We start from the raw sequence: 229,738 nt of genomic DNA, 5'->3' as shown, positions 1-229,738 counted from the left end.
TCACCGAGCATACAGTTCCGTGGCCCGCGCGCTCGGCGACCGGCCACGCGCGGCGCGAACCTTGTCAGAACGCCGGATCCGCGGCATAATCGCCGGTGACGGTTCACGTCCACAATCGAATATCCAGCCATCCGTGGCTCCCGAGGTCGTAGGGGAAGACGCACCTCGAGAACGGAGACGGAGATGGCAGAGACGATGTCGCGGGTCGTGCGCCCCGCGCAGGGAGTGCTGTTCGTGCACTCCGCACCGCGCGCGCTGTGCCCGCATGTCGAGTGGGCCGCCGGTCGCGCCCTCGGCACCGCCGTGAACTTCGACTGGAGCGATCAGCCCGTCTATCGCGGACTGATGCGCGCCGAGTTCCACTGGGAGGGCGACGCCGGCTCGGGAGCGAGGATCGCCTCGGCGCTGCGCGGCTGGGAGCAGCTGCGGTACGAGGTGAGTGAAGACCCCACGCCGGGCTCCGACGGCGCCCGCTGGATGCACACGCCCGAGCTCGGCGTGTACTTCGCGCAGACCGACATCGCCGGCAACACCGTCATCGGCGAGGACCGCATCCGCTACGCGATGGAGATCGCCGGGTCCGACCCGGTCGAGCTGCATCGCGAACTGCGACTCGCCCTCGGCCAGGCATGGGACGACGAGCTCGAACCCTTCCGCCACGCGAGCGACTTCGCCCCGGTCGTCTGGTTGCACCAGGTGGGGTGAGCAGAGCCTCGGCCCGCGTGCTGGCGTCCCGCGATCGTCGGAGAGTCGCTCCCGGTGAACGCACGGACGAAACCCGCCGGCCGTCGACGAGAAGGCCCCCGGTGTCGCACTGACACCGGGGGCCTTCTCACGAGCGGATGCCGCGGCATCCGTCGCCGACTACACCGAACGGAAGACCGCGACCGCGTTGTGGCCGCCGAACCCGAACGAGTTCGAGATCGCGACCTGCGGGCCGTCGCCGAGCGGCTGCGGCTCACCCGAGACGAGCAGCGGGATCGCCGGGTCCTGCGTGGTGAGGTTGATCGTCGGGGGAGCGAGGCGGCTCTCGAGCGCGAGCACCGTGAAGACGGCCTCGAGCGCGCCCGTTCCGCCGAGCAGGTGCCCGGTGGAGGCCTTGGTCGCCGAGACGGGGATCTCGTGCACGCGGTCGCCGAACACGCTGCGGAGCGCCGTGTACTCGGCGATGTCGCCGACGGGCGTGCTCGTGGCGTGCGCGTTGATGTGCGTGACCTCGTCGGGCGTGGCGCCGGCCTGCGCGAGCGCGTCGAGCACGGCACGGCTGGCGCCGCGGCCCTCAGGGTCGTTGGCGGTGATGTGGTACGAGTCGGCGCTCACCGCGCCGCCTGCGAGCTCGGCGTAGATGCGGGCGCCGCGCGCGAGCGCGTGCTCCTCGGTCTCGATGACGAGGCTCGCCGCGCCTTCGCCCATGACGAAGCCGTCACGGTCGACGCTGTACGGCCGCGACGCGTGCGCCGGGTCGTCATTGCGCTTGGAGAGCGCCTGCATCGACGAGAAGGACGCGAGGGTGATCGGGTGGATCGCCGACTCGGAACCTCCCGCGATGACGACGTCGGCGAGGCCGAGCTGCAGGTGCTCGTAGGCGTTCGCGAGCGACTCGGTGCTCGACGCGCACGCCGAGGCGACGGTGCGCGCGAACGCACGGGCCTCGAAGTGCATCGAGATCGCCGCGGACGCCGCGTTCGGCATCAGCATCGGCACGGTCATGGGCAGCACGCGGCGGGGGCCGCGCTCGCGCAGGGTGTCCCACGCGTCGAGCAGGGTCCAGATGCCGCCGATGCCGGTCGCGTAGTCGACGCCGAGGCGTTCGGGGGCGACGTCGGGAGCACCCGCGTCGGCCCAGGCCTCCATCGCCGAGATCAGCGCGAACTGGCTCGACGGGTCGAGGCGCTTGGCGACGGGGCGCTCGAGCACCTCCTCGGGGCGGACCTTCGCCGGTGCCGCGAAGTGCACGGGCAGGTCGTATTCGGCGACCCAGTCGTGCTCGAGCGTGCGAGCACCGGATTCGCCGGCGAGCAGGGCATTCCAGCTGTCGCGTGCGGTGCCGCCGAGGGGCGAGCTCGCACCGATGCCGGTGATCACGATCTTCTTGGTCATACGAGAAACACTCCGATGGAGGAAACGGTCAGGCTGAGCGAGCGGGCCGGGCGCGATGCGCCGGCCCGCTCCGGGCAGCGACTAGGCCGAGGCCTTGACGATGAAGTCGACGGCGTCGCCGACGGTCTTGAGGTTCTTGACCTCTTCGTCGGGGATCTTGACGTCGAACTTCTCTTCTGCGTTGACGACGATGGTCATCATCGAGATCGAGTCGATGTCGAGGTCGTCGGTGAACGACTTGTCCAGCTCAACCGTGTCGGTTGCGATGCCGGTCTCGTCGTTGATGAGCTCGGCCAGGCCGGCAAGCACTTCTTCGGTGGACAATGCCATGGTTCTTCTCCTTGAGGGTGTCTCGTTTGACCGAGAGTCAGTCTAGATGGACAGAGGTCGGCGGTTCACGGCAGAACCACCACTTGGGCGCCGAACACGAGGCCGGCGCCGAAGCCGATCTGGAGGGCGAGACCTCCGGAAAGTTCAGGGTGCTCCTCGAGCAGACGGTGGGTCGCGAGGGGGATGGACGCCGCGGAGGTGTTGCCCGTCGTCGCGATGTCGCGGGCGATCGCGACCGTCTCGGGCAGCTTCAGCTGCTTGGCGAACTCGTCGATGATGCGCATGTTCGCCTGGTGGGGGATGAACGCGGCCAGGTCGGCGGCGGTGACGCCTGCGGCGTCGAGCGCCTGCTTCGCGACCTTCGCCATGTCCCAGACCGCCCAGCGGAAGACGGTCTGCCCCTCCTGGCGGAGGGTCGGCCACTCGGCGGCGCCGTCGCGGAAGTCGACGAGCGTGCCGTTCATGCCGACTGCGCCGGCCTTCGATCCGTCGGAGCCCCACACGGTGCGCGCGATGCCCGGGAAGTCGCTCGGGCCGATCACGACAGCGCCCGCACCGTCGCCGAGCAGGAACGAGATCGTGCGGTCGGTCGGGTCGACGACGTCGGAGAGCTTCTCGGCGCCGATGACGAGCGCGTAGTGCGCGACGCCCGTGCGGATGAGCGCGTCGGCCTGGGCCACCGCGTAGGCGTAGCCCGCGCAGGCCGCGTTCGCGTCGTAGGCCGCAGCGGGGTTCGCGCCGACGCGGTCGGCGACGACGGCGGCCATCGACGGCGTCTGCTGCACGTTCGAGATCGTCGCGACGATGACGAGGTCGATGAGCTCGGGTGCGACGCCCGACTTCTCGATCGCCTCGCGTGCCGCATCGGTCGCCAGGTCGAGCGCCGAGACGTCGGCACCGGCGCGCGTGCGCGTGATGATGCCGGTGCGCTGCTGGATCCACTCGTCGGAGGAGTCGATGGGGCCGATGAGGTCGTCGTTCGGCACGGCGTTCTCGCCGCGCGCGGCGCCGACGGCGTAGATGCGCGTGTAGGCGGGGCCGTGCGACTGCTGCAGGGTGGGCTTGGTCATGTTCGACATTCTCTCGGTGCGTTCGGCCGTGCGGCGAATCAGGCGGCCTGTTCGATGAGTTCGATCGCCGCGGGCAGGTCGTCGGGGGTCTTCACGGCGACGGTCGGCACGCCCTTGAGCGCACGCTTGGCGAGCCCCACGAGGGCGCCTGCCGGGGCGACCTCGATGATGCCGGTGACGCCCGCATCGGCGAACGACGCCATGCAGAGGTCCCAGCGCACGGGCGACGAGACCTGGCCGACCAGCAGGTCGACGAACTCGGTTCCGGATGTCACGACCCGGCCGTCGTTGTTCGTCCAGAGCGTCTGCGCGGGGTCGGCGGGGCTCAGCGTGGCGGCGACGTCGGTGAGGTGCGCGACGGCGGGAGCCATGTAGCGCGTGTGGAACGCGCCGGCGACCTGGAGCGGGATCACGCGGGAGCCGGCGGGCGGCTCGGCCTTCAGCGTCTCGAGGGCGTCGAGGGCTCCGGCGACGACGATCTGGCCGCCGCCGTTGAAGTTCGCGGGCTCGAGGCCGAGCTCGGCGAGTCGCGCGAGCAGCGCGGACTCGTCGCCGCCGAGGACGGCGCTCATGCCGGTCGGCGTCTGCGCCGCGGCATCCGACATCGCGCGACCGCGCTCGCCCACGAAGCGCAGCGCGTCGGCGGAGGACAGCACGCCCGCGCCGGCCGCGGCCGTGATCTCGCCGACCGAGTGCCCGGCGATGCCGCCGATCTTCTCGCCGCGGCCGTCGGCCAGCAGGGCGTCGAGCGTGAGCAGTCCGGCCGCGACGATGAGCGGCTGCGCGATCGCGGTGTCGCGGATCGTGTCCGCGTCGCTCTCGGTGCCGTGCAGCGCGAGATCGACGCCCGCGGCCTGCGAGTAGGCGTCGAGCTGCTCGGCACGGGCGGAGTCCGCGAGCCAAGGAGCGAGGAATCCGGGGGTCTGGGAGCCCTGACCAGGGCAGACGACGACGATCACGTCCCTAGTCTGTCAATGACGCCGGTCTCCCGTGTGTGCCGATACGACAAGCTCTCGCGGAAAGGCTTGTGCGCGTCCCACAGTCGATGTCCCGGTCGGGCATCGCTGCACAGCCCAGCGGAGGCCGCGGGCAGCGGTTGCTCAGGACGGTCGTCGCCTCGTGGGGTGCTCGTGGTCGCTCATCGACCCGATGATGAGCGCGGACTGCAGGATGAGCGCCTCGCGGGCGCCCGTGGCGTCCCACCCGATCACGTCGGAGACGCGCTTGAGGCGGTAGCGCACGGTGTTCGGGTGCACGAAGAGCTCGCGCGCGGTCGCCTCGAGCGACCGGCCGTTGTCGAGGTAGCTCCAGAGCGTCGTCAGCAGCTCGGTCGAGTGCGCCTGCAGCGGACGGTAGATGCGGTGCACGAGCGTCGCGCGTGCGAGCGGGTCGCCCGCGAGCGCGCGCTCGGGCAGCAGGTCGTCGGCGTGCACCGGCCGCGGCGCGTGCCGCCACGACCGAGCGACGGCGAACCCGGCGAGGGCGGCCTTCGCGCTCTTCGACGCGTCGACGAGGTTCGGCACCTCGTGGCCGAGCACGAGGTGCCCCGGCCCGAAGTGGCTCTCGAGCTGCGTCGCGAACTCCATGAACGTCATGGCGGGCGAGGTGCCGACCTCGTCGGGCTGTCGCCCGAGCTGCTCGGACCGGCCGATCACGAGCACGAGACGGTTGCCCTGCACGCCGATGAGCACGTCGGCCTGCATGTGCCGGGCGACCCGGCGCACGTGGTCGACGTCGAGCTGCTTGGGTGCGGTGCCCACGAGCACCGCGACCTCGCCGTGACCGTGCCAGCCGAGGGCCGCGATGCGGCTCGGCAGTTCGTCGTCGTACTCGCCCGAGAGGATCGAGTCGACGACGAGGGCCTCGAGGCGGGCGTCCCACAGACCGCGGGCCTCTGCGGCGCGGGCGTAGACGTCGGCCGCGGCGAACGCGATCTCGCGCGAGTAGAGCAGGATCGCCTCGCGGAGCGGCTCGCCTCCGTCTTTCACACGGTCCTCGACGACCTCGACCGTGACGCGGATGAGCTGGAGCGTCTGCTGCAGGCTCACCGAGCGCAGCAGCTCGCGCGGTGCCGCACCGAACACGTCGGCCGCGATCCACGGTGTGGAACGGGGGTCCTCGAACCAGGCGATGAACGACGAGATGCCGGCCTGGGCGACGAGCCCGACGGCCGAGCGCCGGCTCGGGGGCATGTCCCCGTACCAGGACAGCGTGTCTTCCAGGCGCTTCAGCGTCTGGGTCGACAACTCACCCGCGATGGTTCGCAACCATGCGAGGGTCTCTGCCTTGGTACGGGGTTTCGCCACCTCGGGTTAGCTCTCGCCGCCGGCGGAACCGGTGGTTCCGGCGTTGACGTCGTGCAGGCGGTACTTCGCGATGGCCTGAGCCGGCACCGAGCGGTCGATCTCGCCGCGGGCGACGAGCTGCTCGAGCGCACGCACCACGAGCGACGGACCGTCGATCTTGAAGTAGCGGCGAGCGGCGGCACGCGTGTCGGAGAAGCCGAAGTCGTCGGCGCCGAGCGTCGCGAAGTCGCCGGGCACGAAGGCGCGGATCTGGTCGGGCACGGCGTGCATGTAGTCGGACACCGCGACGAACGGGCCGTTCGCGCCCGAGAGCTTGCTCGTGAGGTACGGCACGCGCGGCTCGTCGTCGGGGTTGAGGAAGTTGTGCTCCTGCGCGGCGAGTCCGTCGCGGCGGAGCTCGGCCCAGCTCGTGACCGACCAGACGTCGGCGGAGACGCCCCAGTCCTCGGCCAGCAGCTGCTGGGCTTCGAGGGCCCACGGCACCGCGACGCCCGAGGCGAGCAGCTGCGCCGACGGGCCGTTGCCGTTGCCGTTCGAGATCTTGTGGATGCCCCGCAGGATGCCGTCGACGTCGGTGCCCTCTGGCTCGGCCGGCTGCACGATCGGCTCGTTGTACACCGTGAGGTAGTACATGACGTTCGGGTCGGCGTGGGTGCCGCCGTACATGCGCTCGAGGCCGGCGCGCATGATGTGCCCGATCTCGTAGCCGTACGCGGGGTCGTAGCTGACCACGGCCGGGTTGGTCGACGCGAGCAGCGGCGAGTGGCCGTCGGCGTGCTGGAGGCCCTCACCCGTGAGGGTGGTGCGGCCCGCGGTCGCGCCGATGATGAAGCCGCGCGCCATCTGGTCGCCGGCGGCCCACATCGCGTCGCCCGTGCGCTGGAAGCCGAACATCGAGTAGAAGACGTACACGGGGATCAGGGGCTCGCCCTGCGTGGCGTACGACGTGCCGATGTTCGTGAAGGCCGCGAACGCGCCGGCCTCGTTGATGCCGACGTGCACGATCTGGCCCTGCGGGCTCTCCTTGTAGGCGAGCAGCAGTTCGCGGTCGACCGACGTGTAGTGCTGGCCGTTCGGGTTGTAGATCTTCGCGGTCGGGAAGAACGCGTCGATGCCGAAGGTGCGCGCCTCGTCGGGGATGATCGGCACGATGCGGTGGCCGAAGTCCTTCGAGCGGATGAGGTCCTTCAGCAGTCGCACGAACGCCATGGTCGTGGCGATCTCCTGCGTGCCGGAGCCCTTCTTCGAGATCGCGTACGCCGAGTCGTCGGGCAGCGAGATCTCGACGTGCTTCGAGCGGCGCTCGGGCACGTAGCCGCCGAGCGCGCGACGGCGCTCCTGCAGGTACTGGATCGCCTCGTCGCCCTGACCGGGGTGGTAGTACGGCGGAAGGTACGGGTTCTCCTCGAGCTGCGCGTCGGAGATCGGGATGCGCATCTCGTCGCGGAACGTCTTGAGGTTGTCGAGGGTCATCTTCTTCATCTGGTGCGTCGCGTTGCGCCCCTCGAAGGACTTGCCCAGGCCGTAGCCCTTGATGGTCTTCGCGAGGATGACCGTCGGCTGACCCTTGTGCTCGGTGGCGGCCTTGAACGCCGCGTAGATCTTGCGGTAGTCGTGACCGCCGCGCTTGAGGCCCCAGACCTCGTCGTCGCTGAGGTGCGACACGAGCTCGAGGGCGCGCGGGTCGCGGCCGAAGAAGTTCTCGCGCACGTAGGCGCCCGACTCCGTCTTGTACGTCTGGTAGTCGCCGTCGGGCGTGACGTTCATGAGGTTGCGGAGCGCGCCGTCGTGGTCGGCGGCCAGCAGCGAGTCCCACTCGCGACCCCACACGACCTTGATGACGTTCCAGCCGGCGCCGCGGAAGAAGCTCTCGAGCTCCTGGATGATCTTGCCGTTGCCGCGCACGGGGCCGTCGAGACGCTGCAGGTTGCAGTTGATCACGAAGTTGAGGTTGTCGAGGCCCTCGTTGGCGGCGACCTGCAGCTGGCCGCGGCTCTCGACCTCGTCCATCTCGCCGTCGCCGAGGAACGCCCAGACCTGCTGGTCGGAGGCGTCCTTGATGCCGCGGTTGGTGAGGTAGCGGTTGAGCTGGGCCTGGTAGATCGCGTTGATCGGGCCGAGGCCCATCGACACGGTCGGGAACTGCCAGAACTCCGGCATGAGGCGCGGGTGCGGGTACGACGACAGGCCGTGCGGCGCACGCGACTTCTCCTGGCGGAAGCCGTCGAGGTCGGCGTCGCTCAGACGCCCCTCGAGGAAGGCGCGGGCGTACATGCCGGGGGAGGCGTGGCCCTGGAAGAAGACCTGGTCTCCGCCGCCGGGGTGGTCCTGGCCGCGGAAGAAGTGGTTGAGGCCGACCTCGTAGAGCGAGGCGGCGCCTGCATAGGTGGAGATGTGTCCGCCGACGCCGATCTCGGGGCGCTGCGAGCGGTGCACGAGGATCGCGGCGTTCCAGCGGAGCCAGGCGCGGTAGCGGCGCTCGATCTCCTCGTCGCCCGGGAACTCGGGCTCGTTCTCGGGGGCGATCGTGTTCAGGTAGTCCGTGGTCGGAACCATCGGCACTCCGAGGTGGAGCTCCTTCGAACGCTTGAGCAGGCTCAGCATGATCTCGCGACCGCGCTGATGTCCCTTCGCCGTCACGAGGGCGTCGAGGGATTCGGCCCATTCGGATGTCTCATCCGGGTCGGAATCCAGCGCCTCGACGGAGTACGGGTCCTGGTCGTTGACAGTCACACTCGACCTTTCTCTACGGCAGATCATGCCGGGCGCGGCGTTCCGCGCGCACGACGAACGGCCGGGTTTCGACCGATCACACTTGGCCATACTAGTGACATTCGCACAACGTTTCGGCTCGGTATGCTGTGCCTTCGCTCAGCGTTCGACAAAGCAGAGGAGTGAACGGATGCCGCTTCCCGCCGGTGCTCCCGCCCCCGACTTCGAACTTGCCGACCACCTCGGCCGGGCGGTGCGGCTGTCCGAGCTGAGGCGGGCCTCGCCCGTGGTGCTCGTGTTCTTCCCGCTCGCGTTCTCGCGCACGTGCGAGGGGGAGTTGTGCGCGCTGCGCGACGACCTCGAGGTGTTCGCCGAGGCCGGCGTGCAGCTGGTCGGCGTCTCGGTCGACTCGAAGTTCGCGCTCCGGGCGTGGGCCGAGGAGCAGGGCTACACGTTCCCGCTCCTCTCCGACTTCTGGCCGCACGGCGAGGTCGCGCGTGCGTACGACGCGTTCCTCGATGAGCGCGGGTACGCGGCTCGGGCCACCTTCGTGATCGACGTCGACGGGGTGATCCGCGGGAGCTTCGCGACGCCCCCCGGCGAGCCCCGGAGCCTCGACCAGTACCGCGAGGCGCTCGCGACCCTCGCCTCGCGCTGAGGCGGCGGCGCGCGGCATCCGTCTCGTCCGCCCTCGATCGGGCGATAGCATTGCGGATGCGTCGCTCACGCGGCGGGCCTTTAGCTCAGTTGGTAGAGCGCCACGTTTACACCGTGGATGTCGTCGGTTCGAGCCCGGCAGGGCCCACTCCAGAACTCGACGGCACCTTCGCGCAGCCGAGACTCCGCGCAGGCTGCGACGGTAGGCTGGGCGGGTGCCAGCAGACCTCGCCGACGTCCTCTCCACGATCGAACGGCTCTGGCCCGTCTCGGGTGCAGAGGGCTGGGACTCGGTCGGACTCGTCACGGGCGATCCCGCCGCGACGGTTCGGCGCGTGCTGCTCACGGTCGACGCGGTCGGCGAGACCGTCGACGAGGCGCTCGAATGGGGCGCCGACCTCGTGATCGCGCACCATCCGCTGCTGCTCCGCGGCGTCACGACGGTCGCCGAAGACCGGTACAAGGGCGCGATCCTCGCGCGACTCATCCGCGGCGGCTGCGCGCTCGTCGCGGCGCACACGAACGCCGACGTCGTCGAGCGGGGCACGTCCGCGGTGCTCGCCGAGCGCCTCGGACTGGTCGACGGCCGCCCGATCGTGCCGAGCGCGGGCCCGGGCGGCGAAGCCGGCCACGGCCTCGGCCGCGTCGGCCGACTCGCGCAACCCACCACGGTCGGCCGGCTCGCGCGGCAGCTCGCCGAGATCCTGCCGCCGACGGCGACGGGCGTGCGCGTCGCGGGCGGCTTCGACGACCCCGTCGAGACCGTCGCGCTCTGCGGAGGCGCGGGCGACTCGCTGATCGGCGACCCCGCGGTGCGGGCCGCCGACGCCTACATCACGGCCGATCTCCGGCACCACCCGGCCTCCGAATCCCGCGAGCAGTCCAAGCTCACCGGCGGCCCCGCGCTCATCGACGTGTCGCACTGGGCCAGCGAATGGCTCTGGCTGGATGCCGCGGCCGAACAACTGCGCGAGGCCCACCCCGAACTCGAGCTCCGCGTCAGCGAGCTCCGCACCGACCCCTGGGACTTCCAGGTCGTGCAATGATGACCATTCCCACCGCGAATCCCACAAGGAGCACCACGTGAAGGCAAGCCCCGCCGACCAGCAGCAACTTCTGCGCCTCCAGGCCGTCGACACCCGACTTCAGCAGATCGCGCACCGGCTCGGAAGCCTGCCCCAGTCGGGCCCCATCGCCGAGCTCGCGGCCCGAGACGCGGCCGTGCGTTCGCGTCGCGCCGAGGCGCAGGGCACGCTCGAAGACGCCCGTGCCGAGCTGAAGCGCATCGAGTCCGACGTCGCGGTCGTCGAGGCTCGCATCGCGCGCGACGGCGACCGCCTGCAGCACACGTCGTCGACCAAGGACGTCGCCGCGCTCGAGTCCGAGCTCGCCTCGCTGGCCAAGCGCCTGAGCGACCTCGAAGACCAGGAGCTCATCGTCATGGAGCGTGTCGAGGCCGCCGAGGGCGTCGTCGCCGGCATCGACACCGAACGAGCCGAGATCGCCGCCCAGACGGCCGTGCTCGAGGCCGAGCGCAACGAGGCGTCCGAAGGCCTCGTGGTCGAGCGCGACGGCGCCGAGCGCGACCGCGGCGTCGTCGCCTCCGAGGTTCCCGCCGAGCTGCTCGCGTACTTCGAGCAGCGGCGCGCGCGCGGTGCCGGCATCGGTGCGGCGCTCCTGCGCCAGCGCACGTGCGGCGGCTGCACCATGACGCTCACGGGCTCCGACCTCGACGTCGTGCGCCGCGCGGCCCCCGACGAGGTGCTGCTCTGCCCCGAGTGCGACCGCATCCTCGTGCGCACCGACGAGTCGGGCATCTGACCGGCCCCTGACGCATCCCGCCGCGTGCGCACCGGTCTCCCGGAGCGCACGCGGCGTTCCCGTCCAGCCGCGGCCTGTACGCTTGGCGTGTGAGCGGGTCGGCAAGACGACCGCGTCATCCGAGCGATCGGATGCCGAGGAACGTCCGGGCTCCGCAGGGCAGGACGGTGGGTAACGCCCACCCGGGGCAACCCGCGAGACAGTGCCACAGAAAGCAGACCGCCCGGTGCGCAAGCGCCGGGTAAGGGTGAAACGGTGGGGTAAGAGCCCACCAGCGGCCGCGGTGACGCGGTCGGCTCGGTAAACCTCGTCCGGAGCAAGGTCAGACAGGGAACGATGGGGCTGCCCGTCCCGTTCCCGGGTAGGCCGCTGGAGGGGCACGGCAACGTGTCTCCGAGAGAGATGGTCGTCCAGCCGGTGTCGCGCAAGCGCCCGGTGAACAGAACCCGGCGTATCAGCCGGCCCGCTCACACCTCGATCGTCGGGATCCGACGGTCAGCGATCCTCGTCGTCGAGGCGCGACTCCTCTTGGCGCTCCTCGCGTTCGCGCTGCTGCTCGCGCCGCTCGCGCTCCTCGCGGATCTTCTCCTCTTCGGGCGTCTTGTTGCTCATGTCGTTCCACCTCCGCCACGGCGCGACCATCGCGGCCGTCCGGCCACCGTACCGCGATCGGGTCGACGCGTGTCGGGGCGATTCAGCCGAGCGCGAGTGCCGCCGCGCCGATGATGCCCGCGTTGTTGCGGTGCACGGCCGGCACGATCGGGGTCTTCAGGTCGAGCAGGGGAAGGAACTGCTCCTGGTGCTTCGACACGCCGCCGCCGACCACGAACAGGTCGGGCGAGAAGATGAACTCGACGTGCGAGTAGTAGCGCTGCAGGCGCTTCGCCCAGTGCTTCCAGTCGAGGTCCTCGCGCTCCATCGCCGAGTAGGCGGCGCGGTGCTCGGCGTCGTCGTCGTCGATCTCGAGGTGGCCGAGCTCGGAGTTCGGAATGAGCACGCCGTCGTAGATCAGCGCCGAGCCGATGCCCGTGCCGAGCGTCGTCAGGATGACGAGCCCGTCGACGTCCTTCGCCGCGCCGTACCGCAGTTCGGCGACGCCGGCGGCATCCGCATCGTTGATGAAGTGGATGTCGCGGCCGAGCGCCTTCTCGAAGAGCTCCTCGGCGGGCAGCCCGATCCACTTCTTCGACACGTTCGCGGCCGAGAGGGTGTGCCCGCGCTTCACGATCGCGGGGAAGCACACGCCGAGGGGCAGGCCCTCGATGTCGAACTCGTCGCCGATCTGCTCGAGCAGCTCGGTCGACGAGGCGATGATCGCGTCGGGTTCACCGCCGTCCGGCGTGAGCACCTTGCGTCGTTCGGTGACGAGTGCACCGGTGGACAGGTCGACGACCGCCCCCTTGATGCCCGTTCCGCCGATGTCGATCCCGATCGCGTGCTGAGTCGCCATGCGGCCACACTATCGCGGCTTTCCTGCGAGGAGGCGTCACGGCGAGTCGCCGCGGGTCACGGCAGCGTGAGCACCTCGGCGCCGCGTTCGGTCACGACGAGCGTGTGCTCGAACTGGGCGGTGAGCGAACGGTCGCTCGTCACGACGGTCCAGTCGTCGGCCCAGACGTCCCACTCGATCGAACCGAGCGTGAGCATGGGCTCGATGGTGAACACCATGCCCGGTTCGATCACGGTGTCGTACTGGGGCGCGTCGTAGTGCGGGATGATGAGCCCCGTGTGGAACGCCCGGCCGACGCCGTGGCCGGTGTAGTCGCGCACGACGCCGTAGCCGAACCGCTTCGCGTACGCCTCGATGGCTCGGCCGATCACGTTCACCTGCCGACCGGGGGCGACGGCGCGGATGCCGCGGGCGAGCGCCTCGCGCGTGCGCTCGACGAGCTGCGTCGCCTCGTCGCTCGCCTCGCCCACCAGGAAGGTGTGGTTGAGGTCGCCGTGGTACCCGTCGAGGTACGCCGTGACGTCGATGTTCACGAGATCGCCGTCGGCGAGCACGGTGTCGTCGGGGATGCCGTGGCAGATGACCTCGTTGACCGAGGTGCACGAGGACTTCGGGTAGCCCCGGTAGCCGAGGGTCGACGGATACGCGCCGTGGCCGACCACGAACTCGTGCGCGATGCGGTCGAGCTCGTCGGTCGTGACACCCGGCCGGATCGCGGCCGCCGCAGCCTCGATGGCGCGGGCCGCGATGCGCCCCGCGGCGCGGATCTTCTCGACCTCCTCGGGGGAGTACCGGTCGCCGCCGGTGTTCTGCGCGGGCGCCGCGCGCCCGACGTACTCGGGGCGCGCGATCGACGACGGAACCTGGCGCAGGGGCGAGAGTCGTCCGGGAATCAGGTGGCCAGCGGCATCCTTCGGCATAGGATCAGCCTATGGCCGAGGACATCGAACACCGCTTCTGGTACAACCTCAAGACGGGCGCCGTCGAGCAGGGCTTCGTCTCGCAGTCGGTCGATCGGGCTGGCCCCTTCGACACGCGCGAAGAGGCCGAGCACGCGCTCGAGAAGCTCCGCGCGAACAGCGCGAAGTGGGCCGAAGAAGACGCCGCCGACGACTGAGCTGCGACGCCGGGGGGCCGGCGGGGCCGTTCAGACGGCGCCGCTCACTCGTAGCTGTGCTCGGCGCTGGGGTACTCGCCGCTCGCGACGTCGGTGCGCCATTCGACGGCCGCCTTGCCGAGGATGCCCGCGAGGTCGGCGTACTGCCGCACGAACTTCGGCACGCGGCCGACCGTGAGGCCCGCCCAGTCGGTCCAGACGAGCAGCTGCCCGTCGGTGTGCGGGCCGGCGCCGACGCTGATGGTCGGGATGTCGAGTCGCTCGGTCACCTGGCGCGCCGCATCGGAGGGCACCATCTCGAGCACGACGGCGAACGCACCGGCATCCTGAACCGCCTCGGCGTCGGCGAGCAACTGCTGCACGCCCTCGCCGCGGCCCTGGATGATGTGCCCGCCGAGCCCGTGCTCGCTCTGCGGCGTGTAGCCGATGTGCGCCATGACCGGGATTCCGGCCTGCACGACGCGACGGATCTGCTCGGCGCTGCGCACGCCGCCCTCGAGCTTGACCGCGTGCGCGCCCGTCTCCTTCATGAAGCGGATCGCGGTGTGCAGCGCCTCTTCGGCGCCGACCTCGTAGGAACCGAACGGCATGTCGGCGATGACGAAGGCGCGCTTCACCGCGCCTGCGACCGCGCGGGTCAGCGGGATGAGCTCGTCGACCGTGACCGGGAGTGTCGTCTCGTAGCCGAAGACGTTGTTGCCCGACGAGTCGCCGACGAGCAGGAAGTCGATGCCGGCCTCGTCGAAGATGCGCGCCGTGAGCTGGTCGTAGCTCGTGAGGCCCGTGATCTTGATGCCGTCGCGCTTGGCGTTCTGGAAGTGCCGGGTGCGCACGCGCTTCGGGCCGCCGGGCGCCGCGCCGCCGCCGTAGGGCGTGGTCTCGGTCACCGGCTCTGCCTGCCCGGCGTTCGCCGGGGCGGGGCTCGGTGCGCCGGTGTTCTGCGCGTCAGCGGATGCGGGGGAGGCGGGCTGCTCGGACATGATGGCAGTCTCGCACACGCGCCAGCGGCGAAGGCCCCGCCGAGCGCCCGCTTACCGCTACCCTGAGAGGAGCGAGAGAGGGTGTGGATGGACAAGCAGCGTGACTTCGTTCTTCGGACGATCGAAGAGCGGGGGGTCAAGTTCGTCAGGCTCTGGTTCACCGACGTCGTCGGCACCCTCAAGTCGGTGGCCATCGCCCCGGCCGAGGTCGAGGGCGCGTTCACCGAGGGCATCGGCTTCGACGGCTCGGCCATCGAGGGGCTCAGCCGCACGTACGAGTCCGACCTGCTGGCGTACCCCGATCCCACGACGTTCCAGACGCTCCCGTGGCGGGGCGACATCGATCCGACGGCGCGCATGTTCTGCGACATCACGACGCCCGACGGCGAGCCGGCGGTCTCCGACCCGCGCAACGTGCTCAAGCGCACGCTCGCGCGCGCCGCCGATCGCGGCTTCACGTTCTACACGCACCCCGAGATCGAGTTCTACCTGCTGAAGTCGTCGAAGTTCGGCGAGGCAGGCCCCGAGCCGGTCGACTCCGCCGGGTACTTCGACAACGTGCCGGGCGGCACCGCGCACGACTTCCGCCGCCGTTCGGTCCGCATGCTCGAAGACCTCGGCATCTCGGTCGAGTTCAGCCACCACGAGGCGGGCCCCGGCCAGAACGAGATCGACCTCCGCTACGCCGATGCGCTCACCACGGCGGACAACATCATGACCTTCCGCACGGTCATCAAGGAGGTCGCGATCGAGCAGGGCGTCTACGCGACGTTCATGCCGAAGCCGTTCTCGCAGTTCCCGGGCAGCGGCATGCACACGCACCTCTCGCTGTTCGAGGGCGATGCGAACGCCTTCTACGAGGCGGGCTCGCAGTACCAGCTCTCGAAGATCGGCCGACACTTCATCGCGGGCCTCCTGCGCCACGCGAACGAGATCTCGGCCGTCACGAACCAGTTCGTGAACTCGTACAAGCGCCTCTGGGGCGGCGACGAGGCCCCCAGCTTCATCTGCTGGGGCCACAACAACCGCTCGGCACTCGTGCGCGTGCCGCTCTACAAGCCCAACAAGGGCCAGAGCGCGCGGGTCGAGTACCGTGCCATCGACTCTGCGGCGAACCCGTACCTCGCCTTCTCGCTGCTGCTCGCAGCCGGCATGAAGGGCATCGAAGAGGGCTACGAGCTGCCGGCCGAGGCCGAAGACGACGTCTGGGCGCTCACCGACAGCGAGCGCCGCGCGCTCGGCTACAACCCGCTGCCCGCGAGCCTCGACCACGCGATCGAGTACATGGAGGAGTCCGAGCTCGTCGCCGAGACGCTGGGCGAGCAGGTCTTCAACTACGTGCTCGCGAACAAGCGCTCCGAGTGGCGCGACTACCGTTCGCAGGTCACGCCGTTCGAGCTGCGCCGCAACCTCGAGATCCTCTGACGCGCTCCGGATGTCACGCCAAGCACCAACCCTCGGTCGTCTTGCGCGTGCCGGTTTCGACGACCTCTCCGCGGCCGCGGCACGGCTCGAGTCGCTCGCGACGCTGACCGGACTCGACGAGGAGCACCTGCTCGTCGCGTTCGCGAACGCCGCCGACCCCGACGAGGCCCTGGTCGCCGCCGAGCGGCTGCATGCGCGCGCGCCCGACGAGATCGCGGCCGTGCTCGCGCCGGCGGCATCGGCCGAGCGGTTCGCGCGGCTGGTCGGGGCGTCGCGCGGGTTCGCCGACTTCCTGCTGCGGCATCCGTCGGAGCTGGCGCTGCTGCAGGAGGTGCCCGGGCCGCCGTTCTCGACCGACGAGGCCCGCGCACTGCTGCTCGCGGCGGTCGAGGGAGCCTCGGCGCACCCGTCGGTCTCGTTCGAGCGCGTCGCCTCGGCGCTGCGCGTGCGCTACCGCAGCCTGCTCGCGCGCGTCGCGGTCTTCGACCTCACCCGGGTCGACGCCGTCGAAGCCGTCGAGACGGTCGCGGCCGGCCTCGCCGACCTCGCGGGCGCCACGCTCGACGGCGCGCTCGAGATCGCCCGCAGGTTCAGCTCGCGCGCCGAAGGCGCCCCCGCCGCACCCGGGCTGTACCCCGAGGCCGAGGTCGCGGCATCCCGACTCGCCATCATCGGCATGGGCAAGGCGGGCGCCCGCGAGCTCAACTACGTCAGCGACGTCGACGTGATCTTCGTGGGCGAGTCCGCCGACGAGGAGGTCGTCTCCACCGCGCGCGCCCTCGACATCACGACCCGGCTGGCGATGCTCACCATGCGCGCCATCGCCGAGCCCGGCGTCGAGCCGCCCCTGTGGGAGGTCGACCCGAACCTGCGCCCCGAAGGAAAAGACGGCGCACTCGTGCGCACCCTCGACTCCCACCTGCAGTACTACGACCGGTGGGCCAAGAGCTGGGAGTTCCAGGCGCTCCTGAAGGCGCGGCCCCTCGCCGGCGACGCCGAGCTCGGCGCGCGATACGCGGCCGGCGTCGCGCCCAAGGTCTGGACGAGCTCCAGTCGCGAGGGCTTCGTCGAGTCCGTGCAGCGCATGCGCGAGCGCGTCACCGAGCACATCCCCGCCGACGAGGTCGGCGTGCAGTTGAAGCTCGGCCCGGGCGGCCTCCGCGACATCGAGTTCACCGTGCAGCTCCTGCAGCTCGTGCACGGCGCATCGGATGCGGCGATCCACCAGGGCGGCACGCTGCCCGCCCTCGAGGCCCTCGCCGACAACGGCTACGTGGGGCGAGAGGAGGCCGCGGAGTTCTCGCGCGACTACCGCCTGCTCCGCGTGCTCGAGCACCGCCTGCAGCTCGAACGGCTGCGCCGCACGCACCTCATGCCGCGCGACGACGCCGGTCTCCGCCGACTCGCGCGCGCCTCCGGCCTCGCGCCCGACGCCGCCCGTCTCGGCGAGGTGTGGCAGGCGACCCGGCAGCGGGTGCGCGGACTGCACGAGCGGCTCTTCTACCGTCCCCTGCTGTCGGCCGTCGCGGCGCTACCGGCATCCGGGCTCGAGCTCACGAGCGAACGCGCCGAGGCGCGGCTCGCGGCGATCGGGTTCCGCGATCCCCGCGGAGCGCTCGCGCACATCGGCGCCCTCACCTCGGGCGTCTCGCGGCGCGCGCAGATCCAGCGCAACCTCATGCCGGTGCTCATCTCGTGGTTCGCCGACGGCGCAGACCCCGACTTCGGGCTGCTCTCGTTCCGGCGCCTCAGCGACACGCTCGGCACCACGCACTGGTATCTCGGCCTGCTCCGCGACTCCTCCGACGCCGCGCTCAACCTCACGAGGGTGCTCTCGGGCTCGCGCTACGCGGCGAAGATGCTCGAACGCAGCCCCGAGGCCGTGGCGTGGCTCGAAGACCTCGACGAGCTCCGGCCGCGCTCGCTCGAGGCGCTCCGCGAGGAGTCGGGTGCAGTCCTGCAACGTCACGCCGATCCGGCGGTCGCGGCGAAGATCCTCCGGGCCATCCGCCGACGCGAGGTGCTGCGGCTCGCGCTGGCGGCGATCCTCGACGTCTGCACGGTCCAGGAGCTCGGCTGGGCGTTGAGCGACGTCACCGAGAACCACATCGCGGCGCTCGTCGGCACGATCCGCGGCGCGAACCCCGACGGCATCGAGTTCGCCGTGATCGCCATGGGCCGGTTCGGCGGTCGCGAGCTTGGCATCAGCAGCGACGCCGACATCATCTACGTCTATCGGGCGACGGATGCCGAACCCGACGCCGCGCATTCGCAGGCACTCCGCATCGTCGCCGAACTCGTGCGGCTCAGCGAAGACGCCCGACTGCCGTTCGAGCTCGACGCCGACTTGCGCCCCGAGGGTCGCAACGGCGTCGTGGCCCGGTCGCTCGATGCGTATCGCGCCTACTACGCGCGCTGGTCGCTCACCTGGGAGGCGCAGGCGCTGCTCCGCGCGCGCGGCATCACGGGCGACACGGCGCTGCTCGAGGACTTCACGGAACTCGCCGACACCGTCCGCTACCCCGAGCAGATCTCCGAACGCGACATCCGCGAGGTCAAGCGCATCAAGGCGCGCGTCGAGAACGAACGGTTGCCGCAGGGCGCAGACCCCACCCGGCACCTGAAGCTCGGCCGAGGCTCGCTCAGCGACGTCGAATGGTTCGTCCAGCTCGTCCAGCTCGAGCATGCGGCGGCCGTGCCGGCCCTGCGCACCACGTCGACGCTCGACGCGCTCGACGCGGCGGTCGAGCACGACCTCGTCACCGCATCCGATGCCGAGACGCTCCGGAGCGCATGGGTCTTCGCCTCCCGCGCCCGTTCGGCGCTCACCCTGTGGCTCGAACGCACGAGCGACGTGCTGCCCGTCGAGCGGTCGCAGCTCGAGGGCGTCTCGCGCATCATGGGCTACCCGCCCGGATCGGCCTCGCAGCTCGAGAGCGACTACCTCGCGGTCACGCGCCGGGCGCGCGCGGTCTTCGAGCGCGGCTTCTACGGCCTCGAGCCGCGCCGCGAGCCGACGACCGGCTGAGGTCGCGGCCGCTTCCGCGTCGGCGATGCGTCGCACGCGACCCGTTCGAAGAGTCTCGCCCTCGGGATGGGTCGCGGACGACGGCCTCGGCGACACGACGACGGCCTCGGCGACACGACGACGGCCTGGAGACACAGAGAACCCCCGCCGGGCGACCTGGCGGGGGTTCTCTGCGTCGACTCCTACGGACTATCTGCGGACCAGGGGGAGGGGGGTTCGCAGAAACTTCCGGTCAGAGTGCGTTCTTCACTAGACGCCGTAGTAGAGCTCGAACTCGAACGGGTGCGGGCGCTGAGCCAGGGGCTTCAGCTCCTTCTCGCGCTTGTAGTCGATCCAGGTCTCGATGAGCTCCTTGGTGAACACGCCGCCCTCGAGGAGGAAGTCGTGGTCGGCCTCGAGCGCGTCGAGCACGGCGTCGAGCGAACCCGGAACCTGCGGGATCGTCTTGGCCTCCTCGGGCGGGAGCTCGTAGAGGTCCTTGTCGACCGGCTCGTGCGGCTCGATGCGGTTCTTGATGCCGTCGAGGCCGGCCATGAGCTGCGCGGCGAACGCGAGGTACGGGTTGCCCGAGGCATCCGGAGCGCGGAACTCGATGCGCTTGGCCTTGGGGTTCGTGCCCGTGATCGGGATGCGGATGGCCGCCGAGCGGTTGCCCGCCGAGTAGACCAGGTTGACGGGAGCCTCGAAGCCCGGAACCAGGCGGTGGTACGAGTTCACCGTCGGGTTCGTGAAGGCGAGCACGGCCGGAGCGTGCTTGAGGAGGCCGCCGATGTACCAGCGCGCCAGGTCGGAGAGGCCGCCGTAGCCGGCCTCGTCGTAGAACAGGGGCTTGCCCTCGCTCCACAGCGACTGGTGCGTGTGCATGCCCGAACCGTTGTCGCCGAAGAGCGGCTTCGGCATGAACGTGGCGGACTTGCCCCACTGCTCGGACGTGTTCTTGACGATGTACTTGAACTTCAGGATGTCGTCGGCCGCGTGCACCATGGTGTCGAAGCGGTAGTTGATCTCCTGCTGGCCGCCCGTGCCCACCTCGTGGTGCGAGCGCTCGAGGATGAAACCGGCCTCGATGAGGTTCAGGGTGATGTCGTCGCGCAGGTCGGCCGTCTTGTCGACCGGGCTGACCGGGAAGTAGCCGCCCTTGTACGGGGTCTTGTTGGCGAGGTTGCCGCCCTCTTCGGTGCGACCGGAGTTCCAGGCGCCCTCGTCGGAGTCGACCGAGTAGAAGCTCGAGTGCTGGTTGACCTCGTAGCGCACGTCGTCGAAGATGTAGAACTCGGCCTCGGGGGCGAAGAACGCGGTGTCGGCGATGCCGGTCGACGCGAGGTACTTCTCGGCCTTCTTGGCGACCTGACGCGGGTCCTTCGAGTAGATCTCGCCGTTGCGCGGGTTGTAGATGTCGAAGATCATCACCAGGGTGCGCGCGGTGCGGAACTGGTCGACGTACGCGGTGGTCACATCGGGGATGAGCTGCATGTCGGACTCGTGGATGTTCGCGAAGCCGCGAATCGAGGAGCCGTCGAAGAGCTGGCCGACCGTGAAGAACTCCTCGTCGACAGTCGACGCCGGGATGTTGAAGTGCTGCTGCACACCCGGGAGGTCGGTGAAGCGGATGTCGAGGAACTTGACATCCGTCTCCTTGATGAACTTGAGCACTTCAGAGGAATCACTGAACATGGGGTGGAATCTCCAAGGGGGCGAGTTGAACCGGCGAGGCCGGACGGACGTGCACAGCCGTAGTCGACCGTACCGAGCGGTGGTTACCCGGCCATGACGCCATTGTTTCAGACGTGTTACGCCGCGGTCGATCGGTAGAATCGAGGGATGCCTGATGCGACGCCCACCACCTTCGGCCAGCTCGAACCGAGTCGATGGCCCGGTGAGCGGCTCGGGCTTCCCGACGAGGGCCCGAACTCGGTCGCCCGCGTCGGGCGCCGCATCGCGGCGATCATGATCGACTGGGGCGCCGCGATCCTCATCGCGCTCCTGTTCGCGGAGTACAGCTCGCTGCTGCACTCCTGGCTCACCCTCGGCATCTTCGCGCTCATGCAGATCGTGTTCATCCCGACCATCGGCGGCAGCGTCGGACACCGGCTCATGGGCCTGCGCATCCTCCCGGTCGCCGGCGGATGGGTCGGGCTCTGGCGCCCGGTCGTGCGCACCGCGCTGCTCGCGATCGTCGTGCCCGCGCTCGTGTGGGACTCCGACCAGCGCGGGTTCCACGACAAGGTCGCCGGCACGGTGCTCGTCCGCGCCTGACGCGTCGCGGCCGGCCGGCCGCCGCCGCAACCGACGGTCGAGGCGGCACGAGGGTCGACCCACGGCATCCGGAAGCCGACGCGATGAACGACGAAAGCGGCACCCGACCGAGTCGGATGCCGCTTTCTGGCGTATGTGGGAGATCAGCGCATCTTGCCGCGCTGCGGCCGCGCCTTCATGGGGTCGATGCCCTTGGGGATCGGCAGCGACGACTGCAGCGAGTTCAGGCGGTTCGACACCGCGAGCACCTCGGGCTTCGTCAGCGAGCGCTTGATCTTCCGCAGGGCGGCTGGGAGCTTGTGCAGCTCGATGGCGCCCTCGTCGTGACCCACCGCGATGAGCGTGATCGGCACGTTGGGCAGCACCCGGGCGACCTTGCGCTTCTCATCGTCGAGCATGCGCTTGGTTCGCGTCTGCGGGCCCTCGCTGATGAGCGCGATGCCGCCGCGCCCGACGGAGCGGTACACGGCGTCTTGGGTCTTGCCGTTGACAGCGACCGGCATCTCGTTGCCGATCCAGCCGCCGCGGAGGCCGCTGCGCAGCACCGCGCCGACCGCACCGGGCTGGCCGTCGATCTGCGCGTAGGCCGCACGCTCGGCCCGGCGGCCGAGGACGATGAGGGCGAGCAGCAGGCCCGCGAGCACGCCGGCGACGATCCACAGCGCGATCGTGAAGCCGTTGCCCTCGCTGAGCCACAGTGCGAGTCCGAGCCCGACGATGACGGGGGCGAGGAACACGAGCAGCATGAGCCACTGCGCGCTCGAGTCGTAGCGGCGGGTCATCTGGAAGACCTGCCACATCTGCTTCAGACGCCCTGGCTCCTTCGGAGCGGACGAATCCTTGGTGCGTGCCATGTGCACAAGGATACCGGCGCGAGGAGCCGCCTCCGACCGCGTTCACCGAGGGCGGAGACGGCTTCCGGATGTCTCAGCCGACCGCCTGCGCGAAGCCCAGCGAGGGGTCGGCCAGATGCGCCAGTTCGGCGGGCATCGGGCGGCCCTTCGCGTGCATCGACTGGGCCCAGAGGCGGCCCGCGCGATACGAGGAGCGCACGAGCGGCCCTGCGAGCACGCCGAGGAAGCCGATCTGCTCGGCCTCGGCCTTGAGCTCGACGAACTCCTCGGGCCGCACCCACCTGGCGACCGGCAGATGTCGCGAGCTCGGGCGCAGGTACTGGGTGATCGTGATGATGTCGGTGCCCGCGTCGTGCAGGTCGTGGAGCGCCTGCGACACTTCGGCGCGTTCTTCGCCCATGCCGAGGATGAGGTTCGATTTGGTGATGAGCCCGGCATCCCGACCCTGGGTGATGACGTCGAGCGAGCGCTCGTAGCGGAACGCCGGCCGGATGCGCTTGAAGATGCGCGGTACGGTCTCGACGTTGTGGGCGAAGACCTCTGGGCGGGCGTCGAACACCTGGCGGAGCAGGTCGGGCTCGCCGTTGAAGTCGGGCACGAGGATCTCGACCCCGGTACCGGGGGACTGGCGGTGGATCTCGCGGATCGTCTCCGCGTAGAGCCAGGCCCCCCCGTCGGGCAGGTCGTCGCGAGCCACCCCGGTGACGGTCGAGTAGCGCAGCTGCATGCGCTCGACCGACTCGGCGACGCGTCGCGGTTCGTCGACGTCGTAGCCGGCGGGCTTGCCCGTGTCGATCTGGCAGAAGTCGCACCGGCGCGTGCACTGCGACCCGCCGATGAGGAAGGTCGCCTCGCGGTCCTCCCAGCACTCGTAGATGTTCGGGCACCCGGCCTCCTGGCAGACCGTGTGGAGCTCCTCGCTCTTCACGAGGCTCTGCAGCTGGCGGTATTCGGGCCCCATCTTCGCCCGGGTCTTGATCCACTCGGGCTTGCGCTCGATGGGCGTCTCGGCGTTGCGGACCTCGAGGCGCAGCATCCGGCGCCCCTCGGGAACGGCGCTCATGCGGCGATCGCCGCCTCGAACTCGGTGCGGAACGCCGCGGTCACGGCATCGACGAGGTCCGTCGGAGCGACGTCGCGACCGAGCTCGCGCGAGACGGTCGTCACGCCGGCGTCGCGGATGCCGCACGCCACGATCTTCGTGTACGGCTCGAGCGAGTTCGAGCAGTTGAGCGCGAACCCGTGCGAGGTCACGCCCTCGGCGACGCGGATGCCGATCGCCGCGATCTTGTTCTCGAGGCCGGGCGAGCCGACCCACACGCCGGAACGACCGTCGACGCGACGACCATCGATGCCGAGACCGGCGAGCACGGTGATGAGCACGTGCTCGAGTCGTCGCACGTAGTCGACGACGTCGACGGGTTCGGCGAGGTGCAGGATCGGGTAGCCGACGAGCTGACCCGGGCCGTGCCACGTGATCTTGCCGCCGCGATCGACGTCGATGACCGGGGTTCCGTCGGTCGGCCGCTCGTCGGGCGCTGTGCGCTTGCCGGCGGTGTAGACGGAGGGGTGCTCCAGGAGGAGGACGGTGTCGGGGCGTGAGCCCCCGACGACCGCGCGATGGACGGCGCGCTGAAGGTCGAGACCCTCGATGTACGGCACGGAGTTGGCGCTTAGCCCCGCGACGACGAAGTCGAGCATGCACCGAGTCTAGACACGGATGCCGGGCTCCGAGGCCCGCTCGCGGCGGCCCGCGTGCCGGCGACCCGTCCTCCCCAGCCGCGCCGGGCCTCGAGTCCGGTCGGGCCTCGCCGATCGCCGACGCGGTGGAACCGGGCGCCGGGCACGGTTGACGGATGAACGGTGGGTGGAAGCGCGGCGGCCGGCAGCGACGGGGCACGGCTCGGGCGGATGCCGCGGCATCCGTCGGCGGTGACGGCGAGTCGCTCGCGACGACCGGGTCTGGCGTCGCCGGGTACCGGATCCTGCGTCGCATCGGCTCCGGGCGACGGGCCGAGGTGTTCCTCGCAGTCGCCGAGGGACGGCAGACCAACCTCGATCCGGGCGCCGGTGGCACGTCGGTCGAGAGCGTTGCGACGGCCGCCGGGGCGGTCGAGGCGGCGCCGCTCGTCGTCGTGCGCATCTATCGCGACGAGGTCGACGATCGATCGGTCGCGTGCGAGATCGAGGCCATGCACGCGGCGCCCGAGGTCGGCATGCCCGCCCTGCTGGATGTCTCGGTCGGCGAGGACGGTGCACGGGTCGCGGTCGTCGAGCGCATCGGCGGCGCGACCGTCGCGCAGTTGGTCCACGAGCGGAGCCTCGAACCCGGCGAGGCCGTGACGCTGATCGCACCGATCGTGAGCGGGCTCGCCAGGCTCGCGGGCGCGGGTTACGTGCATACCCGGCCGATGACGACCGACGTCCAGCTCGATGCGAGCGGCCGACCGCGACTGCTCGGCCTGGGAGCGCTCGAGCGCATTCCCGCCGACGCGGCCGACGCCACGGCGCTCCGTCGCGACGGGCTCGCAGCGCTCACCGAGTACGTCGAGCAGGTCGCAGCGGCCGTCCGCCCGGCCGGGGTGTTCGACGGGCCGATCGGCCTCGCGAAGGCCGGGCTCGACGCCCGACCGTTCCGACCGTTCGAGGCCGACCTCGAGCGCGCGCTGTTCGCTGCGGCCTCGCCGGCGCCCGTCGCCGGGCTTCCGCCGGTGCGGGAGCTCCGCATCCCGACGCGTGCACTCGCCCCCCAAACCGGCTGGGCGCCGACCCAAGCGGAGGTGCCGCCGGCACGGAGCCGGTGGTCGGGTTCGCACGAGAGCCTCGCCGCCGGCCTGCTCGAGCTCGCAGAACTCCCGCCGCCGATGCTCGAGAAGCTGGCGGCGGAAGCCGACACCGATCGGCTGGCTTCGATTCGGCACCGATTCGCCGGCTGGTTCGCGAGTCGCCGCAGGCCCGTCGTGGTTGGCGTGCTCCTCGGTGCAGCAGCACTCGTGCTGCTGTTGACCGCCGTTCCCTCGGCGGGTGCGGGCGAACGCGCAGGGTCCGACCGTCCGGAGGTCACGTCGACCGCGGTTGCGGATGCCGGAGCAGGTTCCGATTCCGGCGGCGATGCGGCTGGTGACGGCGAGCGTGACGAGAAGACCGGCACGAATGCCGCTGCCGCTCCCGCAGGGGCAGCGGGCGGAGGCGAGCTCGCAGCGGAGGATCCGCGGTCGGCCGCGACCGCATTGCTGGGCGTGCGCGCGTCGTGCTTCGACGAGCTGGACCCCGCCTGCCTGGCGTCCTATGCGCAGGCCGGTTCGCCGATCGAGGACGCCGACTGGACCCGCATGCTCGCTGCGCGCGACGGCGGTCCGGGTGTTCGAGCACTCGACACGACGCACGTGGAGGTCGTGACCGAGATGGGGGCGGCCGTGCTGGTGCGCGTCGCCGGAGTCGACGACGAAGAACCGGCCTCGCTCCTCATGGTGAGGAACGAGGCCGGTTGGCGTCTTCGTGAGATCTTCGACTAGATGCCGAGGTCGGCCTCGAAGTCGCCCGACTCGAGACGGTCCTTGACGGCCGTCAGGAAGCGCGCGGCGTCGGCGCCGTCGATGATTCGGTGGTCGTACGACAGGGCGAGGTAGACCATCGAGCGGATCGCGATCGCCTCGGAGCCGTCGGTGGTCACGACCACCGGCCGCTTCACGACGATGCCCGTGCCGAGGATCGCCGACTGCGGAAGGAACACCACGGGGGTGTCGAACAGCGCGCCGCGCGAACCGGTGTTGGTCAGCGTGAACGTGCCGCCCGAGAGCTCGTCGGGCTTCAGCTGGTTGTTGCGGGTGCGGTCGGCGAGATCGGCGATCTGGGCTGCGAGGCCTGCGATGTCGAGGTCGCCGGCGTTGCGGATGACCGGCGTGAGCAGGCCGCGCTCGGTGTCGACCGCGATGCTCAGGTTCTCCTGCGCCGGGTAGACGATGGCGTCGCCGTCGACCGTCGAGTTGATGATCGGGAACGCCTGGAGCGCCTCGGCGGTGGCGAGCGCGAAGAAGGGCAGGAAGCTGAGCTTGTTGCCGGTCTTGGCGAGGAAGTCGCCCTTGACCTTGTCGCGCAGGCGCGCGACCTTCGTCACGTCGACCTCGACGACCGAGGTGAGCTGGGCGGTCGACGTCATCGACACGACCGCGCGCTCCGCGACGACCTTGCGGAGGCGGGTCATCGGAACCGTGGTGCCGCGCAGCGGCGACGGCTCGAGCGGGGTGCGCGCCGGAGCGGCCTCGGCAGCGGGTGCGGACTGCGCCGAGATGACGTCCTGCTTGCGGATGCGGCCGCCGACACCGGTACCGGTGACGCTGGCCAGGTCGACGCCCTGCTCGTTCGCGAGCTTGCGCACGATCGGCGTGACGTATCCGGGGGCGCCGGCGTGCGAGCCGGTCGCCGCAGGGGCGGTCGGCGCTGCGGGCGCTGCCGGTGCTGCGGGCGCTGCCGCAGGAGCAGCAGGTGCTGCAGGAGCGGCGGCGGGAGCCTCGACCGGTGCCGGGGCGGCGGGTGCCACCGGGGCGGCCGCGGGGGCCTCGACCGGAGCGGGAGCCGGAGCTGCCGGGGCCGGGGCGGCCGCGGGGGCTTCGACCGGAGCAGGCGCAGCCGGTGCCGGGGCAGCAGGCGCCTCGACGGGCGCCGGCGCAGCGGGTGCGGCCGGTGCCTCGGCGACCGGAGCCGCGACGGGCTCGGGAGCTGCCTCGGCGGGTGCTGCCTCTGCGGGTGCCGCAGCGGCGCTGCCGTCGCCGATCGTCACGAGCGCGGTGCCGACCTCGACGGTCTCGTCCTCCTGGACGAGGATCGCCTCGATGACACCCGCGACGGGCGACGGGATCTCGGTGTCGACCTTGTCGGTCGAGACCTCGAGCAGCGGCTCGTCGACCTCGACACGGTCGCCGACGTTCTTCAGCCAGCGGGTGACCGTGCCCTCTGTGACACTCTCACCGAGTGCCGGGAGGCTGACGGATTCGCTCATGCGCTTGTCTCCTTCACAGCGTTGGGACGCTTGTAGCTTATTGCAGTCGTAGTGGGTGATGCAGGGTCAGAGCGCGTGCAGCGGCTTGCCCGCGAGCTTGAGGAACGCCTCGCCGAGCGCCTCGTTCTGCGTGGGGTGCGCGTGGATGAACGGGGCGATGTCCTCGGGGTAGGCCTCCCAGTTCACCGCGAGCTGGGCCTCGCCGATGAGCTCGCCGACGCGGCCGCCGATCATGTGCACGCCGACGATGGGGCCGTCGTTCACGCGGACGACCTTGATCGAACCGCTCGTCTCGAGGATGTGGCTCTTGCCGTTGCCGGCGAGGTTGTACTCGTAGGAGGAGACCTGGTCTGCGCCGAACTTCTCGCCGGCCTTCGCCTCGGTGTAGCCGATGGAGGCGATCTCGGGCTCGCAGTACGTGACCTTGGGGATGTTGACGTCTTCGATGATGATCGGGTTCAGGCCCGCGATCTCCTCGGCGACGAAGATGCCCTGCTGGAAGCCGCGGTGCGCGAGCTGCAGGCCGGGGACGATGTCGCCGACGGCGTAGACGCCGGGCACGTTGGTCGCGAGGCGCTCGTCGGTGAGCACGAAGCCGCGATCCATGGCGACGCCGACCTCCTCGTAGCCGAGCCCGGCGGTGACCGGGCCGCGGCCGACGGCGACGAGCAGCAGCTCGGCCTCGACGGTCTCGCCGTTCTCGAGGGTCACGACGACGCCGTTCTCGTGCTGCGCGACCGACTGGAAGCGGACGCCGATCTTGTAGTCGATGCCGCGCTTGCGGAACGCCCGCTCGAGCTGCTTGGAGATCGACTCCTCCTCGTTGGGAACGAGGTGGGGGAGGGCTTCGATGATCGTTACCTCGGCGCCGAACGACTTCCAGACGCTGGCGAACTCGACGCCGATGACGCCGCCGCCGAGGATCGCGACCTTGCCGGGCACGAAGTCGAGCTCGAGCGCCTGCTCGCTCGTGATCACACGGCCGCCGATCTCGAGGCCGGGAAGCGAGCGCGAGTAGGAGCCGGTCGCGAGGATCACGTTCTTGCCGACGATGCGCTGGTCGCCGACCTGCACCGCGTTCGGCGCGACCAGACGGCCCTCGCCCTCGATGACGGTGATGCCGCGAGCCTTGACGAGGCCCTGCAGGCCCTTGAACTTGCTGGAGACGATGCCCTCGCGGTACGCGGTGACCCCGGCGACGTCGATGCCGTCGAACGTCGCGCGCACGCCGAACTTCGCGGACTCGCGAGCGTGCTCGGCGATCTCGGCGGCGTGCAGCAGCGCCTTGGTGGGGATGCAGCCGCGGTGGAGACACGTGCCGCCGAGCTTGTCCTTCTCGATGAGGCCGACGGTGAAGCCGAGCTGGACGGCCCGCAGCGCTGCTGCGTACCCTCCGCTGCCGCCACCGAGGATGACAATGTCAAAGTTCTGCTCGGACAACCGGAATCTCCCTTGCGCACCTGTACTGCGACACGGACTGCCCCGGATGCGTGACCGGCGGCAGAGTGAAGGGCGAAGATCTCGCCCATACGACCTTACTACTCGGCGGAGAGCTCCTCGCCCAGGGCCACGAGCGTGCGGACGCCGATCGCGGTGCCGCCCGCTCCGGTGTGTCCCCAGCCGCCGGACTGGTTGAACGAGGGGCCCGCGATGTCCAGGTGCGCCCACGGGATGCGCTCCTCCGAGCCCTCCCTGCGGCCCACGAACTCGCGGAGGAAGACGCCGGCGACGAGCATGCCGGGGATCGTGGTTCCGAGGCGCGTGTTGGCGAGGTCGGCGACATCCGACTTCAGGTTCGCCTTCAGGTAGCCGGGCAGCGGCATCGGCCAGAACGACTCGTCGACGGAGCCGGCCGCGTCGCGGACGCGACCCACGAGCGCGTCCTCGCCCATGAGGCCGCTCATGCGGTGGCCGAGCGCGACGACCTGGGCGCCGGTGAGGGTCGCGACGTCGACGATGGCATCGGGCTGCTCCTCGCTCGCGGCGACGAGTCCGTCGGCGAGCACGAGGCGGCCCTCGGCATCCGTGTTCAGCACCTCGACGGTCTTGCCGCCGCGGATGCGGAGCACGTCGTTGGGCCGGATCGCGGTGCCCGACGGCATGTTCTCGGCGAGGCAGAGCCAGGCCGTCACGCGGATCGGCACGTCGAGCGCGGCGAGCGCGAGGATCGCCGACAGCACCGTCGCGGCGCCGGCCATGTCGGACTTCATGCCGACCATCGAGTTGCCGGGCTTCAGCGAGAGGCCGCCCGAGTCGAACGTGATGCCCTTGCCGACGAGAGCGAGGTGACGGGCGGCGGCGGTGGGCGCGTACTCGAGCCGAACGAGGCGCGGCCCGCGGGACGAACCCTGTCCGACGCCGAGGATGCCGCCGAACCCGTCGGCCTCGAGGGCCTCCTCGTCCCAGACGGTCGAGGTCACGCCGACCGAATCTGCGGTGTTCACGGCGATCTCGGCGAGACGTGCGGGGGAGAGGTCGGCCGGCGCGGTGTTCACGAGATCCTTCGTGCGGTGCACGGCGTCGGCGATCACGCGGACGCGATCGAGGCGCACCCGAGCGGCGGAGGCCGGTGCGTGCAGGGTGACGACCGCGACCGGCGCCTTGGGCTCCGAACGATAGGTCGTGAAGGCGTAGGCGCCGAGCGCCGCGCCCTCGAGCAGCGCCTCGGCGACGTCGAGGTCCTCGGCGAACTCCGCGGGGACGGCGACCGCGACGTGCTCGACCCCGGTGAGCTGGCGCAGCGCGCTGCCCGCGGCGAGACGCAGCGACGCGGCATCCGCCCGATCGCCCGCTCCGGCGACCGCGACGACGGCGGGGCCGTCGCCCGACGACGGGAGGCGCACGAGTTCGTCGCTGCCGCCGGTCGCGCCGAGACCCGCGAGGAGCGGGGCGACCCAGGCGTAGCCCTCGACCTCGAGGAGCCGCGGGCCGTCGGAGGAGCTCACGGCCGTGAGGAGCACGACGTCGGCGTCGGAGGCTGCGGGCGGGAGGTCGGACGTGCGGAGTTCTGGGACGCTCATGCTGCGAATCGTACGTGTTCGCTCTGAGCATGGCGTGGGATGACCGTTCCGGGCGGGCCGTCGGAGCGCGCCGGTAGGCTTGAGGCATGCGCGATCCACGTTCCCTCTACGAGCTGAGTCCCGGCGTCGAAGTGCCGGCGGGCCTCCCGCTCGTGGCCGGGCTCACGGGCTTCGCCGATGCCGGTGCGGCCGTCGCGCAGACGATGGAGTTCCTGCTCGCGACGCTCGACAACGTCGAGGTCGCGCAGTTCGACGCCGACGAGTTGCTCGACTACCGGGCGAGGCGGCCGATCATCCTCTTCGAAGAGGACCACATCACCGAGTACCGTCCGCCGCGCCTGCTGCTCTCGCTGGCGCGCGACGAGATCGGGCAGCAATTCCTGCTGCTCACGGGGTACGAGCCCGACTTCCAATGGGAGCGCTTCGGCGCCGCGGTGCTGGAGCTCATCGACCGCTTCCAGGTCTCGTCGACGACGTGGATCAACGCGATCCCCATGCCCGTGCCGCACACGCGCCCGATCAGCATGACGGTCAGCGGCAACCGACCCGAGTTCGTCGAGTCCATGTCGGTCTGGCGGCCGACGACCGAGGCGCCCGCGAACGCGCTGCACCTCGTCGAGTACCGGCTGCAGGAGCTCGGGCACCCGGTGACCGCGTTCGTCCTGCTCATCCCGCACTACCTGGGCGACACCGAGTACCCGGCCGCCGCCGTCGCGGCGATCGAGGCGGTCTCGAAGGCGACGGGCCGCATCCTGCCGACCGACAGCCTGCGCGAGGCGAACCGCGACTTCGTCGCCCGCATCGACGAGCAGGTCGCCGGCAACGGCGAGCTCGGCAAGCTCGTCGGCACGCTCGAGGAGCGCCACGACACCTACATGCAGGAGACCTCGTTCCGCTCGCCGCTCACCGACGAGGAGGGCGGACTTCCCTCCGCCGACGAGATCGCGGCCGAGCTCGAGAAGTTCCTCGCGGTGCGCCGCCGCCACGACGACGAGTCTCCGCTCGGGGGCTGAACCGACATCCGATCAGCGGCACCGGATTCCGGCCCGCCGGGGCCCGGTCGCGAGCGATCCTCGGGAATGCGGATGTCGCGGCCGACGTTGTGTTGAGAGAACAGGCGTACGCCCGGTACCGCATGCAGACGACGCGCGGCCTCCGTGGACGTGAGGCGGACTCGACGGCTGTATAATGGTGGAAGGACCCGTTCTGGTCCGCGGGCACGATCGCGTGCCGACGACGCGGACTTGACATGGGTCCTCATAGTGTCCGAAAACGATCGGACCCACCACGACCCGCGACCCTCACTGGGCATGCGCCGTGCGATGTAGGAGAGGTTCAACCAATGGCAACGACGAAGGCTGCGACGTCGGCGAAGGACGAGGCCGAGAAGCCCGCCGCTCGCGCGACGGCTGCGAAGTCGACCACGGCGAAGGCCGGCGCGAAGACCGCGACCGCGAGCAAGACGCCGCGAAAGACCACCGCGAAGGCGGGAACGAAGCCGCGCGGCGCCGCGAAGGCCGGCGACGACGAAGACGGCGAGGAGACCGAAGAGGTCGAGATCGACGTCGAGGTCGTCGAGGGTGCCGAGGGCACCGACGCCGCGGCATCCGACGACGAGGAAGACGAGAAGCCCGTCGCCGTCGAGCCGCACCCGACCGGTGCGCTCGTGCTCCGCGCCGTCGACGACGAAGACGAAGTGCCGGTCTACTCGAGCGCCATCACCGGCGCGACGGCCGACCCCGTCAAGGACTACCTGAAGCAGATCGGCAAGGTCGCCCTGCTGAACGCGGCCGAAGAGGTCGAGCTCGCCATGCGCATCGAGGCCGGACTCTTCGCCGAAGAGAAGCTCTCGCACATGACCGACGCCGAGAAGCGCTCGCAGCTCGGTCGCGAGCTGCAGTGGGTCGCGAAAGACGGCCAGCGCGCCAAGAGCCACCTGCTCGGCGCGAACCTGCGTCTCGTGGTCTCGCTCGCCAAGCGCTACACCGGTCGCGGGATGCAGTTCCTCGACCTCATCCAGGAGGGCAACCTCGGCCTCATCCGTGCGGTCGAGAAGTTCGACTACACCAAGGGCTTCAAGTTCTCCACGTACGCCACGTGGTGGATCCGCCAGGCGATCACGCGCGCCATGGCCGACCAGGCCCGCACGATCCGCATCCCCGTGCACATGGTCGAGGTCATCAACAAGCTCGCCCGCGTGCAGCGCCAGATGCTCCAGGACCTCGGCCGCGAGCCCACGCCCGAAGAGCTGAGCCGCGAACTCGACATGACCCCCGAGAAGGTCATCGAGGTGCAGAAGTACGGCCGCGAGCCCATCTCCCTGCACACGCCTCTCGGTGAAGACGGCGACAGCGAGTTCGGCGACCTCATCGAAGACACCGAGGCCGTCGTGCCGGCCGATGCCGTGGGCTTCACGATGCTGCAGAAGCAGCTCGAGTCGCTCCTCGACTCGCTGTCCGAGCGCGAGGCGGGCGTGATCCGCATGCGCTTCGGCCTCGGCGACGGCATGCCGAAGACCCTCGACCAGATCGGCGACACGTTCGGCGTCACGCGCGAACGCATCCGCCAGATCGAGTCGAAGACGATGGCGAAGCTCCGCCACCCGTCGCGGTCGCAGTCGCTTCGCGACTACCTCGAGTAGGCCGACGGTGCGCTACGCGCCGGCGATCCTCGCCGGCAGGCTCACCCGATTCGCCGCCCGGCTGCGCAAGCCCGGCGGCGGATCGGCTGTTCCGGGCCTGGTCGTCAACCGCATCGCGCCCGGGTACCTGAAGCGGACCCTCTCCGGGTTCCCGCAGGGCCTCGTCGTCGTGACCGGTTCCAGCGGCAAGTCCACGACGACGAAGATGCTCGTCGCGGTCCTGCGCGCCCACGGCATCGACGTGTTCACGAACCCGTCGACCGCCAACATCAGCCAAGGACTCACGTCCGCGCTGCTCGAACGCGCCGACTGGCAGGGCCGCGTGCCCGGCGAGATGGCCGTGCTCGAGATGGACGAAGGCCACGGCGCGCTCGTCATGCAGGGCGTCGACGCCCGCACGGTCACGCTCATGAACGTCATGGTCGACCAGGTCGACCGGTTCCACGACTCCGAGATGGTGGCGGGCATGCTCGCCCGCATCGCGGCGCGTGCACGGGAGTCGGTCATCGTGAACGCCGACGACGCCTACCTCGAGCAGATCGCGACCCGGGTCGGGGCGGATGTCTCGGTGCGGCGCTTCGGCGTCTCCGAGACGGTCGTCGCGGCATCCCCGCGCGGTCTCGGCTACGCGAAGACCGTCGAGACCCGTCTCGCCGCCGGAGACGGCGTGCGACTCGAGTCCGTCGACGGCCGCAACGCGGTGATCGACGACCACGGTTCGGCCGTCGCCATCACGTTGCCGGCGCGCGGCACCCACTACGGGGTCGACGCGACCGCGGCCTACGCGACCGCGCAGGCGGTGCTCGGCGGTCGGTTCGACTCAGCCGTCACCGCCGCCGCGCTGAGCGCGATCCCGGCGGTCTTCGGACGCGGCGAGCGCGTGAACGTGCGCGGTCAGGAGGTCGACTTCGTGCTCGTGCAGAACACCGCGAGCTACCAGCTCAACGTCGACAGCATCGAGCCGGGCACGAGCGACATCCTCTTCGCCATCGGTTCCGACGTGCGCGACCCCTCGTACTTCTGGCCTGCCGACGCCTCGTCCCTCGGCCGCGTCTCGATCGTGAGCGGCTCGAAGTCCGCCGAGGCGGCACTCATGCTCTCGTACGACGGCGTCGCCATCGACCGGGTCGAGCCCGACCTGGCCACGGCGGTCGACGACTTCCTCGCGGCGCCCCCGCCGGCATTCGGCACGAAGACGATCGTCTTCTCGGCCGACTCGATGCGGCGCACGCGCGCCCACCTCGGACTCACTGGAGCGGAATGACCCTCACGATCATCACGCTGCTGCCGTCGCTGCAGAACACCAACGGCGATGCCGAGAACGCGGCCGTGCTGGCGAAGCGGGCCGGTTGGGCCGGTCTCGACGCGCGCGTGGTCGCCGTCGAGTCCCGCGACGACCTGCCCGAGCGCGTCGACGCGATCGTGATCGGCTCCGGCACGGATGCCGCACTCGACGTCGCACGCACGCGCCTGCTCGACCTGCACGACGACCTGCGCCGGTGGGGCACCGAGGGCGTGCCCATCCTCGCCGTCGGCACCGGATGGGAGCTGCTCTCATGGGGCATCGAACTGCCCGACGGCAGCGGCGTCGAGGGCCTCGGCATTCTGCCCGGTCGCGCCGTGCCGCACCCCGCGGGGCGCATCACCGGCGACCTCGTCGTCTCCGAGCGCGGCACGAAGCAGCTGCTCGTCGGGTTCGAGAACCACGCCCGCGCCTACGTCGGCGCCGAGGGCTCGCCGCTCGGGCGGGTCCGCGCCGGCGAGGGCAACGCCCTCGGCTCGGGGCAGGAGGGCGTCGTCATGGGCGCGGTCATCGGCACGCACCTGCACGGTCCCGTGCTCGCGAAGAACCCCCACCTCGCCGACCGACTCCTGAGGACCATGGCGGAGCGCGCCGGGCTGTCCTACGAGCGGGGGGAGCAGACGCGCGTCGTCGACGCCTATGCGGAGTCCGCGCGCATCGCCCACCTGGCCGCGGCCGGCGTCGACCTGGAGTCCGCGACGGCGACGTCGCCCGACGTCTGACCTCGCACCGCGTACGAACGAAGGAACGCCCCGGGATGACTCCCGGGGCGTTCTTCATCTGCTCGTCTGCTGTGCGACGGCCGCGTGCTACGGGCGGTCGTTGAGGCGCGACGACTCGTCGTGCCAGCTGTGCGCGATCTGCGAGAGCTTCTCCTGGTGCTTGCGCCCGTGGTGAGCGCAGAACAACAGCTCGCCGGTGCCCACGACCACGCGGATGTAGGCCTGCGCTCCACAGGCGTCGCAGCGGTCGAGAGCGGTGAGCTCGTACGGGGTCTCGAGTTCATCGACCGCACCGTTGGTTTCGGTGTACTGCGTCATGGCTCCTCCTCCTGGCTCACTGCGCGAAATCCGTTCATCAATGTAAACACGTAATGGGCGGGCTTCCTTCCGTTCCGCCGGGCATTTCGCTCACCGCGTAGCGTCTGCACGTGAAGGTCGGTCGTGCTCAGTAGGCTTGTGCGACGTGAGCTCCGACTATTCCGCCCGCCATCTCTCCGTGCTCGAAGGCCTCGAGGCCGTTCGCAAGCGCCCCGGCATGTACATCGGCTCGACCGATTCCCGCGGCCTCATGCACTGCCTCTGGGAGATCATCGACAACTCGGTCGACGAGGCGCTCGCAGGTCACGGCAACGAGATCGGCGTTCGGCTGCACCCCGACGGCAGTGTCGAGGTGCGCGACCGGGCCCGCGGCATCCCCGTCGACATCGAGCCGAAGACGGGGCTCTCGGGTGTCGAGGTCGTCTTCACCAAGCTGCACGCCGGCGGCAAGTTCGGATCCGGCTCCTACGCGGCATCCGGTGGGCTGCACGGTGTCGGCGCCTCGGTCGTGAACGCGCTGTCGGAGCGCCTCGACGTCGAGGTCGATCGCGACGGCAAGACCTGGGCGATGTCGTTCCACCGCGGCGAGCCCGGCATCTTCGCAGATAAAGGCGAGCCCTCGCCCGATGCGCCGTTCACCCCGTTCGAGGACCGGAGCGAACTGCGTGTGGTCGGCAAGGTCGCCAAGGGCGTCACCGGCACCCGCATCCGCTACTGGGCCGACCGCCAGATCTTCACCAAGGGCGCCGAGTTCCAGTCCGAAGACCTGCTCGCGCGCGCGCGGCAGACGGCGTTCCTCGTTCCTGGCCTCGCGCTCGACGTGACCGACGAGCGCGGTGAGGCCCCGCACACGATGTCCTTCCAGTTCGAGGGCGGCATCTCGGAGTTCGTCGAGCACCTCGCCGTCGACTCGGCGCTGACCGACGTCTGGCGTCTCACGGGCGTCGGAACCTTCACCGAGACCGTGCCGGTGCTCACCGAGGGCGGCGCCATGGTGCCGACCGAGCTCAAGCGCGAGTGCGCGGTCGACATCGCTCTGCGCTGGGGTACCGGCTACGACACGGTCGTCAAGTCGTTCGTGAACATCATCGCCACGCCCAAGGGCGGCACGCATCAGAACGGGTTCGATCAGGGACTGCTCAAGTTCCTGCGCCAGCAGGTCGAGCTGAACGCTCGTCGCCTGAAGGCCGGCAACGACAAGCTCGAGAAGGACGACGTGCTCGCGGGCCTCACGGCGGTCATCACCGTGCGCCTGCCCGAGCCGCAGTTCGAGGGCCAGACCAAAGAGGTGCTCGGCACCCCGGCCGTGCGCGCGATCGTCTCGAACGTGCTCACGAAGGAGCTTGGCCTCCGCTTCTCGTCCACCAAGCGCGACGACAAGGCGCAGTCCTCGCTGCTGCTCGACAAGGTCGTCGCCGAGATGAAGTCCCGCATCTCCGCGCGCACCCACAAAGAGACGCAGCGACGCAAGAACGCGCTCGAGTCCTCGTCGCTTCCGGCGAAGCTCGTCGACTGCCGATCGACGGATGTCGCGCACAGCGAGCTGTTCATCGTCGAGGGCGATTCGGCGCTCGGCACGGCCAAGCTCGCGCGCGACAGCGAGCACCAGGCGCTCCTGCCCATTCGCGGCAAGATCCTCAACGTGCAGAAGGCGAGCGTGTCCGACATGCTCGGCAACGCCGAGTGCGCCTCGATCATCCAGGTCATCGGCGCCGGCTCGGGTCGCAGCTTCGACATCTCGACGGCGCGCTACGGCAAGGTGATCATCATGAGCGACGCCGACGTCGACGGCGCGCACATCCGCACCCTGCTGCTGACGCTCTTCTTCCGCTACATGCGTCCGATGATCGAAGAGGGCCGGGTGTTCGCGGCCGTGCCGCCGCTGCACCGCGTCGTCGTGATGAACCCCGGGTCCAAGCCCAACGAGACCATCTACACCTACTCCGAGGCCGAGCTGACCGGTGTGCTCGCCGCGCTGAAGAAGCAGGGCAAGCGCTACCAGGACCCGATCCAGCGGTACAAGGGCCTGGGCGAGATGGACGCCGATCAGCTCGCGACCACGACCATGGACCGCCGCCAGCGCACCCTGCGCCGGGTCGGCCTGGGCGACGCCGAGGCCGCCGGCCGGGTCTTCGAGCTGCTCATGGGCAACGAGGTCGCGCCCCGCAAGGAGTTCATCGTCGAGAGCGCCGACGCCATGGAGCGCGATCGCATCGACGCCTGACGGAGGTCTCGACCGGCCTGCTCCGCCCGGGAGGCTCGGCGGTCGGCTCCGGGCGTCGAAGTGGGTCCAGGGCGCCGGCCGGTGCGTCAGGCATTTCATGCACCCGCAGGTGCCGGTGGAGCGCGAATCGCAGCATGACGAACGCGGCGACCCGGATGGGTCGCCGCGTTCGTCGTTCCGGAACGGTGCTGCTACTCGATGCGGGTGCCGATCGCGGCCACGTGGGCCTCGAGCGGCTGACCCGATGCGTCGCGCTTGGCACCAGGATCGGGCAGCTGGCGCGCCGTGCCGTCGGCACCGACCGCGAGCGCGGGGGACGGCCCGACCCACGCCAGGTGCAGGGCGTCCTCGCCCTTGAGGAACCGCTGCGCACGCACGCCGCCGGTGGCACGACCCTTGCCGGGGAACTCAGAGAACTCGCTCACCTTGGCGCTGCCGGTGTCGACGCCGAGCAACGTCTCGTTGCTCGCGGCGATCGTGACGACGACCGTCTGCTCGAGGCGGTCGGAGGGGAGGCTCGTGAAGTGGATCGCATGCGCGCCCGTGCTGAGCTTCATACCCGCCATGCCGCCGGCCGGGCACCCCTGTGGTCGCACGTTCGCCGCAGGGAAGTGCAGCAGCTGGGCGTCGGAGGCCACGAAGACGAGTTCGTCGCCCTCGGAGCCCTGCACGGCACCGACGACCTCGTCGCCGACCTTGAGCCCGATGACCTCGAACTCGGGCTTGTTCGGGTAGGCGCCCGTCGCGACGCGCTTGACGACGCCCTGCTTGGTGCCGAGCGCGATCGAGCGGTCGGAGGTCAGCGAGACGAGCGCGAGCACCCGCTCGTCGCGGTTCGGCAGCGAGAGGTAGTCGCCGATCTTCACCCCGGCGCCCAGCTGCACCGAGGTCGGCGGCAGCATCGGCACGTCGACCGGCGTGAACCGGATGAGCCGGCCGAGGTTCGTGACCGCACCGATCTCCGAGCGGGTCGAGGTCTCGAGCGTCGAGAGGATCGCATCGTGCTTGCTGCGTCGGGCGGGCACGGTGATCGTCGGCACGCCGTTCTCGGTCGCCGCGAGGTCGACCCGTGCGATGCGACCCGTGACCGAGAGGAAGACCCGGCACGGCACGTCGGCGAGCTCGAGGATCGCCGCGGCGCGCTTCGCCGCGGCGCCGGTCGCGACCGGGCGTGCGTCGGTGAGAAGGGTGCGGCGCGGGGTGCCGTACTTCTCGGCGATCTCGGCGAGCTCGTCGGACACGAGCGCCTCGATGCGGTGGCGGCTGGCCAGCAGCGTCTCGAGCTCGTGGATCTCGGCGCGCAGTTTGTCGCGCTCGGCCTCGAGCTCGATGCGCGAGAACTTCGTGAGGCGACGCAGCTGCAGTTCGAGGATGTAGTCGGTCTGCACCAGGCTGAGGTCGAAGACCTCCATGAGTCGCGTGCGCGCCGCGGCCGTGTCGTCGCTCGACCGGATGACCTGGATGACCTCGTCGATGTCGAGGATCGCGATGAGGAGGCCGTCGACGAGGTGCAGGCGCTCCTGGCGGCGTGCCAGACGGTACTGCGAACGGCGGGTGACGACCGAGGTGCGGTGGTCGACGTAGACCTGCAGCAGCTCGCGCAGGCCGAGGGTCTGCGGCCCGCCGTTGACGAGGGCGACGTTGTTGATGTTGAAGGAGTCCTCGAGCGGGGTGAGCCGGTAGAGCTGCTCGAGCACCGCATCGGGGCTGAACCCGGTCTTGATGCCGATGACGAGCCGCAGCCCGTTCGTACGGTCGGTCAGGTCTGTGACATCCGAGATGCCGCTGATCTTCTTGGCGTTGACGCCGTCCTTGATCTTCTCGATGACCTTCTCGGGGCCGACGAGGTAGGGCAGCTCGGTGACGACGAGGCCGGTCTTGCGGGCGGTGATCGACTCGATGCTGACCTTCGCGCGCGTCTTGAAGCTGCCGCGCCCGGTCGCGTACGCGTCGCGGATGCCGGCGAGGCCCACGATCGTGCCGCCCGAGGGCAGGTCGGGCGCGGGAACGAACTCCATGAGGTCGTCGAGCGTCGCGTCGGGGTGCGCGATCAGGTGGCGGGACGCCGCCACGACCTCGATCAGGTTGTGCGGGGCCATGTTCGTCGCCATGCCGACCGCGATGCCGCTCGCGCCGTTGACGAGCAGGTTCGGGTAGGCGGCCGGCAGCACGGCGGGCTGCATGAACTGGTTGTCGTAGTTCGGGACGAAGTCGACGACGTCCTCGTCGAGGCCGTCGTTCATCGCGATCGCGGCCGCGGTCAGGCGCGCCTCGGTGTACCGGGATGCCGCGGGGCCGTCGTCGAGCGAGCCGAAGTTGCCGTGTCCGTCGACGAGGGGGACGCGCAGGGTGAACGCCTGCGCCATGCGCACGAGGGTGTCGTAGATCGCGGTGTCGCCGTGCGGGTGGTACTTGCCCATGACCTCGCCGACGACGCGCGAGGACTTGACGTGGCCGCGCTCGGGGCGCAGGCCCATCTCGTTCATGCCGAACAGGATGCGCCGCTGCACGGGCTTCAATCCGTCGCGCGCATCGGGGAGGGCGCGCGAGTAGATCACCGAGTAGGCGTATTCGAGGAACGAGCCCTGCATCTCGGTGGCGACGTCGACGTCTTCGATGCGTTCGACGATCGGTTCTTCAGCGGGCGGGTTCTTGGCTCGGGTCATCCGTGTTCTCTGCTGCTGGCGACGTGGGGTGCACGACGGGAACGAAGGGCGCGCCCTGCCTATGCGAGACTGGGCGCGATGCCTGCCATGCTACCGGTGCCCACCGACGCCGCTCCGCGCCTCACCGGCGTGATGGATGCTTCGCTCGCCAGTCTCGAGGGTTCCGAGAACGCATTCGGGCTGCCCGCGGCATCCGGTGTCGTCGTCGTGCTGGTCGACGGACTCGGCGCCTCGAACCTGCAGGCGCGCGCAGGACACGCCCGGTTCCTCTCCTCGCGCATGGCCAAGCGCGACGTTATCCGCACGGTGCTGCCCTCGACGACCGCGGCCGCACTCGCGAGCCTGACCACGGGCGCACTGCCCGGCGAGCACGGACTGGTCGGCTACCGGGCGCTCGACGCCGCGAACGACCGGCTCGTCAACCAGCTGAGCGGGTGGGACGCCGCGATGGTGCCCGAGACCTGGCAGCGCTGCGAGACCGTCTTCGAACATGCGTCAGACCGCGGCATCCAGACCTTCGCGATCGGTGCGGCTCGATATGCCGACTCGGGATTCACGCGCGCCGTGCTGCGCGGAGCCGAGTATCGCGCCTCGGCGACCCTCACCGAGCGATTCGACGAGGCGCTCGCCCTGCTGCAGGGCGGCGGCGAGCGGCTCGTCTACCTGTACGTGCCCGAACTCGACCAGGCCGCGCATGCGCACGGTTGGGAGTCCGATCGCTGGTTGGGCCTGCTCGAGCAGCTCGACGGCGAGATCGCGAGCTTCGAGCAGCGGATGCCGCGCACGGCCGGTCTGCTCGTCACCGCCGACCACGGCGTGGTCGACGTGCCGTCGCACCGCCACGTGCTCGTCGACGCGAAACCCGAGCTCGTCGACGGCGTCCGCCACATCGGCGGGGAGCCGAGGTTCCTCTCCCTCTACCTCGACCCGGGGCTCGACGATGGGGAGCGCGCCGCCCTGCTGGAACGCTGGCGCGAGTCCGAGGGGCACCGTGCGTGGGTGCTCTCGCGCGACGAGGCGATCGACGCCGGCCTCTACGGCTCCGTCGCCGACGAGGTGCGCCCCCGCATCGGCGACATCCTCGTGGCTGCACGGGCCGGCATCGCGTACTACGACTCCCGCGAGTCGAACCGCCAGGCCGAGGCCATGATCGGGCAGCACGGGTCGCTCAGCGACGAGGAGACGCGGGTGCCGCTGATCCGGGGCGGCGTGTTCCGCCGGTGACACGACGACGGCCGGGGGCATCCGCCACCGGCCGTCGTCGTCGTGCTCGTCGTGTGTCAGCTCGGGTACTGCCCGCGCTTGACCTGCGGCTTCGGCAGGCGGAGCATGCGCAGCTGCAGGGCGCGCATCGCGGCGTACCAGCGCACGCGCTCGACCTTGTCGCCGTAGCGCTGGCGGAGCTTGCGCGTGAGCACCGCGCCCAGGATGATCACGTCGATCACCGAGACGAGGAAGAACGACCACAGGGCGATGATGCCGATGGCCTGCACCTGCGCGCTCGGGATGAAGGTCAGGATGATGACCGCGAACATCACCGGGATCAGGATCTCGCCGATGCTGAATCGCGCGTCGACGTAGTCGCGCACGAACTTCTTCTGCGGACCGCGGTCGCGGAGGGGCAGGTAGCGCTCGTCGCCGGCGGCCATGCCGACGCGGGCGCGGTCGCGCGCCTCGGCCTCCTTCGCGCGTGCCGCCTTCTTCGCTTCCTTGCGGTCGTCGGGCACGAGCGGTCGCTTGCGGGCGGCCTCCTGCTGGGCGCGGGTGGGCGTGGGTGCGCCCTTGCCGCCGGACTTGAGGCGCGCCTGCGTCTCTTCGAGCGTCTCGGCGCTCGGTTGTTCGCTGTTGGTGGGGTTGTTTGCCACGGGGATCCCTCGAATCGGTTCCCCTTAAGATTACCGGCATGACCGAGCACCAGCCCACCGATCACGAATCCATCGGCGCACCCGACCTCACGGCCGCGATCCGCGACGCCGTCGACGTCGGATTCCCCTCGACCGTCGCGGATCTCGCGAACCTCGTCCGCATCCCGTCCGTCTCGTGGCCCGCGTTCGACGCGGCGCACGTCGCTCAGAGCGCCGAGGCCGTCGCCGAACTCCTCCGGGGCACGGGGGTCTTCGACCTCGTCGACATCCGCCGCTCCGCCGTCGAAGACGGCTCCGAGCTCGGCCAGCCGGCCGTGGTCGCCAGCCGTCCGGCCCGCAACGGGCGCCCGACCGTGCTCCTGTACGCCCACCACGACGTGCAGCCCCCCGGCAAGGAGGAGGACTGGGAGACCTCGCCGTTCGAGCCCACGCAGCGCGGCGATCGCCTCTACGGCCGTGGCGCGGCCGACGACAAGGCGGGCGTGATGGCGCACGTCGGCGCCATCCGCGCGTTCGCCGAGGCCGCCGGCGACTTCGACCTCGGCATCGCCGTGTTCATCGAGGGCGAGGAGGAGTGGGCTTCGCGGTCGTTCGCGAACTTCCTCCGCGACAACCGCGAGCTGCTCGCCGCCGACGCGATCGTCGTCGCCGACTCGGGCAACTGGGACCTCGAGACCCCGGCGATCACGGTCGCGCTCCGTGGCGCCGTCGCCTTCAACGTGCGCATCCGCACGCTCGCCCACGCGTCGCACTCCGGCATGTACGGGGGAGCGGTTCCCGACGCCATGCTCGCCGCGATCCGACTGCTCGACACGCTCTGGACCGCCGACGGCTCGGTGGCCGTCGACGGGCTCACGAGCGCCGACCTCGAGCCGCCCGCCTACGACGAGGCGCAGCTCCGCGCCGAGACCGGCCTGCTCGACGGCGTCGCGCCCATCGGCGACGGCCCGATCCTGTCGCGCATCTGGGCGAAGCCGTCCGTCACGATCACGGGCATCGACGCACCGGATGTCGCGAACGCCTCGAACACGCTCGTGCCGGAGGTGCTGGTGCGGGTGAGCGCCCGCATCGCGCCCGGGCAGGACGCCTCGGCGGCCTACGACGCGATCCGCGCCCATCTCGAGGCGAACGCGCCGTTCGGCGTGCAGCTCGGCTTCGAGGGCGTCGACCTCGGACAGGCGTTCCTCGTCGACACCTCCGGTTGGGCCGTGGAGGACACGCGTGCCGCGATGGCGGAGGCCTGGGGCCGGCCCCCGGTCGACATCGGCGTCGGCGGCTCGATCCCGTTCATCGCCGAGCTCGTCGAGGAGTTCCCCGGCGCGCAGATCCTCGTCACGGGCGTCGAGGACCCCGACTCGCGGGCGCACAGCCCCAACGAGTCGCTGCACCTCGGCGTCTTCAAGCGTGCGCTCCTCAGCGAGGCGCTGCTGCTCGCGAGTCTCGACGCGCGGGGGAGCGAGGCATCCTGATTCCGGGCCATCTCGCAGCCCGCCGGGTTAGACTTCCAGTGAACATGAGGCGTTCTTCGACGCACCGAGGAGAGACATGAGCGACACGATCACCGAAACGACGCATGGCGTGAAGCTGAGCGATCCCGCAGCCGACAAGGTGCGGAGCCTCCTCACCCAAGAGGGTCGCGACGACCTGCGACTCCGCGTCGCGGTGCAGCCCGGCGGCTGCTCGGGCCTCATCTACCAACTGTACTTCGACGAGCGTCTGCTCGACGGCGACGCGGTCGTCGACTTCGACGGCGTCGAGGTCATCGTCGACAAGATGAGCGTGCCGTACCTCGACGGCGCCTCGATCGACTTCGAGGACACGATCCAGAAGCAGGGCTTCACGATCGACAACCCGAACGCCCAGGGCAGCTGCGCCTGTGGAGACTCGTTCCACTGAGGATCATTCAGGACCAAGCAAAGGGAGGCTGCCGCTGGCAGCCTCCCTTTCTTTCTTTGCGCCGATGATGGCGGAATTCCGCGCCGAAACGGGCCTGGGATGCACACTGGCGGGGCTGAGTCGGAGTAGGCTGTTCAACGATCATGCGCTTCGCTGTGAAGCGCCTTCGAGTCTCCCGAAAGGTCACCGGTGCGCCACAATCGCCGTCTCCGATGGGCTGCCATCCCGATCGCAGCGTCACTCAGCCTCGTTCTCGCGGGGTGCACGCAGGCACAGCTCAACGGGTTCCTGCCGGGCTTCGAGGAGGGGCAGCCTCCCGTCACGAACCACACCGAGCGCGTCTCGGGCCTGTGGGTCACGTCGTGGATCGTGCTGCTCGTCGTCGGCGTCATCACGTGGGGCCTCACCATCTGGGCTGTCATCGCATACCGCCGCCGCAAGGGCCAGACCGGCCTTCCGGTGCAGCTGCGCTACAACATGCCGATCGAGGTCTTCTACACGATCGTCCCCCTGATCCTCGTGCTGGGCTTCTTCGCCTTCACCGCACGCGACCAGGAGGCCATCGAGCAGCGCTTCGCGGCTGACGACATCGACGTCCAGGTCGAGGTCATCGCCAAGCAGTGGGCGTGGGACTTCAACTACGTGAACGAAGACGTCTACTCGCCCGGCATCCAGGGCCAGCTCGACGACGAGGGCCCCGAGGGTTCGCTGGTCGAGTCCGAGATCCCCACGCTCTACCTGCCCGTCGGCAAGAACGTCGAGATCGAGCTCGAGTCGCGCGACGTCATCCACTCGTTCTGGGTCGTGGACTTCCTCTACAAGAAGGACATGTTCCCCGGCAAGACGAACTACATGTCGTTCATCCCCGAACGTGAGGGCACCTACGAGGGCAAGTGCGCCGAGCTCTGCGGCGAGTACCACTCGCTCATGCTCTTCAACGTCAAGGTCGTCTCCGAAGCGGAGTACGAGGACTACATCCAGTCGTTGCGCGATCTCGGCCAGGAGGGTCAGCTCTCCAACGAGTACGACCGCAACCAGAACCTGCCCGGAACGGGCGCGCCCGAATTGAAAGAGGAGCACGAAGGCGAATGAGCACCACGACCGCACCGGCTCGGCCGCAGTCGAGCAGCCTTCCCTTCGGGGCCTCCAAGGTCGAGCGCAAGGGCAACGTCCTCGTCAAGTGGATCACCTCGACCGACCACAAGGTCATCGGGTACATGTACCTGATCACCTCGTTCGTCTTCTTCTGCATCGGCGGCGTGATGGCGCTGATCATCCGCGCCCAGCTCTTCGAGCCCGGCCTCGAGATCGTGCAGACGCGTGAGCAGTACAACCAGCTCTTCACGATGCACGGCACGATCATGCTGCTCATGTTCGCGACGCCGCTCTTCGCCGGCTTCGCCAACGTGCTCATGCCGCTGCAGATCGGTGCTCCCGACGTCGCGTTCCCGCGACTGAACGCGTTCGCCTTCTGGATGTTCGCCTTCGGCTCGCTCATGGCGGTCGCCGGCTTCTTCACCCCGCAGGGCGCGGCCTCGTTCGGCTGGTTCGCGTATCAGCCACTGGCCTCCACGACGTTCTCACCAGGCGTCGGCGGAAACCTCTGGATGCTCGGCCTCGGCCTCTCCGGCTTCGGCACCATCCTCGGTGCGGTGAACTTCATCACCACGATCATCACGATGCGCGCCCCCGGCATGACCATGTTCCGCATGCCGATCTTCACGTGGAACACGCTCGTGACGTCGATCCTGGTGCTGATGGCGTTCCCCGTGCTCGCCGCCGCCATGCTCGCCGCCGCTGCCGACCGCGTGTTCGACGCGCACATCTACGATCCCGCCAACGGCGGCGTCATCCTCTGGCAGCACCTCTTCTGGTTCTTCGGCCACCCCGAGGTCTACATCATCGCGCTGCCGTTCTTCGGCATCGTCTCCGAGATCTTCCCGGTGTTCAGCCGCAAGCCGATCTTCGGGTACACGACCCTCGTCTACGCGACGATCGCGATCGCCGCGCTGTCCGTGACGGTCTGGGCGCACCACATGTACGTCACCGGGTCGGTGCTCCTGCCGTTCTTCTCGTTGATGACCATGCTGATCGCGGTTCCAACGGGTGTGAAGATCTTCAACTGGATCGGCACGATGTGGCGAGGGTCGATCACGTTCGAGACGCCGCTCGTCTGGTCGGTCGGCTTCCTCATCACCTTCGTGTTCGGTGGCCTCACCGGCGTCATCCTCGCGTCGCCGCCGCTCGACTTCGCCGTGTCCGACACGTACTTCGTCGTCGCGCACTTCCACTACGTCGTCTTCGGCACCGTCGTGTTCGCCATGTTCGCGGGCTTCTACTTCTGGTGGCCCAAGTGGACCGGCAAGATGCTCAACGAGTCGTTGGGCAAGTGGCACTTCTGGCTGCTCTTCATCGGCTTCCACACGACCTTCCTGATCCAGCACTGGCTCGGAGTCGTGGCGATGCCCCGCCGGTACTACTCGTACCTGCCCGAAGACAACATCACCTGGATGAACCAGCTCTCGACGATCGGTTCCGCGATCCTCGCGATCTCGCTGATCCCGTTCTTCCTGAACGTCTACATCACGGCTCGTCGTGCACCCAAGGTCACGGTGAACGACCCGTGGGGCTACGGCCGCTCGCTCGAGTGGGCGACCAGCTGCCCGCCGCCGCGCCACAACTTCACCTCGATCCCGCGCATTCGCTCGGAGTCGCCCGCATTCGACCTCAACCACCCCGAGGCCGGCATCCCCGTCGGAATCGGAGCAGGCAAGGACGCGCCCGACGCGCCCGTGTTCGACGTCGAGACGAAGGAAGTCAAGTAGATGCGCGCGAACGTCGTTCTCTTCTGGATCCTCGCCGGATTCTTCGCGGTCGCTGCTGCGATCTACATCGTCTGGACGACCCTCAGCGGCATCGAGGCGAACGGCGGCCCCGAGTGGGTCGGCCTCGTCGCGATCTCGCTGAGTGCGGTCCTGGCCGCGTTCATCGCGTTCTACCTCGGACGGGTGCACAAGGCGCAGGGTGCAGAACTCCCCGAAGACCGGCTCGATGCGAACATCGACGACGGCGACCCCGAGCTCGGCTTCTTCAGCCCCTGGAGCTGGTGGCCGATCATGCTCGCCGGTTCTGCGGCGCTGCTGTTCCTCGGACTCGCCGTCGGCTTCTGGATCTCGTTCATCGCCGTCGGCGTGGGCGTCATCAGCCTCGTCGGCTGGGTCTACGAGTACTACCGCGGCAACTTCGCCCGCTGACCTGCAACACCTGAAAGCGGCCCCGACACGATGTGTCGGGGCCGCTTCGTGCTTCTCCGAACGCTTCCTCCGAGCGGACAGCCCTCATGGGTGGGAGTACTGCCAGGTGCGACGTCAGAGGGGGAGTGGCTGGGCCAGTCCGCGCCCGCCATCTATGGGGCTGGTCGCCTTCATCGGCGTCGCGTCGCGTACTCGCGAACACCCGCTCGAGAACTACCGGCGGAATGCCAGGACGTCGACCGAGACCGTGACCTGCTGTTCGGTCTCGTGGGTGGCCGCTTCGCCGGCCGGGCCGGCGTCGTTCGCGGCCGCCTCGGCCACGTGGTGGGCGGATGGCCCCATGGCGACGAGATGCGCGCGCTGATCGTCGCTGATCGACGCCGAGTACTCGACGTGCGCCGTTTCGGCGAGGTCGAAGCCGGCCGCCCCGAGGGACTCGGTGACGAGGCGTTCCTTGTCGGCCGGCACCGTCAGGACGGATCCGTCGCGTCGGAGCTCGGCGAGGTGGTTCTCACGAGGGACCACCACCACGAGCGTGCCCCCCGGACGGACGACTCGTGCGTACTCTTCGGGATTGCGTGGGGCGAAGACGTTGAGGGCGAGATCTGCCGAGTCATCCCGCAGGGGGAGTGGGCGCCAGATGTCGAGCACGACCCCGGTCGCGCCGGGGACCGCGCGCACGGCGACGCGCACGGCGACGGGAGAGCGATCGGCGACCAGGACCGCAGCCGCTGAGACGCGCTCAGCGACACGTGAGGCGTAGTAGCCGGTGCCGCAGCCGAAGTCGACGAGGCGAGGCCCGAGCGGGCCGCCAGCGGGCAGCGAGGCGAGGTTCCGCTGTGCGAGGTCGGCGATCGCGTCGGCGATCGGCACGTAGAGGGCCGAGTCGAGCAGCGCTGCTCGAGCGGTCAGCATCTTGTGATCGTCACCCACGGTGCGCGGAGCGCGCGGAGGAAGAAGTGTCACGGTGCCCTGACGGGCCACGTCGAAACGGTGGCCGTTCTCGCATCCGATGACGAGGTCGGCGGTCGCCGACAGCGGGGAGAAGCAGTTCGGGCACCGGAACCACGTCGTGTCGAACGACATGGTCACGGTGCCCGAAGTGTCGGATCGGTCGATCAGTGGTGACCGCCGTGGCCGGACTCGATCTCGCCCTTGGTGACGGGGGCGATGCGGTCCTCGAAGAACCAGCGCGAGAGCGAGGCACGGAAGCGCTGACCCACCGTGATCTTGCCGCGAGCGTTCGGGCGGATCATGAGCGGCTCGTAGGTCTCGAAGCTCACCAGACGCCAGCGGTCGTACTCGTCGAGCTGCTCGTGCACCTCGATGAACTCGCCACCGGGCAGGCGCACGATGCGGCCGGACTCGAAACCGTGCAGCACGATCTCGCGGTCCTTCTTCTGCAGTGCGATGCAGACGCGCTTCGCGATGAAGAAAGCGACGAACGGTCCGAGGATCACGACCGCCTGGAGCGCGTGGATCACGCCCTCCATGGTCAGCGAGAAGTGCGTCGCGAGGATGTCCGAGCTCGCAGCGGCCCAGAGGCCCGCGTAGAACGTGACACCGGCGGCGCCGATCGCCGTGCGGGTCGGAGCGTTGCGGGGACGGTCCGCGATGTGGTGCTCGCGCTTGTCGCCCGTGATCCACGCCTCGATGAAGGGGTAGAGGAGCACCAGGACGATGAAGATGCCGATGGCGATGAGCGGCACGAGGATGTTGAACGACCACGTGCGGTCGAGCCAGACGAACTCCCATCCCGGCGGGATGAGGCGGAGCGCACCGTCGGCGAAGCCGATGTACCAGTCGGGCTGCGTACCTGCCGACACCGGGGAGGGGTCGTAGGGGCCGTAGTTCCAGATCGGGTTGATCGTGAACAGCGAGGCGATGAGCGCGATGACACCGAAGATGATGAAGAAGAATCCACCGGCCTTCGCGGCGTACACCGGGAGCACGGGCGGGCCGACGGCGTTCTGCTGGGTCTTGCCAGGGCCGGCGTACTGCGTGTGTTTGTGCACGACGACGAACACGAGGTGCAGCGCGATGAACGCGATGACCAGGGCCGGCAGCAGCATGATGTGCAGCGAGTACAGGCGGCCCACGATCTGCGTGCCCGGGAACTCGCCGCCGAAGAGGAGGAACGAGATCCAGGTGCCGACCAGCGGGATGCCCTTGATCAGGCCGTCGATGATGCGGAGGCCGTTGCCCGAGAGCAGGTCGTCGGGGAGCGAGTATCCCGTGAAGCCCTCTGCCATCGCGAGGATGAACAGCGTGAAGCCGATCACCCAGTTGAACTCGCGCGGCTTGCGGAACGCACCCGTGAAGTAGATGCGCAGCATGTGCAGGCCGATCGCAGCCACGAAGAGCAGTGCAGCCCAGTGGTGCATCTGGCGCACGAAGAGGCCGCCGCGGATGTCGAACGAGATGTCGAGGGTCGACGCCATGGCGACCGACATCTCGACGCCCTTGAGCGGCACGTACGAGCCGTCGTAGTGGACCTCGGCCATCGACGCCTGGAAGAAGAACGTCAGGAACGTGCCCGAGATCAGGATGACGACGAACGAGAAGAGTGCGACCTCACCGAGGAGGAACGACCAGTGGTCGGGGAAGGCCTTGCGACCGAGCTCCTTGATGAAGCCGGCGACGCTCGTGCGTTCGTTCACATAGACCGCGGCAGCGGTCGTGAACGATCGCTTCTGCGTGCCGGTGGTGGGCGATGCGGTGCTCAATGACGCTCCCAGAAGCTCGGGCCGACGGGTTCGGTGAAGTCACTCTGCGCGATGAGGTAGCCCTCGTCGTCGATGGCGATCGGCAGCTGCGGCAGCGGCCGCTTGGCCGGTCCGAAGATGACCTCGCAGTGGTTCGCGACGTCGAACTGGGACTGGTGGCACGGGCAGAGCAGGTGGTGCGTGTGCTGCTCGTAGAGCGCCACGGGGCATCCGACGTGCGTGCAGATCTTGGAGTAGGCCACGATGCCGTCGTAGGACCAGCTCTCGCGCTCGGGAAGCTGGTTCAGCTCGCTCGGGTCGAGGCGCATGAGGAGGACGGCCGCCTTGGCCTTCTCCTCGAGCTTGCCGTGCTCGAGCTCCGCGAGCCCTTCGGGGATCACGTGGAAGGCGCTGCCGATCGTGACGTCGGACGCCTTGATCGCCACGCCGCTGGGGTCGAGCGCGAGTCGCGTGCCCTTGCGCCACATGGTGTGGCTGAGGAGGGGCACGGGGAGTTCGTCCTGCGGCGCGAAGCCACGGAAGAGCACGACGGCCGGGAGCGGGAAGACGACGAGCGCTCCGATGAGGCTGTTGCGGATGACCGCACGACGCGTGAAGCCCGACTCGCGGTCGGCGTCGGCGAAGACCTTCGCTGCAGCCGCCTGCGTCTCGGGGGAGCCGCCGACCTCGTGACGCTCGTCGACGAGCTCGACATCGACCATGACGGCCTTGCCCCAGTGCACGATGCCGATGCCCAGTGCGAGGAGCGCGAGCGTCGCGCCGAGTCCGATGAAGAGGTTGTTCAGGCGGACGTCGCCGACGTTGTTCGACTCCATCGGGAAGAGCATGTAGGCGGCGACCGCCCAGAGGCTGCCGAGGGCCGACAGGTAGAACAGCGTGTAGACGGTGCGCTGCGCGCGCTTCTCGCGCTTGGGGTCCTCGTCGGTGACGCGAGGGCGATGCGGCGGGAATCCGGGGTTCGCGAATGCGTCCTGAACGATCAGCGCGGTGCCGGGCGAGGCATCGGATTCGTGCGCGGCATGCGACGAGTCGGCAGCGGTGAGCTCAGCTCCGCTGTGGTCGTCCTGGGCCATGGTTCTCCTTCTTCAGGTACTTCGGTACCGACGTGCGCTTAGTTGGACTTCGCCGTGATCCACACGGTGATCGCGACGATCGCGCCGAGACCGAAGATCCAGATGAACAGACCCTCGGCAACGGGGCCGAGCGAGCCGAGCTCGAATCCGCCGGGAGACCGGTTGTCCTGGACGTACTTGAGGTACGTGATGATGTCGCGCTTGTCTTCGGGCGAGATGTTCATGTCGCTGAAGACCGGCATGTTCTGCGGTCCGGTGACCATCGCCTCGTAGATGTGCACGCCGCTGGTCTCGGTGAGGGCGGGTGCGAACTTGCCCTCGGTGAGCGCGCCGCCGGCGCCCGCGACGTTGTGGCACATCGCGCAGTTGATGCGGAAGAGCTCGGCGCCGTTCGCGGCGTCGCCGCCGCCGTCGACGAGGTGTGCGGGCGGGATCGACGGGCCGGGGCCCAGCGAGGCGACGAATGCGGCCAGCTGGAGGATCTGCTCGTCGGTGAACTGAACCGGCTTGACCTGCGCCTGCGGGCCCTGCATCTGCATGGGCATGCGGCCGGTGCCGACCTGGAAGTCGACCGACGCTGCGCCGACGCCGACGAGGCTCGGGCCCGTGCCGGTGCCTTCGCCCGAGAGTCCGTGGCAGGTCGCGCAGTTCGCCTGGAAGAGCTTCTTGCCCTCGTCGATCGTCTGCTGCGAGGTCAGGTCGGTCTCGGCCTGCGCGGTGGTGCCCGCGCTCAGGGCGGCGTACGCGCCGCCCGTGAAGATGAGTCCGATCGCGAGCAATGCGACCGTGGCGAGCGGGTGCCTGCGGCCGGTACGTCGCTTCTGGCGGTTCATGGGGTTCTTCCTGTTCGCGTGCATGCTGGGTGGGCGCTCCTGCTTGCGATTATTTGAGGACGTAGATGACCAGGAACAGGCCGATCCAGACGACGTCGACGAAGTGCCAGTAGTAGGACACGACGATCGCGCTCGTGGCCTCCTTGTGGCCGAAGTTCTTCACGGCGAAGACGCGGCCGATGACGAGGAGGAACGCGATGAGACCGCCGGTCACGTGCAGGCCGTGGAAGCCGGTGGTGAGGTAGAAGGCCGACCCGTAGGAATCGGAGGAGAGGGAGATGCCCTCGGAGACGAGCGTCGCGTACTCCCAGACCTGGCCGGAGACGAAGATCGCGCCCATGGCGAAGGTGAGGAAGAACCACTCGACCATGCCCCACTGGGTCGGCTTCCAGCCGGTGGCGTAGGGCTGCATCTTCTCGGCAGCGAACACGCCGAACTGGCACGTCACCGAGGAGAGCACGAGGATGATCGTGTTCGTCAGGGAGAACGGGAAGTTCAGCACGTCGGCCTGCGCCGCCCACAGCTCGGGCGACATCGACCGGAGCGTGAAGTAGATCGCGAAGAGGCCTGCGAAGAACATGACCTCGCTGCCGAGCCAGACGATCGTGCCCACCGCTACGGTGTTCGGTCGTTTGATCACCGGCGCGCTCGCCTGGAAAGTCAATGAAGTGCTCGTCACGAAGACCATTATGGCTGAAATCAGCACTGAGTTTTCGTCATCCTCGGCAGACGTGTCGCCTGCATCGCGGTAAGGCAACCCTAACTCGGGGTGGGAGCGACCCGTGAATCGGCCCTGAATCCCGTGGCTAGGATCGAGGACATGTCCGCCGAACAGACCTGGCCCGCGATCCTGACCGCCCTCCTCGCAGGAGAGGACCTCAGCGTGTCGGATGCCGCGTGGTGCATGGAGCAGGTCATGACGGGTGCGGCCACCGAGGCGCAGCTCGCGGCGTTCCTCGTCGCGCTCCGCGCTAAGGGCGAGACGGTCGACGAGGTCGTCGGCTTCCGCGACGCCGTGCTCGAGCACGCCGTGCCGCTCGAGGTGGATCCGATGGCGCTGGACATCGTCGGCACCGGCGGAGACCGGTTCGGCACCGTCAACGTGTCGACCATGGCCTCCGTGGTGGCTGCGGCATCCGGAGTCCCGGTGATCAAGCACGGCAATCGCGCGGCCAGCTCGGCCTCGGGCTCGTCCGACGTGCTCGCCGCGCTCGGCATCGATCTCGCGCTTCCGGCGGATCGGGTCGGCGAGGTGCTCGACGAGGCGGGCATCACGTTCGCGTTCGCCTCGGCGTTCCACCCCGGATTCCGCCACGCGGGCGCCGTGCGCGCCCAGCTCGGCGTGCCGACCGTCTTCAACTTCCTCGGCCCCCTCTGCAATCCGGCCCGGCCCGAGGCATCCGCCGTCGGCGTCGCCCACCTCGACCGCGTTCCCCTGATCGTCGGCGTCTTCCAGACCCGTGGCGCGACGGCGCTCGTGTTCCGCGGCGACGACGGCCTCGACGAGCTCACGACGACCGGCCACAGCCACGTCTGGGAGGTGTCGCGCGGCACCGTCAAGGAGCACGACCTCGATCCGCGCGACCTCGGCATCGCCCGCGCGAAGATCGACCAGCTCAAGGGCGGCGACGCGGCGTTCAACGCGGAGGTCGTGCACCGGGTGTTCGCCGGGGAGCAGGGCCCGATCCGGGACATCGTCGTGCTGAACGCCGCCGCGGGACTCGTGTCGTACGCCCTCGCACAGGACCCCTCGCAGGTGCAGCGCTCGATCCTCGACCGGTTCGCCGAGCAGATGGTCATCGCCGCCGAGACGATCGACAGCGGCGCGGCGGCACGCAAGCTCGAGCAGTGGGTGGCCGCGACCAAGCGGTGAGCCGCTGATCCGCGGCGCGCGACGAGTGCCGTCGGCACGCCCGCACCCGAGAGACCCGCACCGACGACGAGCACGGGCCCCGCGACATCCGCGGGGCCCGTGCTCTCGTTCATCGGACGAGCGTCACGTGACGTCGTCGTCGACCCAGTCGAACGTCTTCGTGACGGCCTTCTTCCAGAGACGGATCTGGCGGTCGCGCTCGTCGGCGTCCATCTTCGGCTCCCACCGCGAGTCCTCCTGCCAGTTGGCGCGGAGCTCGTCGAGGTCGGACCAGAAGCCGACGGCGAGGCCGGCGGCGTACGCCGCGCCGAGCGCCGTGGTCTCGGCGACCACGGGGCGCACCACCGGCACGCCCAGGATGTCGGCCTGGAACTGCATGAGCGTGTTGTTCGCGATCATGCCGCCGTCGACCTTCAACTCGGTCAGGTCGACGCCGGAGTCGGCGTTGACCGCGTCGAGCACCTCGCGGGTCTGGAACGCCGTCGCCTCGAGCGCAGCCCGCGCGATGTGCCCCTTGTTCACGTAGCGCGTGAGGCCCACGAGCGCACCGCGCGCGTCGGACCGCCAGTACGGTGCGAACAGGCCGGAGAACGCCGGCACGAAGTACGCGCCGCCGTTGTCGTCGACCGTCTTCGCGAGCTCCTCGACCTCGGGTGCGCTCGAGATGAGCCCCAGGTTGTCGCGGAGCCACTGGATCAACGAACCCGTGACCGCGATCGAACCCTCGAGCGCGTAGTGGGCCGGCTGGTCGCCGAGCTTGTAGCCCAGCGTGGTCAGGAGCCCGTTCTTCGAGTGCACGATCTCGGTGTCGGTGTTGAAGATCAGGAAGTTGCCCGTGCCGTACGTGTTCTTCGACTCGCCGGGGCCGAAGGCCGCCTGACCGAAGGTCGCCGCCTGCTGGTCGCCGAGGATGCCGGCGACGGGAACCTCGCGCAGCAGGCTCGACGGCTCGACCGTGCCGTAGACCTCGGACGAGGATCGGATCTCGGGCAGCATCGACTTCGGAACCCCGAACGCCTCGAGGATGTCGTCGCGCCACGAGAGCGTCTCGAGGTCCATGAAGAGCGTGCGGCTCGCGTTGGTCACGTCGGTCGCGTGCACGCCGCCGTCGACGCCGCCGGTGAGGTTCCAGAGGACCCAGGTGTCGGTCGTGCCGAAGAGCAGGTCGCCCGCCTCGGCCTTCTCGCGCGCGCCGGGCACGTTCTCGAGGATCCACACGATCTTCGTGCCCGAGAAGTACGTCGCGAGCGGCAGCCCGACATCCTGCTTGAACCGCTCGACGCCGCCGTCGGCCGCGAGGCGGTCGACGATCGGCTGCGTGCGCGTGTCCTGCCAGACGATCGCGTTGTACACGGGCTCGCCCGTGTTCTTGTCCCACACCACCGCGGTCTCGCGCTGGTTCGTGATGCCCACGGCCGCGATGTCGTGGCGGGTCAGGTCGGCCTTGCCGAGGGCCTGGCCGATGACCTCGCGGGTGTTCCGCCAGATCTCGGCGGGATCGTGCTCGACCCAGCCCGCCTTCGGGAAGATCTGCTCGTGCTCGAGCTGACCCGTCGCGATGATCGACCCCTTCTTGTCGAAGATGATCGAGCGGGTGCTCGTCGTTCCCTGGTCGATCGCCAGGATGTAGTCGGCCATGACTTCCTCTCTGTCTGCAGCCCCGCAGCGCGAGGCGCGCCAATCATTGATCGCGGGCCCGCGCCGATGCGGCGCGGGCCGGCCGTCGGTGCCCGCTCAGTCGAGTGCGGGCACGTCCGCTCAGCCGAGTACGGGCAGGAGGACGAGCGCGGCCCATCCTGCGAGGAGACCACCGATGACCGGACCGACCACCGGGACCCACGAGTACGACCAGTCGCTGCCGCCCTTGCCCTTGATCGGCAGCAGCGCGTGGGCGATGCGCGGACCGAGGTCGCGCGCAGGGTTGATCGCATAGCCGGTCGGGCCACCGAGGGAGGCGCCGATCGCGATCACGAGGAACGCCACCGGGATCGCACCGAGTTCGGCCGGCGTGCCGCCGTACGAGAACCCGAGGATCACGAAGACGAGGACGAACGTGCCGAAGATCTCGGTCACGAGGTTCCAGCCGTACGAGCGGATCGCCGGGCCGGTCGAGAACACGCCGAGCTTGTTGGCAGGCTCGGGCTCCTCGTCGAAGTGCTGCTTGTAGGCGAGCCAGCAGAAGACGGCGCCGATGAAGGCACCGACGAACTGCGCGCCGATGTAGGTGAAGATCGACGCACCGTCGATCGGGATGCCCGGAACGAACTCGGTCTCGCCCTTGCCGAGGAAGTTCGCCGTGAGGCCGAGCGTCACCGCCGGGTTCAGATGTGCTCCGGACGAGTACGAGACGATGACGCCGGAGAAGACCGCGAGGCCCCAGCCGATGTTCACCATCAGGAACCCGCCGTTGTAGCCCTTGTTCTTCACGAGCGCGACGTTCGCCACGACACCGCAACCGAGCAGGACCAGCATCGCCGTACCAACCATCTCCGAAAGGAAGATGACCCCGAGATTCATTGCTACCCCCTTCGCGTGCGCCGCAACGTTGCGGCCGCATTGTCACCATATCCCCGTGGCCCGTTCGCGGGGAATGCCCGCGCGGGAGTTGGAGATCCCTCTTCCACGCCGGTCGCCTGCTGGCGTAGGTTGGCGACGGGAGTGCTGCGTCGGAGCCGATGCACGGTCGCTCGGCATCCTGCAGCCCGGGGGAAGGATGAGCGTGAAGAAGATCATCAACGACCCGAAGCGAGTGGTCGAGGAATCGGTCGCCGGATTCGGGAGAGCCCATGCGGACCTCGTGCGCGTCGAGCTCGAGCCCGTGCACGTCGTGCGGGCCGATGCGCCGATCGCCGGCAAGGTCGGCCTCGTGAGCGGCGGCGGCAGCGGACACGAGCCGCTGCATGCCGGATACGTCGGCTTCGGCATGCTCGACGCGGCCGTGCCCGGCGCGGTGTTCACCTCGCCGACGCCCGACCCGATCCTCGCGGCGACCAAGGCCGTCGACGGCGGCGCCGGGGTCCTCCACATCGTGAAGAACTACACCGGCGACGTGCTCAACTTCGAGACCGCGGCGGAACTCGCCGCGATGGACGGCATCACCGTGCGCGCGGTCGTCACCGACGACGACGTCGCCGTCAAGGACTCGCTCTACACGGCGGGCCGACGCGGCGTCGCCGGCACCGTGCTCGTCGAGAAGATCGCGGGCGCGGCAGCCGAGCGCGGCGACTCGCTCGACGAGGTCGCCGACATCGCCGAGCGCGTCAACGCGAACGCCCGTTCCATGGGCCTGGCGCTGACGGCCTGCGTCGTGCCGCACGCGGGCGAGCCGAGCTTCGACATCGGCGACGACGAGATCGAGATCGGCATCGGCATCCACGGCGAACCGGGTCGCGAGCGCGTGGGCCTCGAGCCCGCCGACCGCCTCGTCGACCGACTGCTCGAGCCCATCCTGTCCGACCTGCCGTACGGCGAGGGCGACCGCGTGCTGCTCTTCGTCAACGGCATGGGCGGCACGCCGCAGGTCGAGCTGTACCTCGCCTACCGTCGCGCCGACGAGGTGCTCCGCGAGCGGGGCATCACGGTCGAGCGCTCGCTCGTGGGCAACTACATCACCGCGCTCGAGATGCAGGGCATGTCGATCACGCTGTTGAAGCTCGACGACGAGATGATCGAACTCTGGGATGCGCCCGTCCAGACGGCGGCGCTGAGATGGGGGCGATAGGCGCGTGGGACTGGACATCACCTGGGCGGTCGACTGGGTCAGGCGCAGCGCCGACGTCATCGCCGAGCACCGCGTCGAGCTGATCAGGCTCGATCGCGACATCGGCGACGGCGACCACGGCGAGAACCTCGATCGGGGATTCACCGCGGTCGTGCCGAAACTCGACGACCTCGCTGCGGGGTCGACTCCCGGCGACGTGCTCAAGCTCGTGGCGATGACGCTGATCTCGACGGTCGGCGGGGCGGCGGGGCCGCTCTACGGCACGGCGTACCTGAAGGCGGCGGCCGCGGCGGGCTCGGAGTCCTCGCTCGACGGCGAGGCCGTCGCGAGGATCCTCGCCGCCGCACGTGACGGCATCGTGGCGCGGGGCAAGGCCGAATCGGGCGACAAGACCATGATCGACGCCTGGACGCCGGCGGTCGATGCGGCGGCCGCGGCCGCGGCATCCGGTGCCGACGCCACGGCCGTGCTCGCCGCTGCCGCGGATGCGGCCGAGGCCGGTGCGGTCGCGACCGAGCCGCTCGTCGCCCGCAAGGGCCGTGCGAGCTACCTCGGGGAGCGCTCGGTGGGCCATCGCGATCCGGGCGCGCAATCCACGGCGCTGCTGCTGCGTGCGGCCGCCGACGCCGCGTCCGAGTCGACCGGTGCCTGAGGTGGGCGACTCGTCACGCGTCGGGCTCGTGTTCGTCTCGCACTCGTCGAAGATCGCCGAGGGGCTCGTCGACCTCGCGGCCCAGATGGCGCCGACGGTGGCCCTGGTCGCCGCCGGCGGCACCGATGACGGCCGTATCGGCACGAGCTTCGACCGCGTCACGGCGGCCATCGTCGAGGCGGATTCGGGAGCCGGCGCCGTCGTGCTGTGCGATCTGGGCTCGGCGATCCTCACGACCGAGACCGCGCTCGACTTCCTCGACGACGAGCAGCGTGCTCGCGTCGTCATCGCCGACGCTCCGCTCGTCGAGGGCGGCGTGGCCGCGGCGGTCGCCGCCGAGGCCGGCGATGCGCTTGATGCGGTGGTCGCGGCGGCACGTTCGGCGAACGCCACGTCGGGCGACGGCGGTGGGCCGGATGCCGCGGGCGGGCCCGGCGACGCCGGGGCACCGGCATCCGCCGCGCAGCCCGAAGCAGCCGCGACGACCGCCACGACGGGCGGGTACTCGCGACGCGAGACGATCACGAACCACGACGGGTTGCACGCGCGCCCCGCCGCCGAGTTCGTGAAGCTCGCCAGCACGTTCGGGCAGCGGGTGACCGTGAACGGCATCGATGCGAGGAGCCTGCTCGCGATCATGTCGCTCGGGCTCACGAAGGGCGCTTCGGTCGAGATCGCGAGCGAGGATCCCGAGGGCGTCGCCGCCGTGGATGCGCTCGCGGATCTCGTGCAGAGCGGGTTCGGCGAGCACTGAGCGTCCGGCGGGGCGCTGGGTGCGGTGAAGTCGCACCCAGCGAGGGTCGGCGTGAGCCTGCGGACGGCTTCGCGCGGCCCTCGTCCCTCAGTTGCCGCCCGTGATGCGGATGTCGGCGCCGGAGGTGTACGAGGCGTCGTCGGAGAGCAGGTACGCGACCGCGCCGGCGATCTCGTGGACCTCGCCCGGTCGGCGCATCGGGATGCCCGGTGCCCGCTCGTCGGGTGCGTCGGGCCGCCCGGCCGCCGCATGGATCTCGGTGCGGGTGGTGCCGGGCGAGACCGTGTTGACGCGCACGCCGACGGGGCCGAACTCCTTCGCGGCGCCGATGGTGAGCGCGTTCAGGGCCGCCTTGCTCATCGCGTAGGTGACGTAGGTGTTCGGCGACCCGCTCGTCGCGGCGCCCGACGAGATGTTCACGACCGCACCGCCGGAGCCGCCGCGGTCGGTCGCCATGTGCGCGATCGCGGCCTGCGTGAGCAGCGTCGGCGCGAGCACGTTGATGCGGAACACGAGTTCGGTCTCGTCGATCGGGGCGTCGAGGAACGGACCGATGCGGGCCGTGATGCCCGCGTTGTTCACGAGGCCCGTCACGGTGCCGAAGCGGGCGATCGCGTCGGGGACGACGGTGGCCGCGGCATCCAGATCGGCCATGTCGACCTGGAGCAGGAGCACCTGTGCGCCGGCCGTCTCGCAGTCGGAGCGCACCGCCTCGGCGTCGGAGCGGCGTTCGCGGTAGGTGAGGACCAGGTCGTGCCCCTCGGCAGCGAGTCGGACGGCGATCGCTGCGCCGATGCCCCTGCTCCCGCCGGTGATGATCGTGACGGGTCGGTTCGCGGTCTCTCGTGGTGCCATGAGGCCAGCGTAGAACGGATGTCGTCGGGGTGCTGGCGGCGAGGGCCGGGCAGGCGTAGCATCCGCGCATGGTGCGCGAAGTGGCGAGCCCGCCTGAGGGCAAGACCGGAAACTCGTTCTCCCGACTCGTCGATCGGGTCGGCCATTCGATGGCGTCGACCCTGGGCGGCACGCAGGCCGTCGACGAGAATCCCGAAGACCCGCGTCCGCTCGCCGAGCGTCCGTGCCCGCTCTGCGGGCATGCGATGGGCGAGCACACGATCGACCACTCGACGCCGAACTCGATGCTCGAGTGCCCGACGACCGAGCGGCTGCCGGAGCGCGCGATCGACACGCCGTTGAACGAGCTGGGGATGCCCATCGACCGATGACTCGCGTCGCATCGTCGATCGCTCGACGATGCGATGAGCCGCGGCATCCATTCGTTCAACACGTCGATCAGCACGCATCGATGCGACGAGTGCCTTGATCGGCAGGGGTCGTCGCGATCAGAACGGCCAGATCAGCGGCACATAGAGCACCGCGACCGCGAGGAAGAGCAGCAGGAGCGGCAGGCCGAGCTTCCAGTAGTCGCCGAACCGGTAGCCCCCGGGCTCGAGCACCATGGTGTTCACCGGCGTCGCGACCGGCGTGAGGAACGCCGCGGCGCCTGCGACCGCGAGCGCCATCATGAACGGCAGCACCGAGACGCCGAGCTCGCCCGCGATGACGACCGCGATCGGGGCGACGATGAGCACCGTCGCCGTGTTCGAGATCAGCTGGCCGAGCACCATCGTGAGCACGCACACGGCCAGCAGGGCGACGGTCGGCGATGCGTCGCCGACGAGGTCGAGCAGCGTTCGGGCGACGAGGTCGGCCGCTCCGGTCTGCACGAACGCCGTCGAGAGCGGGATCATGCCCGCGACGAGCACGACGGTCGTCCACGAGATGCTCCGGTACGCCCGCGTCGGCGTCACGACCTTGAGGAGCACCAGGGCGGATGCCGCGAGCAGGCCGGCGATCGCGGCGGGCACCAGTCCCGTGGCGAGCAGCGCCACCATCAGGGCGAGGACGACGATCGCGCGCTTCGCGCCGACGCCGAGCGGAACCGCGCGCCGCAGCCCCGACGGCCGGTCGACGACGAGCACGTCGGGGCCCGCAGTGCGCCGCTCGAGATCGTCCCACGCGCCGGACAGCAGGAGCGTGTCGCCCAGCTGGAGCGTCTCGTCGGGGTCGACGAGCTCCTCGCCCGCACGCTGCACCGCGACGACGACGAGGTCGCCGCTCGGGGTGGTCATGCCGGCGAAGAGGCGCAGGCCGATGAGCTTCGACCGCGGAGCCACCACGACCTCCGTGACGCCGTTGCGCACGCCGATGAGCTCGGTGCCGTCGGGGATCGCGTACTGGCGTCGGAGCGTGTCGGAGAGCGCAGCGAGATCCTGGGGGATCGAGGTCGGCGCGCGTGACGGCAGGAGCCATCGGCCGAAGACGGCGATGATCAGCAACGTGCCGACGAGCAGGGGCAGACCGACCAGTCCGAACTCGAAGAAGCCGAACGGGCGAGCACCGGCATCCGCCGCCGTCTCGCTCACGATGATGTTCACGGGCGTGCCCGTGAGTGCGAGCATCGACCCGGCGTGCGCCGAGAAGGCGAGCGGCATGAGCATCTGCGACGGCGGGATGCCGGCGCGGGTCGCGACCACCACGACGACGGGGATGAGTGCCGCGACCGCGCCGTTCACGCTGATCAGCGCCGTGATCACGGCGACGAGCACGCAGACGACGAGGAGCAGCGGCGTCCGTCGGGTTCCGGCCCTGCCGATGACGACCTGACCGGCCCAGGCCGTGACGCCGGTGGAGTCCAACGCCTCGCTCACGACGAACAGGCTCGCGATGAAGACGACGGTCGGATCGCCGAATCCGGCGAGCGCCTGCCCGAGATCGAGCACGCCGGTCGCCCACAGCGCCACCGAGACGCCGATCGCGACGATGCCGAGCGGCACGCGGTTCGAGAGGAACGCGACGATGGCGAGCGCGAGGATGCCCAACGTGAGCGCGATGGGATCCATGCGGCAACCCTAGTGCGGCCCCTTCCATCGATCGAGGAGTCGCATGGTTCCGCTTGCGCGGTCGGGGCGATACTGTCAGCGGTGAGCGCCCGTCCGTTGCACGGCACGGGCCCACACGTTTCGGGGGAGAGGTGCTTGATGGCGTCGAGCGGGCGTTCGGGTGAAGTCGTTGCGGAGGGATCGACGGTGAAGGCGAAGGCCCCGTGGCTGCCGCTCATCGTGGTGGTGCTGACGCAGATCCAGGCGTCGTTCGCGGTCAACGCGCTCACGGTCTCGATGGCGGGCATCACCACCGACCTCGACACCGCGGCATCGTCGGTGGGAACGGCCATCACGGCGGGCACCTTCGCGATGGCGGCGTTCATCCTGCTCGGCGCGAAGATCGGCGCCCGCTTCGGCACCCGTGGCGTGTTCCAGATCGCGGTCGGCGTGCACGCGCTCGCGATGGCCGGGGTCGCGCTGTCGCAGAGCCCCGCGATGCTGTTCATCGCGCAGGCCTCGTCGGGTGCCGTCATCGCGCTCATCGCGCCGGCGCTCACGGTCTTCATCGCCACGAACTACCACGGCGACCAGCAGGCGAAGGCGATCGGGCTGCTCGCAGCCGCGATCCCGGCCGCCGGCGTGCTCGCCCTGCTCATCGCCGGGTCGTTCGCGACGACGATCGGCTGGCGCTGGTCGTTCGCCCTCATGGTCGCCCTCGGCGCCGTGAACCTGCTGCTGAGCTTCGGCCTCAAGAAGGTGCCGAACCAGCCCGGACTCACGATCGACTGGATCGGCGCGGGGCTCGCGGCCGTGGCCATCGTGCTGCTGAGCTTCGGGTTCTCGGGCCTCAACAGCTGGGGCGTGTGGGATGCCACGACGCAGGCGCCGTTCGACATCCTCGGCGTCTCACCGGCGCCCGTGCTCATCGTGTTCGGCATCGTGGTCGGGCAGGTGTTCTTCCTGTGGCTCCGCCGACGGGGTCGGGAGAACCGGCCGAGGATCTTCGACCTGCGCGTGCTCGCCACCGGATCGGAACGTGCGGTCACGGCGTGCATGGCCATCATGCTGTTCGTCGGCACCGCCGCGAACTTCCTGATCCCGCTCTACATGCAGGTCGTGCAGGGCCTCAGCGGCATCGAGACCTCGTTCTCGATCATCCCGTACACGCTCTCGATCTTCCTCGCGTCGACGTTCATCGCGTACCTGTACGGCAAGTTCACGCCGCGCATCCTCGGCGCTGCCGGCTTCGTCGTCGTCGCACTCGCGCTCACCCTGCTGGCGTTCACCGTTCGGGGCGAGTGGGGCCAGGCGTTCGTCGTCATCGGCCTCATCCTGCTGGGTCTCGGACAGGGGTCGATCGTGGCCCTGGTCTTCAACACCCTGCTCTCGTCGGCGCCGAAGCAGCTCGCCGGCGACGTCGGGGCGTGGCGCGGCCTCGTGCACAACCTCTCGGGTTCGGTCGGCATCGCCGTGGCCACCGCGTTCGCGGTCGGCATCCTCTCGTCGACGCTGGCCGTCTCGGCTGCGGACCATCCCGAGATCGGCGACGAACTCATCGCCTCGGTCAACATCAACGAGGCCGACTTCATGACGAACAGCCAGCTCGAGGCCGCCCTGCAGGGGACCGCGGCGAGCGAGGCCGAGATCGCCGCCGCCGTCGAGATCAACGAAGACGCACGACTCCAGTCGCTGAAGATCTCGTTGCTCGGCCTGGCCCTGCTCGCCCTGCTCGCGATCGTCCCGGCCCTCAGGATGCCCGGCGTGCGCAAGGGCGACCTGCCCGAGAAGCTCGAGCCCGACGACGACGACCCGATCGACGAGGTCGAAGACCCCGAAGCAGTGGAGGCGGCACGATGACCAGGAGCCCGAACAAGCTCATCCCGGCCGAGTTCTCGGCGATCCCGTCGCTCGCGGCGTCCGACGCCGTCGGGGTGACCGCCGTCGACGAGCTCGGGGCGGGTGCACTCGAGGCGATCGGCGTGCTCGTGCACTCCGACGGCGACCTTCCCGACGGCGTGCCGCTGGATCGCGCGGCACTCGGGCGGGCCGGTTTCGAGGCGAAGCCCGGCACGACGCTCGTGCTCGCGGGTGCAGAGCCGACGCTGCTCGTCGTCATCGGCGCCGGCGCGGTCGACGACCTCTCCGAGGCCGGGCTGCGCGACGCCGCCGCCGCATTCGTGCGAGCGGTGCCGAAGGCCACGCGCATCGGCCTGCGCGTGACCACGATCGGCACGGTCGACGCGACATCCGCCGCTCGTGCGCTCACCGAGGGCGCCCTGCTCGGCCGCTACCGGTACGACGCGCTCAAGGCCACCGCCCGCGAGCCGAAGCTCGCCACGGTCGAACTGCTCCTCGACGGGGTCGATGCTGCTGCGGCATCCGACGGCATCGCCCAGGGCATCGTGACCGCGCGTGCCACCGCGATCGCCCGCGACCTCGCGAACACGCCGCCGAGCCACCTCACCGCCAGCGATCTCGCGGATGTCGCGACGATCCTCGGCGGTCGGTTCGGGTTCGACGTCGAGGCGTTCGACAAGCAGGAACTCATCGAGATGGGCTGCGGGGGCCTGCTCGGCGTCAACGCCGGCAGCGCCGAGGAACCGCGGCTCGTCGTCCTGCGCTACACGCCGGCGGGCGAGCCGAGCGGGCACCTCGGGCTCGTCGGCAAGGGCATCATGTACGACTCCGGCGGCATCAGCCTGAAGCCGTCCGACCCGATGCACCTGCTCATGAAGATGGACATGGGCGGGGCGGCCTCGGTGCTCGCGGCCTTCACGGCGCTGCGCGACCTCGGGGCGACGGCCGCCGTGTCGGGGTGGCTCCTCTGCACCGACAACATGCCGTCGGGCTCCGCGTACAAGCTCGGCGATGTGCTCACGGCTCGTGGCGGCAAGACCGTCGAGGTCAAGAACACCGACGCCGAGGGCCGCCTCGTGATGATGGACGGACTCGTGCTCGCCACCGAGGCGGGCGTCGACGCCATCATCGACATCGCGACGCTCACGGGCGCGGCGCTCATGGCGCTCGGCCCGTCGACGGCCGCACTGTTCGGCACCAGCCAGCCGCTCGTCGACCGCGTGAAGGCTGCAGCCGACGCGACCGACGAGCCCGCCTGGCAGCTGCCGCTCGAGCGCAAGTACCGAAAGCAGCTCGACTCCGACATCGCCGACATCTCGAACCTCGGCGGGGCCTCCGCCGGTGCGGCGACCGCCGGCCTCTTCCTCTCGGAGTTCGTCGGCGACACGCCGTGGGCCCACCTCGACATCGCTGGAACCATGCAGTCCGACGCCGACGACTCCTGGCGTTCGAAGGGGGCGACGGGCTACGGAACGCGCATTCTGATCGAGGTCGCGCGGGGGTTCACGCCGGTGGCGTGAGCCACCGCGGGCACGACGGCCGCGACAGGCTCGGCGTTATCCGACCCGTCCGCATGGGAGCCCGGCGCGGAGGACGTGCTCGGCTCAGACCGAGCCGAGCACGCGCGCGACGTCGTCGAGCGCCGTGGGAACGAGACGGTAGTACGCCCAGGTGCCGCGCTTCGAACGCGTGAGGAACCCGGCGTCGGTCAGGATCTTGAGGTGGTGGGAGACGGTCGGCTGGCTGAGGCCGACCGGCGCGGTGAGATCGCAGACGCAGGCTTCGCCGCCGTCGGATGCCGCGACGATCGACAGCAGGCGCAGGCGGGTCGGGTCGGCGAGCGCCTTGATGTTGCGGGCCAGCAGTTCGGCCGCCTCGGCATCGAGGGGCTCGCGCACGAGGGGCGCGCAGCAGGCCACGGCGCCTGCGTCGGCGTCGCCGTTCCGGGTGACGCTGACATCCGTGATCTCGAGCATGGTGACCATGCATCGATGGTAGTCGATATTGACAGACTTCGATACATGGGCGAATACTGAGCATCGAAGTTCATCGATATCAAGGAGATTCGCCGTGACCCTGCTCGACCTGACCACCAGGCACGTGACGAACGAGCGCCTCGAGTCGTTGCCGGTCGTCGTCATCGGCGCCGGCCCGATCGGGCTCGCCGCCGCCGCGAACCTGGCCGAGCGCGGCATCGAGTTCGTGGTGCTCGAAGCGGGGGAGCGGGTCGGCGACAGCGTTCGCGACTGGGGGCACACGCGCCTGTTCTCGCCGTGGAGGCACCTCGTCGACCCCGCGTCGCAGCGGCTGCTCGACGCGACCGGATGGGCGCAGCCCGACCCGGCGCGAGCGCCGACGGGGTCGGAACTCGTCGAGGCGTACCTCGTGCCGCTCAGCGAGCTCGACGTCATCGCTCCACGGATCCGCACCGGCGTCGAGGTGCTCGCGGTCAGCCGCGACGGCATGGATCGCACGCGCACGACCAACCGCGCGTCGACGCCGTTCCTCGTGCGGATGAAGACGGCCGACGGGGTCGACGAGATGCACGCGCGTGCCGTGCTCGACGCCTCCGGCACCTACCGCACGCCGAACCCGCTCGGCTCGAACGGCCTCGGACTGCTCGGCCTCGACGAGGTCGCCGAACACCTTCGCGCCGCGCTCCCGGATGTGCTCGGCCGCGACCGGGCGACGTTCGCCGGGCGGCGCACGACGGTCGTCGGCGCGGGGCACTCCGCGGCGAACACCCTCCTGGGCCTGGTGCAGCTCGCCCATGAGACTCCCGGCACGCGGGTCGCCTGGCTGATCCGCAACGCGCAGGCGGCGCGCGTCTCGTCCTCCGACGGGGACGAACTCGCCGACCGGGCGAGGCTCGGCGGTCGCGTCGAAGCGGCCGTTCGCCGCGGCGACATCGAGTTCGTCGACGGCTTCGAGATCCTGCGGGCGCGGCGAGCGGGCGATCACGTCGAGCTCCTCGGCCGGCGCGGGGGAGAAGTCGCGATCCACGCCACCGACTTGGTCGTGAATGCGACGGGGTTCCGGCCGGATCTCTCCCTGCTCCGCGAAGTGCGCCTCGAGCTCGACGACGTCGTCGAGGCGCCGAAACGACTCGCCCCGCTCATCGACCCCAACCTGCACTCGTGCGGCACCGTCGAGCCGCACGGAATCGCCGAGCTGCGGCATCCGGAGCACGGATTCTTCATCGTCGGCATGAAATCGTACGGACGTGCGCCGACGTTCCTGCTCGCGACGGGGTACGAGCAGGTGCGCTCCGTCGTGGCGTGGCTCGCCGGGGATCTCGCCGCGGCGACACGGGTCGAACTCAGGCTGCCGGCCACCGGCGTGTGCTCGACCGACCTCGTCGCCGAGTCGAGCTGCTGCGGCTCCCCGGCATGAGTCTCGGCCCGTCCGGCGAGCGTCGGGCCGTCCTGCAGCAGCGCATCCGATGGATCGTCGGCTTCACGATCGTCTACAACCTGATCGAGGCTGCGGTCGCGATCGCGGCGGGTGCCACCGCCTCGTCGGCTGCACTGTTCGGCTTCGGCCTCGATTCGCTCGTCGAGGTGCTCTCCGCGGCGGCGGTCGCGTGGCAGTTCACGCGCGCCGATCCGGCGCGATACGAGAAGCCGACCCTGCGGGTCATCGCGTTCTCGTTCTTCGCCCTCGCCGCCTACGTGGGCATCACGGCCGTGCTGACGATCGCCGGAGCGCTGCCCGAAGCGGAGCACACCGCGGTCGGGCTCGCGATCACGGCGCTGAGCGTGGTCGTGATGCCCGTCGTGTCGTGGATCGAGCGTCGAACCGGTCGGGAACTCGGATCCGCCACGGCCGTCGCCGATAGCAGGCAGACCCTGATCTGCACCTACCTCTCGGCCGCGGTGCTCATCGGACTCGCGCTGAACTCGCTGCTCGGCTGGGCCTGGGCGGACTCGCTCGCCGCGCTCGTGATCGCCGTGTTCGCCGTGCGGGAGGGGGTCGAAGCCTGGCGCGGCGACACATGTGCGACGCCGATCGGGATGCTCCTCGACGAAGAGAAGGACGACGTCGAGGCATCCCGAGGCGCCGATGGGGGCGGCGCGTCCGCGTGACGAGAGCTGTCAGTCGCGCGGGCGCTGGGGGAGCAGTTCGGCGAGGAGTGACTCGACGCGGGCGCGGATCTCGTCGCGGATCGGACGCACCGCGTCGAGGCCCTGGCCGGCCGGGTCATCGAGCTGCCAGTCCTCGTAGCGCTTGCCCGGGAAGATCGGGCAGGCGTCGCCGCAGCCCATCGTGATCACGACGTCGGAGTCGCGAACCGCCTCGGTGGTGAGGATCTTCGGCGTGTGGTTCGCGATGTCGATGCCCTGCTCGGCCATCGCGGCGACGGCGACCGGGTTGATCTCGTCCTTCGGCTCGGAGCCGGCCGAACGCACCTCGATGCGGTCGCCGCCGAGCGCCCGCAGGTAGCCGGCGGCCATCTGGGACCGGCCGGCGTTGTGCACGCACACGAACAGGACCGTGGGCATCTCGGGCATCTTCGGGCCTTTCGTCGGGGGAGTCCTCGAAGTATAGATCACGATCTATATGAACGGATGCCGCGGAGGTCGCATGCCGACGCTCACCCCGCGCGCGAGACGAGGCTCTCGAGCAGTTCGTGCACGCGGCGATCGATGTCGTCGCGGATCACGCGCACGCGCTCGAGGGGGAGATCCACCGGGTCTGCGAGATCCCAGTCCAGGTAGCGCGTGTCGGCATAGACCGGGCAGGCGTCGCCGCAGCCCATTGTGACGACGACGTCGGCGGCGCGCACGACCTCGTCGGTGAGCGCCTTCGGGAACTCGTCGCCGATCGACGCGCCGAGTTCGTCGAGGGCGTTCGCGATGACGGGGGAGATGCGGTTGGAGGGTGCGGATCCGGCCGAGCGCACGCGCAGCCGATCGCCGGCGAGTCGCCGCAGCAGTGCTGCAGCCATCTGCGACCTTCCGGCGTTGCGCACGCAGACGAAGAGGACCTCTGGCACGCCCGCGGCATCCGATCGCCCTGCCGCGACCGCAGCGAGGCGCTGGGCGGTGAACTCGGCAGTGCGCGACGCCAGGTGCGCCGCCGTGCCCGCGCGCTCGAGCAGTTCGCGACTCTCGGTCAGCGTGCGCTCGATGGTCTCGCGCCCGAACTGCCCGGCGAAGCGCACGGCGAGGTCGTCGGCGATCCGGTCGAACACGGCGTCGCTCGGGGGAGCGGCCGCATCGGTGCCGAGCAGCTCGGCGACGCGATCGCGCTGATCCGACACGATCGAGTACCACGCCTGGCGCCCCTCCGGAAGCCGGGTGAGCACGCCCGCCTCGGTCAGCAGTCTCGCGTGGTGCGTCACCGTCGGCTGGCGCAGGCCGAGTTCACGGGCCAGCACCGTCACCGTCGATCGCCCGTCGGGATTCGTCAGGAGCAAGGTCAGGAGCCGCGCACGCGTGGGGTCGGTGATGAGCGCCGTGGTCGCGGCCATGTCGGCGATGCGCGCTCCCGACTGATTCATAGATCGAAGCCTATGCGGTGATCGAGTGGGTTCGACCGGGTTCGATCGGGTCGAAGGACACTCATGCCGACGGGTCCCAGGCAGCGAGCTCATCGAAGATGCGACGGTCGCCTTCGAACTCGAGCGACTCCAGCGGTATGCGGTCGTAGAAGAACAGCACCAGCTCGCTGGCCGTGCCGCTGGCCGAGGCATCGGTCGCACCGGAGTCCTCGCCGGCAGCGGGCATGAGGTCGGCGACCTGGGCGCCGGCCTCGGACAGCCTGAGGCGCCAGGACCGTCCCTCCGTCGCGTGGTAGTCGACGATGGCGGGGGAGTGCGGCCAGGCGACCGTCGTCGCGCAGAGGGTGACCTGGCAGTCGTCGAAGCCGTCGAGGGCGATCCGCTCCGGGATCGGCTGCGGGGCGCCCCCGGCCAGCTGCACGTCGAAGGTGTGCACCGCGATCTCGTGGAGTTGGCGCCGCGCCCAGGCCCCGGAGGTCTGCGGTGACGGCGAGTCGCCCCACCAGGTCCAGCAGGGGCGATCGGGGCCGGCCGCGCGCAGCACGCTCATCAGATGCTCGACGGACTCGTCCCACCAGGCCAGGAGAGCGTCGCGCTCCCGAGGCGCACTCGTGCCCCCGCCCCACGCGGATTCCTCCGGCGGAGCGACCGCGGGCCCGGCGGCGACGACCGCAGCCGCCTTGCGGCGACCCATGCCCACGTGCTGCACGTGATCGAACAGCGTGCGCTCGGGGTGGGTCGGCATCTGCACGTCGAGGCCGGGTGCGGCGGCGACCGCAGTGCGGAAGGCGGCCGACCGTTCCTCGATCAGCCGCAATTGATCAGTGAACGCGAGATTCCCGCGCATCCCGGCTTCCTCTCACTCTGCTCCGATGACGCGCATCGCCGGCTCCGAATCGGACGAGTCGATCCGGTGGTGAGGCGCGGAGTCGGAGCTCCGGAGCGGGATTCGACTGGCCGCCCAGACCAGGGCGCCTGCGGCGAGTACAGCACAGAGTAGCCCGATGAGGTGCACGGTGAGAGAGGCAGGACCATGTTCGGGGAGGAGGAATCCGTACGGTACCCATCCGTCGGTCGCGCCGCGAACGAGCACGACGCTCACCCACACGAGCGGATAGGCCGCGACGAGCCAGAGCCGTCGCCACGGCAGCGGCGGGCGGTCCGGCACGAGGATCCAGTCCAACGCGACGACGAGGGGCAGCACGACATGGAGTGCGGCGCTCACCCAGGCCGGGGCGGTGCCGGTGCCCGGCACGAGGACGTTGTAGACGACTCCCACCACGATCAGGTACGCGGTCGCCATTCCCCGCAGAAGGGTCAGCCACTCCGGCGCTGCGCGCTGCCGCACCGCGAACACCCCGCTGACGACGAGCACGAGGCAGGTCAGGAGCGTGGTCTGGTTCGTGAAGTAGCCGAAGTAGTCGAACGGATTGCCGTCGCCGACCGCGATGCGGAGCGCGTAGGCGTAGGCGAGCACGGCGATGCCCAGCAGGCCCACACCGATCCGGGCGGGCCCGATCGGAGAGACTGCGCGTGGCGCGAGACGCGAACTCACGCCGTGCCGGTCGCGTTCGGAGACATCATGCAGCGAATCTACTGCCCGACCCGCGCGACCTGCCCGAAACGGGCTCGCACCGATCATGGGACCCCGCATCGTGGGCGTATGCTCGCCAATCCGAGCGCCACTCTCGCGAGGCCGGATTTCGGGTCGCTCGTCGTAGACTTCTCCAACACTCCGTGGATGAATGCCGGCGGTCCATTGCGTTGCCGGTGTCATCACGGATTCGATGGTGATCGACCCTGTACTGGTGGGAGTGGACATGAGCGGCGAGTGGCATCGTAAGCACCTCGGAGACGACGTGCCGGAGCAGGCTCCCGGCGAGGAGACGCTGTTGGGCGCCGCCGGCGACGAGGTTCCACCAGGGGGAGTCGTCGCGGGTTCCTTCAGTCAGGAGTTCCCCGGCGCCGACCCGTATGCGGGCGTCCCGGCCGACCAGGTCGGCCTCCCGCCGCTGAGCGAGGCCGAGCAGGAGGCCATGGAGCGCGAGGCGGACCGGCTCGCAGACGACCCGGACGCGCGCCGCAACCTCTGAGGTGCCGTCCGGACGCTGCCCATCCCGGTGAGGGAGTGGGCGGCGCAGGGGGTTCAGGGCTGGCGCGCGGGCGGCGCTGAGTCCGGCGCCAACTCTCGTTCCGACATAATGTGCATTATCGGCGCAACGGGATAGCGTCGACGAGAGGACATCGGGTGCCGCGACATGCCCGGAATCCTGCGCGGGATCCGCGCACGTCGCGACGACGTCGTCCCACATTCGGATGCGGGATGCGACGTCCCGCACTCGACGCGCACTCGATGTTCGGGTGCCCGCCGCCGCCGGCGCCGTGCCGGGCCCCGAGCGCAACTCGATTCTCGTCCCGTACTCCAATTGCCGTCGTTATGTCGGTTTCGGGCCTGAACATGTGCGCCGTCGCGGACGGCTCGAGGTGATCCACGAGGCCGAGCGGCTCTCCAGGGATCGGATGGGCGGCTACAGGCCATTCTGACAAGACCTCGTTCCGACGCGCTCGCCGCTGGAACGCGCGCTCCGACCGATCTCGAACACGTGTTCAATGACCCTGCACTCCCCCGAGCTGCGTCCGGCCCGGATCGAGTGGTCGCGCACGCGGCATCCGTCGTCCACCTGGTGATCATGACGGATGCCGCATCGCGCCGATTCAGCCGACCGAGCGCGTGATCAGATCGACGATGAGCTTCTCGTCGGCCGGCGTGAGCTTGGTGATCGCGAACGAGGTGGCCCACATGGTGCCCTCGTCGAGGGCCGCGCTGTCGTTGAACCCCAGTGTCGCGTACCGGGCCTTGAACTTGCCGGCGGGCTGGAAGAAGACGACCGCCTTGCCGTCGGCGCCCGCGTAGGCGGGCATGCCGTACCAGGTGCGCGGCTGGAGCGAGGGGGCGTGCTCGAGGACGATCGCGTGGATCGTCTCGGCGGCGGCGCGGTCGTCGCCGTCCATGGCCTCGATGCTCGCGAGGCAGTCGGCCAGCGCCTCGGCGGCCTTCTCCTCGGCCGAGGCCTTGCGAGCGGCCTTCTTGGCCTCGGCGGCGGCGGCCTTCATCGCGGCCCGCTCCTCGGCGCTGAACGCCTGGTGCGACGGTTCGGCCTTCTTCGTGGTCTCGGCCATGGGGTCCTCCTCGGTTCGGTCGCGCCGGTCACGGCGCGGATGCGTGCTGGGTTCTGGTTCGAACGGATGCCGCGGCATCCGTCGGTCACTGCGGCTGCTGGATGCGGATCATGTTGCCTGCGGGATCGCGGAACGCGCAATCGCGCACGCCGTACGGCTGGTCGATCGGCTCCTGGGCGACCTCGGCGCCGCTCGCGGCGACCTGCTCGAATGCGCCGTCGACATCGGTCGTCGAGAGCACGATGCTCGCGTAGGTGCCCTTCGCCATCATCTCGGCGACGACACGGCGTTCGTCGGCGGTCGTGCCGGGGTCGGGGGTCGGAGGCGTCAGCACGATGGACGTCTCGGGCTGGCCGGCCGGTCCGACGGTGATCCACCGCATCTGCTCGTATCCGACGTCCTTGCGCACCTCGAAGCCCAGCGTGTCCCGATAGAAGGCGAGGGACTCCTCGGCGTCGGTGTGCGGGAGGAACGTGTACTGAATCGTGATGTCCATGTCCGCCACGCTACTTGCGGCGCACGGTCGACGCTTCTCGATTCCTGATCGGTCTCGCGGCGCGTTTCGCGAGCACCGAGGGCACGCCCTCGAAGATGCCGTCGGGCTGCTGGCGGTAGATGCTCGGCGGCACGCCGACCAGCTCGGTGAATCGGGTGCTGAACGTGCCGAGCGACGAGCAGCCGACCTCGAAGCACACCTCGGTGACGCTCAGGTCGCCGCGGCGCAGCAGGGCCATCGCGCGCTCGATGCGCCGGGTCATGAGGTAGCTGTAGACGGATTCGCCGTAGGCCGCCTTGAACTGCCGGCTGAAGTGGCCGGCCGACATGTTGATGCCGCGCGCGAGCTCGTCGACGTTCAGCGGCTTCGCGTACTCGCGGTCGATGCGGTCGCGCGCACGTCGCAGCAACGCGAGCTCGCGCAGTCGCTGGTCTCCCCCGGAACCGCTGGTCACGCTTCGATCCTGCCACAGGGGCGCGGATCGGCCGATGGGCGGGGCGGATGTCACGGCGCACGCGTTGCGAACGTCACCGGGCGTCAATCGACGAGACTCGCCGTCACCTCCGCCGCGGTCGGTGCGTCTGGGAATACGCTGAGCGTGCCTCAACTGTCGTCCACGAAAGGACACCCTCATGTCGTCGCCACAGCAGCCCGCGGTCTTCGCGGCCTTCTCCCTCAACTCCGAGAACCTGTCGAAGTCGGCCATCAACACGGTGCGCACGACGCTCGGCATCTCGGGCGCGATCGCCCTGATCATCGGCGTGTTCATCACGTTCTGGCCGAAGGACGCCGCGGGCGTGCTCACGGTGCTGCTGGCGATCTACCTCCTCATCGCCGGCCTCGCCTACGTGGGGCTCGGCATCTTCTCGAAGGGCATCTCGGGCGGTGCGAGAGCGCTCGACATCATCCTCGGCATCGTGTTCATCGTCGGTGCGGTCATCGCGTTCGCGAACATCGCGGCGACGGCCGCCGTGCTCGCCGTGCTCCTGGGCGTCATCGTGGGCGTCGTATGGATCATCGAGGGCATCGTCGCGCTGGTGCAGTCGGGCGATGCCCCGTCGCGGGGCTGGGCGATCTTCTTCGGCATCCTGAGCCTCATCGCGGGCATCGTGTTGCTCTTCTCGCCGATCTGGGGAGCGGTCATCCTCTTCGTGATCACCGGCATCAGCCTGATCATCCTCGGCATCGTGCAGATCGTGCGCGCGTTCACGTTCGGCAAGGGCGCCGCCTGATCCATTCGTGAACGGATGCCGCGGCCGCGCGCATCCGGCGAACGCAACGGCAGAGGCCGGTCGGAGTCTCCGACCGGCCTCTGCCGTTGGTGCGTCTGCTGTCAGCGCGTGCGGAGCCGGGGCCCGCGCAGCGGATCAGTCCTCGGGCGCGAAGCCCGAGGTGTCGCCGACGTAGCGCGTGTTGTCGGCCGGGATCGGGTCGACCGCGGCGGCCGCGACCTCGGCGGCGAACTCGGACACGTTGTAGAGGCGCCCGGCGTCGGACTTTCGGGCTGCGATCGCGCCCGGGTTCGCGCGCTCGAGCAGCGTCGCCGTGATCGTGCCCTCGATCATGTCGCCCGAGACGACGACGAACTCGACGCCGGCAGCCTCGAACTCGGGGAGCTTGGCTCGGAGCGCGTCTTCACCGGCCCGCTTGGACAGTGCGACGGGCACGTACTCGGGCATGGTCGGGGTCGTGCGGATGAAGTGGGCCTGGTGGCTCGTGACGAACACGATGCGCGCGCCCTCGGCGAGGTGCGGCAGGGCGTTGTCGACGACGTTGACCTGCGCGTCGCGGTTCAGCCGCATGGCGTAGTCCTCGCCCATGCCGGTCTCCATGCCGCCCGAGGCATTCAGCACGAGCACGTCGACGGGCCCGAACGCGGCGACGGCCTGCTGGAACATATCGGTGACGGATGCCGCGTCGGTGAGGTCTGCTCCGACGGCGATCGCACGGCCGCCGGCAGCCTCGATCTCGGCCACGACCTTGTCGGCGCGCGGCGCCTTGCTGCGGTAGTTCACCACGACGGCCGCGCCGGCGCCCGCGAGATAGCGGGCCGTGTCGGCGCCGATGCCACGAGAGGAGCCGGTCACGAGGGCGACCTTGCCGGTCAGGGATCCAGGGGCGAGTGGGTTGGTCACGTTCGAGACTCCTCGGGCAGGTCGGATCGGACCGGACGGTCCACGGCGTTGCGCCGCACCGAGGATATCAACTCCCCCGCGGCATCCCTCGCCCTGCTAGTTTCGAAGTGGGGCCCGTGCGAAGGAGAACGAAGTGGATGTGCTCACTCAGTACGCGTGGATCGCCTGGTTGGTGCTCATCCTCGTCTTCGCCACGATCGAGGTGTTCACCCTCGAGATGACCTTCCTGATGCTCGCGCTCGGCAGCGTCGCAGGCCTGCTCTCCGGCCTGTTCGGCATCCCGTGGTGGGCCCAGTTCGTGATCGCCGCGGTCGTCGCCGTCGGACTGATCCTGACCCTGCGGCCATCCCTGCTCCGCGCCCTGCAACGAGGGGCCGACCCGGCACGCAGCAACATCGACGCCCTCATCGGCGTCGACGGCAATGTCGTGCGCACCGTGAGCCCCGCCGGCGGCCAGGTGCGTCTGCAGAACGGCGAGGTGTGGACGGCACGCCTCTCCCCCATCACCGAACAGGCCGATGTCGCGGTCGGCGAGCGTGTGCTCGTCACGGGCATCGACGGTGCGACCGCCGTCGTCGTGCCGCTCGAGAGGAGCACTCCCCAGTGAATGTCGTATCGGTGATCACGACGGTCATCGTCGCCGCGATCGTCATCTTCGTGATCGTCGTCATCGCACGATCGATCCGGATCATCCCGCAGGCGTATGCGGGCGTGGTCGAGCGGCTCGGCCGCTACCACAAGACGCTCACGCCGGGTCTGAACCTCCTCATCCCGTTCATCGACCGGCTGCGGCCGCTCGTCGACATGCGCGAGACCGTGGTGTCCTTCCCTCCGCAGCCGGTGATCACCGAAGACAACCTGGTGGTCTCGATCGACACGGTCGTGTACTTCCAGGTGACCGATGCACGGGCCGCGACCTATGAGATCGCGAACTACCTCGGTGCGGTCGAGCAGCTCACGACCACGACGCTCCGCAACGTCGTCGGCGGGCTGAACCTCGAAGAGGCGCTCACCTCGCGCGACAACATCAACGGCCAGCTCCGAGTCGTCCTCGACGAGGCGACCGGCAAGTGGGGCATCCGCGTCTCCCGAGTCGAGCTGAAGGCGATCGATCCGCCCCTCTCGATCCAGGACTCGATGGAGAAGCAGATGCGCGCCGAGCGCGACCGTCGTGCCCTGATCCTCACGGCCGAGGGCACGAAGCAGTCCGCGATCCTCACGGCGGAGGGCCAGCGCCAGGCCGCCATCCTCCAGGCCGAGGGTGATGCCAAGGCCGCGGTGCTCCGCGCCCAGGGCGAGGCGGAGGCGATCCTCACGGTCTTCGACGCCATCCACAAGGGCGACCCCGACCCCAAGCTGCTCGGCTACCAGTACCTGCAGATGCTGCCGCAGCTCGCCGAGGGCCAGGCGAACAAACTCTGGATCATCCCGAGCGAGCTCACCGAGGCGCTGAAGGGCATCGGCAAGGCGTTCACGCCGCCGAGCGCTCCCGGTGCGGGCGTCGGCACCGAAGGCGGAACGCCGCCGACAGGCCGCGTCTGACGCCGGTGGCCTCGCGCTACCTCGATCCACCACGACCGCGGGTCCTCGCACATCGGGGGCTCGCGGTCGTTGCGCCCGAGAACACGCTGCTCGCCTTCGAGCTCGCGCTCGAGGTCGGCGCCGGATACCTCGAGACCGACGTGCGCCTCACCGCCGACGGCGTCGTGGTCATCGCCCACGACGACACCATCGACCGCGTGGCGGGCACGTCCGCCCTCGTCGCCGAGCTCTCGATCGCCGAACTCGAGCGCATCGAGCTCGGCGCCGGGCAGCGCTTCTGCACGCTCGCCGAGGCGCTCGCGCGGTTTCCCGAGGCGCGGTTCAACATCGACGTGAAGGTCGCCGACGCGGTGCTGCCCGTGGTCGAGGTGATCCGGGCGGCTGCGGCATCCGATCGGGTGCTCCTCACGAGCTTCTCCGACGCTCGACGGCGCCGTCTCGCCGACCTTCTGCCGGGCGTCGCCACTTCGACCGGACAGGCCGGCGTCATCGGCGTGCTCCTTGCGACGTGGCTCGGCTCCCCCCGGCTCGTGCGTCGCGCGCTCCGGGGCGCGGTGGCGTTGCAGGTACCCGAGCGCTTCGGCCCGGTGCGCATCGTCTCGCGTCGATTCGTGCGCGTCGTGCACGCGGCCGGTGCCGAGGTCCACGTCTGGACCGTGAACGATCCGACCGACATGAAACGCCTGCTCAGCAGTGGGATCGACGGCCTGGTGAGCGACCGTGCCGACCTCGCCGTCGCGGTCGTCGCCGAGCGAAACTGAGAATTCCCCGGGATTCACCCAGCCTCCGGAAGGGGAACGCACAGCTTGATCGTTTATACCTATAGACGATCGAGAGGAGTACGCCATGGCGGACCGGAGCCTACGAGGCATGCGCATCGGCGCTCAGAGCTTGCAGACTGAAGACGGCGTGATCTTCGCCGACCGCGCGGAGTACAGGTACCGCTGCGAGGCATGCAACCACGAGACGGTCATGATCTTCTCGACCGAAGCTGAGACCCCCGAGGAGTGGGAGTGCCGCAACTGCGGTGCTTCGGCCGTGCTCCTCGTCGACTCCAAGCCGGTCGAGATCGACCGTTCGGGCGAGAAGGTGGCCCGAACCCACTGGGACATGCTGCTCGAGCGCCGTACGCGCGCCGAGCTCGAAGAGCTGCTCGAGGAGCGCCTCGCGTTCCTGCGCGCACGCCGCGGGCAGAAGCAGAGCGCGTAGCCGCACCGCTTCATCCATCGACGCCGCCTCCGTTCGGAGGCGGCGTTCGTGGTTTCCGGGGGCCTTGTCCGCGAACCTCGGGCTCAGGCCCCGGTGCGTCCGCGATCGCGACGGCGTGCGATCAGGCCCGCGCCGACCAGTCCGAGCGCGGCGCCGCCGACGAGCAGCCACGGCACGGCAGCGCCGAGCACGACCGAGGGAGTGCGTCCGTCGCGGAGCTCGACATCCGTCACCATGGCCCCGGGCTCGTACGCGGGCAGGGAATCGATCGTGCGCCCCGCGGGGTCGATCACCTGGCTCGTGCCGACGGTCGAGATGTTCACGACCGACCGGCCCGTCTCGATCGCGCGCAGGCGGGCGATCGCGAGCTGCTGCTCGTTCTCGTCGGTGCCGCGGAAGTCGGCGTTGTTCGTCTGGAACATGAAGACCTGGGCGCCGTCGTCGATGCCCTCCCAGATGAGATCGTCGTAGATCACGTCGAAGCAGATGGCCAGGCCCGTGATCGCGTCGCCGAGGTCGAAGACGGGCGGATTCGTTCCGGGCGTGTAGCCGCGTTGGACGAGGCCGATGAGGTCGGGCGCGAGCGAGTACCAGAAGTCGCGATCGGGGATGTACTCGCCGAACGGAACCGGGTGCCGCTTGTCGTACGTCGCGACCGCGCCCTCGCCCGCGCGCCAGAGCATCGACGTGTTGAAGTACTTCGCGGTCGCCTCGTCGTCGCCCTCGACCGTGACGGTGTTCAGCAGCACGGGCGCGTCGATCTGCTCGCTCAACCGGTCGAAGATGCCGGCGACGCGATCGGAGCGCAGCGGGTCGAGGTCTGATCCGCCCTCGGGCCAGAGGAGCACGTCGAGGTCGGGTTCGTCGAGCACGGGCTCGGATGCCTCGAGCTGCGAGGCCAGGATGTCGCCCTGGGCGCGCTCGTCGAAGTAGCCGGCCGGACCGTTGCCCTGCACGCTGGCCACGCGGAGCGTGCCGGCATCCGTCGTCTGCCACTGGGGTACGAGCATCGCGATGAGCGCGACGGCGACGACCGGGATCGCCGTGCGGAGGTCGTGCCATGCGCGCAGGCGAACCCACTCGATGATCGCCGCGACGAGGAACACCATGACGAACCCGAGGCCCGTGCTGCCGACCCACGAGACGACGTCGGCGAAGGGGCTCTCGGACTGGCTGAGGGCCGCGCGGCCCCAGGGGAACCCGCCGTACGGGATCGAGCCGGTGGCGGCCTCGCGGAGGCACCAGAGGCCCGCCACGAGCGCAGGCAGCACGACGAGGCGCACCCAGCGGGCATCGCTCGCGCGAGGAACCCAGCGGTAGGCGAGCGTGATGAGCACGGCGCCGCCCGCGACGAACGCGGACTCCAGCACGGAGAGCGCGAGCCACGGGACCGGTCCGAGGTACAGCGCGGTCCAGGAGACCTGCTGCAGGTAGAACGCCATGCCGAAGGCGAAGCCGACGAGCAGGGCCGCCCAGGCCGAACGCCCGATCAGGCTCAGGAGGGCGGACGCGATGCCGACGAATGCGAGCGGCCACCACGAGACGCCCGGGAACCCGAGGTCGTAGATCAGGCCGCCGGCGATCGCGACGAGCAGGGCCGCCCACAGGGGCATCAGCGGTCTCGGGACGGGCACCAGATCAGCCTAGGCGAACGGCAGCGACCGGACCGCCCGTGCCCTGGCACCCGTTGGTCGTCTCAGCTGGCGGACCCGTATGCGACGACGCCGCGGCGCACCGCATCGATCGCGGCGCGGGCCGTGACCCCGAGCTCGGCGTCGGCCACGATCGAGATCTGATCCAGCACGTCGACGACCTGCTTCGCGACGCGCACGAAGTCGCCCGCTGCGAGGTCGGTGTCGGAGAGCACGGCGCCGAGGCTCGCACCGCTCGCCCACGCGTGCATCGCCATCGCCAGCGCCGGCGACGGCACCTCGCTGCCGTCCAGACGATGGTCGCGCTCGAGGTCGTCGAGCTCGCTCCAGATGTCGGTCGTGCGCTCGAAGGCCTCGCGGAACCGCCCGCGCGGCAGTCGGAACTGCTCGCCGTGGTCGTCGCGCCGCGGTTCGTAGACGAGCGAGACCGCCATCGCCGCGACCGACGGTACGTCGAGGCCGTTCCAGAGCCCCTGACGCAGGCACTCGGCCACCAGCAGGTCGCGTTCGCCGTAGATGCGCTTCAGGATGCGGCCGGCGGGCGTCGAGACCATGCCGCCGTCGGCCGTGCGCTCGAGGTAGCCGAGCTGTTCGAGCACGTCGGCGACACGATCGAACCGCTTCGCGATCTGCCCGGTGCGCGTGTGGATCTGGCGCGAGAGCTGCTCGTGGTCGCGGTGCAGACGCCACCACCGCTCCGCCCAACGTGCGTGCTGCTCGCGCTCCGCGCAGCCGTGACACGGGTGCGCGCGCATCTGCTTGCGCGCATCGGCGAGGTCGCGCTGCATGCGCTCGCGCTGGGCGTGCGTCGGATTGCCCTTGGAATTCTGACGCTCGAGGTCGCTGATGCGCCGCCGGATCGCCGAGTACTGGGCGAAGTCGCCGAGATGGCAGGCCATGGCCTGTTCGAAGCCCGCCATCGACTCCTCCTGCTTGCGCAGGGTGCGGGCCAGGTCGACGACCGCGCGGTCGGCCTGGAACTGGGCGAACGAGAGCTCGAGGATCTGCCTGGTGCGCTCGCGTCCGAACTGGTCGACGAGGTTCACGGCCATGTTGTAGGTCGGCTTGAAGCTCGAGTTCATCGGGTAGCTGCGGCGCGACGCGAGCGCGGCGACCGCCTCGGGGTCGAGCCCGTCGACCCACTGGATCACCGAGTGGCCCTCGATGTCGATGCCGCGGCGGCCCGCGCGGCCGGTGAGCTGCGTGTACTCCCCCGGCGTGATCGGCACGCGTGCCTCGCCGTTGAACTTCTCGAGCTTCTCGAGCACGACCGACCTCGCCGGCATGTTCACGCCGAGGGCGAGCGTCTCGGTGGCGAAGACCGCCTTCAGGAGCTTGCGCTGGAAGAGCTCCTCGACGACCTCCTTGAACGCGGGGAGCATGCCGGCGTGGTGGGCTGCGACGCCGCGCTGGAGTCCCTCGAGCCAGTCCCAGTAGCCGAGCACGGCGAGGTCTTCGTCACGCAGCATCTGCACCCGCGACTCGACGATCGATCGGATCTCGTCGCGCTCCGACGACTCGGTCAGGCGGATGCCCGACCGCAGCACCTGGCGGACGGCCTGGTCGCACCCGACGCGCGAGAAGATGAAGAAGATGGCGGGCAGCAGGTGCTTGCCGTGCAGGAGGTCGACGACCTCGGGGCGGTCGATGCGCCCGGTGCCCTGACCGCCGCCGTGGTGGTAGCGGCCGCGATCGCCGCCCCGCCGTCCGCGGGCCGACCGCGACGAGATGGAGCGGCCGCCGGCGCGGGCGAGCTGGAGCAGTTCGGGGTTGACGCGGTTCGTGGCGCCCTTGCCCGACGAGTCGAACAGGTCGACGAGCTTGCCCTTCACGAGCACGTGCTGCTCGAGCGGCACCGGGCGGTCCTCGGAGACGACGACGTCGGTGTCGCCGCGGACCGCCTGAAGCCAGTCGCCGAACTCCTCGGCATTGGAGACCGTGGCGCTCAGGGCGACGAGCCGCACGTCTTCGGGGAGGTGGATGATGACCTCCTCCCACACCGCCCCGCGGAACCGGTCTGCGAGGTAGTGCACCTCGTCCATCACGACGTACGCGAGCCGGTCGAGGGTGGACGAGCCGGCGTAGAGCATGTTGCGGAGCACCTCGGTGGTCATGACCACGATGCGCGCGTTCGAGTTGATGTTCGTGTCGCCGGTGAGCAGGCCGACGTCGTCGGACCCCCATGCCTCGACGAACTCCTGGTACTTCTGGTTCGACAGCGCCTTGATCGGCGTCGTGTAGAACACCTTCGCACCGGTCTGCTGCATCGCGAGGAACAGCGAGAACTCGGCCACCACGGTCTTGCCCGCACCGGTCGGTGCGGCCACGAGCACGCTCCGCCCCTCGTCGAGCGCGCCGCAGGCGGCCCGCTGGAACGGGTCGAGGTCGAAGCGCTGGGAGGCCGCGAAGTCCTGGAGTCTGGGGCGTCGGCGCTGCTCGCGCGACTGGGCGTACCGTTCGGCCGGCGAGAGGCTCATCACCCCTTCAGCCTAGACAGGCTCCGCGAACTCCTCGGCGTTTCGACGCTCGACACGGCGGTCGTGCAGGTGCGCGATGAACCAGGCGAGGAAGTACAGGCCGATCATCGGGATCGCCAGCATGAACATCGAGACGACATCGGCCGACGGCGTGGCGATCGCGGTGAAGAGCACGATCACGAGGATCGCGACGCGCCACGACTTGATGATCGAGGCGGCGCTGATGACCCCGGCGAAGTTCAGGAGCACGATGAACACGGGCAGCACGAACGCGACGCCGATCGCGATCACGAGCTTCTGCACGAAGTCGAGGTACTCCTTGGCCGTGAGGAGGCTCTCGCCGCCCTCTGGCACGAAGCTCGTCATGAGCTTGACGATGTTCGGCAGCACGAACCAGCCGGCTGCGCATCCGGCGAGGAACAGCGGGATCGCCGAGAGGAAGAAGCCGAGCGTGAACTTGCGCTCGCGCGTGTTCAGCCCGGGCACGAGGAACGCGAAGATCTGGTAGAGCCAGACCGGGCTGGAGATGACGAGTCCGATCGTGAACGCCAACTGGAGCCGCAGGTCGAACGCGCTCGAGATCGTCGGGAAGACGATGGTCGCGACCTTGGGCACGTCTTCGCCGGGATGCGCGGCGGCGTACGCCTCGGCCTGCGCCTTGGCGACGTTCACCACGGGCTGCTGGATCGCGTCCCAGACGAAGAGCTCGGTGAGCACCCAGCCCGCGATCGCGCCGACCACGATCGCGATCGCGGCGATGAACAGTCGTTTGCGGAGCTCGATCAGGTGCGCCCCGAGCGACATCCGCCGCTCGCGGTTCTTCTCACCGCGCGCCGTCGTCGCGGTCATGCGTCAGGCGCCCGAGGAGGAATCGGGCTTCTTCGCCGTGCCCTCGGCCGTGTTCGTGCCGGTGCTCGCGGCGTTGTCGCCCGCAGCAGGGGCGTCGCCCGTCGTGTCGGCCTTGCCGTCTGCGTCGGAGTCGCGCACCTCGGACTTGAGGATCTTCATCGACTGCCCGAGGCTCCGCGCGAGCGCCGGAAGCTTGGGCGCGCCGAAGAGCAGCAGGATGATGACCAGGATGATCAGGAAGTGCCATCCGGTGAGGTTTGCGAACATGCGGCGTCCAATTCTGACGGGGATGTGGAGGTCAGTCTAACGGGTCGGGTGCGGAGCGTACGCGCTCAGCGGACGGATGCCTCGTCGTAGCCCTGCAGCCCGGCGGCCGCCCACTCGGCGACGACCTGACGCGCGTCGGCCGGAGCCACGACCGTGACGAGTCCGGGCAGGCCGGAGACGAGTCGCTTGAGTCCGTGCACGTGCGCGAGGCGCAGGGTCACGCGGAGTCGCCCGTCGACCTCCTGGGTCGAGGAGTCGGCCAGGTAGTCGGCGAGGAGCGGCAGCGCCTCGGCCGCCACGTCGACGACCACGTCGAGGTCGGACGATGAGCCCTGGAACAGCGTCTCGGGCACGTCGAGGTCGGCGTGGTCGCCCACCGGGAAGTCGAGGACCTCAAGTTCGCTCATGCGATCGACCCGGAAGTTGCGCACGTCCTCGCGCGTGTGGCAGTACGCCTGCAGGTACCAGTCGGCGTCTTGTGAAAGCATCCGCAGCGGATCGGTGCGTCGCCGCCCGGCCTCGCCCCGCGCGTTGAGGTAGTCGAACTCGAGCTGTCGGCCGCCGGTGATGGCCTCGCGGATGAGCGCGAGCGAGGAATCGGCGACGGGCTCGGCGATCGCGAGGCCCGACGGGGTCGCCGAGGCGCCCGCGCGGAGCTTCGCCGTGAGCGAGGCGAGCGCGCTGCTGTCGGCGTTCTCGGGCAGGGCGGCGAGGTACTGCAGGCCGGCGATGAGCGCCGCCGCCTCGCGGGCGGCGAGCCGGGGCGCCTCGTCGATCGCGACGTGGTGCACGATCACGATCTCGTCGTGCTCCTCGAAGGCGTCCCAGTCGATGTCGAACAGGTCGTTCGACTGGTACGTGCCGGTGTCGCCCGGGAGCCCGGACATCGCGATCAGCCGCACCGCGTCGCGGATCTGCTCGTCGGTGGATCCGAAGTGGGCCGCGGCCTCGGCGACCGTGACGACCTGCTGCTCGATGAGGTACGGAACGAGCGAGAGCAGGAACACGAGCTTGTCGGGTGCGCGCAGTGCTGCGCGTCGCTGGGTCATCGTGCTCCTCGGGGGTCGCGTGCGGCGTGCGTCTCGGCGACGAGCCGGAGACGGTCGCGCACCGCGTCGCGGAGGTCGGGCGGGGTGAGCACCCTGACCTCGGGGCCGTAGGCCGCGAGCTCGTCGGCGAACACCGCGACATCCGTGTAGTGCAGCCGGATCACGCCGGCATCCTCGTCGCCGAGCACCGCGCGCTTGCCGAGACGCACCTCGGCGTCGCTGCCCGCCGTCACGGCGAGGTCGGCGACGTTGCTGAGCCGCAGTTCGTCGAGTTCGGCGAGGATGCGGTCCTGGATGCCCTCGGCGGGCGGCGCGAACGTGGCACCGGGCACGACGTCGACCTTGCCGACGATGCGCGAGAGGAGGAACGTGCGGAGGCCGTCGGCGTCGACGTCGCGGCCGTGCAGGTGCCAGCGGCCCTCGTGCAGCACGACGGCGTAGGGGTCGACGCGGCGCTCGCGCGGGGCCGTCTCGCCGGGCTTGAGGTAGGCGAACCGAACGCGCTGGCGTCGGTCGAGCGCCGTGCGCAGCGGCTCGAAGGCCGCCTCGCGCACCCGGAGCCGCGGTGCGTAGCCGATGACCGGCTCGCGCGGCTCGATGCCGAGCCCACGGATCTTCGTCAGCGCACGGCGCGAGTCTTCGGACAGCGACGCCCCGCGCCAGACCTCGCCCGCGAGGGCGAGCAGCGCGAGCTCGTCTGGCGTGAACCGCACCTCGTCGGGCAGGTCGTACTGGCCCTTGGGGATGCGATAGCGCAGCGCCTGGTTGTCACCGGGGCGATCGGGCGACTCGACGGTCTCGAGCGGGATGCCGAGCTCGCGCACCTCGTCCTTGTCGCGCTCGAACTGCCGCTCCAGATTCGCGTTGGAGCCGTGCGGGTCGTACTTCTCGGCATAGCCGCGCACGGTCGAGAGGATCTCGGCCTTCAGCAGGCCGGTCTCGGTCGCGAGCAGCGCGAGGACGAGGCTGAACAGTCGGTCTTCGACCGGGATCTTCACGTCTCTTCGTTCGGCGCCGGTCACAGGAGCGATCTTACCCACGCCGAAGCGACCGGTCGCCGGAACGAAGGGAGTCGAGACGTCAGATCACGCCCAGGATGTCGATGACGAAGAAGAGGGTCGCATTGGCGGGCACGCCGCCGCTGTTGCCCTGCTCGCCGTAGCCCTCGGACGGCGGGATGATGACGCCGATCTGGGAGCCGACCTTCTGGCCGATGAGCGCCTTCGAGAAGCCGGGGATCACCTGGCCGCCCTCGCCGACCACGAAGGTCGCGGGGGTGCCCTTCTCCCAGCTGGAGTCGAACGCGGTGCCCTCGTCCCACAGCACGCCCGTGTACTGCACGACCACGGTGTCGCCGTCTTCGACGACCTCGCCGGAGCCCTGCAGGAGGGTCTCCTGCTGGAGCGACTTCGGAGGATCGATCTTGGGAACCGTGATGCCGGGGCGGCCGTCGGGTGCGAGCACCACGGCGGGGAACCGGTCGCGGGTCAGCTGCGGCGTGCCGTCGGCGCGCGACGGGAACGCCCGCTGCACGTCGACCACGAACACGATGCTGTCGCCGGGCTCGACGCCGACCGACGGGTTGCCGTTCGGGCCGAAGCCGTCCTTCTCGGGCACGACCACCACGACGCGCGAACCCTCGCGCGCGCAGGTCAGGCCCTTCGCGATGCCGGGCATGGTCGCCGACGCGTTCACGTTCAGGGGCACCGGGTCGGTGTCGCCGAAGCCCGTGACCTGGATCTCGTCGCCGGTCGCGCCGTTGTAGACGCCGAGGCCGACGAGCGCCAGCTGGCCCTCGCTCAGGAGCGGACCGGTGCCCTCGATGATCTCGGTGCACTGGGTCTCTTCGGGGTTGAGCGGCGACGGGAAGGAGACCTTGGGCTCCTCGCCGAACTTGCCGCTCACCTCGACCGCCGCAGACGAGTCTCCGGGGGTCGCCTCGGGGGCGGGCGCCGATGCGGCGCATCCCGTGAGGGCGACGGCGACGAGGCCGACGGTGGCGATGAGCGCGAGTGACGAGCGCACTGATCCTCGATTCTTGGTGGGGTCGCGGTGGGCGGTGAAAGCCTACTCGGCTTCGCCTGAGGGTTCGGGCGCGTCGTCGTCGGGGCCGGCGCCCTCGCGCGAACGCGCGGCCGCGGCATCCGCAGCCCTGACGCGCTTGCGCAGCGCCTTGTCGCTGACGGTGCGCTCGCCGAGCGCGCCGGGGGTCCAGAGCTCGACGTCCTCGTCGCTGAAGTCGGTCTTCGACGGGCGTCGCTTGAGCTCGGGAAGCACGGTGTCGGGCGCGAGGCGGCGGGCCGTGAGCAGGAAGCCCGTGTGGGCGATCATGCGGTGGTCGGGGCGAACGGCGAGGCCCTGCACGTGCCAGCCGCGCACCATCGTCTCGGAGGACTGGGGCTCGGTGTACTCCCCCGTTGCGCGGATCGCCTCGGCGACGCGCGAGAGCTGTGTGACCGTGGCGATGTAGCAGAGCAGCACGCCGCCCGGCTTCAGCGCGGTCGACACGGCGCCGAGGCACTCCCACGGTGCGAGCATGTCGAGCACGACGCGGTCGACGGATGCCTCGGGCGCGACCTCGGGCAGGGCCTCGGCGAGGTCGCCCAGCGTGATGGTCCAGTTCTCGGGGTCGGCGCCGTGGAACGTCGCCACGTTGCCGCGTGCCACGCCCGCGAAGTCCTCGCGGCGCTCGAACGAGTGCAGGCGGCCCTCCGGCCCGATGCCGCGGAGCAGCCACAGCGACAGCGCGCCGGAGCCGACGCCGGCCTCGACGACCGTCGCGCCGGGGAAGATGTCGGCCTGCGCGAGGATCTGCGCGGCGTCCTTCGGGTAGACGATCGCGGCGCCGCGCGGCATCGACATGACGAAGTCGCTGAGCAGGGGCCGCAGCGCGAGGTACTCGATGCCGACCTGGTTCGCGACGACCGAGCCGTCGGGCAGGCCGATGATCTCGTCGTGGGCGATGAGGCCCTTGTGCGAGTGGAACATCTTGCCCGGTTCGAGGGTGATGGTGTGCATGCGGGCCTTGGGGCCCGTGAGCTGCACGCGGTCACCGATCTGGAAGGGGCCGCTGCGTTCGCCGCGGGACGCGCTCATGCGCTCGCCTTTCGTGAATGGGCGAGCGCGGCCACGTCGGCCACCGTCCGCCCGTCGAGGCTCGACCAGAGCACCGTCGCCGGTGTCTCGTCGAGCGAGAGGATGTTGGGCACGCCCACGGTGATGGCGCCCGATGCGGCGGCCGAGGCCACGCCGGTCGGCGAGTCCTCGAAGGCGACGCAGTCGGCGATGTCGACGCCGAGCTCGGCCGCGGCGACGAGGTAGGGCTCGGGGTGCGGCTTGGCGTTCGTCACGGAGTCGCCGGTCACGATCGCGTCGAACGCGTGGAACGGGATCGCCGCGATGACGTCGTCGGCCATGGAACGCACCGACATGGTCACGAGCGCCGTCGGCACGGAGGCCTCGCGCAGCGCCTCGAGCAGTTCGCGGGCGCCCGGTCGCCAGGGCAGGCCGAACTCGTTCAGCTGCTCGCGCACGCGCTCGGTGAGCCACGCCACGATCGCGTCGGCGTCGAGGTCGACCCCGTGCTCCTGGAAGATGCGCGCCGACTCCCAGAGGCCGCTGCCGACGAGCCGCATGGCGTCTTCGTGGGTCCAGGTGCCGCCGAACGAGCCGACCAGTTCTTCTTCGGCCGCCATCCAGTAGGGCTCGGTGTCGACGATCGTGCCGTCCATGTCCCAGAGGACTGCGGCGGGAAGGCGAGTGGTCACAACCGTCAAGTCTACGGGCACGGCCTATTGTGGGAGATGACCCGGGTGATCCGGGTCGGAGAGCGGGGCACCGAGCGTGAATCAGGCGGCCGGATTCGAGGGCGGCAGGCTGCTGGTCGTCGCGTTCGAGGGGTGGAACGACGCAGGCGAGGCCGCGACGGGTGCGGCGAAACTGCTCGCCGAACGCCTGAGCCTCGTCGAGATCGCCGCCGTCGATCCGGAGCTCTACTTCGACTACCAGTTCACCCGGCCGACCATCGTGCAGGGCGACGACGGATCGCGGCGCATCGAGTGGCCGGGCGCCTCGCTGCGCGGGCCCGCGCCGTCGATCGATGCGGATGCCGCGGCATCCGACCAGCCGACCGACGACGACGAGCGGGTCACCGGCCCCGGGGCCGACACCCTGCACGTGCTGCTGGGCGCCGAACCCGCCCGCAGCTGGAAGAGCTTCGCCGCCGAACTCGTCGACCAGGCCCTCGCGGCCGACATCGAGGGCGTCGTGCTGCTCGGCGCGATGCTCGCCGACGCCCCGCACACGCGCCCGCTCTCGGTCTTCGCCTCGAGCGAGAACCGCGAGCTGCGCGACCGCCTCGGCCTCGAACGCTCGACCTACGAGGGCCCCGTCGGCATCCTCAGCGTGCTCGCCGACCAGGCCGAGCGCGCCGGCATCCCCACGATCTCGCTCTGGGCCTCGGTGCCGCACTACGTGCACAACGCCCCCTCCCCCAAGGCCGTGCTCGCGCTCCTCGGCAAGCTCGAGGAGCTCACCGGGCTCAGCATCCCCCGCGGCACCCTCGAGGACGAGGCCAAGACGTGGGAGTCCGGCGTCGACGCGCTCGCCGCCGAAGACGAGGACATGGCCGGCTACATCGAGCAGCTCGAACGCGCGCGCGACGCCGTCGACGCCCCCGAGGCGAGCGGCGAGGCGATCGCGCAGGAGTTCGAGCGCTACCTCCGGCGCCGCGGCGACGGCCCCGACGGGCGCAACGAGCCGCCGCGCGGCGAAGGTCCGCGCGACGAGCCCTGGCGCCCGCGCGACGCCTGAGCGGCACTGCGCGAGCGCGCGCCGGTCGCCGGCGCGCGGCATCCGTCGCCGTGCATCGCGACGGGCGGATGCCTCACGCGGTCGCGTCGACCGGCGATCAGCGCTGCCCGGCGGTCAGCGCTGCCCGGTGGTCAAGGCTGGATGACGCCCATGCCGAGCAGCACGAACAGCGTGCCGCCGAGCAGCACCCGGTAGATCACGAACGGCAGGAAGCTGCGCTTGGAGATGTAGCTCATGAAGAACGCGATCACGGCGAGACCCACGAAGAACGCCACCACGGTGGCCGCGCCCGTCTCGACGAGGTTGTAGACCGAGGGCTCCCCCAGGCTCTTCGCGAGCTGGTAGAGGCCGCTGCCGAAGACGGCGGGGATCGCGAGCAGGAACGCGTATCGCGCGGCGGCCGCACGTTCGTAGCCGAGGAAGAGCCCAGCGGTGATCGTGCCGCCCGAGCGCGAGACGCCCGGGATGAGCGCGAGCGCCTGCGCGAAGCCGAAGACGACGCCGTGGCCGACCGTGAGGTCGTCGAGCTTGCGGCGCTTGGCCCCGGCCCAGTCGGCGAGTCCCAGGATCAGGCCGAAGACCACGAGCATGGTCGCGGTGATCCAGAGCGAGCGGAGCGTGGTCTCGATCGCGTCCTGGAAGAGCAGCCCGAGCACGATGATCGGCAGCGAGCCGATGATGATGAGCCAGCCCATGCGCGCGTCGGGGTCGTTGCGCGGCACGCGGCCCGTGAACGAGCCGAACCAGTGCGAGATGATGCGCACGATGTCGCGCCAGAAGAACACGATGACCGCGGTCTCGGTGCCGAGCTGGGTGATGGCGGTGAACGCGGCTCCGGGGTCTTGGGCTCCGGGCAGGAACTCGCCGAGGATGCGCAGGTGGGCGCTCGAGGAGATGGGGAGGAACTCGGTGAGTCCCTGGACGAATCCGAGGATGAGCGCTTCGATCACGTGGCTGGGCCGCCTTTCCTCTCCGGAGGCCCGGAGCTCGCGTGGACCGTCAGTAGTCGAGGAGGAGGTCGCGCAGGACCTGCCTCCCGAAGAATAGCGCGTCCAGCGGCACCCGCTCGTCGACGCCGTGGAACATCGCCGGGAAGTCGAGACCCTCCGGCAGGCGCAGCGGAGCGAAGCCGTAGCCGGTGATGCCGAGTCGGCTGAGCGACTTGTTGTCGGTGCCGCCCGAGAGCAGGTACGGGAACACGGGCGCGCCGGGGTCGTGCGCGTGGATCGCCGTGTGCACGGCGTCGACGAGGGCGCCCGAGGTGGGCGACTCGAGGCCGACGTCGCGGTGCACGATCTGGATCTCGATGTCGTCGCCCGCGATGCGCGCGATCTCGGCGAGCACCGCGTCCTCCTCGCCGGGCAGCGTGCGGATGTCGATGAGCGCCTCGGCGCGGTCGGGGATCACGTTGTGCTTGTAGCCCGCTTCGAGGCCCGTCGGGTTCGACGTCGTGCGCAGCGTCGCCGTGATGAAGCCCGAAGCCGACCCCGTGGCGAGGGCGAGCTCGTCGGGCGAGACCTGCTGCGGGTCGACGCCGAGCGTGTCGGCGACCCGGTCGAGCAGTTCGCGCGTCGTGCCGGTGAGGCGTACAGGCCACTCGGTCGAGCCGATGCGCGCGATCGCGCCGGCGAGCTTCGTGATCGCGTTGTCGCGGATCAGGCGCGAGCCGTGCGCGGCCGTGCCTCGGGCGACAAGCCGGATCCAGAGCAGCGACTTCTCCCCCGTCTGCAGCAGGTAGGCGCGCGTGCCGCCGACCGTGATCGAGTAGCCGCCGACCTCGCTGATCGCCTCGGTCGCGCCCGCGAAGAGTTCGGGGTGGTCGTCGACGAGCCGGCTCGCGCCCACACCGCCACCGGCCTCCTCGTCGGCGAAGTACGCGACGACGATCTCGCGCTCGGGCAGGCGCCCCGAGCCCAGGATGTCGCCGAGCGCCGTGAGCATCATGGCGTCCATGTCCTTCATGTCGACGGCGCCCCGCCCCCACAGCATGCCGTCGCGGATCTCGCCCGCGAACGGGTCGACGCTCCAGTTGCGCGCATCGGCCGGCACCACGTCGAGGTGGCCGTGGAGCACGAGCGCGGGCTTCTCGGGGTTGCGACCCGGTACGCGGGCCACGACGCTCGTGCGCCGCGGCTCGGGTTCGAACATCTGCGGCGAGAGGCCCAGTGCCGCAAGGCGCGCCTCGACGTACTCGGCGGCCTCGCGCTCGCCCTCCGCCTTGCCCCCGCCGTAGTTCGACGTGTCGAACCTGATCAGGTCGCGCGCGATGAGCGCGGTCTCCTCGAGTTCGGAGGTCTCGTTCTGCTCGTTCTCGAGGCGGGGCTCGGGCAGCGGTGCGGATGTCTCGGCCATGCCCTTCACCGTAGCCGCCGCCGTCGATCGGGGCGACGGCTGTCGCGATGCGGCGACATGCGAAAATCGGAACATGGCCCTGATCGGCGCTTCAGGCTCGGAAAGTCCTGAATCCCGCGGTGCAAACGACCCCCGTGGTCAAAAGCGCGTTCGGAACCGTGCTAATGTTTCATCTCGTTGCCGAGCGAGAAATCGCGAGGCAGACACAAGCGCGGGTGGCGGAAATGGCAGACGCGCTAGCTTGAGGTGCTAGTGCCCTAACGGGCGTGGGGGTTCAAGTCCCCCCTCGCGCACGCTTGTGTCGAGAAGGCCCGGATCGGTTTCGATCCGGGCCTTCTTGCATTTCCGGGGTCGTTTCCCGGCTCGGTTCCTGGGTTCATCCCGTGGGCGCTTCCCCGCTCCCTTCCGCGCTCACTCCCGGCGCACCGCCATGCTCGCCCCGGTTCCACTCCGGATGCGGACGTTCGGTGCATCCGACTTGCCGTGTTCGAACATATGTTCGAAACTGGAGCGGTGACCATGACCGCTCCCCTCCCCGACGCCGCACCGCGTGCACCCCGTGCCGCGCGCGTCGAGGAGCTGCAGGCCCGCATCCGCGGCATGCAGAGCACGCGGCTCGAGACCAAGGCCGTGCCGACGCATCCAGCCTTCGCCGACGTGCTGCCGGGCGGCACGCTCCGCGAGGGCACGATCGTGCAGGTCGAGGGGTCGATGACCCTCCTCATGGCGCTGCTCGCCGGGCCGAGCGCCGACGGGCGCTGGGCGGCCGTCGTCGGCATGCCCGAGTTCGGGGTCGAGGCGGCCGCGCGCTTCGGCATCGCGCTCGAACGCCTCGCGCTCGTCCCAGACCCGGGCGACCAGTGGCTCGCCGTCGCCGCGGCGCTCGCCGATGTGATCCCCGTTGTCGCCGTGCGGCCCGTGGGGCAGGTCTCCCCCGCCGAGGCGAGTCGACTGCAGGCCCGGCTCCGTCAGCGCGGCACCACGCTCCTCGTGGCGGGTGCGTGGCCCGGCAGCGACGCGCGGCTCGGGGTCTCGGCCAGCCAGTGGCACGGCATCGAACGCGGGCACGGGCATCTCGTCGACCGCGAGGCGGTCGTGGAGGTCGCGGGTCGGGGCGAGTTCGTGCGCCGGGCCGGCTCCCGGCTGCGCCTGCCAGGGCGGTCGCTCGAGTTCGCGGCCGTGCCCGTCGAACGCCTGCCCGCAGCTCCCTCGTTCGGCGGGGCGGCGCCTGCGGCCCCGTCTTCGGCCCTCTCGCTCAGGCGACGGGCGAGGGCGAACCCGGCGCTCGGACTCGTCGGCGAAGCACGACGGAGGGCCGGATGAACGTCGAACCCGGCCGCACGATCGTGCTGTGGTGCCCGGACTGGCCGATCCGCGCCGTCTGCCGCGACCTCGGCCTCGACGCAGACACCCCGATCGCGCTCATCGACCACGGGCTCGTGTTCGCCTGCTCGGCCGCCGCTCGCGCGTCCGGGGTCATGCGGGGGCTGAAGCTCCGCGAGGCCCAGCTGCGGTGTCCGGAGCTCGCGGTGCACGAGTACGACGTCGAACTCGACGTGCGCGTGTTCGAACCCGTCGTGCGCCAGGTCGAGCAGACCGTGCCCGGAGTGCAGGTCGTGCGACCCGGCACGCTCGCCATGCGCGCCCGTGGGCCCGCCCGCTACTACGGGAGCGAGTCCGCCGCGGCATCCGCGCTGCTCGCGACCCTCGAGGCCCTCGGCCTCGAGGGCTCCGGGGTCGGCATCGCCGACGGGCCGTTCGCGGCCGAACAGGCGGCCCGTGCGGCCCGTGCAGCCCGGGCCGCGAAGCCGAGCGCAGCCGCGCGCGGGGCCGACGGCGGGGCCGACATGGGCGCCCGGGTCGAGATCGTCGAGCCCGGGGCATCCGCCGCCTTCATCGCCCCGCTGCCCGTGGCGCTCGTGACCGACCAGCGCACGTGCACCCTGCTGAACCGCCTCGGCGTGCGCACCCTGGGCGAGTTCGCCGCACTGCCCGAGGCCGACGTGCGCCGCAGGTTCGGCGCGGCCGGCGCGTTCGCCCACGACCGTGCCGCCGGCCGCGAACAGGCCCGGGTGCTCGCTCGCACTCCCCCGCCCGAGTTCGAGGTCGAGCAGCACTTCGAGCCGCCGCTCGACCGCATCGACCAGCTCGCGTTCGCGTTCCGCGTCGGCGCAGAGGGCTTCATCCAGCGCATGCGCGACGTCCGCCTCGTGTGCACCGGGCTCCGGGTCGAGATCGACGACGAGCGCGGCGGGCGCTCGAGCCGGAGCTGGCTGCACCCGCGGTGGTTCACGCCCGCCGACGTCATCGACCGGGTGCGCTGGCAGCTGCAGGGCGCGGGCATGGCCGATGCGGGCCTGGCCTCGCCGATCGTGCGGCTGCGCGTGATCCCCGAACGCATCGACTCCACGGGCAACCACGAGGAGGGGCTCTGGGGCGGCGGCCCCGACGAACGCGTGCATCACGGGCTCACGCGCGTGCAGAGCATGCTCGGCCACGACGCCGTCGTCACCGCGTCGGTCGGCGGCGGGCGCATGCTCGCCGACCGCCAGGTGCTCGTGCCGTGGGGAGACCGCCCGCCCGAGCGCGGGGCCGGCCGGGAGGGCGACGCGCCGTGGCCCGGCAGCCTGCCGGCGCTCGCCCCTGCGAGCGTGTTCCGCGAACGGCGGCCCGTCGCGCTGCTCGATGCGAGAGGGGCGGATGTCGCGATCGACGCCCGTGGGGTCATCTCGGCGGTGCCCGAGCGGTTCGCCGTGGGCGGTGCGACGAGCGGCGGCCCCGCTCGCCGCACCGACGGGTTCGGAGCACGGCCCGTGCGCGCCTGGGCGGGCCCGTGGCCGGTCGTCGAGCGCTGGTGGGATCCGGCGGCGGCCAAGCGCGTGCACCGCTTCCAGATCGTCGACGACGACGGGTGCGCGTGGCTGCTCGTGCGCGACGGCGACGGCTGGTGGGCCGAGGCGAGGTACGACTGATGCACATGATGACGGGGCGGTGCCGCTGATGGGCTGGAACAATCCGGGCATCCCGTGGTCGGAGCTCGAACGCAAGCTCTCCGATCGGCGGCGACCGGGGGCGCCCGCGCTCATCGCCGACGGCGGCGACGGTCCGGCGTTCAGCCGCAAGCGGCATCCGTACCGCCCTTCCGAGGGCCTCGAGGCGCCGACCGGGCCGGTCGTCCCGTACGCCGAGCTGCACGCGCACTCCACGTACAGCTTCCTCGACGGCGCCTCGGCACCCGAGCAGCTCGTCGAGGAGGCGCACCGACTGGGTCTCACGGGACTCGCGGTCACCGACCACGACGGGTTCTACGGCGTCGTGCGGTTCGCCGAGGCCGCCGAGAGCTTCCCCGAGCTCGAGACCGTCTTCGGCGCCGAGCTCTCGCTCGGCCTCACCGAGCCGCAGATGGGCGCCGCCGACCCCGAGGGCGAGCACCTGCTCGTGCTCGCGAGGCAGCAGGAGGGCTACCACCGTCTCGCGAGCGCGATCACCGAGGGCCAGCTCGCCGGCGGCGAGAAGGGGCGGCCCGTGTACTCGCTCGAGGCGCTCGCCGAGCATTCCGGCGATGAATGGATCATCCCCACCGGATGCCGCAAGGGCATGGTCCGCCGTGCGCTCGCGAGCGTCGGACCCGATGCCGCGTGGCGCGAGCTCGACCGGCTGATCGCCCTCTTCGGGCGCGACCACGTCGTCGTCGAGCTGTTCGACCACGGGCATCCGCTCGACCAGCAGGCCAACGACCAGCTCGCCGCGCTCGCCGAACGCGCGCGCCTGCCGCTGCTCGCGACGAACGCCGTGCACTACGCCACGCCGGGCGAGCACCGGCTCGCGTCGGCGCTCGCCGCGGTGCGCGCCCGGCGCAGCCTCGACGAGCTCGACGGGTGGCTGCCCGCATCCGACGGCCTGCACCTGCGCTCGGGGGCCGAGATGGCCGAGCGGTTCGCCCGCTACCCCGGTGCGGTCGCGCGGTCGGCGACGCTCGCGGCCGAGCTCGGGTTCACGCTGCGCAGCGCCAGGCCGCGGCTGCCGAAGCAGAAGGTCCCAGAGGGGCACACGCCCATGAGCTGGCTGCGCGAGCTCACCTGGCGAGGTGCGGCCGAGCTCTACCCCGGCGTGCCCGAGCACGTGCGCGAACGCCTCGCGCGCGAGCTCGACGTCATCGAGCAGAAGGACTTCCCCGGCTACTTCCTCATCGTGCACGACCTGGTGCACGAGGCCCGGCGGCGGGGCATCCTCTGCCAGGGGCGCGGGTCGGCGGCGAACTCGGCGGTCTGCTACGTGCTGCGCATCACCGCGGTCGACTCGATCTTCTACGACCTGCCGTTCGAGCGGTTCCTCTCGGCGCTCCGCGACGAGGAGCCCGACATCGACGTCGACTTCGACTCCGACCGTCGCGAGGAGATCATCCAGTACGTCTACGAGAAGTACGGGCGCATGAACGCCGCCCAGGTCGCGAACGTCATCAGCTACCGCCCGAAGGCCGCGGTGCGCGACATGGCGAAGGCGCTCGGCTTCTCGACGGGTCAGCAAGACGCCTGGAGCCGGCAGGTCGAGCGCTGGGGCGCGGTCGTGAACACCGATGACCACGACATCCCCGAGCCGGTGGTCGAGCTCGCCTCGCAGCTGCTGAGCTTCCCACGGCACCTCGGCATCCACTCGGGCGGCATGGTGCTCACCGACCGACCGGTCGGCGAGGTGTGCCCCATCGAGCACGCGCGCAAGGAGCGCCGCACGGTGCTCCAATGGGACAAGGACGACTGCGCGTGGATGGGCCTCGTCAAGTTCGACCTGCTGGGCCTCGGCATGCTCGCCGCCCTCCAGTACACGTTCGACCTCGTGCGCGACCACACGGGCGAGACGTGGGAGCTCGCCACCATCCCGAAAGAGGAGGCCGCGGTCTACGACATGCTGTGCCGTGCCGACTCGATCGGCGTGTTCCAGGTCGAGTCCCGCGCGCAGATGGGCACGCTCCCCCGGTTGCAGCCGCGGTGCTTCTACGACCTCGTCGTCGAGATCGCGCTCATCAGGCCCGGCCCGGTGCAGGGCGGTGCCGTGCATCCCTACATCCGCCGTCGAACGGGTGAGGAGAAGATCAGCTACCTGCATCCCAAGCTGGAGCCGGTGCTCGAGCGCACGCTCGGGGTGCCGCTCTTCCAGGAGCAGCTCATGCAGATGGCCGTCGCCGTGGGCAACTGCAGCGCCGCCGATGCCGACCTGCTGCGCCGCGCCATGGGCTCCAAGCGCGGCGTCGAGAAGATCGACCGGCTGCGCGCGAAGCTCTACAAGGGCATGGCCGAGAACGGCATCGAGCCCGAGGTCGCCGACTCCATCTACGCCAAGATCGAGGCGTTCGCGAACTTCGGGTTCGCCGAGAGCCATGCGCTGAGCTTCGGCCTGCTGGTCTACGCGAGCTCGTGGCTGAAGCTGCACCACCCCGCGGCGTTCCTCGCGGCGCTGCTGCGCGCCCAGCCCATGGGCTTCTACTCGCCGCAGACCCTCACGGCCGACGCCCGCCGCCACGGCGTCGAGGTGCGTCGGCCCGACATCCTGCGGTCCGGCGTGCATGCGGGGCTCGAACCGCTCGGTGGCGGTGCTCAGGGCGTGCCGGGCGCATCAGGTGCTGCTGCGGCATCCGGAGCATCGGACGACGGATGCCGCGAGCCGACCGGCATGCCCTCGTGCGCCGACCCCGTGCAGCCGCCCGTCGAGAAGTTCGTGCGCGAGGCACCCGATCGCTCGGCGGAGCACCGGCGCGACGGCGCGTTCGCGGTGCGGCTCGGCCTCGCCGACGTCTCCTCGATCGGCCTCGCCGTGGCCGAGCGCATCGTGGCCGAGCGCGATGCCCGCGGGCCGTACCGCGACATGGCGGATGTCTCCCGCAGGGCAGGTCTCTCGACGGAGCAGCTCGAGGCGCTCGCCGCGGCCGGGGCGTTCGCCGGCTTCCGCCTCGGGCGTCGCCAGGCGCTCTGGCTCGCGGGCGAGGCCGCGCAGGACCGCGAGGAGTTCCTCGAGGGCTCGGTCGTCGTGGTGCAGCCGCCGTTGCTGCCGTTCCTCTCCCCCGCCGAGCAGGTCGTGTACGACCTGTGGGCCACGGGCATCTCGCCCGACGACCACCCGATGCGCCACGTGCGGGAACGCCTCGACGAACGCGGGGTGGTGCGCAGCGACCTGCTGCGCACGACCGAGAACGGCCGGCGCATCGAGATCGCGGGCGTGGTCACGCATCGGCAGCGGCCTGCGACGGCGAGCGGCATCACGTTCATGAACCTCGAAGACGAAGCCGGCACGGTCAACGTGATCGCGAGCGTCGGCGTGTGGCAGCGGTACCGGCGCGTGGCGCGGGAGGCGCCCGCGATGGTCATCCGCGGCATCCTCGAACGCTCCGAGCAAGGGGTCGTGAACCTCGTCGCCGACCGGTTCGAACGGCTCACCGTGTCGGCGCCGCTGCGGTCACGCGACTTCCGTTAGCCTCGTCCGGTGCCGAACCCGACCCACACCTCGAACGGACCCGACCGCTACGGCGACGATGTGCTCGCCGGCGACTGGAAGGCGCGCGGGCGACGCGTGATCCCGACCGTCGAGGCCGAGCGCGATCTCGTCGTCGAGCTCGCGTCCGACGGGTACTGCGGCGCGGTCGTCGCCGTGAACGCGCAGCATGTGACCCTCGAGGACCGCTTCGGCAAGACCCGCATGTTCCCGCTCGGCCACGGGTTCCTCGTCGACGGCGAGGCCGTGCAGCTCGTGCGCCCCAAGCCGAAGGCGCCCGCGGGGCGGCTGCGCACCGCCTCGGGGTCGTTCGCCGTCGACGCGGCGCAGGCGAAGGCGAAGGTCGCGCTGCCGAGCCGCATCTTCGTCGAGGGCCGGCACGACGCCGAGCTCGTCGAGAAGGTGTGGGGTGCCGACCTCCGCGTCGAGGGCGTCGTCGTCGAGTACCTCGAGGGCGTCGACGTGCTCGCCGAGCAACTCGACGACTTCAAGCCCGGCCCCGGGCGTCGCGCCGGGATCCTCGTCGACCACCTCGTGCCCGGCTCGAAGGAGCAGCGCATCGCCGACGCCGTCATGCGCGGGCCGCACCGAGCGAACGTGCTCGTCGTCGGTCACCCGTACATCGACGTCTGGCAGGCCGTGAAGCCTGCGCGCATCGGCCGTGAGGCGTGGCCGGTCATTCCCCGAGGCACCGAGTGGAAGCACGGGGTCTGCGAGGCGTTCGGCTGGCCGCACGCCGAACAGGCCGACATCGCGAGGGCCTGGCAGCGCATCCTGGGCCAGGTGCGCGGGTACGGCGACCTCGAACCCGCGCTGCTGGCGCGCGTCGAGGAGCTCATCGACTTCGTCACGGCGCCGGCCTGAGACATCCGCCGGCCTGAGAGATCCGTCGGCCGACGACATCCGCTCGCCTGCGGCTCCATCTGCCTGCGTTGTTGCATCCGGTCGGCAGGGGCCGCTCAGACCGAGAAGCCCCCGTCGCTCGTGATGAGCTGTCCCGAGATCCATCGGCCATCGTCGGAGAGCAGGAACCGCACGAGCCTCGCCGCGTCCTCCGGCGTGCCGAGGCGCCCGCCCGGCTGATGCGCCGCAAGGGCGGTGCGCGTGGCCTCGTCCATCCACCCGGTGTCGACCGGTCCCGGATTCAGCACGTTCGCCGTGATGCCGAGCGGCGCGAGTTCGCGGGCGGCGGCGATGACGATGCGGTCGAGCGCGCCCTTGCTCGCGCCGTACGGCAGGTTGCCGACGGTGTGATCGCTCGTGAACGCGACGATGCGCCCGCCCGGGCCCGGCGCCTGGCCCGCGAACGCGCGGATCAGCAGCCAGGCGGCGCGCGTGTTGACCGCGAAGTGCCGGTCGAAGCTCTCGACGCTCGTGTCGAGGATGCCGGAGTCCACGCTCTCGGAGTGCGCGAGCACGATCGCGTCGACCGGCCCGAGCCGCTCGTCGATCGACGCGATCAGGCGCTCGGGCGTCTCGGGATCCGCGAGGTCGGCCTCGATTCCGATCGCACGTCGCCCGAGGGCCTCGACCGCCGCCTCCAGCCGCTCGGGGTCGCGCTCGGGGTCCGCGCCGAGCGGGACCCGGCGTTCGTAGGCGCGCCAGAACGTGAATGCGACGTCCCAGCCGTCGCGCGCGAGTGCGAGCACGGTGGCGTGCCCGATGCCGTTCGCACGACCGACACCGGTGACCAGGGCGATGCGAGCACTCATCCGACCATCGTGGCACGTGTCCGCCGGTGTCTCCGCCCTGGACGCGCGCGGCCTGCGCGGCCGGCCGCCGCACCGTTCGGGGATCCGAAATGCTGCCAATCCGGGCGAATCGGCCTCCTGGCCACCCGGCGCGTCGATATCGTGGCAGACGGCCGCACGAGCGGCCACGACGTGATGGAGCGGGGGCGCATCGCGACTCCCGCAGAGGATGCGAACGATGGCCGACTCGAACGAACCCGCCCTGCAGGGCACGCCCGCCGACCGCGCGAAGTGGCGTCGCTACCTCGCCGACGAACGCGCGGAGGCCGCCGTCTACCGCGAGCTCGCGGCGCGCCGCACCGGTGAGGAGCAGCAGATCCTGCTCGCCCTCGCCGCAGCCGAGGGGCGCCACGAGGCGCACTGGCTGGGCCTCCTCGGCGGCGACGAACGAGGCATCCCCCGCGCCGACGTGCGCACGCGGCTGCTCGGCTGGGGTGCGCGCCGGTTCGGCTCGATCTTCGTGCTCGCGCTCGCGCAGCAGGCCGAGGCTCGTTCGCCCTACGCGGCCGACCCGCACGCGACCCCGGCGATGGCCGCCGACGAGCGGATCCACGGCGAGGTGGTGCGCGGCCTCGCGGCGCGCGGGCGCCGCTCGCTCGCAGGGACCTTCCGGGCCGCCGTGTTCGGTGCGAACGACGGCCTCGTCTCGAACCTGGCGCTCGTGCTCGGCATCGGCGCGACGGGGGTCGCGCCGTCGGTCGTGCTCTTCACGGGCGTCGCAGGACTGCTGGCGGGCGCGTTGTCGATGGGAGCGGGCGAGTACGTGTCGGTGCGGTCCCAGCGCGAGCTGCTCGAGGCATCCGCCCCCGACCCGACCACGCGCGAGGCCCTGGTCGACCTCGACGTCAACGCGAACGAGCTCGCCCTCGTCTACCGAGCCCGCGGCATGGACGAGGCAGAGGCGCAGGAGCAGGCCGCGATGCTCGTGGCGCGCGTGCAGGCCGCCGGCGGGGTCACGGCCGGCGCGACCGACGCGCTCGCCGTCGTACCCGACGATGACGAGGCGATCGGCACCGGCCTCTCGGCCGCCGTCTCGAGCTTCCTGTTCTTCGCCTCGGGCGCGCTCATTCCCGTGCTGCCGTGGATCTTCGGCATGAGCGGCGTTGCGGCGACCGTCCTGGCGACCGTGCTCGTGAGCATCGCGCTGCTCGCCACGGGCGCCACCGTCGGCGTGCTCTCGGGAGCGTCGCCGATGAAGCGCGCCCTGCGGCAGCTGGCCATCGGGCTCGGTGCCGCGGCCATCACCTACGCGCTCGGTCTCGCGTTCGGCACCACGATCGGCTGATGCGCGACTCGGCCTCGGCCGGCTCGCCCTGGCTCGACGTCAGCCGACGAGCTTGTTCCAGCCGTCGCCGTCGACGTGCTCGAAGATGAGGTTCGTCTCGGTGTGCGCGACGGCAGGGTGCCCGGTGAGGTGCGCGAGCACGAACTCGCGCAGTTCCTCGGCGTCGCGCGCGGCGACGTGCAGCAGGTAGTCCTCGGCGCCGGCCATGTGGTACACCGACAGCACGCCCGGCAGGTGCGGCACCTGCTGCCGGAACGCGTCGATCTCGGCGCGGTCGTGCTTGACGAGCCGGATCGCGATGAGCGCCTGCAGCGAGACGCCGAGCGAGGCGAGGTCGACCTCGACGCGATAGCCGCGCACGGTGCCGAGGCTCTGCAACCGGCGCAGGCGCAGCGACACGGTCGACTCGGCCACGCCCACCTCGGCGGCGAGGGCCGCGCCCGAGGCGCGGGCGTTCGTGGAGAGCGCCTGGAGCAGCGCGCGGTCGACGCGGTCGAGTTCGGGCTTCTCGGCCATGGGTGGTGCCTCCGTCGGGTCGGGTTGCCGGACCCTTCGCGTGCGGCCCATCCCCGAATCATACGAGGCGCCGCACATCGGCCCGGCCAGATGACGGCCGGACGGCAGGCCGGCCGTTACGACGCGGGCGACGGTGCGGCGTCGCCGATGGGCTCCACCTTCGGGTTCCGGATGCCGAACCACGACACGAGCCCGCCGACCACGAGCATGACGGCGACCGCGAGTGCGGTACGCCGGTACCCCGCCACATCCAGTTGGGATCCGGCGATGACGCTGATGCTCGCGATCGCGACGAGCCCGGCGATGCGCGCGACCGCGTTGTTCACGGCCGAGCCGATCCCGGCGTGCACGGGGTCGACCGCGCCGAGGATCGCCGAGGTCAGCGGCGCGACGGTCATCGCCATGCCCAGGCCGATCACGAGGATGCCGGGAAGGAACTGCCACCAGTAGACGAACGCGTCCTGCACCGCGAGGGTGAGCAGGTACCCGCCGCCCACGATGATCGGGCCGGCCGTCATGAACAGGCGCGGGCCGAGCCGCCCGGCGAGCGCGCCGAAGCGCGAGCCGAGGAGCACGATCATGATCGTCGGCGGCAGGGTCGCGATGCCGGCCATCGTGGCGCTGAACCCGCCGAACTCCTGCAGGAAGATGGTCATCGCGAACGGTCCGAGCGAGAACGACGCGTAGATGAACACGGTGGCGAGGTTGCCGGCCGCGAAGTTGCGTCGGGCGAAGAGGCCCAACGGGAGCATCGGATGCCGCGAGCGCCGCTCCTGCAGCACGAACAGCACGAGCGCGACGAGTCCGACGACGAGGGGCACGGCCACGACGGGCGAGGTCCAGCCGAACCGGCCCTGCTCGATGAGCGCGAACACCGTGCCGGCGAGCCCCACGACGCCGAGGGCGGCCCCGAGCCAGTCGATGCGGGCCGGTTCGGTGCGCGGCTCGTCGCGGCCGAGGGGACGCATCATCACGAGCGCGACGGCGATCGGCAGCACGTTGATCCAGAAGACGAGGCGCCACGTCGCGAGGTCGACGAGGATGCCGCCGAGCAGCGGCCCCACGAAGAACGCCGAGGTCGTCCACGCGGTCCAGCGCCCGATCGCGCGACCCTGATCGGCCGGGGAGAACGTGGCGATGATGAGCGCGAGCGAGCTCGGCACGAGCAGTGCGCCGGCGGCCCCCTGGAGCGCGCGCGAGACGACGAGGAACTCCCCCGTCGGGGCGATCGCGCAGAGCACCGAGGTCGCGGCGAAGCCCCAGAGCCCGATGCGGATGATCCGCAGGCGCCCGAACGAATCGGAGAGCGAACCCGCGAGCAGGATCAGCGACCCCAGCGTCAGCAGGTAGGCGTCGACCGCCCACTGCTGCAGTGCGAGGCCGCCGCCCAGCTCTTCCTCGATCGACGGGAGTGCGACGTTGATGACGGCGCCGTCGAGGAACGCGATGAACGAGACGATGATCGCGACGGTGAGCACGCGCGTGGTGCGGTCCATGTGGGCCATGCTGGCAGACCGCGGGTCGCCCGCGCCTCCCCCGCGCGGGCGCCGCTCAGCTGCGCCCGAGGCGCTTGCGCAGCAGTTCGATGCGGGACTGGAGCTGCGTGACCGTGGCCTGGGCGACCGCCGGGCCGCCGCACACGCGCCGGAGCTCGGCGTGCACGAGCGAATGCGCCTCGCCCGTGTGACGCGCCCAGAGCCCGACGAGGCTGTTGAGCAGCGCGCGCTGCTCCTTCAGCGTGCGGTAGAGGGCGACCGGTTCGGGGTTCTCCTCCTCGGTGACGTGCTTGCGCCGTTCGCCGGCGCGCCGGGACTGCCGTGCCTGACGGTGGCGCAGCAGTTCGGACACCTGCTCGGGTTCGAGCAGCCCCGGAATGCCGATGAAGTCGAACTCCTCGTCGCTGCCGGGCTCGGCGAGCGTGCCGAACTCGGTGCCGTCGTACATGACGCGGTCGAACGAGGCATCGGACTCGATGGCCTGCCAGGTGCCGAGTTCGAGCTCCTCCGATGCGCGCTCCTCGCGGTTCGCCGACTCGAGGAGGCTGTCGTCGAGCCCGTCGTCGTCGGCGTCGTCGCCGCCGCGGCGGTCGAGCGCGTGGTCGCGCTCGAGCTCCATCTGCGAGGCGAGCGCCATCAGGATCGGCACGTTCGGCAGGAACACGGATGCCGTCTCGCCACGCCTGCGGGCGCGCACGAAGCGGCCGATGGCCTGCGCGAAGAACAACGGCGTCGAACTGCTCGTGGCGTACACGCCGACCGCGAGCCGGGGCACGTCGACGCCCTCGGACACCATGCGCACGGCGACCATCCACCGACGCGTGTTGCCCGAGAACTCCTCGATGCGCGCGCTCGCCTCCTTCTCGTCGGAGAGCACGACCGTGACGGGCTCGCCGCAGATCTCCTCGAGCGTCTTCGCGTAGGCGCGGGCGACGGTCTGGTCGGTCGCGATGACGAGCCCGCCGGCGTCGGGGATGCCGTGGCGCACCTCGGTGAGGCGCCGGTCGGCGGCCGCGAGCACGGCGGGGATCCACTCGCCGGTCGGTTCGAGCGCCGTGCGCCAGGCCGAGGAGGTGATGTCCTTCGTGTTGTCTTCGCCGAGCCTGGCCTCCATCTCGTCGCCGGCCTTGGTGCGCCAGCGCATGTGGCCGGCGTAGACCATGAAGAGCACCGGGCGCACGACGCCGTCGGCGAGAGCGCGCCCGTAGCCGTAGGCGTAGTCGGTCTGCGAGAGGCGCACGCCGTGGGCGTCTTGCTCGTACTGCACGAACGGGATCGGCGCGGTGTCGGAGCGGAACGGGGTACCGGTGAGCGAGAGGCGCTTGGTCGCGGGTTCGAACGCCTCGCGGATCGCGTCGCCCCACGAGAGCGCATCGCCGCCATGGTGCACCTCGTCGAGGATCACGAGGGTCCGGCCGGAGACCGTGAGTTCGCGATGCAGCGCCGGACGCATGGCGACCTGCGCATAGGTCACGGCCACGCCGTGGAAGTGGCGGGCGATGCTGCCGTGGGCGTTGCGGAACCCGGGGTCGAGCCGGATGCCGGCGCGGGCCGCGGCATCCGCCCACTGGCGCTTGAGGTGGTCGGTGGGGGCCACGACCGTGATGCGGTCGATGATGCGCCGGGAACGGAGCTCGGCCGCGAGACGCAGCGCGAACGTGGTCTTGCCGGCGCCCGGCGTCGCGGCGGCGAGGAAGTCGCGCGGAAGTTCGGCGAGGTACTGTTCGAGGGCCTCGGCCTGCCAGGCCCGAAGCTTGCTCGCCGTGCCCCAGGCCGCGCGCTCGGGGAACGACGGGGAGAGGTGTTCGGCGGCCGAGGTGCCCGATTGGGCTCCGGAAGGGGTCGCTGTGCTCACTGGATTCGAGGGTAGTCGAGGCCGCCGACATCCCCGAATTCGACGCACGGGGCGAGGTTGGCAGAATAGGGGCATGGTCACGCAGCAGCACCCCTGGTCAAGGTACGTCGCGATCGGCGACTCGTTCACCGAGGGCATCGGCGACCCCGAGCCCGGCGTTCCCGGCGGCAACCGCGGCTGGGCCGACCGCGTCGCCGAGGAGCTGAGTCAGGGCACCGAGGACTTCGCCTACGCGAACCTCGCCGTGCGCGGCAAGCTCATCCGCCAGATCATCGACGAGCAGCTCGAGCCCGCGCTCGCGCTGCGACCCGACCTGATCACCATCTCGGCGGGCGGCAACGACGTGATCCGCCCCGGCACCGACCCCGACGAGATCGCCGCGCGATTCGAGTACGCGGTCGACCGGCTCTCGCGCGACCACGCCACCATCGTGATCTTCACGGGCGTCGACGTCGGGTTCTCGCCGGTGTTCCGCAGCCTCCGCGGCAAGGTCGCGATCTACAACGAGAACCTCCGCATCGTCGCCAAGAAGTACGACTGCATCGTCGCCGACCAGTGGGCCCTCACCGAGATCCAGGACCAGCGCATGTGGGCGCCCGACCGCCTGCACCTGAACTCGCTCGGGCACCACACCGTCGCGCGAATGGTGCTCGAGGCGCTCAACGTCGAGAACTCGCTCGAGCCGTCGAACCCCGAGCCGGTTCCGGGTTCGACGTGGCGCCAGGCCAGGGTCGAAGACCTGTCGTGGGCGCGCGAGTACCTCGTGCCGTGGGTGCTGCGCCGCGTGCGCCACCAGTCGTCCGGCGACTTCATCACGGCGAAGCGGCCGGATGCCGGGCCCTACTCCGTGCCGGACTGAGCCGTCTGCTCGTCGAGCGCGCCGGGGTTGGTGAGCCGCCACCACGCACCGGGGTCGCTGAGCGTCGCGTCGAGCACGAGCGGCACCATGATCTCCTGGCTTCCGGCGCGCACGATCGCGGTGCCGACCTCGTCGCCTCGCACGGCGAGCGTGATGGGATCGGCGTTCACCTCGACGTCGACGGGCGTGTCGTTCCACACCACGAGCGACGCTCCCGATGCGGCGCGGGCCCTCGCGGTCTCGCCCCACGGCGTGTCGTACTCGGCGAGCACCTGGTTGGCCTCGAGCGGCGCGACCTCGTGGAACCCCGGAACGACCGAGTCCAGCATGGCGGCGATGGCCGCATCGATGATGTCGTGGGTCTCGCCGCCGAGCAGCACGCCGACGACGGTCACGGTCGACGAGCCGACCGCGTAGTCGGCCGTGAACAGCAGGTTGGCCGCGTCATCCGTGGTGCCGGTTTTCATGCCGTCGATGCCGTGGGTGCCGAGCAGCTTGTTCGAGTTCGTGAGCGTGCCGAGCTCGGGGATCTCGACGCTCTTCGACGCGACGATCGCGGCGATCGTCGGGTCTTCGAGCGCGATCTCGCCGAGCTTCACCATGTCGGCGGCGGTGCCCACGTTGTCGTCGGAGATGCCGCTGGAGTCGACGACATGCGTGTTCGCGAGCCCGTGCTCCGCGAGCCAGGCGTTGGCCTTCTCGGCCAGCGCGGCCTCGGAGCCGAACGCCCAGTTCGAGATCGAGATGCCGTAGTTGTTGCCAGACGGGATGAGCAGCGCCTCGAGGCTCTCCTTCAGCGAGAGGGTCGCGCCGGCCTCGACCGGGGCGACCGAGCCGTTCTGGGCGACCATGTCCCAGTAGATGTCGACGTCGGCATCGGTGTAGGCGATGTCGGGCCCGTTCTCGCCGGCCGGGATCGGATGCTCCGAGAGCACCGTGAGCGCCGTGATGACCTTCGTGATGCTCGCGAGCGCCATCGGCGTCTGGTCGTTGCCCGCAGCGAGCAGGCCGTCGAAGCCGACCGCACCGACCGCGTAGGCGCCGAAGCCGGGCAACACGAGCGCTTGGGCCGCGGCCACGACAGGAGCCGGGTCCTCGACCTGCGGGGTCGCGGTCGGGATCGGTGCGCCGAGGGCGTTCGAGGTGTAGACGCCCGCCGTGGTCAGCAGGCCGAGCAGCACGGCGAGGGTCGTGAATACGGCGATGCGCCGCCGGCGGTAGACCTTCGCATCCGGTCGCGGCTTCGCGGGTGCCTCCGTCACGCCTCGCCTCCTCGGTCGGGCAGGGCGGATGCCGCGTCGGCCGCGAGTGCAGGGCCCGCGGGGAGCGCGTAGAGCACGACCGCGGCCGCGGCAGCGACGTTCAGCGAGTCGACGCCGTGCGCCATCGGGATGCGCACGACCTCGTCGGCCGCCTCGAGGACGGTGCGGCTGAGCCCGTCGCCCTCGGCGCCGAACACGAGCGCGAGCCGCTCGGGCGCATCGGCGGCGAGCTGCTGCAGCGAGATCGAGCGGTCGGAGAGCGCCAGCGCGGCGATCGTGAAGCCGGCGTCGTGCAGCAGGCCGACCGCGTCGCCCCAGTCGGGCAGTCGGGTCCACGGCACCTGGAAGACCGTGCCCATGCTCACGCGCACACTGCGGCGGTAGAGCGGGTCGGCGCACCGCGGGGTCACGAGCACGGCGTCGGCGCCGAGCGCGGCGACCGACCGGAAGATCGCGCCGACGTTCGTGTGGTCGACGATGTCCTCGAGCACCACGACGCGACGCGCCGTCGCGAGCAGTTCGGCCGGATCGGGCAGCTCGGGGCGCTCGAACGCGGCGAGGGCGCCGCGGTGCACGCGATAGCCGGTGATCGCCTCGAGCTGGTCGGCGTCGGCGAGATGCACGGGCACGTCGAAGGGCTCGAGCGCGGCTTCGAGACCCGCGAGCCACTTCTCCTCCATGAGCACCGAGCGCGGTCGGTGGCCGGCGCGGATCGCGCGCAGGATGACCTTCGCGGACTCGGCGATGTACAGGCCGTTCGCGGGCTCGTGCGCGCTGCGCAGCGAGACATCCGTCAGATTCGCATAGTCTGCGACGCTGTCGGATGCCGCATCGCGGACTCGTTCGATGTGCATGGTTCTTCCAGCCTGCCAGTCCCCGAAACAAACCCGAAAACCGACGCGAATAGAATCAGACGATTCGAAGGGAGAACCGGTGACATCCGACCTCGAAATCCCCGTTCGCGGCGACGCGACGCTCGACCGAGCCATCGACGTGCTCCGCGGGTCGCGCCTCGCGGTGCTCACCGGCGCGGGCCTCAGCACCGACTCGGGCATCCCCGACTACCGCGGCGAGGGGGCACCTGTGCGCACGCCCATGACCTTCCAGGCGTTCCTCGCCTCCGAGGCCGCCCGCAAGCGCTACTGGGCCGGCAGTCATCTCGGCTGGCGCGCCTTCGGCACCGCGCGTCCGAACACGGGGCATCGAGCCCTCGCCGAGCTCGAGGCCGCCGGCATCGTGAACGGCCTCGTCACCCAGAACGTCGACGGGCTGCACCGCAAGGCGGGCAGTCGTCGCGTCGTCGAGCTCCACGGCGGCATGGACCGCGTCCTGTGCCTCACCTGCGGGCAGCAGTTCGCCCGCGAGGCGATCGCCGACCGCCTCGCGTCGCTCAACCCCGGCCTCGAGCTCGAGGGCGCGATCCGCGCGAACCCCGACGGCGACGTCGACGTCGAAGACGCGGCGTCGCTCGTGATCCCCGAGTGCACGGTGTGCGGCGGCATCCTCAAGCCCGACGTGGTCTTCTTCGGCGAGTTCGTGCCGGTCGAGGTCTTCGACGCGGCGGCCTCGATCGTGCGCGGATCCGACGTGCTGCTCGTCGCCGGTTCGTCGCTCGTCGTGAACTCGGGCATGCGGCTCATCGAGCTCGCGCGCCGGCGGCGCATGCCCATCGTGGTCGTGAATCGCGGCATCACGAAGGGCGACAGCCGGGCGGCCGTGAAGGTCGACGCAGGCACGAGCGAGACGCTCGCCGCCTTCGCCGAGGCGCTCATCGCCTGACGCTCGCCGCGGTCGCCCCGGTCCGTGACGCGCGGTCGGCGACCCGCTCGGTCTGCCAGAGTGTGGGGATGACGCTTGCCGCCCTCCCCCGCACCTCGCCGACCAGACTCGCCCTCGTCCGTCATGGCGAGACCGACTGGAACGCGGCGCGCCGCATCCAGGGCGCCACCGACATCCCCCTGAACGACGCGGGGCGCGCGCAGGCGGTCGACGCGGCATCCCGACTCCACGACGTCCCGTGGAGCGGGATCTACGCGAGCACCCTCTCGCGAGCAGCGGAGACGGCGCAGATCATCGCCGCCGAGCTGGGCCTGGCCGAGCCGGTGCCGGTCGCGTCGCTCGCGGAGCGCAGTTACGGGGTGCTCGAGGGACTCGACCACGGCGGGCGCGCGGCCGTCGAGGCTCAGGCGGCGACGATCGACGGCCTCGAGCCGAGATCGGCGGTGATCGCCAGGGCCAGGGCCGCGCTCCTCGAGATCGCGGCCGCGCATCCGGGCGGGGACGTCATCGTGGTGACGCACGGCGGCGTGATCCACGCGCTCATGCTCGACCTCAGCGACTGGACCTTCCCGACGCCCGACTACGTGATCGGCAACGGCTCGGTGCACGACGTGATCGTCGACGGCGCCGAGTTGACCCTCGTGCTGCCGGGCGCCGCCACGGGCACCGCGGGCTGACGCCGACGGGGCGTGGTGCGGAGTCCGCGGTCAGCGTCGTCGTCGCGAGCGGCGCCGTCGGCCGCCGGGGCCCGCCGTGTGTCGCATGAGCTCGAGCAGCCGTTCGGCCGACGCGGCCCACGTGTACTTCGCCGCGACGTCGACGGATGCCGCGGAGCGCCGCTCCCACTCGTCGCCGCGTTCGAGCGCCCAGAGCGCCGCGACGAGGGACTCGGGCGAATCGGGGTCGAAGTACATGGCCGCGTCGCCGCCGATCTCGCGGAAGATCGGGATGTCGCTGACGACGACGGGCGTGCCGAGGCGCATGGCCTCGACCAACGGGATGCCGAACCCCTCCGCACGCGACGCATGCACGAGCGCGCTCGCGCCGCCCAGCAGCTCGGCGTACTCGGCGTCGGTCACGCCGTTGTGGAACACGAGGCGGGCCTGCGGGGCGAGGCGCGTGAGCCGCGCGCGCTCGTCGCGGCCGATCCTGCTGAGCAGGTGCAGCTCGTGCTCGGGCAGGGCGCCGACCGCCCGCACGAGCGTGTCGACGTTCTTGTACGGCATGTACGAGCCCATGTAGACGAGTCGGTGGCCCGTTGGCCGCACGCGCGGCAGGTCGGGCACCGCGAGGTCGTCGGCCGCGTTCGGCACGACCGTGACCGGCCGGTCGGTGAGCGCGTGCTCGCGGATGAGGCCGGCCGTCGTCTCGGAGACGGTCACGACGGCATCGGCGCGGTTCAGCAGCAGGCGCTGCGGCCACCAGGCGAGGTGGTAGAGGCGCCAGAGCAGGCGCACGGGCCAGGGCAGGTCGCGCGGCGGCGTGGGGTTCTCGTAGTAGATGAGGTCGTGCAGCGTGAGCAGCAGCTTGTAGGTGCGGCCCCACGACCCCATGGTCTGCATCGGCGAGAAGACGATGTCGGGCTTCAACCGTCGCACCTGCAGCGCGACGAGGGGTTCGCGGATGCTCGTCGGCCCGCTCACGAGCTGCCAGGGCAGATCGGGCAGCATCTCGAGCTGGCGGTGGTCGTTCACGAGCATGGTGAGCGGATGCCGCTTCGCGAGCTCCGTGACGATGCCCGCGGTGAAGCGGCTGATGCCGTCGTGACGCCCGATGCGGGTGTAGCGGCAGTCGACGACGACCTTCACGCGCGCGCCTCGGAGTCGAGGTGGTCTGACCCGAGGAAATCGAGGATCATCGCCGCTGCCGCCTGCGGGGTCTCGTAGTGGATGAGGTGGCCGACCTCGGGGATCACCTCGAGCCGTGCATCGGGGAAGAGCGTCGCGAGCCGCTGCTGGGCCGAGAGCGGCGTGACGTCGTCGCGCTCGGCGGCGACGAGCAGCGTCGGAACGCGGATGTCGGCGGCGACCTCGCTGACGTCGTGGCTCACGGAGGTCGTGAACCCCTCGAGCACCGAGTCGCGGGTGCCGAAGGCCGAGAAGTAGGTGTCGTGCTGATCGTGGATCCAGCGGCGCAGCGGCTTGGACTTGGTCTTGGCCATGGTGACGCTCATGACCCGTACGACCGCGCCGTTGCGCAGCAGCGCGAAGCCCGGTCGCTCGGGCAGCGCGGCAGCCGCCCGGTAGTAGAGCACGGCGAGTCGCGTCATGACGCCGCGCGGGCCCTCGAGGGCCGGCGCCCCGATGGGGTTGACGAGGATGAGGCGCTCCGGCGGGACGGCCAGGCCGCGGGCCACCGCGGCGGACGTCACGATCGAGCCGAACGAGTGACCGAGCAGCGTGTAGGGGCCCTGGATGCCGACCCCGGAGATGAACGCGTCGAGCCAGGCCGTGTAGGCGTCGAGGTCGTGGGGGTCGCTGGCGAACGTGTCGGAGGCGCCGAACCCCGGGAGGTCGGGCGAGATGATGCGGAACCCGGGCAGCTGCGCGACGACGGGCTCGAGCCCGTGGTGGTCGCCGCGGAACCCGTGCACGAGCACGAGCACGGGGGCGTCGGCGGGGCCGTACTCCCACCAGGAGGTCTCGGTGCCGTCGACGTCGAGGCGGTGCTCGCTGACTGGGATGCGCGCGAGCTGCTCGGCGTACGGGGAGGCGATCATAACCTCGTCAGTCTACGGCGCCGCGGCTGGGCGTCGGTCGGTGTCCACAGGCGCGGAACGAGTCGACGGGAGCTCGGCCCACGGCGGCGCGACGCCCGATCCGAGGGACACGCGACGCACCCCCCCGCCGATGTCGGTGCCCGCCCGTAGCCTTCCACCATGGATTCCGCGAACGCCGCACACTGGGCCGACACCCTCGCCGTCTTCGACCTCGAGACCACGGGGATCGACGTCGACACCTGCCGCATCGTCACGGCGCACGTCGGCGTGATCGGGCGCGACGGCGAGGAGCTCGAGCGTCGCCAGTGGATCGTCGACCCCGGTGTCGAGATCCCCACGGCCGCCTCGCTGATCCACGGCGTCTCGACCGAGCGCGCGCGTCTCGAGGGTGCTGCGGCTCCCACGGCGGTCGCCGAGATCATCGCCGCCCTGGCGGATGCCGCGGCGCGCCGGCTGCCGATCGTCGCGTACAACGCGGCCTACGACCTGACGGTGCTCGCTCGCGAGGCCGAGCGGTACGCACTCGTCGGCCTGCCCGGGCCCGACGCGGTCGTCGACCCCCTCGTCATCGACAAGGCCGTCGACAAGTACCGTCGCGGCAAGCGAACGCTGACGGCGACCTGCGAGCACTACGGGGTCCGTCTCGACGACGCCCACGACGCGGGCGCCGACGCCGTCGCGGCGGGCCGAGTGGCCCAGGCGATCGCGCGCACCTACCCCGAGCTCGCGGCGATCGCGCTCGGCGACCTGCATTCGCGCCAGATCGACTGGAGCCGCGAGCAGGCCGCGAGCTACCAGGAGTGGCGCCGCAAGAACGGCGAGCCCGAGTTCACGACGTCGGGTGCCTGGCCGGTTCGCTGACCGGGGTCGGGCGCCTGGAGGGCCGCTGACCCGGATCGCTCCGGCGAACGACGAAGGGGCGGTCGACCGAAGTCGACCGCCCCTTCGTTCGGCGGGTTCCTGACGGAACTTACTTGCCGAAGCTCTTGAAGCGCTGGTTGAACTTCTCGACGCGGCCGGCCGAGTCCATGATGCGCTGCTTGCCCGTGTAGAACGGGTGCGACTCCGAGGAGATCTCGACGTCGATGACCGGGTAGGTCTCGCCGTCGAGCTCGATGGTCTTGTCGCTCGACACCGTCGAACGGGTGAGGAACGTTGCGCCCGAGGCGAGGTCGCGGAAGACGACGGCAGCGTACTCGGGGTGGATGTCGGTCTTCATGGTGACTTCCTTGCTGATCGGATTTTTCTCGTGAATCCCGCCGGCGACGTGTGCAGCACGGCGGGAAAGCATGTCGGCCCAAGGGGGCCAGCTAACGATTCTAGCAGAACCGCGAGCGGATTCAGGTCAGGCTCAGCTCGCGCGCGCCGTGTAGCGGCCGTTCGCCTCGCTGAGCTCGATCGTGATGCCGAACGCGTTCGTGAGCGTCTCGCTCGTGAGCGCCTCGGCGAGGGGGCCTGCAGCCACGACGCCGCCCTTGGCGAGCAGCAGGGCGTGCGTGAACCCGTTGGGGATCTCCTCGACGTGGTGCGTGACCATGACGATCGCCGGTGATGCCGACGACGACGCGTAGCCGCCGAGCAGCGCGACGAGCTCTTCGCGCGCGCCGAGGTCGAGGCTCGCGGCCGGCTCGTCGAGCAGCAGCAGCTCGGGGTCGGTCATGACCGACCGGGCGATCTGCACGCGCTTCTGCTCGCCGTCGGAGAGGCTGCCGAACCGGCGGTCAGCGAAGCCCTCGAGGCCCCACTCGGAGAGCACGCGCTGAGCGCGACGCACGTCGATCTCCTCGTACTCCTCGTTCCAGCGACCCGTGACCGAGTACGCGGCGGTGAGCACGGTGTCGATGACCGTCTCGTTGCGAGGGATCTTGCGGGCCATGGCCGTGGAGGCGAAGCCGATCATCGGGCGGAGCTCGAAGACGTCGGCCTTGCCGAGCTTCTCCTCGAGCACGGCGGCCTCGCCGCTCGTCGGGTGCATCGCCGCGGCCGCGATCTGCAACAACGTGGTCTTGCCGGCGCCGTTCGGTCCGAGAACGACCCAGCGTTCGTCGGATTCGACGCTCCACGTCACGGAATCGAGGATCGAATTCCCGTCGCGAACCACCGAAACATCCCGGAACTGCAGCACCGTACTCGCCATGTCCACCATGCTATCTGGCGCATGGACCCTCGAAGCGCCGCCGGGGCTCACGGGAGGTCTCGCGGGGTCGCCGACACGCGGTCGGACGGCGTTCACCGAGCGAGCACGCGGTCGTAGACCTCGCGCGTGCGCACCGCGATCGCGTCCCAGGCGAAGTGCTGCTCGGCGCGGACCCGGCCTGCGGCACCCATCTCGGCGGCGCGAGCGGGATCCGAGACGACGCGCACGAGCGCCTCGGCGAGGTCGGCGACGTACTGCTCGGGATCGGTCGGGGTGCCGGTGCCGTCGTCCGACTGGTCGATCGGCACGAGCACTCCCGTCACGCCGTCGTCGACGACCTCGGGGATGCCGCCGGTTGCCGTTCCGACGACGGGCGCGCCGCAGGCCATGGCCTCGAGGTTCACGATGCCGAGCGGTTCGTAGATCGACGGGCACACGAAGGCCGTCGCGGCCGTGAGCAGTGCGGTGAGCTCGGCTCGGGGCAGGTGCCGGTCGATCCAGATGACGCCGTCGCGCTCGGTCCGGAGCTCGTCGACGAGACCCGTGACCTCGGCCATGATCTCGGGCGTGTCCGGAGCGCCAGCGCAGAGCACGAGCTGCACCTCAGGCGGCAGCAGGCGGGCTGCGCGCAGCAGGTAGGGCAGGCCCTTCTGGCGTGTGATGCGGCCGACGAAGATGATCGACGGGCGATCGGGGTCGACGCCCAGGGCGCGGGCCAGCTCGGGGTCGGGGTTCGGCTTCCAGTCCTCGAGGTCGATGCCGTTGTAGACGACCTCGACCTTCGCGGGGTCGATCGCGGGATAGGCGCGCAGGATGTCGCGGCGCATGCCCTCGCTCACCGCGATCACGGCGTCGGCGTCTTCGAAGGCCGTGCGCTCGACCCACGAGGAGAGGCGGTAGCCGCCGCCGAGCTGCTCGGCCTTCCAGGGGCGGAGCGGTTCGAGGCTGTGGGCCGTGACGACGTGCGGGATGCCGTGCAGGCGCTTCGCGGTGAAGCCCGCGAAGTTCGCGTACCAGGTGTGCGAGTGCACGAGGTCGGCGCCCGCGGCATCCGCAGCCATGAGCAGGTCGACGCCCATGGTGCCGACCGCCGCGTTGCGGCCGTCGAAGGCCTCTGGCGTCGCGTAGCCGTGGGTGTCGGCCTCGTCGCGCGGCGCGCCGAACGCGCGCACGACCACCTCGATGTCGCGCCGGAGCGCCCGCACGAGCTCGGCGACGTGCACGCCGGCTCCTCCGTAGATCTCGGGCGGGTATTCACGGGTGAGGAGGTCGACGCGCATGCAGCACACGCTAGCGCAGCGGCATCCGACATGTGTGGACTCCGGACGCCGCAAGACGCCCGCTCCTGACTACAGTTGGGGCATGGTCACGCGCAAGGTATTCGGCATCGTTCTCGCTGGCGGAGAGGGCAAGCGACTCATGCCCCTCACCGAAGACCGGGCGAAGCCCGCGGTGCCGTTCGGCGGCCAGTACCGACTCATCGACTTCGCCCTGTCGAACCTGCTGAACTCGGGTCTGCGCCAGATCGTCGTGCTCACGCAGTACAAGTCGCACAGCCTCGACCGCCACGTCTCGCAGACCTGGCGCATGAGCGGGCTCCTGAACTCCTACGTCGCCTCGGTGCCCGCGCAGCAGCGGCTCGGCAAGCGGTGGTTCTCGGGGTCCGCCGACGCGATCCTGCAGAGCCTCAACCTCATCTACGACGAGCAGCCCGACATCATCGTCGTCGTCGGCGCCGACCACGTGTACCGCATGGACTTCAGCCAGATGATCGACGCGCACATCGCGTCGGGCGCGGCGGCGACCGTGGCCGCGATCCGCCAGCCCATCTCGCTCGCCGACCAGTTCGGCGTCATCGAGGTCGACCCGAACAACCCCGAGCACATCCACCGGTTCCTCGAGAAGCCGTCCGACCCCGTGGGGCTGCCCGACTCCCCCGGCGAGGTGCTCGCCTCGATGGGCAACTACGTGTTCAACGCCGACGCGCTCATCGACGCAGTGCTCCGCGACGGCGAGCTGACCGACTCGAGCCACGACATGGGCGGCGACATCATCCCGGCGTTCGTGGCGCAGGGCGCGGCCGGCGTCTACGACCTCAACCGCAACGACGTGCCCGGTTCGACCGACCGCGACCGCTACTACTGGCGCGACGTGGGAACGATCGACTCGTTCTTCGAGGCGCACCAGGACCTCATCTCGGTGATGCCCGTCTTCAACCTCTACAACCGCGAGTGGCCGATCTTCAGCCAGCAGCTGAACTCCCCGCCCGCGAAGTTCACGCGCGACGCGCGCGGCACGCTCGGCACCGTCATCGACTCGATCGTGTCGCTCGGCTCCGTGATCTCGGGCGCCCATGTCGAGCGCAGCGTGCTCGGCCCGTGGGCGGTCGTGGGCTCGGGCGCGCATGTCGCCGACTCGATCCTGTTCGACCGCGCACGCATCGACGCCGGTGCGACCGTGCAGCGCGCGATCCTCGACAAGGAGGTCGTCGTCGAGGCGGGTGCCCGCATCGGGGTCGACCGCGCCGAAGACCTCGCACGCGGGTTCATCGTGACCGACAGTGGCATCACGGTCGTCGGCAAGGGCTCGCGGGTCCGGGCGGCCGGCGCGTGAACGCAGCAGCACCCGGCCGCTTCGGCGGCCCGCTCGTCGTGCTCGACGCCGACTCCACGCTCATCCGCGAGGAGGCCATCGAGCTCCTCGCCGAGGCCGCCGGCAGCCTTCCGCTCGTCGCCGAGGTGACCGAGCGAGCCATGCGCGGCGAGCTCGACTTCGCCGCCAGCCTGCGCGAACGCGTCGCGACGCTCGCGGGGCTCGGCGAAGACGACCTGGCGTACGCCCGCACCCGCATGACGCCGACGCCCGGCGTCCAGGAGCTCATCGACGGCGTGCACGCCGCCGGCGGCGTCGTGGGTGTCGTCTCCGGGGGGTTCCACGAGCTGCTCGATCCGCTCGCCGAGCGACTCGGGCTCGACTTCTGCCGCGCGAACCGCCTCGAGCTCGAGAACGGCCGGCTCACCGGGCGGGTCGACGGCCCGATTGTCGACGCCGAGGCCAAGGCCGTCGCGCTCGAGGAGTGGGCGGCCGCGGCATCCGTGCCCCTGAAGTACACGGTCGCCATCGGCGACGGGGCGAACGACCTCCGCATGCTGGCGAAGGCCGGGCTCGGGGTGGCGTTCTGCGCGAAGCCCGTCGTGCGCGCCCAGGCGCATGTCGCGATCACGACACCCGACCTCTCGCAGGCGCTCGCACTGCTCGGCCTGCGCGGCTGAGATCGCGAACTCGTGAGACGGCGAAGGCCGCGGGCACCGGGTCGGTGCGCCGCGGCCTTCGCCGTTGCAGCAGGGCTGCGGTCAGTGCCCCATGCCGAGACCGCCGTCGACGGGGATGACGGCACCCGAGATGTAGCCGGCGTCGTCGCCCGCGAGCCACGCGACGACGCGCGCCACCTCGTCGGGCGAGGCGAAGCGGCCGAGCGGGATGTTCTTCTTGTACTCGGCCTGCTGGGCCTCGGGCAGCTCGTCGGTCATGTCGGTCTCGATGAAGCCGGGTGCGACGACGTTCGCCGTGATGTTGCGGGCGCCCAGCTCTCGGGTGAGCGAGCGGGCCATTCCGACGAGTGCCGCCTTCGAGGCGGAGTAGTTGATCTGGCCGGGCGACCCGTAGAGGCCGACCACGCTCGAGATGAACACGACCCGACCGAAGCGCGCCTTGAGCATGCCCTTCGATGCGCGCTTGACCACGCGGAACGAGCCTGTCAGGTTCGTGTCGATGACGCTCGTGAAGTCCTCTTCGCTCATGCGCAGCAGCAGCATGTCGCGCGTGATGCCGGCATTCGCGACGACCACCTCGACCGGGCCGAGCGCGGCCTCGATCTCGCCGAAGGCGCGGTCGACGGATGCGGCGTCGGTCACGTCGGCGCGCACGGTCAGCGTTCCCTCGGGGCCCTCGCCCGAACGGGCGGTGACGGCGACGCGGTGCCCCTGGGCGACGAACTCGCGGGCGATGGCGAAGCCGATGCCGCGGTTTCCGCCGGTGACGAGGACGGTGCGGGGCGTGGTCATGCGGTGACTCCATTCACGAGGGATCTTCGGCTCGACACGAGCCTGTCTCAGCATAGTGAGGCCGGCATGCCGCGCCGGGTTCGCACGGCGCCGGCCCGCGGCATCCGCTCGGTCGGAGCCGGTGCCGAACGGCTCTCGGGGAACGCCGCCGCGGCGCAGGAGACGTAGGCTTGAGGCAGAGGAGCGCCGCACCGAACTGCGACGACGTTGATGAAGCAGCAATCGATCACGAGTCTGCCGCCCTCCCCCGAGGCGGAGCGGCGTTCGCGCATGATCAAGTACTCGATCGCCATGGCGATCAGGCTGCTCTGCATCCTCGCGATGCTCTTCGTGCAGGGGTGGTGGCTCGCGGTCTGCGCCGTGGGCGCGATCGTGCTCCCGTACATCGCGGTCGTCATCGCGAACGTCGGCGGCTCCGGTCTCGGGGGTGCGGTCGAGCGGCCCGGCACCGTCGTGCCCGTCGCGGGTCAGGCGTCGGCAACGGGCGCGGGTGCGCCCCCGACGACGGGCGACGCGAGCAACGGCGAATCCGAGCGGATGCCGCGCGACGACGACGATCGGAACGCCGCGTGATCGGCGGCCTGGCGCCCGACGGCGCGGTCTGCTCGCGCGCCGGCTGCCAGGAGGCCGCCGCGTGGCGCATCGACTGGCAGAACCCCCGCATCCACACCGGCGACCGCTGGAAGACCTGGCTCGCGTGCGAGGAGCATGTCGAGTACCTGCGCGGGTTCCTCGAGGCCCGCTCCTTCCCGGTGCGTGTCGCCGAGTTCGCCGGATCCCTCGACGACGCGGCCGAGGTCGACTCGTGAGCGGGCGCCCGTTCGCGAACGACTGGTCGTTCCTGAGATCCCGACGCTGGGCGGGCTACCTCGCCATCGTCGTGGTGTTCGCGCTCGTGTGCTGCGCGCTCGGCATGTGGCAGTTCGCCCGCCGGGCGGAGGCCCGCGCCGAGATCGCCCGCATCGACGCGAACTACGACGCGCAGGCGATCCCCGTCTCCGACGCACTGCCCGAGCTCGACGGCTTCGACGTCGACCAGCGCTGGCAGGTCGTCGCGCTTTCCGGCGAATACCTCCTCGACGAGGAGGTCGTCGTGCGCAACCGACCCGGCCAGGGCGGCGCCGGCTTCGAGGTGCTGACGCCCATGCTGCTCGACGACGGAACGGTGTTCGTCGTCGATCGCGGATGGGTCGCGCAGGGCTCCGACGGCCGGCCGAGCGAGTACGCCGCTCCCCCGGCCGGACCCGTCGACGTCGAGGCCCGCCTGAAGGCGGGTGAAGGTCAGATCAACGGCCGCACCTCCGCCGGCGACGAGTTCGCCACGATCGACCTCGACGAACTCGCCGGGAGGCTCGACGAACCGACCTTCACGGGTGCATACGGCCTGTTGATCCAGTCCGGGGCGGATGCCGCGGAGCCGCCGATCGCCGCGACCCGACCCCTCCGCGACGAGGGCCCCCACCTGTCGTACGCGTTGCAGTGGTTCGTGTTCGCGATCATGGGGTTCATCGGCCTCGCCTGGGCGGCGAACCGGGAACGCAAGGCGATCGCCGAGGCATCCGGAGTGCTGCCCGACCGTCGACGCCCCGTGCAGCGGCAGGTGAACCGCACGCAGCGGCGCGACTCCGACGCCGATCTCGAGGACGGCGTGCTGGATCGGCGCTAAGCCAGCTCGATGAGCTCCTGGTAGTCGGCGCTCCAGTGGTCTTCGGTGCCGTCGGGCATGATGAGCACGCGCTCGGGGTTCAGCGCCTCGACCGCGCCGGGGTCGTGCGAGACGAGCACGACCGAGCCCTCGTAGTGCGCGAGCGCGTCGAGGATCTCGGCGCGGCTGGCGGGGTCGAGGTTGTTCGTGGGCTCGTCGAGGAGCAGGACGTTCGCGCCTGAGACGACGATCATCGCGAGGGCGAGTCGCGTCTTCTCGCCGCCCGAGAGCACGCCGGCGGCCTTGTGCACGTCGTCGCCCGTGAAGAGGAACGAGCCGAGCACCTTGCGCGCCTCGGTCTCGGTGAGGTTCGGCGACGAGCTCACCATGTTCTCGAGCACGCTGCGCTTGACGTCGATGGTCTCGTGCTCCTGGGCGTAATAGCCCACTCGCAGGCCGTGCCCGGCCTCGACCGTGCCCGTGTCGGGCTGGTCGACGCCCGCGAGGATGCGGAGCAGGGTGGTCTTGCCCGCACCGTTGAACCCGATGATGACGACCTTCGAGCCGCGGTCGATCGCGAGGTCGACGGCCGTGAAGATCTCGAGCGAGCCGTAGCTCTTCGACAGGTCGCTCGCGGTGATGGGCGTGCGGCCGCAGGGCGCGGGCGTCGGGAACCGGAGCTTGGCCACCCGGTCGACGGCGCGCACCTCGTCGAGGCCCGCGAGCAGCTTCTCGGCGCGCGCGACCATCTGGTGCGCGGCCGCGGCCTTCGAGGCCTTCGCGCCGAAGCGGGCGGCCTGCATCTGCAGCACGCCGGCCTTCTTCTCGGCGTTGGCGCGCTCCTTCTTGCGGCGCTCCTCGTCGGCGGCCCGCTGGCGCTGGTAGTGCTTCCAGCCCATGTTGTAGATGTCGATGACCGAACGGTTCGCGTCGAGGTAGAACACGCGGTTGACGACCTCGTCGACGAGCACGACGTCGTGCGAGATGACGATGACGCCGCCCTTGTAGCCCTTCAGGAACTCTCGGAGCCAGACGACCGAGTCGGCGTCGAGGTGGTTCGTGGGCTCGTCGAGGATCATCGTGCCAGCGTCGGAGAACAGGATGCGCGCAAGCTCGATGCGACGGCGCTGCCCGCCGGAGAGGGTCTTCAGCGGCTGGTCGAGGATGCGATCGGGCAGGTTCAGGTTCGAGGCGATCGACGCGGCCTCGGCCTCGGCTGCGTACCCGCCGAGCGCGTTGAAGCGGTCGGTGAGGTTGCCGTACTTCTTCATCGCCTTCTCGGCGATGACGGGGTCGTCGCTGCCCATGTCGATCGATGCCTGGTGCATGTCGAGCACGATCGAACCGAGCCCGCGCGCGTCGAGGATGCGCGTGCGGGCGAGCATCTCGGGGTCGCCCGAGCGGGGGTCCTGCGGAAGGTAGCCGATCTCGCCGGAGCGGTCGATGCGGCCGTCGGTCGGCAGCGTCTCGCCGGCGAGCGTCTTCGTGAGCGTCGTCTTGCCGGCGCCGTTGCGGCCGACGAGGCCGATCTTGTCGCCGTCGGAGACGCGGAAGTTCACGTGCTCCATCAGGACGCGTGCGCCGACGCGGATCTCGAGATCGTGAACGGCGAGCACAGGGAGCCTCCGGCAGGTGTGGGGTGGGATCGTGCCGACGTGGCACAGCCGCCCAGTCTATCGTTCACGGGGCGACCGTCGCGCCGATGTCGGCGGGGCGCGGCAGACTCGCAGCATGCGCCGGTCACCCGACATGCACCAGACTCGCACCATGACGACGGATGCCGCGGCCGACCCATCGATCGTGGAGCTCAGGGCCGCACGCCTCGCCGCCCAGGGTCTCGTCGGCGGGCTGTCGTCACCGCGAGACGCCGTCGAGCGGCTGGTGTGCGTGCAGGCGCAAGACCTGGCTGCGGCGAAGTGGGTGCTCGGCGCCCGCGTTCCCGGTTCTCTCGAGGCGACGATCGACGCCGCGATCGACGACCGCACGCTGCTGCGGTCGTGGCCGATGCGCGGCACCCTGCACTTCGTCGATCCCGGCATGCTGCGGCCGATCCTGCGGCTGACCGCGGCGCGGCTCATGCAGCGGGCGGCGAAGGTCCATCGCGACGAGGGCATCGACGACGACGTGCACGCACACGCGCGAGCGGTGACGATCCACGAGCTCGAGGGCGGCCGATCGGCCTCTCGCGACGAGCTGCAGGCGGCATGGGGCGCCGCCGGCATCCCGATCGCCGGTCAGCGCGGCTACCACCTGATCTGGCGCCTCGCCGTCGAGGGCGTGCTCTGCTGCGGGCCGGTCGACACGAGGGCCAGGCAGCGGATCGCACTGCTCGACGAATGGTCTCCTGCACGGGCCGACGAGCCCGCCGACCCCGACGAGACGCTGGCGAGGCTGCTCACGGGCTATCTACGCGGACACGGCCCGGCCACGGCGCGGGACTTCGCGTGGTGGACCGGCCTCACGCTCACGCAGGCCAGAGCCGCGGTGGGTGCCGCCGGTGATCAGGTCGTCGCCGTGACCGACGAGTTGCTGGCGGCCGCCGACGCCGACGCTGCGTCCTCGATGACGGCGCGTGCGTCGCGGCACGTGCTCGCCCCGTTCGACGAGTTCTTCCTCGGCTACGGCGATCGCACGGCGTCGTGTTCGGTCGACGATGCTGCACGCGTCGTCCCGGGCAAGAACGGGCTCTTCCTGCCGATCCTCGTGGCCGACGGCGAGGTCGTCGGCACGTGGCGGCGCTCCCCCGAGCGACGCGGGTCGACGGCGATCGAGGTCACCCGATTCGGCGGCGCTCCGCCCCTCGACGAGTTCGAGCCGGCCTTCAGGCGCTGGGCCGAGTTCTGGTCGACCGGCCTCGGAGAGGTCACGGCGGCCGACCGCTGACGCGCCATCGCCGACGGCCGGCCCTGCATGCCCGAGGATGACGAAGGGCCGGATGCCCGCGGCATCCGACCCCTCGTGAACGGCGCAGCGCGCCTTACTGCTGCAGGGCCGCCTGCAGTTCGAGCGTGATGGTGACCTTGTCGCCGAGCAGCACGCCGCCGGTCTCGAGGGCCGCGTTGTAGTGCAGGCCGAAGTCCTCGCGGTTGATGACGGTCTTCGCTGCGGCGCCGGCCTTGTAGTTGCCGTAGGGGTCGCCGCCGAAGCCGCCGAACTCGAAGTCGAAGGTGACGGGCTTGGTGATGCCGCGGATGGTGAGATCGCCGTCGACCTTGAAGTCGCCGTCCTCGAGGCGAACGCCGGTCGAGACGAACGAGATCGTCGGGTGGGTCTCGGCCTCGAAGAAGTCGCCGGTGCGCAGGTGCGCGTCGCGGTTCGGCTCGTTCGTGTTGACCGAGGCGACCTCGGCGGTCGCCGTGACGGTCGAGTCGAGGGGGTTCTCAGCGGTCACGAAGGTTGCGTCGAAGCGCTCGAACTTGCCCTTGACCTTGCTGATCATGAGGTGTCGGATGCTGAAGGCGACCTCGCTGTGGGTGGGGTCGATGATCCAGGTGCCGGTGCGGTAGCCGGGGATCTCGATGCCGGTGGCGGTGTTCGTCATGTGCGGTTCTCCGTATTCGATGTCGACGTGGCATGCGCGCCACATCAATGCGAACGCATGTAAATCCGGAGGTATTCCGAGATTCAGGAACTTTCTTCGACGAGCTCGCGTCGAAGCGTGAGCACGCGCTCGACGGCATCGTCGAGTCGGGCCTGCGGAATGCGCCCCGAGGACACGGCCGCGGCGATCGCGCCCACGAGCCCGTCGACCGAGATTCCGGCATCGGCGGGGTCGGCCGGCAGCACGTAGAGCAGCAGGTCCGCGCCCGATGCCACCGCTCGCACCGCGTTCTCGTTCGGGTCGGCGTACTCGGGCAGCCCGTTGTCCGCCAGCATGAGCATGTCGTCGGTCACGACGACGCCCTCGAAGCCGAGATCCTCGCGCAGGATCCGGTGCCATTCGGGTGAGAGCGACGCGGGAAGCGCGTCGACCGCCGGATAGGCGAGGTGTCCCGTCATCACGAGTTCGGCGCCCGCGTCGATGCCGCTCCGGAACGGGATCGCCGGGCCCGCCCGCCACTCGTCGAGGGTCAGGGGCGCGCTCGGCACGCTCGAGTGCGAGTCGCCGGGCGCGGCGCCGTGTCCGGGGAAGTGCTTCAGCGTGCTGTACACGGTGCCGTGCTCGCCGTCGACAGCCGCGGCGACCCGCTCCCCGGCAGCAGCCGGGTCGGTGCCGAGCACGCGCGACGCGATGAACGAGTCGGGGTCGTCGGTGACATCCGCCACGATGCCGAAGTTCAGGTTCACGCCGGATGCCTCGAGGGTGGCCGCGCGCGCCGCGAAGGCGTCGGTCGTGGCGGCCGCCGGCTCGGCCCGCAACGTCTCGGCGCCGGGCGCGGCGTCCCACGGGAGACGCTGCACGTCGCCGCCCTCCTCGTCGATCGCGACGAGTGCCGGCAACTCGGCATCGACCTGGGCGCCGGCGACGAGCGCGGAGAGCTCCTCGGGCGTGGCCGGCACGTTGTCGCCCATGAGGATGAGGCCGGATGCGCCCTGGTCGACGTAGGCGCGGAGCGGGGCCGGGTCGACGCCCGGCGCGTGCAGCATGAGCAGCGCGGCGGCCTTCTGCTCGACGGCCATCTGCGACATCCGCGATTCGACGAAGGCGGCGATCGGATCGACGGGCGTCGGTGTGGGTGTCGCCGACGGGCTCGGGGTCGACGTCGGGGTCGATTCGGCCGCGGGCGCCGCGCCTGAGCATCCGGAGAGGAGCGAGATCGCGAGCACCGCCGCGGTGCCGAGGATGAGCCGGGTGCGCATCCGACCGAGTCTACGCTGCGTGTCCACCCGCCGACCGCGCGACCGCTGGGTAGACTCACCGGGCTCGAAGGGGGTGTTCGTGCGCGTTGTCAGGGGTTCCGTGATCGTGGCGCTCGTCGGCGCCCTGCTGCTCGCGCCGGCCACGAGCGCGAGCGCCGAGGACTATCCGACGTGGGACGAGGTCGAGGCTGCGAAGGCGCAGGTCGGCGCGAGCGAGGCCGAGGCGACCCGCATCACCGCCTTCGTCGACCAGCTCGAAGCCGAGTCCGGTCGGCTCGGAGACGCCGCGGTCGCTGCGGCGGCGGAGTCGGCGATCGCCGAGCAGGCGAGGGCGGATGCCGCGGCGCGGGCGTCGACGCTCGCGGAACAGGCCGCGGCGGCCGAGGCCGAGGCCGAGGCCGCGACCGCCGCCCTCGGGCGGGCGGGCGCCGTCCTGGCCCGCACCGGCGGAGCGGATGTCGGCCTGCGGCTCCTGCTCGACGGAGACGCGTCGACGCGACTGCTGATGGGCCTCTCGCGCGCGGCCCAGCTCACGACCGTGATCGGCGGGGTCGCATCGCGTGCGCAGGCTGCTGAAGCTGACGCGGCCGCCGTTCGCGATCAGGCCGACCGCGCCGAGGCCGAACGCACCCGGCTCGCTGCGGCAGCCGTCGAGGCGGCCGAGGCGGCAGAGGCGGCGCACGAGGCGGCGCAGGAGCGCGTCGTCGAGCAGCAGGCCGCCCTCGACACGCTCTACGCCCAGCTCGCGAGCCTGCGCGATCGCTCCGTGGAGGTCGAGCGCCAGTACCGCATCGGCGAGCAGGAAGCGCGCGAGCGGGCGGCGCGCGAGGCCGCAGCCGAAGCGGCCGCCGCTGCCGCAGCCGAGGCTGCGGGCGGGCTCACCGCCGCTCCCCCGCCCGGCGTGGTCGTCGACCGCACTGCGGCACAGAACTACGCGGCCGCGGCCGTCGCCCGATACGGCTGGAGCGACGCCCAGTACCAGTGCCTGTACCTGCTGTGGATGCGCGAATCGAGTTGGCGCGCCGACGCCTACAACGCCTCGAGCGGCGCATACGGAATTCCGCAGTCGCTGCCCGGCAGCAAGATGGCCGCCGCCGGCGCCGACTGGCGCACGAATGCGAACACCCAGATCGAGTGGGGACTCTCGTACATCTCGTCGCGGTACGGCAGCCCGTGCGCCGCCTGGGCGCATTCCGAGGCCGTGAACTGGTACTGATGGGGTATGGAGCCCGCTGACGCCGAGCACGACGATCACGCGGTCTTCCGCAGACACGGTGCGGAGGCCGTGCTCCTGCTCGGCGGCGCCGCGGCGATCCTCCTGCAGTTGGCCGACCCCCGGGTCGCGCGCGGTGTCGCGAGGCACAGCGACTTCGCCTCGAGACCGCTCGACCGGCTCATCGGCACGCTCGACTACGTCTACGCCGTGGGGTTCGGCGACGACGAGATCGCCGCCGCGGCCGTGCGAAGGGTGAATGCGCGACATGCGCCGGTTCGCAGCCGACCCGGGGCGACCGACGAGTCGACGGATGCCGCGTACAGCGCCTTCGACGCCGACGCCCAGCGATGGGTGGCCTCGACGCTGCTCGCGGTCGCCCTCGACATCCACGAGCGCGTCTACGGGCCGCTTCCGCCCACGGATGCCGATGCGATCGTCCGCGGGTACGCGCCGCTCGGGTTCCGGCTGCAGGGTTCCCGAGAGGGGTGGCCCGATACCCGGCAGGAGTTCGACGCCTGGTGGAACGCGCGCCTCGGCACGCTGCGGGTCACCGACGAGGCGCGCCATGTCGCGCGGACGCTGCTCTCGACATCCGACGCGCTGCGGGGGCTCTCGTTCCTGCTGCCGCCCGTTCGCCTGGTCACCGCGGAGCTGCTGCCGCCGGCGCTGAGGGATGCCTACGGATTCCGGTGGACTCCGCGAGCACGACGCGTCGCGCAGGCGTGGCTCGCCGCGGTGGCCGCCGTCTGGCCGTGGTTGCCGCGGATCGTCCGGCATGCCCCGATGCGGGTCTCGCTCCATCGGGCCCGTCGCCGGTACGCTGAGCGTGTGCACCGAGGACGATGATGACCGAGCATGCGGCACACCATGGCGAGGCGATCGACAACATCGATCGCCGGATCGTCGCGGAGCTCAGCCGTGACGGCCGTCTCTCGGTGCGCACCCTGGCCGAGCGCGTGCACATCTCCCGCACGGCCGCGCACAATCGCGTGCAGCACCTCGTCGAGAGAGGCGTCATCACCGGGTTCGGCGCGAAGATCGATCGCACGTCCATCGGGCTTCGCATCTCGGCGCTCGTCGTCGTGCGCATCTCCCCCGACAGCGGCTGGGAGGCCGTCGCCGCCCGCCTCGCCGAACTGCCGTTCGTCGAGAAGGTGCAGGCCGTCTCGGGCGACATCGACCTGATGCTGACGGTCAGCGCGCCCGATCACGAGCAGCTGAGCCAGGCGATCCTCCGCGACATCCACGTGATGCCCGGTGTGCTCTCGACCAGGTCGCACCTGATCCTCGCCGAGTTCGACGGCCGTCCTCCGGCGCAGTCGCTCGACATCTGGCGGCCGTAGCGCAGGTCGTGGCGCTCGCCCAGCGCGGCGCGCTCGACGGCCGGGCCCGATCGTCGGGCTCAGCCGCCCTGAGTCGGGCGGAGGATCAGGACGATCAGAAGAACTCGTCGGGCGTGCCGGCGGCGCGCTCGACGTCGCTCGTGCTGACGCCGGCGCCCTTGAGCTTCGACACCGCGACCCGGAGCCCGGATTCCATCTGCGCGGCCCACGCATCGGACTCGTGCGCGCTCGCCTCGGCGGCTCGGGCACGGGCCTCGGCGGTGACGGCGGCGTTGCGGGCGTCGGCCACCTGACGCAGCGCGAGGGAGATGCCGTAGTACGCGGCGACCATGGTCGCGATCGGAGCGGCGATGACCGCCAGGGCGCTGATCGCCGCGCCGGTCGGGCTGAAGGCGATCAGCAGCGCGAACGCCAGGAACAGGGCCGCGATCGCGGCCAGCACGACGAGCATGAACCGCAGGTCGCGGCTCCACGATCGACGCTCGGGGTCGGCCGGGACTGCGGCCGGCTCCTCGACGTCGTCGGGTGCGCCCGACTCGACCTCGTCGGGGATGCTCCCGCCGAGCGGATCCTGCTGGCCGTAGACCGGACGAGTGTTCGCGTCGCTCATGCTCTCCCCTGCTCCCCTGTTGCCGGACACCTGATCGTTGTCCGACACCCAATTGTGGGCCGCACCCCGATGGGGGTCAAGGAACCGCGCCGGGCGGCGGCATCCGTCATCCGCATCGATGCGAACGGATGCCGCGGGCGGGCCGGGTCACGACGTTCGGCGGAATGCGGGCAGGAACCGCAGCACGGCGGTCACGAGCGGTGCGGCGAAGAGGAGCAGCACCCACAGCATGCCGATCGCCGGGAACAGGAACGCGAGCACCCCGGCGATCACGAGCACGATCAGCACGGAGACGGTGCGGCCGAGGTCGAACGACGTGCCGGGTTCGACGAGTTCCGGATGCCGCAGCAACTCGAGCTCGATGAGCAGCATCGCCGTCGTGGTCACGAGCATGGTGCCGATGTAGACGGCGTCGAAGCTGCCGTTGGCGGTGTCGATGCTCGAGACGGCGTTCGCGGCGAACGGGAGGAAGACGATGCTCGCGAGCCAGAGCATGTTGGCCCAGATGAGGCGCGGCGAGTAGTCGCGGACCGACTCGAAGACCCCATGGTGGATCACCCAGAAGCGCCCGATCACGGCGAACGTGACGACGAAGGCGATGAACGCCCCGAAGTGCGCACGGGCGAACTCGGCGAAGTCGACGCCGTCGAGGTCGCCGGCCAGGTCGACGAGCGGCAGGATCAGCAGCGTGATCGCGATCGCGACCGCGGCATCGGAGAAGTTCACGAGCCGATCGAGTCCGCGTTCGGTGCGAGCGTGCGCCACCATGCCTCCTGGAGCGTCGATGCGGTGCGATGCGCCCGTCGCGCACCTGACCGCAATTCTGTCCCACGGCGATCACGATGCGACAGGCCGGATGCCCGGAGCCGCCGCGGAATGCCCGACCGATCGGCGCGGCCGCAACGAAGGGAGGCCAGTCGCGGAGGGTACGGAAAAGCCCCGGTGAACTTGCGTTCACCGGGGCTTTCGGTGGATCTGAGGGGACTCGAACCCCTGACCCCCTGCATGCCATGCAGGTGCGCTACCAGCTGCGCCACAGACCCGTTCTCGCCTTGTCTCAGTGATTTCTCACCGCGCTTCAGGCGATGGTTTGAGCTTACACCAGCCTCGCGCCACAAATGAAATTGAGGGATGCTCGGCCGGTGTGGGCTCCGTTCAGCCTGCCAGGAGGGGCGCCACGGGCACTGCCGGGCAGTCCAGCCAGAGGCGCTCGAGCCCGTAGTACAGGCGGTCTTCGGGGTGGAAGACGTGCACGACGAGGTCGCCGAAGTCGAGCAGGATCCACCGCCCGGTGCTGTGCCCCTCGCGGCGGAGCGTCGAGATGCCGGCCTCGCGGAGGGTGTCCTCGATCTCGTCGGCGATGGCGATCACGTTGCGCTCGGAGTTGCCGCTCACGAGGAGGAACACGTCGGTGAACGGCAGCGGGCCGGACACGTCGAGCGCGACGAGGTCGTCGCCGCCCTTTGAGTCCGCCGCGCGAGCCGCGCGGGCGAGGGCGTCGAGAGCCTGGTCGGTTGCGGTCATACGCTCATTTCCGGTTGTGGTGCGATTCGAAATCAGAAGAGGCCGGTGAGGGCGCCGATGACGAGGGTGCCGACGACGCCGAGGGCCAGGACGCCAGCGGTCACCGCGAGCACGAGCGGCACGTTCATGCCCTCTTTCGACGGCGGGGCGACGACGGCCTTGCTCGCGCTCTGCGTGCTGATCGCGCGTGTCGCCGCGACCGGTGCGCCGATGCCGGCGCCGTCTTCGACCTGGTCGAAGAGGTGATCGACGTCGGACGAGTCGATCTGGCTCGGGTGCACCCCGGTCGCGCCGTAACTGCGCGGCAGGTCGATCGAGCCGGTCACGATGACCTCGCCGTTGCCGTTGTTCGTGATCGGCGCCGGGATGCCGGCGTGATCGGGAAGCGACGGCAGGATGAGCGCGTTCGTGGTGGTCGGCACACCGCGCCCGACACCTCCGCGCGAGAGCATCTGGTCGTACGGCTGGGCCGATTCGACGGGTGCGTCGAGCTGCGCGGTCCAATGACCGACGGGCTTCGGGGCGACGACGGGCTGTTCGTTGAGCGCCGTCGGCTGGGGCTGATGAGGCGAGGACGCCGGCGGGGCGCTCTGCGCGGCCGACGGCGGGATGGCTGCCGGCGGGCGCGGTGCGTCCATGGCCGAGGCGCCCGCGATCTCGTGATCGAGGTCGTCGAACTCCTCGCCGTCGGTGCCGGCGTCGCCGTCGAGCAGGGCCCGGAGCTCGCGTCTCGTGAGCGTGCGCTCGGGGGTCGACGACTGTCGGGGAGCCGGCGCGGCGGCCTCGGACGACGGCATCGGAGCCTGCGTCGGAGCGGGCTGCACGGGGGTGGCCTGCACGGGGGCGGCCTGGACCGGGGGCACCGGCGCCACCGCGGGCGTCGGCGCGAACGCCGAGGACACGGGAGCGGGCAGCGGGGCCGCGGTCGGGAAGACGGGCGCCGGCTGCTGAGTCGACCCGTACGGGGCGCCCGGCGCGGGTTGCGCTGCGCCTGCGGCCTGGGTCGGGCCGCCGTACGCGGGAACGGGCTGCGGTGCGGGCGACTGGATCGGGGCGGCAGGTGCTGCCGGTGCGGGCGGCTGCTGAGGAGCCTGCTGCGCGGGAATCGGGGTCGGCGAAGCAGCGACCTGCTCTTGCAGACGTTCGCGCTCGCGCATTTCGCGGCGCGTCAGCTGCGGTTCCTGCGACGACGTCATGCGACACTCCGATAGAGATGGTGCTTGGAGATGTACTGGACGACCCCATCGGGCACCAAGTACCACACCGGGAAACCCCGGCGCACCCTTTCCCGGCAGTCGGTCGACGAGATCGCCAGTGCCGGGACTTCGAGCAAGCTTACGTCTTGCTCCGGCAATCCGCGAACGGAGAGGACATGTCCCGGCCGACTCACAGCCACGAAGTGGGCGAGGTCCCAGAGCTCCGCGACATCCTTCCAGGAGAGGATCTGCGCGATCGCATCGGCTCCCGTGATGAAGAAGAGATCGGCGTCGCCGCGCTCGCGACGGAGATCGCGCAGCGTGTCGATCGTGAAGGTCGGCTTCGCGCGGTCGATGTCGACGCGGCTCACCGTGAACCTCGGGTTCGACGCCGTCGCGATGACGGTCATGAGGTAGCGGTGCTCGGCCTGCGTGACGTTCGACTTGTAGCTCGGCTGACCGGTCGGCACGAACACGACCTCATCGAGGTCGAGCGATTGCGCGACCTCGCTCGCCGCGACGAGGTGACCGTGATGGATGGGGTCGAACGTTCCGCCCATCACGCCGACCCGCGGTCGACGCTGCTCGCCTCCGGTCACGGTGCGCGAACCCTCGCTCAGTGTCCGCCGTGCTCGTCGCCGCCGTGGCGGGCGGCGTAGGCCTCGGCCTTCGCGCGGTGGCGGTTGGCGACATCGCGGTAGGAGGCCGTCACGAATGCGAGCAGCGCGAAGATGATGAGGGCCACGAGCCCGTAGGCCCACGTCGCCATCGGCAGTTCGACCGCGTGCACCGACTCCGACGTGAGGATGCCGGTCAGTGCCGTGCTCGTGAAGCTCATTCGTGTTCCTTTCGAAGCCTGCTGTGTTGCTCGTGACAGTCTAGCGAGGTCGCGTCGACGTGGTCACGCGGCTAGGCGCGCACGTGACCCGCGCCGCGCACGATCCACTTGGTGCTCGTGAGTTCGGGAAGGCCCATGGGCCCGCGGGCGTGCAGCTTCTGCGTGGAGATGCCGACCTCGGCCCCGAAGCCGAACTCCGCGCCGTCGGTGAACCTGGTCGAGGCGTTCACCATGACGGCCGCCGAGTCGACTTCGTTGAGGAACCGTTCGGCGTTGGCCAGGTCGTTCGTCACGATCGACTCGGTGTGCTTCGTCGAGAAGCGCCGGATGTGCTCGAGTGCGTCGTCGAGGGAGTCCACGACGGCGACCGAGATGTCGAGGCTCATGTGCTCGGTCGCGAAGTCCTCGTCGGTGACGGGCAGGGCATCGGGCCGGATGGCGCGCACGCGCTCGTCGGCGTGGATCGTGACGCCGGCATCGGTCAGGCGGTCGAGCACCGCGGGAAGCAGGCGCTCCGCGGCATCCTGATGGACGAGGAGGGTCTCGAGGGCATTGCAGACGCTCGGCCGCTGCACCTTGGCGTTGTGGACGAGCTCGATCGCCCAGTGCTCGGGCGCCGAGGCGTCGAGGAACATGTGCACGACGCCTGCGCCGGTCTCGATGACGGGCACGCGCGCCTCGTCGACGACGGCTCGGATGAGGCCGGCGCTCCCCCGTGGGATCAGGACGTCGACATAGCCGCGCGCCTGCATGAGATGACGCGCCCCGGCACGTCCGAAGTCGTCGACCGTCTGCACGGCCTCGGCCGGCAGGCCGACGGCGTCGAGTGCGCCGCGGAGCACGTCGACGAGCACCCGGTTGGTCTGCTCGGCCGCCGTGCCTCCGCGCAGCACCACGGCGTTGCCGCTCTTCAGGGCCAGCACGGCGATGTCGATCGTGACGTTGGGCCGCGCCTCGTAGATCGCGCCGACCACGCCGAGCGGCACGCGCACCTGATCGATGCGGACTCCGCTCGGCAGGGTGCGGCCGGTGAGGGTCTCGCCGACGGGATCGGTGAGCCCGATGACGTCGAGCACGGCGTCGGCGAGGGCGTCGATGCGCTGCTCGTCGAGCGCGAGTCGGTCGAGGAGTCCGGTGCCGATGTCGGCTGCGCGCCCCGCCTCGAGATCGAGCGCGTTCGCCGCGATCACCTCGGCCGCGCGGGCACGGAGGTCGGATGCGATGCGCTCGAGCGCGGCGTCCTTCTCGGCGGTCGTCGCGCGGGCGAGGCGGTACGACGCCTCTTTCGCGGCGGCGAGCCGGGTGTCGAGCACGGACGTGTCGAGGTCGGGCTGCTCCATGGCATCAGCCTAGGTGAGCGGTGCCGCCTCGTCGGTCGTGTGACGTTCGGGGGCGGCGTCGAACCAGGTGCCGACGTGCGCGCCGGCGAGGGCTTCGGCGACGAGCGGGGTCGCCGTGATGAGCACGGCCGCACCCGAACCGGCGGCGATGCGGGCCGCCGAGACCTTCGTCTCCGCTCCCCCGGTGCCGACGCCCGCACGCCCGATCGATCCGATCTCGATGCCCGCGAGGTCGTCGCCGAACGGCACGTGCTCGATGCGCTCGGCGCCGTCGAGGTGCGGGGGCTTCGTGTAGAGCGCATCGACGTCGGACAGCAGCACGAGCAGGTCGGCGCCGATCAGCTCCGCGACGAGGGCGGCGAGGCGGTCGTTGTCGCCGAACCGGATCTCGTGCGTCGCGACGGTGTCGTTCTCGTTCACGATCGGCAGGATGCGCAGCGCGAGGAGGCGATCCATCGCCCGCTGCGCGTTCGAGCGCGGCGTCGAGTTCTCGAGGTCGCCCGCGGTGAGCAGCACCTGACCGGCGATGATGCCGAACCGGTCGAGCGCGTCTTGATAGCGCACGACGAGCAGGTTCTGACCGACGGATGCCGCGGCCTGCTGCGTCGCGAGATCGGTCGGCCGTTCGTCGAGCTTCAGGTAGGGCATTCCCGTGGCGATCGCACCCGACGAGACGAGCACCACCTCGGTGCCGCGTTCGTGCGCGGAGGCGAGCGCCTCGACGAGCGGCGCGATCTGTCCGGCGTTCTCACCGCTGATCGACGACGAGCCGACCTTGACGACGATGCGCTGCGCCGACGGGATGTCGGCGCGCCCGCGCAGCGTCACCGGTCGTCCTCCGCCTCCGACGCGCCGGCCGCCGCCGACGTCTCGACCGGCTCGACGGGCTCGTCCGCATCGGAGTCGCCGCCCCAGAGCCCGGCTTCGCGCTCGCGGTCGAGCTCGGCGCGGGCCTCGGCCTTGGCGTCCATGCGGTCGTGGTAGTCGCTGCGGCGCTCGGCGCGCGTCGCACGACGGTTCTCGTCGAGACGCACGTCGGTGCCGCGCGGCGCCGTGATGAGTTCGGCCGTCGAGGTGAGCGTGGGCTCCCAGTCGAAGACGACGCCCGTGCCGGGGCCGATCACGACGGTCGAGCCTGCGACGGCGCCCGCACGCACGAGGGCGTCTTCGACGCCGAGGCGCGCCAGGCGGTCGGCCAGGAAGCCGACGGCCTCGTCGTTCGTGAAGTCGGTCTGCTGCACCCAGCGTTCGGGCTTGCCGCCGAGCACACGGTAGATCGTGCCGTAGCTGCCGCCCTCGGGCTTGACGACGTAGTCGACCTCGTTGACGGCCTTCGGCCGGATCACGATGCGCGGAGCCTCGACGAGGGCCGCGGCCGCAGCCTTGCGTTCCTCTTCGACGAGCGCGCCCAGGGCGAAGCCGAGCTGGCGGAGCCCTTCGTGGCTGACGGTCGAGATCTCGAAGACCGTGAAGCCGCGCGCCTCGAACTCGGGCTTGACGAGCTCGGCGAGGTCGCGTGCCTCGGGCACGTCGATCTTGTTGAGCGCGACGAGCTGCGGACGCTCGAGGAGCGGCGTCTGGCCCTCGGGCACCGGGTAGGCGGCGAGCTCGGCGAGGATGACGTCGAGGTCGCTGAGGGGGTCGCGGCCGGGCTCGAGCGTGGCGCAGTCGATGACGTGCAGCAGGGCCGAGCAGCGCTCGACGTGACGCAGGAACTCGAGTCCGAGCCCCTTGCCCTCGCTCGCGCCCTCGATGAGTCCGGGCACGTCGGCGACCGTGAAGCGGTGGTCGCCGGCCTCGACGACACCCAGGTTCGGGTGCAGGGTCGTGAACGGGTAGTCGGCGATCTTCGGACGCGCCGCCGACATGGCGGCGATGAGGCTGGACTTGCCGGCCGACGGGTACCCGACGAGTGCGACATCCGCGATGCTCTTGAGCTCGAGCTTGACCTCGCCCTCGTAGCCGAGGGTGCCGAGCAGCGCGAAGCCGGGGGCCTTGCGCTTGTTGGTGGCCAACGAGGCGTTGCCGAGCCCGCCCTGGCCGCCGGGGGCGACGACGAAGCGCATGCCCGGGGCGGAGAGGTCGATGAGCTCGGTGCCGTCGGCGTCCTTCACGACCGTGCCGACCGGCACGGGGAGGTCGAGGGGCTCGCCTGCGGCGCCGGCCCGGTGGTCGCCCATGCCGGGCTGGCCGTTGCCGCTGGAGCGGTGCGGGCGACCGTGGTAAGCGAGCAGGGTGGTGACCTGCGGGTCGGCCACGAGCGTGATGTCGCCGCCACCGCCGCCGTTGCCGCCATCGGGACCTGCGAGCGGCTTGAACTTCTCTCGGCGAACCGAGACGCATCCGTTGCCGCCATGTCCGGCGCGCACGAACAGCGTCACCTCATCGACGAAGCTGACCATGCGACGTGCCTTTCTCTGTAAACACGTGAGGGCGAGCCGAAGCCCGCCCTCACGAAAACCTGTCGGTCGACTATTCGCCGGCCGCCACGATGTTGACCACCTTGCGGCCGCCCTTGGTGCCGAACTGCACCGAGCCTGCCTCGAGCGCGAACAGCGTGTCGTCGCCACCGCGACCGACACCCGCACCCGGGTGGAAGTGGGTGCCGCGCTGGCGGACGAGGATCTCGCCCGCGCTGACGACCTGGCCACCGAAGCGCTTCACGCCGAGGCGCTGTGCGTTCGAGTCACGACCGTTGCGAGTGGAGCTCGCTCCCTTTTTGTGTGCCATGTCTGATTCTCCTTGCGAGCCGCTGCTGCTACTTGATGCCGGTGACCTTGACGCGCGTGAGCTCCTGACGGTGGCCCTGGCGCTTCTTGTAGCCGGTCTTGTTCTTGAACTTCTGGATCACGATCTTCGGGCCGCGGAGGTCGTTGAGAACCTCGGCCGTGACGGTGACCTTGGCAAGCGACTTGGCGTCGGAGGTGATGTTCTCGCCGTCGACGAGGAGCACCGCGGCGAGCTGGACGTTGCCGTCCTTGTCAGCCTTGATGCGGTCCATCGTCACGATGGTGCCAACTTCGACCTTCTCCTGCCGACCGCCGGCGCGCACTACTGCGTAAACCACTACTCGTACCTATCTCTGGGGAACCGCTGAGGGTTCCGACTGTCTGATGGGGTGTCACTGCGCGGGACCCCAATGGGAAGGAGGGCCAAGCCAGAAAACGTTGCAGTCGAACTGCGATGGGGGCACGCCGTGATAAGCGGCGGCACCAACGGTCGAGTTTACCGGATGTATGCGACTCGGTCAAACGAGCGGCCACCGGCGCGTCGCGCACGCCGCGCCTAGGATCGAGTGCATGACCGTGCTCATCGACACGCCGCTCTGGCCGAAGCACGGCACGGTGTGGGCGCACCTCGTGAGCGACGAGTCGATCGCCGAGCTGCGAGCCTTCGCAGATGCGGCCGGGCTCCCGTCGCGGGCCTTCGACCTCGACCACTACGACGTGCCGGTCGAGCGCTACGAGGAGCTCGTCGCCGCCGGCGCGGTGCCCGTGCCGCCCCGCGAGCTCGTGCGGCGGCTCGCGGCGAGCGGATTGCGAGTGCTCCCCCGCGAGCGTCGTGCACTCCGGGAACGCCGCGAGGCCCCGACCGACTGACGTCGATCAGGGCCCCGTCGGGTTCGAACGGGATCAGCCGGCCTCGGGTGCCTCGCCGTCGGCGGGGTTCGCCTCGGTGCCGTCGGCGCGCGTGATGACCGGCGCCCCGCCCGCGGGAGACAGCGCGGCGGTCGAGACGCGGCGGCTGCGCGAGCGGCCCTCGCCGGCCTTCTTCGGCGCGGGGAGCGCGTCGAGCACCGAGTCGAGGAGTTCCGCCGTGGCAGCGGCGGGCTCGGGCCGGGTGCGCGGTGCGGCGACGACCGGGAGGTCGAGGATCGCGACGGCGGGCGTCGGCTCGGCGGCCTCGACGACGACCTCGGCCGGTTCGGCTGCGTCCGTCGCGGGGGCCGCCTCGTCGGCCGCGGCATCCGGTGCCGTCGTGTCGTCGGAACCAGGCGATGCGTTCACGGTCTCGGATGCCCCGGCCGTGGTCTGCTCGCGCGACGCGCGCCGACCGCGACCACGGCGTCGACCCTGCCGGGTGCCGTTGGCCGACTCCTCGCCGGCGGCCTCGGCCGACGGCGCTGCGCCGGATGCGGCCTCGCCCGTGGCGATGGGCGCGCCGCCCTCGTGGTGCTCGGCGTGCGGGATCGTCGATGCGGCGATCTGCGCGAGGGCGTGCTTGACGTCTTCGGTGATCGCGTGCGTTCCGGTGTGGGCCTTCGGCTCGGACGGCGCGGCGTGCTGACTGCTTCCGCCGCCGTTGCCGCCCCCGCCGTTGCCACCCGAGTTGCCGCCGCCGGAGTTCGGCGTGCCGCCGCGTCCGCCGCGACGGCGATCGGTCTGCTGCTGTTGCTGGGGAGCGCCCGTGCCGCGGTGCTTGAAGATCGGCTCGTGGTGCACGACGATGCCGCGACCCGCGCAGACCTCGCACGGCTCGCTGAAGGTCTCGAGCAGGCCGAGGCCCAACTTCTTGCGCGTCATCTGCACGAGGCCGAGCGAGGTGACCTCGGCCACCTGGTGCTTCGTGCGGTCGCGCGAGAGGCACTCGATGAGACGGCGGAGCACGAGGTCGCGGTTGGACTCGAGCACCATGTCGATGAAGTCGACGACGATGATGCCGCCGATGTCGCGCAGACGCAGCTGGCGCACGATCTCCTCGGCCGCCTCGAGGTTGTTCTTCGTGACGGTCTCTTCGAGGTTTCCGCCGGAGCCGACGAACTTGCCCGTGTTGACGTCGACGACCGTCATCGCCTCGGTGCGGTCGATGACGAGCGAGCCGCCCGAGGGCAGCCAGACCTTGCGGTCGAGCGCCTTCTCGATCTGCTCGCTGATGCGGAACGAGTCGAACGAGTCGCGGTCGCCCTCGTAGGCCTCGACGCGCTCGAGCAGGTCGGGTGCGACGGCGCGGAGGTAGCGCTCGATCGTGCCGCGCGCCTCATCGCCCTCGATGATCATCTTCTGGAAGTCCTCGTTGAAGACGTCGCGGACGATCTTGATGAGCAGGTCGGGCTCGGAGTGCAGCAGCGACGGCGCCTGGGCCTTCTCGAGCTGCGTCGAGATGTCGGCCCACTGCGCGAGCAGGCGGTTGACGTCGAGGGTGAGCTGCTCCTCGGTGGCGCCCTCGGCGGCGGTGCGCACGATCACGCCCTGGTTCTCGGGCAGCACCTCCTTGAGGATCTTCTTGAGGCGAGCGCGCTCGGTGTCGGGCAGCTTGCGGCTGATGCCGTTCATCGAGCCGTTCGGCACGTACACGAGGTAGCGGCCGGGCAGCGAGATCTGGCTCGTCAGTCGTGCGCCCTTGTGGCCCACGGGATCCTTCGTGACCTGCACGAGCACGCGGTCGCCAGGCTTCAGCGCGAGTTCGATGCGGCGCGGCTGGTTCTTCTCGCCGTTCTCGGCGGCGGCGTCCCAGTCGACCTCGCCCGAGTAGAGCACGGCGTTGCGGCCACGGCCGATGTCGACGAACGCGGCCTCCATGCTCGGCAGCACGTTCTGCACGCGGCCGAGGTAGACGTTGCCGATGAGCGAGGCGTCCTGATTGCGCGCGACGTAGTGCTCGACGAGCACGCCGTCTTCGAGCACGCCGATCTGGATGCGGCCGCTCTTCTCGCGGACGATCATCGAGCGGTCGACGGACTCGCGGCGGGCGAGGAACTCGGACTCGGTGATGATCGTGCGGCGGCGACCGGCGTCGCGACCGTCGCGGCGGCGCTGCTTCTTCGCCTCGAGCCGGGTCGAGCCCTTGACGCGCTGGGGCTCGGTGATGAGCTCGGGCTCGCGGGGCGTGCGCACCTTGACGACCGTGTTCGCCGGCTGGTCGCCGGTCGAACGCGGCTCCTCGCCGGTACGACGACGCGTGCGGCGGCGAACGCTCGATCCCTCGTCGTCGCGGTCGGCGCCCGGGAGCTCGCCGCGATCGGGACGCTCGCCGCGATCGGGGCGGTCCCGTTCCGGCCGCTCGGGCCGGTCGGCCGTCACGAGCACGGGCGGCGCGTGGAAGATCAGCGACGTCGTGGTGAGGTTCGACGGAATCGGCGAGACCGCGGGAGCGGAATCCGCCTCGCCGGCCGCGGCCGTCGTCTCGGAATCGACCGGTGCCGTCTCGGCATCGTCGTCGAGGGCGACCGCGTCGGCATCCGCGTCGGCGGGCGACGCCACGTGGCGGCCCGCGTGATGCGCGGAGGCGGAGACGGGCGCCGGCACCTCCGCCGTCTCGTCGGCCGGCGTCACGACCGCGTCGACCTCGGGGGGTGCGACCTGCTCGTCGACGGCCGGCTGCGCGGCGCGGCCACGACCGCGTCGTCCGCCGAACAGTCCGCCGCGCCGCTTGGGCGCGCCCTTCGGATCGGGTCGGTTGGTCTGGTGCTCGTTGCCTTCCACCATCTCTGGTGCACTCCTACTTCGGTCGGGACGGCCGCGCCATCCCTTCCGTACTCTCGTGCGGTTCGGCGGCGTACGCCGAACCGTCAATTCTCGTCACCGGCGACCGGCAGGTTTGCCTTGTCGCCACGTCTTGCGGTGCGTCTCACCGCTCATTCGGATGCGCGGCATCCGGGAAGTTCGTCTGTCGCCGTTTCCGGGCCGGGCCCGGTCGACTTCCTCGATTATCGCACGACCGGCGCCGAACCGTCCGATTGGCCATGTCAGAATCGAGACATGTCGGATGCCCCCGCTCGCCCGAAGCCCATCGGGCTCGCCATCAGCCTCATCGTCCTCGGAGCGTTCGGGCTCCTCGCAGCGTGGGAACTCTCGCTCGAGAAGGTGCTCACGCTCGCCGATCCGACCCACATCCCGAACTGCAATGTCGGCGTGCTCGTGGGCTGCAGCACGAACCTCGCATCGTGGCAGGGCTCGGTGTTCGGCTTCCCGAATCCGTTCGTCGGCATGATGGCCTGGCCCGTCGTGATCACGATCGGCGTGGCGCTGCTCGCCGGGGCGACCTTCTCCCGCTGGTTCTGGATCGGCTTCAACGTCGGTGTGGCCGGTGCCCTCGTGTTCGTCGGCTGGCTGATCTTCCAGAGCATCTACGTGCTCGACGTGCTCTGCCCCTGGTGCATGCTGACCTGGGCCGTGACCATCCCGGTCTTCTGGATCGTGACCCTGCACAACCTGCGTTCGGGTCATATTCTCGCGTCGGAACGCGTCCGCCGGCTGGCCGCAGGCTGGTACGGCTGGATCCCCGTGATCACCGTCGTCTGCTACGCCGTCGTGATCCTGCTCGCCCAGGCGCAGATGAACGCCATCCCCCGCGTCATCATCGACCTGCAGAACTTCTGGCGCTGAGCATCGCGGCGCCGACCACCGAGCGCTGAGTCGAACGACGGATGCCGCGTCGACGCGAGGTGCGTCGACGCGGCATCCGTCGTTCAGGGCGTCTCGAGCCCGCGAAGATCGCGGGTCAGGCGAACCAGAGTGCCAGCTCGCGATCGGCGGACTCGACCGAGTCGGAGCCGTGCACGAGGTTCTGCTGCACCTTGAGGCCCCAGTCGCGGCCGAAGTCGCCGCGGATCGTGCCGGGGGCGGCGGTCGTGGGGTCGGTGGTGCCCGCGAGCGAGCGGAAGCCCTCGATCACGCGGTTGCCGGCGACGCGGATCGCGACGACCGGGCCGGACTCCATGAACTCGACGAGCGGCTCGTAGAACGGCTTGCCCTCGTGCTCGGCGTAGTGCTTCGCGAGCAGTTCGCGGTCGGCCTGCACGAGGCGGATGTCGACGAGCGAGTAGCCCTTCGCCTCGATGCGGCGCAGGATCTCACCGGTCAGGTTGCGGGCGACGCCGTCGGGCTTGACGAGGACGAGGGTCTCTTCGATTGCGGTGGTCATTCCTGTTCCTTTCGGTAGGCGGCCACTGCGGCCGCCTTCTCTCGGTCGATGCGTTCGCCGACGATCATGCAGTAGGCCCAGATGCCGCCGAAGAGTGCTCCGATGAAGAACATCCCGGGGTTCAGGAAGCCGGCGAGGAGGATGAGCGCCTGCGTGATCCAGCCGAGCAGGTAGGCCCAGCGGTGGCGCAGCAGGCCGATCGTGGCGATCATGAGCACGATGACGACCCCGCCGGCGACGAGCGGCGCCCAGCGCGGGAGACCGAAGGCGCTCCCCTCGTCGGGGGTCAGGCCCCAGATCACGAGTGCGGCGAGGAACACGACGATCAGCTCGAAGCCGAGCACGATCGAGGCGAGGCTGGCCCGAACCGAACGGGGGGCGGATGCCGCGGCATCCGTCTCCGGTTCGGCGGGCGTGGCGTCGCCGTGGGCGCCGTCGCCCCGCGCCTCGGGGTCGATGGGCAGGCCGCTCATCGGTCGTTCCAACCGCGGTCGCCGGCGATGCGGATCGCGTCGCCCACGAGCACGACGGATCCGGTGACGACGACGGCGCGCTTCTCGCCCTCGGTCGCCCAGTCGCGTGCTTCGTCGAGTGCGTCGTCGAGTCGCTCGATCACCGTGAGGCGGTCGGCGCCGACCTTCGCGGCGACGATGCCCGCGAGCCCGTCGGCGGCGGTGGCGCGGTCGGAGTCGGGGCTCGTGACGATGAACTGCGCGTCGAGACCGGCCAGCACGTCGACGATGCCCGTCGCGTCCTTGTCGCCGAGCACGCCGAGGACGATGGCGATCTCGTCGAAGTCGAACGACTCCCGGATCGAGGCGACGAGCGAGCGGGCGCCGTGCGGGTTGTGGGCGGCATCCACGATGACGGTCGGGCCCGACCCGACGATCTGCAGCCGGCCGGGCGAGGTGACCGACCCGAGGCCGACCTCGACGACCTCGTCGGCCAGGCGGACGCTGCCGCCGCCGATGAAGGCCTCGACGGCCGCGACCGCCACGGCGGCGTTCTGGGCCTGGTGGCTGCCGAAGAGCGGCAGGGCGATGTCGTGGTAGGAGCCGGCGAGTCCGCGGATCGAGACGAGCTGGCCGCCGACGGCGATCGTCGTCGAGATGACCGCGAAGGCGTCGTCCTCGACGGCGAGCGTCGACTCGGTGAGGTCGGCGGCGTTCTCGAGCACCTTCAGGACCTCGTCGTGCTGGCGCGCGGAGACCACCGAAGCCGACGGCTTGATGATGCCCGACTTCGTGCGCGCGATCTCGACGACGTCGTTGCCGAGCCGGCTCTGGTGGTCGAGGTCGATCGGCGTGATCACGGCGACCTGTCCGTCGGCCACGTTCGTCGAGTCCCACTCGCCGCCCATGCCGACCTCGAGGACCATGACGTCGACGGGCGCGTCGGCGAAGCACGCGAACGCGAGCACCGTGAACGCCTCGAAGAAGGTCAGCGGCGACTCGCCGGCGCCCTCGAGCTCGGCGTCGACGATCGCGATGAAGGGCTCGATCTCCTCCCAGTTGCGCGCGAGCGCCTCGTCGCGGACCGACTCGCCGTCGATGCGGATGCGCTCGGTGAAGCGCTCGAGGTGCGGGCTCGTGAGGAGGCCGGTGCGGAGCCCGGAGGCGCGCAGGAGGCTCTCGATCATGCGGCTCGTCGAGGTCTTGCCGTTGGTGCCCGTGAGGTGGATCACGGGTGCAGAGCGGTGCGGGTCGCCGAGGAGCTCGACGGCACGTCGCGTGGGCTCCAGCCGGGGCCGGGGCGCTCCCTCGCCGACGCGCTCGAGCAGGGCCGCGTACACGGCGTCTGCGGCGTCGCGCGCCTCGGCGTCGAACTCCTCGTCGGTCTCGACGTCGTCGCCGGACGCGTCGGCGTCGCCGGCCGCAGCGGATCCGACGTCGTCGGAGAGTCCGAGCGCGTCGAGCGCCTCGCGGGCGTCGAACGGCTCTTCGCCGGGCTCGGGCGTCTGGTCGGGTGCGTCGGTCATGCCTGCTCCAATCCGATGACGACCTTCGTCCCGCCGGCGAGCGGGGCGAGGTCGGCGGCGGCCGTGTCGGCGAGCCCGACGAGGTCGAGGGACACGGCGAGCGTCTCGCCCGTGATGAGGTCGCGATGCGTCTCGGCGGCCGCGAGCGATGCGGCGTCGAGCGTCAGCGCCAGCGCGATGCGGTCGCCGACCTCGAGCCCTGCGCCCTTGCGGGCCTCCTGCACGGCGCGCACCAGGTCGCGTGCGACGCCTTCGGCCTCGAGCTCGGGCGTGGTGTCGGTGTCGAGGATCGCGAAGCCGCCGTCGGCGAGCAGTGCGAGCGCCCGCGAGCCCTCGCCCGCTCCCCCGGCCTCGAGCACGAGGTCGTACTCGCCGGGTTCGAGCGCGATGCCGCCCGCGACGACCGTGTCGCCGTCGAGGGTCCAGTCGCCCGTGCGGGCCGCCTGGATCGCCTGCTGCACGGTCTTGCCGAGACGGGGTCCGGCCGCGCGCGCGTTGACGCTGAGGCGCTTGGTCACGCCGTAGGCCTCGGCGCTCGAGGCGTCGAGCTCGACGAGCGAGACCGCCTTGACGTTGAGCTCGTCGCGCAGGATCGATTCGAACGGCGCCAGCGCCGCGGCATCCGTCGTCACGACCGTGAGCGAGGCGAGCGGAAGCCGCACGCGGCGACCGGCCTGCTTGCGCAGTGCGAGCACGGATCCGCTGATCTCGCGCACGGCGTCCATGGCGGCGACGAGCGCATCGTCGGCCGGGAACTGCTCGGCCTCGGGCCAGTCGGTCAGGTGCACGCTGCGCCCGCCCGTGAGCCCGCGCCAGACCTGCTCGCTCGTGAGCGGCAGCAGCGGCGCGGCGAGGCGCGTGAACGTCTCGAGCACGGTGAACAGCGTGTCGAACGCCTCGCTCGACGAGGCGCCGTCGGGCACGCCCGCCCAGAACCGGTCGCGCGACCGGCGCACGTACCAGTTCGTGAGCACATCGGCGAAGTCGCGGAGCTTCGCCGAGGCGAGCGTCGAGTCGAGGTTCTCGAGATCGGTGGTCACGTCGGCCACCAGGTCGCGAAGCTTCGCGAAGAGGTACCGGTCGAGCACGTCGGTCGAGTCGGTGCGAGCGGATGCCTCGTAGCCGCCCGCTCGCGCCGTGTTGGCGTAGAGCGAGAAGAAGTACCACGTGCTCCAGAGCGGCAGCATGACCTGTCGGACGCCCTCGCGGATGCCCTCCTCGGTCACGATGAGGTTGCCGCCGCGCAGCACCGGGCTCGACATCAGGAACCAGCGCATGGCGTCGGAGCCGTCGCGGTCGAAGACCTCGGAGACGTCGGGGTAGTTGCGCAGCGACTTGGACATCTTCTGGCCGTCGCTGCCCAGCACGATGCCGTGGCTGATGACGTTCTTGTACGCGGGGCGATCGAAGATCGCGGTCGACAGCACGTGCATGACGTAGAACCAGCCGCGCGTCTGCCCGATGTACTCGACGATGAAGTCGGCCGGGTGGTGCGTGTCGAACCAGTCGCGGTTCTCGAACGGGTAGTGCACCTGCGCGAACGGCATCGATCCCGAGTCGAACCAGACGTCGAGCACGTCGGGGATGCGGCGCATCGTCGAGCGCCCCGTCGGGTCGTCGGGGTTCGGGCGCGTGAGGTCGTCGATGTACGGCCGGTGCAGGTCGGGCTCCCCCGCCGCGTTCAGCGGCAGGCGCCCGAAGTCGCGCTGGATCTCCTCGAGCGAGCCGTAGACGTCGACGCGGGGGTGCTCGGGGTCGTCGCTCTTCCACACGGGGATCGGCGAGCCGAAGTAGCGGTTGCGGCTGACCGACCAGTCGCGGGCGCCCGCGACCCACTTGCCGAACTGCCCGTCCTTGACGTTCTCGGGCACCCAGCTGATCTCCTGGTTGAGCTCGCCCATGCGGTCGCGGAACTCGGGAACGCGGATGAACCAGCTCGACACGGCCTTGTAGATCAGCGGGTTGCGGCACCGCCAGCAGTGCGGGTACGAGTGCTCGTAGCTCGCCTGGCGCAGCAGCCGGCCCTCGGCCTTCAGCAGCTGCGTGAGCGGCTTGTTCGCGTCGCTCCACAGCTCGCCCGCGACATCCGTCACCTCGGCCTTGAAGCGGCCGCCCTCGTCGAGCGAGAGGATCACGGGGATGCCGGCGGCCTCTCCGATCTTCTGGTCCTCCTCGCCGTAGGCGGGCGCCTGGTGCACGATGCCCGTGCCGTCTTCGGTCGTGACGTAGTCGGCGACGAGGATCTGCCAGGCGTTCTGGAGCCCGTACTCGTCGACGTCGGCGTAGTAGTCGAACAGGCGATCGTAGGTGACGCCCTCGAGCTCGGAGCCGCGCACGGTGCGCGAGACCGCGGCGCGCGCGTCGTCGGCCGACTCGTACCCGAGGTCCTTCGCGTAGCCGCCGAGCAGGTCGACGGCGATCAGGTACTCGCCGCCGAGCACCTCGGTGTCGGATGCCGCGCCCGCGGCCTTCTCGCGCAGCACCGTGGCGTCGGGGGTGCCGTTGGGCCCTGCGGGGACGACGGCGTACTCGATGTCGGGTCCGACGGCGAGGGCGAAGTTGGTGGGGAGGGTCCAGGGGGTCGTCGTCCAGGCGAGCGCGCGCACGGCGGTGAGGCCGAGCGACTCGGCCTTCGCGCCCGTGAGCGGGAAGGTCACCGTGACGGTCTGGTCCTGACGCATCTTGTAGACGTCGTCGTCCATGCGCAGCTCGTGGTTGGACAGCGGCGTCTGGTCGCGCCAGCAGTACGGGAGCACGCGGTGGCCCTCGTAGGCGAGCCCCTTCTCGTGCAGCTGCTTGAACGCCCAGATCACGGACTCCATGTAGGTCGTGTCGAGCGTCTTGTAGTCGTTGTCGAAGTCGACCCAGCGCGCGGAGCGCGTGACGTACTCCTGCCACTCCTTGGTGTAACGGAGCACCGATGAGCGTGCGGCCTCGTTGAATGCCGCGATGCCCATCTCCTCGATCTGCACCTTGTCGGTGATGCCGAGCTGGCGCTCGGCCTCGAGCTCGGCGGGCAGGCCGTGCGTGTCCCAGCCGAAGCGGCGGTGCACCTGCTTGCCGCGCATGGTCTGGAAGCGCGGGAAGACGTCTTTCGCGTAGCCCGTGAGGAGGTGGCCGTAGTGCGGCAGGCCGTTGGCGAACGGCGGGCCGTCGTAGAAGACCCACTCGGGCGAGCCCTCGCGCTGGTCGATCGACGCCTGGAAGGTTCCGTCGGCGTTCCAGTAGGCGAGCACGTCGCGCTCGCCTGCGGGGAAGTCGGGCGACGCGGCGACGCCGTTCTCGTCGGGGGTACGCGGGTACACGCGGGCTCCTTGGGTGAGCGAAGCTTGCACGAGGACGCCGGATGCTCGTCGAGCCGCCGCCGCGGTACCACCTCGCTTGTCGGGCGACCTGCGTCGCACGACCTCTCTGAACGGCTGTGACGGGCCGACCCGTTCGGCTCTAGTGACGAGCGGCGGCCGTGGCATCCGTTCGCGTTCTTCCGAAGACTCCCCGGTGATGGCCGGATCGATGTCTGTCACACGATTGTACGCGTCGCGGCGTCGCGATAGGCTCCGGGATGGTCGTGAGAGCGCTCTCACGGATGGATCCGCGCACCGCCCCAACGCTGCACGACTTCGACGACGAACTCCGGAGCCCTCGATGACCACCCCGCACGACTCCCCCGCCCGAGCGGCCGCGACGATCGCCCGCCGCGGGTTCCTCGCTCTGACCGGATCGGCCGCCGCCGCGGCGCTCGCCGCCTGCACCGCGCAGCCGCCGGTCGGCGCGGGCGCTTCGACGAGCGCGACCCCTCCGCCGTGGGCGCCGCCGGCCGAACCCATGGGCTTTCCGGCCGACTACCTCTGGGGCACGGCCACCAGCGCGTTCCAGGTCGAGGGAGCCACGACGGTCGACGGTCGCGGCCCGTCGATCTGGGACGCCTTCACCGCGGTGAAGGCCAACATCCGGGGCGGGGCGACCGGCGAGCCCGGTGCCGACCAGTACCGCCGGTACGAGTCGGACGCCGACCTCATGAGCGATCTCGGCGTCGGCGCCTACCGGTTCTCGATCTCGTGGTCGCGCATCTTCCCGACCGGGGCCGGCCAGGTCAACCGGGCGGGCGTCGACCACTACCGGGCGCTGGTCGAAGCACTCGTGGCCCGCGGCATCCGCCCGGCGATCACGCTCTTCCACTGGGACCTGCCGCAGGCGCTCCAGGACGGCGGCGGCTGGCAGGAACGCGACACCGCGACGCGCTTCGCCGAGTACGCGCGCACGCTGTTCGACGCGCTCGGCGACGTCGAGGCCGACTGGTTCACGATCAACGAACCGAAGACGCACGCGTTCGTGGGCCACTGGTACGGCGTGCACGCGCCGGGACTGACCGATCCGGATGCCGCGGCCGCCGCCGTGCACCACCAGCTGCTCGCGCACGGGCTCGCCGTGCAGGCCTTCCGCGCCTCGGGCGCCCGAGGACGCATCGGCATCGCGCTCAACCTCCTGCCCGTGTATGCCACCGACCCGGATGCCACCGGCGGCGCCGATCGCGTCGACGCGAGCGAGAATCGGCTGTTCCTCGATCCGGTGCTGCTCGGCACGTACCCCGTCGAGGCGATCGGGCCGTACCCGGGCTCGCTCCCGGCGGATGCGGCGGCGTTCGAGGCGCTCCAGCAGCCCGGCGACCTCGACGTCGTCTCGGAGCCGTGCGACCTGCTCGCGATCCAGTACTACGGCGTGACCGGGGTCGACCCGGGCGGCAACACCGTGACCATCGAGCCGACCTCGGCGGCGAGCTGGCAGCAGATCCGGGCTGAGGGGCTCTACGACCTGCTCACCCGTCTGCGCGACGAGTATCCGGCCATCCCGTTGCTCATCACCGAGAACGGCATGCCGGATCCCCTGCCGGCGGTCACGGTCGACGACCCGTACCGCGTCGACTACCTGCGCACGCACTTCCAGCAGGCGGCGCGGGCGATCGGCGAAGGCGTGCCGCTCATCGGGCACTTCGTCTGGTCGCTGCTCGACAACTTCGAGTGGGCCGAGGGGTACGCGCAGCGCTGGGGCATCGTCGCGGTCGACTTCGACACGCAGGAGCGGATGCCGAAGGCGAGCGCCGGGTTCTTCTCCGACGTCATCGCGTCGAACGCCGTCTCGTCGGCCTGAGCCCCGCTCACGCTCCGGTGGGGCGTCTCGCGTCGAGCTGGGAGGCGAAACCGCGGCACACGGGCGCGATCGCCCGGTCGACCTCGGCGGCGAGGTCGCCGCGCTCGACGCCCGCGAGCGCCCACGCTCCGGCGGCGGTCGCGGCGGCTGCCGTCGTGGCGTTCGCCGCGGCGCGGACGATCGTCGGGTCGACGTGCCCCTCGACGCGTTCCGCGAGGAAGCCCGCGAGGGCGTGCGCGACGGCCAGGAATCGGCTCAGGCCGGCCGAGAGGAACTCCTCCTGCGTCGCCATCGGCTCGCGCTGGCTGAGCGCGATCGGAACGGCGCTGTGCGGATGCCTCGCGGCGAGCGCGGTGACGGCGCGCTCGAGCGCCGCCGACGGCGAGACGTCCTCGGACGTCTCGTCGAGGACGCCGGGCAGCGCCGCGATGGTCTCGTCGACGTCGAGCCAGAGCAGGTCGGACTTCGCCGCGAAGTAGTTGAAGAACGTGTTGCGGCCGACGCCCGCGCGCTGCGCGATCTGGTCGATGGTCGTACCGGCGTACCCCTGCTCGAGGAACAGCTCGCTCGCCGCGTCTTCGAGCGTGCGCCGCGACGACGCGCGCGGGCGGCCGCCCCTGGCGCGTGGCGCCTCGGTTCGGGCGTCCGTGCCGAGGGCGTCTGAATCCGTCATAGACTCATTATGGACTCAGTACCGAAACCGGTCGTCCGCTCCCCGCAGCACCCACCCCAACGTCGCACCACCCAGAGGAGTCACGTCCGCATGACGTCGCGTCGAATCATCCGCACCCTGCCGCTCGCCGCACTCGCGGCAGCGAGCGCGCTCGTGCTCGCGGGCTGCACGCCCGCAGCCGAGTCGCCCGAGGCATCCGGCGATCCCGTCACCGGCGGCACCCTCGTGTACGCCTCGGGCGACGGCGAGCCGAGCTGCCTCGACCCGCATGTCGGCGGCAACTACCCCCAGGCGCTCATCGCCGGGCAGTTCCTCGAGTCGCTCGTCTCGCTCGACGACTCGGGCGAGGTCATCCCGTGGCTCGCGACCGAGTGGACCGCGAGCGACGACGGCCTCACGTGGGACTTCACGCTGCGCGACGACGTGAGCTTCACCGACGGCACGCCGCTGAACGCCGAGGCCGTCAAGGTCAACGTCGAGCACCTGAAGGATCCCGACACGCAGTCCTCGACCGGGTACCTCGCCCTGGGCAAGGTCGACTCGGTCGAGGTCGTGAGCGACACCGTCGCCCGCTTCCACCTCAGCGCCCCCGACAGCGCCCTGCTCGAGTCGCTCACCCAGCCGTGGAACGCGATCGAGTCGCCGGCCGGCATCGCCCGCGGCATGGAGGAGAACTGCCTCGCGCCGATCGGCACCGGACCGTTCATCGTCGACGAGTGGGTGCCCCAAGACCACGTGTCGCTCGTGCGCAACGACGACTACGACACCGGCCCCGCCGACCGGGCCCACGACGGCGCCGCCTACCTCGACGGCATCGAGTGGCGGTTCATCCCCGACTCGGCGTCGCGCTACGCCGCGCTGCAGGCCGGCGAGGTCGACATCATCGACAACGCCCAGCCCGACACGCTCGACCAGGCCGCGAAGTCGGGCACGCTCGTCGAGATCGACGCCCCTCGCCCCGGTGCCTCGAACCGCATCGAGCTGAACTCCGGCCAGGCGCCGTTCGACGACGTGCGTGTGCGCGAGGCGTTCATCCGCGCGGCCGACGTGAACGACGGCATCGACGCGCTCTTCTTCGGCACGGCCGAGCGCTCCTTCTCGGTGCTCTCGAGCGTCGAGCCGCTCGCCTACTCCGACGAGACGCTCTTCGCCACCGACCTCGACGAGGCGAACGCCCTGCTCGACGAGGCCGGCTGGACCGAGCGCGATGCCGACGGCATCCGTTCGAAGGACGGCGTGCCGCTCACCGTGCGCTTCCCGGTGTCGACGAACCAGTCGATCCCGGCCGAGCAGTCGCTCTTCGAGCAGATCCAGGCCACCGCCAAAGAAGCCGGATTCGACGTGCAGCTCGAGCCGCTCGACCTCTCGGGCTGGTACGGCGCGCTCTTCACGCACGAGTACGAGGCCGTCAGCGCGCCGTACACGAAGGTCGGCCCCGACGTGCTGCGCATCCTCTACCACTCCGACTCCATCACGCCGGCGCCGAGCGGGTACTTCGCCAACCTCGCCCAGCTCGACGACCCCGAACTCGACGCACTGCTGACCGAGGCGGCATCCGAGTCCGATCCCGACGCCCGTGCCGCGCTCTACGAGCAGGCGCAGCAGATCATCCTCGGCGGGTTCTACGCGCTGCCGCTCTACGACCAGCAGAACCACTTCCTGCACTCGCCGAAGCTCCAGGGCGTGCGTGCGATGCCGACCGTGTCGACGCCGACCTTCGCCGACGCCTGGCTGGCAGACTGATCGGATGCCACGAAGCCGAACGCTCCGGCGGGTCGCCCTGCGACTCGCCGGAGCGGTGTTCGTGCTCTGGGCGGTCGCGACCCTGACCTTCTTCGCCGTGCATCTCGTGCCGGGCGATCCCGCGCAGGCGATCCTCGGCGGCCCCGGCTCCCAGGCATCGCAGGAGGCGCTCGATCAGGTGCGCGCCGACTACGGGCTCGACCGGCCTCTCGCGGTGCAGTACCTCGCGATGCTCGGCCGCCTCGCCTCGGGCGACCTCGGCGACTCCTACGCGCTGAAGACGCCCGTCGCCGATCTGATCGCCGGGCAGCTCCTCGGCACCCTGACGCTCGCACTGCTGGCGCTCGTCGTCGCCTGGGTGCTCGCGATCGGCCTCGCCCTCTGGTCGACCTCGGCCGGGCGCATCGGGCGCGCGATCGCCGCTGGCATCGAGCTGACGGCGGCCGCACTCCCCCACTTCTGGCTGGCGACGGTGCTCATCGCGGTGTTCTCGACCTCCCTCGGCTGGCTGCCTCCGGTCGCCAACGACCAGCCGTCGGGGCTCGTGCTGCCGGTGCTCACGCTCGCGGTGCCGCTCGCGGGGTTCCTCGCCCAGCTCATGCGCGAGCAGATGCTCGACGCGCTCGAGCAGCCGTTCACGACCTCGGCGCTCGCACGAGGCGAGACCGCGGCCGGCATCCGGCTGCGGCACGCCCTGCGTCATGCGGCGCTGCCCGCCGTGAACCTCTCGGGCTGGGCGATCGGCTATCTCATCTCGGGCGCCGTGGTCGTCGAGACGATCTTCGCGAGGCCCGGACTCGGTCGAACCCTGCTGCGCGCGACCGAGCTGCGCGACGTACCCGTGGTGATCGGCGTCGTGCTCGTCGTCGCGCTCGTCTACGTGGCCATGACCGTGCTGACCGACCTCGTCTCGCGCGCGATCGACCCGCGCATCGCCCTCGAGGAGCGTGCATGAGCGACCTCGAGCTCTCCAACCGCGCCGTCCGGGGCCGTGCGCTCCCCCGACCGCCTCGTGCCGGAACGGTTGCGGCACTCGCCTTCGTCGCGTTCCTCGCGGTCGCGACCGTCGCACCCTGGCTGCTGCAGACCGCCGACCCGCTCGCGATCGCACCGCGCGAGGCGTTCGAGCCGCCGTCGGCGGCGCACTGGTTCGGCACCGACGAATCGGGACGCGACGTCTACAGCCGCGTGATCGAGGGCACCGCGACGTCGCTGCTCATCGGCGTCAGCGCGACCGCGATCGGCCTCGCGCTCGGCCTGCTGCTCGGCGGGCTCGCCGGTCTCGGCGGACGCGTGCTCGACTTCGTCGTCGGCCGCGTCAACGAGGTGCTGTTCGCGTTCCCGGGCATCCTGCTCGCACTGCTCATCATCGTGCTCTGGGGGCCGGGCCCGGTGACCGCGACGATTGCGGTCGGGCTCTCGACGGCCCCGGGGTATGCGCGCATCATCCGCGGCGAGCTCGTGACCGTGCGCTCCTCGGGGTACGTCGAGGCGGCGCGCGTGCTCGGCCACGGGCGCGCACGCGTGCTCGCGCGCCACATCCTGCCCAACGCGCTCGCCCCCATGGTCGTGCTCGCCACGCTCGGCATCGGGCAGGCGGTCGTGTGGGCCTCGGCGCTCAGCTACCTCGGCCTCGGCGCGCAGCCGCCCGCTCCCGAATGGGGCGCCATGCTCTCGGCGGGGCGCACGTACATCACCACGGCCTGGTGGCTCACGGTCTTCCCCGGCCTCATGATCGTGCTGACGACCATCACGACGACCGTGCTCGGCCGTGCCCTCGCCGCCCGCGACGGGGCCCGCCGATGAGCGCCCCCGTGCTCGAGGTCCGCGGACTCTCGGTGGCGTTCGGCGGCGACGGCCGCCGCCGAGGCGCGCGCGACGCGGTCGAGGTCGTGCGCGGCGTCGATCTCACCGTCGAGGCCGGCACCTGCGTCGCGATCGTCGGCGAGTCGGGGTCGGGCAAGTCCGTCACGGCCCGAGCCCTGTTGGGGCTCGCCGGCTCTGGCGCCCTCGTGCGGGCCGATCGCCTCACGGTGGCGTGGGCCGACCGCCGCGACGCGAGCGAACGCGAGTGGCGCCGCACGCGCGGGGTCGGCGCCGGGCTCGTGCTGCAGGACGCGCTCGTCTCGCTCGACCCGCTGCGCACCATCGGCCGCGAGATCGGCGATCCGCTCCGCATCCACCGGCGGATGTCGCACGCCGCCGCCCGCGCCAGGGCGATCGAGCTGCTCGAGCTCGTCGGCATGCCGCATCCCACGATCACCGTCGACCGGCGCTCGGGCGAGCTCTCGGGCGGCATGCGACAGCGGGCCCTGATCGCCTCGGCCCTCGCCCTCGACCCGCCGCTGCTCATCGCCGACGAGCCGACGACCGCGCTCGACGTCGGCGTGCAGGCCCGCGTGCTGGGGCTGCTCGACGAGGCGCGCGCACGGGGCGCCGGCGTGCTGCTCATCAGCCACGACCTCGCCGTGGTCTCGCGCATCGCCGACACCGTGATCGTGCTCGACCGGGGCGCCGTGGTCGAGACCGGGCCGACGGCCGAGATCCTCGGCGCACCGCGGCATCCGGTGACCCGCGCGCTCATCGAGGCCGTGCCGACCGAGGTGCCGCGCGGGGTGGGCCTCACGACCCGCGACCGGCCGGTCCGATCGGCTCAGCCGGTCGTGGAAGCGGCGCGAACCGCATCGGCCGCCTCCACGACCGGGCGGACGCCGCCGCCGCCGCCCGCCCCGGCGCTCGAGGGCATCGGACTCTCGAAGTCGTTCCGCGTCGGGGCCGGCACGACCCATGCGGTGCAGGACGTCTCGTTCCGCGTCGAGCGCGGCCGCACGCTCGGACTGGTCGGCGAGTCCGGGTCTGGGAAGACCACGATCGCGCGCCTCGCGCTCGCGCTCGCCGCACCCGACGCGGGCGAGGTGCGCCTGGCGGGCGAGCCGTGGTCGCCCCTGCCGGAGCGGGATCGACGGACCCGCCGCTCCCGCATCGGCGCCGTCTACCAGGATGCGTTCGGCTCCTTCGATCCACGGTGGAGCGTCGGGCGCATCCTCCGCGACGCGCTCGTCGCCGCTCGACGCGATCCGTCGGACGCCGCGGTCACGGCCCTGCTCGACCAGGTGCACGTGCCGACGGACGCCGCGGCGCGGCATCCGCTCGCCCTCTCGGGAGGGCAGCGCCAGCGGATCGCCATCGCCCGCGCCCTGGCCGGATCCCCCGACGTGCTCGTGTGCGACGAACCGGTCTCGGCGCTCGACGCGACCGTGCAGGCGCGCGTGCTCGATCTCCTCGACGAGCTGCAGCGCGATCACGGCCTCGCGATGCTCTTCATCTCGCACGACCTCGGCGTGATCCGCCACATGAGCGACACCGTCGCGGTCATGCGGAGCGGCCGCATCGTCGAGCACGGCGACGCGGAGCGGGTGTTCACCGCGCCCGAGCACGAGGTCACCGCCGCCCTCATCCGGGACTCGCCGCGGCTCGCGCGCGGCGATGGGTCAGCCGGGTTCCGCTAGGCTTGAGCGTCGCACATTCAGGCACCTCACCATTGACTCGGTGCCGCCGATATCGAACCGGAGCATCATGACCGACACGTCGCGCATCCCCGACAAGCCCGCCCTCGAAGGGCTCGAGACGGTCTGGGCCGACGCGTGGGAGCGCGACGGGGTCTACGACTTCCCCCGCGCCGAGGCCACCCGCGAGACGATCTACTCGATCGACACGCCCCCGCCCACGGCATCCGGTTCGCTGCACATCGGCCACGTGTTCTCGTACACGCACACCGACGTCATGGCGCGATTCCAGCGCATGCGCGGCCGCCACGTGTTCTACCCGATGGGCTGGGACGACAACGGCCTGCCCACCGAGCGGCGCGTGCAGAACTACTACGGCGTGCGCTGCGACCCGACGCTGCCCTACGAGGCCGACTTCGTTCCCCCCTTCGAGGGAGGCGACGGCAAGTCGACCAAGGCGGCCGATCAGAAGCCCATCAGCCGTCGCAACTTCATCGAGCTGTGCGAGCGGCTCACCGTCGAAGACGAGAAGCAGTTCGAGGCGCTCTGGCGCTCGCTCGGCCTCTCGGTCGACTGGAAGCAGAGCTACCGAACCATCGCCGACGAGGCGATCTTCACCTCGCAGCTCGCGTTCGTGCGCAACGTCGAGCGCGGCGAGGCCTACCAGGCGCTCGCACCCACCCTGTGGGACGTCACGTTCCGCACGGCCGTCGCCCAGGCGGAGCTCGAAGACCGCGAGCAGCCCGGCCACTACCACCGCGTCTCGTTCCACCGCCCCGACGGCGGCACGATCGAGATCGAGACGAGCCGCCCCGAGCTCATCGCCGCGTGCGTCGCCCTCGTCGCCCACCCCGACGACGAGCGCTACCAGCCCCTCTTCGGCACGACCGTCACGAGCCCCGTGTTCGGCGTCGAGGTGCCCGTGCTCGCGCACCACCTCGCCCAGAAGGACAAGGGCACCGGCATCGCGATGATCTGCACCTTCGGCGACGTCACCGACGTCGTCTGGTGGCGCGAGCTCGACCTGCCGAACCGCGCGATCATCGGCTTCGACGGCCGCGTGATCGCCGACGCCCCCGAGGCCATCACGACCGAGGCCGGCCGTGCCGCCTTCGCCGAGATCGCGGGCAAGACGGCGTTCTCGGCCAAGCAGGCCGTCGTCGACCTGCTGCGCGCCTCGGGCGACCTGCTCGGCGAGCCCAAGGCCATCACCCACCCCGTGAAGTTCTTCGAGAAGGGCGACCGCCCGCTCGAGATCGTTTCGACGCGCCAGTGGTACATCAGCAACGGCGCCCGCGACGCCGGTCTCAAGGAGCGCCTGCTCGAGCACGGCCGCGGCATCGACTGGCACCCCGACTTCATGCGCGTTCGCTACGAGAACTGGGTCGGCGGCCTCTCGGGCGACTGGCTCGTGTCGCGCCAGCGCTTCTTCGGCGTGCCGATCCCCGTCTGGTACCCCCTCGACGAGGCGGGTGACCCGAAGTTCGACGAGCCGATCGTCGCCACGCGCGACATCCTGCCCGTCGACCCCTCGTCGGCACCCGCACCCGGCTTCGACGAGGCCCAGCGCGGCGCGCCCGGCGGTTTCATCGGCGAGCACGACGTCATGGACACGTGGGCGACCTCCTCGCTGACCCCGCAGCTCGCGGGCGGCTGGGAGCGCGACCCCGAGCTCTTCGACCTCGTCTACCCGTACTCGCTGCGCCCGCAGGGCCAGGACATCATCCGCACGTGGCTCTTCAGCTCGACGCTGCGCGCCGAGCTCGAGCACGGCACGGCGCCGTGGACGAACGCGGCCATCTCCGGCTTCATCGTCGACCCCGACCGCAAGAAGATGTCGAAGTCGAAGGGCAACGTCGTCACCCCGGCGGGCCTCCTCGAGCAGCACGGCTCCGACGCCGTGCGCTACTGGGCGGCGTCCTCGCGGCTCGGCACCGATGCGTCGTTCGACCCGCAGAACCCGACGCAGGTCAAGATCGGCCGGCGTCTCGCCATCAAGGTGCTGAACGCGGCCAAGTTCATCCTCGGCTTCGAGGGCGCGGCAGACGCCGCCGTCACCGAGCCCGTCGACCGCAGCATGCTCGCCGAGCTCGCCGAGGTCGTCGCGAAGGCCACGAAGTCGCTCGAGGCCTACGACCACGCTCGTGCGCTCGAACTGTCCGAGACCTTCTTCTGGACCTTCTGCGACGACTACCTCGAGCTCGTCAAGGAACGCGCCTACGGTGAGCCGAGCGCCGAGCAGGCCTCCGCCGTCGCGGCGCTGAAGACCGCACTCGCGGTGCTGCTGCGCCTGTTCGCCCCGGTCATCCCGTTCGCGACCGAAGAGGTCTGGAGCTGGTCCAACGAGGGCTCCGTGCACCACGCCGCCTGGCCGACGCTCGACGAGCTCGCCGCCCGCGGCGAGGCCGGCACCGAACTGCTCACCGTGTCGAGCCTCGCGCTCACCGGCATCCGTCGCGCGAAGACCGCGGCCAAGGCGTCCCAGAAGACGCCCGTCACCCGTGCGGTCATCGCCGCACCCGCCGCGACCGTGGCCCTGCTCACGGCCGTCGCATCGGACCTGCGTGCGGTGGGGCGCATCGCAGAGCTCTCGTTCGTCGAAGCCGACGACTTCGAGGTCCGCGACATCGAACTCGAGAATCCCGAGGCTTAGGGGGGCCCATGACACACGAGATCCGACTTTCCACCGAAGAGGACTTCTTCGGCTGGCTGCCGCTGTTCGAGGCGTACTGCCGGTTCTACGAGACCGAGCTCGACGACGCCAAGGCACTCATCGTCTGGAACTGGATCCGCGACGAGCACGATCCGCTCCAGGCCGCGCTCGCGGTCGACGAGGAGGGCAGGCCCGTCGGTCTCGCGCACTTCCGCGTGGTTCCCGACAGCCTGTCGGCCACGAAGGGCATGTACCTCGACGACCTGTACGTCGCCGACGAGGCACGCGGGGCGGGTCTCGGTCGTGCACTGATCGAGTTCGTGCACGCCCGCTCGGCCGAGGTCGGCTCGGCCGGAGTGTCGTGGATCACCGCAGCCGACAACGAGTACGCGCAGCGCATCTACGACGAGGTCGCGACCCGAACGAGCTGGGTCACCTACGAGATGCACGCCTGATGCAGCTCGGAACGCGATGGGCGCTCGGCGCGCAGCCGCCGGCCTCGGTGCCCGCGACCCTGCGCGAGCAGATCGCCGCGGTCGAGGCGGGGCGAGCGGATGCCGCGGGCCACTGGACGTTGACCTGGCTCGAGGGGCGTCCGATCGCCGAGCTCGACGACGGCACCCGGGTCACGCTCGCGGGCGTGATCGAGCCGCACGCCGACGAGGCCGACACCGACGAGTGGTGAACTGATCGGCGGGGTGTCGACACCCCGCCGATCATCCGCCGACGGTCAGGCCTGCGAGCCTGACCGCGGACGCACCCGCGTGCGCAGTCGAGCGCTCAGCCGCGCGCGATGATCTCGCCGTGCGGCATGAGCATCCAGCCATCGGGGTCCGCGGCCCAGCGGAGCCATCCCTCGGAGATCCGGCGAAGCTCGTCGGGATTCGAATGACCCGACTCGATGGCGTGCGCCGCGAAACTCGATTCGGTCGCGCGCAGCGCCCACGATTCGCCCCACCACTCGCGCTCCGCGTCGGAGGCGAAGACCCACACCGACCCGGATGCCGTGACGTCGGCGAACCCGGCGGCGCGCACCCACGCCTTGAGATGACGCCCGGCGTCGGCTTCGCCGCCGTTCCATGCGTGGACGTCCCGGTAGAGCGCCAACCATCGCGTGAGCGCATCGGTCGACGGCGAGGTGAGCACGCCCCCGTAGTCGACGTCGCGCACGGCGAGCACGCCGCTCGGCCGCAGCACCCGGCGGAATTCCTTCAACGCATCGATCGGGTGTTTCAGATGCTGGAGCACCTGGTGCGTGTGCACGACATCGAAGGAGTCGTCGTCGAACTCGAGCGCGTAAGCATCGCCCACCCGGAATTCGACGTTGTCGACGCCCGAGCTGGCGGCGAGCCCGTTCGCCTGCGCCACGATGTCGGCTGAGGCGTCGACGCCGATGACCCGGCCGGGCCTCACCCGACGGGCGAGGTCGATCGAGATGGTGCCGGGCCCGCTGCCGACGTCGAGCACGGCGAGCCCTTCGCGAAGGTGCGGCACGAGGTAGGCCGCCGAGTTCTCCACCGTGCGCCAGGTGTGCGAGCGCAGCACGCTCTCGTGATGGCCGTGCGTGTAGACGTCTCTGGGTCGGCCCGCCTCGTGCGGAGTGGTGGCGTTCATCCTTCGACTCTAGGCCGATAGGGTCGGCGGATGGATGACGAGACGAACCCGCTGATCGAGCCGAGCCCCCTCCCCTACGGCCTGCCGCTGTTCGCCCTCATCCGACCCGATCACTACGCCGAGGCGCTCGAGCGGGCCATGGCCGCGCAGCGGGCCGCCGTCGAGGCGATCACGGCCGATCCGGCGGAGCCCACGTTCGAGAACACGATGCTGCCCCTCGAACGGTCGGGCCTCGAGCTCGATCGGGTGCTGGCCGTGTTCGAGAACGCGAGCTCGGCCGACACGAACGATGAGATCGAGGCGCTCGACGCCCGGTTCGCTCCCCTGCTCGCGGCGCATCGTGATGCGATCCGTCTCGATCAGCGGCTGTTCGAACGCATCCGACGGGTCTTCGATGAGCGCGACGGGCTCGACCTCGCACCCGACGAGCGGTACCTCGTCGAACGATCGCATCACGAGGCCGTGCTCGCGGGTGCCGCGCTCGGCGATGCGAGCCGCGCCCGGCTCGCCGAGCTCAACGAACAGCTCTCGATGCTCACGACCGCGTTCCAGCAGCACCTGCTCGCCGACACGAACGACCTCGCCCTGCACCTGCACGACGAGGCCCTCATCGACGGCCTCGACGCCGGTGCCGCGTCGGCCGCACGCGAGGCGGCCGCGGCGCGCGGACTCGACGGATGGCTCCTGACGCTCGTGCTGCCGACCGGCCAGCCGGCGCTCGCGTCGCTCACCGACGACGCGACCCGCGACGCCCTGCTCGCGGCCTCGCGTGCCCGCGGCATCCGAGGAGGCCCGCACGACACCCGGCAGACCCTGCTCGAGATCGTGCGTCTGCGCGCCGAGCGCGCCGGCCTGCTCGGGTTCGACTCGCACGCCGCCGCCGTGACCGCCGGTCAGACGGCGGGCAGCCCCGAGGCGGTCGCGTCGCTCCTCACCGAGCTCACGGCTCCCGCGATGCGCAACGTCGAGCGGGAACACGACGAGCTCGCCGAGCTGGCTGCGAGCATCGGGGCTCGTGAGGTCGCGGCATCCGATTGGGCACTGCTCGCCGAGCAGGTGTCGGCCGAGCGGGACGCGCTCGACCCGGCCGAGGTGCGCCGCTACCTCGAGTTCGAACGCGTGCTGGTCGACGGGGTGTTCCATGCGGCCGCACTGCTGTACGGGCTGTCGTTCGCGGCCCGCCCCGACCTCGTCGGATACCACCCCGACACGCGCGTCTACGAGGTCCTCGAGGAGGACGGCACGCCGGTCGGGCTGTACCTGCTCGACGCGTACACGCGCGACTCCAAGCGCGGGGGCGCGTGGATGAGTTCGCTCGTCGAGCAGTCCGACCTCACGGGTCTGCTGCCGGTCGTCGTGAACAACCTCAACATCCCGAAGCCCGCCGAGGGCGAGCCGACCCTGCTGACGTTCGACGAGGCCGAGACGCTCTTCCACGAATTCGGGCACGCGCTGCACGGCCTGCTCGCCCGGACCCGGTATCCCTCGCAGTCCGGCACCCGGGTGTTCCGCGACTTCGTCGAGCTGCCCAGCCAGGTGAACGAGCTGTGGCTGATCCGCCCCGAGATCCTCGCGAACTTCGCCGTCCACCACGAGACCGGCGAGCGGATGCCGCAGCAGCTCGCCGAGCGGTTGCGGGCCAACGCCGGCATCGAGTCCGGCTACTCGACCGCCGAGTACCTCGCGGCGGCCGTGCTCGACCAGGCATGGCACCGGGTGCCGACCGGATCCGAGGTCGACGACGTCGCCGCGTTCGAGGCGAGGGCCCTCGAAGACGCCGGGCTCGCGCATCCGCTCGTGCCGCCTCGATATGCGAGCACGTACTTCGCGCACGTCTTCGCCGGCGGGTACGACGCGGGGTACTACTCGTACATCTGGAGCGAGGTTCCTGGTGCCGACATCATGGCGTGGTTCGAGGCGAACGGCGGCGCGACGAGGGCGAACGGGGAGCGGTTCCGCCGCGAGATCCTGGCTCCCGGCGGATCCCGCGACCCGCGGGAGTCGATCCGCGCGCTGCTCGGTCGCGACGCGTCGATCGAGCCGCTCCTGTCGCGCCGCGGGCTCGGCTGACGGCACCGCCCGCTGAGACGGCGGATGCCCCGTGCAGACGTTGCTGCACGGGGCATCCGTGGTTCGTGGCGGAACGCCTCAGATGGCGAAGCCGAGCGCGCGCATCATGTCGCGACCGTCGTCGGTGATGCGCTCGGGGCCCCACGGCGGCATCCAGACCCAGTTGATGCGGAAGGCCTCGACGACCCCGTCGAGCGCCTCGGCGGTCTGCTCCTCGAGCACGTCGGTGAGGGGGCATCCGGCGCTCGTGAGCGTCATGTGGATGATGAGGGCGTTGTTCTCGTCATCCCAACCGAGGTCGTAGATGAGCCCGAGGTCGACGACGTTGACGCCGAGCTCGGGGTCGACGACGTCCTTCAGCGCCTCTTGAACCTCGTCGTAGCGCTCAGGTGCGAGTGAGGTGGCCATGATCGGGAGTCTACCCGCGCCTACTCGGCCGCCGACTCGGCGACCTGGTAGCGGTCGTAGCCCTCTTCTTCGAGACGGTCGGCCAGCTCGGGGCCGCCCTGCTCGGCGATGCGTCCGGCGACGAACACGTGCACGAAGTCGGGCTTGATGTAGCGGAGGATGCGCGTGTAGTGCGTGATCAGCAGCACACCGAGACCGGTGTTGGCCTTCGCGCGGTTGACGCCCTCGGAGACGATCTTCAGCGCGTCGACGTCGAGGCCGGAGTCGGTCTCGTCGAGCACCGCGAACTTCGGCTTCAGCAGCTCGAGCTGGAGGATCTCGTTGCGCTTCTTCTCGCCGCCCGAGAAGCCCTCGTTGACGTTGCGCTCGGCGAACGCCGAGTCCATCTTGAGGTTCTTCATCGACTCGCGGACGTCCTTGACCCACGTGCGCACCGACGGCGCCTCGCCGTCGATCGCGGTCTTCGCGGTGCGGAGGAAGTTCGTGACGGTGACGCCGGGGATCTCGACCGGGTACTGCATCGCGAGGAACAGGCCGACGCGCGCACGCTCGTCGACGCTCATCTCGAGCACGTTCTCGCCGTCGAGGAGGATCTCGCCCTCGACGACGTTGTACTTGGGGTGGCCGGCGATCGTGTAGGCCAGGGTCGACTTGCCGGAGCCGTTGGGGCCCATGATGGCGTGGATCTCGCCCTCGTTGATGACGAGGTCGACGCCGCGGAGGATCTCGCGGGTTCCCTGGTCGGTCTCGACGTTGACGTGCAGATTCTTGATCTCGAGCACGGACATGGTGATGGGGTTTCTCTTTCGTTGATCGGCCGCGCGGGCCGGAAACTGATTCAGACGGCCAGGGTGACCGCGGGGTCGATGTGCACGTCGCCGTCGGTGATCTGCACCTGGTAGACGGGCACGGGTTCGTAGGCGGGGAGCGTGAGCGGCTTGCCGGTCTTCAGGGAGAACTTCGACCCGTGCGCCCAGCACTCGAGCGTGTCGTCCTCGACGAACCCCTCGGAGAGCGAGATGTCGCCGTGGGTGCAGACGTCGCCGATGGCGAACACGTCGCCGGCGGAGTCCTTGACGACCGCGATGGGCACGCCCTCGAGCACGAAGCGCGACGCCTCGTTCTCGGCGAGGTCGGCCACCGAGCAGACTCGAACGGATGTCACGTCAGCGCCCTTCCAGCTCTGCCTCGAGCGCCTCGAGGAGGCGCGCTTCGAGGTCGGCCGAGCCGATCTTCTGGACGATCTCGGTGAGGAAGCCGCGCACGACGAGTCGGCGCGCCTCGGCCTCGGTGATGCCGCGGGCCATCAGGTAGAACAGCTGCTCGTCGTCGAAGCGCCCGGTGGCACTCGCGTGGCCGGCCCCTTCGATGTCGCCCGTCTCGATCTCGAGGTTCGGCACCGAGTCGGCGCGCGTTCCGTCGGTGAGCACGAGGTTGCGGTTCTGCTCGTAGCTGTCGGTGCCGGGCGCGGTCTGGGCGATGAGCACGTCGCCGACCCAGACGCTGCGTGCGCCGGCGCCCTGCAGCGCACCCTTGTAGGTGACGCGGCTGCGCGTGTGCGGCGCGTCGTGGTGCACGAACACCTGCTGCTCGAGATGCTGCCCGGCGTCGGCGAAGTAGAGGCCGAGGGCCTCGATGTCGGCGCCCTGCTCGGCGAGGTGCGTCGACGGGTTGACGCGCACGACCTTGCCGCCGAGCGAGACGACGATGTGCTTGAGGAACGCGTCACGGCCGATGCGGGCGAAGTGGCTGCCGAGGTGCACCGCGTCGTCGCCCCACTCCTGCAGCGAGACGACCGTGAGGGACGCGCCTTCGCCGACGACGATCTCGACGTTCTCGGAGAGGCGGGCCTCGCCTTCGCCGGCGAGCACGACGAGGCCGCGGCTGTTCGGCGCGATCTCGATGACGGTGTGGGCTGCGCGGGGCGCATCGCCGAGGCCGGTGCGGGTGATCACCGCGACCTTCTCGTCGTCGCCGGTCACGCGCACGAGCAGGGCCTCGTCGAACGAGCTCCAGGCGTTGGCCGATGCACGCTCCTCGGGGATGCCGGCGCGGCCGATGCGCTCGTCGCTGCGCGGGATCCAGGAGAGCTCGACGCCCTCGACGGGCTCGGTGGCGAGCGTGAGGCGGCTGCCGTCGAGCTCGCCGCCCGTGAGGTCGGCGAAGGCGGCGACGGGCGAGAGCTTCCACTCGTGCTCGCGGCCGTGCACGGGGGCGAAGTCCTCGACGTTCACCGAGCGGAAGCGCTCGGAGCGCGTCTGCACGGGCACGAAGGCGCCGTCGGAGTGCGCGACGAGGCCGTGCTGTCCTTCGGTGGCCGAATGCGATGATCCCGGTGCGGTGCTGGTCATCTGGGCGGTCACTACTAGCCCACCGATCCTTCCATGCCCATTTCGATGAGCTTGTTGAGTTCCATCGCGTATTCCATGGGGAGTTCGCGGGCGATCGGCTCGATGAAGCCGCGCACGATCATCGACATGGCCTCGGTCTCGTCGATGCCGCGGCTCATCAGGTAGAAGAGCTGCTCTTCGCTGACCTTCGAGACCGTGGCCTCGTGGCCGAGCTTCACGTCGTCGACGCGGATGTCGATCGCCGGGTACGTGTCGGACCGCGAGATCGTGTCGACGAGCAGCGCGTCGCAGACGACGCTGTTCGCCGAGTGGTGCGCGTTCGCGTCGATGCGGACCTCGCCGCGGTAGCCGGCCCGGCCGCCGCCGCGCGCGATCGACTTCGAGACGATCGACGACTGCGTGTACGGCGCCATGTGGATCATCTTCGCGCCGGCGTCCTGGTGCTGGCCGGGGCCTGCGAAGGCGACCGAGAGGGTCTCGCCCTTGGCGTGCTCGCCCATGAGGAAGATCGAGGGGTACTTCATGGTGACCTTCGAGCCGATGTTGCCGTCGACCCACTCCATGGTGGCGCCCTCGGCCGCGGTGGCCCGCTTGGTGACGAGGTTGTAGACGTTGTTCGACCAGTTCTGGATCGTCGTGTAGCGAACGCGCGCGTTCTTCTTCACGATGATCTCGACGACGGCCGAGTGCAGCGAGTCCGACTTGTAGATCGGCGCGGTGCAGCCCTCGATGTAGTGCACGTAGCTGCCCTCGTCGGCGATGATCAGCGTGCGCTCGAACTGGCCCATGTTCTCGGTGTTGATACGGAAGTAGGCCTGCAGCGGGATCTCGACGTGCACCCCCGGCGGCACGTAGACGAACGAGCCGCCCGACCACACGGCCGTGTTCAGCGCGGCGAACTTGTTGTCGCCGGCCGGGATCACGGTGCCGAAGTACTCCTCGAAGAACTCGGGGTGCTCCTTGAGCGCGGTGTCGGTGTCCATGAAGATGACGCCCTGGCGCTCGAGCTCTTCGTTGATCTGGTGGTAGACCACCTCGGACTCGTACTGCGCGGCGACGCCGGCGACGAGGCGCTGGCGCTCCGCCTCGGGGATGCCGAGCTTCTCGTACGTGTTCTTGATGTCGTCGGGCAGGTCTTCCCAGGTCTGGGCCTGCTTCTCGGTCGAGCGCACGAAGTACTTGATGTTGTCGAAGTCGATCTCGGAGAGATCGGCGCCCCACGTGGGCATTGGCTTGCGCTCGAAGAGCTGCAGGGCGCGCTGGCGGCGCTGCAGCATCCATTCGGGCTCGCTCTTCAGCGCGGAGATGTCGGCGACGACCTCCGGCGAGATGCCGCGTCGGGCGGATGCCCCGGCGGCGTCGGAGTCGGCCCAGCCGAACTCGTAGGTGCCGAGCCCTTCCAGTTCGGGGCGATCGATCAGTACGTCCGTCATGCTCTCCCTCTTCTCCTCCCGTGCAACCGGCTATCAGGCCGGCCCATCGCCTCTCGTGAGTCGAGGCGCTCGTGGAGATGGTGATGATGTGCGGGTGGCGTCAATGCAAACCTAAGATGGTCGGGTACCGCATCGCGCGTTCTCGCGCGCCTCGCGGGATTCCCCAACCACCCAAGTCTATAGGGTCGCGCCGCGCACTGGTCCGTACTCCCAGTGCCGTCACAGGCCGACCCGGAGCAGGACTCCCAGCGTGAACCGCTTCACCGCGTGGCTCCCCCAGCACGTCGACCGCCGCATCCGCATCTTCGCGTGGCTCTCGTTCATCGCGCAGACGACGATCATCGCCACCGGCGGTGCCGTGCGCCTGACCGGTTCGGGCCTCGGCTGCCCGACCTGGCCGACGTGCACGCCAGGGTCCCTGGTGCCGACCGAGGAGCTCACGTACCACTCGCTCATCGAGTTCGGCAACCGGCTCATGACCGGCGTGGTGGGCATCGTCGCGCTGATCCTGTTCGTGCTCGTGTGGCGCATCCGCGCCGAGCGCCGTGACCTCTTCACGCTCTCGTTCATCGTGGGCGCCGGCATCGTCGCGCAGGCCATCGTGGGCGGCATCACGGTGTGGACCGGTCTCAACCCGTTCATCGTCGGGTTCCACTACGTGACCTCGCTCGCCCTGGTCTGCGTGGCGGCGGCCTTCCTCGTGCGAATGGATGCCGCGCCCGGCCCCCGCGAACGCGCCGTTCCCGGCTGGTACCTCGGTCTCACGCACGTCACGAGCGCCGTGCTCGCGATCTCGATCGTCTTCGGCATCCTCACCACCGGCGCCGGCCCCCACTCCGGCGACGCCGAGGCCGGGCGCAACGGCTTCAACGCCGAGGTGCTCGAGCACATCCACGCGTGGCCGGGCTACGCGATGTTCGCCCTGACGATCGCCCTCGTGATCGGCGCCGCGATGCTGAAGCTGCCGACGCTCCGCTGGACGCTCGTGCTGCTCGGCGTCGAGCTCGTGCAGATCGCCGTCGGCCTCTACCAGGCGCGCAACGGCCTCCCGCCGCTCGCCGTCGGCGTGCACATGGTGCTCGCCGCGCTCCTGGCGGCCACGATGACCGTCGTGATCCTGCACCTCAAGCGCCCGGTGACGACGGATGCCGCAGCAGCCGCCTCCCCGGTCGAGGCGGCTGTGCGCTGATGCTCGTCCGCCACCGTGGCCGCGAGCCGTTCATCTCGCCCGACGCCACGGTGGCGCCCGGCGCCGTGATCTCGGGCGACGTCGTCGTCGAGGCCGGGGCCCGCATCCTGCACGGCGCCGTGCTCACCGCCGAGGACGGCGAGGTGCGCATCGGCGCCGAGACCGTCGTGCTCGAGCATGCCGTGATCCGCGGCCGTGCGGGGCATCCGGCGATCGTCGGGTCGCGCGTCATGATCGGCCCGCACGCCCACGTCAACGGCGCGACGATCGGCGACGAGGCGTTCATCGCGACCGGAGCCGCGGTGTTCCCCGGCGCGGTCGTCGGCACGGGCGCCGAGGTGCGCGTGAACGCCGTCGTGCAGGTGAACACCACGCTCGAACCGGGCGTCGTCGTGCCCATCGGCTGGGTCGCCGTCGGCACCCCGGCGCAGCTGTTCAGCCCGGAGCGGCACGACGAGATCTGGGCCGTGCAGCGCACGCTCGACTTCCCGGGCACGGTCTACGGCGTCTCACGCGAAGACGGCAGCGCCGAGATCCTGCGACGGCAGTCGGCGTTCTATGCCGCCCATGACGACGACGTCATCATCGGCGACGCGGGCTGAGGCGGTCGCCGGCCCGGTGCGGTCGACGCGACATCCGCCCTCCGCGACATCCGCCCGGCCTGAGGACGGATGCGTCTGCTGCCCGGAGGAGCGGGCTCGAACGGCCGACTCGCTCGAACGGCCGACTCGCTCGAACGGCCGGCTAGAAGGGCAGCAGCGGGTCGATGCCGACCGCGAGGAAGACGAGCGTCAGGTAGGCGATCGAGCCGTGGAAGACGCGCATCGGTGAGACCTGCACGTGGCGGATCGCCAGGTTGTACAGGCGGTGCGTCTCGTAGATGAACCACACGCCCGTGACGAGCGCGACGGTCGAGTAGAGCAGGCCCATGCCCGCGACCGGGATGAGCAGCAGCGAGCACGCGACCGTGGCCCACGCGTAGAGGATGACCTGGAGGCCGACCTGTGCGCGCCCGCGCACGACGGCGAGCATCGGAACGCCGGCGGCGGCGTAGTCGTCCTTGTACTTCATCGAGAGCGGCCAGTAGTGCGGCGGCGTCCAGAGGAAGATGATGAGGAACAGGATGAACGGCGGCCAGCTCAGGTCGCCCGTGACCGCGGCCCAGCCGATGAGCACGGGCATGCAGCCGGCGATGCCGCCCCAGACGATGTTCTGCGCGGTGCGGCGCTTGAGGATGAGGCTGTAGAAGACGACGTACAGCAGGATCGCGCCGAGCGAGAGCGCCGCGGCGACCCAGTTCGTGAACACGCCGAGCCAGACGATCGACGCGATGCCGAGTCCGTAGGCGAAGATCAGGGCTTCGCGGTCGGTCAGCTCGCCGGTGACCAGCGGGCGACCCTGCGTGCGCTTCATGACGCGGTCGATGTCGCGGTCGATGTAGCAGTTGAACGCGCCCGCCGACCCGGCGCTCATGGCGCCGCCGATGAGGGTCGCGACCATGAGCCAGAGGCTCGGCAACCCGTTCTGGGCGAGGATCATCGTGGGCGCCGTGACCACGAGCAGGAGCTCGATCACGCGCGGTTTCGTGAGGGCCAGGTACGCCGAGAGCTTGCGCTTCAGGGTCGGCTCCGCCGTCGCTTGCCGCGTCTCAACTGCTGCCTGCATCGCTCCTCTTCCGCGCGGGCGCGACGAACACATCGCGGCCCACACGGCATTCTATGTCATGCGGCGTCATCGGCATCGTCGGCGCGGCCCCGGCACTTCGGCCGGTCGGCCCGGCCTCACATGGCGAGGATCGGGCCGTGAACCCACTGTCACGTCCGCGAAACTGAGCCTTTCCATATACTTTGAGCATGCGGGCCTTCCCGCGTTGTTCACGACCCACACACTCCAGCAGGGTGTGGTCGTGCGCGCAGGTTGGCAACGTCGCCGCAGCGATTTCCCTGGCCCACCGAGAAACTCGGGGCCGCTCACCATCGGAAGGAACACTCCACTCGTGACTCACCTGAACTGGGAGACCATCGACGATCGCGCTGTCGACACCGCACGGATCCTGGCGGCCGACGCCGTCGAGAAGGTCGGAAACGGCCACCCCGGCACGGCCATGAGCCTCGCCCCCGCCGCATACCTGCTCTTCCAGAAGGTCATGCGCCGCGACCCCGCCGACCACCAGTGGCTCGGCCGCGACCGCTTCATCCTCTCGGCGGGCCACAGCTCGCTGACCCAGTACGTGCAGCTGTTCCTGGCCGGCGACGGCCTCGAGCTCGACGACCTGAAGTCGCTGCGCACGTGGGGCTCCAAGACGCCCGGACACCCCGAGTACGGTCACACCGACGGCGTCGAGATCACCACGGGTCCCCTCGGCCAGGGCCTCGCCTCGGCTGTCGGCTTCGCGTACGCCTCGCGCTTCGAGCGCGGCCTGTTCGACCCCGAGGCTCCTGCCGGCACGAGCCCGTTCGACCACAACATCTACGTGATCGCCGGCGACGGCGACCTGCAGGAGGGCATCACGAGCGAGGCGTCCTCGCTCGCAGGCCACCAGCAGCTCGGCAACCTCGTCGTGATCTACGACTCCAACCAGATCTCCATCGAAGACGACACGAACATCGCCTTCACCGAGAACGTCGCCGAGCGCTACGAGGCCTACGGATGGCACGTGCAGACCGTCGACTGGAAGAAGACCGGCCAGTACGTCGAAGACGTCGCCGAGCTGAACGCCGCCATCGAGGCCGCCAAGGGCGAGACCTCGAAGCCGTCGATCATCATCCTGAAGACGATCATCGGCTGGCCGTCGCCCGGCAAGCAGAACTCCGGCAAGATCCACGGCTCCGCCCTCGGCGCCTCCGAGCTCGCCGCCACGAAGGAGGTGCTCGGCTTCGACCCCGAGCAGACCTTCGTCGTCGCCGAAGACGTCATCTCGCACACCCGCGGCGCGCTCGAGCGCGGCGCGGCGGCCAAGGCCGAGTGGCAGGTGTCCTTCGACGCCTGGGCCGCGGCGAACCCCGAGCGCAAGCAGCTCCTCGACCGCCTCGAGGCCGGCGAACTGCCCGAGGGCATCGCCGACGCGCTTCCCGCGTTCGAGGGCGGCACCGAGGTGTCGACCCGCGCCGCGAGCGGCAAGGTCATCAACGCGCTCGCCGCGCAGCTGCCCGAGTTCTGGGGCGGCTCCGCCGACCTCGCCGAGTCCAACCTCACGACCATCAACGGGGCGGCCTCGTTCATCCCGGCCGAGTGGTCGACGCACGAGTTCTCGGGCAACCCCTACGGTCGCGTGCTGCACTTCGGCATCCGCGAGCACGCCATGGGCGCGATCGTCAACGGCATCGTCCTGCACGGCAAGACGCGTCCCTTCGGCGGCACGTTCCTCATCTTCAGCGACTACATGCGCCCCGCGGTGCGTCTGGCCGCGCTGATGAAGGTGCCCTCGATCTTCGTCTGGACGCACGACTCCGTCGCGCTCGGCGAAGACGGCCCGACGCACCAGCCGATCGAGCAGATCGCGACGCTCCGGGCGATCCCCGGCTTCTCGCTCGTCCGCCCGGCCGACGCCAACGAGACGGCCGCCGCGTGGCTCGAGATCCTCAAGCGCCGCGACGCACCCGTCGGCATCGCGCTCACCCGTCAGAACATCCCCGTGTTCGCACGTGGCGAGGGCGAGGCATCCGGTGACGTGTTCGCGTCGACCGCAGGCGTCGCGAAGGGCGCCTACGTGCTCGCCGAGGCCGCATCGGGCACGCCCGACGTGATCCTCATCGCCACGGGCTCCGAGGTGCAGCTGGCCGTCGCGGCCCGCGAGCAGCTCGCCGCAGAGGGCATCCAGGCGCGCGTCGTCTCGGCGCCGAGCCTCGACTGGTTCGCGGAGCAGGACGCCGAGTACTGCGAGTCCGTGCTTCCGGCCGCCGTCACCGCCCGCGTCTCGGTCGAGGCCGGGGTCGCGCTCAGCTGGAGCAAGATCGTCGGCGACCGCGGTCGTTCCGTCTCGATCGAGCACTTCGGCGCCTCCGCCGACTACAAGACCCTGTTCCGCGAGTTCGGCATCACGACCGAAGCCGTCGTCGCCGCAGCCAAGGAATCGCTCGCGTCGGCCTGACGCGCGCCAGAAGGAGATTCGAGAATCATGACCACCACCCCCACCGCAGACCTGTCCGCCGCCGGCGTCAGCATCTGGCTCGACGACCTCTCGCGCGAGCGCATCGCCACCGGCGGCCTCGAGAAGCTGATCGCCGAGCGCAACGTCGTCGGCGTCACCACCAACCCGACGATCTTCGCGGGCGCCCTCACCAACGGCGCCGCCTACGCCGAGCAGGTCGCGGCCCTCGCCGCAGCCGGCGCCGACGTCGACACCGCCGTGTTCGAGATCACGACCGACGACGTGCGTGCGGCGTCGGACATCTTCCGCCCGGTCTACGACGCGAGCAACGGCTACGACGGCCGCGTCTCGATCGAGGTCGCCCCCGACCTCGCGCACGACACCGACGGCACCATCGCCTCGGCGAAGGCGCTCTGGGCCAAGGTCGACCGCCCCAACGCGATGATCAAGATCCCGGCGACCGTCGAGGGCCTCGACGCCATCACCGCGGCCATCGGCGCCGGCATCAGCGTGAACGTCACCCTGATCTTCAGCCTCGACCGCTACCGCGCCGTCATCGCGGCGTACCTCGCGGGCCTCGAGATCGCGAAGGCGGCCGGCATCGACCTGTCGACCATCCACTCGGTCGCGTCGTTCTTCGTCTCGCGCGTCGACACCGAGATCGACAAGCGCCTCGAGGCGATCGGCACCGACGAGGCGCTCGCGCTGAAGTCGAAGGCCGGCGTCGCGAACGCGCAGCTCGCCTACGAGCTGTTCGAGCAGGAGTTCGCCGGCGAGCGCGCCTCGGCGCTGCTCGAGGCCGGCGCGAACAAGCAGCGCCCCCTCTGGGCCTCGACCGGCGTCAAGGACCCCGCGCTCCCCGACACCCTCTACGTGACCGGACTGGTCGCGCAGGGCGTCGTGAACACCATGCCCGAGAAGACCCTCGAGGCGACCTTCGACCACGGGGTCATCGAGGGCGACAGCATCACGGGCGAGTACGCGGCGGCAGGCGCCGTGCTCGACGCCCTGGCCGCGGTCGGCGTCTCCTACGACGACGTCACGGCACTGCTCGAGCGCGAAGGCGTCGAGAAGTTCATCGTCTCGTGGCACGAGCTGCTCGACACCGTCACGGGCGCGCTGGAGAGTGCACGATGAGCTTCCGCATCGCGGTCAGCGGTGCGGCGGCCGAGGCCGTCCGCACCGCGGTCCCCGCGCTCGTCGCCGATCTCGTCGCGAGCGGCATCACGGCGCAGGACGGCTCCCTCTGGGGCCCCGCGGCCGAAGAGGAGTCGACCAAGCGACTCGGCTGGACCGAGGCGGTCGCGATCTCGCGTCCCCTCGTGGCCGAGATCGAGGCGCTCCGGGCGGAGCTCCGCGCCGCCGGCGTCGAGCACATCGTGCTCGCCGGCATGGGCGGCTCCTCGCTCGCTCCGGAGGTCATCACCCGCACGGCCGGCGTCGACCTCACCGTGCTCGACTCCACCGAGCCCGGTCAGGTGCGCGCTGCGCTCGCCGACCGCCTCGCGGTCTCGGCGCTCGTCGTCTCGTCGAAGTCGGGCTCGACCGTCGAGACCGACAGCCAGCGTCGCGTCTACGAGCAGGCCTTCACCGAGGCCGGCATCGACCCGCTCACCCGCATCGTGATCGTCACCGATCCCGGTTCGCCGCTCGACGAGTCGGCGCGAGCCGCGGGCTACCGCGTCTTCAACGCGGACCCGAACGTCGGTGGCCGGTACTCGGCGCTGACGGCGTTCGGCCTCGTTCCGTCCGGCCTCGCCGGCGTCGACATCGCCGAGATCCTCGACGAGGCCGAGAGCATCGAACTCGCCCTCGCGGTCGACTCCCCCGAGAACCCCGGCCTCGTGCTCGGCGCGGCGATCGCCGCGACGAACCCGCGTCGCGACAAGCTCGCGATCGTCGCCGACGGCACCCACATCGTCGGCCTCGCCGACTGGGCCGAGCAGCTGATCGCCGAGTCGACGGGCAAGGAGGGCACCGGCATCCTCCCCGTCGTCCTCGAGACGACCGCCCCCGAGCTCTCGGAGGGTCTCGACGACCTCCAGGTCGTGCGCGTGGTCGGCGACGCCGGACTCGACCAGCTCGTCGACGACGGCACCGACGAGATCCGCGTGTCGGGCACCCTCGGCGCGCAGCTGCTCGTCTGGGAGTACGCGACGGCCGTCGCCGGCCGGCTCCTCGGCATCAACCCGTTCGACCAGCCCGACGTGGAGTCCGCCAAGGTCGCCGCCCGCGGCCTGCTCGACGCGCGCCCCGAGCCCACGCCTGCGGCCTTCGTCGCCGCCGGCATCGAGGTGCGCGGCACGCCCGAGGTCATCGGCGCATCGAGCGACCTCGAGTCGGCCATCGAGGTGCTCCTCGAGGAGCTCCCCGAGAACGGGTACCTGTCGGTCCAGGCCTACGTCGATCGCGTCGCGCACCCCGAGCTCGAAGAGCTCCGCGCGCGACTCGCCGCGCGCGCCGGTCGCCCGGTGACCTTCGGCTGGGGACCGCGGTTCCTGCACTCGACCGGGCAGTTCCACAAGGGCGGCCCCGCCGTCGGCGTGTTCCTGCAGGTGACCCAGGCCGTCGCCGAAGACCTCTCGATCCCCGAGCGGCCGTTCACCTTCGGCCAGCTCATCGCCGCGCAGGCGTCGGGCGACTCGAGCGTGCTCGCCGACCTCGGTCGTCCCGTGCTGACGCTCACCCTCACCGACCCGTCGACGAACGTCGCGGCGCTCTTCGACGCCATCGGCTGATCCAGGAAGGGTCCACATGCCTCCGGCAACCATCTCCGCGGGGAACAACCCGCTTCGATCTCCGAAGGACTACCGGCTCAATCGCATCGCCGGCCCCTCGAGCCTCATCATCTTCGGCGTCACGGGCGACCTGTCGCGCAAGAAGCTGATGCCGGCCGTGTACGACCTCGCCAACCGAGGCCTGCTCCCTCCCGGATTCGCGCTCGTGGGCTTCGCCCGCCGCGACTGGGCCGACCAGGACTTCGAGAAGGTCGTGCACGACTCGGTGCGCCAGTACGCGCGTACCGAGTTCCGAGAAGACGTCTGGAAGCAGCTCGCACGCGGCATCCGCTTCGTGCAGGGCGACTTCGACGACGACGCCGCGTTCGACCGCCTCCGGGAGGTCGTCGCGAACCTCGACGCCGAGCGCGGAACGATGGGAAACCATGCGTTCTACCTCTCGATCCCGCCGAAGTCGTTCCCGCTCGTGACCGAGCAGCTCAAACGATCCGGCCTGACCGAGCAGCGCGACTCGCAGTGGCGCCGCGTCGTCATCGAGAAGCCGTTCGGCTCCGACCTCAAGACGGCTCGCGAGCTGAACGACGTCGTGGCCTCGGTCTTCCCGCCCGACTCGGTGTTCCGCATCGATCACTACCTGGGCAAGGAGACGGTTCAGAACATCCTCGCGCTGCGGTTCGCGAACCAGCTGTACGAGCCCATCTGGAACGCGAACTACGTCGACCACGTGCAGATCACGATGGCCGAGGACATCGGCGTGGGCGGCCGTGCCGGCTACTACGACGGCATCGGCGCTGCGCGCGACGTGATCCAGAACCACCTGCTGCAGCTGCTCGCCCTCACGGCCATGGAGGAGCCGATCTCGTTCGAGGCGGCCGACCTCCGCGCCGAGAAGGAGAAGATCCTCGCGGCCGTGCGGCTTCCCGAAGACCTCGCGACCGGCACCGCACGCGGCCAGTACGCGGGCGGATGGCAGGGCGGCGAGGAGGTCATCGGCTTCCTCGACGAAGACGGCATGAACCCCGAGTCGCTCACCGAGACGTACGCGGCCATGAAGCTGACGATCGGCACCCGCCGGTGGGCCGGCGTGCCGTTCTACCTCCGGGCCGGCAAGCGCCTCGGGCGCCGTGTCACCGAGATCGCGGTCGTCTTCAAGCGCGCTCCGCAGCAGCTCTTCGCCGACAGCCAGACTTCGCAGCTGGGTGAGAACGCCCTCGTGATCCGGGTGCAGCCCGACGAGGGCGTCACGATCCGGTTCGGCTCGAAGGTGCCGGGCGCCGGCATGCAGGTGCGCGACGTCACGATGGACTTCGGCTACGGCCACGCCTTCACCGAGGCGAGCCCCGAAGCCTACGAGCGGCTCATCCTCGACGTGCTGCTCGGAGACCCGCCGCTGTTCCCCCGCCAGGAGGAGGTCGAGCTCTCCTGGAAGATCCTCGACCCGATCGAGGAGTTCTGGTCCACGCAGGGCCAACCCGAGCAGTACCGCCCGGGCACGTGGGGTCCGGCATCCGCCGACGCCCTGCTCGCCCGTGACGGACGAACCTGGAGGCGCCCGTGATCGTCGACCTGCCCGACACCACCACCAGCAAGGTCTCGAAGTCGCTCGTCAAGATCCGCGAGGAGAACGGCGTCGTCGCACTCGGACGTGTGCTCACGCTCGTCATCGCCACGACGCCCGGCGTCGAGGAGGAGGCGATCGAGGCGGCGAACGACGCCTCGCGCGAGCACCCCATGCGCGTGATCGTCGTCTCGTCGGATCCCGATGAACCCGAGGGCGTCGAGCCCCGCCTCGACGCGGAGATCCGCGTGGGCGGCGACGCCGGCGCGAGCGAGGTCATCGTGCTCCGCGCCCATGGGCCCGTCGCGCACGACGAGGAGAGCCTCGTCATGGCGTTGCTGCTGCCCGACGCACCGGTCGTCACCTGGTGGCCGAGCGTGGCGCCCGCCGTGCCCGGCACCTCGCCGCTCGGTCGCATCGCCCAGCGTCGCATCACGGATGCCTCGAGCCAGCCCGACCCGCAGGCCGCGCTCCGCGCACTGGTCGACAGCTACACGCCCGGCGACGCCGACTTCGCGTGGACCCGGTTGACCCTGTGGCGCGCCCAGCTGGCGGCCGTGCTCGATCAGCCGCCGTACGCGCCCGTCACGCGCGTGCACGTCACGGGTGCGGTCGACTCGCCGTCGACCACGCTGCTCGCGGCCTGGCTGCGCATGCAGCTCGATGCACCCACCGGGTTCGTGCTGACCGACGTCTCCGAGGGATCGCACGGCATCCACGGCGTCACCCTCGAGCGCGAGACCGGCGTCATCGAGCTCACTCGCGACCAGCCCGGCGTGGCGACCCTCCGTCAGCCCGGCCAGCCGCTGCACGACGTGGCGCTGCCGCGACGCAACCTCCGCGACTGCCTGGCCGACGAGCTGCGTCGACTCGACCCCGACGAGCTGTACGGTGAGGTGATCAGGAGCGGCCTGGCGCTGCTCAGCGAACCCGAGGCCGAGGGGGCCACCGCATGACGAACGAACGCCGAGTGCTCGTGCATCCCGACAAGGGGTCGTTGGCGAGTTCGGTCGCGGCGCGCTTCATCACGAAGATGCTCGACATCCTCGACGACCAGCCCGTCGCGCATGTCGTGCTCACGGGCGGGTCGATGGCCGGCGCGGTCCTCGAATCGATCGCCTCCTCCCCCGCACGCACGAGCATCGACTGGTCGCGCGTGCACTTCTGGTGGGGCGACGAGCGATGGGTGCCCGCGGGCAGCGAGGAGCGCAACGACTGGATCGCCGACCGTGCGCTGCTCGACGACCTCGACCTCCCCGACGAGAACGTGCACCGCTTCCCAGCGTCGGACTCCGGTCAGACGCTCGACGAGGCAGCGGTGGCCTTCGCGGCCGAGCTCGCCGAGCACGGAGTCGACGGCGCCGATGCGCCGGCGTTCGACATTACCTTCCTGGGTGTGGGCCCCGACGGGCACATCGCGTCGCTGTTCCCCCACCGGTCCGGCATCCAGGTGACCGACCGCACGGTGATCGCCGTGCGCAACTCCCCCAAGCCGCCGCCCGAGCGCCTCAGCCTCACCAGGCCGGTGCTGAACGCCTCGCAGCGCATCTGGTTCGTGCTGTCGGGTGCCGACAAGGCCTCGGCACTCGGTCTGGCGCTCGCGGGCGCGAGCCGCGACGAGGTACCGGTGGCCGGCATCAAGGGACGCCGCCGCACGGTCTTCTTCGTCGACTCGGATGCCGCAGCAGAGGTACCCGAGGGCCTCATCGCCCGCGACTACTGAATGCGAGAGACGCGCAGAACGCACGAAGAAGGGGCGAGCCGATATCGGCTCGCCCCTTCTTCGTGCCTGCTCGAGCCGTGTGCCGGCTCGAGCAGCGACGGACTACTCCTTGGGCGTCTGCCCACGACGCGCACGGAGCTGCGTCAGTGCCTCTTCGAGGAGTGCGGCAGCCTCTTCGTCGCTGCGGCGCTCCTTCACGTAGGCGAGGTGCGTCTTGTACGGCTCGAGCTTGGAGACCGAGGGCGGGTTCTCCTTGTCGCGACCGGCCGGCAGACCCGTGGACGGGCTGTCGATGGTCTCGGGGATCTCCTCGTCGGGCAGGCTCGCCGCGAAGTATCGGACGGTCTCGTTGCCCTGGGCGTCCCAGTAGCTCACGGCCACGCGATCGGCGTGGAAGCCGCGGTCCTGCTCGCCCATGGGGCCTGCACCGACGCGAGAGCCACGGATGGCGCTGTTTCCGGAGGCCATGCGCTCAGAGTCCCGAGTCGAACTTCGTGATCAGGCCGAGGATGACGATGCACGTCACCCAGACGAGGCCCAGGATCACGGTGATGCGATTGAGGTTGCGCTCTGCGACACCCGAGGCGCCGAGGCTGGACGTGACGCCGCCGCCGAACATGTCGGACAGACCGCCACCGCGGCCCTTGTGCAGCAGGATGAGCAGCGTCAGCAGGAGGCTCGTGATACCGAGCAGAACCTGCAGGACGACCTGGAGAATCTCCACGGTGAACCTTTCCGGGCACGACAAGGGGGTCGGTGCCGATAATCGAGTATAGCGGGACGAATGGCGCTGGGCCGGAGACACGCGTCTCCGGCCCAGCGCCGCGTGGAGCAGGATCCGCCTGGATCAGGCTCCGACGTGCTTCTTGAAGCGCACGATGCTCGAGAACTCGTCGATGTCGAGGCTCGCACCGCCGACGAGGGCGCCGTCGACGTTGGGCTCGCGGAGGAACGACGCGATGTTCGCCGCCTTCACAGAGCCGCCGTAGAGCACGCGCGTCTCGCCGGCGACCTCTTCGCCGAAGAGGTCGCGCAGCACGCCGCGGAGCGCCTCGCAGACCTGCTCGGCCTGCTGCGGGGTCGCAGCCTGGCCCGAGCCGATCGCCCAGACCGGCTCGTACGCGATGACGAGGCCCTTCGCGCCTTCGACGTTCTCGAGCGCAGCACGCAGCTGCGCCACGGGGACGGCGCTGGGGCCGTGCGCCTCGAGGTCTTCGGCCGTCTCTCCCACGCAGAGCACGGGCACGATGCCGTGACGGTGCGCAGCGAGGACCTTCGCGTTGACGTCGGCATCGGTCTCGCCGTGCAGCGTGCGCCGCTCGGAGTGGCCGATGATGACGTACGCGCACTCGAGCTTCGCGAGGAACGCGCCCGAGACCTCGCCCGTGTAGGCACCCGAGTCGTGAGCCGAGACATCCTGCGCGCCGTAGGCGATCGGCAGGTTGTCGGCCGCGATGAGCGTCTGCACCGAGCGGATGTCGGTGAACGGCGGGAAGACCGCGACCTCGGCGTCGGCCGGGTCGTGCTTCGCGTCCTTCAGCGACCACGCGAGCTTCTGCGTGAAGGCGACCGCCTGCAGGTGGTCGAGGTTCATCTTCCAGTTTCCTGCGATGAACGGGGTGCGCTTGCCTACCATCCGAGGACCTCCAGTCCGGGAAGCTGCTTGCCCTCGAGGAACTCGAGGCTCGCGCCTCCGCCCGTCGAGATGTGACCGAACTGGTCGTCTGAGAATCCGAGCTGCCTGACGGCGGCCGCGGAGTCGCCGCCGCCGACGACGCTGAGCCCGTCGACCTCGGTGAGCGCCTGTGCGACGGCACGCGTGCCGGCGGCGAAGGGCGCGAGCTCGAACACGCCCATCGGGCCGTTCCAGAACACCGTCTTCGACGCGCGGATGTGCTCGGCGAACGCCGCAGCGGTCTCGGGTCCGATGTCGAGGCCGAGGCCGGCCGCCCCGAAGGGGGTCTCCTCGATCGCATCGGCCGCGGCGACCACGTGCTCGGCTTCGCCCGAGAACGACGCCGCGACGACGACATCCGTCGGCAGCACGATCGAGACGCCGCGTTCGGCGGCCTCGGCGAGGTAGCCCTTGACGGTCTCGATCTGGTCGGCTTCGAGCAGGCTCGAGCCGACCTTGTGGCCCTGGGCCGCCAGGAAGGTGAAGAGCATGCCGCCGCCGATGAGCAGCGTGTCGACCCGCGGGAGCAGGTGCGCGATGACGCCGAGCTTGTCGGAGACCTTCGAGCCGCCGAGCACGACCGCGTACGGGCGCTCGGGGTTCTCGGTCAGGCGGTCGAGCACGTCGAGCTCGGCGGCGATGAGCAGGCCGGCGGCACTCGGACGGAGCTCTTCGAGCTCGAAGACGCTCGCCTGCTTGCGGTGCACGACGCCGAAGCCGTCGGAGACGACGGAATCGGCGAAGCCCGCGAGCTGCTCGGCGAACGCCGTGCGCTCCGAGACGTCCTTCGAGGTCTCGCCCGGATTGAAGCGGAGGTTCTCGAGCACGAGGATCTCGCCGTCGGCGAGGGCCTCGACCTTGGCCGCGGCATCCGCGCCGACCGTGTCGGTCGCGAAGGCGACGGGCACGTCGACGAGTTCGCCGAGGCGGGCGGCGACCGGCGCGAGGCTGTACTTCGCGTCGGGTGCGCCTTCGGGGCGACCGAGGTGGGAGATCACGATGACGCGCGCCCCCTGGTCGGTCAGCGCGGTGAGTGTCGGAAGCGACGCGCGGACACGACCGTCGTCCGTGATGACCCCGTCCTTGAGAGGAACGTTGAGGTCACAACGGACGACGATGCGCGTACCGGCGAGCGAACCGAGGCTTTCGATCGTTCGCAGGGTCACGATGTCTCGCTTCAGAGACGTTCGGCGACGTACTCGGTCAGGTCGACGAGGCGGTTGGAGTAGCCCCACTCGTTGTCGTACCAGCTCGAGAGCTTCACCTGGTTGCCGATGACGCGCACGAGGCCCGCGTCGAAGATCGACGAGTGCGGGTCGGTCACGATGTCGCTCGACACGATGTCGTCTTCGGTGTACTTGAGGATGCCCTTGAGGGGGCCCTCTGCAGCGGCCTTGTACGCGGCCTTGATCTCGTCGACCGTGACCGGGGTCTTGGTCGTGACGGTGAGGTCGGTGATCGAGCCGGTGGGAACCGGCACGCGCAGCGCGAAGCCGTCGAGCTTGCCGACGAGCTCGGGCAGCACGAGGCCGATGGCCTTGGCCGCGCCGGTCGAGGTCGGGACGATGTTGATGGCGGCGGCGCGCGCACGACGGAGGTCGCTGTGCGGGCCGTCCTGGAGGTTCTGGTCGGCCGTGTAGGCGTGGACCGTCGTCATGAGGCCGTGCTCGATGCCGAAGGCGTCGTTGAAGACCTTGGCGAGGGGCGCGAGGCAGTTCGTCGTGCACGACGCGTTCGAGATGATGTGGTGCTTCTCGGGGTCGTACTCGTGCTCGTTGACGCCGATGACGAACGTGGCGTCCTCGTCGGTCGCGGGAGCCGAAATGAGCACCTTCTTGGCGCCGGCCTCGATGTGCTTGCGGGCGGCGGCGGCCTTGGTGAAGAAGCCGGTCGACTCGATGACGATGTCGACGCCGAGCTCGCCCCAGGGCAGGTTCGCGGGATCGCGCTCGGCGAACGCCTTGATCGCCTTGCCGTCGACGATGATGTTGTCGTCGTCGTAGTCGACCGTCGCGTCGAGGCGGCCCGTGATGGAGTCGTACTTCAGCAGGTGTGCGAGCGTCTTGTTGTCGGTGAGGTCGTTGACCGCGACGATCTCGAGATCTGCTCCCTGAGCGAGGGCAGCACGGAAATAGTTGCGGCCGATGCGGCCGAAGCCGTTGATGCCGATCTTTACAGACACGGATCTCTCCTGATTTGACGGTGCGCGAGCGCGCGATTTTTGGGAATGATCGGACGGCGGTGTCCCCGGACGATGCCCGAGGACACCGTCACGTTTACGACAGTAGCAGCAGCCCTGAGGTCTTCTCGTTTGCTGCAGTGAAGCGCTTCTGCACGTTGTCCCAGTCCGCGATCGTCCAGAACGCCTTCACGTAGTCGGCGCGGACGTTGCGGTAGTCGAGGTAGTAGGCGTGCTCCCAGACGTCGAGCATGAGCAGGGGCACGATGCCCGCCGGCAGGTTGCCCTGCTGGTCGAAGAACTGCACGATGATCAGGCGCTGGCCGAGCGAATCCCAGGCGAGCACGGCCCAGCCGGAACCCTGGACGCCGAGCGCGGTCGCCGTGAAGTGCGCCTGGAAGGCGTCGAACGAACCGAACTGGTCGTCGATGGCGGCTGCGAGCTCGCCCGTCGGCTTGTCGCCGCCGTTCGGCGAGAGGTTCGTCCAGAAGATCGAGTGGTTGATGTGGCCGCCGAGGTTGAACGCGAGGTCCTTCTCGAGCTTGTTGACGTTGGCGAGGTTGCCCGTCTCGCGCGCCTCGGCGAGCTGCGCGAGGGCGGTGTTCGCACCCGTCACGTACGCCTGGTGGTGCTTCGAGTGGTGCAGCTCCATGATCGTGCCGCTGATCGCCGGCTCGAGCGCCGAGTAGTCGTAGGCGAGATCGGGGAGGGTGTAGTCAGCCATTGCTTCTCCTTGTCAGATGCCGGGCGTTCCGGGCCTCTGCCCGGTGTTCCGCGGCTGCGCATTCGAGTCTATGCCCGCTGGTCGAGGCCGCGACCCGGGTTGACGCACGATGACGCGCGGCGGTCGAGCGGCGGCGAGGTCGACGAGGAGACGGATGCCGCGGCATCCGTCTCGCGCATCGCGCTCGACCCGTTCGGCCTAGACGTCGTCGAGGTCGGCGGGCAGGCTCGCCTCGGTACCGGGCACCCCGAGCGCGGCGGCACGGTTGTCGGCCATCGCCAGCAGGCGGCGGATGCGGCCCGCGACGGCGTCCTTCGTCATGGGCGGGTCGGCGTGGTGGCCGAGCTCGTCGAGGCTCGACTCGCGATGTGCGAGACGCAGCTCGCCGGCGTACTTCAGGTGCTCGGGGATGTCGTCGCCCAGCAGCTCCATCGCACGCTCGACGCGCGCGCACGCGGCGACCGCGGCCTGCGCGGAGCGGCGGAGGTTCGCGTCGTCGAAGTTCACCAGGCGGTTCGCGGTCGCCCGCACCTCGCGGCGCTGGCGCAGCTCCTCCCAGTTGCGCACGGTGCCCGTCGCGCCCATGAGCGAGAGCATGGCGCTGATCGCCTCGCCGTCGCGGATCACGACGCGGTGCACGCCGCGCACCTCGCGGGCCTTCGCCGAGATGCCCAGGCGGCCCGCAGCGCCGACGAGTGCCATCGCCGTCTCGTTGCCGGGGCAGGTGATCTCGAGCGCGGCGGACCGACCCGGATCGGTCAGGCTGCCCTGCGCGAGGAAGGCGCCGCGCCAGACGGCGGCCACCTCGTCGCGCGAGCCCGTCGTGAGCTTGTTCGGCAGCCCGCGCACGGGTCGGCGACGCGCATCGAGCAGGCCGGTCTGGCGTGCGAGCGTCTCACCGCCGTCGAGCACACGGAGCAGGAACTGGTTGGTGCGCCGCACGCCCGAGGGCGCGATGACCGACACGTCGGGGCGGACGCCGTACAGCTCGCCCAAGTCGCGCGTCACGCGCTTCGCCGTCGTCGGCGAGTCGAGCTCGGCCTCGATGGCGATGCGGCTCGAGATGATGTGCAGGCCGCCCGCGAAGCGGAGCACGGAGGCGAGCTCGGCCGCGCGGACACTCGTCTTCGAAACCTCGACGCGTGCCAGTTCTTCTTTCACATCCGCGGTCAATGCCACCTCGTGATCCTTCCTCTCGGTGGATGCGCGGGCATGGAGCCCCGCGCGTCATGGACAATTCTGACGCTCACTCGCGCCCGAGGTCGCGGTGCCGGACGCTGACGGCGATGTCGGGGAACGCGGCCAGACGCGCGGCGAGCTCGCGAACCATGGCGACCGAACGGTGCTTGCCTCCGGTGCAGCCGATCGCGATCGTCGCGTGGCCCTTGTTCTCGCGCTGATACCCGCTGAGCACGGGCTCGAGCGCCTTCACGTACGCGTCCACGAACTTCTGCGCGCCCGGCTGACGGAGCACGTAGTCGGAGACCGCTGGATCTTCTCCGGTGAGGTTCCGCAGTTCGCCGATCCAGAACGGATTCGGGAGGAACCGGGCGTCGGCGACCAGGTCGGCGTCGGTCGGGAGCCCGTACTTGAACCCGAAGCTGAGCAGCGTGACCCGCACGCCCGCACGGCCCTCTTCGGCGAAGGCGTCGGTGATCAGGTTCGCGAGCTGGTGGATGTTCAGTTCCGACGTGTCGACGACGAGATCCGCGGCCTCGCGGAGCTCGGCGAGCCGGGAGCGCTCGGCCCCGATGCCGTCGAGGAGGGTGCCGTTGCCCTGGAGCGGGTGCGGCCGGCGCACGGCCTCGAAGCGGCGCACGAGCACCGAGTCGGTCGCGTCGAGGAACACGACGCGCACGTTCACGCCGGTGCGGAGCGCCTGGATGATCTCGCGGAGTTCGGCGAAGAAGTCGCGGCCTCGGATGTCGACGACCGCGGCGATGCGAGGGAGCGAGGCCCCGGCGCGTTCCACGAGCTCGACGAGCGGCCGCAGCATCTGCGGCGGGAGGTTGTCGACCACGTACCAGCCGAGGTCTTCGAGGGCGTTGCCGACGGTCGAACGACCGGCCCCCGACATCCCGGTGACGATGAGCATCTCCTGCTCGACCTCGGTTGCCATCGCCTCGGTTCCCCTTCCCGCACGTCGAGAACCAAGCCTAGCGGGGTTGGGCCGGGGCACCGCTGCGGAGCTCCTGGTACACGACCGTGGCGAGCGTCTGGCCGAAGCCGTCGACGCTGCCGATCTCGTCGACGGATGCCGCGCGCAGGCGTTTCACGGACCCGAAGTGCCGCAGGAGCACCTTGATCCGGGTGGGCCCCAGTCCGGGGATCTCGGCGAGCACCGACGAGATGTCCCGCTTGCGCCGCTGTCGCTGGTGCGTGATGGCGAATCGGTGAGCCTCGTCGCGCACGCGCTGGAACAGGAACAGGGCGTCGCTGTTGCGCGGCAGGATCACCGGGAAGTCGGCGTCGGGCGTCCAGATCTCCTCGAGCCGCTTCGCGATGCCGCAGAGGTAGATGCCCTCGACGCCCGACTCCTCGAGCGCCCTCGCCGCGGCGGCGACCTGCGGCTCGCCGCCGTCGACGACGAGCAGGTTCGGCCGGTACGAGAACTTCGACCGGCGCGTGCCCTCGACCTGCTCCCCCACTCCTCCCCCGTCTCCGCCGACTCCGGCGTCGGCGTGGGCCGTGGGATCGGGCCGCCCCTCGGCGGAGCCGGACGGCGCGGCGAGGTACGCGAGCCGACGGGTGAGTACCTGGTGGATCGAATCCGTGTCGTCGGTGGACTCGGGAATCGTGAACCGCCGGTACTCGTCTTTGCGCGGCAGGCCGTCTTCGAACACGACCATCGACGCGACGATGTTCGTGCCGCTGAGGTGGGACACGTCGAAGCACTCGATGCGCAGCGGGGCATCCGCCATGCCGAGCGCTTCCTGGATGTCCTCGAGCGCTCGCGAACGCGTCGTGAAGTCGGCGCTGCGCCTCGTCTTGTAGAGCATGAGCGACTGCTTCGCGTTCTGCGTCGCCGTGGCGAGCAGTGCGGCCTTGTCGCCTCGCTGGGCGGCTCGCAGCCGCACCTTGCGTCCGGCGCGCTCGGAGAGCCAGGTCTCGAGGGCCGCCGCATCTTCGGGCAGCTCGGGCACCACGACCTCGCGCGGCGGCGAGAGCTGACCGCCGTAGGCGTTCTGCACGACCGAGTCGACGAGGTCGCCGATCGGGACGTCGAGCTCCTTGTCGACGGTCCAGGAATGGACGCCGCGCACCCTGCCGCTGCGGACGACGAAGATCTGCACCGCGGCCGCGAGTTCGTCGTGGTCGATGCCGAACACGTCGACGTCGACGTCGTCGCGGAGCACGACCGCGCTCTTCTCGAAGAACTCGGTCGCGGCCTGCAGCTGGTCGCGCCGGCGGGCGGCGGTCTCGTACTCGAATGCGGCGGATGCCTCGAGCATCTGCTGCGTGAGCTCGTCGACGATGCGGCGGTCCTGGTTCGTCATGAACGACACGAACCGATCGACGTTCGCCCGGTGCTCCTCGACGCTCACGTGGCCGGAGCACGGGCCGAAGCATCGGCCGATCTGTCCGGCGAAGCAGGGCCGCCCCGTCGCGATCGCGCGTCGGTAGTCGGAGTCCTTGCACGTGCGGATCGGGAAGAGCTTGAGCAGCAGGTCGAGGGTCTCGTTGACGGCCCAGACCTTCGGATACGGACCGAAGTACCGGGCACCCGGGATGCCGCTGCGGCGAGTGACGATCGCGCGAGGGGCCTCGTCGCCGAGGGTCACCGCGAGGTACGGATACGACTTGTCGTCGCGGTACTTCACGTTGAACGGCGGATCGAACTCCTTGATCCACGTGTACTCGAGCTGCAGTGCCTCGACGTCGTTGCCGACGACGGTCCACTCGACCGAGGTCGCCGTCATGACCATGCGGCGCGTGCGCTCGTGCAGCGTCCGCAGCGGCGCGAAATAGTTCGACAGCCTCGCACGGAGGTTCTTCGCCTTGCCGACGTAGAGCACCCGCCGTTCGCCGTCGCGGAACCGGTAGACGCCGGGCGCAGTGGGGATCTCCCCCGCCTTCGGGCGATAGGACAGTGCGTCGCTCATGCTCAGCTGGCGACTTCGACGCCCAGCCGGGCGGCGTCGAAGATCTCGCGCAGGAAGTACCCGGTGTGGCTGTCGGACACCGAGGCGACCTGCTCGGGCGTTCCGGTGGCGACGATCTGACCGCCGCCCGAACCGCCTTCGGGACCCAGATCGATGATCCAGTCGGCGGACTTGATGACGTCGAGACTGTGCTCGATGACGATCACCGTGTTGCCCTTGTCGACGAGCTTGCCGAGCACCTTGAGGAGCTTGCGGACGTCTTCGAAGTGCAGTCCTGTGGTCGGCTCGTCGAGCACGTAGACGCTGCGGCCGTTGGATCGGCGCTGCAGCTCGGTCGCGAGCTTGACGCGCTGCGCCTCGCCGCCCGAGAGCGTCGTGGCGCTCTGACCGAGCTGGACGTAGCCGAGGCCCACGTCGACGAGCGTCTTGAGGTAGCGGTGGATCGCGGAGATCGGCTCGAAGAACTCGGCCGCCTCGCTGATCGGCATCTGGAGCACCTCGGCGATGTTCTTGCCCTTGTAGTGCACCTGAAGCGTCTCGCGGTTGTACCGCTGACCGCCGCAGACCTCGCACGCGACGTAGACGTCGGGCAGGAAGTTCATCTCGATCTTGATCGTGCCGTCGCCCGAGCACGCCTCGCAGCGGCCGCCCTTGACGTTGAAGCTGAATCGGCCCGGCAGGTAGCCGCGCGCCTTCGCCTCGTTGGTCTCGGAGAACAGCGTGCGCACGCGGTCGAACACGCCCGTATAGGTCGCCGGGTTCGAGCGCGGAGTCCGGCCGATCGGGGCCTGGTCGACATGCACGACCTTGTCGAGCTGGTCGAGTCCGGTCACGCGCCGGTGCCGGCCGGGCAGCTTGCGTGCACCGTTCAGACGGTTCGCGAGCACCCGGTACAGGATGTCGTTCACGAGCGACGACTTGCCCGAACCGCTCACGCCGGTCACCGCAGTGAACACCCCGAGGGGGAACTGCACGTCGACGCCGCGCAGGTTGTTCGCCTCGGCTCCCTGGACGGAGATCATCCGCTCGGGGTCGATCGGGCGACGGCTCGACGGGATCGCGATCTCCTTGCGGCCCGAGAGGTAGTCGCCGGTGAGGGACTTCGTGTTCTTGAGCAGCTCGGCGTAGCTGCCGGAGTGCACGACCGTGCCGCCGTTGACACCGGCGCCCGGGCCGATGTCGACGATCCAGTCAGCGGTGCGGATGGTGTCTTCGTCGTGTTCGACGACGATGAGCGTGTTGCCCAGGTCGCGCAGTGCCACGAGCGTGTCGATCAGACGTCGGTTGTCGCGCTGGTGCAGGCCGATGCTCGGCTCGTCGAGCACGTAGAGCACGCCGGTGAGTCCGGAGCCGATCTGCGTCGCCAGTCGGATGCGTTGGGCTTCGCCGCCCGAGAGCGTCGCCGCCGCCCGCGACAGGTCGAGGTAGCTGAGCCCGACGCGGATGAGGAAGTCGAGCCGCAGCTTGATCTCGCGCAGCACCTGCGCCGCGATCGCCTGCTCGCGCTCGGTGAGCTCGAGGCGGTCCATGAACGCGCGAGCGTCGGTGAGGCTGAGGAGTCCGACGTCGGCGATGCTCGCATCGTGGATCAGCACCGAGAGCACCTCGGGCTTGAGGCGCTTGCCGTGGCAGACCGGGCACGGCACCTCCCGGAGGTACTCGGACCAACGGACGCGCTGCGCGTCGGTCTCGGCCTGGAGGTATTGGCGTTCGATGTACGGCACGACGCCCTCGAACCCGGACGTGTAGCTCATCTCGCGGCCGTAGCGGTTGCGCCACTTGACCTTGACCTCGAAGTTGTCGCCGCGGAGCACGGCATCACGTGCGGCCTCGTCGAGCTCCTCCCACGGGGTGTCGAGCGAGAAGCCGAGGTCGCGCGCCAGACCGACGAGGAGCTTCTCGTAGTAGTTGTAGAGGCTCTTGCCCTGCGAGGTCCAGGGGATGATGACGCCCTCGGTGATGCTCAGCGACGGGTCGCCGAGCAGCAGCTGCTCGTCGACCGCCATGCGGGTGCCGAGGCCGGAGCACTCGGGGCACGCGCCGAAGGGGGCGTTGAACGAGAAGGTCCTCGGCTCGATCTCGGTCAGCTGGATCGGGTGCTGGTTCGGACAGGAGAGCTTCTCGGAGAACGTGTCCCAGGCATCGGGGCCGGTCTCGTCGACGTAGTTGATCTGCACGAGTCCGTCGGTGAGGCGGAGTGCGGTCTCGAGCGAGTCGGTGAGTCGCCCGAGCACGTCGGGCCCGGCGACGAGTCGGTCGATGACGACCGAGATGTCGTGCTTGACCTGCTTCTTCAGCGTGGGCGGCTCGTCGAGTCGAATGAGCTCGCCATCGACCACCGCGCGCGAGTAGCCGCCCGCGGCGAGCTCGCGGAAGAGGTCCACGAACTCGCCCTTCTTCTGCGAGACGACCGGGCTGAGCACCTGGAAGCGGATGCCGTCTTCGAGCTGCATGAGCTGATCGGCGATCTGCTGCACGGTCTGGCGCTGGATGCGCTCGCCGCACACGGGGCAGTGCGGCACGCCGATGCGCGCCCAGAGCAGGCGCATGTAGTCGTAGATCTCGGTGATGGTGCCGACCGTCGAACGCGGGTTGCGGTTCGTCGACTTCTGGTCGATCGAGACGGCCGGACTCAGGCCCTCGATGAAATCGACATCGGGTCGGTCGACCTGGCCCAGGAACTGGCGCGCGTACGCCGAGAGCGACTCGACGTACCGTCGCTGGCCTTCGGCGAAGATCGTGTCGAACGCGAGCGAGGACTTGCCCGAGCCGGAGAGCCCGGTGAAGACGACCATCGCGTCGCGTGGGATCTCGACGTCGACGTCGCGGAGGTTGTGCACGCGGGCACCGCGGACACTCAGGTGCGAATGGGCATCGAGACGTGAAACAGGCACTCTTCGAGTCTAGGCAGACCCACCGACACGAACGCCGTGAGCGCACGCGCTCTCAGCGAACATATGTTCGATTCAGCCGAGGTGGCCGGCCTTCTCCATCTGGCGGAGCTCCCGCTTGAGCTCGGAGACCTCGTCGCGCAGCCGCGCGGCGAGCTCGAACTTGAGCTCCCCGGCCGCCACGAGCATCTGCTCGTTCAGATCGCGGATGAGCTCTTCGAGGTCGTTGGCACCCTCGGCTGCGATGCCCTGGCGTCGCAGGTTCGGCACGGGCGACTTCTTGCGGGCGTCACGACCCGAGAGCAGGGCCGCGGTGTCGGCCTCTTCGCGAGCCAGCAGCTGCGTGATGTCGGCGATGCGCTTGCGCAGAGGCTGGGGATCGATGCCGTTGACCCGGTTGTACTCGAGCTGCCGTTCACGGCGCCGCTCGGTCTCGTCGATCGCCGCTTTCATCGAATCGGTCAGCACGTCGGCGTACATGTGCACCTCGCCCGAGACGTTGCGGGCGGCACGCCCGATCGTCTGGATCAGCGAGGTCGACGAGCGCAGGAAGCCCTCCTTGTCGGCATCGAGGATGGCGACGAGCGACACCTCGGGCAGGTCGAGGCCCTCTCGCAGCAGGTTGATGCCGACGAGCACGTCGTAGACGCCGGCTCGGAGCTCGGTCAGGAGTTCGACGCGACGGAGCGTGTCGACATCGGAGTGGAGGTAGCGCACGCGGACGCCGGCCTCGGTGAGGTAGTCGGTCAGCTCTTCGGCCATGCGCTTCGTCAACGTGGTGACGAGCACGCGCTCGTCACGGTCGGCACGCACGCGGATCTCTTCGAGGAGGTCGTCGATCTGCCCCTTCGACGGCTTCACGACGATCTGCGGATCGACGAGACCCGTCGGACGGATGATCTGCTCGACGACGCCGTCGGCGATGCCCATCTCGTAGCGACCCGGGGTCGCCGAGAGGTACACGGCCTGCCCGACGCGGTTCTTGAACTCGTTCCACTTCAGCGGACGGTTGTCGAGCGCGCTCGGCAGGCGGAACCCGTGTTCGACGAGCGTGCGCTTGCGCGAGGAGTCGCCCTCATACATCGCGCCGATCTGCGGCACGGTGACGTGCGATTCGTCGATCACGACGAGGAAGTCGTCGGCGAAGTAGTCGAGCAGGCAGTGCGGAGCCTCCCCCGGCGCCCGACCGTCGATATGCCGCGAGTAGTTCTCGATGCCCGAGCAGAAGCCGATCTGCTCCATCATCTCGAGGTCGAAGGTCGTTCGCATGCGGAGGCGCTGCGCTTCGAGCAGCTTGCCCTCGCGCTCGAGCTCGGCGAGTCGTTCTTCGAGCTCGGTGCGGATGGTGCCGATGGCCCGCTGCATGACGTCGGTGCTCGCGACGTAGTGGGAACCGGGGAAGACCGGAACCGCGTCGAGCTTGGCCACGACCTGACCCGTCAGCGGATGCAGGCTGTACAGCGCCTCGATCTCGTCGCCGAACATCTCGATGCGGATCGCCAGCTCTTCGTAGATCGGGATGATCTCGATCGTGTCGCCGCGCACCCGGAAGTTGCCGCGCGAGAAGTCGACGTCGTTGCGCTGGTACTGCATCGACACGAACTTGCGGATCAGCCAGTCGCGATCGACCCGCTGGCCGACCTGCAGCGGCATCATCGCCTTCATGTACTCCTCGGGCGTGCCGAGGCCGTAGATGCACGACACCGTCGAGACCACCACGACATCGCGGCGGCTGAGCAACGAGTTCGTCGTCGAGTGACGCAGGCGCTCGACCTCGGCGTTGACCGAGGAGTCCTTCTCGATGAAGGTGTCGGTCTGCGGAACGTATGCCTCGGGCTGGTAGTAGTCGTAGTACGAGACGAAGTACTCGATCGCGTTGTTCGGCATGAGCTCGCGGAACTCGGTCGCCAACTGCGCCGCGAGCGTCTTGTTGTGCGCGAGCACGAGGGTCGGACGCTGCACCTGCTCGATGAGCCAGGCGGTCGTCGCGGACTTGCCGGTACCCGTGGCGCCGAGCAGCACCACGTCGGTCTCACCGGCGTTGATGCGCCCGGCGAGTTCGGCGATCGCCGCGGGCTGATCGCCGCTCGGAACATACTCGCTGATGACCTCGAACGGCCTGACGGAACGGGTGGCCTGCATGCCTTCCAGTCTAGGTTCGACCTCCGACACGACGGCCGGCGCGGCCGAATCCGCCGACGCCGACCACGAGGCCGGGCGTCCTCACGGCTCCCGTGCGGGTGCGAACCGCCAGGTCACGCCCGACGTGCCGCGCGCTCCTCTGCGATGCGCTGCCAGAGCGCGTCGGCCTGGCTCATCGTGTGCCCGAGGGTGCCGTCGGTGTCGATCACGACGTCGGCGACGGCGAGTCGTTCGGTGTTCGCCACCTGGGCGTCGACCCTTGCCTCGGCCTGCAACGGATCGAGGCCGCGGTCTTCGACGAGACGCTTCAACTGCGTGCGGCGCGGTGCGCTCGTGACGACGATGAGGTCGAACGGGTGATCGACGGATGCCTCGACCAGCAGCGGCACGTCGTAGACCACGACCGCGTCGGGGTCGGCCTCCTCGGCCTTCGCGAACAGCCTGGCCGAGAGCTCTCGGACCGCGGGATGGACGATCGCGTTCAGCTGCGCCCGTGCCTCGTCGTCGTTGAAGATCAGTTCGCCGAGCTTGCCGCGGTCGAGCGTGCCGTCGGGGCGGAGCACTCCCGCACCGAATCGCTCGACGATCGCGGCGAGCCCCGGCGTGCCCGGCTCGACCACGCGCCTCGCCAGCTGGTCTGCGTCGATGTGCACGGCGCCGTGCTCGTAGAGTCGCCGCGCGACCGTGGACTTTCCTGAGGCGATGCCGCCCGTGAGGCCGATCAGATACACAGCCCCACTCTAGCGAGGCGGCTCGCCCATCGAGCGACGGCCCGGCGATCCCCGTGGAACGCCGGAAGGCCGGCCCCCGAGGGGACCGGCCTTCCGTGTACGGAACGAATCCGAACTAGTTGCTCGAGAGCTTCTCGCGCAGTGCTGCGAGCGAAGCGTCGTCGGCGAGGGTGCCCGCGCCGGCCGTCTCGCTCGAGTACGACGCGGTGCCCGATGCGAACGAGTCGTCGGCAGCAGCAGCAGCGTTCGCCGAGGCGACCTGCTTCTTGTGCGCTTCCCAACGCTCCTGAGCGGCAGCGTAGTCCTGCTCCCACTTCTCGCGCTGGGCTTCGAAGCCTTCGCGCCATTCGTTCGTCTCGGGGTCGAAGCCCTCGGGGTACTTGTAGTTGCCCTGCTCGTCGTACTCGGTGAGCATGCCGTAGAGCGCCGGGTCGAACTCGGTGCCCTCGGGGTCGACGCCCTCGTTCGCCTGCTTCAGCGAGAGCGAGATGCGGCGACGCTCGAGGTCGATGTCGATGACCTTGACGAAGACCTCTTCGCCGACCGACACGACCTGCTCTGCGAGCTCGACGTGCTTGCCGGACAGCTCCGAGATGTGCACGAGGCCCTCGATGCCGTCTGCGACGCGAACGAACGCACCGAACGGAACGAGCTTGGTGACCTTACCCGGTGCGACCTGGCCGATCGCGTGGGTACGGGCGAACACCTGCCACGGGTCCTCCTGCGTCGCCTTGAGCGACAGCGAGACGCGCTCGCGGTCGAGCTCGACGGAGAGCACCTCGACGGTGACCTCCTGGCCGACCTCGACGACCTCGCTGGCGTGCTCGATGTGCTTCCACGAGAGCTCGGAGACGTGCACGAGACCGTCGACGCCGCCGAGGTCGACGAACGCACCGAAGTTGACGATCGACGAGATGACGCCCTTGCGGATCTGGCCCGGGTGCAGGTTGGCGAGGAAGGTCGAACGCGACTCCGACTGGGTCTGCTCGAGGAGCGCACGACGCGAGAGCACCACGTTGTTGCGGTTCTTGTCGAGCTCGAGGATCTTCGCCTCGATCTCCTGGCCGAGGTACGGCGTGAGGTCGCGCACGCGGCGGAGCTCGATGAGCGACGCCGGGAGGAAGCCACGGAGGCCGATGTCGACGATCAGGCCGCCCTTGACGACCTCGATGACCGTACCGGTCACGACGCCGTCGGCTTCCTTGATCTTCTCCACGTCGCCCCATGCGCGCTCGTACTGCGCACGCTTCTTCGACAGGATGAGGCGGCCTTCCTTGTCCTCCTTCTGGAGAACGAGCGCCTCGACGGTGTCGCCGACGCCGACGACCTCGCTGGGGTCGACATCGTGCTTGATGGAAAGCTCACGCGAGGGGATGACACCCTCGGTCTTGTAGCCGACGTCGAGGAGGACCTCGTCGCGGTCGATCTTCACGACGGTGCCCTCGATGAGGTCGCCGTCGTTGAAGAACTTCAAAGTCTTCTCGACCGCGGCGAGGAAATCGTCAGCAGATCCGATGTCGTTGATAGCGACCTGCTTGGGTGCCTTGGTCGTTGCGGTTGTCATGTAGTGAATGCTCCGTAAAGGACAGAATCGAGCCCATCGCGCGGTTGAGCGTTGTGTTGGTTCCGCGATGGGCATGCGGACAGGATCGTCACAGAAGTGACATTCAATCCTAGCGGACCGGAAGCGAAGTCGGCAACCCGGGCGTGTCGGACCTCGAGCTCACCCGAGAAGGCTCGCTCGGAGCGTGTCGAGGCCCACTCCCCCGAGGTCGAGCGCCCGACGGTGGAACGCCTTGATGTCGAACGCCGCACCTTCCTGGCGCTTCGCGTCGTCGCGCAACTGCTCCCAGATGCGCTGCCCCACCTTGTAGGACGGAGCCTGCCCAGGCCAGCCGAGGTAGCGGTTGACCTCGAAGTCGATGAACGCCTGGTTCATGTTGACGTTCTGCCCCAGGAACTCGAACGCGTAGTCGCCGGTCCACGCACCGTTGCCGTCTGGGCGCTGCTTGCCGAGATGCACGCCGATGTCGAGCACGACGCGCGCCGCGCGCATGCGCTGCCCGTCGAGCATGCCGAGGCGGTCGGCCGGGTCGTCGAGGTAGCCGAGGTCCTGCATGAGCCGCTCGGCGTAGAGCGCCCAACCCTCGGCGTGACCCGAGCTGCCGGCGAGCTGGCGTCGCCACGTGTTCAGCTTCGCGCGGTTCACGACCGCCTGGCCGATCTGCAGGTGATGCCCAGGGACGCCCTCGTGATAGACGGTCGTGAGCTCGCGCCAGGTGTCGAACTCCGTCACTCCTTCGGGCACGGCCCACCACATGCGGCCGGGCCGGGTGAAGTCGTCGCTCGGACCCGTGTAGTAGATGCCGCCGGACTGCGTCGGCGCGATCATGCACTCGAGCGTCCGGATCTGCTCGGGGATGTCGAACTGGGTGGCGCCGAGTTCTGCGACCGCACGGTCGCTGACTTCCTGCATCCAGCGCTGCAGCGCATCGGTGCCGTGCAGCTTGCGGCTCTCGTCGCCGTCGAGGTACGCGATCGCCTCGGCGACGGATGCCCCGGGCACGATCTCCCTGGCGATGGCCTCCTGCTCGGCGACCATGCGTCCGAGCTCTTCGATGCCCCACTCGTACGTCTCGTCGAGGTCGATCACGGCACCGAGGAAGTGGCGGGACTGGAGTTCGTAGATCTCGCGCCCGACGGCGTCGGCCTCGCCGGCGACCGGCAAGAGCTCGCCCTCGAGGAAGGCGGCGAGGCGCCCGTAGGCCTCCCCGGCTCCGCTCGCACGAGCGTCGAGGTCGCGGCGGAGCGACGGCGACGCAGTGTCCGGTGCACCGTGCACGAACTCCGTGAAGAACCCGTCGGCGCGCTCGAGCTTGCGGGCCTGGGCCGCCACCTCGCGCACCTGGCGCTTCGCCGGGACCGAGCCCCGCTCGATGCCGAGCCGCAACGTGGCGATGTACCCGTCGACGGCGCCGGGAAGGGCCTCGAGACGGGTGGAGATCGTGGCCCAGTCGTCGACGTCGTCGGTCGCCATGAGGTCGAACACGTCGCGGACCTCCTGCGCGGGGCTCGCGATCACGTTGAGGTTGCGAAGTGGGAGGCCGGCCTCATGGGCCTCGACGTCGAGTGCGAGCTCCGAGCGGAGGTCGGCGAGCGTCACCGCGTCGACGTCGTCGACGGGCGTCGCGGCGTCGAGCTCGGCGATCGCGCGGCGCTTCGCCTCGAGGGAGCGCTCCAGGCCCTCGGGCGAATAGTCGCCGAACCGGGAGTCGGCGTCCTTGCGTCCGATGTAGGTGCCGAGGGTCGGGTCGAGCTCGACGAGCGTGTCGACCCAGTCCTCTGCGATGCGATCGATGTCGGTGGGAGTTCGCTGCTCGCTCGATGCCATGACTCCGAGCCTATGACACCGGCACCGGCCGATGGCGGCCGTCGTGCGCCGCGGAGGATGCCCCGAACCGGATCGCTGCATTCGCCACGGCGGCACGCACGGGCGCCTCCCGCTCGTGCGTCGGCGCTCAGTGCGCCGCGTGCTCCCAGTCGCGACCGCGGCCGACGGAGACGTCGAGCGGGACGAGCAGGTCGGCCGCCGACGCCATGCGGTCGCGCACGACGGTCTCGAGGGTCTCGGACTCGCCCTCGGCGACCTCGAAGATGAGCTCGTCGTGCACGGTGAGGAGCATGCGGCTCGCCATGCCGCGCGAGGCGAGCTCGGCCTCGACCGTGGTCATCGCGATCTTCATGATGTCGGCCGCCGACCCCTGGATCGGCGAGTTGAGCGCCGCCCGCTCGGCGTTCTCGCGGTGCACGCGGTTCGGGCTCGTGAGGTCGGGGAACGGACGCCGCCGACCGAAGATCGTCTCGGTGTACCCGTCGATGCGGGCCTGCTCGACGACGCCGCGGAGGTAGTCGCGCACCGCGCCGAACCGCTCGAAGTACTCCTTCATGAGCTGCGTCGCCTCTGCACGATCGATGCGCAGCTGCTTCGAGAGGCCGAATGCGCTGAGCCCGTACGCCAGGCCGTACGACATGGCCTTGACCTTCGTGCGCATGAGCGGCGTGACGTCGACGGGATCGACGCCGAAGACGCGCGCACCGACGAAGCGATGCAGGTCTTCGCCCTCGTTGAACGCCTCGATGAGGCCGGGGTCGCCGGAGAGGTGCGCCATGATGCGCATCTCGATCTGGGAGTAGTCGGCGGTCAGCAGCTCGACGTACTCGGTGCCGTGGCGGAACGCCTTGCGGATGCGGCGGCCGTCTTCGGTGCGGGTCGGGATGTTCTGCAGGTTCGGGTCGTTCGAGGACATGCGCCCCGTGGCGGCCCCGATCTGCCCGTACGACGTGTGGATGCGCCCGTCGGCTGCGATCGCCTTGTCGAGCGACTCGACGATCTGCCGCAGCTTCGTCGCGTCGCGGTGCTCGAGCAGGTAGCCGAGGAACGGGTGCGGGTTGGACTCCTGGAGGTCGACCAGCGCACTCGCGTCGGTCGTGTAGCCGGTCTTCGTCGCACGGGTCTTGGGCATCGCGAGCTGGTCGAAAAGCACCTCCTGGAGCTGCTTCGGCGAGCCGAGGTTCACCTCCCGGCCGATCTCGGCGTACGCGGCCGCGGCGAGTGCCGCGGCGCGATCGCCGAGCTCGGCGGACAGCGCGCCGAGCTCGCCGTGATCGACCGTGACCCCGCGGAGCTCCATGGCGGCGAGCACCGGCACGAGGGGCATCTCGACGTCGGCGAGCAGCGTGCGGGTGCTCTCGGGCAATGCGCGGAGCACGACGGGGGCGAGGCGAAGCGTGTACCAGGCGTACTCCGGAGCACCGGCGTCGGACCCCTCCTCCGGCACGAGGAGCGACGGATCTGCCTGCGGCAGCTTCTCGCCGAGGTGCACGTCGACCAGGTCGGCGAGCGAGCGCTCGGTGAGGTTCGGGCGCAGCAGCCAGCCCGCGACGAGCGTGTCGAGCACGAGGCCGTCGACCTCGAGCCCCGACCGCGCGATGGCCTTCAGCTGCCCCTTCGCGTCGGTCATGATCTTCGGAGAGGCGCTCGCCAGCCATCGTGCGAACGGCGCGACGGCCTCGTCGTCGGCACGCCACGACAGGCGCACGCTCTCGTCGGAGGTCGCGATGCCCGCGCCGATGACGACGCCCTCGAGCACGTCGAGGCTGAGGCCGAGACCGGCCGGCTCCGCGACGACCGCTCGCTCGAGCCACTCCGCGAGGACATCGCCCGTGAGCGCCTGGGATGCGGGTGCCTGCGGGGCGCTGACGGCCGGCGCCTCGACCTCGGCGGATGCAGCGCCGGCGGCGCCGGCGGCGGGCGCGTCGACGAGCTTCGCCAGGCGCTCGAGCAGGGTGCGGAACTCGAGTCGCTCGAACAACGGCCGCACCTCGTCGATGACGATCGGCTTCGCCGCCAGCGAGTCGAGTTGCACGTCGAGCTCGACGTCGGTCACGAGGCGGTTCAGGCGCCGGTTGCGCTCGGCGTTCTCGCGCTGGTCGCGGAGGTTCTGCCCCACGACGCCCTTGATCTCGTCGGCGTGCGCGAGGATGCCCTCGAGGTCGCCGTAGAGCCCGAGCCACTTCACGGCGGTCTTCTCGCCGACCTTCGAGATGCCGATGAGGTTGTCGCTGGACTCGCCGACGAGAGCGGCGACATCGGGATACTGCTCGGGCCGGATGCCGTAGCGCTCCACGACCGCTGCCGGGTCGTAGCGCTTGAGCTGCGACACGCCCTGCGTGTTCGGGTAGAGCAGCGTGACGTCGTCGTTCACGAGCTGGATCGTGTCGCGGTCGCCGGAGACGAGCAGCACCCGGTAGCCGTCGGCCCGACCGCGTGCGGCGAGGGTCGCGAGGATGTCGTCGGCCTCGAAGTCCTCCTTCTCGAGCGTCGTGATGCCCATGGCCTGCAGCGCCTCCTGGAGGAGCGGCACCTGGCCCTTGAACTCCACGGGCGTCTCGCCGCGCGTGCCCTTGTACTCGGGGTACTCGCGGGTGCGGAACGAGGCGCGCGACATGTCGAACGCGACCGCGAGGTGGGTCGGGTTCTCGTTCGCGAGGAGCAGGAGCAGCATCGAGAGGAAGCCGTGGATGGCGTTCGTGTGCTGCCCGTCGCGCGTGGTGAAGCTGTCGACCGGAAGTGCGTAGAACGCCCGGAATGCCAACGAGTGGCCGTCGATCACGAGAAGGGTGGGCTTGTCTGCGTCTGGCACCCGCCAAGCCTACAAGCGGCCACCGACAGCGATTCACCCCGGAGACGGCGGATGCCGCGACGAGGCGTCTCGTCGCGGCATCCGTGGGTCGTGCGGGTGGTCTACTTCTTCGCGGCCAGCTGTTCGATGATGGCCTGCGAGACGTCCTTCATGGTGAGGCGACGGTCCATCGATGCCTTCTGGATCCAGCGGAACGCCTCGGGCTCGGTGAGGCCCATCTTCTCGTTCAGCAGGCCCTTGGCCCGGTCGACGAGCTTGCGCGTCTCGAAACGCTCGACGAGGTCGCCGACCTCGGCCTCGAGCGCGATGATCTGGGCGTAACGAGCGAGGGCGATCTCGATCGCCGGCAGCAGGTCGTTCGGCGTGAACGGCTTCACGACGTACGCGAGTGCGCCCGCCTCGCTCGCGCGCTCGACGAGCTCCTTCTGGCTGAACGCCGTGAGCAGCACCACCGGGGCGATGTGGCCCTTCGAGAGGCGCTCGGCCGCCGAGATGCCGTCGAGCTGGGGCATCTTGACGTCCATGATGACGAGGTCGGGGCGGAGCTCGGTGGCGAGCTGGACCGCAGTCTCTCCGTCACCGGCCTCACCGACGACTTCATAGCCGTTGTCGCGGAGGATCTCGACGATGTCGAGACGAATCAGCGACTCGTCCTCTGCCACGACGACGCGGCGAGGGGCCGACTGGGTCTGTTCCGTGTCTGTCACGGAGGAAAGCCTACGGTATTCTGAGCGAGGCCTCTGGCCGGTGTGGCGGAATGGCAGACGCGGAGCACTCAAAATGCTTTGCCCGAAAGGGCGTGTGGGTTCGACCCCCACCACCGGCACGTAGATGGCGCGACGACCCCTCGGTCGGTTCGTCGGGCACGCGGATGTCTCGGGCTGAGCGCACCGAGGCAGCACGGCTCCTCCTCCGATCAGCCGTCTCAACCCTGCGCGTCACCCTCCTTCGCCGGCGGATGATGCGTGCCGCGGTGGATCTCGTACACGCGGCTGTGCCCGGGCGAGTCGGGGTCGTCGACGATCGGCCGGTCGTGCATGAAGAGCCGGATCACGTTCGCCAGTTCGCCCGGATGGCTGAAGTTGATGGCGTGCGCCGCTCCCTCGATCCTCACCACGAGCACATGGTTGTCGGTCTGGCCCGCGACCTCCTGCACGCGCGCCGGCCCGGGCATCAGCGGGTCGCGATCGCCGAGCACCGCGAGCGTGGGGATCTGCAGTTCGAGCAGCCGCTCGACCGACGGGTAGGTCGTGAGCGCACGGAACATCCGCACGGTGCTGGGCACGCCGAAGCGCACGTAGTCGGGCGTGACCACGCGCATGAGGCGCGCGGGCTCACGTGCGCCGTCGCGACTGATCTGGCCCATGGCGCGGCGCAGCGGCTGGTTGAACAGCCCGCCCGCCGGCGACACCAGCACCGCCCGGTCGATGCGATCGGGATACCGGTACGCGAACTCGCAGATGACGGGGCAGCCCATCGAATTGCCCACCAGGGTCGCACGCTCCACCCCGCGATCGTCGAGGAACCGTACCGCGGCCCGCGCGAGATCGGGCACGTCGAGCGCATCGGCGACCTTGCCGCTCCGCCCGAACCCCGGAAGGTCGGGCACGAGCGTGTGGTACTCCCCCGCCAGCCGTTCGGCCGTCGGCAGGAGGTAGCGGCCCGACAACCCGAATCCGTGGACGTGGAGCATGACCGGGGCCTCTGGCGGTTGCGGGGACTCGCGGTAGAACACGTCGACTCCGTCGACGACCGTCCAGCGCTCGGCCAGGCTCGACGCCGGACGCCGTGGTGCGCGTCGCTCTCGCTTCGGCGACATCATCCGCCTCCCTCACCGAGGCGGGCGTCGACGTGGCAACAACGTGCACGGCACCCGGAATCGACCACCATGACGGCAGTCTGCCACTCCTCGCCTCACGGCACACCCTCGATTTCGGGGGTGTCGTCGGGGAGACGACGAAGGCCCGGTCGCTCCCGAGAACGGGAGCGACCGGGCCTCGGCGCTTCGCTCAGAGCACCTCGCCGACGACGTGCACGCGCACGTCGTTGGTGGTGCCGGGGATTCCGGGAGGGGATCCGGAGATGATGACGACCTTCTCGCCCTTCTCGGCGCGACCCGTGCGGCCGAGCGCCTCGTCGACCTGGCCGACCATCTGGTCGGTGTGGGTGACGCGCTCGACGACGAAGGACTCGACGCCCCAGTTCAGGGCCATGCGACGACGGATCGCGGGGTCGGGCGTGAACGCGAGGATCGGGATGTCGGAGCGCAGGCGCGACATGCGGCGCACCGTCTCACCCGACTCGGTGAACACGCAGAGGTACTTCGCCTCGACGAAGTCGGCGACCTCGACGGCGGCGAGCGTGATCGCGCCGGCCTGCGTGCGGGGCTTCGTGCCGAGCGGCGCGATGCGCTCGAGGCCGTGCTTCTCGGTGGACTCGACGATGCGGGCCATGGTCTGGACCGTGATGACGGGGTACTCCCCCACGCTGGTCTCGCCCGAGAGCATGACCGCGTCGGCGCCGTCGAGGATCGCGTTCGCGACGTCGGAGGTCTCGGCGCGCGTCGGCACCGGGCTGTGGATCATCGACTCGAGCATCTGCGTCGCGACGATGACCGGCTTCGCCAGACGGCGTGCGATCTCGACGGCGCGCTTCTGCACGATCGGCACGGCCTCGAGCGGCAGCTCCACGCCGAGGTCGCCACGGGCGACCATGATGGCGTCGAACGCCTCGGTGATCTCCTCGAGCGCCTCGACGGCCTGCGGCTTCTCGATCTTGGCGACGACGGGAACGCGACGGCCCACCTCGTCCATGATCTCGTGCACGCGCTCGATGTCGGCGGCGTTCCGCACGAAGGAGAGCGCGATGAGGTCTGCACCGAGCTCGAGGCCCCAGCGCAGGTCGGCCTCGTCCTTCTCCGACAGCGCGGGCACGTTGACCGCGACGCCGGGCAGGTTGATGCCCTTGTTGTTCGAGACGGGGCCCGCGACGATGACCTTCGTGGTGACCACGACGCCGTCGGTCTCGACGACCTCGACGCGCACCTTGCCGTCGTCGATGAGCAGGAAGTCGCCGGGCTTCACGTCCTGGGGCAGGCCCTTGAACGTCGTGCCGACCAGTTCCTTGGTGCCGACCACGTCTTCGGTCGTGATCTTGAAGATGTCGCCCTCGGCGAGATCGTGGGGGCCGTCGGCGAACTTGCCGAGGCGGATCTTGGGACCCTGCAGGTCGACCAGCACCGCGACGGCCTTGCCGCTGTCGTTCGCGGCCTTCCGCACGTTCTGGTAGACGCCCTCGTGCACGTCGTAGCTGCCGTGGCTGAGGTTCATGCGCGCGACATCGACTCCCGCATCGATGATCGCCCGGATCTGCTCGTAGCTCGATGTCGCCGGCCCGAGGGTGGCGACGATCTTCGCTCGTCTCATGTGGTTGTGCTCCAAGCTGTCTCCGCGCCGGGGCGCGGGTTGGGGGTGTTTTCGGGTGACGCGCTGGCGGCGCGACGTGATCAGATGGCGAACGCGCGAGCGGTCGCCGGCACGGGACTCGGCAGGTCGGTCTTCCCTTCAAGGTACCGGTCGACGGCGGATGCCGCAGCACGGCCTTCGGCGATCGCCCACACGATGAGCGACTGCCCGCGCCCCGCGTCTCCGGCGACGTAGACGCCCGGAAGCGAGGTCGCGTAGTCGGCGTTGCGCGCGAAGTTCCCGCGCGTGTCGGCGGGGATCGAGAGCTGCTCGTCGGTCAGCGCGGTCTCGGGCCCGGTGAAGCCGAGCGCGAGCAGCACGAGGTCGGCGGGGAGCTCGCGCTCGGTGCCGGCCTTCGGCACGCGGCGGCCGTCGACGAACTCGGTCTCGGCGATGCGGATCGCCCGGAGCTCGCCGTTCTCGTTCGCGAGGAACTCGACGGTCGAGGCGAGGTACTGGCGCTCGCCGCCCTCTTCGTGGGCGCTCTGCATCTCGAACAACGTCGGGTGCAGCGGCCACGGCTGGTGGTCGGGGCGGCTCTCGCCCGGCTGCTTGCCGATGGCGAGGTTCGTCACCGAGAGCGCACCCTGGCGGTGCGCGGTGCCGATGCAGTCGGCGCCGGTGTCGCCGCCGCCGAGCACGATCACGTGCTTGCCCTCTGCGGTGATCTGGTCGTAGACCTGGTCACCGGCGACGGCTCGGTTCGACTGCGTCAGGTACTCCATGGCGAAGTGCACGCCGGGCAGGTCGCGCCCCGGGATCGGCAGGTCGCGCGGCACCATCGCGCCCGTGGCGACCACGACCGCGTCGTAACGCTCGCGGAGCTGCGCCCACGTGATGTCCACGCCGATGTCGACGCCTGCACGGAAGCGCGTGCCCTCGGCGGTCATCTGCGCGATGCGCAGGTCGATGTGCTTCTTCTCCATCTTGAAGTCGGGGATGCCGTAGCGCAGCAGGCCGCCGATGCGGTCGTCGCGCTCGTACACGGCGACCGTGTGGCCTGCACGCGTGAGCTGCTGGGCTGCGGCGAGGCCTGCGGGGCCGGAGCCGACGACCGCGACGGTCTTGCCGGTGAGGCGCCCAGGAGGCTGGGGCTGGACCCAGCCGCTGCCGAACGCCTGGTCGATGATCGAGACCTCGACCTGCTTGATGGTGACCGCGGGCTGGTTGATGCCGAGCACGCACGCCGACTCGCACGGGGCCGGGCAGAGGCGACCCGTGAACTCGGGGAAGTTGTTCGTGGCGTGGAGGCGCTCGATCGCCGCGCGTCCCTCACCGCGGTACATCAGGTCGTTCCACTCGGGGATCAGGTTGCCCAGCGGGCAGCCCTGGTGGCAGAACGGGATGCCGCAGTCCATGCAGCGACCCGCCTGACGGCGGAGCTGGGCGGGATCGCCCTGCTCGTAGACCTCCTTGAAGTCCATGATGCGCACCGGCACGGGACGCCGCTTGGGCAGTTCGCGCTCGGTGACTTTCAGAAAGCCCTTCGGGTCAGCCACCCGTCACCTCCAGGATTCGTGTCCAGACCACGTCGCCGTCGGGGTCGAGCCCCTCGTCGACCGCGCTCTGGCGGGTGCGGAGCACTGCGGCGTAATCGCGCGGCAGCACCTTGGTGAAGCGTTCGAACGCGGCATCCCCTGCGGCGAGCAGGGCGGCGGCCACCGTCGAATCGGTGTTGGCGACGTGCTGTTCGAGCAGGTCGCGGACGATCTCGCGATCGGCGCTGCCGAGGGGGTGCAGTTCGAGCTCGCCGGTCTGCAGCGACTCGATGTTGACCCGCTCGGAGCGGAGGTCGTGCACGTACGCCGTGCCGCCCGACATTCCGGCGCCGAGGTTGCGCCCGGTGTCGCCGAGGATGAGCGCGAGGCCGCCGGTCATGTACTCGAGCGCGTGGTCGCCCACGCCCTCGACCACGGCGGTGGCACCCGAGTTGCGAACGAGGAACCGCTCGCCGACGATGCCGCGGATGAACATGCTGCCGCGCGTCGCGCCGTAGCCGATCACGTTTCCGGCGATGACGTTGCGCTCGGCGGCGAATCCGCTGTCGCGCGCGGGACGCACGACGATCTGACCGCCCGAGAGCCCCTTGCCGACGTAGTCGTTGGAGTCGCCCTCGAGTCGCAGCGTGATGCCGCTGGGCAGGAATGCGCCGAGGCTCTGGCCGGCGGAGCCGGTGAGCGTGACGTCGATCGATCCCGTCGGCAGGCCGTGCTCGCCGTGACGCACGGTGACCTCGTGGCCCAGCATGGTGCCGACGGCGCGCTCGGTGTTCTTCACGGGCAGCTCGATCTCGACCGTGCCGCCGTCTTCGAGCACGACCGCGCTGCGGCGGATGAGCTCGTTGTCGAAGTGCTTGTCGAGCTCGTGGTCCTGCGTGCGGAGGTTGCGACGCGGGTCGGCGTCCGAGAAGTCGGGGCCGACGAGCACGGGCGTCAGGTCGAGTCCGGACGCCTTCCAGTGGTCGACCGCGCGGTCGATGTCGAGCAGTTCGCGGCGGCCGATGATCTCGTCGATCGAGCGGTAGCCGAGCTCCGAGAGGTACTCGCGCACCTCCTGGGCGATGAACTCGAAGAAGTTGACGACGAACTCGGGCTTGCCCGTGAACCGCTTGCGCAGCTCGGGGTTCTGCGTCGCGACGCCCACCGGGCAGGTGTCGAGGTGGCAGACGCGCATCATGACGCAGCCCTGCACGACGAGCGGTGCCGTGGCGAAGCCGAACTCCTCCGCACCGAGCAGCGCACCGATGATGACGTCGCGACCGGTCTTCAGCTGCCCGTCGACCTGCACGACGACGCGGTCGCGCATCGCATTCAGCATCAGCGTCTGCTGGGTCTCGGCGAGGCCGAGCTCCCATGGCGTGCCGGCGTGCTTCAGCGAGTTGAGCGGGCTCGCGCCCGTTCCGCCGTCGTGGCCGGAGACCAGGATCACGTCGGCCAGCGCCTTCGCGGTTCCGGCCGCGACCGCGCCGATGCCCGACTGGCTCACGAGCTTGACGTGGACACGGGCGTTCGGGTTCGCGCGCTTGAGGTCGAAGATCAGCTGCTTGAGGTCTTCGATCGAGTAGATGTCGTGGTGCGGGGGCGGGGAGATGAGGCCGACGCCGGCCGTCGCGTGACGGGTGCGCGCAACCCACGGGTACACCTTGGTCGGGGGCAGCTGACCGCCCTCGCCCGGCTTCGCGCCCTGAGCGAGCTTGATCTGGATGTCGTCGGCGTGCGTGAGGTACATGCTCGTCACGCCGAACCGTCCGGAGGCGACCTGCTTGATCGCGCTGCGACGCTCGGGGTCGAGCAGCCGCTCGACGTCTTCGCCGCCCTCGCCGGTGTTCGACTTCGCACCGAGCCGGTTCATCGCGATCGCGAGCGACTCGTGCGCCTCCTTCGAGATCGAGCCGTAGCTCATCGCGCCCGTCGAGAATCGCTTGACGATCGACTCGACGGATTCGACCTCGTCGATCGGCACCGCGGGGCGCGTGCCGTTGCGCAGCGCGAAGAGACCGCGGATGGTCATCAGCTCTTCGGCCTGCGAATCGACGAGCGAGGTGTACTCGCGGAAGATGTCGTAGCGACGGTTGCGCGTCGAGTGCTGGAGTCGGAAGACCGTCTCGGGGTTGAAGAGGTGCGGCGAGCCGTCGCGGCGCCACTGGTACTCGCCGCCGGTCGAGAGCCGCTCGTGCGCACGCACGGCGACGTCTTCGGGGTAGGCGGCACGGTGGCGCGCGAGGTTCTCGGCCGCGACCACGTCGATGCCGACGCCGCCGAGCTTGGAGACCGTGCCGGTGAAGTACTCCGCGATGAAGTCCTGCGCGAGGCCGACGGCCTCGAAGGCCTGGGCGCCGGCGTACGACGAGATGGTCGAGATGCCCATCTTCGACATGATCTTGAGCACGCCCTTGCCGAGCGCGTAGATCACGTTGCGGACGGCCTTCTCGGGGGTGACGCCCGTGATGACGCCCGAACGGACGAGGTCTTCGCACGTCTCCATGGCGAGGTACGGGTTCACCGCCGAAGCGCCGAAGCCCACGAGGAGCGCGACGTGGTGCACCTCGCGGACGTCGCCCGCCTCGACCACGAGGCCGACCTCCATGCGGGTCTCGGAGCGGATGAGGTGGTGGTGCACGGCCGAGAGCATGAGCAGCGACGGGATCGGCGCGAATTCGGCGGTCGAGTCGCGGTCGCTCAGCACGACGAAGCGCGCACCGTCGGCGATGGCCTGGTCGGCCTCGACGCAGAGTTCGTCGAGTCGGGCACGCATCGCCTCGGGGCCGTCGTCGACCCGGTAGAGGCCCTTCAGCGTCTTGGTGGTGCGCGCACCGCCCGCACGGGGGTCGATGTGGACGATCTTGGCGAGCTGGTCGTTGTCGATCACGGGGAAGTCGAGCGAGACCTGCCGCGCGTGATCGGCGCCCTGCGCGAGCAGGTTGTGCTCGGGGCCGAGCGACGTGCCGAGCGAGGTGACGACGGCTTCGCGGATCGAGTCGAGCGGCGGGTTCGTGACCTGCGCGAACTGCTGCGTGAAGTAGTCGAAGAGCAACCGCGGGCGCTGCGACAGCACGGCCACCGGGGTGTCGGAGCCCATCGCACCGAGCGGCTCGGCTCCCGTGCGCGCCATGGGCGCGAGCAGGATCTTCACCTCCTCCTCGGTGTAGCCGAAGGTGCGCTGTCGTCGGTTCACGGATGCGGGCGGGTGCACGATGTGCTCGCGCTCGGGCAGGTCGGCCAGGCGGATCCGGCCCTCGTCGAGCCAGTCGGCCCACGGGGCGGATGCCGCGAGGTCGGCCTTGATCTCGTCGTCCTCGATGAGGCGACCGGCCTCGGTGTCGACGAGGAACATGCGTCCGGGCTGCAGACGGCCCTTGCGCACGACCTTGGAGGAGGCGACCTCGAGCACGCCGATCTCGCTCGCGAGCACCACGAGCCCGTCGTCGGTGACGACGTACCGGCCCGGGCGGAGCCCGTTGCGGTCGAGCGTCGCGCCGACGAGCGACCCGTCGGTGAAGACGATTGCGGCGGGGCCGTCCCATGGCTCCATGAGCATCGAGTGGTACTCGTAGAACGCGCGGCGCTCGGGCGAGATCTCGGTCTGGTTCTCCCAGGCCTCGGGCACCATCATCATGATCGCGTGCGGCAGGCTGCGGCCGGCGAGCGTCAGCAGCTCGACGACCTCATCGAACGACGCGGAGTCGCTCGCGCCGGGCGTGACGATGGGCAGGATCGGGTCGAGGTCGCCGAGCAGCTCGGACTCGAGCTGCGACTGGCGCGCCCGCATCCAGTTGCGGTTGCCCTGGATGGTGTTGATCTCGCCGTTGTGCGCGATCATGCGGAACGGCTGGGCCAGCGGCCACGACGGGAACGTGTTCGTCGAGTACCGCGAGTGCACGAGCGCGAGCTTGGACGCGAAGCGCTCGTCGGAGAGGTCGGGGTAGAACGGCTCGAGCTGGAGCGTCGTGACCATGCCCTTGTAGACCATGGTGCGGCACGAGAGCGACATGAAGTAGAGCTCGAGCTCGCGCTCGGCGCGCTTGCGCAGACGGAAGGCGAGCCGGTCGAGGGCGATGCCCGAGAGGCGGCGGCCCTTCTCGTCGGCCGCGGCCGACTGCACGAAGAGCTGGTGCACGGCCGGCATGGCCGCGCGGGCGAGCGTGCCGAGCTCCTCGGGGCGCACCGGCACCTCGCGCCAGGCGATGATGTCGAGCCCCTCGGACTCGGCGATCGCGCGCAGGCTCTGCTTGATCCTCGAGCGGAGGCTCGGGTCGATCGGGAGGAACGCGTTGCCGACGGCGTACGAACCCTCTGCGGGCAGCTCGACGTCGACGACGGCGCGCAGGAACTCGTCGGGGATCTGCGTGATGATGCCCGCGCCGTCGCCGGTGCCGGCGTCGGAGCCGATGGCGCCGCGGTGCTCGAGGTGGCGCAGCGCTTCGAGCGCCGTCGCGATGATGTCATGACCTGCGGTGCCGCGGAGGGTCGCGACCATCGCGAGACCGCAGGCGTCCTTCTCGGCGGCAGGGTCGTACATGCCCTGGGCTGCGGGGATCGAACCGAACCTCGCGAAGGGTGGAGTGAGCGACACGTGTGACCGTCCTCATCTACTAGGTGGCAGCGGGGGACGACGTCGGCCCAGCGGAGAGAGTGGCGACGCAAGGTGCGGCGTCGCTGCGGAGAACGAGGCGGAAGGCCTAGGGGGTGGTGGACCTGTGCGAGCTTGTGGCCGCGGTCTCGCCCTCGATGTTCTCACTCTCGACCTCGTTGTCGAGAGAGTCGGAGTCGGACTCAGTTTCGTCCGAGTCTAGCGCAGCGTCGGGGCCCTTCCATTCACGGCCCGGAACGTAGGGGGTGACCTCCGAACCGGTGTGACGGCGGTGCTGCACGATGAGCAGGATCACGCCGACGAGGATCGCGGCGAACGACGCCCAGACGTTGACGCGGATTCCGAGGAACATCTCGCTCGGGTCGAGTCGGATCGACTCGAGGAACGAGCGACCGAGGCCGTACCAGATGAGGTACACGGCGAAGGCGCGGCCCCAGCGCATGTTGAACGCGCGCTCGAGCAGCAGGATGGCGGCGACGCCCGCGAGGTTCCAGACGATCTCGTAGAGGAACGTGGGGTGGAACAGCGTGCCGTCGGCGAGGCCGGCGGGGAAGGCGGCGTTGTCGGAGGAGATCTCGAGACCCCACGGCAGGTCGGTGGGTGCGCCGAAGAGTTCGTGGTTGAACCAGTTGCCGAGTCGGCCGGCGGCCTGCGCGAGCAGGAGACCTGGGGCGAGTGCGTCGGCGAACGAGAGGAAGCGGATGCCGGTCAGGCGGCAGCCGATGAGCACACCCACAGCGCCGCCGAGGAGCGCACCGTAGATGGCGTTGCCGCCCTCCCAGATGTTCCAGATCGCGCCGGGTTCGAGCGGGTTCCAGACGTTGGCGCCCTCGTAGAAGTAGTCGCCGGGGTGCGTGAAGACGTGGTAGAACCGGGCGCCGATGATGCCGAGCGGCACGGCCCAGAGCGCGATGTCGATGACGACACCGGGTTCGGCCCCGCGCTTCGTCAGGCGCCGCGAGGTGACGATGACCGCCAGGATGATGCCCACGAGGATGCAGATCGCATACATGTGGATCGTGAACGGCCCCACCTGGAACGACTGCCACTCGGGACTCGGGCTGGGAATGCTCAGCGGTGCGATCACGCGGACTGCTGCCTTTCTTCGGGGGCTTCGGCCACTCGGGCCTCAGTCAGCGTACTTCACTCGGAACGCGTGCCGCGCGCGAGGTCGGCGGCCAGCGCGCCCGCCGCGGCGACCCCGCCCTCGGCCAGTGCCTTCACGAGCGCGGAGCCGACGATGGCGCCCTGCGCGTACTCGAGCACCTCGGCCACCTGCGCGGCCGTCGAGATGCCGACGCCGACGCAGCTCGCTTCGGCACCGGCCTCGCCCAGACGGGTGACCAGCGTGCGGGCGGCGGCATCGACATCCGATCGCGCACCGGTGATGCCCATGGTCGAGACGGCGTAGACGAACCCGCGGCTCGCCTCGATCGTGCGCACGAGGCGCTCGTCGGTCGAGGTCGGGGCGGCGAGGAAGACGCGGTCGAGGCCGGTGCGCTCGGAGGCAGCGATCCAGTCGGCGCCCTCGTCGGGGATGAGGTCGGGCGTGATGAGGCCCGCTCCCCCGGCCGCGGCGAGGTCGTCGGCGAACCGGTCGACGCCGTACTGCACGACGGGGTTCCAGTAGGTCATGAGCAGCACCGGGGCATCGACTCGCTCGGTGACGCGGCGGACCGCCTCGAACCCGTGCGAGAGCCGGAACCCGTTGGCGAGGGCCTGCTGGGTGGCGGCCTGGATGACGGGGCCGTCCATGACCGGGTCGGAGTACGGCAGACCGAGCTCGAGCACGTCGACGCCGTTCTCGACCAGCGCGACCGCGGCCTCGACGCTCTCGTCGAGCGTGGGGAACCCGACGGGCAGGTAACCGATGAGGGCGCCGTTCGCCTCGTCGTTGCGGCGGCGGATGACGGGGGCGACCGTTCTCACTTGGCGTCCTCCTGGTCGTAGAGCTCGAAGTACTTCGCCGCGGTGTCCATGTCCTTGTCGCCGCGACCCGAGAGGTTCACGAGGATCGTCGCCTCGGGGCCGAGCTCCCGGCCGAGCTCGAGCGCGCCGGCGAGGGCGTGCGCCGACTCGATCGCGGGGATGATGCCCTCGGTGCGCGTCAGAAGGCGCAGCGCCTGCATCGCGGCGTCGTCGGTCACGGGCCGGTACTCGGCCCGCCCGATCGCGGAGAGCCAGGAGTGCTCGGGGCCGACGCCCGGGTAGTCGAGGCCGGCCGAGATCGAGTGCGACTCGATGGTCTGGCCGTCTTCGTCTTGGAGCATGTAGCTGCGTGCGCCGTGCAGGACGCCGGGGCGGCCCTTGGTGATGGTCGCGGCATGGCGGGGCGTGTCGACGCCTTCGCCGCCGGCCTCGAAACCGTAGATCTTCACGTCGGTGTCGTCGAGGAAGGCGTGGAAGAGCCCGATCGCGTTCGAGCCGCCGCCGACGCAGGCCGCGATCGCCGTCGGGAGCGAACCCGTGAGATCGAGCACCTGCTGGCGGGCCTCTTCGCCGATGATCTTCTGGAAGTCGCGCACCATCTCGGGGAACGGGTGCGGGCCGGCGACGGTGCCGAAGATGTAGTTGGTGGTCTCGACGTTCGTGACCCAGTCGCGCATGGCGTCGTTGATCGCGTCCTTCAGGGTGCGCGACCCGGTCTTGACGGCGATGACCTCGGCGCCGAGCAGGCGCATGCGCGCCACGTTGAGCGCCTGGCGCTCGGTGTCGACCTCGCCCATGTAGATCGTGCAGTCGAGGTCGAAGAGCGCGGCCGCCGTCGCGGTCGCCACGCCGTGCTGGCCGGCCCCGGTCTCGGCGATCACGCGCGTCTTGCCGATGCGCTTGGTGAGCAGCGCCTGCCCCAGCACGTTGTTGATCTTGTGCGAACCCGTGTGGTTCAGGTCTTCGCGCTTCAGGATGATGCGGGCACCGCCGGCGTGCTTCGCGAAGCGCGGCACCTCGGTGATGATCGACGGACGCCCCGTGTAGCTGCGGCCGAGCTCGGCCAGCTCCTCGGCGAACGCCGGATCGAGCTTCGCGAGGTCGTAGGCCTCGCCGAGCTGGTCGAGGGCGGCGATGAGGGATTCGGGCACGAAGCGCCCACCGAAATCGCCGAAGTACGGACCGGTCTGCGCTCTGAGCGCCATGTCACACCGCCAGGAATGCTGAGAGGTTGGCCATCGGGTCGCCCGTGACGAGCGCTTCGCCCACGAGGACGGCGTCGGCGCCGGCCGCGCGGTAGTGCGCGACATCCGCCGCGGAGAGCACCGCGGACTCGGCGACGCGGATGGCATCTGAGGGGAATCGGTCGGCGAGCCGGCCGAAGAGGTCGCGATCGAGCTCGAAGGTCGAGAGGTCGCGGGCGTTGACGCCGATGAGGCGCGCGCCGATCGCCTTCGCACGCTCGAGCTCGTCGGCCGAGTGCGTCTCGACGAGCGGGGTCATGCCGAGCGAGGTGATGAGCGCGAACAGTTCGCGGAGCGTCGCGTCGTCGAGCGCCGCGACGATGAGCAGCACCAGGTCGGCGCCGGCCGCGCGGGCCTCGAACACCTGGTACGGCGTCGCGATGAAGTCCTTGCGCAGCACGGGGATCGACACGGCCGCGCGAACGGCCTCGAGGTCGTCGAGGGATCCCTTGAACTTGCGGCCCTCGGTGAGCACGCTGATGGCGCTCGCGCCGCCGAGCTCGTAGAGGCGGGCGAGTTCGGCGGGATCCTCGATGCTCGCGAGCGCACCGCGCGACGGGCTTGCGCGCTTGATCTCGGCGATCACCTTGACATGCGACGCCGGTTGCAGGGACTGCAGGGCGTCGAGCGCGGGTGCGCGATCGAGCGCGGCGCGCTCGACGACCTCGAGCGGCCGGAGTTCACGGCGCGCGAGAGCGTCGGCGACGGAGTTCGCCGTCAGATCGGCGAGCACGCGTCAGTGCGCCTTCGCAGCGACCTTGTCGCCGCCGACACCGTAGCCGGCACGCGCGAGCAGCCAGCCGACGATGAGCCCGATGAGGACGATGCCGGCCGAGGCCCACACGAGCCACGCGAGCTCGAACCAGAAGGCGAGCGTGCCGATCGTGAAGCCGATGAGCATGATGATGACGGCGGTCCATGCCGCGGGCGAGTGTCCGTGGCCGGGGTCTGCGGTCTCAGTGCTCATGTTGCTCCTTCGTGCTGGGGGGTTCGCCGCAAGTCTAGCGGCTGGGTTCGGTCGGGCTCTCACGCCCGTCGCGAGTGGCGCCATCTCCACCGGGCTCGACGGCGGACGCTGCGGGCGTCTCTGCGGCGAGGTCGTCGGTGGGGTCGTCGCCGCGGCTGAGTTCGTCCCACGCGTCGACGGCGCGGTCGGAGGCCCGCCGACGGGCGTCGGTCTCGGGCAGTGCGCGCTCGGCGGACGCCTCGGGCGCCTCGCCCGAGCCTCCGCCCTCGTGGGCGTCACCGACGGCGGCATCCGCGTCGGCGAGCTGCGTCGTCGAGTAGCGTCGCGACGAGCCGGGCCAGCGTGCGCCGGTGACGAGTGCCGCGATCGCGGCGCCCACGACGAGCACGCCGCCCGCGATCGCGATCCACGGCCACACGGTGGGCTCGACGGATGCCACGAGCTCCGCCGTCGGCCCTGCACCTGCGACGCCCGTGGCATCCGTCACCGCGGGCGCGACGGCCTTGACCGGGTCGCCGAGGGCGATGACGCTCGCGAGCACGATCGACCCGCCGAGGAGCACCTGGATCACCGCGAGGACGACACGGATGAACGGACCAGCGATCGCGAGCGCCGCGACGAGCGCGAGCCCCGCGAGGCCGAGCGCAGCGAGCGCCGGCGAGGCGATGCCGCCGCCGACCTCGATCGGCCGGCCGCCGCCCTGCGTCACCGGGTCGAGGATGCGAAGCTCGAACCACGTCTGGCTCCACGAGAGCAGTGCGAGTCCGGCGCCGACGAGCGCGAGCAGCAGCGTGATCGACTTGAGTCGCCCGCCGCTCACGGGATGCTCCGCAGGGCGTTCGCGACCGCGACGGCACGAAGCGGGGCCGCGGCCTTGTTGCGCGACTCCTCGAACTCGGACTCGGCGACCGAGTCGGCCACGAGCCCGGCTCCGGCCTGCACGCGCGCGACTCCCCCGCTGATGGTCGCGGTGCGGATCGCGATCGCGAGGTCGGCGTCGCCTCCGAAGCCGAAGTAGCCGACGACACCGCCGTAGAGGCCGCGCTGGGCGGGCTCCAGCTCGTCGATGATCTCGAGCGCGCGGGGCTTCGGCGCGCCCGACAGCGTGCCGGCCGGGAACGTCGCCCGGAACACGTCGACGGCGTTCGCCTTCGGCGCGAGGTCGCCCTCGACCGACGAGACGAGGTGCATGATGTGGCTGAACCGCTCGACGCGCATGAACTCGGTGACCTCGACCGAGCCGGCACGGCACACCTTGGCCAGGTCGTTGCGGGCGAGGTCGACGAGCATGAGGTGCTCGGCCTGCTCCTTGGGATCGGCGACGAGCTCCGCCTCGAACTCGGCATCGGCCTCGGGCGTGGACCCGCGCGGCTTCGAGCCGGCGATGGGATGCGTGAACACCCGGCCCTGCTGCACTTTGACGAGCGCCTCGGGAGAGGATCCGACGATGTGGATGGGCTCGCCCGCGGCATCCGAGACATGCACGAAGTACATGTACGGGCTGGGGTTCAACGTGCGCAGCACGCGGTAGACGTCGATCGGATCGGCCACGACCTCGTGGTCGAAGCGCTGCGAGACGACGACCTGGAAGACGTCGCCCTCGCGGATGTACTCGCGCGAGCGCTCGACCGCGTCGAGGAAGTCGGCCTGCTCGGTGCGGTGCGTCGGTGCGGCGGCCACCTCGAGGTCGATCGTCGCGAGATGCGCCTCGGACGGCCGCGAGAGGTCGCGCTGCATGCGATCGAGCCGCTCCTGCGCACCGACCCACATGGCGTCGGGCTCGTCGACGCCGTCGTTGAGCACGGATGCCACGAGCTGCACCGTGCCCGTGCGGTGATCGATGACCGCGAGCTCGGCGACGAAGCAGAACGCCTGGCCGGGCATGTCGAAGTCGGCCGGCGGACGGTTCGGCAGGTGCTCGATCTGGCGGATCGCCTCCCAGCCGATGAAGCCGACGAGACCGCCCGTGAGGGGCGGTGCACCAGGCACGTCGTCGGAGCGCCAGCGTTCGTACAGCGACTCCAACGCGGCGAGCGGCTCGAGGTCGGCGGCGTCGCCGAGGGCGCGGGCGGCGTCGAGGCCGTGACCGTGGTCGTCCCACTGCACCCGCCCGTCGTGCTCGGCGAGCACGCCGTACGACGAGACCCCGACGAACGAGTACCGCGACCAGATGCCGCCCTGCTCGGCGGACTCGAGCAGGAACGTGCCCGGCCGGTCTCGTGCGAGCTTGCGGTAGATGCCGACCGGCGTCTCGCCGTCGGCGAAGAGCTCCCGCACGACGGGCACGACGCGTCGGCCGGGCAGCAGGGCCCGGAACTCGTCGAACGTGGTGGTGGCTGTCACGCGGGCTCCTCGTCAGTCGGCGGGCGGGAAGCCCTGGACGACCTCGAGCGGGTCGCCCACGAAACAGGTGCGGGTGCCGGTGTGGCACGCGACGCCGATCTGCTCCACGGTCACGAGCAGCGTGTCGGCGTCGCAGTCGAGCGCGGCGGCGCGCACGTACTGCGCGTGGCCCGAGGTGTCGCCCTTGCGCCAGTACTCCTGGCGCGAGCGCGACCAGAACGTCACGCGACCCTCGGTGAGCGTGCGACGCATCGCCTCGCGGTCCATCCAGCCGAGCATGAGCACCTCGCCGGTGCCCTCCTGCTGGATGACCGCCGGCAGCAGTCCGTCGGCGTTGAACGCCGCCCGGTCGAGTGCGGTCTCGACAGCGTCGCTCATCGCACGATCCTTCCGTCTGCCGCGAGGGCGGCCTTCACCTCGCCGATGGTGAGCTCGGCATTGTGGAACACGGATGCCGCGAGCACCGCGTCGGCGCCGACCGCGACGGCCGGCGCGAAGTGCTCGACCGCTCCGGCCCCGCCAGAGGCGATCACAGGCACGGTCGACACTTCGTGCATGAGGGCGACGAGCTCGAGGTCGAAGCCCGCCTTGGTGCCGTCGGCGTCGATCGAGTTGACGAGCAGTTCGCCCGCGCCGAGTTCGATCGCCTGCCGCGCCCATTCGAGCGCGTCGAGGTCGGTCTCGGCGCGGCCGCCGTGCGTCGTGACGACGAACCCGGACTCGGTTCGCTCGGAGCGCTTCACGTCGAGCGAGAGCACGAGCACCTGCGCGCCGAAGCGGTCGGCGATCTCGCCGATGAGGGCCGGGCGCGCGATCGCGGCGCTGTTGACGCCGACCTTGTCGGCACCGTGGCCGAGCAGGCGCGCGACATCGTCGTTCGAGCGGATGCCGCCGCCCACCGTGAGCGGGATGAACACCTGCTCGGCGACGCGCTGCACCATGTCGTAGGTGGTGGCCCGATCGTCGACCGTGGCCGTGACGTCGAGGAAGGTGAGCTCGTCGGCTCCCTGCTCGCCGTAGCGCGCGGCGAGCTCGACGGGGTCGCCGGCGTCGCGGAGGTTCTCGAAGTTGACGCCCTTGACGACGCGGCCTGCCGCCACGTCGAGGCACGGGATCACACGGATCGCGAGCGACATCTCCGCCTCACAACCGCGCAGCGTGGATCGCGCTCACGAGGATCGCGCGGGCGCCGATCGCGTAGAGCTCGTCCATGACGTGGTTCATGTCGACGCGCGGGATCATAACCCGCACGGCGACCCACTCGGGGTCGTGCAGCGGCGACACGGTCGGCGACTCGAACCCGGGAGCGGCGGCCGTGGCGCGCTCGAGGTGCGCGAGGGGCACGTCGTAGTCGAGCAGCACGTAACGGCGGGCCACGAGCACGCCCTGCAGGCGCCGCACGAGCGTCGCGGTGCCCGGCTGCTCGGTCGGAGAGCTCACCAGGACCGCGCTGGACTCGAGGATGACCGGGCCGAAGATCGACAGGCCGGCCTTGCGGAGCGTGGTGCCGGTCTCGACGACGTCGGCGATCGCGTCGGCGACGCCCAGCCGGACCGCCGACTCGACGGCCCCGTCGAGCGGCACGAGCGTGGCGTCGACGCCGGCGTCGGCGAGGAACTTGCCGACGAGGCCGGCGTAGCTCGTCGCCACGCGCACGCCCTGGAGGTCGGACAGCTCGCGGAACCGGTCGGCGTTGCCGGCGAAACGGAAGGTCGATCGCGCGAACTCGAGCTCGGCGGTCTCGGTCGCGACCGATCCCGAGTCGATCAGGAGGTCGCGCCCGGTGATGCCGACGTCGAGCGCGCCCGAGCCGACGTACGTCGCGATGTCACGCGGCCGCAGGTAGAAGAACTCGACGCCGTTGCGGGCGTCGACCACGTGGAGCTCCTTCGTGTCGCGGCGGCCGGTGTAGCCGGCCTCGGCGAGCATCTCGGCGGCGGTCTCGGAGAGCGAGCCCTTGTTGGGCACGGCGATGCGCAGGAGCACTGGTGAATCGGTCATGAGGTGCTTTCGTTCGGAACGAGCAGTCGATGCAGAGGCGAACGTCAGAGATGTCGGTACACGTCGGCGGGCGAGAGCCCCTTCGCGAGCATGAGCACCTGCAGGTGGTAGAGCAGCTGCGAGATCTCTTCAGCAGCTTCGTCGTCGGTCTGGTACTCGGCGGCCATCCACACTTCGGCCGCTTCCTCGACGATCTTCTTTCCGATGGCGTGCACGCCTGCATCGAGCTCGCGCACGGTGCCGGAACCCTCTGGACGGGTGCGGGCCTTCTCGCTGAGCTCGACGAAGAGTTCGTCGAATGTCTTCACGCCTTCAGACTACCGGTGCCCGGGAGCGCCCCATGCCGATGTGTCGCCGCGAGGTCGCGGAGCGCGGTGATGCGCTCGGCCGGGACCTCGGCGCCGAAGACCGCCGAGCCCGCGACGAACGTATCGGCCCCCGCCTCGGCGGCGATGCCGATCGTGTCGAGCGAGATGCCGCCGTCGACCTGGAGCCAGACGTCGAGCCCCGCGGCGCGCACGGCGCCCGCCACCTGGCTGAGCTTCGGCATCGTCTCGCGCATGAACGACTGGCCGCCGAACCCGGGCTCGACGGTCATGATCAGGACCTGGTCGAACTCGGGCAGCAGGTCGAGGTAGGGCCCGGCATCCGTTCCGGGCTTCAGGGCGATGCCGGCACGTGCGCCGATCTCGCGCAGTCGACGTGCGAGCCGCACCGGCTCGTCGGTCGCCTCGGCGTGGAAGGTCACCGAGTACGCACCGAGTTCGGCGTAGCCCGGAGCCCAGCGGTCGACATCCGAGATCATCAGGTGGACGTCGAGCGGGATCGGGCTGACGTCCTGCAGACGGCCCACCATCTGGGGGCCGAACGTGAGGTTCGGCACGAAGTGGTTGTCCATGACGTCGACGTGCACGAGGTCGGCGCTCGCGATGCGCGCGAGCTCCGACTCGAGGTTCACGAAGTCGGCAGCGAGGATGCTCGGGTTGATCCGCGTCGTCATGCGCCCAGCCTATCGAGGCCCCGACCGGGGTCGGGCGCGTGTGCCGCGCGGCGCCCGCCCAGTGCGGTGCGGGGTGGCTCAGTGCGGCGCTGGGCGGCTCAGGCGGCCGGAACCCGTCGCACGAGCGCGATGAACATCGCGTCGGTGCCGTGCCGGTGCGGCCAGAGCTGCACGGCCGTCTCGCCCGCAGCCAGGTCGAGCGGATGCCGCGACACGCCCTGCACGACGGCGGCGGCGTCGAGCGACTCGGCCTCGCCGCCCCAACGGGCGAGCGCCGCACCGAGCGAACCGTGGGTCTCGGCCGTGTGCGGGGAGCAGGTCACGTAGGCGAGCACACCGCCCGGCGCGAGCGCTGCGAAGGCCGCGTCGAGCAACTGGCCCTGGAGGAGGGTGAGCTCGGCGACATCCTGCGGACGCTTGCGCCAGCGCGCCTCGGGCCGGCGGCGGAGCGCCCCGAGGCCCGTGCACGGCGCGTCGAGCAGGATCCGGTCGAAGCCGCCGGGTGCACCGAACGCGGCGGCATCGAGGTCGCGGCCGTCGCCGACGCGGACGTCGACCTCGAGCGGCACGCCGGCGATCGCCGAGCGCACGAGATCGGCGCGCACGGGCACGACCTCGTTGGCCGCGAGCACAGCGCCGCCCGCGAGCGCCTCCGCGGCGAGCACGGCGGTCTTGCCGCCCGGGCCCGAGCAGAGGTCGAGCCAGCGCTCCCCCGGTCGCACCGGCAGGGCGCGGCTCAGCGCGAGCGCTGCGAGCTGGGATCCCTCGTCCTGCACGCGGATGCGGCCGTGGCCGGCCTCGACCACCGGGATGGGGTCGTTCGCGGTCGCACCGATCGGCGAGTACTCGTTCGGGGCGAACCCGTCGACCTCCTGGGCGATGCCCTCGTCGACGAGACCGGGGAGCAGCGCGAGGTTCACGCGCGGCGACGAGTTGTCGGCCTGCAGGAGCGCCTCCAGCTCGTCGGCACGCCCCTCGCGCTCGAGTGCGGCGCGCAGTGCCCGCACGACCCAGGTCGGGTGGCTCTCGAGCCGGGCCAGGCGCTCGTCCTCGTTCGACGCGCCCTCGGCCACGAGCTCGCGCCAGGCGTCGGCATCGGTACGGGACACCGTGCGCAGCACCGCGTTGACGAACCCCGCCGCCTTCGGTGCGACCGAACGCGCGAGGTCGACCTGTTCGTTCACGGCCGCGTGGGTCGGCACGCGGGTCGCGAGCAACTGGTGCGCGCCGAGGCGCAGCACGTCGAGCACGGCCGGGTCGATCGCGTCGGCCGGGCGGTCGGCCGCGAGCTCGATCACGCGGTCGTAGTACCCCTGCCGACGCAGCGTGCCGTACGTCAGCTCGGTGGCCAACGCGGCATCCGCCTGGGACAGCCTCGCCCGTCGGATGCGTGCGGGGAGCAGCAGGTTGGCGTACGCCTCGTCGATGCGAACCGCCTCGAGCACCTCGAACGCCACGCGACGCGACGGCGAGATCTTCGGCGGGCGTGCTGCATCCGGTCGGCGGCGGCCTCCGCGCGCCTGACCTCGCTGCTCGCTCATTCGGCCACCACCCCGTCCCGTCCGGATCCGCGCCACCAGTCGGCGGCCGCCATGCCCGTGCGGCCGGCCGGCTGCACGCGTCGCACCTCGAGCGGCGCATCGGCCGTGCCGATGTGGAGACTCCGACCGCTCGCGGCGAGTTCGCCCGGGCGCAGGCCCGTGGCGGGTGCCGAGGCGCCTGCGGGCGAGAGCTCGAGCACCTTGACGCGCTGCCCGTCGATCGTCGTCCATGCGCCGGGCTCGGGCGTCACGCCCCGATGGCGTGCGAGCACCGCCGCGGCGGGCAAGGACCAGTCGAGGCGCGCATCGTCGATGCCGAGCTTCGGGGCGAACGACGGCTCGCCGACCTGCGGCGACGCTCCGGCCGAGCCGTCGGCGATGCCGTCGACGACGTCCGCGAGGAGCTCCGCACCCGAGACGGCGAGCTCGTCGAGCAGCGTGCCGGCCGTGTCGTCGGCCACGACCGGACGCCGGAGTTCGGCGAACACGTCGCCGGCATCCAGTTCGGGCACGAGCTGGAACACGGCCGCGCCGGTCTCGGACTCGCCCGCGATGAGCGCGTGCTGCACGGGCGCGGCGCCGCGCCACGCCGGCAGCAGCGAGAAGTGCAGGTTGATCCAGCCATGCGTCGGCGTCGAGAGCAGGGGCTCGCGCACGAGGCCGCCGTAGGCGACGATCACGCCGAGATCGGGTTCGGATGCCGCGATGCGCGCCGTGGCGTCGGCATCGAGCCGCGCGGCCTCGACGATCGGGAGCCCGAGCCGCTCGGCCGCCTGCGCCACCGGCGAGGGTGTGAGCACGCGCTTGCGCCCGAGCGGCGCGGCCGGACGGGTGACCACCGAGACGATCTCATGCCCGCTCGCGGCGAGCCGTTCGAGCGAGGGGACGGCGGCCGCCGGAGTACCGGCGAAGACGAGTCGGAGCTTCTGCACACTCCATTGTCGCCGACGGCGTGCGATCGGCGTGCGGATCGATGCTCGCACGGCATCAATGCTCGGCGATCCATGCGATACGAGCCGTCATCGATGCGTTCTGCACCGATCGGCGTGGATCGAACGGCATGCAGGCGAACCATGCGCGTGCTCGATCGGCCGACGCCACCGCCGAATCGACATCGAATGGGGCGGACGCATGCGGGAATCGCAGCCCCTCGGGTCGGCCTAGGGCACCTCGGGGTCGTCGAAGCGCACGCGGAGCACGGCGGGTCGACGCACCGGGCGACCCGCGACGGGTCGACGGCGCTCGGTCGCCACCCGGATCATCTCCGACCGCAGCTCGTTGGCGACCCGGCCGCCCGACGCGTAGTCGAACCGCACGAGGGCCCGCACGAGGCCGTCGTCGACCGGGACCGGCCCCAGCACGTCGACGCCGCCGACGGACTCGACGCCCGTGATCGCAGCGCCGACGTTCGCAGCGGAGGCGCTGACGCTCGCGACCCGGACCGCGGGCGGGAAGCGCAACGCACGGCGGGCGGCGAGCTCGGTCGACGCCCAGTCGGCCTGCCGCCAGGTCGTGAACGCGGTCGCCAGCGCGCCGCCGACGCCCACCAGGAACACGGGAGAACCCGGCGCGACCAGCGCCGCGGCGTTCGACCACCAGCGCAGGCAATCCTCGGCGACCCGCAGCGTCTCACGGAGCAGCATCCGCTCGCCGTCGAGGAGCAGCACGGCACGGTACCCGCCGTCGGCGATCGGCTCGGCGCCCCTGGTCGCGATCACCAGCGCCGGCTCGGCGCCGACGCGCAGCACGGGCTTCTCGCCGTCGGAGAGCACGACCCGGGTGTTCGGGAACGCTCGACCGAGCTCCTCGGCCGTACGGCTCGCACCGATCGTGACGGCCCGCAGCCGCGTTCCCTCGCAGGTCGGGCACACCCACCCCGACGCCGTCGTGCCGCAGAGCGAGCACGCCGCCCCTCCCCCGGACCGCGGAACGGCGAGACCGCCGCCGCAGGCCGTGCACCGTGCCGGCTCGCGGCAGCGATCGCACGCGAGCGACGGGGTGTTGCCGGGGCGGCCGACCTGCACGAGCACCGGACCCGAGCGCACCGCCTCCTGCGCCTGGCGCCACGCCGCCGAGGGGATTCGGGCGGAGCCGGTCTCGGGCGTGTGCTGCTGCTCGGTCGGGATCACGCGCGGTCGCGCCTGACCGGCGACCGGGATCTCGTGCATCCACCCGATCTCGACCAGGCGCTGCACCTCGAGGCTGCGGGAGTGCGAGAGCATGAGCAGCGCGGCCCCCGACTGCTCCTGGCGGATGAGCGCGGCGTCCCTCGGATGCACGCCGGGCGAGAGCTGCTCGTTCATGAGCGCATCGCCGTCGTCCCACATCGCGATCAGGCCCAGACGGCTCGCCGGTGCGTACACGGTCGAGCGGTTGCCGATGACGACGCGGGCCGCATCGCCGGTCGCGTCGAGGAAGGCGCGGAACCTGGCACCGCCGGCCTGACGCGCATCGGTGCGCAGCACTCTGCGAGCGTCGACGGTCGCCGCCAGCGCCGCCTCGAGCTGCTCCTGGTCGCGGTAGTCGGGGACGACCAGCAGGCTCGACCGGTCGGCCGAGAGCGCATGCGCGGCGGCCTGCGCCATCGTGAGCGCCCACGCCCCGACCCACACCCCTGTCGAGAGGCGCACCGGACGCGGATCGGCCGCCAGCGACATCCGCTCGCTCGCGGCGATGCCGGACTCGACGCGACCGGACGCTGCGCCGTGCACGGGCGCGGGATCGACCGGCAGCGGACCCGGATCGGGCTCGGCCGCGGCCCAGGCCCGCTCGACGCGCACATAGCGCGACGGCACGGCGAGCCTGAGCACGTCGCTCGCGTTGCCCGCGGCCCGATCGGCCGCCGCCCGCGCGAGCGCCCAGACCTCCGGCGTCAGCAACGGCACCTCGGAGACGACGTCTTCGAGATCGCTCAGACGGCCTTCGAACTCGCTCGAGTCGGCGAGCTCGACGAGCCAGCCGTTCGCGATGCGCCCGCCGGACCGGAGCGGAGCACGCACGCGCACGCCAGGCCGAACCTGCTCGCGCAGACGCTCGGGAACGCGGTAGTCGAAGAGCTGGTCGAGCTGCGGCAGCGGGGAGTCGAGCAGCACCCTGGCGACGGAGCCGCCCGCCATGTCAGAGCCCGGCGGTGGCGCGCAGGTCGTCGACGCGGTCGAGCCGCTCCCACGTGAAGTCGGGGAGCTCGCGGCCGAAGTGTCCGTACGCCGCGGTCTGCGCGTAGATCGGACGCAGCAGGTCGAGGTCGCGGATGATCGCGGCCGGACGCAGGTCGAAGACCTCGCGGATCGCCCCGATGATGCGCTCCTCGGGCACGTGGGCCGTGCCGAAGGTCTCGACGTAGAGGCCGACCGGGGCCGCCTTGCCGATGGCGTATGCGACCTGCACCTCGAGGCGGTCGGCGAGGCCGGCCGCGACCGCGTTCTTCGCGACCCACCGCATGGCGTACGCGGCCGAGCGGTCGACCTTCGACGGGTCCTTGCCGCTGAACGCGCCGCCGCCGTGGCGGCTGGCGCCGCCGTACGTGTCGATGATGATCTTGCGGCCCGTGAGGCCGGCGTCGCCCTGAGGGCCGCCGATCTCGAACCGACCCGTCGGGTTGATCAGCACGTTGAGCTCGGGTCGGGCGAGCTCGACGGTGTCGAGCACGGGCTTGATCACGAGCTCCTCGACCTCGGCGCGGAGCTGCTCGGTCGAGACCTTGGGCGAGTGCTGCGTGGAGAGCACGACCGTCTCGATGGTACGCGGCACCTGGCCGTCGTAGCCGACGGTGACCTGGGTCTTGCCGTCGGGGCGCAGGTAGTCGAGCTCGCCGCGCTTGCGCACCTCGGTGAGGCGCTCTGCGAGACGGTGCGCGATCCAGATCGGCACGGGCATGAGCTGCGGCGTCTCGCGGGTGGCGTAGCCGAACATGATGCCCTGGTCGCCGGCACCCTGCTTGTCGAGAAGGTCTTCGCTGGAACGCTCGCGCGACTCGAAGGCGTCGTCGACGCCCTGCGCGATGTCGGGCGACTGACCGCCGATCGACACGGAGACGCCGCACGAGCGGCCGTCGAACCAGACGTCGGACGAGTTGTAGCCGATCGACGTCACGCGCTCGCGCACGATCGCCGGGATCTCGACGTACCCCGAGGTCGTGACCTCGCCCGCGACGTGCACGAGCCCGGTGGTCACGAGCGTCTCGACCGCGACCCGGCTGTGCGGGTCGACGGCCAGCAATGCGTCGAGGATCGAGTCCGAGACCTGGTCGCAGATCTTGTCGGGGTGTCCCTCGGTGACCGATTCGGAGGTGAACAGTCGAAGCTGGCTCATGGTCGCGGTTCTACTTTCATCGGTGGTGCGAAAACTTCTCGGGCGTCGCCGCGGGGGTGATGCGGTCAGCCGGGCTCGTGCGTCTCCCTCAGCCGAGGGGCCGCGACATCGAGGATCTCGTGCGCCACCGACATCTTGCTCCCGATCGCACGGGCGAGCACACCTTCATTGCCGAGGATGACGACGCGGTTGTCGTCTCGGGCGAACCCCTCGGTCCAACCGACGCGGTTCACCACGAGCAGATCGGCGCCCTTCGCCTCGAGCTTGCCCGCGCCGAGCTCCAGCAGTCGTTCGTCGTCGGCCTCGGTCTCCGCCGCGAACCCGACCAGCAGCGTGCCGTCGTGGGGTGCATGGCCGAGCCCCGCCAGGATGTCGGGGTTGCGGACGAGTTCGAGCGTGAGCCCGTCGTCGCCGGGCTGCTTCTTGATCTTCGACTCGCTGATCGAAGCGGGCCGGTAGTCGGCCACGGCCGCTGCCATGACGACGAGATCGGCGCCCGACGCGGCCTCGGTCACGGCCGCCTGCAGTTCGAGCGCGGTCGACACCTCGCGGATGTCGCAGCCGCCGGGCGAGGCGACCTCGAGGTTCGCGGCGATCAACGTCACCTGCGCACCGCGCGCACGCGCCGCCTCGGCGATCGCGACGCCCTGCTTGCCGCTCGAACGGTTGCCGAGGAAGCGCACCGGGTCGAGCGGCTCACGGGTGCCGCCCGCGGTCACGACCACGCGTCGCCCGGCCAGGTCGCGGCGGGCGGATGCCTCGACGCGCGCCAGTGCGGCGGCGACGATGACGTCGGGCTCCTCCATGCGACCGGGACCGCTGTCGGTGCCGGTGAGCTGGCCGACCGCCGGACCGACGATCGTGACGCCGCGCTCGCGGAGCGTCGCGACGTTCGCGGCGGTCGCCGGGTTCAGCCACATCTCGGTGTGCATCGCCGGGGCGATGACGATCGGAGCCTCGCTCGCGAGCACCGTGTTGCCGAGCAGGTCGTCGGCGAGCCCGGCGGCGAGCTTCGCGATCGTGTTCGCCGTGGCGGGCGCGATCACGATCAGGTCGGCAGCCTGCCCGATGGCCACATGGCGCACCTCGGCCACGCCCTCGTAGAGGTCGACGTGCACCGGATTGCGCGAGATGGCCTCGAGCGTGGGCCGCCCGACGAAACGCAGGGCGCCGTCGGTCGGCACCACGTGCACGTCATGGCCGGCGAGCACGAGCGATCGGACGACGCCGACCGCCTTGTACGCCGCGATGCCGCCCGTGATGCCGACGACGATGTTGAGCCGCGACATCCGTGCGCCGTGCTTACTCGCCGAGGGGGCGGAGCACCAGCTTGTCTTCGTTGATCTCGTGCATCGCCACCGAGAGGGGCTTGTCGTCGATCGACGAGTCGACCAGCGGGCCGACGTTGTCGAACAGGCTGCCCTCGTGGAGGTCGGCGTAGTAGTCGTTGATCTGACGAGCGCGCTTGGACGCGAAGATCACGAGCTGGTACTTGGAATCGACCTTCGACAGCAGGTCGTCGATGGGCGGGTCGATGATGCCGGACAGCTTCTCAGCCATGGAGATACTCCTTCGAAACGAACATGCGCACCTCGCGTGCGCCGGAAAATCGTGACCCGGGCAGCTCAACGCCGCCCTGAACGGGGCCTCATCAAGTCTACGACCTTTTGCGCGGCCTCGGGCACGTCGTGATTGACGACCTGATGATCGAACTCGTCGACCGCCGCGAGCTCGACCTTGGCGGTCTCGAGCCGACGCTGCTGCTCGGCCGGAGATTCGGTGCCTCGGCCGACGAGCCGGCGCACGAGTTCGTCCCAGGTCGGGGGCAGGAGGAACACGAGCGTCGCCTCGGGCATCGCCCGACGCACCGAGCGTGCGCCCTGGATATCGATCTCGAGCAGCACGCTGTCGCCTGCGGCGATCGCCTGCTCGACCGGTCCTCGCGGCGTGCCGTACCGGTAGGCGTTGTGCACCGTCGCCCATTCGAGCAGTTCGCCGGCCTCGACCATGCGATCGAACTCGGCGTCGTCGACGAAGAAGTAGCTCTCCCCCTCGACCTCGCCCGGGCGAGGCGCACGCGTGGTCGCCGAGACCGACAGCTTGACGTCGGGGTGGTGTCGACGAATGTACGACGCGACCGTGCCCTTGCCGACGGCCGTCGGGCCGGCGAGCACCACGAGGCGATCACCGGTGCCGCCGTGCGACGCGACCCAGGATGCGACGAACTCGCGAAGGCGACGGCGCTGCAGGCGGCCGAGGCCGCCGAGACGCTTGGCGGTCGAGATCTCGAGCTCCTCGAGGATCCGGGCGCATTTCGTGACCCCGATCGCCGGGATCGACGTCAGGAACTCGGTCACCCGGAGGCGTCCCTCCGGCGAGTCGGCCTCGGCGAACGCCGCACGCAGCACGTCGAGGGGGCTCCGCAAGCCTGCGGCGATGTCGGCCTTGACGCTCGCGCGTGCGCGCCGTGCGGCGACCGCCGCACGGGATGCGGCGACGCGGTCGACCTCGGGCGGGGTGGATCTCGTGGTCTGCTCAGGCACCGGCGGCTCCGTACTCGTCGGCGCGGCGGGCGATCGCATCGGCGAGCCCGTCGGGGCCGGCCGACAGCAGCGAACGCGACTCGTTCGCGATGACGCCGGGAGCATAGCCGCCGAGCCGCACGCGAAGGTCGCCCGGCTCGGCGCCCTGGTGTCCGAATCCGGGCGCGAGCACCGGGAGGCCGGGGCGCGGCGGATCGACGTCGGTCGGGATTCCTGCGGCGCGGAGGTCGGTGGTGGCGCCGAACACGACGCCGATCGAGCCGAACGAGTTCGACGCGGCATCCGCCCGACCCTGGTTCCAGCTGATGACGCCCTGCGTGATCGCGCCCGCGACGGTGTGGCCCGCTCGGCTCGACTGCTGGAGCACGGCGCGCTGGATCGCCGCCGCTTCAGGGTTCGAGGTCGCGGCGAGCACGAAGAGGCCCTTGCCCGCGGTCTCGGCGGCGGCCATGACCTGCTCGATCGAACCGAGTCCCTGGTAGGCGCTGATCGTCATGGCGTCGGCTTCGAGGCTCGAGCCCCGACGGAGCCACGCCTCGCCGTACGCCTCGACCGTCGTGCCGATGTCGCCGCGCTTGACGTCGGCGATCACCAGCAGGCCGGCCTCGCGCGCCTCGGCGAGCAGCCGCTCGAGCACCGCGTAGCCCGCGGCCCCGTGACGCTCGAAGAACGCGATCTGGGGCTTCAGGATGCCGACGCGATCCGCGGCCGCCTCGATGACCCGCAGGCCGAACTCGCGAAGGCCCTCGGCCGAGTCGGGCTGCCCCCACCGCTCGAGGAGCGAGGCATGGGGGTCGAGCCCGACGCACAGCCGGCCGTAGGCGGCGAAGACGGAGGCGAGGCGTTCGCCGAAGGGAATGGGTTCGCTCATGCCGTTGCTCCGCGGCGGATCGCGTACTCCTGAAGGCTGGTCACCTCGAAGGGCTCGCCGCCCGCATCGATCGAGGCGACCGCGGCCGACAGCTCGGCGATGGTCGTGAACAGCGGCACGTCGGCCGAGACGGCCGCCGCGCGGATCTCGTATCCGTCGGCGCGCGCCGAACGACCGCTCGGCGTGTTCACGACGACGTCGACCTCGCCGCGGTGGATGAGCTCGACCACCGAGACCGCGTCGGCAGCGGACTTGTCGCTGTACTTCAGCACCTCGCGTGCGGCGATGCCGTTGCGACGAAGCACCTCGGCCGTGCCCTCGGTCGCGGCGATCTCGAAGCCGAGCTGCTGCAGGCGCAGGATCGGCAGGATGATCGAGCGCTTGTCGCGGTCGGAGACCGAGACGAAGACGGTGCCGCCGGTCGGCATTCCGCCGTACGCGGCCAGCTGGCTCTTCGCGAACGCCCGCGGGAAGTCGCGGTCGATGCCCATGACCTCGCCCGTGGAGCGCATCTCGGGGCCGAGCACCGAGTCGACGATGAGGCCTTCCTTGGTGCGGAACCGGTGGAACGGCAGCACGGCCTCCTTGACGGCGACGGGCGCGTCGAGCGGCACGCGCGAGCCGTCGACCGCGGGCAGCATGCCCTCGGCGATGAGCTCGGCGACCGTCGCACCGACCATGATGCGCGATGCGGCCTTCGCGAGCGGGATGCCGAGCGCCTTCGAGACGAACGGCACGGTGCGGCTCGCGCGCGGGTTCGCCTCGAGCACGTAGAGCACGCCGGCGCCGATCGCGAACTGCACGTTGAGCAGGCCCTTCACGCCGATGCCCTCGGCGATCGAACGCGTCGCCTCGCGCACCCGGTCGATCTCGGCGCGGCCGAGCGTGACGGGGGGCAGGGTGCAGCTCGAGTCGCCGGAGTGGATGCCGGCCTCCTCGATGTGCTCCATGACGCCGCCGATATAGAGATCGGTGCCGTCGTACAGCGCGTCGACGTCGATCTCGATCGCGTCGTCGAGGAAGCGGTCGACGAGCAGCGGATGCGTCGGGCCGACGATGCCCTGACCCTCGATGCGCGCGAAGTAGTCGGCGAGCGAGGGCGAGTCGTAGATGATCTCCATGCCGCGGCCGCCGAGCACGTAGCTCGGACGGACGAGCACCGGGTAGCCGATCTCCTCGGCGACCTGCACGGCGCCCGTGAGCTCGATCGCGGTGCCGTTGCGCGGCGCGAGCAGGCCCGCCTGCTCGAGGATGCCGGCGAACAGCCCGCGCTCCTCGGCGAGGTCGATCGCGTCGGGGGTCGTGCCGAGGATCGGCACGCCGGCAGCCTCGAGGCCCTTCGCGAGCCCGAGCGCCGTCTGGCCGCCGAGCTGCACGACGACGCCGACGAGTTCGCCCGACTGCGACTCGGCGTGGATGACCTCGAGCACGTCTTCGAGCGTGAGCGGCTCGAAGTAGAGCCGGTCGCTCGTGTCGTAGTCGGTCGAGACCGTCTCGGGGTTGCAGTTGATCATGACGGTCTCGAAGCCGGCATCCGACAGCGCGAACGACGCGTGCACGCACGAGTAGTCGAACTCGACGCCCTGGCCGATGCGGTTCGGGCCGGAGCCGAGGATGATGACCTTGCGGCGGTCGGACGGCGCGACCTCGGTCTCGAAGTCGTAGCTCGAGTAGTGGTACGGCGTGAGCGCGGGGAACTCCCCCGCGCACGTGTCGACGGTCTTGAACACCGGCCGGATGCCGAGGATGTGACGCACCTCGCGGGCATCTGCCTCGCCGAAGCCGCGGAGCTGGCCGATCTGCGCGTCGGAGAACCCGTGGTCCTTCGCGAGCAGCAGCAGGTCGGTGTCGAGGTTCTCGGCTGCGGCGACCTGGTCGGCGACCTCGTTGATCAGCACGATCTGGTCGAGGAACCACGGGTCGATCTTCGTGGCGTCGAACGCCTGCTCGATCGTGGCGCCCTTGCGGAGCGCCTGCTGCACGAGCACGATGCGGCCGTCGGTCGGGATGCGCGACTCAGCGAGCAGCTCCTCGACCGTGCGGGGCTCCTCGCCCCAGTGGAACGACGAGCCGCGCTTCTCGAGCGAGCGGAGCGCCTTCTGCAGCGCGGTCGCGTAGTTGCGGCCGATGGCCATGGCCTCGCCGACCGACTTCATGGTGGTCGTCAGCGTCGGGTCGGCGGCCGGGAACTTCTCGAACGCGAACCGGGGCACCTTGACGACGACGTAGTCGAGCGTGGGCTCGAAGCTCGCGGGCGTGACCTTGGTGATGTCGTTCGGGATCTCGTCGAGGCGGTAGCCGATGGCGAGCTTCGCCGCGATCTTCGCGATCGGGAAGCCCGTCGCCTTCGACGCGAGCGCAGAGGAACGCGACACGCGCGGGTTCATCTCGATGACGATGATGCGGCCGTCGGCGGGGTCGATCGCGAACTGGATGTTGCAGCCGCCCGTGTCGACGCCGACTCGACGGATGATGTCGATGCCGATGTCGCGGAGGTTCTGGTACTCGCGGTCCGTCAGCGTCAGCGCGGGCGCCACGGTGATCGAGTCGCCGGTGTGCACGCCGACGGGGTCGACGTTCTCGATGGAGCAGACGACGACCGTGTTGTCGGCCGTGTCGCGCATGAGCTCGAGCTCGTACTCCTTCCAGCCGAGGATCGACTCCTCGAGGAGCACCTCGGTCGTGGGCGAGTCGTGGAGGCCCTGTGTGACGATGCGCACGAGGTCCTCCTCGGTGTACGCGAACCCCGAGCCGAGCCCGCCCATGGTGAACGACGGGCGCACGACGAGCGGGTACCCGAGGTCCTCGGCGAACACCTTCGCGTCTTCGAGCGTCTTGGCCACGTGCGAACGGGCGACGCCGGCGCCGGCCTCGATCACGAGGTCCTTGAAGAGCTGGCGGTCCTCGCCCTTGCGGATGGCCTCCACCTTCGCGCCGATGAGCTCGACGCCGTGCTTGGCGAGGATGCCGGCCTCTTCGAGGGCGATGGCCGCGTTCAGCGCCGTCTGGCCGCCGAGCGTCGGCAGCACCGCGTCGGGCCGCTCCTTGATGATGATCGACTCGATGATCTCGGTCGTGATCGGCTCGATGTACGTCGCGTCGGCGAAGTCGGGGTCGGTCATGATCGTGGCCGGGTTCGGGTTCACGAGGATGACGCGCACCCCCTCGGCGCGGAGCACCCGGCACGCCTGGGTGCCCGAGTAGTCGAACTCGGCCGCCTGTCCGATGACGATCGGACCGGATCCGATGACGAGGACGCTGTTGATGTCGTCGCGCTTGGGCATCAGGCCTGGTTCTCCTTGCTCGCGATGACCATGTCGCGGAACCGGTCGAAGAGATAGTTGGCGTCGCGCGGGCCGGCCGCGGACTCCGGGTGGTACTGCACCGAGAAGGCGGGGATGTCGAGGCAGTTCAGGCCCTCGACGACGTTGTCGTTGAGGTCGACGTGGCTGACCTCGACACGGCCGAAGCCCTCGCTCGACTCGCTGATGCGGTCGATCGGGGCGTCCACCGCGAAGCCGTGGTTGTGCGCGGTGATCTCGACACGGCCGGTGGCGCGGTCGATCACGGGCTGGTTGATGCCGCGGTGACCGAACGGCAGCTTGTAGGTGCCGTACCCGAGTGCGCGGCCGAGGAGCTGGTTGCCGAAGCAGATGCCGAAGTACGGCACGCCGGCGCGCAGCGCGCTGCGGAGGATCTCGACATGGCGATCGGATGCCGCAGGGTCGCCGGGTCCGTTCGAGAAGAAGAGCGCGTCGGGCGCGAGCGCGAGCACCTCCTCGGCGGTGACCGACTGCGGCACGACGTGGACGTCGAAGCCGCGCTCGGCGAGGAAGTTCAGCGTGGAGGTCTTGACGCCGAGGTCGAGCACCGCGACGGTGCCGACGCGCTCGCCGGTCGCCGGCAGCTGGTACGCCTCGGTCGTCGACACCGCACCCGAGAGGTTGCGGCCGCTCATCTCGGCGGCCGTCTGCACGAGTTCGAGCTGTTCGCCGTGCGAGAGCGCGACGTCGTCGCCGGAGAAGACACCGGCGCGCATCGAGCCGGCCGAGCGCAGGTGACGGGTCAGTGCACGCGTGTCGATGCCGCTGATGCCGACGACGCCCGCCGAGGCGAGGTCGTCGTCGAGGCTCCGCTGCGAGCGGAAGTTCGAGACGACGCGGGAGGGGTCGCGCACGATGAATCCGGCGACCCAGATGCGCGCCGACTCCATGTCCTCGTCGTTCATGCCCGTGTTGCCGACGTGCGGCGCGGTCATCATGACGATCTGCCCGGCGTACGACGGGTCGGTCAGCGTCTCCTGGTAGCCGGTCATGCCGGTCGCGAAGACGGCTTCGCCGAGGGTGCGTCCGCGGGCGCCGTAGGCACGGCCCTCGTAGCGGGTGCCGTCCTCGAGCACGAGCACAGCGGGCTCGTGCAGGCGGGTGGTGGTCTCAGTCATCCGAGGCCTCGCTCTCATGGTGGGGCTGCGTCACGGTGCGTGCTGCAGCGATGTCGTTGACGGCGGCGATGATGCGCGCCGAGTCGCCCGGGTGACGGGCGCGGAGGTAGCTGTCGACGTACGGGGCGACCTGCTCGGGCTCGGCGTCGTGGAGGTCCACGATCCAGCTGAGCGCGACGAGTCCGCCCGGCTCGACGCCGCGGTCGATGGCGTAGGTCGCCTCGCCCGCCGACACGAGCCGTACGGAGGGCACGAACGAGGGCTGCTCGCCCGCGATGCGGAGCACGACGCCCTCGGGGAAGACCTCGATGCGTCCGGACCCGCGGAACGCGAGGCCCTGCACGGCGAGCCGCTCGAGCGGCGAGCCGATCGGCGTGGTCGCGACGTAGAGCACCTCGGTCTCGAGGAGCGGCTCGCTCTCGAGCTTCGGCAGCGGGTAGGCCGACAGGGTCGCGTCGCGCACCTCGCGCCTGCGCCAGGCGCGGTACGCGAGCCAGAGGAGTCCGCCCACGACGACGAGCGCGACGATCGCGCCGATCCACTTATCCACGGGCACCTCCGACGAGCGCGGCAGCGCGACGGGCGACCTCGTCGGCGGGCTGCACGACGCCGTCGAGCAGCGTGGCGTAGCCGGCGTGGAAGGTCGCGACGACGCGGCCGGGCAGCGCACGGCCGAGGTAGGGCGAGTTGATGCTGCGACCGGCGAGGCGGTCGAGCGCGAACTCGGATGCCGCCGACGGGTCGTAGAGCGTGACCTCGGGTGCCGCGCCCGCGACGATGCCCTGGCCCTGTCCGGCCAGGCGACCGATGCGGGCAGGCGTCGAGGAGAGCACGCGCGCGACGTCGGACCAGCCCAGCAGGCCGTTCTCGACGACCGAGGCGTGCACGACCGAGAGCGCGGACTCGAGCCCGACCATGCCGTTCGCCGCGGCATCCCACTCGCTCTGCTTCGCCTCGATGGGGTGCGGGGCGTGGTCGGTCGCGACGATGTCGATCGTGCCGTCGGCGAGGGCCGCGCGCAGCGCCTCGACGTCTTCGGCCCGACGCAGGGGCGGGTTCACCTTGTAGCGGGGGTCGTAGCTCGCGACGAGCTCCTCGGTGAGGAGCAGGTGGTGCGGGGTGACCTCGGCCGTGACGTCGATGCCGCGGGCCTTGGCCCAGCGGATGACCTCGACCGATCCGGCGGTGGAGACGTGGCAGACGTGCAGGCGGCTGCCGACGTGCTCGGCGAGCAGCACGTCGCGGGCGATGATCGACTCCTCGGCGACCGCGGGCCATCCGGCGAGTCCGAGCTCGCCCGACAGGGCGCCCTCGTTCATCTGCGCGCCCTGCGTGAGCCGGGGCTCCTGCGCGTGCTGGGCGACGACGCCGTCGAACGCCTTGACGTACTCGAGGGCGCGGCGCATGAGCAGCGGGTCGAACACGCAGAACCCGTCGTCGCTGAAGACGCGCACGCCGGCGCGCGAGCGGGCCATCGCGCCGAGCTCGGCGAGCTGCTCGCCCTTGAGCCCGACCGTGACGGCGCCGATCGGCTGCACCGTGGCGTAGCCGGCGGCGGTGCCGAGGCTCGCGACCTGCTCGACCACGCCGGCCGTGTCGGCCACGGGCGAGGTGTTCGCCATCGCGAAGACCGCCGTGAACCCGCCGGCCGCAGCCGCCCGGGTGCCCGTGAGCACGGTCTCGCTCTGCTCGTAGCCGGGCTCGCGCAGGTGCGTGTGCAGGTCGACCAGCCCCGGCAGCGCGATCAGGCCGTCGGCGTCGACGATCGTCGCGCCCGCGGCATCCGCGATGCGACCGACCTCGATGATGCGACCGTCGGCGATGCGGATGTCGGCGCGCTCGCCCGAAGGGAGCGTCGCGCCCGTGATGAGGAACGACTCGGTCATCGCAGCTCACCTCGCTCGCCCGAAAGCAGCAGATACAGGGCGGCCATTCTCACTGATACTCCGTTCGCGACCTGCTCCCTGACCGTGGACTG

At 70.4% G+C, this 229,738-nt stretch carries 205 protein-coding genes, 4 tRNA genes, 1 other RNA gene and 1 pseudogene (1 of these 211 cut by a window edge); 77 read left to right on the top strand and 134 right to left on the bottom strand.

Annotated features, from left to right (window positions below):
- The first annotated feature begins 183 nt into the window (after positions 1–183).
- A complete protein-coding gene (locus tag GQR16_RS04390; protein WP_246200483.1) occupies positions 184–705 on the top strand; it encodes a DUF3145 domain-containing protein in 522 nt (173 codons plus the stop codon).
- Between the two features lie 159 nt (positions 706–864).
- Here GQR16_RS04390 and GQR16_RS04385 read toward each other — a convergent pair whose 3' ends face one another.
- From GQR16_RS04385 to aceE, 6 genes are all read right to left on the bottom strand, one after another.
- A complete protein-coding gene (locus GQR16_RS04385; protein WP_157413925.1) occupies positions 865–2,100 on the bottom strand; it encodes a beta-ketoacyl-[acyl-carrier-protein] synthase family protein in 1,236 nt (411 codons plus the stop codon).
- A gap of 81 nt (positions 2,101–2,181) precedes the next feature.
- On the bottom strand, positions 2,182–2,430 hold the full coding sequence (locus GQR16_RS04380; protein ID WP_055857961.1) for an acyl carrier protein: 249 nt from the start codon (positions 2,428–2,430) through the stop codon (positions 2,182–2,184).
- 65 nt (positions 2,431–2,495) lie between these two features.
- On the bottom strand, positions 2,496–3,500 hold the full coding sequence (locus GQR16_RS04375) for a beta-ketoacyl-ACP synthase III (protein WP_157413924.1): 1,005 nt from the start codon (positions 3,498–3,500) through the stop codon (positions 2,496–2,498).
- 38 nt (positions 3,501–3,538) lie between these two features.
- A complete protein-coding gene (locus GQR16_RS04370; protein WP_157413923.1) occupies positions 3,539–4,459 on the bottom strand; it encodes an ACP S-malonyltransferase in 921 nt (306 codons plus the stop codon).
- Between the two features lie 141 nt (positions 4,460–4,600).
- Positions 4,601–5,746, bottom strand: coding sequence for a PucR family transcriptional regulator (locus GQR16_RS04365; protein WP_246200482.1), 1,146 nt, complete (start codon positions 5,744–5,746; stop codon positions 4,601–4,603).
- A gap of 66 nt (positions 5,747–5,812) precedes the next feature.
- On the bottom strand, positions 5,813–8,539 hold the full coding sequence (gene aceE / locus GQR16_RS04360) for a pyruvate dehydrogenase (acetyl-transferring), homodimeric type (RefSeq protein WP_157413921.1): 2,727 nt from the start codon (positions 8,537–8,539) through the stop codon (positions 5,813–5,815).
- Between the two features lie 169 nt (positions 8,540–8,708).
- On the opposite strand from aceE, the gene GQR16_RS04355 reads away from it, so the two are divergent.
- The 5 genes from GQR16_RS04355 (at position 8,709) to rnpB (ending at position 11,466) form a co-directional block, all read left to right on the top strand.
- Entirely contained in the window at positions 8,709–9,176 is a 468-nt protein-coding gene (locus GQR16_RS04355; protein ID WP_157413920.1) for a peroxiredoxin, read from the top strand.
- A 74-nt stretch (positions 9,177–9,250) separates the two neighbouring features.
- Positions 9,251–9,323 (top strand) — tRNA-Val (locus GQR16_RS04350).
- Positions 9,324–9,390: 67 nt separating this feature from the next.
- The gene (locus GQR16_RS04345; RefSeq protein WP_157413919.1) at positions 9,391–10,221 is read left to right on the top strand and encodes a Nif3-like dinuclear metal center hexameric protein; all 831 of its coding nucleotides are present in this window, start codon (positions 9,391–9,393) and stop codon (positions 10,219–10,221) included.
- A gap of 37 nt (positions 10,222–10,258) precedes the next feature.
- Positions 10,259–10,996 (top strand): zinc ribbon domain-containing protein, encoded by a 738-nt coding sequence (locus tag GQR16_RS04340; RefSeq protein WP_157413918.1) that lies wholly within the window; start codon positions 10,259–10,261, stop codon positions 10,994–10,996.
- A gap of 94 nt (positions 10,997–11,090) precedes the next feature.
- Positions 11,091–11,466, top strand: an RNA gene (rnpB, locus tag GQR16_RS04335) — RNase P RNA component class A.
- Between the two features lie 224 nt (positions 11,467–11,690).
- On the opposite strand, the gene ppgK is transcribed toward rnpB, so the two are convergent.
- Positions 11,691–12,446 carry a polyphosphate--glucose phosphotransferase gene (gene ppgK, locus GQR16_RS04330; protein ID WP_157413917.1) on the bottom strand — a complete coding sequence of 252 codons (756 nt, stop codon included), beginning with the start codon at positions 12,444–12,446 and terminating at the stop codon, positions 11,691–11,693.
- 56 nt (positions 12,447–12,502) lie between these two features.
- Positions 12,503–13,366, bottom strand: coding sequence for a type I methionyl aminopeptidase (gene map / locus GQR16_RS04325; protein ID WP_157413916.1), 864 nt, complete (start codon positions 13,364–13,366; stop codon positions 12,503–12,505).
- Positions 13,367–13,377: 11 nt separating this feature from the next.
- Here map and GQR16_RS04320 point away from each other — a divergent pair, with 11 nt between their 5' ends.
- Entirely contained in the window at positions 13,378–13,563 is a 186-nt protein-coding gene (locus GQR16_RS04320) for an SPOR domain-containing protein (RefSeq protein WP_157413915.1), read from the top strand.
- A gap of 44 nt (positions 13,564–13,607) precedes the next feature.
- On the opposite strand, the gene panB is transcribed toward GQR16_RS04320, so the two are convergent.
- Positions 13,608–14,543, bottom strand: coding sequence for a 3-methyl-2-oxobutanoate hydroxymethyltransferase (gene panB, locus GQR16_RS04315; RefSeq protein WP_157413914.1), 936 nt, complete (start codon positions 14,541–14,543; stop codon positions 13,608–13,610).
- Between the two features lie 87 nt (positions 14,544–14,630).
- On the opposite strand from panB, the gene glnA (GQR16_RS04310) reads away from it, so the two are divergent.
- Positions 14,631–15,968, top strand: a complete 1,338-nt coding sequence (gene glnA, locus GQR16_RS04310) for a type I glutamate--ammonia ligase (protein ID WP_157413913.1) — start codon at positions 14,631–14,633, stop codon at positions 15,966–15,968.
- Between the two features lie 10 nt (positions 15,969–15,978).
- Positions 15,979–18,996 carry a bifunctional [glutamine synthetase] adenylyltransferase/[glutamine synthetase]-adenylyl-L-tyrosine phosphorylase gene (locus GQR16_RS04305; RefSeq protein WP_157413912.1) on the top strand — a complete coding sequence of 1,006 codons (3,018 nt, stop codon included), beginning with the start codon at positions 15,979–15,981 and terminating at the stop codon, positions 18,994–18,996.
- A 249-nt stretch (positions 18,997–19,245) separates the two neighbouring features.
- Here the strand turns inward: GQR16_RS04305 and glnA (GQR16_RS04300) are convergent, their stop codons facing one another.
- Positions 19,246–20,670 carry a type I glutamate--ammonia ligase gene (gene glnA, locus GQR16_RS04300; protein ID WP_067876560.1) on the bottom strand — a complete coding sequence of 475 codons (1,425 nt, stop codon included), beginning with the start codon at positions 20,668–20,670 and terminating at the stop codon, positions 19,246–19,248.
- Between the two features lie 147 nt (positions 20,671–20,817).
- On the opposite strand from glnA (GQR16_RS04300), the gene GQR16_RS04295 reads away from it, so the two are divergent.
- Positions 20,818–21,252, top strand: coding sequence for an RDD family protein (locus GQR16_RS04295; protein ID WP_157413911.1), 435 nt, complete (start codon positions 20,818–20,820; stop codon positions 21,250–21,252).
- 143 nt (positions 21,253–21,395) lie between these two features.
- Here the strand turns inward: GQR16_RS04295 and GQR16_RS04290 are convergent, their stop codons facing one another.
- The 3 genes from GQR16_RS04290 to lipB all read right to left on the bottom strand — a co-directional run bounded on the left by GQR16_RS04290 (position 21,396) and on the right by lipB (position 23,807).
- On the bottom strand, positions 21,396–22,106 hold the full coding sequence (locus GQR16_RS04290; RefSeq protein WP_157413910.1) for a DUF4191 domain-containing protein: 711 nt from the start codon (positions 22,104–22,106) through the stop codon (positions 21,396–21,398).
- Positions 22,107–22,179: 73 nt separating this feature from the next.
- Positions 22,180–23,169: a lipoyl synthase gene (lipA, locus tag GQR16_RS04285; RefSeq protein WP_157413909.1), complete on the bottom strand. Its 990-nt coding sequence runs from the start codon at positions 23,167–23,169 to the stop codon at positions 22,180–22,182.
- Complete coding sequence (lipB, locus tag GQR16_RS04280) at positions 23,166–23,807, bottom strand: lipoyl(octanoyl) transferase LipB (protein ID WP_157413908.1); 642 nt, start codon at positions 23,805–23,807, stop codon at positions 23,166–23,168. Before lipB ends, lipA begins: the two co-directional genes overlap by 4 nt.
- Before the next feature lie 155 nt (positions 23,808–23,962).
- Between lipB and GQR16_RS04275 the strand changes: the two genes are divergently transcribed.
- On the top strand, positions 23,963–25,621 hold the full coding sequence (locus GQR16_RS04275) for a protein kinase family protein (RefSeq protein ID WP_157413907.1): 1,659 nt from the start codon (positions 23,963–23,965) through the stop codon (positions 25,619–25,621).
- On the opposite strand, the gene sucB is transcribed toward GQR16_RS04275, so the two are convergent.
- The 3 genes from sucB to GQR16_RS04260 form a co-directional block, all read right to left on the bottom strand.
- Positions 25,618–27,105 carry a 2-oxoglutarate dehydrogenase, E2 component, dihydrolipoamide succinyltransferase gene (gene sucB / locus GQR16_RS04270; RefSeq protein WP_157413906.1) on the bottom strand — a complete coding sequence of 496 codons (1,488 nt, stop codon included), beginning with the start codon at positions 27,103–27,105 and terminating at the stop codon, positions 25,618–25,620. The two genes, GQR16_RS04275 and sucB, sit on opposite strands and share 4 nt — an antisense overlap.
- Before the next feature lie 66 nt (positions 27,106–27,171).
- Positions 27,172–28,545 carry a dihydrolipoyl dehydrogenase gene (lpdA, locus tag GQR16_RS04265; RefSeq protein WP_157413905.1) on the bottom strand — a complete coding sequence of 458 codons (1,374 nt, stop codon included), beginning with the start codon at positions 28,543–28,545 and terminating at the stop codon, positions 27,172–27,174.
- 98 nt (positions 28,546–28,643) lie between these two features.
- On the bottom strand, positions 28,644–30,125 hold the full coding sequence (locus GQR16_RS04260; protein WP_157413904.1) for a leucyl aminopeptidase: 1,482 nt from the start codon (positions 30,123–30,125) through the stop codon (positions 28,644–28,646).
- Positions 30,126–30,211: 86 nt separating this feature from the next.
- Between GQR16_RS04260 and GQR16_RS04255 the strand changes: the two genes are divergently transcribed.
- The 4 genes from GQR16_RS04255 to GQR16_RS04240 all read left to right on the top strand — a co-directional run bounded on the left by GQR16_RS04255 (position 30,212) and on the right by GQR16_RS04240 (position 34,791).
- Positions 30,212–31,138 (top strand): proteasome assembly chaperone family protein, encoded by a 927-nt coding sequence (locus GQR16_RS04255; RefSeq protein WP_157413903.1) that lies wholly within the window; start codon positions 30,212–30,214, stop codon positions 31,136–31,138.
- 329 nt (positions 31,139–31,467) lie between these two features.
- Positions 31,468–32,766: an RNA polymerase sigma factor gene (locus tag GQR16_RS04250; protein ID WP_157413902.1), complete on the top strand. Its 1,299-nt coding sequence runs from the start codon at positions 31,468–31,470 to the stop codon at positions 32,764–32,766.
- 7 nt (positions 32,767–32,773) lie between these two features.
- On the top strand, positions 32,774–34,030 hold the full coding sequence (locus GQR16_RS04245; RefSeq protein WP_157413901.1) for a Mur ligase family protein: 1,257 nt from the start codon (positions 32,774–32,776) through the stop codon (positions 34,028–34,030).
- Positions 34,027–34,791, top strand: coding sequence for a type 1 glutamine amidotransferase (locus GQR16_RS04240; protein ID WP_157413900.1), 765 nt, complete (start codon positions 34,027–34,029; stop codon positions 34,789–34,791). Before GQR16_RS04245 ends, GQR16_RS04240 begins: the two co-directional genes overlap by 4 nt.
- A gap of 87 nt (positions 34,792–34,878) precedes the next feature.
- On the opposite strand, the gene GQR16_RS04235 is transcribed toward GQR16_RS04240, so the two are convergent.
- Positions 34,879–35,109 (bottom strand): DUF7455 domain-containing protein, encoded by a 231-nt coding sequence (locus tag GQR16_RS04235; RefSeq protein WP_157413899.1) that lies wholly within the window; start codon positions 35,107–35,109, stop codon positions 34,879–34,881.
- Positions 35,110–35,254: 145 nt separating this feature from the next.
- Between GQR16_RS04235 and GQR16_RS04230 the strand changes: the two genes are divergently transcribed.
- Positions 35,255–37,333: a DNA gyrase/topoisomerase IV subunit B gene (locus GQR16_RS04230; RefSeq protein ID WP_157413898.1), complete on the top strand. Its 2,079-nt coding sequence runs from the start codon at positions 35,255–35,257 to the stop codon at positions 37,331–37,333.
- 191 nt (positions 37,334–37,524) lie between these two features.
- Here the strand turns inward: GQR16_RS04230 and GQR16_RS04225 are convergent, their stop codons facing one another.
- Entirely contained in the window at positions 37,525–39,999 is a 2,475-nt protein-coding gene (locus GQR16_RS04225) for a DNA gyrase/topoisomerase IV subunit A (protein ID WP_157413897.1), read from the bottom strand.
- Positions 40,000–40,077: 78 nt separating this feature from the next.
- Here GQR16_RS04225 and GQR16_RS04220 point away from each other — a divergent pair, with 78 nt between their 5' ends.
- The gene (locus GQR16_RS04220; protein WP_157413896.1) at positions 40,078–41,223 is read left to right on the top strand and encodes an alkaline phosphatase family protein; all 1,146 of its coding nucleotides are present in this window, start codon (positions 40,078–40,080) and stop codon (positions 41,221–41,223) included.
- 56 nt (positions 41,224–41,279) lie between these two features.
- Here the strand turns inward: GQR16_RS04220 and GQR16_RS04215 are convergent, their stop codons facing one another.
- Positions 41,280–41,864 carry a DUF3043 domain-containing protein gene (locus GQR16_RS04215; protein ID WP_246200480.1) on the bottom strand — a complete coding sequence of 195 codons (585 nt, stop codon included), beginning with the start codon at positions 41,862–41,864 and terminating at the stop codon, positions 41,280–41,282.
- 38 nt (positions 41,865–41,902) lie between these two features.
- Between GQR16_RS04215 and GQR16_RS04210 the strand changes: the two genes are divergently transcribed.
- From GQR16_RS04210 to GQR16_RS04190, 5 genes are all read left to right on the top strand, one after another.
- Positions 41,903–43,333, top strand: coding sequence for a dipeptidase (locus GQR16_RS04210; RefSeq protein WP_157413894.1), 1,431 nt, complete (start codon positions 41,903–41,905; stop codon positions 43,331–43,333).
- Between the two features lie 76 nt (positions 43,334–43,409).
- Positions 43,410–43,760 carry an iron-sulfur cluster insertion protein ErpA gene (gene erpA, locus GQR16_RS04205; RefSeq protein ID WP_157413893.1) on the top strand — a complete coding sequence of 117 codons (351 nt, stop codon included), beginning with the start codon at positions 43,410–43,412 and terminating at the stop codon, positions 43,758–43,760.
- Between the two features lie 189 nt (positions 43,761–43,949).
- A complete protein-coding gene (gene ctaC / locus GQR16_RS04200; protein ID WP_157413892.1) occupies positions 43,950–44,852 on the top strand; it encodes an aa3-type cytochrome oxidase subunit II in 903 nt (300 codons plus the stop codon).
- A complete protein-coding gene (ctaD, locus tag GQR16_RS04195; protein ID WP_157413891.1) occupies positions 44,849–46,585 on the top strand; it encodes an aa3-type cytochrome oxidase subunit I in 1,737 nt (578 codons plus the stop codon). The genes ctaC and ctaD overlap by 4 nt, the downstream gene beginning before the upstream one ends.
- Positions 46,586–47,014: a cytochrome c oxidase subunit 4 gene (locus GQR16_RS04190; protein WP_157413890.1), complete on the top strand. Its 429-nt coding sequence runs from the start codon at positions 46,586–46,588 to the stop codon at positions 47,012–47,014.
- A gap of 213 nt (positions 47,015–47,227) precedes the next feature.
- On the opposite strand, the gene GQR16_RS04185 is transcribed toward GQR16_RS04190, so the two are convergent.
- From GQR16_RS04185 to ctaE, 6 genes and pseudogenes are all read right to left on the bottom strand, one after another.
- Complete coding sequence (locus GQR16_RS04185; RefSeq protein WP_170298403.1) at positions 47,228–47,929, bottom strand: methyltransferase domain-containing protein; 702 nt, start codon at positions 47,927–47,929, stop codon at positions 47,228–47,230.
- Positions 47,930–47,977: 48 nt separating this feature from the next.
- Positions 47,978–48,100, bottom strand: a pseudogene (locus GQR16_RS20150) (putative RNA methyltransferase); the annotation flags it as partial.
- Between the two features lie 32 nt (positions 48,101–48,132).
- Positions 48,133–49,740 carry a cytochrome bc1 complex cytochrome b subunit gene (qcrB, locus tag GQR16_RS04180; RefSeq protein ID WP_157413888.1) on the bottom strand — a complete coding sequence of 536 codons (1,608 nt, stop codon included), beginning with the start codon at positions 49,738–49,740 and terminating at the stop codon, positions 48,133–48,135.
- Entirely contained in the window at positions 49,737–50,813 is a 1,077-nt protein-coding gene (gene qcrA, locus GQR16_RS04175) for a cytochrome bc1 complex Rieske iron-sulfur subunit (RefSeq protein ID WP_157413887.1), read from the bottom strand. The genes qcrB and qcrA overlap by 4 nt, the downstream gene beginning before the upstream one ends.
- 38 nt (positions 50,814–50,851) lie before the next feature.
- Positions 50,852–51,646, bottom strand: a complete 795-nt coding sequence (gene qcrC / locus GQR16_RS04170) for a cytochrome bc1 complex diheme cytochrome c subunit (protein WP_157413886.1) — start codon at positions 51,644–51,646, stop codon at positions 50,852–50,854.
- A gap of 49 nt (positions 51,647–51,695) precedes the next feature.
- On the bottom strand, positions 51,696–52,334 hold the full coding sequence (ctaE, locus tag GQR16_RS04165) for an aa3-type cytochrome oxidase subunit III (protein ID WP_157414004.1): 639 nt from the start codon (positions 52,332–52,334) through the stop codon (positions 51,696–51,698).
- A gap of 132 nt (positions 52,335–52,466) precedes the next feature.
- On the opposite strand from ctaE, the gene trpD reads away from it, so the two are divergent.
- Positions 52,467–53,519: an anthranilate phosphoribosyltransferase gene (gene trpD, locus GQR16_RS04160; protein WP_157413885.1), complete on the top strand. Its 1,053-nt coding sequence runs from the start codon at positions 52,467–52,469 to the stop codon at positions 53,517–53,519.
- 123 nt (positions 53,520–53,642) lie between these two features.
- Here trpD and glpK read toward each other — a convergent pair whose 3' ends face one another.
- Together glpK and GQR16_RS04150 are read right to left on the bottom strand one after the other, a co-directional pair.
- Positions 53,643–55,157 carry a glycerol kinase GlpK gene (gene glpK / locus GQR16_RS04155; protein WP_157413884.1) on the bottom strand — a complete coding sequence of 505 codons (1,515 nt, stop codon included), beginning with the start codon at positions 55,155–55,157 and terminating at the stop codon, positions 53,643–53,645.
- Between the two features lie 120 nt (positions 55,158–55,277).
- The gene (locus tag GQR16_RS04150; protein WP_157413883.1) at positions 55,278–56,036 is read right to left on the bottom strand and encodes an MIP/aquaporin family protein; all 759 of its coding nucleotides are present in this window, start codon (positions 56,034–56,036) and stop codon (positions 55,278–55,280) included.
- A 202-nt stretch (positions 56,037–56,238) separates the two neighbouring features.
- On the opposite strand from GQR16_RS04150, the gene dhaK reads away from it, so the two are divergent.
- From dhaK to dhaM, 3 genes are read left to right on the top strand one after another with little or no spacing between them, the layout of a single operon-like run.
- The gene (dhaK, locus tag GQR16_RS04145) at positions 56,239–57,240 is read left to right on the top strand and encodes a dihydroxyacetone kinase subunit DhaK (RefSeq protein ID WP_157413882.1); all 1,002 of its coding nucleotides are present in this window, start codon (positions 56,239–56,241) and stop codon (positions 57,238–57,240) included.
- Between the two features lie 4 nt (positions 57,241–57,244).
- Positions 57,245–57,892: a dihydroxyacetone kinase subunit DhaL gene (gene dhaL / locus GQR16_RS04140; protein WP_157413881.1), complete on the top strand. Its 648-nt coding sequence runs from the start codon at positions 57,245–57,247 to the stop codon at positions 57,890–57,892.
- Positions 57,885–58,646 carry a dihydroxyacetone kinase phosphoryl donor subunit DhaM gene (gene dhaM, locus GQR16_RS04135; RefSeq protein ID WP_246200478.1) on the top strand — a complete coding sequence of 254 codons (762 nt, stop codon included), beginning with the start codon at positions 57,885–57,887 and terminating at the stop codon, positions 58,644–58,646. Before dhaL ends, dhaM begins: the two co-directional genes overlap by 8 nt.
- 87 nt (positions 58,647–58,733) lie before the next feature.
- Here the strand turns inward: dhaM and GQR16_RS04130 are convergent, their stop codons facing one another.
- Positions 58,734–59,501: an SDR family NAD(P)-dependent oxidoreductase gene (locus GQR16_RS04130; protein ID WP_157413880.1), complete on the bottom strand. Its 768-nt coding sequence runs from the start codon at positions 59,499–59,501 to the stop codon at positions 58,734–58,736.
- 68 nt (positions 59,502–59,569) lie between these two features.
- Between GQR16_RS04130 and GQR16_RS04125 the strand changes: the two genes are divergently transcribed.
- Positions 59,570–59,872 (top strand): hypothetical protein, encoded by a 303-nt coding sequence (locus GQR16_RS04125; protein ID WP_157413879.1) that lies wholly within the window; start codon positions 59,570–59,572, stop codon positions 59,870–59,872.
- A gap of 117 nt (positions 59,873–59,989) precedes the next feature.
- On the opposite strand, the gene GQR16_RS04120 is transcribed toward GQR16_RS04125, so the two are convergent.
- Positions 59,990–61,549, bottom strand: a complete 1,560-nt coding sequence (locus tag GQR16_RS04120; protein WP_157413878.1) for an SLC13 family permease — start codon at positions 61,547–61,549, stop codon at positions 59,990–59,992.
- Between the two features lie 186 nt (positions 61,550–61,735).
- Here GQR16_RS04120 and GQR16_RS04115 point away from each other — a divergent pair, with 186 nt between their 5' ends.
- Both GQR16_RS04115 and GQR16_RS04110 read left to right on the top strand, forming a co-directional pair.
- Positions 61,736–63,388: an MFS transporter gene (locus GQR16_RS04115; protein WP_211373427.1), complete on the top strand. Its 1,653-nt coding sequence runs from the start codon at positions 61,736–61,738 to the stop codon at positions 63,386–63,388.
- Positions 63,385–64,908: a leucyl aminopeptidase gene (locus GQR16_RS04110; RefSeq protein ID WP_157413877.1), complete on the top strand. Its 1,524-nt coding sequence runs from the start codon at positions 63,385–63,387 to the stop codon at positions 64,906–64,908. Before GQR16_RS04115 ends, GQR16_RS04110 begins: the two co-directional genes overlap by 4 nt.
- 84 nt (positions 64,909–64,992) lie before the next feature.
- Here GQR16_RS04110 and GQR16_RS04105 read toward each other — a convergent pair whose 3' ends face one another.
- Complete coding sequence (locus GQR16_RS04105; protein WP_157413876.1) at positions 64,993–65,373, bottom strand: metalloregulator ArsR/SmtB family transcription factor; 381 nt, start codon at positions 65,371–65,373, stop codon at positions 64,993–64,995.
- 85 nt (positions 65,374–65,458) lie between these two features.
- Here GQR16_RS04105 and GQR16_RS04100 point away from each other — a divergent pair, with 85 nt between their 5' ends.
- A complete protein-coding gene (locus tag GQR16_RS04100; protein WP_157413875.1) occupies positions 65,459–66,781 on the top strand; it encodes an FAD-dependent oxidoreductase in 1,323 nt (440 codons plus the stop codon).
- Complete coding sequence (locus GQR16_RS04095) at positions 66,778–67,473, top strand: cation efflux transmembrane domain-containing protein (protein WP_157413874.1); 696 nt, start codon at positions 66,778–66,780, stop codon at positions 67,471–67,473. Before GQR16_RS04100 ends, GQR16_RS04095 begins: the two co-directional genes overlap by 4 nt.
- A gap of 9 nt (positions 67,474–67,482) precedes the next feature.
- Here the strand turns inward: GQR16_RS04095 and GQR16_RS04090 are convergent, their stop codons facing one another.
- The 4 genes from GQR16_RS04090 to GQR16_RS04075 form a co-directional block, all read right to left on the bottom strand.
- Complete coding sequence (locus GQR16_RS04090) at positions 67,483–67,899, bottom strand: arsenate reductase ArsC (RefSeq protein ID WP_157413873.1); 417 nt, start codon at positions 67,897–67,899, stop codon at positions 67,483–67,485.
- 83 nt (positions 67,900–67,982) lie between these two features.
- Entirely contained in the window at positions 67,983–68,891 is a 909-nt protein-coding gene (locus tag GQR16_RS04085) for an arsenate reductase/protein-tyrosine-phosphatase family protein (RefSeq protein WP_170298402.1), read from the bottom strand.
- 61 nt (positions 68,892–68,952) lie between these two features.
- Positions 68,953–69,738 (bottom strand): maleylpyruvate isomerase N-terminal domain-containing protein, encoded by a 786-nt coding sequence (locus GQR16_RS04080; protein ID WP_157413871.1) that lies wholly within the window; start codon positions 69,736–69,738, stop codon positions 68,953–68,955.
- A 12-nt stretch (positions 69,739–69,750) separates the two neighbouring features.
- Positions 69,751–70,389, bottom strand: coding sequence for a Pr6Pr family membrane protein (locus GQR16_RS04075; RefSeq protein WP_246200476.1), 639 nt, complete (start codon positions 70,387–70,389; stop codon positions 69,751–69,753).
- Between the two features lie 322 nt (positions 70,390–70,711).
- On the opposite strand from GQR16_RS04075, the gene GQR16_RS04070 reads away from it, so the two are divergent.
- Positions 70,712–70,984, top strand: a complete 273-nt coding sequence (locus GQR16_RS04070) for a hypothetical protein (protein WP_157413870.1) — start codon at positions 70,712–70,714, stop codon at positions 70,982–70,984.
- 622 nt (positions 70,985–71,606) lie between these two features.
- Here the strand turns inward: GQR16_RS04070 and GQR16_RS04065 are convergent.
- From GQR16_RS04065 to GQR16_RS04055, 3 genes are all read right to left on the bottom strand, one after another.
- Complete coding sequence (locus tag GQR16_RS04065; protein ID WP_157413869.1) at positions 71,607–72,071, bottom strand: iron chaperone; 465 nt, start codon at positions 72,069–72,071, stop codon at positions 71,607–71,609.
- 85 nt (positions 72,072–72,156) lie between these two features.
- Positions 72,157–72,567: a VOC family protein gene (locus GQR16_RS04060; RefSeq protein WP_157413868.1), complete on the bottom strand. Its 411-nt coding sequence runs from the start codon at positions 72,565–72,567 to the stop codon at positions 72,157–72,159.
- 10 nt (positions 72,568–72,577) lie between these two features.
- A complete protein-coding gene (locus GQR16_RS04055) occupies positions 72,578–73,021 on the bottom strand; it encodes a helix-turn-helix transcriptional regulator (RefSeq protein WP_157413867.1) in 444 nt (147 codons plus the stop codon).
- A 178-nt stretch (positions 73,022–73,199) separates the two neighbouring features.
- Here GQR16_RS04055 and GQR16_RS04050 point away from each other — a divergent pair, with 178 nt between their 5' ends.
- Complete coding sequence (locus GQR16_RS04050) at positions 73,200–73,799, top strand: HdeD family acid-resistance protein (RefSeq protein WP_157413866.1); 600 nt, start codon at positions 73,200–73,202, stop codon at positions 73,797–73,799.
- A gap of 135 nt (positions 73,800–73,934) precedes the next feature.
- On the opposite strand, the gene GQR16_RS04045 is transcribed toward GQR16_RS04050, so the two are convergent.
- On the bottom strand, positions 73,935–74,702 hold the full coding sequence (locus GQR16_RS04045) for an SDR family oxidoreductase (protein WP_157413865.1): 768 nt from the start codon (positions 74,700–74,702) through the stop codon (positions 73,935–73,937).
- Positions 74,703–74,835: 133 nt separating this feature from the next.
- Between GQR16_RS04045 and GQR16_RS04040 the strand changes: the two genes are divergently transcribed.
- From GQR16_RS04040 to GQR16_RS04025, 4 genes are all read left to right on the top strand, one after another.
- Entirely contained in the window at positions 74,836–75,309 is a 474-nt protein-coding gene (locus GQR16_RS04040) for an NfeD family protein (RefSeq protein ID WP_157413864.1), read from the top strand.
- 11 nt (positions 75,310–75,320) lie between these two features.
- Positions 75,321–76,244: an SPFH domain-containing protein gene (locus GQR16_RS04035; RefSeq protein WP_425482611.1), complete on the top strand. Its 924-nt coding sequence runs from the start codon at positions 75,321–75,323 to the stop codon at positions 76,242–76,244.
- 5 nt (positions 76,245–76,249) lie between these two features.
- The gene (locus tag GQR16_RS04030) at positions 76,250–77,005 is read left to right on the top strand and encodes a glycerophosphodiester phosphodiesterase family protein (protein WP_157413862.1); all 756 of its coding nucleotides are present in this window, start codon (positions 76,250–76,252) and stop codon (positions 77,003–77,005) included.
- Between the two features lie 85 nt (positions 77,006–77,090).
- Positions 77,091–77,453, top strand: coding sequence for an RNA polymerase-binding protein RbpA (locus tag GQR16_RS04025; RefSeq protein WP_067876429.1), 363 nt, complete (start codon positions 77,091–77,093; stop codon positions 77,451–77,453).
- Between the two features lie 83 nt (positions 77,454–77,536).
- Here GQR16_RS04025 and lnt read toward each other — a convergent pair whose 3' ends face one another.
- From lnt to GQR16_RS03980, 9 genes are all read right to left on the bottom strand, one after another.
- Positions 77,537–79,087 (bottom strand): apolipoprotein N-acyltransferase, encoded by a 1,551-nt coding sequence (gene lnt, locus GQR16_RS04020; RefSeq protein ID WP_246200474.1) that lies wholly within the window; start codon positions 79,085–79,087, stop codon positions 77,537–77,539.
- A gap of 62 nt (positions 79,088–79,149) precedes the next feature.
- Positions 79,150–81,582, bottom strand: a complete 2,433-nt coding sequence (locus tag GQR16_RS04015) for a DEAD/DEAH box helicase (RefSeq protein ID WP_157414001.1) — start codon at positions 81,580–81,582, stop codon at positions 79,150–79,152.
- Between the two features lie 12 nt (positions 81,583–81,594).
- Complete coding sequence (gene tatC / locus GQR16_RS04010; RefSeq protein ID WP_157414000.1) at positions 81,595–82,386, bottom strand: twin-arginine translocase subunit TatC; 792 nt, start codon at positions 82,384–82,386, stop codon at positions 81,595–81,597.
- Between the two features lie 48 nt (positions 82,387–82,434).
- Entirely contained in the window at positions 82,435–82,698 is a 264-nt protein-coding gene (gene tatA / locus GQR16_RS04005) for a Sec-independent protein translocase subunit TatA (RefSeq protein WP_157413861.1), read from the bottom strand.
- A gap of 65 nt (positions 82,699–82,763) precedes the next feature.
- Positions 82,764–83,747, bottom strand: coding sequence for a helix-turn-helix transcriptional regulator (locus GQR16_RS04000; RefSeq protein ID WP_157413860.1), 984 nt, complete (start codon positions 83,745–83,747; stop codon positions 82,764–82,766).
- Positions 83,744–84,769: a helix-turn-helix transcriptional regulator gene (locus tag GQR16_RS03995; protein ID WP_211373425.1), complete on the bottom strand. Its 1,026-nt coding sequence runs from the start codon at positions 84,767–84,769 to the stop codon at positions 83,744–83,746. Before GQR16_RS03995 ends, GQR16_RS04000 begins: the two co-directional genes overlap by 4 nt.
- A gap of 58 nt (positions 84,770–84,827) precedes the next feature.
- Complete coding sequence (locus tag GQR16_RS20040; RefSeq protein WP_157413859.1) at positions 84,828–85,772, bottom strand: FKBP-type peptidyl-prolyl cis-trans isomerase; 945 nt, start codon at positions 85,770–85,772, stop codon at positions 84,828–84,830.
- 42 nt (positions 85,773–85,814) lie between these two features.
- Entirely contained in the window at positions 85,815–86,843 is a 1,029-nt protein-coding gene (locus tag GQR16_RS03985) for a tRNA (adenine-N1)-methyltransferase (RefSeq protein ID WP_157413858.1), read from the bottom strand.
- Positions 86,840–87,514 carry an HAD family hydrolase gene (locus tag GQR16_RS03980; protein ID WP_246200472.1) on the bottom strand — a complete coding sequence of 225 codons (675 nt, stop codon included), beginning with the start codon at positions 87,512–87,514 and terminating at the stop codon, positions 86,840–86,842. The genes GQR16_RS03985 and GQR16_RS03980 overlap by 4 nt, the downstream gene beginning before the upstream one ends.
- A 76-nt stretch (positions 87,515–87,590) precedes the next feature.
- On the opposite strand from GQR16_RS03980, the gene GQR16_RS03975 reads away from it, so the two are divergent.
- Positions 87,591–88,559, top strand: coding sequence for a PAC2 family protein (locus GQR16_RS03975; RefSeq protein ID WP_246200471.1), 969 nt, complete (start codon positions 87,591–87,593; stop codon positions 88,557–88,559).
- Between the two features lie 131 nt (positions 88,560–88,690).
- Here GQR16_RS03975 and GQR16_RS03970 read toward each other — a convergent pair whose 3' ends face one another.
- Positions 88,691–89,509, bottom strand: a complete 819-nt coding sequence (locus GQR16_RS03970) for an undecaprenyl-diphosphate phosphatase (RefSeq protein ID WP_157413857.1) — start codon at positions 89,507–89,509, stop codon at positions 88,691–88,693.
- A 49-nt stretch (positions 89,510–89,558) separates the two neighbouring features.
- The gene (locus GQR16_RS03965) at positions 89,559–90,911 is read right to left on the bottom strand and encodes a M20/M25/M40 family metallo-hydrolase (RefSeq protein WP_157413856.1); all 1,353 of its coding nucleotides are present in this window, start codon (positions 90,909–90,911) and stop codon (positions 89,559–89,561) included.
- Between the two features lie 209 nt (positions 90,912–91,120).
- On the opposite strand from GQR16_RS03965, the gene GQR16_RS03960 reads away from it, so the two are divergent.
- From GQR16_RS03960 to GQR16_RS03940, 5 genes are all read left to right on the top strand, one after another.
- Positions 91,121–91,204 (top strand) — tRNA-Leu (locus GQR16_RS03960).
- Between the two features lie 226 nt (positions 91,205–91,430).
- A complete protein-coding gene (locus GQR16_RS03955; RefSeq protein WP_157413855.1) occupies positions 91,431–92,234 on the top strand; it encodes a hypothetical protein in 804 nt (267 codons plus the stop codon).
- The gene (locus GQR16_RS03950) at positions 92,231–93,883 is read left to right on the top strand and encodes a Y-family DNA polymerase (RefSeq protein ID WP_157413854.1); all 1,653 of its coding nucleotides are present in this window, start codon (positions 92,231–92,233) and stop codon (positions 93,881–93,883) included. The genes GQR16_RS03955 and GQR16_RS03950 overlap by 4 nt, the downstream gene beginning before the upstream one ends.
- A gap of 28 nt (positions 93,884–93,911) precedes the next feature.
- Positions 93,912–97,376 carry an error-prone DNA polymerase gene (locus GQR16_RS03945; protein ID WP_157413853.1) on the top strand — a complete coding sequence of 1,155 codons (3,465 nt, stop codon included), beginning with the start codon at positions 93,912–93,914 and terminating at the stop codon, positions 97,374–97,376.
- Positions 97,377–97,385: 9 nt separating this feature from the next.
- Positions 97,386–98,258: a DUF3097 domain-containing protein gene (locus GQR16_RS03940; RefSeq protein ID WP_157413852.1), complete on the top strand. Its 873-nt coding sequence runs from the start codon at positions 97,386–97,388 to the stop codon at positions 98,256–98,258.
- A gap of 95 nt (positions 98,259–98,353) precedes the next feature.
- Here GQR16_RS03940 and GQR16_RS03935 read toward each other — a convergent pair whose 3' ends face one another.
- A complete protein-coding gene (locus tag GQR16_RS03935) occupies positions 98,354–99,106 on the bottom strand; it encodes an SDR family oxidoreductase (protein ID WP_157413851.1) in 753 nt (250 codons plus the stop codon).
- Between the two features lie 217 nt (positions 99,107–99,323).
- Here GQR16_RS03935 and GQR16_RS03930 point away from each other — a divergent pair, with 217 nt between their 5' ends.
- The gene (locus tag GQR16_RS03930; protein WP_157413850.1) at positions 99,324–100,430 is read left to right on the top strand and encodes a VIT1/CCC1 transporter family protein; all 1,107 of its coding nucleotides are present in this window, start codon (positions 99,324–99,326) and stop codon (positions 100,428–100,430) included.
- Between the two features lie 39 nt (positions 100,431–100,469).
- Here the strand turns inward: GQR16_RS03930 and GQR16_RS03925 are convergent, their stop codons facing one another.
- The 3 genes from GQR16_RS03925 to GQR16_RS03915 form a co-directional block, all read right to left on the bottom strand.
- Positions 100,470–100,946 (bottom strand): Lrp/AsnC family transcriptional regulator, encoded by a 477-nt coding sequence (locus GQR16_RS03925; RefSeq protein WP_055857799.1) that lies wholly within the window; start codon positions 100,944–100,946, stop codon positions 100,470–100,472.
- A 116-nt stretch (positions 100,947–101,062) separates the two neighbouring features.
- On the bottom strand, positions 101,063–102,442 hold the full coding sequence (locus GQR16_RS03920; RefSeq protein ID WP_343032894.1) for an MFS transporter: 1,380 nt from the start codon (positions 102,440–102,442) through the stop codon (positions 101,063–101,065).
- Positions 102,443–102,497: 55 nt separating this feature from the next.
- Positions 102,498–104,297 (bottom strand): DEAD/DEAH box helicase, encoded by a 1,800-nt coding sequence (locus GQR16_RS03915; RefSeq protein WP_246200469.1) that lies wholly within the window; start codon positions 104,295–104,297, stop codon positions 102,498–102,500.
- 73 nt (positions 104,298–104,370) lie between these two features.
- Between GQR16_RS03915 and GQR16_RS03910 the strand changes: the two genes are divergently transcribed.
- Positions 104,371–105,156 (top strand): SGNH/GDSL hydrolase family protein, encoded by a 786-nt coding sequence (locus GQR16_RS03910; RefSeq protein ID WP_157413848.1) that lies wholly within the window; start codon positions 104,371–104,373, stop codon positions 105,154–105,156.
- Here the strand turns inward: GQR16_RS03910 and GQR16_RS03905 are convergent.
- Both GQR16_RS03905 and GQR16_RS03900 read right to left on the bottom strand, forming a co-directional pair.
- A complete protein-coding gene (locus GQR16_RS03905) occupies positions 105,138–106,418 on the bottom strand; it encodes a D-alanyl-D-alanine carboxypeptidase family protein (protein ID WP_157413847.1) in 1,281 nt (426 codons plus the stop codon). The genes GQR16_RS03910 and GQR16_RS03905 overlap by 19 nt on opposite strands.
- Positions 106,415–107,272 carry a TrmH family RNA methyltransferase gene (locus GQR16_RS03900; protein ID WP_157413846.1) on the bottom strand — a complete coding sequence of 286 codons (858 nt, stop codon included), beginning with the start codon at positions 107,270–107,272 and terminating at the stop codon, positions 106,415–106,417. The genes GQR16_RS03905 and GQR16_RS03900 overlap by 4 nt, the downstream gene beginning before the upstream one ends.
- A gap of 79 nt (positions 107,273–107,351) precedes the next feature.
- Between GQR16_RS03900 and GQR16_RS03895 the strand changes: the two genes are divergently transcribed.
- Together GQR16_RS03895 and GQR16_RS03890 are read left to right on the top strand one after the other, a co-directional pair.
- Positions 107,352–108,197 (top strand): NAD-dependent protein deacetylase, encoded by an 846-nt coding sequence (locus tag GQR16_RS03895; protein ID WP_246200468.1) that lies wholly within the window; start codon positions 107,352–107,354, stop codon positions 108,195–108,197.
- A gap of 68 nt (positions 108,198–108,265) precedes the next feature.
- Positions 108,266–108,874, top strand: coding sequence for a histidine phosphatase family protein (locus GQR16_RS03890; protein WP_157413844.1), 609 nt, complete (start codon positions 108,266–108,268; stop codon positions 108,872–108,874).
- A gap of 30 nt (positions 108,875–108,904) precedes the next feature.
- On the opposite strand, the gene GQR16_RS03885 is transcribed toward GQR16_RS03890, so the two are convergent.
- Positions 108,905–110,005 (bottom strand): glycosyltransferase family 4 protein, encoded by a 1,101-nt coding sequence (locus GQR16_RS03885; RefSeq protein WP_157413843.1) that lies wholly within the window; start codon positions 110,003–110,005, stop codon positions 108,905–108,907.
- Positions 110,002–110,916 carry an alpha/beta fold hydrolase gene (locus GQR16_RS03880; protein ID WP_157413842.1) on the bottom strand — a complete coding sequence of 305 codons (915 nt, stop codon included), beginning with the start codon at positions 110,914–110,916 and terminating at the stop codon, positions 110,002–110,004. The genes GQR16_RS03885 and GQR16_RS03880 overlap by 4 nt, the downstream gene beginning before the upstream one ends.
- A 159-nt stretch (positions 110,917–111,075) precedes the next feature.
- Between GQR16_RS03880 and GQR16_RS03875 the strand changes: the two genes are divergently transcribed.
- Positions 111,076–111,777, top strand: coding sequence for an exonuclease domain-containing protein (locus GQR16_RS03875; protein WP_157413841.1), 702 nt, complete (start codon positions 111,076–111,078; stop codon positions 111,775–111,777).
- Between the two features lie 109 nt (positions 111,778–111,886).
- Here the strand turns inward: GQR16_RS03875 and GQR16_RS03870 are convergent, their stop codons facing one another.
- From GQR16_RS03870 to glgA, 3 genes are all read right to left on the bottom strand, one after another.
- Positions 111,887–112,135, bottom strand: a complete 249-nt coding sequence (locus GQR16_RS03870) for a type B 50S ribosomal protein L31 (RefSeq protein ID WP_156997890.1) — start codon at positions 112,133–112,135, stop codon at positions 111,887–111,889.
- A 132-nt stretch (positions 112,136–112,267) separates the two neighbouring features.
- Positions 112,268–113,053 (bottom strand): ABC transporter ATP-binding protein, encoded by a 786-nt coding sequence (locus GQR16_RS03865; RefSeq protein WP_157413840.1) that lies wholly within the window; start codon positions 113,051–113,053, stop codon positions 112,268–112,270.
- Between the two features lie 92 nt (positions 113,054–113,145).
- Positions 113,146–114,333, bottom strand: coding sequence for a glycogen synthase (gene glgA, locus GQR16_RS03860; RefSeq protein WP_157413839.1), 1,188 nt, complete (start codon positions 114,331–114,333; stop codon positions 113,146–113,148).
- A gap of 82 nt (positions 114,334–114,415) precedes the next feature.
- On the opposite strand from glgA, the gene GQR16_RS03855 reads away from it, so the two are divergent.
- Both GQR16_RS03855 and serB read left to right on the top strand, forming a co-directional pair.
- Positions 114,416–115,666, top strand: a complete 1,251-nt coding sequence (locus GQR16_RS03855; protein ID WP_067876350.1) for a glucose-1-phosphate adenylyltransferase — start codon at positions 114,416–114,418, stop codon at positions 115,664–115,666.
- The gene (serB, locus tag GQR16_RS03850; RefSeq protein ID WP_246200466.1) at positions 115,663–116,325 is read left to right on the top strand and encodes a phosphoserine phosphatase SerB; all 663 of its coding nucleotides are present in this window, start codon (positions 115,663–115,665) and stop codon (positions 116,323–116,325) included. The genes GQR16_RS03855 and serB overlap by 4 nt, the downstream gene beginning before the upstream one ends.
- Positions 116,326–116,406: 81 nt before the next feature.
- Here serB and GQR16_RS03845 read toward each other — a convergent pair whose 3' ends face one another.
- Positions 116,407–117,117, bottom strand: a complete 711-nt coding sequence (locus tag GQR16_RS03845) for a beta-ketoacyl-ACP reductase (RefSeq protein WP_157413838.1) — start codon at positions 117,115–117,117, stop codon at positions 116,407–116,409.
- Between the two features lie 210 nt (positions 117,118–117,327).
- On the opposite strand from GQR16_RS03845, the gene GQR16_RS03840 reads away from it, so the two are divergent.
- From GQR16_RS03840 to GQR16_RS03830, 3 genes are read left to right on the top strand one after another with little or no spacing between them, the layout of a single operon-like run.
- Entirely contained in the window at positions 117,328–117,690 is a 363-nt protein-coding gene (locus GQR16_RS03840; RefSeq protein WP_157413837.1) for a DUF3099 domain-containing protein, read from the top strand.
- Positions 117,687–117,926, top strand: coding sequence for a hypothetical protein (locus GQR16_RS03835; protein WP_157413836.1), 240 nt, complete (start codon positions 117,687–117,689; stop codon positions 117,924–117,926). The genes GQR16_RS03840 and GQR16_RS03835 overlap by 4 nt, the downstream gene beginning before the upstream one ends.
- Complete coding sequence (locus GQR16_RS03830; RefSeq protein WP_246200464.1) at positions 117,923–118,783, top strand: SURF1 family cytochrome oxidase biogenesis protein; 861 nt, start codon at positions 117,923–117,925, stop codon at positions 118,781–118,783. The genes GQR16_RS03835 and GQR16_RS03830 overlap by 4 nt, the downstream gene beginning before the upstream one ends.
- On the opposite strand, the gene GQR16_RS03825 is transcribed toward GQR16_RS03830, so the two are convergent.
- Positions 118,780–120,378 carry an ABC-F family ATP-binding cassette domain-containing protein gene (locus GQR16_RS03825; protein WP_157413835.1) on the bottom strand — a complete coding sequence of 533 codons (1,599 nt, stop codon included), beginning with the start codon at positions 120,376–120,378 and terminating at the stop codon, positions 118,780–118,782. The genes GQR16_RS03830 and GQR16_RS03825 overlap by 4 nt on opposite strands.
- Positions 120,379–120,493: 115 nt before the next feature.
- On the opposite strand from GQR16_RS03825, the gene GQR16_RS03820 reads away from it, so the two are divergent.
- Entirely contained in the window at positions 120,494–121,645 is a 1,152-nt protein-coding gene (locus tag GQR16_RS03820) for a winged helix DNA-binding domain-containing protein (RefSeq protein WP_157413834.1), read from the top strand.
- Positions 121,646–121,739: 94 nt separating this feature from the next.
- Here the strand turns inward: GQR16_RS03820 and GQR16_RS03815 are convergent, their stop codons facing one another.
- Positions 121,740–122,303 carry a YceI family protein gene (locus GQR16_RS03815; RefSeq protein ID WP_157413833.1) on the bottom strand — a complete coding sequence of 188 codons (564 nt, stop codon included), beginning with the start codon at positions 122,301–122,303 and terminating at the stop codon, positions 121,740–121,742.
- A gap of 83 nt (positions 122,304–122,386) precedes the next feature.
- Positions 122,387–123,562 (bottom strand): glycoside hydrolase family 3 N-terminal domain-containing protein, encoded by a 1,176-nt coding sequence (locus GQR16_RS03810; protein ID WP_157413832.1) that lies wholly within the window; start codon positions 123,560–123,562, stop codon positions 122,387–122,389.
- A gap of 79 nt (positions 123,563–123,641) precedes the next feature.
- Here GQR16_RS03810 and GQR16_RS19560 point away from each other — a divergent pair, with 79 nt between their 5' ends.
- The 3 genes from GQR16_RS19560 to GQR16_RS03795 are packed head-to-tail and all read left to right on the top strand — an operon-like array spanning position 123,642 to position 126,121.
- On the top strand, positions 123,642–124,778 hold the full coding sequence (locus tag GQR16_RS19560) for an aggregation-promoting factor C-terminal-like domain-containing protein (protein ID WP_170298401.1): 1,137 nt from the start codon (positions 123,642–123,644) through the stop codon (positions 124,776–124,778).
- Between the two features lie 6 nt (positions 124,779–124,784).
- A complete protein-coding gene (locus GQR16_RS03800; RefSeq protein ID WP_157413831.1) occupies positions 124,785–125,624 on the top strand; it encodes an oxygenase MpaB family protein in 840 nt (279 codons plus the stop codon).
- Positions 125,624–126,121 carry an Lrp/AsnC family transcriptional regulator gene (locus GQR16_RS03795; RefSeq protein ID WP_157413830.1) on the top strand — a complete coding sequence of 166 codons (498 nt, stop codon included), beginning with the start codon at positions 125,624–125,626 and terminating at the stop codon, positions 126,119–126,121. Before GQR16_RS03800 ends, GQR16_RS03795 begins: the two co-directional genes overlap by 1 nt.
- 94 nt (positions 126,122–126,215) lie before the next feature.
- Here the strand turns inward: GQR16_RS03795 and GQR16_RS03790 are convergent, their stop codons facing one another.
- From GQR16_RS03790 to rplU, 12 genes are all read right to left on the bottom strand, one after another.
- The gene (locus GQR16_RS03790; RefSeq protein WP_157413829.1) at positions 126,216–126,731 is read right to left on the bottom strand and encodes a hypothetical protein; all 516 of its coding nucleotides are present in this window, start codon (positions 126,729–126,731) and stop codon (positions 126,216–126,218) included.
- Between the two features lie 147 nt (positions 126,732–126,878).
- Positions 126,879–127,496, bottom strand: a complete 618-nt coding sequence (locus GQR16_RS03785; protein ID WP_157413828.1) for a TMEM175 family protein — start codon at positions 127,494–127,496, stop codon at positions 126,879–126,881.
- A gap of 205 nt (positions 127,497–127,701) precedes the next feature.
- Positions 127,702–127,774 (bottom strand) — tRNA-Ala (locus GQR16_RS03780).
- A 112-nt stretch (positions 127,775–127,886) separates the two neighbouring features.
- A complete protein-coding gene (gene rsfS / locus GQR16_RS03775; RefSeq protein ID WP_157413827.1) occupies positions 127,887–128,255 on the bottom strand; it encodes a ribosome silencing factor in 369 nt (122 codons plus the stop codon).
- 32 nt (positions 128,256–128,287) lie between these two features.
- The gene (locus GQR16_RS03770; protein WP_157413826.1) at positions 128,288–129,451 is read right to left on the bottom strand and encodes a hypothetical protein; all 1,164 of its coding nucleotides are present in this window, start codon (positions 129,449–129,451) and stop codon (positions 128,288–128,290) included.
- Positions 129,448–130,050 carry a nicotinate-nucleotide adenylyltransferase gene (nadD, locus tag GQR16_RS03765; protein ID WP_157413825.1) on the bottom strand — a complete coding sequence of 201 codons (603 nt, stop codon included), beginning with the start codon at positions 130,048–130,050 and terminating at the stop codon, positions 129,448–129,450. The genes GQR16_RS03770 and nadD overlap by 4 nt, the downstream gene beginning before the upstream one ends.
- Before the next feature lie 17 nt (positions 130,051–130,067).
- Positions 130,068–130,289, bottom strand: a complete 222-nt coding sequence (locus tag GQR16_RS03760) for a hypothetical protein (protein ID WP_157413824.1) — start codon at positions 130,287–130,289, stop codon at positions 130,068–130,070.
- Positions 130,290–130,360: 71 nt separating this feature from the next.
- On the bottom strand, positions 130,361–131,629 hold the full coding sequence (locus GQR16_RS03755; RefSeq protein WP_157413823.1) for a glutamate-5-semialdehyde dehydrogenase: 1,269 nt from the start codon (positions 131,627–131,629) through the stop codon (positions 130,361–130,363).
- A gap of 9 nt (positions 131,630–131,638) precedes the next feature.
- Positions 131,639–132,457 (bottom strand): glutamate 5-kinase, encoded by an 819-nt coding sequence (gene proB / locus GQR16_RS03750; RefSeq protein WP_157413822.1) that lies wholly within the window; start codon positions 132,455–132,457, stop codon positions 131,639–131,641.
- The gene (gene obgE / locus GQR16_RS03745; protein WP_157413821.1) at positions 132,454–134,031 is read right to left on the bottom strand and encodes a GTPase ObgE; all 1,578 of its coding nucleotides are present in this window, start codon (positions 134,029–134,031) and stop codon (positions 132,454–132,456) included. Before obgE ends, proB begins: the two co-directional genes overlap by 4 nt.
- Before the next feature lie 70 nt (positions 134,032–134,101).
- The gene (gene rpmA / locus GQR16_RS03740; RefSeq protein WP_055857715.1) at positions 134,102–134,359 is read right to left on the bottom strand and encodes a 50S ribosomal protein L27; all 258 of its coding nucleotides are present in this window, start codon (positions 134,357–134,359) and stop codon (positions 134,102–134,104) included.
- Between the two features lie 28 nt (positions 134,360–134,387).
- The gene (rplU, locus tag GQR16_RS03735) at positions 134,388–134,696 is read right to left on the bottom strand and encodes a 50S ribosomal protein L21 (protein ID WP_074401007.1); all 309 of its coding nucleotides are present in this window, start codon (positions 134,694–134,696) and stop codon (positions 134,388–134,390) included.
- A 232-nt stretch (positions 134,697–134,928) separates the two neighbouring features.
- Here rplU and GQR16_RS03730 point away from each other — a divergent pair, with 232 nt between their 5' ends.
- The gene (locus GQR16_RS03730) at positions 134,929–135,228 is read left to right on the top strand and encodes a DUF4031 domain-containing protein (protein WP_157413820.1); all 300 of its coding nucleotides are present in this window, start codon (positions 134,929–134,931) and stop codon (positions 135,226–135,228) included.
- Between the two features lie 33 nt (positions 135,229–135,261).
- Here the strand turns inward: GQR16_RS03730 and GQR16_RS03725 are convergent, their stop codons facing one another.
- The gene (locus GQR16_RS03725) at positions 135,262–138,054 is read right to left on the bottom strand and encodes an Rne/Rng family ribonuclease (RefSeq protein ID WP_157413819.1); all 2,793 of its coding nucleotides are present in this window, start codon (positions 138,052–138,054) and stop codon (positions 135,262–135,264) included.
- Positions 138,055–138,327: 273 nt separating this feature from the next.
- On the opposite strand from GQR16_RS03725, the gene GQR16_RS03720 reads away from it, so the two are divergent.
- Positions 138,328–138,954, top strand: a complete 627-nt coding sequence (locus GQR16_RS03720; RefSeq protein WP_157413818.1) for a vitamin K epoxide reductase family protein — start codon at positions 138,328–138,330, stop codon at positions 138,952–138,954.
- 115 nt (positions 138,955–139,069) lie between these two features.
- Here the strand turns inward: GQR16_RS03720 and ndk are convergent, their stop codons facing one another.
- From ndk to ileS, 4 genes are read right to left on the bottom strand one after another with little or no spacing between them, the layout of a single operon-like run.
- Positions 139,070–139,492, bottom strand: coding sequence for a nucleoside-diphosphate kinase (ndk, locus tag GQR16_RS03715; protein ID WP_157413817.1), 423 nt, complete (start codon positions 139,490–139,492; stop codon positions 139,070–139,072).
- Complete coding sequence (locus GQR16_RS03710; protein WP_157413816.1) at positions 139,489–139,965, bottom strand: DUF4233 domain-containing protein; 477 nt, start codon at positions 139,963–139,965, stop codon at positions 139,489–139,491. The genes ndk and GQR16_RS03710 overlap by 4 nt, the downstream gene beginning before the upstream one ends.
- Positions 139,962–141,470 carry a bifunctional folylpolyglutamate synthase/dihydrofolate synthase gene (locus GQR16_RS03705; RefSeq protein WP_157413815.1) on the bottom strand — a complete coding sequence of 503 codons (1,509 nt, stop codon included), beginning with the start codon at positions 141,468–141,470 and terminating at the stop codon, positions 139,962–139,964. The genes GQR16_RS03710 and GQR16_RS03705 overlap by 4 nt, the downstream gene beginning before the upstream one ends.
- Positions 141,467–144,775: an isoleucine--tRNA ligase gene (ileS, locus tag GQR16_RS03700; RefSeq protein WP_157413814.1), complete on the bottom strand. Its 3,309-nt coding sequence runs from the start codon at positions 144,773–144,775 to the stop codon at positions 141,467–141,469. Before ileS ends, GQR16_RS03705 begins: the two co-directional genes overlap by 4 nt.
- Positions 144,776–145,115: 340 nt before the next feature.
- Here ileS and GQR16_RS03695 point away from each other — a divergent pair, with 340 nt between their 5' ends.
- The gene (locus tag GQR16_RS03695) at positions 145,116–146,618 is read left to right on the top strand and encodes a GH1 family beta-glucosidase (protein ID WP_157413813.1); all 1,503 of its coding nucleotides are present in this window, start codon (positions 145,116–145,118) and stop codon (positions 146,616–146,618) included.
- Between the two features lie 7 nt (positions 146,619–146,625).
- Here GQR16_RS03695 and GQR16_RS03690 read toward each other — a convergent pair whose 3' ends face one another.
- On the bottom strand, positions 146,626–147,291 hold the full coding sequence (locus GQR16_RS03690; RefSeq protein ID WP_157413812.1) for a TetR/AcrR family transcriptional regulator: 666 nt from the start codon (positions 147,289–147,291) through the stop codon (positions 146,626–146,628).
- 90 nt (positions 147,292–147,381) lie between these two features.
- On the opposite strand from GQR16_RS03690, the gene GQR16_RS03685 reads away from it, so the two are divergent.
- The 7 genes from GQR16_RS03685 to GQR16_RS03655 all read left to right on the top strand — a co-directional run bounded on the left by GQR16_RS03685 (position 147,382) and on the right by GQR16_RS03655 (position 155,878).
- Complete coding sequence (locus GQR16_RS03685) at positions 147,382–149,034, top strand: ABC transporter substrate-binding protein (RefSeq protein WP_157413811.1); 1,653 nt, start codon at positions 147,382–147,384, stop codon at positions 149,032–149,034.
- Between the two features lie 4 nt (positions 149,035–149,038).
- Positions 149,039–149,989: an ABC transporter permease gene (locus GQR16_RS03680; protein ID WP_157413810.1), complete on the top strand. Its 951-nt coding sequence runs from the start codon at positions 149,039–149,041 to the stop codon at positions 149,987–149,989.
- Complete coding sequence (locus GQR16_RS03675) at positions 149,986–150,840, top strand: ABC transporter permease (protein ID WP_157413809.1); 855 nt, start codon at positions 149,986–149,988, stop codon at positions 150,838–150,840. Before GQR16_RS03680 ends, GQR16_RS03675 begins: the two co-directional genes overlap by 4 nt.
- Positions 150,837–152,543, top strand: coding sequence for a dipeptide ABC transporter ATP-binding protein (locus GQR16_RS03670; RefSeq protein WP_157413808.1), 1,707 nt, complete (start codon positions 150,837–150,839; stop codon positions 152,541–152,543). The genes GQR16_RS03675 and GQR16_RS03670 overlap by 4 nt, the downstream gene beginning before the upstream one ends.
- A gap of 67 nt (positions 152,544–152,610) precedes the next feature.
- Positions 152,611–155,193 carry a valine--tRNA ligase gene (valS, locus tag GQR16_RS03665; protein ID WP_157413807.1) on the top strand — a complete coding sequence of 861 codons (2,583 nt, stop codon included), beginning with the start codon at positions 152,611–152,613 and terminating at the stop codon, positions 155,191–155,193.
- Between the two features lie 8 nt (positions 155,194–155,201).
- A complete protein-coding gene (locus tag GQR16_RS03660; protein WP_157413806.1) occupies positions 155,202–155,648 on the top strand; it encodes a GNAT family N-acetyltransferase in 447 nt (148 codons plus the stop codon).
- A complete protein-coding gene (locus GQR16_RS03655) occupies positions 155,648–155,878 on the top strand; it encodes a hypothetical protein (protein WP_157413805.1) in 231 nt (76 codons plus the stop codon). The genes GQR16_RS03660 and GQR16_RS03655 overlap by 1 nt, the downstream gene beginning before the upstream one ends.
- 95 nt (positions 155,879–155,973) lie before the next feature.
- Here GQR16_RS03655 and GQR16_RS03650 read toward each other — a convergent pair whose 3' ends face one another.
- Positions 155,974–156,807 (bottom strand): methyltransferase domain-containing protein, encoded by an 834-nt coding sequence (locus GQR16_RS03650; protein WP_157413804.1) that lies wholly within the window; start codon positions 156,805–156,807, stop codon positions 155,974–155,976.
- 30 nt (positions 156,808–156,837) lie between these two features.
- On the opposite strand from GQR16_RS03650, the gene GQR16_RS03645 reads away from it, so the two are divergent.
- Positions 156,838–158,877 carry a M3 family metallopeptidase gene (locus GQR16_RS03645; RefSeq protein ID WP_157413803.1) on the top strand — a complete coding sequence of 680 codons (2,040 nt, stop codon included), beginning with the start codon at positions 156,838–156,840 and terminating at the stop codon, positions 158,875–158,877.
- A 78-nt stretch (positions 158,878–158,955) separates the two neighbouring features.
- Here GQR16_RS03645 and GQR16_RS03640 read toward each other — a convergent pair whose 3' ends face one another.
- The 5 genes from GQR16_RS03640 to sufB are packed head-to-tail and all read right to left on the bottom strand — an operon-like array spanning position 158,956 to position 163,069.
- The gene (locus tag GQR16_RS03640) at positions 158,956–159,285 is read right to left on the bottom strand and encodes a metal-sulfur cluster assembly factor (protein ID WP_067876244.1); all 330 of its coding nucleotides are present in this window, start codon (positions 159,283–159,285) and stop codon (positions 158,956–158,958) included.
- A gap of 20 nt (positions 159,286–159,305) precedes the next feature.
- Positions 159,306–160,073: a Fe-S cluster assembly ATPase SufC gene (sufC, locus tag GQR16_RS03635; RefSeq protein ID WP_157413802.1), complete on the bottom strand. Its 768-nt coding sequence runs from the start codon at positions 160,071–160,073 to the stop codon at positions 159,306–159,308.
- A gap of 50 nt (positions 160,074–160,123) precedes the next feature.
- Positions 160,124–160,450 carry a non-heme iron oxygenase ferredoxin subunit gene (locus tag GQR16_RS03630; RefSeq protein WP_157413801.1) on the bottom strand — a complete coding sequence of 109 codons (327 nt, stop codon included), beginning with the start codon at positions 160,448–160,450 and terminating at the stop codon, positions 160,124–160,126.
- A gap of 1 nt (position 160,451) precedes the next feature.
- Positions 160,452–161,636 (bottom strand): Fe-S cluster assembly protein SufD, encoded by a 1,185-nt coding sequence (gene sufD, locus GQR16_RS03625; RefSeq protein WP_157413800.1) that lies wholly within the window; start codon positions 161,634–161,636, stop codon positions 160,452–160,454.
- 14 nt (positions 161,637–161,650) lie between these two features.
- Positions 161,651–163,069 (bottom strand): Fe-S cluster assembly protein SufB, encoded by a 1,419-nt coding sequence (gene sufB, locus GQR16_RS03620; RefSeq protein WP_157413799.1) that lies wholly within the window; start codon positions 163,067–163,069, stop codon positions 161,651–161,653.
- A gap of 250 nt (positions 163,070–163,319) precedes the next feature.
- Here sufB and GQR16_RS03615 point away from each other — a divergent pair, with 250 nt between their 5' ends.
- Entirely contained in the window at positions 163,320–164,258 is a 939-nt protein-coding gene (locus tag GQR16_RS03615) for a COX15/CtaA family protein (RefSeq protein ID WP_157413798.1), read from the top strand.
- The gene (locus GQR16_RS03610) at positions 164,258–164,860 is read left to right on the top strand and encodes a gamma carbonic anhydrase family protein (protein WP_157413797.1); all 603 of its coding nucleotides are present in this window, start codon (positions 164,258–164,260) and stop codon (positions 164,858–164,860) included. Before GQR16_RS03615 ends, GQR16_RS03610 begins: the two co-directional genes overlap by 1 nt.
- Positions 164,861–165,002: 142 nt before the next feature.
- Here GQR16_RS03610 and GQR16_RS03605 read toward each other — a convergent pair whose 3' ends face one another.
- On the bottom strand, positions 165,003–165,923 hold the full coding sequence (locus tag GQR16_RS03605) for a heme o synthase (protein ID WP_157413796.1): 921 nt from the start codon (positions 165,921–165,923) through the stop codon (positions 165,003–165,005).
- Between the two features lie 331 nt (positions 165,924–166,254).
- On the opposite strand from GQR16_RS03605, the gene tkt reads away from it, so the two are divergent.
- Genes tkt through pgl form a run of 6 tightly spaced genes read left to right on the top strand, consistent with a single transcriptional unit; the run spans position 166,255 to position 174,367 of the window.
- Entirely contained in the window at positions 166,255–168,348 is a 2,094-nt protein-coding gene (gene tkt / locus GQR16_RS03600; protein WP_157413795.1) for a transketolase, read from the top strand.
- Positions 168,349–168,375: 27 nt separating this feature from the next.
- On the top strand, positions 168,376–169,485 hold the full coding sequence (gene tal / locus GQR16_RS03595; protein WP_211373423.1) for a transaldolase: 1,110 nt from the start codon (positions 168,376–168,378) through the stop codon (positions 169,483–169,485).
- Entirely contained in the window at positions 169,482–171,086 is a 1,605-nt protein-coding gene (locus GQR16_RS03590) for a glucose-6-phosphate isomerase (RefSeq protein WP_157413793.1), read from the top strand. Before tal ends, GQR16_RS03590 begins: the two co-directional genes overlap by 4 nt.
- A gap of 16 nt (positions 171,087–171,102) precedes the next feature.
- Positions 171,103–172,644: a glucose-6-phosphate dehydrogenase gene (zwf, locus tag GQR16_RS03585; protein WP_157413792.1), complete on the top strand. Its 1,542-nt coding sequence runs from the start codon at positions 171,103–171,105 to the stop codon at positions 172,642–172,644.
- Positions 172,641–173,600, top strand: a complete 960-nt coding sequence (locus GQR16_RS03580) for a glucose-6-phosphate dehydrogenase assembly protein OpcA (protein ID WP_157413791.1) — start codon at positions 172,641–172,643, stop codon at positions 173,598–173,600. The genes zwf and GQR16_RS03580 overlap by 4 nt, the downstream gene beginning before the upstream one ends.
- The gene (gene pgl / locus GQR16_RS03575) at positions 173,597–174,367 is read left to right on the top strand and encodes a 6-phosphogluconolactonase (protein ID WP_157413790.1); all 771 of its coding nucleotides are present in this window, start codon (positions 173,597–173,599) and stop codon (positions 174,365–174,367) included. The genes GQR16_RS03580 and pgl overlap by 4 nt, the downstream gene beginning before the upstream one ends.
- Positions 174,368–174,469: 102 nt before the next feature.
- Here the strand turns inward: pgl and GQR16_RS03570 are convergent, their stop codons facing one another.
- The 16 genes from GQR16_RS03570 to GQR16_RS03495 form a co-directional block, all read right to left on the bottom strand.
- A complete protein-coding gene (locus GQR16_RS03570) occupies positions 174,470–174,835 on the bottom strand; it encodes an RNA polymerase-binding protein RbpA (protein ID WP_157413789.1) in 366 nt (121 codons plus the stop codon).
- Between the two features lie 4 nt (positions 174,836–174,839).
- On the bottom strand, positions 174,840–175,091 hold the full coding sequence (gene secG, locus GQR16_RS03565) for a preprotein translocase subunit SecG (protein WP_157413788.1): 252 nt from the start codon (positions 175,089–175,091) through the stop codon (positions 174,840–174,842).
- A gap of 123 nt (positions 175,092–175,214) precedes the next feature.
- Positions 175,215–176,003, bottom strand: coding sequence for a triose-phosphate isomerase (gene tpiA / locus GQR16_RS03560; RefSeq protein ID WP_157413787.1), 789 nt, complete (start codon positions 176,001–176,003; stop codon positions 175,215–175,217).
- The gene (locus GQR16_RS03555; protein WP_157413786.1) at positions 175,997–177,208 is read right to left on the bottom strand and encodes a phosphoglycerate kinase; all 1,212 of its coding nucleotides are present in this window, start codon (positions 177,206–177,208) and stop codon (positions 175,997–175,999) included. Before GQR16_RS03555 ends, tpiA begins: the two co-directional genes overlap by 7 nt.
- A gap of 11 nt (positions 177,209–177,219) precedes the next feature.
- Positions 177,220–178,224 (bottom strand): type I glyceraldehyde-3-phosphate dehydrogenase, encoded by a 1,005-nt coding sequence (gene gap / locus GQR16_RS03550; RefSeq protein ID WP_157413785.1) that lies wholly within the window; start codon positions 178,222–178,224, stop codon positions 177,220–177,222.
- Between the two features lie 94 nt (positions 178,225–178,318).
- Positions 178,319–178,945, bottom strand: coding sequence for a superoxide dismutase (locus GQR16_RS03545; RefSeq protein WP_157413784.1), 627 nt, complete (start codon positions 178,943–178,945; stop codon positions 178,319–178,321).
- A gap of 198 nt (positions 178,946–179,143) precedes the next feature.
- Positions 179,144–180,124 carry a DNA-binding protein WhiA gene (gene whiA, locus GQR16_RS03540; protein ID WP_157413783.1) on the bottom strand — a complete coding sequence of 327 codons (981 nt, stop codon included), beginning with the start codon at positions 180,122–180,124 and terminating at the stop codon, positions 179,144–179,146.
- Between the two features lie 67 nt (positions 180,125–180,191).
- Entirely contained in the window at positions 180,192–181,064 is an 873-nt protein-coding gene (gene rapZ / locus GQR16_RS03535) for an RNase adapter RapZ (RefSeq protein WP_157413782.1), read from the bottom strand.
- Between the two features lie 37 nt (positions 181,065–181,101).
- Entirely contained in the window at positions 181,102–183,048 is a 1,947-nt protein-coding gene (gene uvrC, locus GQR16_RS03530) for an excinuclease ABC subunit UvrC (RefSeq protein ID WP_157413781.1), read from the bottom strand.
- Between the two features lie 2 nt (positions 183,049–183,050).
- The gene (uvrA, locus tag GQR16_RS03525; protein ID WP_157413780.1) at positions 183,051–185,942 is read right to left on the bottom strand and encodes an excinuclease ABC subunit UvrA; all 2,892 of its coding nucleotides are present in this window, start codon (positions 185,940–185,942) and stop codon (positions 183,051–183,053) included.
- A 72-nt stretch (positions 185,943–186,014) separates the two neighbouring features.
- Positions 186,015–188,081, bottom strand: a complete 2,067-nt coding sequence (gene uvrB, locus GQR16_RS03520) for an excinuclease ABC subunit UvrB (RefSeq protein WP_157413779.1) — start codon at positions 188,079–188,081, stop codon at positions 186,015–186,017.
- A gap of 113 nt (positions 188,082–188,194) precedes the next feature.
- Complete coding sequence (coaE, locus tag GQR16_RS03515) at positions 188,195–188,812, bottom strand: dephospho-CoA kinase (RefSeq protein ID WP_157413778.1); 618 nt, start codon at positions 188,810–188,812, stop codon at positions 188,195–188,197.
- A 115-nt stretch (positions 188,813–188,927) separates the two neighbouring features.
- Complete coding sequence (gene rpsA / locus GQR16_RS03510; protein WP_157413777.1) at positions 188,928–190,376, bottom strand: 30S ribosomal protein S1; 1,449 nt, start codon at positions 190,374–190,376, stop codon at positions 188,928–188,930.
- A 159-nt stretch (positions 190,377–190,535) separates the two neighbouring features.
- Positions 190,536–192,203: a DUF885 domain-containing protein gene (locus tag GQR16_RS03505; RefSeq protein ID WP_157413776.1), complete on the bottom strand. Its 1,668-nt coding sequence runs from the start codon at positions 192,201–192,203 to the stop codon at positions 190,536–190,538.
- Positions 192,204–192,330: 127 nt separating this feature from the next.
- A complete protein-coding gene (gene polA, locus GQR16_RS03500; protein ID WP_157413775.1) occupies positions 192,331–195,015 on the bottom strand; it encodes a DNA polymerase I in 2,685 nt (894 codons plus the stop codon).
- Between the two features lie 101 nt (positions 195,016–195,116).
- Positions 195,117–195,722: an ANTAR domain-containing response regulator gene (locus tag GQR16_RS03495; protein WP_067876153.1), complete on the bottom strand. Its 606-nt coding sequence runs from the start codon at positions 195,720–195,722 to the stop codon at positions 195,117–195,119.
- A gap of 36 nt (positions 195,723–195,758) precedes the next feature.
- On the opposite strand from GQR16_RS03495, the gene GQR16_RS03490 reads away from it, so the two are divergent.
- Positions 195,759–195,841: transfer RNA gene (locus tag GQR16_RS03490), tRNA-Leu, on the top strand.
- 99 nt (positions 195,842–195,940) lie between these two features.
- On the opposite strand, the gene GQR16_RS03485 is transcribed toward GQR16_RS03490, so the two are convergent.
- The 29 genes from GQR16_RS03485 to GQR16_RS03345 form a co-directional block, all read right to left on the bottom strand.
- On the bottom strand, positions 195,941–196,834 hold the full coding sequence (locus tag GQR16_RS03485; RefSeq protein WP_246200461.1) for an alpha/beta fold hydrolase: 894 nt from the start codon (positions 196,832–196,834) through the stop codon (positions 195,941–195,943).
- A gap of 190 nt (positions 196,835–197,024) precedes the next feature.
- On the bottom strand, positions 197,025–198,440 hold the full coding sequence (gene pyk / locus GQR16_RS03480; RefSeq protein WP_157413773.1) for a pyruvate kinase: 1,416 nt from the start codon (positions 198,438–198,440) through the stop codon (positions 197,025–197,027).
- A gap of 80 nt (positions 198,441–198,520) precedes the next feature.
- Positions 198,521–199,978 (bottom strand): glutamate synthase subunit beta, encoded by a 1,458-nt coding sequence (locus GQR16_RS03475; RefSeq protein ID WP_157413772.1) that lies wholly within the window; start codon positions 199,976–199,978, stop codon positions 198,521–198,523.
- On the bottom strand, positions 199,971–204,497 hold the full coding sequence (gene gltB, locus GQR16_RS03470) for a glutamate synthase large subunit (RefSeq protein WP_157413993.1): 4,527 nt from the start codon (positions 204,495–204,497) through the stop codon (positions 199,971–199,973). Before gltB ends, GQR16_RS03475 begins: the two co-directional genes overlap by 8 nt.
- A gap of 160 nt (positions 204,498–204,657) precedes the next feature.
- Positions 204,658–205,656, bottom strand: coding sequence for a prolipoprotein diacylglyceryl transferase (gene lgt, locus GQR16_RS03465; RefSeq protein ID WP_157413771.1), 999 nt, complete (start codon positions 205,654–205,656; stop codon positions 204,658–204,660).
- Positions 205,657–205,712: 56 nt separating this feature from the next.
- On the bottom strand, positions 205,713–206,498 hold the full coding sequence (gene trpA / locus GQR16_RS03460) for a tryptophan synthase subunit alpha (RefSeq protein WP_157413770.1): 786 nt from the start codon (positions 206,496–206,498) through the stop codon (positions 205,713–205,715).
- The gene (gene trpB / locus GQR16_RS03455) at positions 206,495–207,703 is read right to left on the bottom strand and encodes a tryptophan synthase subunit beta (protein ID WP_157413769.1); all 1,209 of its coding nucleotides are present in this window, start codon (positions 207,701–207,703) and stop codon (positions 206,495–206,497) included. The genes trpA and trpB overlap by 4 nt, the downstream gene beginning before the upstream one ends.
- Position 207,704: 1 nt before the next feature.
- Complete coding sequence (gene trpC / locus GQR16_RS03450) at positions 207,705–208,475, bottom strand: indole-3-glycerol phosphate synthase TrpC (RefSeq protein ID WP_157413768.1); 771 nt, start codon at positions 208,473–208,475, stop codon at positions 207,705–207,707.
- 3 nt (positions 208,476–208,478) lie between these two features.
- Positions 208,479–208,709: a DUF6704 family protein gene (locus tag GQR16_RS03445; protein WP_157413767.1), complete on the bottom strand. Its 231-nt coding sequence runs from the start codon at positions 208,707–208,709 to the stop codon at positions 208,479–208,481.
- Between the two features lie 34 nt (positions 208,710–208,743).
- The gene (locus tag GQR16_RS03440) at positions 208,744–209,529 is read right to left on the bottom strand and encodes a Trp biosynthesis-associated membrane protein (protein WP_157413766.1); all 786 of its coding nucleotides are present in this window, start codon (positions 209,527–209,529) and stop codon (positions 208,744–208,746) included.
- On the bottom strand, positions 209,526–211,052 hold the full coding sequence (locus GQR16_RS03435) for an anthranilate synthase component I (RefSeq protein WP_157413765.1): 1,527 nt from the start codon (positions 211,050–211,052) through the stop codon (positions 209,526–209,528). The genes GQR16_RS03440 and GQR16_RS03435 overlap by 4 nt, the downstream gene beginning before the upstream one ends.
- A gap of 12 nt (positions 211,053–211,064) precedes the next feature.
- A complete protein-coding gene (hisI, locus tag GQR16_RS03430) occupies positions 211,065–211,430 on the bottom strand; it encodes a phosphoribosyl-AMP cyclohydrolase (protein WP_157413764.1) in 366 nt (121 codons plus the stop codon).
- Complete coding sequence (gene hisF / locus GQR16_RS03425) at positions 211,427–212,188, bottom strand: imidazole glycerol phosphate synthase subunit HisF (protein ID WP_157413763.1); 762 nt, start codon at positions 212,186–212,188, stop codon at positions 211,427–211,429. The genes hisI and hisF overlap by 4 nt, the downstream gene beginning before the upstream one ends.
- Positions 212,189–212,195: 7 nt before the next feature.
- Positions 212,196–213,053, bottom strand: coding sequence for an ATP phosphoribosyltransferase (gene hisG / locus GQR16_RS03420; protein WP_157413762.1), 858 nt, complete (start codon positions 213,051–213,053; stop codon positions 212,196–212,198).
- A 44-nt stretch (positions 213,054–213,097) separates the two neighbouring features.
- On the bottom strand, positions 213,098–213,361 hold the full coding sequence (locus GQR16_RS03415; RefSeq protein ID WP_055857598.1) for a phosphoribosyl-ATP diphosphatase: 264 nt from the start codon (positions 213,359–213,361) through the stop codon (positions 213,098–213,100).
- Entirely contained in the window at positions 213,358–214,053 is a 696-nt protein-coding gene (rpe, locus tag GQR16_RS03410; RefSeq protein ID WP_157413761.1) for a ribulose-phosphate 3-epimerase, read from the bottom strand. Before rpe ends, GQR16_RS03415 begins: the two co-directional genes overlap by 4 nt.
- A gap of 98 nt (positions 214,054–214,151) precedes the next feature.
- On the bottom strand, positions 214,152–215,594 hold the full coding sequence (locus GQR16_RS03405) for an RsmB/NOP family class I SAM-dependent RNA methyltransferase (RefSeq protein ID WP_157413760.1): 1,443 nt from the start codon (positions 215,592–215,594) through the stop codon (positions 214,152–214,154).
- Positions 215,591–216,526: a methionyl-tRNA formyltransferase gene (gene fmt / locus GQR16_RS03400; protein ID WP_157413759.1), complete on the bottom strand. Its 936-nt coding sequence runs from the start codon at positions 216,524–216,526 to the stop codon at positions 215,591–215,593. Before fmt ends, GQR16_RS03405 begins: the two co-directional genes overlap by 4 nt.
- Before the next feature lie 228 nt (positions 216,527–216,754).
- Positions 216,755–218,710: a primosomal protein N' family DNA-binding protein gene (locus tag GQR16_RS03395; protein WP_157413758.1), complete on the bottom strand. Its 1,956-nt coding sequence runs from the start codon at positions 218,708–218,710 to the stop codon at positions 216,755–216,757.
- A 1-nt stretch (position 218,711) separates the two neighbouring features.
- Complete coding sequence (gene metK, locus GQR16_RS03390) at positions 218,712–219,905, bottom strand: methionine adenosyltransferase (RefSeq protein WP_157413757.1); 1,194 nt, start codon at positions 219,903–219,905, stop codon at positions 218,712–218,714.
- 65 nt (positions 219,906–219,970) lie between these two features.
- The gene (gene coaBC / locus GQR16_RS03385) at positions 219,971–221,194 is read right to left on the bottom strand and encodes a bifunctional phosphopantothenoylcysteine decarboxylase/phosphopantothenate--cysteine ligase CoaBC (protein WP_157413756.1); all 1,224 of its coding nucleotides are present in this window, start codon (positions 221,192–221,194) and stop codon (positions 219,971–219,973) included.
- Positions 221,195–221,207: 13 nt separating this feature from the next.
- The gene (gene rpoZ, locus GQR16_RS03380) at positions 221,208–221,465 is read right to left on the bottom strand and encodes a DNA-directed RNA polymerase subunit omega (protein WP_055857586.1); all 258 of its coding nucleotides are present in this window, start codon (positions 221,463–221,465) and stop codon (positions 221,208–221,210) included.
- A 65-nt stretch (positions 221,466–221,530) separates the two neighbouring features.
- Positions 221,531–222,448 (bottom strand): guanylate kinase, encoded by a 918-nt coding sequence (gmk, locus tag GQR16_RS03375; RefSeq protein ID WP_246200459.1) that lies wholly within the window; start codon positions 222,446–222,448, stop codon positions 221,531–221,533.
- On the bottom strand, positions 222,441–223,319 hold the full coding sequence (gene pyrF / locus GQR16_RS03370; RefSeq protein WP_157413754.1) for an orotidine-5'-phosphate decarboxylase: 879 nt from the start codon (positions 223,317–223,319) through the stop codon (positions 222,441–222,443). The genes gmk and pyrF overlap by 8 nt, the downstream gene beginning before the upstream one ends.
- Positions 223,316–226,603, bottom strand: coding sequence for a carbamoyl-phosphate synthase large subunit (gene carB / locus GQR16_RS03365; RefSeq protein ID WP_157413753.1), 3,288 nt, complete (start codon positions 226,601–226,603; stop codon positions 223,316–223,318). Before carB ends, pyrF begins: the two co-directional genes overlap by 4 nt.
- The gene (gene carA / locus GQR16_RS03360) at positions 226,603–227,760 is read right to left on the bottom strand and encodes a glutamine-hydrolyzing carbamoyl-phosphate synthase small subunit (protein WP_211373422.1); all 1,158 of its coding nucleotides are present in this window, start codon (positions 227,758–227,760) and stop codon (positions 226,603–226,605) included. The genes carB and carA overlap by 1 nt, the downstream gene beginning before the upstream one ends.
- Positions 227,753–228,310 (bottom strand): PH-like domain-containing protein, encoded by a 558-nt coding sequence (locus GQR16_RS03355; RefSeq protein ID WP_157413752.1) that lies wholly within the window; start codon positions 228,308–228,310, stop codon positions 227,753–227,755. Before GQR16_RS03355 ends, carA begins: the two co-directional genes overlap by 8 nt.
- Entirely contained in the window at positions 228,303–229,646 is a 1,344-nt protein-coding gene (locus GQR16_RS03350; protein WP_157413751.1) for a dihydroorotase, read from the bottom strand. The genes GQR16_RS03355 and GQR16_RS03350 overlap by 8 nt, the downstream gene beginning before the upstream one ends.
- Positions 229,643–229,738, bottom strand: partial view of an aspartate carbamoyltransferase catalytic subunit gene (locus tag GQR16_RS03345; protein ID WP_157413750.1) — the 3' portion only. 858 nt of this gene lie beyond the right edge of the window; the window shows 96 of its 954 coding nt (coding positions 859–954); the start codon falls outside the window, past its right edge; the stop codon is at positions 229,643–229,645. The genes GQR16_RS03350 and GQR16_RS03345 overlap by 4 nt, the downstream gene beginning before the upstream one ends.

The organism is Agromyces allii (genome assembly GCF_009749385.1).
Classification (GTDB): Bacteria; Actinomycetota; Actinomycetes; order Actinomycetales; family Microbacteriaceae; genus Agromyces; species Agromyces allii.
Note: the sequence above shows the minus strand (reverse complement) of the source record. Positions and strands in the feature narration are given on the sequence as shown.

Excerpts from the sequence above, each read along its gene's own strand:
- GQR16_RS04390 (WP_246200483.1), top strand. The coding sequence starts at position 184 with ATGGCAGAGACGATGTCGCGGGTCGTGCGCCCCGCGCAGGGAGTGCTG.
- GQR16_RS04385 (WP_157413925.1), bottom strand. The coding sequence starts at position 2,100 with ATGACCAAGAAGATCGTGATCACCGGCATCGGTGCGAGCTCGCCCCTC.
- GQR16_RS04380 (WP_055857961.1), bottom strand. The coding sequence starts at position 2,430 with ATGGCATTGTCCACCGAAGAAGTGCTTGCCGGCCTGGCCGAGCTCATC.
- GQR16_RS04375 (WP_157413924.1), bottom strand. The coding sequence starts at position 3,500 with ATGACCAAGCCCACCCTGCAGCAGTCGCACGGCCCCGCCTACACGCGC.
- GQR16_RS04355 (WP_157413920.1), top strand. The coding sequence starts at position 8,709 with ATGCCGCTTCCCGCCGGTGCTCCCGCCCCCGACTTCGAACTTGCCGAC.
- ppgK (WP_157413917.1), bottom strand. The coding sequence starts at position 12,446 with ATGGCGACTCAGCACGCGATCGGGATCGACATCGGCGGAACGGGCATC.
- map (WP_157413916.1), bottom strand. The coding sequence starts at position 13,366 with ATGCCGAAGGATGCCGCTGGCCACCTGATTCCCGGACGACTCTCGCCC.
- GQR16_RS04320 (WP_157413915.1), top strand. The coding sequence starts at position 13,378 with ATGGCCGAGGACATCGAACACCGCTTCTGGTACAACCTCAAGACGGGC.
- panB (WP_157413914.1), bottom strand. The coding sequence starts at position 14,543 with ATGTCCGAGCAGCCCGCCTCCCCCGCATCCGCTGACGCGCAGAACACC.
- glnA (WP_157413913.1), top strand. The coding sequence starts at position 14,631 with ATGGACAAGCAGCGTGACTTCGTTCTTCGGACGATCGAAGAGCGGGGG.
- GQR16_RS04305 (WP_157413912.1), top strand. The coding sequence starts at position 15,979 with ATGTCACGCCAAGCACCAACCCTCGGTCGTCTTGCGCGTGCCGGTTTC.
- glnA (WP_067876560.1), bottom strand. The coding sequence starts at position 20,670 with ATGTTCAGTGATTCCTCTGAAGTGCTCAAGTTCATCAAGGAGACGGAT.
- GQR16_RS04295 (WP_157413911.1), top strand. The coding sequence starts at position 20,818 with ATGCCTGATGCGACGCCCACCACCTTCGGCCAGCTCGAACCGAGTCGA.
- GQR16_RS04290 (WP_157413910.1), bottom strand. The coding sequence starts at position 22,106 with ATGGCACGCACCAAGGATTCGTCCGCTCCGAAGGAGCCAGGGCGTCTG.
- lipA (WP_157413909.1), bottom strand. The coding sequence starts at position 23,169 with ATGAGCGCCGTTCCCGAGGGGCGCCGGATGCTGCGCCTCGAGGTCCGC.
- lipB (WP_157413908.1), bottom strand. The coding sequence starts at position 23,807 with ATGCTCGACTTCGTCGTCGCGGGGCTAAGCGCCAACTCCGTGCCGTAC.
- GQR16_RS04275 (WP_157413907.1), top strand. The coding sequence starts at position 23,963 with ATGAACGGTGGGTGGAAGCGCGGCGGCCGGCAGCGACGGGGCACGGCT.
- sucB (WP_157413906.1), bottom strand. The coding sequence starts at position 27,105 with ATGAGCGAATCCGTCAGCCTCCCGGCACTCGGTGAGAGTGTCACAGAG.
- GQR16_RS04260 (WP_157413904.1), bottom strand. The coding sequence starts at position 30,125 with ATGAGCGTCCCAGAACTCCGCACGTCCGACCTCCCGCCCGCAGCCTCC.
- GQR16_RS04255 (WP_157413903.1), top strand. The coding sequence starts at position 30,212 with ATGCGCGATCCACGTTCCCTCTACGAGCTGAGTCCCGGCGTCGAAGTG.
- GQR16_RS04250 (WP_157413902.1), top strand. The coding sequence starts at position 31,468 with ATGGCAACGACGAAGGCTGCGACGTCGGCGAAGGACGAGGCCGAGAAG.
- GQR16_RS04240 (WP_157413900.1), top strand. The coding sequence starts at position 34,027 with ATGACCCTCACGATCATCACGCTGCTGCCGTCGCTGCAGAACACCAAC.
- GQR16_RS04235 (WP_157413899.1), bottom strand. The coding sequence starts at position 35,109 with ATGACGCAGTACACCGAAACCAACGGTGCGGTCGATGAACTCGAGACC.
- GQR16_RS04225 (WP_157413897.1), bottom strand. The coding sequence starts at position 39,999 with ATGACCCGAGCCAAGAACCCGCCCGCTGAAGAACCGATCGTCGAACGC.
- GQR16_RS04220 (WP_157413896.1), top strand. The coding sequence starts at position 40,078 with ATGCCTGCCATGCTACCGGTGCCCACCGACGCCGCTCCGCGCCTCACC.
- GQR16_RS04210 (WP_157413894.1), top strand. The coding sequence starts at position 41,903 with ATGACCGAGCACCAGCCCACCGATCACGAATCCATCGGCGCACCCGAC.
- erpA (WP_157413893.1), top strand. The coding sequence starts at position 43,410 with ATGAGCGACACGATCACCGAAACGACGCATGGCGTGAAGCTGAGCGAT.
- ctaD (WP_157413891.1), top strand. The coding sequence starts at position 44,849 with ATGAGCACCACGACCGCACCGGCTCGGCCGCAGTCGAGCAGCCTTCCC.
- GQR16_RS04190 (WP_157413890.1), top strand. The coding sequence starts at position 46,586 with ATGCGCGCGAACGTCGTTCTCTTCTGGATCCTCGCCGGATTCTTCGCG.
- GQR16_RS04185 (WP_170298403.1), bottom strand. The coding sequence starts at position 47,929 with ATGCTGACCGCTCGAGCAGCGCTGCTCGACTCGGCCCTCTACGTGCCG.
- qcrA (WP_157413887.1), bottom strand. The coding sequence starts at position 50,813 with ATGGCCCAGGACGACCACAGCGGAGCTGAGCTCACCGCTGCCGACTCG.
- qcrC (WP_157413886.1), bottom strand. The coding sequence starts at position 51,646 with ATGAACCGCCAGAAGCGACGTACCGGCCGCAGGCACCCGCTCGCCACG.
- ctaE (WP_157414004.1), bottom strand. The coding sequence starts at position 52,334 with ATGGTCTTCGTGACGAGCACTTCATTGACTTTCCAGGCGAGCGCGCCG.
- trpD (WP_157413885.1), top strand. The coding sequence starts at position 52,467 with ATGTCCGCCGAACAGACCTGGCCCGCGATCCTGACCGCCCTCCTCGCA.
- glpK (WP_157413884.1), bottom strand. The coding sequence starts at position 55,157 with ATGGCCGACTACATCCTGGCGATCGACCAGGGAACGACGAGCACCCGC.
- GQR16_RS04150 (WP_157413883.1), bottom strand. The coding sequence starts at position 56,036 with ATGAATCTCGGGGTCATCTTCCTTTCGGAGATGGTTGGTACGGCGATG.
- GQR16_RS04130 (WP_157413880.1), bottom strand. The coding sequence starts at position 59,501 with ATGGCACCACGAGAGACCGCGAACCGACCCGTCACGATCATCACCGGC.
- GQR16_RS04125 (WP_157413879.1), top strand. The coding sequence starts at position 59,570 with ATGGTGCGCGAAGTGGCGAGCCCGCCTGAGGGCAAGACCGGAAACTCG.
- GQR16_RS04120 (WP_157413878.1), bottom strand. The coding sequence starts at position 61,549 with ATGGATCCCATCGCGCTCACGTTGGGCATCCTCGCGCTCGCCATCGTC.
- GQR16_RS04110 (WP_157413877.1), top strand. The coding sequence starts at position 63,385 with ATGACCAGGAGCCCGAACAAGCTCATCCCGGCCGAGTTCTCGGCGATC.
- GQR16_RS04105 (WP_157413876.1), bottom strand. The coding sequence starts at position 65,373 with ATGGTCACCATGCTCGAGATCACGGATGTCAGCGTCACCCGGAACGGC.
- GQR16_RS04095 (WP_157413874.1), top strand. The coding sequence starts at position 66,778 with ATGAGTCTCGGCCCGTCCGGCGAGCGTCGGGCCGTCCTGCAGCAGCGC.
- GQR16_RS04090 (WP_157413873.1), bottom strand. The coding sequence starts at position 67,899 with ATGCCCGAGATGCCCACGGTCCTGTTCGTGTGCGTGCACAACGCCGGC.
- GQR16_RS04085 (WP_170298402.1), bottom strand. The coding sequence starts at position 68,891 with ATGAATCAGTCGGGAGCGCGCATCGCCGACATGGCCGCGACCACGGCG.
- GQR16_RS04080 (WP_157413871.1), bottom strand. The coding sequence starts at position 69,738 with ATGCGCGGGAATCTCGCGTTCACTGATCAATTGCGGCTGATCGAGGAA.
- GQR16_RS04070 (WP_157413870.1), top strand. The coding sequence starts at position 70,712 with ATGAGCGGCGAGTGGCATCGTAAGCACCTCGGAGACGACGTGCCGGAG.
- GQR16_RS04065 (WP_157413869.1), bottom strand. The coding sequence starts at position 72,071 with ATGGCCGAGACCACGAAGAAGGCCGAACCGTCGCACCAGGCGTTCAGC.
- GQR16_RS04060 (WP_157413868.1), bottom strand. The coding sequence starts at position 72,567 with ATGGACATCACGATTCAGTACACGTTCCTCCCGCACACCGACGCCGAG.
- GQR16_RS04050 (WP_157413866.1), top strand. The coding sequence starts at position 73,200 with ATGTCGTCGCCACAGCAGCCCGCGGTCTTCGCGGCCTTCTCCCTCAAC.
- GQR16_RS04025 (WP_067876429.1), top strand. The coding sequence starts at position 77,091 with ATGGCGGACCGGAGCCTACGAGGCATGCGCATCGGCGCTCAGAGCTTG.
- GQR16_RS04015 (WP_157414001.1), bottom strand. The coding sequence starts at position 81,582 with ATGAGCCTCTCGCCGGCCGAACGGTACGCCCAGTCGCGCGAGCAGCGC.
- tatC (WP_157414000.1), bottom strand. The coding sequence starts at position 82,386 with ATGTCGCTCGGGGCGCACCTGATCGAGCTCCGCAAACGACTGTTCATC.
- tatA (WP_157413861.1), bottom strand. The coding sequence starts at position 82,698 with ATGTTCGCAAACCTCACCGGATGGCACTTCCTGATCATCCTGGTCATC.
- GQR16_RS04000 (WP_157413860.1), bottom strand. The coding sequence starts at position 83,747 with ATGACCCAGCGACGCGCAGCACTGCGCGCACCCGACAAGCTCGTGTTC.
- GQR16_RS03985 (WP_157413858.1), bottom strand. The coding sequence starts at position 86,843 with ATGAGCGCGTCCCGCGGCGAACGCAGCGGCCCCTTCCAGATCGGTGAC.
- GQR16_RS03965 (WP_157413856.1), bottom strand. The coding sequence starts at position 90,911 with ATGGCCGAGACATCCGCACCGCTGCCCGAGCCCCGCCTCGAGAACGAG.
- GQR16_RS03955 (WP_157413855.1), top strand. The coding sequence starts at position 91,431 with ATGACCGCTCCCCTCCCCGACGCCGCACCGCGTGCACCCCGTGCCGCG.
- GQR16_RS03950 (WP_157413854.1), top strand. The coding sequence starts at position 92,231 with ATGAACGTCGAACCCGGCCGCACGATCGTGCTGTGGTGCCCGGACTGG.
- GQR16_RS03945 (WP_157413853.1), top strand. The coding sequence starts at position 93,912 with ATGGGCTGGAACAATCCGGGCATCCCGTGGTCGGAGCTCGAACGCAAG.
- GQR16_RS03935 (WP_157413851.1), bottom strand. The coding sequence starts at position 99,106 with ATGAGTGCTCGCATCGCCCTGGTCACCGGTGTCGGTCGTGCGAACGGC.
- GQR16_RS03930 (WP_157413850.1), top strand. The coding sequence starts at position 99,324 with ATGGCCGACTCGAACGAACCCGCCCTGCAGGGCACGCCCGCCGACCGC.
- GQR16_RS03925 (WP_055857799.1), bottom strand. The coding sequence starts at position 100,946 with ATGGCCGAGAAGCCCGAACTCGACCGCGTCGACCGCGCGCTGCTCCAG.
- GQR16_RS03920 (WP_343032894.1), bottom strand. The coding sequence starts at position 102,442 with ATGGACCGCACCACGCGCGTGCTCACCGTCGCGATCATCGTCTCGTTC.
- GQR16_RS03910 (WP_157413848.1), top strand. The coding sequence starts at position 104,371 with ATGGTCACGCAGCAGCACCCCTGGTCAAGGTACGTCGCGATCGGCGAC.
- GQR16_RS03900 (WP_157413846.1), bottom strand. The coding sequence starts at position 107,272 with ATGCACATCGAACGAGTCCGCGATGCGGCATCCGACAGCGTCGCAGAC.
- GQR16_RS03890 (WP_157413844.1), top strand. The coding sequence starts at position 108,266 with ATGACGCTTGCCGCCCTCCCCCGCACCTCGCCGACCAGACTCGCCCTC.
- GQR16_RS03880 (WP_157413842.1), bottom strand. The coding sequence starts at position 110,916 with ATGATCGCCTCCCCGTACGCCGAGCAGCTCGCGCGCATCCCAGTCAGC.
- GQR16_RS03875 (WP_157413841.1), top strand. The coding sequence starts at position 111,076 with ATGGATTCCGCGAACGCCGCACACTGGGCCGACACCCTCGCCGTCTTC.
- GQR16_RS03870 (WP_156997890.1), bottom strand. The coding sequence starts at position 112,135 with ATGAAGACCGACATCCACCCCGAGTACGCTGCCGTCGTCTTCCGCGAC.
- GQR16_RS03865 (WP_157413840.1), bottom strand. The coding sequence starts at position 113,053 with ATGGCGAGTACGGTGCTGCAGTTCCGGGATGTTTCGGTGGTTCGCGAC.
- glgA (WP_157413839.1), bottom strand. The coding sequence starts at position 114,333 with ATGCGCGTCGACCTCCTCACCCGTGAATACCCGCCCGAGATCTACGGA.
- GQR16_RS03855 (WP_067876350.1), top strand. The coding sequence starts at position 114,416 with ATGGTCACGCGCAAGGTATTCGGCATCGTTCTCGCTGGCGGAGAGGGC.
- GQR16_RS03845 (WP_157413838.1), bottom strand. The coding sequence starts at position 117,117 with ATGACCACGCCCCGCACCGTCCTCGTCACCGGCGGAAACCGCGGCATC.
- GQR16_RS03840 (WP_157413837.1), top strand. The coding sequence starts at position 117,328 with ATGAAGCAGCAATCGATCACGAGTCTGCCGCCCTCCCCCGAGGCGGAG.
- GQR16_RS03820 (WP_157413834.1), top strand. The coding sequence starts at position 120,494 with ATGCGCCGGTCACCCGACATGCACCAGACTCGCACCATGACGACGGAT.
- GQR16_RS03815 (WP_157413833.1), bottom strand. The coding sequence starts at position 122,303 with ATGACGAACACCGCCACCGGCATCGAGATCCCCGGCTACCGCACCGGC.
- GQR16_RS03810 (WP_157413832.1), bottom strand. The coding sequence starts at position 123,562 with ATGCGCACCCGGCTCATCCTCGGCACCGCGGCGGTGCTCGCGATCTCG.
- GQR16_RS03800 (WP_157413831.1), top strand. The coding sequence starts at position 124,785 with ATGGAGCCCGCTGACGCCGAGCACGACGATCACGCGGTCTTCCGCAGA.
- GQR16_RS03795 (WP_157413830.1), top strand. The coding sequence starts at position 125,624 with ATGACCGAGCATGCGGCACACCATGGCGAGGCGATCGACAACATCGAT.
- GQR16_RS03790 (WP_157413829.1), bottom strand. The coding sequence starts at position 126,731 with ATGAGCGACGCGAACACTCGTCCGGTCTACGGCCAGCAGGATCCGCTC.
- rsfS (WP_157413827.1), bottom strand. The coding sequence starts at position 128,255 with ATGACCGCAACCGACCAGGCTCTCGACGCCCTCGCCCGCGCGGCTCGC.
- GQR16_RS03770 (WP_157413826.1), bottom strand. The coding sequence starts at position 129,451 with ATGACGTCGTCGCAGGAACCGCAGCTGACGCGCCGCGAAATGCGCGAG.
- GQR16_RS03760 (WP_157413824.1), bottom strand. The coding sequence starts at position 130,289 with ATGAGCTTCACGAGCACGGCACTGACCGGCATCCTCACGTCGGAGTCG.
- GQR16_RS03755 (WP_157413823.1), bottom strand. The coding sequence starts at position 131,629 with ATGGAGCAGCCCGACCTCGACACGTCCGTGCTCGACACCCGGCTCGCC.
- obgE (WP_157413821.1), bottom strand. The coding sequence starts at position 134,031 with ATGGTCAGCTTCGTCGATGAGGTGACGCTGTTCGTGCGCGCCGGACAT.
- rpmA (WP_055857715.1), bottom strand. The coding sequence starts at position 134,359 with ATGGCACACAAAAAGGGAGCGAGCTCCACTCGCAACGGTCGTGACTCG.
- GQR16_RS03730 (WP_157413820.1), top strand. The coding sequence starts at position 134,929 with ATGACCGTGCTCATCGACACGCCGCTCTGGCCGAAGCACGGCACGGTG.
- GQR16_RS03725 (WP_157413819.1), bottom strand. The coding sequence starts at position 138,054 with ATGGTGGAAGGCAACGAGCACCAGACCAACCGACCCGATCCGAAGGGC.
- GQR16_RS03720 (WP_157413818.1), top strand. The coding sequence starts at position 138,328 with ATGTCGGATGCCCCCGCTCGCCCGAAGCCCATCGGGCTCGCCATCAGC.
- ndk (WP_157413817.1), bottom strand. The coding sequence starts at position 139,492 with ATGACCACCGCAATCGAAGAGACCCTCGTCCTCGTCAAGCCCGACGGC.
- GQR16_RS03710 (WP_157413816.1), bottom strand. The coding sequence starts at position 139,965 with ATGAGCGGCCTGCCCATCGACCCCGAGGCGCGGGGCGACGGCGCCCAC.
- GQR16_RS03705 (WP_157413815.1), bottom strand. The coding sequence starts at position 141,470 with ATGACCGACGCACCCGACCAGACGCCCGAGCCCGGCGAAGAGCCGTTC.
- GQR16_RS03695 (WP_157413813.1), top strand. The coding sequence starts at position 145,116 with ATGACCACCCCGCACGACTCCCCCGCCCGAGCGGCCGCGACGATCGCC.
- GQR16_RS03690 (WP_157413812.1), bottom strand. The coding sequence starts at position 147,291 with ATGACGGATTCAGACGCCCTCGGCACGGACGCCCGAACCGAGGCGCCA.
- GQR16_RS03685 (WP_157413811.1), top strand. The coding sequence starts at position 147,382 with ATGACGTCGCGTCGAATCATCCGCACCCTGCCGCTCGCCGCACTCGCG.
- GQR16_RS03680 (WP_157413810.1), top strand. The coding sequence starts at position 149,039 with ATGCCACGAAGCCGAACGCTCCGGCGGGTCGCCCTGCGACTCGCCGGA.
- GQR16_RS03675 (WP_157413809.1), top strand. The coding sequence starts at position 149,986 with ATGAGCGACCTCGAGCTCTCCAACCGCGCCGTCCGGGGCCGTGCGCTC.
- GQR16_RS03670 (WP_157413808.1), top strand. The coding sequence starts at position 150,837 with ATGAGCGCCCCCGTGCTCGAGGTCCGCGGACTCTCGGTGGCGTTCGGC.
- valS (WP_157413807.1), top strand. The coding sequence starts at position 152,611 with ATGACCGACACGTCGCGCATCCCCGACAAGCCCGCCCTCGAAGGGCTC.
- GQR16_RS03660 (WP_157413806.1), top strand. The coding sequence starts at position 155,202 with ATGACACACGAGATCCGACTTTCCACCGAAGAGGACTTCTTCGGCTGG.
- GQR16_RS03655 (WP_157413805.1), top strand. The coding sequence starts at position 155,648 with ATGCAGCTCGGAACGCGATGGGCGCTCGGCGCGCAGCCGCCGGCCTCG.
- GQR16_RS03650 (WP_157413804.1), bottom strand. The coding sequence starts at position 156,807 with ATGAACGCCACCACTCCGCACGAGGCGGGCCGACCCAGAGACGTCTAC.
- GQR16_RS03645 (WP_157413803.1), top strand. The coding sequence starts at position 156,838 with ATGGATGACGAGACGAACCCGCTGATCGAGCCGAGCCCCCTCCCCTAC.
- GQR16_RS03640 (WP_067876244.1), bottom strand. The coding sequence starts at position 159,285 with ATGGCCACCTCACTCGCACCTGAGCGCTACGACGAGGTTCAAGAGGCG.
- sufC (WP_157413802.1), bottom strand. The coding sequence starts at position 160,073 with ATGTCCGTGCTCGAGATCAAGAATCTGCACGTCAACGTCGAGACCGAC.
- sufD (WP_157413800.1), bottom strand. The coding sequence starts at position 161,636 with ATGACCAGCACCGCACCGGGATCATCGCATTCGGCCACCGAAGGACAG.
- sufB (WP_157413799.1), bottom strand. The coding sequence starts at position 163,069 with ATGACGGACGTACTGATCGATCGCCCCGAACTGGAAGGGCTCGGCACC.
- GQR16_RS03610 (WP_157413797.1), top strand. The coding sequence starts at position 164,258 with ATGCTCGTCCGCCACCGTGGCCGCGAGCCGTTCATCTCGCCCGACGCC.
- GQR16_RS03605 (WP_157413796.1), bottom strand. The coding sequence starts at position 165,923 with ATGCAGGCAGCAGTTGAGACGCGGCAAGCGACGGCGGAGCCGACCCTG.
- tal (WP_211373423.1), top strand. The coding sequence starts at position 168,376 with ATGACCACCACCCCCACCGCAGACCTGTCCGCCGCCGGCGTCAGCATC.
- GQR16_RS03590 (WP_157413793.1), top strand. The coding sequence starts at position 169,482 with ATGAGCTTCCGCATCGCGGTCAGCGGTGCGGCGGCCGAGGCCGTCCGC.
- zwf (WP_157413792.1), top strand. The coding sequence starts at position 171,103 with ATGCCTCCGGCAACCATCTCCGCGGGGAACAACCCGCTTCGATCTCCG.
- pgl (WP_157413790.1), top strand. The coding sequence starts at position 173,597 with ATGACGAACGAACGCCGAGTGCTCGTGCATCCCGACAAGGGGTCGTTG.
- GQR16_RS03570 (WP_157413789.1), bottom strand. The coding sequence starts at position 174,835 with ATGGCCTCCGGAAACAGCGCCATCCGTGGCTCTCGCGTCGGTGCAGGC.
- tpiA (WP_157413787.1), bottom strand. The coding sequence starts at position 176,003 with ATGGTAGGCAAGCGCACCCCGTTCATCGCAGGAAACTGGAAGATGAAC.
- GQR16_RS03545 (WP_157413784.1), bottom strand. The coding sequence starts at position 178,945 with ATGGCTGACTACACCCTCCCCGATCTCGCCTACGACTACTCGGCGCTC.
- rapZ (WP_157413782.1), bottom strand. The coding sequence starts at position 181,064 with ATGGCAACCGAGGTCGAGCAGGAGATGCTCATCGTCACCGGGATGTCG.
- uvrC (WP_157413781.1), bottom strand. The coding sequence starts at position 183,048 with ATGAGCGACGCACTGTCCTATCGCCCGAAGGCGGGGGAGATCCCCACT.
- uvrB (WP_157413779.1), bottom strand. The coding sequence starts at position 188,081 with ATGCAGGCCACCCGTTCCGTCAGGCCGTTCGAGGTCATCAGCGAGTAT.
- rpsA (WP_157413777.1), bottom strand. The coding sequence starts at position 190,376 with ATGACAACCGCAACGACCAAGGCACCCAAGCAGGTCGCTATCAACGAC.
- GQR16_RS03505 (WP_157413776.1), bottom strand. The coding sequence starts at position 192,203 with ATGGCATCGAGCGAGCAGCGAACTCCCACCGACATCGATCGCATCGCA.
- GQR16_RS03485 (WP_246200461.1), bottom strand. The coding sequence starts at position 196,834 with ATGTCGCCGAAGCGAGAGCGACGCGCACCACGGCGTCCGGCGTCGAGC.
- pyk (WP_157413773.1), bottom strand. The coding sequence starts at position 198,440 with ATGAGACGAGCGAAGATCGTCGCCACCCTCGGGCCGGCGACATCGAGC.
- gltB (WP_157413993.1), bottom strand. The coding sequence starts at position 204,497 with ATGTACGACCCTGCCGCCGAGAAGGACGCCTGCGGTCTCGCGATGGTC.
- trpB (WP_157413769.1), bottom strand. The coding sequence starts at position 207,703 with ATGGCGCTCAGAGCGCAGACCGGTCCGTACTTCGGCGATTTCGGTGGG.
- GQR16_RS03445 (WP_157413767.1), bottom strand. The coding sequence starts at position 208,709 with ATGAGCACTGAGACCGCAGACCCCGGCCACGGACACTCGCCCGCGGCA.
- hisI (WP_157413764.1), bottom strand. The coding sequence starts at position 211,430 with ATGAGCGACGCTGTCGAGACCGCACTCGACCGGGCGGCGTTCAACGCC.
- hisF (WP_157413763.1), bottom strand. The coding sequence starts at position 212,188 with ATGTCGCTCGCGATCCGTGTGATCCCGTGCCTCGACGTGGCGGCAGGC.
- hisG (WP_157413762.1), bottom strand. The coding sequence starts at position 213,053 with ATGACCGATTCACCAGTGCTCCTGCGCATCGCCGTGCCCAACAAGGGC.
- rpe (WP_157413761.1), bottom strand. The coding sequence starts at position 214,053 with ATGACGACGCGGATCAACCCGAGCATCCTCGCTGCCGACTTCGTGAAC.
- GQR16_RS03405 (WP_157413760.1), bottom strand. The coding sequence starts at position 215,594 with ATGAGCGAGCAGCGAGGTCAGGCGCGCGGAGGCCGCCGCCGACCGGAT.
- GQR16_RS03395 (WP_157413758.1), bottom strand. The coding sequence starts at position 218,710 with ATGGCGGGCGGCTCCGTCGCCAGGGTGCTGCTCGACTCCCCGCTGCCG.
- metK (WP_157413757.1), bottom strand. The coding sequence starts at position 219,905 with ATGAGCCAGCTTCGACTGTTCACCTCCGAATCGGTCACCGAGGGACAC.
- coaBC (WP_157413756.1), bottom strand. The coding sequence starts at position 221,194 with ATGTCGCGGCTCAACATCGTCGTCGGCATCACGGGCGGCATCGCGGCG.
- rpoZ (WP_055857586.1), bottom strand. The coding sequence starts at position 221,465 with ATGGCTGAGAAGCTGTCCGGCATCATCGACCCGCCCATCGACGACCTG.
- pyrF (WP_157413754.1), bottom strand. The coding sequence starts at position 223,319 with ATGAGCGAACCCATTCCCTTCGGCGAACGCCTCGCCTCCGTCTTCGCC.
- carB (WP_157413753.1), bottom strand. The coding sequence starts at position 226,603 with ATGCCCAAGCGCGACGACATCAACAGCGTCCTCGTCATCGGATCCGGT.
- carA (WP_211373422.1), bottom strand. The coding sequence starts at position 227,760 with ATGACTGAGACCACCACCCGCCTGCACGAGCCCGCTGTGCTCGTGCTC.
- GQR16_RS03350 (WP_157413751.1), bottom strand. The coding sequence starts at position 229,646 with ATGACCGAGTCGTTCCTCATCACGGGCGCGACGCTCCCTTCGGGCGAG.